Origin of the sequence: Kitasatospora sp. NPDC088391, assembly GCF_044753345.1 — a bacterium.
GTDB lineage: Bacteria > Actinomycetota > Actinomycetes > Streptomycetales > Streptomycetaceae > Kitasatospora.
Map to the genome: position 1 here is coordinate 1 of NZ_JBIVNB010000013.1, position 203,888 is coordinate 203,888.

The 203,888-nt window shown below is 74.0% G+C and carries 156 protein-coding genes, 1 tRNA gene, 1 rRNA gene, 1 other RNA gene, 1 pseudogene and 1 riboswitch; of the genes and pseudogenes, 81 read left to right on the forward strand and 79 right to left on the reverse strand.

Going from position 1 to position 203,888, the window contains the following annotated elements:
• Together rrf and ACIQBJ_RS30440 are read left to right on the forward strand one after the other, a co-directional pair.
• Positions 1-91, forward strand: a 5S ribosomal RNA gene (gene rrf, locus ACIQBJ_RS30435); the annotation flags it as partial.
• A gap of 184 nt (positions 92-275) precedes the next feature.
• The gene (locus tag ACIQBJ_RS30440) at positions 276-917 is read left to right on the forward strand and encodes a hypothetical protein (RefSeq protein ID WP_400716953.1); all 642 of its coding nucleotides are present in this window, start codon (positions 276-278) and stop codon (positions 915-917) included.
• Positions 918-1,009: 92 nt separating this feature from the next.
• On the opposite strand, the gene ACIQBJ_RS30445 is transcribed toward ACIQBJ_RS30440, so the two are convergent.
• The 5 genes from ACIQBJ_RS30445 to ACIQBJ_RS30465 form a co-directional block, all read right to left on the reverse strand.
• Complete coding sequence (locus ACIQBJ_RS30445; protein ID WP_400716956.1) at positions 1,010-2,323, reverse strand: DUF58 domain-containing protein; 1,314 nt, start codon at positions 2,321-2,323, stop codon at positions 1,010-1,012.
• A gap of 85 nt (positions 2,324-2,408) precedes the next feature.
• Positions 2,409-3,395: an AAA family ATPase gene (locus ACIQBJ_RS30450; RefSeq protein WP_400716958.1), complete on the reverse strand. Its 987-nt coding sequence runs from the start codon at positions 3,393-3,395 to the stop codon at positions 2,409-2,411.
• On the reverse strand, positions 3,392-4,762 hold the full coding sequence (locus tag ACIQBJ_RS30455; RefSeq protein WP_400716960.1) for a DUF4350 domain-containing protein: 1,371 nt from the start codon (positions 4,760-4,762) through the stop codon (positions 3,392-3,394). The genes ACIQBJ_RS30450 and ACIQBJ_RS30455 overlap by 4 nt, the downstream gene beginning before the upstream one ends.
• Positions 4,759-5,436, reverse strand: coding sequence for a DUF4129 domain-containing protein (locus ACIQBJ_RS30460; protein ID WP_400716963.1), 678 nt, complete (start codon positions 5,434-5,436; stop codon positions 4,759-4,761). The genes ACIQBJ_RS30455 and ACIQBJ_RS30460 overlap by 4 nt, the downstream gene beginning before the upstream one ends.
• A 4-nt stretch (positions 5,437-5,440) precedes the next feature.
• Positions 5,441-6,493 carry a hypothetical protein gene (locus ACIQBJ_RS30465; RefSeq protein ID WP_400716965.1) on the reverse strand — a complete coding sequence of 351 codons (1,053 nt, stop codon included), beginning with the start codon at positions 6,491-6,493 and terminating at the stop codon, positions 5,441-5,443.
• A gap of 225 nt (positions 6,494-6,718) precedes the next feature.
• On the opposite strand from ACIQBJ_RS30465, the gene mtrA reads away from it, so the two are divergent.
• From mtrA to ACIQBJ_RS30480, 3 genes are read left to right on the forward strand one after another with little or no spacing between them, the layout of a single operon-like run.
• Positions 6,719-7,396 (forward strand): MtrAB system response regulator MtrA, encoded by a 678-nt coding sequence (mtrA, locus tag ACIQBJ_RS30470; protein ID WP_030459579.1) that lies wholly within the window; start codon positions 6,719-6,721, stop codon positions 7,394-7,396.
• Between the two features lie 2 nt (positions 7,397-7,398).
• Positions 7,399-9,489, forward strand: a complete 2,091-nt coding sequence (mtrB, locus tag ACIQBJ_RS30475) for an MtrAB system histidine kinase MtrB (protein WP_400716968.1) — start codon at positions 7,399-7,401, stop codon at positions 9,487-9,489.
• On the forward strand, positions 9,464-11,335 hold the full coding sequence (locus ACIQBJ_RS30480; protein ID WP_400716970.1) for an LpqB family beta-propeller domain-containing protein: 1,872 nt from the start codon (positions 9,464-9,466) through the stop codon (positions 11,333-11,335). The genes mtrB and ACIQBJ_RS30480 overlap by 26 nt, the downstream gene beginning before the upstream one ends.
• Here ACIQBJ_RS30480 and ACIQBJ_RS30485 read toward each other — a convergent pair.
• A complete protein-coding gene (locus tag ACIQBJ_RS30485; RefSeq protein WP_400716973.1) occupies positions 11,323-12,099 on the reverse strand; it encodes a ComF family protein in 777 nt (258 codons plus the stop codon). The genes ACIQBJ_RS30480 and ACIQBJ_RS30485 overlap by 13 nt on opposite strands.
• Before the next feature lie 369 nt (positions 12,100-12,468).
• On the opposite strand from ACIQBJ_RS30485, the gene hpf reads away from it, so the two are divergent.
• Together hpf and ACIQBJ_RS30495 are read left to right on the forward strand one after the other, a co-directional pair.
• On the forward strand, positions 12,469-13,161 hold the full coding sequence (gene hpf / locus ACIQBJ_RS30490; RefSeq protein ID WP_400716975.1) for a ribosome hibernation-promoting factor, HPF/YfiA family: 693 nt from the start codon (positions 12,469-12,471) through the stop codon (positions 13,159-13,161).
• A gap of 179 nt (positions 13,162-13,340) precedes the next feature.
• The gene (locus ACIQBJ_RS30495; RefSeq protein ID WP_400716977.1) at positions 13,341-14,066 is read left to right on the forward strand and encodes a response regulator; all 726 of its coding nucleotides are present in this window, start codon (positions 13,341-13,343) and stop codon (positions 14,064-14,066) included.
• A gap of 18 nt (positions 14,067-14,084) precedes the next feature.
• Here the strand turns inward: ACIQBJ_RS30495 and ACIQBJ_RS30500 are convergent, their stop codons facing one another.
• Complete coding sequence (locus ACIQBJ_RS30500) at positions 14,085-15,254, reverse strand: winged helix-turn-helix domain-containing protein (RefSeq protein WP_400716980.1); 1,170 nt, start codon at positions 15,252-15,254, stop codon at positions 14,085-14,087.
• A 219-nt stretch (positions 15,255-15,473) separates the two neighbouring features.
• Between ACIQBJ_RS30500 and secA the strand changes: the two genes are divergently transcribed.
• Entirely contained in the window at positions 15,474-18,251 is a 2,778-nt protein-coding gene (secA, locus tag ACIQBJ_RS30505; protein ID WP_400716983.1) for a preprotein translocase subunit SecA, read from the forward strand.
• Between the two features lie 71 nt (positions 18,252-18,322).
• On the opposite strand, the gene ACIQBJ_RS30510 is transcribed toward secA, so the two are convergent.
• Positions 18,323-18,844, reverse strand: a complete 522-nt coding sequence (locus ACIQBJ_RS30510) for an Rv3235 family protein (RefSeq protein ID WP_400716986.1) — start codon at positions 18,842-18,844, stop codon at positions 18,323-18,325.
• 312 nt (positions 18,845-19,156) lie between these two features.
• Between ACIQBJ_RS30510 and ACIQBJ_RS30515 the strand changes: the two genes are divergently transcribed.
• The 6 genes from ACIQBJ_RS30515 (at position 19,157) to ACIQBJ_RS30540 (ending at position 29,570) form a co-directional block, all read left to right on the forward strand.
• Entirely contained in the window at positions 19,157-19,666 is a 510-nt protein-coding gene (locus ACIQBJ_RS30515) for a DUF6912 family protein (RefSeq protein WP_400716988.1), read from the forward strand.
• Between the two features lie 168 nt (positions 19,667-19,834).
• On the forward strand, positions 19,835-21,031 hold the full coding sequence (locus tag ACIQBJ_RS30520) for an MFS transporter (RefSeq protein ID WP_400716990.1): 1,197 nt from the start codon (positions 19,835-19,837) through the stop codon (positions 21,029-21,031).
• Positions 21,032-21,107: 76 nt separating this feature from the next.
• Positions 21,108-21,938, forward strand: coding sequence for an aldo/keto reductase (locus ACIQBJ_RS30525; RefSeq protein WP_400716993.1), 831 nt, complete (start codon positions 21,108-21,110; stop codon positions 21,936-21,938).
• 43 nt (positions 21,939-21,981) lie between these two features.
• A complete protein-coding gene (locus tag ACIQBJ_RS30530; RefSeq protein WP_400716996.1) occupies positions 21,982-22,638 on the forward strand; it encodes an HAD family hydrolase in 657 nt (218 codons plus the stop codon).
• Positions 22,639-22,741: 103 nt separating this feature from the next.
• Positions 22,742-24,340: an aldehyde dehydrogenase family protein gene (locus ACIQBJ_RS30535; RefSeq protein WP_400717299.1), complete on the forward strand. Its 1,599-nt coding sequence runs from the start codon at positions 22,742-22,744 to the stop codon at positions 24,338-24,340.
• 292 nt (positions 24,341-24,632) lie between these two features.
• A complete protein-coding gene (locus tag ACIQBJ_RS30540; protein WP_400716999.1) occupies positions 24,633-29,570 on the forward strand; it encodes an NAD-glutamate dehydrogenase in 4,938 nt (1,645 codons plus the stop codon).
• 73 nt (positions 29,571-29,643) lie between these two features.
• On the opposite strand, the gene ACIQBJ_RS30545 is transcribed toward ACIQBJ_RS30540, so the two are convergent.
• Positions 29,644-32,346, reverse strand: a complete 2,703-nt coding sequence (locus ACIQBJ_RS30545; RefSeq protein WP_400717001.1) for an FtsK/SpoIIIE domain-containing protein — start codon at positions 32,344-32,346, stop codon at positions 29,644-29,646.
• A gap of 337 nt (positions 32,347-32,683) precedes the next feature.
• On the opposite strand from ACIQBJ_RS30545, the gene ACIQBJ_RS30550 reads away from it, so the two are divergent.
• The 3 genes from ACIQBJ_RS30550 (at position 32,684) to prfB (ending at position 37,058) form a co-directional block, all read left to right on the forward strand.
• Positions 32,684-34,528 carry a serine/threonine-protein kinase gene (locus ACIQBJ_RS30550; protein WP_400717003.1) on the forward strand — a complete coding sequence of 615 codons (1,845 nt, stop codon included), beginning with the start codon at positions 32,684-32,686 and terminating at the stop codon, positions 34,526-34,528.
• Between the two features lie 141 nt (positions 34,529-34,669).
• The gene (locus ACIQBJ_RS30555) at positions 34,670-35,920 is read left to right on the forward strand and encodes a protein kinase (protein ID WP_400717005.1); all 1,251 of its coding nucleotides are present in this window, start codon (positions 34,670-34,672) and stop codon (positions 35,918-35,920) included.
• A gap of 34 nt (positions 35,921-35,954) precedes the next feature.
• Positions 35,955-37,058, forward strand: a complete 1,104-nt coding sequence (prfB, locus tag ACIQBJ_RS30560) for a peptide chain release factor 2 (protein WP_400717007.1) — start codon at positions 35,955-35,957, stop codon at positions 37,056-37,058.
• Positions 37,059-37,145: 87 nt separating this feature from the next.
• Here prfB and ACIQBJ_RS30565 read toward each other — a convergent pair whose 3' ends face one another.
• The gene (locus ACIQBJ_RS30565; RefSeq protein ID WP_400717009.1) at positions 37,146-37,340 is read right to left on the reverse strand and encodes a hypothetical protein; all 195 of its coding nucleotides are present in this window, start codon (positions 37,338-37,340) and stop codon (positions 37,146-37,148) included.
• A gap of 261 nt (positions 37,341-37,601) precedes the next feature.
• On the opposite strand from ACIQBJ_RS30565, the gene ftsE reads away from it, so the two are divergent.
• From ftsE to ACIQBJ_RS30620, 11 genes are all read left to right on the forward strand, one after another.
• Entirely contained in the window at positions 37,602-38,291 is a 690-nt protein-coding gene (gene ftsE, locus ACIQBJ_RS30570; RefSeq protein ID WP_400717011.1) for a cell division ATP-binding protein FtsE, read from the forward strand.
• Positions 38,292-38,302: 11 nt separating this feature from the next.
• A complete protein-coding gene (gene ftsX / locus ACIQBJ_RS30575) occupies positions 38,303-39,211 on the forward strand; it encodes a permease-like cell division protein FtsX (protein WP_400717013.1) in 909 nt (302 codons plus the stop codon).
• A 55-nt stretch (positions 39,212-39,266) separates the two neighbouring features.
• Positions 39,267-40,385, forward strand: coding sequence for a S41 family peptidase (locus ACIQBJ_RS30580; RefSeq protein ID WP_400717015.1), 1,119 nt, complete (start codon positions 39,267-39,269; stop codon positions 40,383-40,385).
• Positions 40,386-40,429: 44 nt separating this feature from the next.
• Complete coding sequence (gene smpB / locus ACIQBJ_RS30585; protein ID WP_400717017.1) at positions 40,430-40,906, forward strand: SsrA-binding protein SmpB; 477 nt, start codon at positions 40,430-40,432, stop codon at positions 40,904-40,906.
• Positions 40,907-40,976: 70 nt separating this feature from the next.
• Positions 40,977-42,254 (forward strand): alpha/beta hydrolase, encoded by a 1,278-nt coding sequence (locus ACIQBJ_RS30590; RefSeq protein ID WP_400717020.1) that lies wholly within the window; start codon positions 40,977-40,979, stop codon positions 42,252-42,254.
• An 89-nt stretch (positions 42,255-42,343) separates the two neighbouring features.
• Positions 42,344-42,722: a transfer-messenger RNA gene (ssrA, locus tag ACIQBJ_RS30595) on the forward strand.
• A 194-nt stretch (positions 42,723-42,916) separates the two neighbouring features.
• On the forward strand, positions 42,917-44,287 hold the full coding sequence (locus ACIQBJ_RS30600) for a nitrate/nitrite transporter (protein WP_400717024.1): 1,371 nt from the start codon (positions 42,917-42,919) through the stop codon (positions 44,285-44,287).
• Positions 44,288-44,460: 173 nt separating this feature from the next.
• Positions 44,461-45,606 carry a uroporphyrinogen-III synthase gene (locus ACIQBJ_RS30605; protein WP_400717027.1) on the forward strand — a complete coding sequence of 382 codons (1,146 nt, stop codon included), beginning with the start codon at positions 44,461-44,463 and terminating at the stop codon, positions 45,604-45,606.
• 97 nt (positions 45,607-45,703) lie between these two features.
• Positions 45,704-48,004 (forward strand): HelD family protein, encoded by a 2,301-nt coding sequence (locus ACIQBJ_RS30610; RefSeq protein WP_400717030.1) that lies wholly within the window; start codon positions 45,704-45,706, stop codon positions 48,002-48,004.
• 328 nt (positions 48,005-48,332) lie between these two features.
• On the forward strand, positions 48,333-49,808 hold the full coding sequence (locus ACIQBJ_RS30615) for an NAD-dependent malic enzyme (RefSeq protein ID WP_400717032.1): 1,476 nt from the start codon (positions 48,333-48,335) through the stop codon (positions 49,806-49,808).
• 439 nt (positions 49,809-50,247) lie between these two features.
• A complete protein-coding gene (locus tag ACIQBJ_RS30620) occupies positions 50,248-50,529 on the forward strand; it encodes an HU family DNA-binding protein (RefSeq protein WP_014136004.1) in 282 nt (93 codons plus the stop codon).
• Positions 50,530-50,604: 75 nt separating this feature from the next.
• Here the strand turns inward: ACIQBJ_RS30620 and murA are convergent, their stop codons facing one another.
• The gene (murA, locus tag ACIQBJ_RS30625) at positions 50,605-51,960 is read right to left on the reverse strand and encodes a UDP-N-acetylglucosamine 1-carboxyvinyltransferase (RefSeq protein WP_400717035.1); all 1,356 of its coding nucleotides are present in this window, start codon (positions 51,958-51,960) and stop codon (positions 50,605-50,607) included.
• A 239-nt stretch (positions 51,961-52,199) separates the two neighbouring features.
• On the opposite strand from murA, the gene ACIQBJ_RS30630 reads away from it, so the two are divergent.
• The 6 genes from ACIQBJ_RS30630 (at position 52,200) to ACIQBJ_RS30655 (ending at position 59,309) form a co-directional block, all read left to right on the forward strand.
• On the forward strand, positions 52,200-52,763 hold the full coding sequence (locus tag ACIQBJ_RS30630; protein ID WP_400717038.1) for a YqgE/AlgH family protein: 564 nt from the start codon (positions 52,200-52,202) through the stop codon (positions 52,761-52,763).
• A 59-nt stretch (positions 52,764-52,822) separates the two neighbouring features.
• Positions 52,823-53,098 carry a DUF3039 domain-containing protein gene (locus ACIQBJ_RS30635; protein ID WP_030459614.1) on the forward strand — a complete coding sequence of 92 codons (276 nt, stop codon included), beginning with the start codon at positions 52,823-52,825 and terminating at the stop codon, positions 53,096-53,098.
• A 73-nt stretch (positions 53,099-53,171) separates the two neighbouring features.
• Positions 53,172-54,809: a beta-N-acetylhexosaminidase gene (locus ACIQBJ_RS30640; protein ID WP_400717041.1), complete on the forward strand. Its 1,638-nt coding sequence runs from the start codon at positions 53,172-53,174 to the stop codon at positions 54,807-54,809.
• A 221-nt stretch (positions 54,810-55,030) separates the two neighbouring features.
• A complete protein-coding gene (locus ACIQBJ_RS30645; RefSeq protein ID WP_400717043.1) occupies positions 55,031-55,927 on the forward strand; it encodes an FAD binding domain-containing protein in 897 nt (298 codons plus the stop codon).
• The gene (locus ACIQBJ_RS30650; protein WP_400717046.1) at positions 55,924-56,991 is read left to right on the forward strand and encodes a (2Fe-2S)-binding protein; all 1,068 of its coding nucleotides are present in this window, start codon (positions 55,924-55,926) and stop codon (positions 56,989-56,991) included. Before ACIQBJ_RS30645 ends, ACIQBJ_RS30650 begins: the two co-directional genes overlap by 4 nt.
• A complete protein-coding gene (locus ACIQBJ_RS30655) occupies positions 56,988-59,309 on the forward strand; it encodes a xanthine dehydrogenase family protein molybdopterin-binding subunit (RefSeq protein WP_400717048.1) in 2,322 nt (773 codons plus the stop codon). The genes ACIQBJ_RS30650 and ACIQBJ_RS30655 overlap by 4 nt, the downstream gene beginning before the upstream one ends.
• 47 nt (positions 59,310-59,356) lie before the next feature.
• Here the strand turns inward: ACIQBJ_RS30655 and ACIQBJ_RS30660 are convergent, their stop codons facing one another.
• Positions 59,357-60,910 (reverse strand): hypothetical protein, encoded by a 1,554-nt coding sequence (locus ACIQBJ_RS30660; RefSeq protein WP_400717051.1) that lies wholly within the window; start codon positions 60,908-60,910, stop codon positions 59,357-59,359.
• A gap of 56 nt (positions 60,911-60,966) precedes the next feature.
• The gene (locus tag ACIQBJ_RS30665; RefSeq protein ID WP_400717053.1) at positions 60,967-62,304 is read right to left on the reverse strand and encodes a hypothetical protein; all 1,338 of its coding nucleotides are present in this window, start codon (positions 62,302-62,304) and stop codon (positions 60,967-60,969) included.
• Positions 62,305-62,820: 516 nt separating this feature from the next.
• Between ACIQBJ_RS30665 and ACIQBJ_RS30670 the strand changes: the two genes are divergently transcribed.
• The 3 genes from ACIQBJ_RS30670 (at position 62,821) to ACIQBJ_RS30680 (ending at position 66,213) form a co-directional block, all read left to right on the forward strand.
• Positions 62,821-64,215 carry a S8 family serine peptidase gene (locus ACIQBJ_RS30670; RefSeq protein ID WP_400717055.1) on the forward strand — a complete coding sequence of 465 codons (1,395 nt, stop codon included), beginning with the start codon at positions 62,821-62,823 and terminating at the stop codon, positions 64,213-64,215.
• A gap of 125 nt (positions 64,216-64,340) precedes the next feature.
• Positions 64,341-64,670 (forward strand): hypothetical protein, encoded by a 330-nt coding sequence (locus ACIQBJ_RS30675; protein ID WP_400717057.1) that lies wholly within the window; start codon positions 64,341-64,343, stop codon positions 64,668-64,670.
• Between the two features lies 1 nt (position 64,671).
• Positions 64,672-66,213: a WXG100 family type VII secretion target gene (locus ACIQBJ_RS30680; protein WP_400717059.1), complete on the forward strand. Its 1,542-nt coding sequence runs from the start codon at positions 64,672-64,674 to the stop codon at positions 66,211-66,213.
• A 163-nt stretch (positions 66,214-66,376) separates the two neighbouring features.
• On the opposite strand, the gene ACIQBJ_RS30685 is transcribed toward ACIQBJ_RS30680, so the two are convergent.
• Positions 66,377-66,451: transfer RNA gene (locus ACIQBJ_RS30685), tRNA-Cys, on the reverse strand.
• A 261-nt stretch (positions 66,452-66,712) separates the two neighbouring features.
• Positions 66,713-66,779, forward strand: a riboswitch (guanidine-III (ykkC-III) riboswitch).
• Between the two features lie 31 nt (positions 66,780-66,810).
• On the opposite strand from ACIQBJ_RS30685, the gene ACIQBJ_RS30690 reads away from it, so the two are divergent.
• Positions 66,811-67,125 carry a DMT family transporter gene (locus ACIQBJ_RS30690; RefSeq protein WP_400717061.1) on the forward strand — a complete coding sequence of 105 codons (315 nt, stop codon included), beginning with the start codon at positions 66,811-66,813 and terminating at the stop codon, positions 67,123-67,125.
• Positions 67,126-67,231: 106 nt separating this feature from the next.
• Positions 67,232-68,722: an MFS transporter gene (locus ACIQBJ_RS30695; RefSeq protein WP_400717063.1), complete on the forward strand. Its 1,491-nt coding sequence runs from the start codon at positions 67,232-67,234 to the stop codon at positions 68,720-68,722.
• Between the two features lie 7 nt (positions 68,723-68,729).
• Here the strand turns inward: ACIQBJ_RS30695 and ACIQBJ_RS30700 are convergent, their stop codons facing one another.
• Entirely contained in the window at positions 68,730-70,019 is a 1,290-nt protein-coding gene (locus tag ACIQBJ_RS30700; RefSeq protein ID WP_400717066.1) for a hypothetical protein, read from the reverse strand.
• A 333-nt stretch (positions 70,020-70,352) separates the two neighbouring features.
• Here ACIQBJ_RS30700 and ACIQBJ_RS30705 point away from each other — a divergent pair, with 333 nt between their 5' ends.
• Complete coding sequence (locus ACIQBJ_RS30705) at positions 70,353-72,929, forward strand: phosphatidylglycerol lysyltransferase domain-containing protein (protein ID WP_400717068.1); 2,577 nt, start codon at positions 70,353-70,355, stop codon at positions 72,927-72,929.
• 91 nt (positions 72,930-73,020) lie between these two features.
• The gene (locus ACIQBJ_RS30710; protein WP_400717071.1) at positions 73,021-73,641 is read left to right on the forward strand and encodes a class F sortase; all 621 of its coding nucleotides are present in this window, start codon (positions 73,021-73,023) and stop codon (positions 73,639-73,641) included.
• 44 nt (positions 73,642-73,685) lie between these two features.
• On the opposite strand, the gene ACIQBJ_RS30715 is transcribed toward ACIQBJ_RS30710, so the two are convergent.
• The gene (locus tag ACIQBJ_RS30715) at positions 73,686-74,132 is read right to left on the reverse strand and encodes an SsgA family sporulation/cell division regulator (RefSeq protein WP_400717074.1); all 447 of its coding nucleotides are present in this window, start codon (positions 74,130-74,132) and stop codon (positions 73,686-73,688) included.
• 392 nt (positions 74,133-74,524) lie between these two features.
• Here ACIQBJ_RS30715 and ACIQBJ_RS30720 point away from each other — a divergent pair, with 392 nt between their 5' ends.
• From ACIQBJ_RS30720 to ACIQBJ_RS30740, 5 genes are all read left to right on the forward strand, one after another.
• A complete protein-coding gene (locus ACIQBJ_RS30720) occupies positions 74,525-76,348 on the forward strand; it encodes a DEAD/DEAH box helicase (RefSeq protein ID WP_400717301.1) in 1,824 nt (607 codons plus the stop codon).
• Between the two features lie 186 nt (positions 76,349-76,534).
• On the forward strand, positions 76,535-76,771 hold the full coding sequence (locus ACIQBJ_RS30725) for a TM2 domain-containing protein (RefSeq protein WP_400717076.1): 237 nt from the start codon (positions 76,535-76,537) through the stop codon (positions 76,769-76,771).
• Position 76,772: 1 nt separating this feature from the next.
• On the forward strand, positions 76,773-77,246 hold the full coding sequence (locus ACIQBJ_RS30730) for a DUF2752 domain-containing protein (RefSeq protein ID WP_400717078.1): 474 nt from the start codon (positions 76,773-76,775) through the stop codon (positions 77,244-77,246).
• A 353-nt stretch (positions 77,247-77,599) separates the two neighbouring features.
• Positions 77,600-78,250 carry an IclR family transcriptional regulator gene (locus ACIQBJ_RS30735; protein WP_099899485.1) on the forward strand — a complete coding sequence of 217 codons (651 nt, stop codon included), beginning with the start codon at positions 77,600-77,602 and terminating at the stop codon, positions 78,248-78,250.
• 78 nt (positions 78,251-78,328) lie between these two features.
• On the forward strand, positions 78,329-79,135 hold the full coding sequence (locus ACIQBJ_RS30740) for a hypothetical protein (protein WP_400717082.1): 807 nt from the start codon (positions 78,329-78,331) through the stop codon (positions 79,133-79,135).
• Positions 79,136-79,168: 33 nt separating this feature from the next.
• On the opposite strand, the gene ACIQBJ_RS30745 is transcribed toward ACIQBJ_RS30740, so the two are convergent.
• Together ACIQBJ_RS30745 and ACIQBJ_RS30750 are read right to left on the reverse strand one after the other, a co-directional pair.
• Entirely contained in the window at positions 79,169-79,651 is a 483-nt protein-coding gene (locus tag ACIQBJ_RS30745) for an Lrp/AsnC family transcriptional regulator (RefSeq protein ID WP_400717084.1), read from the reverse strand.
• A 72-nt stretch (positions 79,652-79,723) separates the two neighbouring features.
• Positions 79,724-80,251, reverse strand: coding sequence for a hypothetical protein (locus ACIQBJ_RS30750; RefSeq protein ID WP_400717086.1), 528 nt, complete (start codon positions 80,249-80,251; stop codon positions 79,724-79,726).
• 177 nt (positions 80,252-80,428) lie between these two features.
• On the opposite strand from ACIQBJ_RS30750, the gene ACIQBJ_RS30755 reads away from it, so the two are divergent.
• The 3 genes from ACIQBJ_RS30755 (at position 80,429) to ACIQBJ_RS30765 (ending at position 84,243) form a co-directional block, all read left to right on the forward strand.
• A complete protein-coding gene (locus ACIQBJ_RS30755) occupies positions 80,429-81,133 on the forward strand; it encodes a response regulator transcription factor (RefSeq protein ID WP_400717089.1) in 705 nt (234 codons plus the stop codon).
• A 17-nt stretch (positions 81,134-81,150) separates the two neighbouring features.
• Complete coding sequence (locus ACIQBJ_RS30760; protein ID WP_400717303.1) at positions 81,151-82,524, forward strand: sensor histidine kinase; 1,374 nt, start codon at positions 81,151-81,153, stop codon at positions 82,522-82,524.
• Between the two features lie 309 nt (positions 82,525-82,833).
• Positions 82,834-84,243, forward strand: a complete 1,410-nt coding sequence (locus ACIQBJ_RS30765) for a glycosyltransferase 87 family protein (protein ID WP_400717091.1) — start codon at positions 82,834-82,836, stop codon at positions 84,241-84,243.
• Positions 84,244-84,439: 196 nt separating this feature from the next.
• Here the strand turns inward: ACIQBJ_RS30765 and ACIQBJ_RS30770 are convergent, their stop codons facing one another.
• Positions 84,440-84,859, reverse strand: coding sequence for an SsgA family sporulation/cell division regulator (locus ACIQBJ_RS30770; RefSeq protein WP_014135973.1), 420 nt, complete (start codon positions 84,857-84,859; stop codon positions 84,440-84,442).
• A gap of 401 nt (positions 84,860-85,260) precedes the next feature.
• Here ACIQBJ_RS30770 and ACIQBJ_RS30775 point away from each other — a divergent pair, with 401 nt between their 5' ends.
• Complete coding sequence (locus ACIQBJ_RS30775) at positions 85,261-87,027, forward strand: RDD family protein (protein WP_400717093.1); 1,767 nt, start codon at positions 85,261-85,263, stop codon at positions 87,025-87,027.
• Between the two features lie 99 nt (positions 87,028-87,126).
• Positions 87,127-87,792: an RDD family protein gene (locus tag ACIQBJ_RS30780; RefSeq protein ID WP_400717095.1), complete on the forward strand. Its 666-nt coding sequence runs from the start codon at positions 87,127-87,129 to the stop codon at positions 87,790-87,792.
• 120 nt (positions 87,793-87,912) lie between these two features.
• Here the strand turns inward: ACIQBJ_RS30780 and ACIQBJ_RS30785 are convergent, their stop codons facing one another.
• Positions 87,913-88,257, reverse strand: coding sequence for a hypothetical protein (locus tag ACIQBJ_RS30785; RefSeq protein WP_400717097.1), 345 nt, complete (start codon positions 88,255-88,257; stop codon positions 87,913-87,915).
• A gap of 294 nt (positions 88,258-88,551) precedes the next feature.
• On the opposite strand from ACIQBJ_RS30785, the gene ACIQBJ_RS30790 reads away from it, so the two are divergent.
• The 4 genes from ACIQBJ_RS30790 (at position 88,552) to ACIQBJ_RS30805 (ending at position 92,753) form a co-directional block, all read left to right on the forward strand.
• The gene (locus tag ACIQBJ_RS30790) at positions 88,552-89,229 is read left to right on the forward strand and encodes an endonuclease V (protein ID WP_400717099.1); all 678 of its coding nucleotides are present in this window, start codon (positions 88,552-88,554) and stop codon (positions 89,227-89,229) included.
• A gap of 140 nt (positions 89,230-89,369) precedes the next feature.
• A complete protein-coding gene (locus tag ACIQBJ_RS30795) occupies positions 89,370-89,813 on the forward strand; it encodes a hypothetical protein (protein ID WP_400717101.1) in 444 nt (147 codons plus the stop codon).
• Between the two features lie 61 nt (positions 89,814-89,874).
• Entirely contained in the window at positions 89,875-91,296 is a 1,422-nt protein-coding gene (locus tag ACIQBJ_RS30800) for a WXG100 family type VII secretion target (RefSeq protein WP_400717103.1), read from the forward strand.
• 92 nt (positions 91,297-91,388) lie between these two features.
• A complete protein-coding gene (locus tag ACIQBJ_RS30805; protein ID WP_400717105.1) occupies positions 91,389-92,753 on the forward strand; it encodes a S8 family serine peptidase in 1,365 nt (454 codons plus the stop codon).
• 23 nt (positions 92,754-92,776) lie between these two features.
• Here ACIQBJ_RS30805 and ACIQBJ_RS30810 read toward each other — a convergent pair whose 3' ends face one another.
• Positions 92,777-93,121 (reverse strand): hypothetical protein, encoded by a 345-nt coding sequence (locus ACIQBJ_RS30810; RefSeq protein WP_400717107.1) that lies wholly within the window; start codon positions 93,119-93,121, stop codon positions 92,777-92,779.
• Between the two features lie 29 nt (positions 93,122-93,150).
• Between ACIQBJ_RS30810 and ACIQBJ_RS30815 the strand changes: the two genes are divergently transcribed.
• Positions 93,151-93,627, forward strand: coding sequence for an HIT family protein (locus ACIQBJ_RS30815; RefSeq protein WP_400717109.1), 477 nt, complete (start codon positions 93,151-93,153; stop codon positions 93,625-93,627).
• A 4-nt stretch (positions 93,628-93,631) separates the two neighbouring features.
• Here ACIQBJ_RS30815 and ACIQBJ_RS30820 read toward each other — a convergent pair whose 3' ends face one another.
• A complete protein-coding gene (locus tag ACIQBJ_RS30820; protein ID WP_400717112.1) occupies positions 93,632-94,585 on the reverse strand; it encodes a lytic transglycosylase domain-containing protein in 954 nt (317 codons plus the stop codon).
• Between the two features lie 198 nt (positions 94,586-94,783).
• Between ACIQBJ_RS30820 and ACIQBJ_RS30825 the strand changes: the two genes are divergently transcribed.
• Positions 94,784-95,323: a DinB family protein gene (locus ACIQBJ_RS30825; protein WP_400717114.1), complete on the forward strand. Its 540-nt coding sequence runs from the start codon at positions 94,784-94,786 to the stop codon at positions 95,321-95,323.
• A 7-nt stretch (positions 95,324-95,330) separates the two neighbouring features.
• Here the strand turns inward: ACIQBJ_RS30825 and ACIQBJ_RS30830 are convergent, their stop codons facing one another.
• The 3 genes from ACIQBJ_RS30830 to ACIQBJ_RS30840 form a co-directional block, all read right to left on the reverse strand.
• Positions 95,331-96,422 (reverse strand): DUF2332 domain-containing protein, encoded by a 1,092-nt coding sequence (locus ACIQBJ_RS30830; RefSeq protein ID WP_400717116.1) that lies wholly within the window; start codon positions 96,420-96,422, stop codon positions 95,331-95,333.
• A gap of 268 nt (positions 96,423-96,690) precedes the next feature.
• Positions 96,691-97,143, reverse strand: coding sequence for a hypothetical protein (locus ACIQBJ_RS30835; protein ID WP_400717118.1), 453 nt, complete (start codon positions 97,141-97,143; stop codon positions 96,691-96,693).
• Positions 97,144-97,719: 576 nt separating this feature from the next.
• Entirely contained in the window at positions 97,720-98,223 is a 504-nt protein-coding gene (locus ACIQBJ_RS30840) for a hypothetical protein (protein WP_400717120.1), read from the reverse strand.
• A gap of 317 nt (positions 98,224-98,540) precedes the next feature.
• Here ACIQBJ_RS30840 and ACIQBJ_RS30845 point away from each other — a divergent pair, with 317 nt between their 5' ends.
• On the forward strand, positions 98,541-99,584 hold the full coding sequence (locus tag ACIQBJ_RS30845) for a hypothetical protein (protein ID WP_400717122.1): 1,044 nt from the start codon (positions 98,541-98,543) through the stop codon (positions 99,582-99,584).
• A gap of 7 nt (positions 99,585-99,591) precedes the next feature.
• Here ACIQBJ_RS30845 and ACIQBJ_RS30850 read toward each other — a convergent pair whose 3' ends face one another.
• Both ACIQBJ_RS30850 and ACIQBJ_RS30855 read right to left on the reverse strand, forming a co-directional pair.
• Positions 99,592-100,182 (reverse strand): isochorismatase family protein, encoded by a 591-nt coding sequence (locus ACIQBJ_RS30850; RefSeq protein WP_400717124.1) that lies wholly within the window; start codon positions 100,180-100,182, stop codon positions 99,592-99,594.
• Positions 100,183-100,301: 119 nt separating this feature from the next.
• Positions 100,302-101,615 (reverse strand): nicotinate phosphoribosyltransferase, encoded by a 1,314-nt coding sequence (locus tag ACIQBJ_RS30855; protein WP_400717127.1) that lies wholly within the window; start codon positions 101,613-101,615, stop codon positions 100,302-100,304.
• A gap of 178 nt (positions 101,616-101,793) precedes the next feature.
• On the opposite strand from ACIQBJ_RS30855, the gene clpS reads away from it, so the two are divergent.
• The 4 genes from clpS (at position 101,794) to ACIQBJ_RS30875 (ending at position 104,768) form a co-directional block, all read left to right on the forward strand.
• Entirely contained in the window at positions 101,794-102,087 is a 294-nt protein-coding gene (clpS, locus tag ACIQBJ_RS30860) for an ATP-dependent Clp protease adapter ClpS (RefSeq protein WP_400717129.1), read from the forward strand.
• A 42-nt stretch (positions 102,088-102,129) separates the two neighbouring features.
• A complete protein-coding gene (locus ACIQBJ_RS30865) occupies positions 102,130-102,702 on the forward strand; it encodes a DUF2017 domain-containing protein (protein ID WP_400717132.1) in 573 nt (190 codons plus the stop codon).
• A 162-nt stretch (positions 102,703-102,864) separates the two neighbouring features.
• Positions 102,865-104,316 (forward strand): amino acid permease, encoded by a 1,452-nt coding sequence (locus ACIQBJ_RS30870; RefSeq protein WP_400717135.1) that lies wholly within the window; start codon positions 102,865-102,867, stop codon positions 104,314-104,316.
• 20 nt (positions 104,317-104,336) lie between these two features.
• Positions 104,337-104,768, forward strand: coding sequence for a Mov34/MPN/PAD-1 family protein (locus ACIQBJ_RS30875; RefSeq protein ID WP_400717137.1), 432 nt, complete (start codon positions 104,337-104,339; stop codon positions 104,766-104,768).
• A gap of 271 nt (positions 104,769-105,039) precedes the next feature.
• On the opposite strand, the gene ACIQBJ_RS30880 is transcribed toward ACIQBJ_RS30875, so the two are convergent.
• The 7 genes from ACIQBJ_RS30880 to ACIQBJ_RS30910 form a co-directional block, all read right to left on the reverse strand.
• A complete protein-coding gene (locus tag ACIQBJ_RS30880) occupies positions 105,040-105,891 on the reverse strand; it encodes a S1 family peptidase (RefSeq protein ID WP_400717139.1) in 852 nt (283 codons plus the stop codon).
• Positions 105,892-106,078: 187 nt separating this feature from the next.
• Complete coding sequence (locus tag ACIQBJ_RS30885; RefSeq protein ID WP_400717142.1) at positions 106,079-107,701, reverse strand: RNA polymerase sigma factor; 1,623 nt, start codon at positions 107,699-107,701, stop codon at positions 106,079-106,081.
• Between the two features lie 438 nt (positions 107,702-108,139).
• The gene (locus tag ACIQBJ_RS30890; protein ID WP_400717144.1) at positions 108,140-109,012 is read right to left on the reverse strand and encodes a FadR/GntR family transcriptional regulator; all 873 of its coding nucleotides are present in this window, start codon (positions 109,010-109,012) and stop codon (positions 108,140-108,142) included.
• A 265-nt stretch (positions 109,013-109,277) separates the two neighbouring features.
• Positions 109,278-110,060 (reverse strand): hypothetical protein, encoded by a 783-nt coding sequence (locus ACIQBJ_RS30895; RefSeq protein ID WP_400717147.1) that lies wholly within the window; start codon positions 110,058-110,060, stop codon positions 109,278-109,280.
• Between the two features lie 43 nt (positions 110,061-110,103).
• On the reverse strand, positions 110,104-111,792 hold the full coding sequence (locus ACIQBJ_RS30900) for an ATP-binding cassette domain-containing protein (protein WP_400717149.1): 1,689 nt from the start codon (positions 111,790-111,792) through the stop codon (positions 110,104-110,106).
• Positions 111,793-112,048: 256 nt separating this feature from the next.
• Positions 112,049-112,807, reverse strand: a complete 759-nt coding sequence (locus ACIQBJ_RS30905; RefSeq protein WP_400717152.1) for an NUDIX domain-containing protein — start codon at positions 112,805-112,807, stop codon at positions 112,049-112,051.
• Between the two features lie 254 nt (positions 112,808-113,061).
• Positions 113,062-115,266, reverse strand: coding sequence for a glycogen debranching N-terminal domain-containing protein (locus ACIQBJ_RS30910; RefSeq protein ID WP_400717154.1), 2,205 nt, complete (start codon positions 115,264-115,266; stop codon positions 113,062-113,064).
• 1,029 nt (positions 115,267-116,295) lie between these two features.
• On the opposite strand from ACIQBJ_RS30910, the gene ACIQBJ_RS30915 reads away from it, so the two are divergent.
• Positions 116,296-117,609, forward strand: coding sequence for an alpha/beta fold hydrolase (locus tag ACIQBJ_RS30915; RefSeq protein ID WP_400717157.1), 1,314 nt, complete (start codon positions 116,296-116,298; stop codon positions 117,607-117,609).
• Positions 117,610-117,646: 37 nt separating this feature from the next.
• On the opposite strand, the gene ACIQBJ_RS30920 is transcribed toward ACIQBJ_RS30915, so the two are convergent.
• Positions 117,647-119,185 carry a DUF4192 domain-containing protein gene (locus ACIQBJ_RS30920; RefSeq protein ID WP_400717160.1) on the reverse strand — a complete coding sequence of 513 codons (1,539 nt, stop codon included), beginning with the start codon at positions 119,183-119,185 and terminating at the stop codon, positions 117,647-117,649.
• A gap of 206 nt (positions 119,186-119,391) precedes the next feature.
• Here ACIQBJ_RS30920 and ACIQBJ_RS30925 point away from each other — a divergent pair, with 206 nt between their 5' ends.
• Together ACIQBJ_RS30925 and ACIQBJ_RS30930 are read left to right on the forward strand one after the other, a co-directional pair.
• Positions 119,392-121,587, forward strand: coding sequence for a RecQ family ATP-dependent DNA helicase (locus ACIQBJ_RS30925; protein ID WP_400717163.1), 2,196 nt, complete (start codon positions 119,392-119,394; stop codon positions 121,585-121,587).
• A 407-nt stretch (positions 121,588-121,994) separates the two neighbouring features.
• Positions 121,995-122,633 carry a hypothetical protein gene (locus ACIQBJ_RS30930; RefSeq protein ID WP_400717305.1) on the forward strand — a complete coding sequence of 213 codons (639 nt, stop codon included), beginning with the start codon at positions 121,995-121,997 and terminating at the stop codon, positions 122,631-122,633.
• 107 nt (positions 122,634-122,740) lie between these two features.
• Here ACIQBJ_RS30930 and ACIQBJ_RS30935 read toward each other — a convergent pair whose 3' ends face one another.
• The 3 genes from ACIQBJ_RS30935 to ACIQBJ_RS30945 all read right to left on the reverse strand — a co-directional run bounded on the left by ACIQBJ_RS30935 (position 122,741) and on the right by ACIQBJ_RS30945 (position 125,036).
• Positions 122,741-123,262 carry a hypothetical protein gene (locus ACIQBJ_RS30935; RefSeq protein WP_400717165.1) on the reverse strand — a complete coding sequence of 174 codons (522 nt, stop codon included), beginning with the start codon at positions 123,260-123,262 and terminating at the stop codon, positions 122,741-122,743.
• 276 nt (positions 123,263-123,538) lie between these two features.
• Positions 123,539-124,231 (reverse strand): ribonuclease HII, encoded by a 693-nt coding sequence (locus ACIQBJ_RS30940; protein WP_400717167.1) that lies wholly within the window; start codon positions 124,229-124,231, stop codon positions 123,539-123,541.
• A gap of 175 nt (positions 124,232-124,406) precedes the next feature.
• Complete coding sequence (locus ACIQBJ_RS30945) at positions 124,407-125,036, reverse strand: TetR/AcrR family transcriptional regulator (RefSeq protein ID WP_400717169.1); 630 nt, start codon at positions 125,034-125,036, stop codon at positions 124,407-124,409.
• A gap of 176 nt (positions 125,037-125,212) precedes the next feature.
• Here ACIQBJ_RS30945 and ACIQBJ_RS30950 point away from each other — a divergent pair, with 176 nt between their 5' ends.
• On the forward strand, positions 125,213-126,751 hold the full coding sequence (locus ACIQBJ_RS30950) for an MFS transporter (protein WP_400717308.1): 1,539 nt from the start codon (positions 125,213-125,215) through the stop codon (positions 126,749-126,751).
• Positions 126,752-126,953: 202 nt separating this feature from the next.
• Here ACIQBJ_RS30950 and ACIQBJ_RS30955 read toward each other — a convergent pair whose 3' ends face one another.
• From ACIQBJ_RS30955 to nrdR, 11 genes are all read right to left on the reverse strand, one after another.
• Entirely contained in the window at positions 126,954-128,669 is a 1,716-nt protein-coding gene (locus ACIQBJ_RS30955) for a DUF4153 domain-containing protein (protein WP_400717171.1), read from the reverse strand.
• 490 nt (positions 128,670-129,159) lie between these two features.
• Positions 129,160-132,210, reverse strand: a complete 3,051-nt coding sequence (locus tag ACIQBJ_RS30960) for an Ig-like domain-containing protein (protein WP_400717173.1) — start codon at positions 132,208-132,210, stop codon at positions 129,160-129,162.
• Positions 132,211-132,497: 287 nt separating this feature from the next.
• The gene (locus ACIQBJ_RS30965) at positions 132,498-133,487 is read right to left on the reverse strand and encodes a carbohydrate ABC transporter permease (protein WP_400717175.1); all 990 of its coding nucleotides are present in this window, start codon (positions 133,485-133,487) and stop codon (positions 132,498-132,500) included.
• Positions 133,484-134,509: a carbohydrate ABC transporter permease gene (locus tag ACIQBJ_RS30970; RefSeq protein WP_400717177.1), complete on the reverse strand. Its 1,026-nt coding sequence runs from the start codon at positions 134,507-134,509 to the stop codon at positions 133,484-133,486. The genes ACIQBJ_RS30965 and ACIQBJ_RS30970 overlap by 4 nt, the downstream gene beginning before the upstream one ends.
• 85 nt (positions 134,510-134,594) lie before the next feature.
• Positions 134,595-135,962, reverse strand: coding sequence for an ABC transporter substrate-binding protein (locus ACIQBJ_RS30975; protein WP_400717181.1), 1,368 nt, complete (start codon positions 135,960-135,962; stop codon positions 134,595-134,597).
• Positions 135,963-136,145: 183 nt separating this feature from the next.
• Positions 136,146-136,712 carry a Clp protease N-terminal domain-containing protein gene (locus ACIQBJ_RS30980; RefSeq protein ID WP_400717183.1) on the reverse strand — a complete coding sequence of 189 codons (567 nt, stop codon included), beginning with the start codon at positions 136,710-136,712 and terminating at the stop codon, positions 136,146-136,148.
• Between the two features lies 1 nt (position 136,713).
• Positions 136,714-136,944: an RNA polymerase subunit sigma-70 gene (locus tag ACIQBJ_RS30985; RefSeq protein WP_400717185.1), complete on the reverse strand. Its 231-nt coding sequence runs from the start codon at positions 136,942-136,944 to the stop codon at positions 136,714-136,716.
• 32 nt (positions 136,945-136,976) lie between these two features.
• Positions 136,977-137,789, reverse strand: a complete 813-nt coding sequence (locus ACIQBJ_RS30990) for an SDR family oxidoreductase (RefSeq protein ID WP_400717188.1) — start codon at positions 137,787-137,789, stop codon at positions 136,977-136,979.
• 68 nt (positions 137,790-137,857) lie between these two features.
• Complete coding sequence (locus ACIQBJ_RS30995; protein ID WP_400717190.1) at positions 137,858-138,607, reverse strand: hypothetical protein; 750 nt, start codon at positions 138,605-138,607, stop codon at positions 137,858-137,860.
• Positions 138,608-138,680: 73 nt separating this feature from the next.
• The gene (locus tag ACIQBJ_RS31000; protein WP_400717193.1) at positions 138,681-141,572 is read right to left on the reverse strand and encodes a vitamin B12-dependent ribonucleotide reductase; all 2,892 of its coding nucleotides are present in this window, start codon (positions 141,570-141,572) and stop codon (positions 138,681-138,683) included.
• Positions 141,573-141,740: 168 nt separating this feature from the next.
• Positions 141,741-142,217, reverse strand: coding sequence for a transcriptional regulator NrdR (nrdR, locus tag ACIQBJ_RS31005; RefSeq protein WP_400717195.1), 477 nt, complete (start codon positions 142,215-142,217; stop codon positions 141,741-141,743).
• 495 nt (positions 142,218-142,712) lie between these two features.
• On the opposite strand from nrdR, the pseudogene lexA reads away from it, so the two are divergent.
• Positions 142,713-143,384 (forward strand): annotated as a pseudogene (gene lexA, locus ACIQBJ_RS31010) (transcriptional repressor LexA); the annotation flags it as partial.
• Positions 143,385-143,472: 88 nt separating this feature from the next.
• On the opposite strand, the gene ACIQBJ_RS31015 reads toward lexA, so the two are convergent.
• From ACIQBJ_RS31015 to ACIQBJ_RS31035, 5 genes are read right to left on the reverse strand one after another with little or no spacing between them, the layout of a single operon-like run.
• Positions 143,473-145,560: an ATP-dependent DNA helicase gene (locus ACIQBJ_RS31015; protein ID WP_400717198.1), complete on the reverse strand. Its 2,088-nt coding sequence runs from the start codon at positions 145,558-145,560 to the stop codon at positions 143,473-143,475.
• A 12-nt stretch (positions 145,561-145,572) separates the two neighbouring features.
• Positions 145,573-147,348: an IucA/IucC family protein gene (locus ACIQBJ_RS31020; protein ID WP_400717200.1), complete on the reverse strand. Its 1,776-nt coding sequence runs from the start codon at positions 147,346-147,348 to the stop codon at positions 145,573-145,575.
• On the reverse strand, positions 147,329-148,711 hold the full coding sequence (locus tag ACIQBJ_RS31025) for a lysine N(6)-hydroxylase/L-ornithine N(5)-oxygenase family protein (protein WP_400717202.1): 1,383 nt from the start codon (positions 148,709-148,711) through the stop codon (positions 147,329-147,331). Before ACIQBJ_RS31025 ends, ACIQBJ_RS31020 begins: the two co-directional genes overlap by 20 nt.
• Positions 148,712-148,725: 14 nt before the next feature.
• Complete coding sequence (locus ACIQBJ_RS31030; RefSeq protein WP_400717205.1) at positions 148,726-149,271, reverse strand: GNAT family N-acetyltransferase; 546 nt, start codon at positions 149,269-149,271, stop codon at positions 148,726-148,728.
• The gene (locus ACIQBJ_RS31035) at positions 149,265-151,028 is read right to left on the reverse strand and encodes an IucA/IucC family protein (protein WP_400717207.1); all 1,764 of its coding nucleotides are present in this window, start codon (positions 151,026-151,028) and stop codon (positions 149,265-149,267) included. Before ACIQBJ_RS31035 ends, ACIQBJ_RS31030 begins: the two co-directional genes overlap by 7 nt.
• Before the next feature lie 263 nt (positions 151,029-151,291).
• On the opposite strand from ACIQBJ_RS31035, the gene ACIQBJ_RS31040 reads away from it, so the two are divergent.
• Positions 151,292-152,404, forward strand: coding sequence for a trypsin-like serine peptidase (locus tag ACIQBJ_RS31040; RefSeq protein WP_400717210.1), 1,113 nt, complete (start codon positions 151,292-151,294; stop codon positions 152,402-152,404).
• Between the two features lie 113 nt (positions 152,405-152,517).
• Positions 152,518-153,675 (forward strand): trypsin-like serine peptidase, encoded by a 1,158-nt coding sequence (locus tag ACIQBJ_RS31045; protein ID WP_400717212.1) that lies wholly within the window; start codon positions 152,518-152,520, stop codon positions 153,673-153,675.
• A gap of 100 nt (positions 153,676-153,775) precedes the next feature.
• Here the strand turns inward: ACIQBJ_RS31045 and hflX are convergent, their stop codons facing one another.
• The 5 genes from hflX to miaA form a co-directional block, all read right to left on the reverse strand.
• Positions 153,776-155,278, reverse strand: coding sequence for a GTPase HflX (hflX, locus tag ACIQBJ_RS31050; protein WP_400717214.1), 1,503 nt, complete (start codon positions 155,276-155,278; stop codon positions 153,776-153,778).
• 7 nt (positions 155,279-155,285) lie between these two features.
• Positions 155,286-157,601 carry a RelA/SpoT family protein gene (locus ACIQBJ_RS31055; RefSeq protein WP_400717216.1) on the reverse strand — a complete coding sequence of 772 codons (2,316 nt, stop codon included), beginning with the start codon at positions 157,599-157,601 and terminating at the stop codon, positions 155,286-155,288.
• 187 nt (positions 157,602-157,788) lie between these two features.
• Positions 157,789-158,667, reverse strand: a complete 879-nt coding sequence (dapF, locus tag ACIQBJ_RS31060; RefSeq protein ID WP_400717219.1) for a diaminopimelate epimerase — start codon at positions 158,665-158,667, stop codon at positions 157,789-157,791.
• 98 nt (positions 158,668-158,765) lie between these two features.
• Positions 158,766-159,251, reverse strand: coding sequence for a hypothetical protein (locus tag ACIQBJ_RS31065; RefSeq protein ID WP_400717222.1), 486 nt, complete (start codon positions 159,249-159,251; stop codon positions 158,766-158,768).
• Positions 159,252-159,504: 253 nt separating this feature from the next.
• Positions 159,505-160,473, reverse strand: a complete 969-nt coding sequence (gene miaA / locus ACIQBJ_RS31070; RefSeq protein WP_400717225.1) for a tRNA (adenosine(37)-N6)-dimethylallyltransferase MiaA — start codon at positions 160,471-160,473, stop codon at positions 159,505-159,507.
• Between the two features lie 119 nt (positions 160,474-160,592).
• Here miaA and ACIQBJ_RS31075 point away from each other — a divergent pair, with 119 nt between their 5' ends.
• Positions 160,593-160,817 carry an antitoxin gene (locus ACIQBJ_RS31075; protein WP_400717227.1) on the forward strand — a complete coding sequence of 75 codons (225 nt, stop codon included), beginning with the start codon at positions 160,593-160,595 and terminating at the stop codon, positions 160,815-160,817.
• 21 nt (positions 160,818-160,838) lie between these two features.
• On the opposite strand, the gene ACIQBJ_RS31080 is transcribed toward ACIQBJ_RS31075, so the two are convergent.
• The gene (locus ACIQBJ_RS31080) at positions 160,839-161,531 is read right to left on the reverse strand and encodes a hypothetical protein (protein WP_400717229.1); all 693 of its coding nucleotides are present in this window, start codon (positions 161,529-161,531) and stop codon (positions 160,839-160,841) included.
• 67 nt (positions 161,532-161,598) lie between these two features.
• Positions 161,599-163,086, reverse strand: a complete 1,488-nt coding sequence (gene miaB, locus ACIQBJ_RS31085) for a tRNA (N6-isopentenyl adenosine(37)-C2)-methylthiotransferase MiaB (protein ID WP_400717232.1) — start codon at positions 163,084-163,086, stop codon at positions 161,599-161,601.
• A gap of 74 nt (positions 163,087-163,160) precedes the next feature.
• Between miaB and ACIQBJ_RS31090 the strand changes: the two genes are divergently transcribed.
• On the forward strand, positions 163,161-164,186 hold the full coding sequence (locus ACIQBJ_RS31090; RefSeq protein WP_400717234.1) for a TAXI family TRAP transporter solute-binding subunit: 1,026 nt from the start codon (positions 163,161-163,163) through the stop codon (positions 164,184-164,186).
• Positions 164,187-164,241: 55 nt separating this feature from the next.
• On the opposite strand, the gene ACIQBJ_RS31095 is transcribed toward ACIQBJ_RS31090, so the two are convergent.
• Both ACIQBJ_RS31095 and ACIQBJ_RS31100 read right to left on the reverse strand, forming a co-directional pair.
• Positions 164,242-165,672, reverse strand: a complete 1,431-nt coding sequence (locus ACIQBJ_RS31095) for a sensor histidine kinase (RefSeq protein WP_400717236.1) — start codon at positions 165,670-165,672, stop codon at positions 164,242-164,244.
• 7 nt (positions 165,673-165,679) lie between these two features.
• Entirely contained in the window at positions 165,680-166,459 is a 780-nt protein-coding gene (locus ACIQBJ_RS31100) for a response regulator transcription factor (RefSeq protein ID WP_400717239.1), read from the reverse strand.
• A gap of 412 nt (positions 166,460-166,871) precedes the next feature.
• Here ACIQBJ_RS31100 and ACIQBJ_RS31105 point away from each other — a divergent pair, with 412 nt between their 5' ends.
• The 5 genes from ACIQBJ_RS31105 to ACIQBJ_RS31125 all read left to right on the forward strand — a co-directional run bounded on the left by ACIQBJ_RS31105 (position 166,872) and on the right by ACIQBJ_RS31125 (position 172,006).
• Positions 166,872-167,654: an amino acid ABC transporter ATP-binding protein gene (locus ACIQBJ_RS31105; protein WP_400717241.1), complete on the forward strand. Its 783-nt coding sequence runs from the start codon at positions 166,872-166,874 to the stop codon at positions 167,652-167,654.
• A gap of 75 nt (positions 167,655-167,729) precedes the next feature.
• Positions 167,730-168,647, forward strand: coding sequence for a transporter substrate-binding domain-containing protein (locus ACIQBJ_RS31110; RefSeq protein WP_400717244.1), 918 nt, complete (start codon positions 167,730-167,732; stop codon positions 168,645-168,647).
• 46 nt (positions 168,648-168,693) lie between these two features.
• Entirely contained in the window at positions 168,694-169,344 is a 651-nt protein-coding gene (locus ACIQBJ_RS31115; RefSeq protein WP_400717246.1) for an amino acid ABC transporter permease, read from the forward strand.
• Positions 169,341-170,180, forward strand: a complete 840-nt coding sequence (locus ACIQBJ_RS31120; protein ID WP_400717248.1) for an amino acid ABC transporter permease — start codon at positions 169,341-169,343, stop codon at positions 170,178-170,180. The genes ACIQBJ_RS31115 and ACIQBJ_RS31120 overlap by 4 nt, the downstream gene beginning before the upstream one ends.
• Before the next feature lie 107 nt (positions 170,181-170,287).
• Positions 170,288-172,006 carry an FAD-dependent monooxygenase gene (locus tag ACIQBJ_RS31125; RefSeq protein ID WP_400717252.1) on the forward strand — a complete coding sequence of 573 codons (1,719 nt, stop codon included), beginning with the start codon at positions 170,288-170,290 and terminating at the stop codon, positions 172,004-172,006.
• Positions 172,007-172,043: 37 nt separating this feature from the next.
• Here ACIQBJ_RS31125 and rny read toward each other — a convergent pair whose 3' ends face one another.
• From rny to recA, 3 genes are all read right to left on the reverse strand, one after another.
• On the reverse strand, positions 172,044-173,447 hold the full coding sequence (rny, locus tag ACIQBJ_RS31130) for a ribonuclease Y (protein WP_400717255.1): 1,404 nt from the start codon (positions 173,445-173,447) through the stop codon (positions 172,044-172,046).
• A gap of 162 nt (positions 173,448-173,609) precedes the next feature.
• Positions 173,610-174,227 (reverse strand): regulatory protein RecX, encoded by a 618-nt coding sequence (locus ACIQBJ_RS31135; RefSeq protein WP_400717257.1) that lies wholly within the window; start codon positions 174,225-174,227, stop codon positions 173,610-173,612.
• Positions 174,228-174,741: 514 nt separating this feature from the next.
• Positions 174,742-175,893, reverse strand: coding sequence for a recombinase RecA (recA, locus tag ACIQBJ_RS31140; protein ID WP_400717259.1), 1,152 nt, complete (start codon positions 175,891-175,893; stop codon positions 174,742-174,744).
• Positions 175,894-176,151: 258 nt separating this feature from the next.
• Here recA and ACIQBJ_RS31145 point away from each other — a divergent pair, with 258 nt between their 5' ends.
• Positions 176,152-176,817, forward strand: coding sequence for a hypothetical protein (locus ACIQBJ_RS31145; RefSeq protein WP_400717262.1), 666 nt, complete (start codon positions 176,152-176,154; stop codon positions 176,815-176,817).
• A 66-nt stretch (positions 176,818-176,883) separates the two neighbouring features.
• Here the strand turns inward: ACIQBJ_RS31145 and ACIQBJ_RS31150 are convergent, their stop codons facing one another.
• The 3 genes from ACIQBJ_RS31150 to ACIQBJ_RS31160 form a co-directional block, all read right to left on the reverse strand.
• On the reverse strand, positions 176,884-178,107 hold the full coding sequence (locus ACIQBJ_RS31150) for an AI-2E family transporter (protein WP_400717311.1): 1,224 nt from the start codon (positions 178,105-178,107) through the stop codon (positions 176,884-176,886).
• A 190-nt stretch (positions 178,108-178,297) separates the two neighbouring features.
• Positions 178,298-178,492 carry a DUF3046 domain-containing protein gene (locus ACIQBJ_RS31155; protein WP_400717264.1) on the reverse strand — a complete coding sequence of 65 codons (195 nt, stop codon included), beginning with the start codon at positions 178,490-178,492 and terminating at the stop codon, positions 178,298-178,300.
• 31 nt (positions 178,493-178,523) lie between these two features.
• The gene (locus tag ACIQBJ_RS31160; RefSeq protein WP_400717267.1) at positions 178,524-180,185 is read right to left on the reverse strand and encodes a S8 family peptidase; all 1,662 of its coding nucleotides are present in this window, start codon (positions 180,183-180,185) and stop codon (positions 178,524-178,526) included.
• Positions 180,186-180,375: 190 nt separating this feature from the next.
• Between ACIQBJ_RS31160 and ACIQBJ_RS31165 the strand changes: the two genes are divergently transcribed.
• Positions 180,376-185,016, forward strand: coding sequence for an ATP-dependent helicase (locus ACIQBJ_RS31165; RefSeq protein WP_400717270.1), 4,641 nt, complete (start codon positions 180,376-180,378; stop codon positions 185,014-185,016).
• Positions 185,017-185,028: 12 nt separating this feature from the next.
• Here ACIQBJ_RS31165 and ACIQBJ_RS31170 read toward each other — a convergent pair whose 3' ends face one another.
• The 9 genes from ACIQBJ_RS31170 to ACIQBJ_RS31210 form a co-directional block, all read right to left on the reverse strand.
• On the reverse strand, positions 185,029-185,262 hold the full coding sequence (locus tag ACIQBJ_RS31170) for a hypothetical protein (RefSeq protein WP_400717273.1): 234 nt from the start codon (positions 185,260-185,262) through the stop codon (positions 185,029-185,031).
• Between the two features lie 52 nt (positions 185,263-185,314).
• On the reverse strand, positions 185,315-185,686 hold the full coding sequence (locus tag ACIQBJ_RS31175; protein WP_400717276.1) for a helix-turn-helix domain-containing protein: 372 nt from the start codon (positions 185,684-185,686) through the stop codon (positions 185,315-185,317).
• Between the two features lie 300 nt (positions 185,687-185,986).
• The gene (locus tag ACIQBJ_RS31180) at positions 185,987-186,493 is read right to left on the reverse strand and encodes a CinA family protein (RefSeq protein WP_400717279.1); all 507 of its coding nucleotides are present in this window, start codon (positions 186,491-186,493) and stop codon (positions 185,987-185,989) included.
• Positions 186,486-187,118 carry a CDP-diacylglycerol--glycerol-3-phosphate 3-phosphatidyltransferase gene (gene pgsA / locus ACIQBJ_RS31185; RefSeq protein WP_400717282.1) on the reverse strand — a complete coding sequence of 211 codons (633 nt, stop codon included), beginning with the start codon at positions 187,116-187,118 and terminating at the stop codon, positions 186,486-186,488. Before pgsA ends, ACIQBJ_RS31180 begins: the two co-directional genes overlap by 8 nt.
• Positions 187,115-188,578, reverse strand: a complete 1,464-nt coding sequence (gene rimO, locus ACIQBJ_RS31190; RefSeq protein ID WP_400717284.1) for a 30S ribosomal protein S12 methylthiotransferase RimO — start codon at positions 188,576-188,578, stop codon at positions 187,115-187,117. Before rimO ends, pgsA begins: the two co-directional genes overlap by 4 nt.
• 73 nt (positions 188,579-188,651) lie before the next feature.
• The gene (locus ACIQBJ_RS31195) at positions 188,652-189,524 is read right to left on the reverse strand and encodes a helix-turn-helix domain-containing protein (protein ID WP_400717287.1); all 873 of its coding nucleotides are present in this window, start codon (positions 189,522-189,524) and stop codon (positions 188,652-188,654) included.
• A gap of 159 nt (positions 189,525-189,683) precedes the next feature.
• Positions 189,684-192,431 (reverse strand): DNA translocase FtsK, encoded by a 2,748-nt coding sequence (locus ACIQBJ_RS31200; protein ID WP_400717289.1) that lies wholly within the window; start codon positions 192,429-192,431, stop codon positions 189,684-189,686.
• A gap of 144 nt (positions 192,432-192,575) precedes the next feature.
• On the reverse strand, positions 192,576-193,214 hold the full coding sequence (locus ACIQBJ_RS31205; protein WP_400717313.1) for a two-component system response regulator: 639 nt from the start codon (positions 193,212-193,214) through the stop codon (positions 192,576-192,578).
• Between the two features lie 201 nt (positions 193,215-193,415).
• Positions 193,416-197,882 (reverse strand): HAMP domain-containing protein, encoded by a 4,467-nt coding sequence (locus ACIQBJ_RS31210; protein WP_400717316.1) that lies wholly within the window; start codon positions 197,880-197,882, stop codon positions 193,416-193,418.
• A 495-nt stretch (positions 197,883-198,377) separates the two neighbouring features.
• On the opposite strand from ACIQBJ_RS31210, the gene ACIQBJ_RS31215 reads away from it, so the two are divergent.
• The 3 genes from ACIQBJ_RS31215 to ACIQBJ_RS31225 all read left to right on the forward strand — a co-directional run bounded on the left by ACIQBJ_RS31215 (position 198,378) and on the right by ACIQBJ_RS31225 (position 202,793).
• Complete coding sequence (locus tag ACIQBJ_RS31215; protein WP_400717319.1) at positions 198,378-200,927, forward strand: SpoIIE family protein phosphatase; 2,550 nt, start codon at positions 198,378-198,380, stop codon at positions 200,925-200,927.
• A 254-nt stretch (positions 200,928-201,181) separates the two neighbouring features.
• Positions 201,182-201,736 (forward strand): acetate uptake transporter, encoded by a 555-nt coding sequence (locus ACIQBJ_RS31220; protein WP_400717292.1) that lies wholly within the window; start codon positions 201,182-201,184, stop codon positions 201,734-201,736.
• A gap of 181 nt (positions 201,737-201,917) precedes the next feature.
• Positions 201,918-202,793, forward strand: a complete 876-nt coding sequence (locus tag ACIQBJ_RS31225) for a winged helix-turn-helix domain-containing protein (protein WP_400717294.1) — start codon at positions 201,918-201,920, stop codon at positions 202,791-202,793.
• A 94-nt stretch (positions 202,794-202,887) separates the two neighbouring features.
• Here the strand turns inward: ACIQBJ_RS31225 and ACIQBJ_RS31230 are convergent, their stop codons facing one another.
• A complete protein-coding gene (locus tag ACIQBJ_RS31230) occupies positions 202,888-203,766 on the reverse strand; it encodes a phosphatase PAP2 family protein (protein ID WP_400717296.1) in 879 nt (292 codons plus the stop codon).
• Between the last annotated feature and the right edge of the window lie 122 nt (positions 203,767-203,888).

Genomic DNA, 203,888 nt, shown 5'->3' on the forward strand with positions numbered 1-203,888 from the left:
GCCCGGTTACATTCCGAACCCGGAAGCTAAGCCTCACAGCGCCGATGGTACTGCAGGGGGGACCCTGTGGGAGAGTAGGACGCCGCCGAACAATCTTTGTGGAGAAGCCCCCTGACGGGAAGTCAGGGGGCTTCTTCGCGTTTCCGGCGAAGTTCGGAACACTCGCCGATGGGGTCTGGTGGGGGGCGGGCGTTTGCCGACGAGTAGGCCAGGCTGCACGGCGATCCGAGGAATTGGTTGGTCATCATGCCGGGCCGCGTCCTAGCCTCACGGCTATGGCCACCGACATATATGGCTGCATCGAGGTCAGGGATCCGAACTCCGACGAGGACTGGTTCGAGTGGGAGCCATGGCAGCGGTGCATGGACCTGTCCCCGTTGTTCGATGGCCGGCACAACTACGAGGCGCTCGCGTTGCTGTTCGGGGTGCGCAACTACCAGCAGTGGGAGCCGCTCGCCGGGCAGCGCGGACTGCCGGTCGACGTCTCGGCGGCTGTGCGCGCGGACTTCGAGGAGGCCGAACGCATGGATGCGGCCGTGCACAGTCCGACGTGGGTGAGCTGGGCAGAACTGGCTCAGGTCGACCTGACCGCGTCGCCCGTGGGTCTGCGGGGAGTGGTCGTGCTGAGGGACCCGGCCGGCCCGTACCCGCACCTGGAGAGGTGGTTCTGGATCGGTGAGCAGTGGGGCTCAGAGGAGTTGCTGCAGCGGATGGGGCCCCGCGTCGACGGTCGGAGCCCGGCGGAACTGCCCTTCGGCGAATGGTCGGTGGGCACTGCGGAGGTGTCGTACCGCCCGTTCGTTCTCGGGGATGCGATCGGGCCAGGCACCGGGTGGGAGCACGTGTTCGCCGTGATGGCGGCACTGGCCGGTCGCTTCGGCGGTGCCGGCGTCAGGCTCGTGGTGTATTTCGACTGACCGGACATCAGCTCGGTTGCCACGCACAGCCGCTAGGCCCTGGAGCCGATGGCCCAGGAAACCTGCCCGGGGCCCGGTGGTGGGGTGGTGGCTCAGAGGCGGCCGGCGGCCTTGAGGGAGAGGTAGGTGTCGGCGAGGGCCGGGGCGATGGAGTCCGGGGGGGAGTCGAGGACGGTGATGCCGCGGCGGGTGAGGAGTTCGGCGGCGCGGCGGCGGTCGGCGCGGGTCTGTTCGGCGGCGGCGGCGCCGTAGACGTCCTTGACGGTGAGTCGGGGGGTGTCGACGAGTTCGTCCAGGCGGGGGTCGGCGACGGAGGCGAGGACGACCTCGTGGCGCTTGGTGAGGAGGGGGAGTTGGGGGAGCAGGCCGTCCTGGATCTGGTGGGCGTCGAGGCCGGTGAGGAGGACGATCAGGGAGCGGTGCGGGGCCATCCGCAGGGCGGTGGAGGTCATGGCGCGCAGGTCGGTCTCGATCAGGGCGGGTTCGAGCTGGGACATCGCGTCGGTGAAGGCGGGGAGGATCTCGGCGGGGGAGCGGCCGGCGACGGCGGCGCGGTGGCGGCGGTCGAAGGCGAGCAGGTCGACGCGGTCGCCGGCCTTGGTGGCCAGGGCGGTGAGCAGCAGGGCGGCGTCGAGGGCGGAGTCCAGGCGGGGGGCGTCGCCGACCCGGCCGGCGGAGGTGCGGCCGGTGTCGAGGACGATCAGGACGTGCCGGTCGCGCTCGGGGCGCCAGGTGCGGATGGCGACGGTGCTGCGGCGGGCGCTGGCGCGCCAGTCGATGGAGCGGACGTCGTCGCCGGGGAGGTACTCGCGCAGGGAGTCGAACTCGGTGCCCTGACCGCGGGTCAGGACCGAGGTGCGGCCGTCGAGTTCGCGGAGGCGGGCGAGCCGGGACGGGAGGTGCTTGCGGCTGTGGAACGGGGGGAGGGCGCGGATGCGCCAGGGGGCGTCGAGGTCGGCCTGGCGGCCGGCCAGGCCGAGCGGGCCGAGCGAGCGGACCGTCACCTTGGCGGCGTGGTGGTCGCCGCGCCGGGTGGGGGCGAGCGGGGTGGTGAGGCGGCGGCGCTCGCCGGCGGGGACGGTGACGGTGTGCCGGGCCGCGTCGAAGGAGGTGCCGGGGGCCCAGGCGGAGGGGAGCCAGCCGTCGCGGACGCGGCCCCGCAGCGGGCGGCCGGAGGGGTTGCCGACCAGCAGGTCGACGCTGGTGGCCTCGCCGAGGCGGACGGTCGGTTCGCCGGAGCGTTCCAGGGTGAGCCGGCGGACGGGGGCGGCGAGCGCCAGGTCGGTGACGACGGCGGCGAGCAGGGGCAGCATGACCAGGCCGATGCCCGCCCAGGAGGGGAGGACCAGGCCCACCAGGAGAGCGCCGAGGGCAGCGATGAGGGCCGTGCGACCGGTCAGGGCCATGGGGTGCGGGGCTCGCTTTCTGAGGGCGGGGGCGCGGTGCTGCGGGGGCCGGGGGAGCGGGCGGGCCGTTCCCCCGGCGGCGGGCTCAGCGCGGTGCGGGCGTCTGGGCGAGGACGGCCTGGATGACGCTGTCGGGCGTGGTGCCCTCCATCTCGGCCTCGGGGCGGAGCTGGATGCGGTGCCGCAGGGTGGGCAGGGCGAGGGCCTTGACGTCGTCGGGGGTGACGTAGTCGCGGCCGGCCAGCCAGGCCCAGGCGCGGGAGGTGTTGAGCAGGGCGGTGGCGCCGCGGGGGGAGACGCCCATCGCGAGGGAGGGCGAGTTCCGGGTGGCGCGGACCAGGTCGACGATGTAGGCGAGGACCTCGGGGGCGACGGTGAGCCGGCCGACCTCGGCGCGGGCGGCGGCCAGGTGCGCGGCGGTGGCGACGGGGCGGACGCCGGCCGAGGCGAGGTCGCGCGGGTCGAAGCCGTTGGCGTGCCGGGACAGCACCTGGAACTCCTGGTCGCGGCTGGGCAGCGGGAGGACCAGCTTGAGCAGGAAGCGGTCGAGCTGGGCCTCGGGCAGCGGGTAGGTGCCCTCGTACTCGACCGGGTTCTGGGTGGCGGCGACCATGAACGGCTCGGGGAGCTTGCGGGGTTCGCCGTCGACGGTGACCTGGCGCTCCTCCATGGCCTCCAGCAGCGACGCCTGGGTCTTGGGGGGCGTGCGGTTGATCTCGTCGGCGAGCATCAGGTTGGTGAAGACCGGGCCGGGCTGGAACGAGAACTCGGCGGTGCGGGTGTCGTAGACCAGCGAGCCGGTGACGTCGCCGGGCATCAGGTCGGGGGTGAACTGGACGCGCTTGGTCTCCACGTCGAGCGCGGTGGCCAGGGTGCGGACCAGCAGGGTCTTGGCGACGCCGGGGACGCCCTCCAGCAGGACGTGGCCGCCGCAGAGCAGGGCCACCACCATGCCGGTGACGGCGGCGTCCTGGCCGACCACGGCCTTGGCGATCTCGTCGCGCAGGCCGGTGAGGGCGGCGCGGGCGTCACCGGGCAGGGCCGGGACGGTCTTGAGCAGCTGGTCGGTCACGGCTGTCGTACCTGCCATTCCATGTCGTCGAGTTCGTCGGCGAGCCGCAGCAGCGCGGCGTCGTCGGTGGGGGCCGGGCCGTACAGCAGGTGCTGGAGGTCGGCGGGGGGACGGCCGAGTCGGGCGGCGGCGGCCTCGGTGAGGGCGGCCGGGTCGGGGTCCCCGGAGGTGTGCGGGAGGCCGAGGGCGGCGGCGGCCCGGCGGCGGGTCGCGCGGCGCAGCGTCTCGGCGGCGTGGCTGCGGGCGTCGGCGCGGTGGTAGAGGCGGGCGCGGCCCTCGGTGCTCTCGGAGGCGCGGACCACGGCGGGGAGCCGTTCGCTGAGCACCGGTCCGAGGCGGCGGGCGCGCCAGGCGACGGCGAGCAGGGCGGCCAGGCCCAGCTGGTAGGTGGCCCAGTGCCAGCCGGCCGGGACGAGGTCGAGGAAGGTCTTCTTCCGGGGCTCGCCCTGGGCGCCGGGGCGGTCGCCGTGCCGTTCGACGGGGGCGTCGCCCTTGCCGCCGGTGACGCTGTCGCCGGTGCCGCCGCTGTCGCCGGTGCTGCCGCCGGTCGCGCCGGTGGTGGCGGCCGGGGCGGGGGCGTCCTGCTCGGGGTTCGGGTCGGTGATCTGCCAGACCAGCCGGGGGTGGGCACCGAGCAGGCCGAGGGCGAGCGCGGCGTTGCCCTCGTGGCTGAGGTGTTCGTTGACGAGCGGGTCGGCGGAGCCGAGGACGATCACCTGTTGGGTGCCGGTGGTGCGGCTGAGCAGGGCGTGCAGGGTGGTGCCGGGGTAGCAGGCGGTGTCGCCGGGGCGGCCGCCGAAGCTCTGGTTGTCGAGGTCGACGCGGCCGGCGGTGACGGCCTCGGGGAGGTCGCAGCCGGGGTCGAGCGGGTGGGTCAGGTCGGGCTCGGAGTAGTCGGCCCGGATGCCGGGGGCGAAGGCGTTCAGCGCGGTCTGGTTGGGCGAGACCAGGACCAGTCGGCTGTGCTCGCCGCGGCCGATCGAGCCCAGTGCGGCGAGTTGACGGGTGGTCAGCTCGTTGGGGCGGGTGAGGACGACGGTGGTGTCGGCGTCGCGCAGGGCGCGGCCGAGTTCGGCGGCGGTGGCGGCGGTGCCGCTGGTGATGCCGCGCTGCTGGAGCAGCTGGTCGGCGGCGCGGGTGCCGCGGGCGCCGCCGGAGCGCGGGTCGAGGGCCGGGTGGTCGTCCTTGCCGGGGATGCCGGCGATCAGGACGCCGACCAGCAGCAGGACCAGGCAGCACATGCCCCACCAGCGCCAGCGCAGCCACAGCGCGCGGGCCGCGGCGCCGCGCGGCGGCGGGGTGTTCGCCGGGGCGTCGTCCGCGGGGGTCTCGGGGGCGGTGGCGGGCGGCGGTGCGAGGGTGCTCATGCGGTTCCTCCGCCGGCCGGGACGGGCACGGGACGGGTGCGCGACAGGGCGTCGTCGAGGTCGACCAGGGTCTGGTACGAGGACTGGTCGGCGGCCCGGTTGCCGAACGCGACGGCGTCGAACAGCCGGGCGGCGGCGGTGAGTTCGGCGGCCCGCTCGGGCAGGGCGCGGCCGGCCTCGGCGGCGGCCTCGTCGGCGGTGCGGCCGGGGCGGGGGTGCAGGACGGTGCGCTCCTCGAGGCCGCGGACCACGGCGCGCATCCGCTCGCGGACGGCGTCGGCCCACTCGCCGCGGGCGGCGTGCGCCTCGGCGTCGGCGCGGTGCCGGGCGGCGCTGTCGGGCGCGGTGGCGGTGTCGAACAGCCGACCGGTGCCGCGGGCCTCCCGGCCGGGGGCGCCGAAGCGCCACCAGAGCAGGGCGCCGACGGCGAGGGCCAGCACCAGCAGGATCATCAGGGCAGTGCCGCCGCCCCCGCCGAACGGCGAGCCGATGGTGTCGAGGGCCCGGCCGATCCGGTCGCCGAGCCAGTTCATGAAGCGGCTGACGAGGCCGGGGTCGTCCTGGTGGTAGACGGCCTTGCGGAGTTCTTCGCGGGCGGCGTCGCGGGCGGCGTCGCGCGGTATGTCGACGGGGGCGCCGTTCGCGAGCAGCGCCCCCTCCCCCCGGAGTCCCATGAGCTCAGGCCCCCGGCGGGGTGGCGGGGCCCGGGACGGGCGCGGCGGGGCGGTCGGTCCAGCTGTAGCCGGGGAGTCCGGCGGCGCGGGCGAGTTCCAGGTCGAGGGCCTCGCGGCGGATCCGCCGGTCGACGTACAGCAGGGTGATCAGGGTGGCCTGGAGCGGGAGGGTCAGGGTCTTGGCGAAGGCGGCGAAGACCCCGGTGAGGGCGATGGTCAGGACGGCGGTGCCGTCGGAGGAGTCGTTGCTGCCGAGGATGCCGGAGACGAGCGAGGCGGGGCCGATGACGGAGATCGTGACCAGGCCGCAGACCAGGCCGAACAGCAGCTGGACGCCGAAGGTGCGCCACCAGGCGCCGCGGACCAGCCGCCAGGAGCGCCGGAACGCCCCGAGGACGGACTGCTTCTCCAGGATCAGCGCGGGCGCGGTCCAGCTGAGCGCGACCCACAGCCAGGCGCCGGGCAGGACGGCGACCGGGAGCAGCAGGATCAGCAGCGGCTCGGCGGTGAAGCCGGTCAGGGCCAGCACCGGGACGACCAGGGCGGCGAAGGCCGCGGACAGCACCAGCAGGTGCAGCAGGGAGAGGGCGGCGAGCGCCCAGAACCGGGGGCGGACCTGGGCCCAGACCGTGCCGTGGGTGGTCTCCCGGCCGAGCAGCGCGGCGCTGACCACGGGGGAGAGCAGCCCGGTGACGAAGGTGGCGAGGAGCATGTGCAGCGGCAGCGTCAGGTAGCTGGAGAACATGTCCGCGAAGGAGTTGCCGTTGAGGTGGATCCACCACTCGACGCCGGCCTGGACGAGCTGGAGGAAGGCGGCGAACCCGAGGCTGAAGCCGAGGGCGACCCGCCAGTGGAGGCGGACCAGGGCGAAGGAGCCGTCCATCAGTTCGCCGACGCCGAGCGGCCGCAGCGGGATCGGGCCGACGACGGGGGTGCCGGCGGCCTGCTGCGGTCCCGGTCCGGCGGTGGCCGCCGGGGGCGCCGGGTGGCCGGAATCGGCCGGGCCGGGCCCGGCTTCGGGAGAACCGGGTGAGGTCCAACCCGGGGTCTCGGTCATCGACGCTCCTCGTCGGGGCACCCTGGGGCGGGTGCTTTCGGGAGGCCATCGTGCCATGGTGCGCACGCGTACCCCACCGGTATCCCGTTGCTGATCGGCAACGGTCCCGGCCCGGCTTCCGACCCGCGAACTTTGCGATGGTATGACTGGTTCGGCGGACAGTTCGGGCCGGTGGACGGGCGGGCTGTGCGACAGGTCACATTCGGGTGATGAGAAGATGGAGACATGAAGGGACGTGTCCTCGTCGTCGATGACGACACCGCGCTGGCCGAGATGCTCGGCATCGTGCTGCGGGGTGAAGGTTTTGAGCCGTTTTTCGTCGCAGACGGGGACAAGGCGCTGGCCGCCTTCCGGGAGACCAAGCCGGACCTCGTACTGCTCGACCTGATGCTGCCCGGCCGGGACGGCATCGACGTGTGCCGGCAGATCCGGGCCGAGTCCGGCATCCCGATCGTCATGCTGACCGCGAAGACCGACACGGTCGACATCGTGGTCGGCCTGGAGTCGGGTGCCGACGACTACGTCACCAAGCCGTTCAAGCCCAAGGAGCTGGTGGCCCGGGTGCGCGCCCGGCTGCGCCGCGCCGAGGAGCCCACCCCGGAGCAGCTCACCATCGGCGACCTGGTGATCGACGTGGCCGGCCACTCGGTCAAGCGCGAGGGCCGCGGCATCCCGCTGACCCCGCTGGAGTTCGACCTGCTGGTCGCGCTGGCCCGCAAGCCCTGGCAGGTGTTCACCCGCGAGGTGCTGCTGGAACAGGTCTGGGGCTACCGGCACGCCGCCGACACCCGCCTGGTCAACGTGCACGTGCAGCGCCTGCGCTCCAAGATCGAGAAGGACCCGGAGCGTCCGGAGATCGTGGTCACCGTCCGCGGCGTCGGGTACAAGGCCGGGCCCAGCTGAGGATGGACGACCTGCAGGCCGCCGCCTCCCCGCCGGACGAACCGTCCGGCGGGGAGTCCGCTGTGCGCGGCGACGTACTGAGCTCCACCACCGGCCGACCGCGCCGGCGCCGCTGGTGGACGGTGCTGCTCGCGCCGGTGGCCCGCCAGTTCCGGCACCCGGTCGGGCGGCTGCTGGCGCTGTACCGCCGCTCGATCCAGCTCCGGGTGGTCGCGGCGACGCTGCTGCTGTCCTTCGTCGTGGTGCTGGTGCTCGGCGTGGTGGTGGTCGCCCAGGTGCGCACCGGCCTGCTGGAGACCAAGCAGAAGTCCGCGCACGGCCAGGCCGTCGGCGGCTTCCAGATCGAGCAGGACAAGATCAACGAGGCGATCAACCTACAGGCCAAGGCCGGCGCCGCCGCCGACCCGAGCCGCGACCAGATCAACGCCTGGCTCACCAAGCAGGTCTCCGACCTGGCCTCCGGCGGCTCCGGCGTCTACTCGGTGATCGCCATCGCCCCCGGCGGCAACGAGGCCAGCGCCTCCAGCGCCGGCCTGCGCGGCGCCCGCTACAGCGGCACCGTCCTGCCGGACACCATCACCCCGGAGATGCGCGCCAAGGTCGCCGCCGAGCCCTCGCTGCCGCACGAGCAGCCGGTCAAGCTGCACCGCGCCCCGGACAGCCAGGCCAAGCCCGACGACAACAAGGGCCTGGCGATCGGCAAGCAGTTCACCGGCCCGGACGGCCAGCCGTACCAGCTGTACTACGTGTTCTCCTTCTACCAGGAGACCTCGACGCTGAACCTGGTGATGGGCACCCTGGCCACCGCCGGGCTGTTCCTGGTCATCCTGCTCGGCTGCATCGCCTGGGTGGTGGTCCGCCAGGTCGTCACGCCGGTCCGGATGGCCGCCGGGATCGCCGAGCGGCTCGCCTCCGGGCACTTCGACGAGCGGATGAAGGTCACCGGCACCGACGACATCGCCCGCCTCGGCGACTCCTTCAACCGGATGGCCAACGGCCTGCAGGCGCAGATCCACAAGCTGGAGGAGCTGTCCCGGGTGCAGCGCCGGTTCGTCTCCGACGTCTCGCACGAGCTGCGCACCCCGCTGACCACGGTCCGGATGGCCGCCGACCTGATCTACGACAGCCGCGAGGACCTGGACCCGATGGCGGCCCGCTCCGCCGAACTCCTCCAGGACCAGCTGGACCGCTTCGAGTCGCTGCTCGCCGACCTGCTGGAGATCAGCCGCTTCGACGCCGGCGCCGCGATCCTCGACGCCGAGCCCGTCGACCTGCGCGACATCGTGACCCGGGTGGTGGAGGCCGCCGACCCGCTGGCCCGCGCCAAGGGCAGCGCGGTGCTGATCCGCGGCGGCGAGAACCCGGTGCTCGCCGAGGTCGACGGCCGCCGGATCGAACGCATCCTGCGCAACCTGGTGGTCAACGCGCTGGAGCACGGCGAGGGCCGCGACGTGGTGATCCGGCTCGGCTCGGCCGACGGCGCGGTCGCCGTCGGCGTCCGCGACTACGGCATCGGCCTGAAGCCCGGCGAGGCCTCCCGGGTGTTCCACCGCTTCTGGCGGGCCGACCCGTCCCGGGTCCGCACCACCGGCGGCACCGGCCTGGGCCTGTCCATCGCGGTCGAGGACGCCCACCTGCACGGCGGCTGGCTGCAGGCCTGGGGCGAGCCCGGCGGCGGCTCGCACTTCCGGCTCACCCTGCCGCGCACCCGCGGCGGCGAGATCGCCCGGGCCCCGTTCCGGCTGGAGCCCGAGGACTCCCGGCACAACCGGGGCATGTCCTCGGCCGGCGCGCCCTACCGCCGGGCGGTGCGCGGCGCCGACGCCGTCCCGGAGACCCCGGACACCGAGCGGCACACCTTCGGCTCCGGCCTCGGCGGGGTGCTCAGCATCGGCCCCGGTCTCGGCCGGCCGAGCGCCGCCCCGGTCGCCGACCCGTCGGACGTCCGCGCCGCGGCGGCCGGCTACGCCGCCACCGGCGCCCAGGTCGTGGTGGACCGCGGCCGCCCGACCCAGCCGGCCCCGCCCGCACCGGACGGCGCCGACACCGACCAGGAGGGGACCGCCGGTGCGCAGGACCGACAGGACGGCTGACCGGCGGGCCCTGGCGATCGGCTGGGCCGCCCTGCTGGCGACCGCGGCCACCGGCTGCGTGTCGATGCCCTCGGGCGGCCCGCCGCAGCGCCTGGACCCCTCGCAGGGCGCGGCCGACGGCGTCCAGGTGCACGTCTACCCGGTCGCCCCGCACCGCGGCGAGAGCCCGTACGACCTGCTCGCGGGGTTCCTCGACTCGTCCAACGCCGACCAGGCCGGCTACGACACCGCGAAGCAGTACCTGACCCCGGCGGCGGCGAAGTCCTGGAAGCCCGACGAGCGGGTGGTGGTGCTGGCCGGGGCCCCCAACCTGACCAACATCGCGGAACCGGCCGCCGAGGTGACCAGCGTCGAGCTCTCCGTCCGCGGCGACCAGGTCGCCGAACTCGACCGGCAGCACACCTACCAGGCCCGCCCGGGCGTCCGGTACCTGCAGTCCTTCACCTTCGTGAAGCTCGCCGACGGCCCCGACAAGGGCGAGTGGCGGATCAGCACGCTGCCGGACGGCCTGATCGTCGACCAGACCAACTTCAAGAACGGCTACCGGCCGGTCCACCGCTACTTCTTCGCCCAGCCGGACCCGTCCTCGGCGCACCCGGCGGCCGCGTCGGTGCTGGTGCCGGACCCGATCTACCTGCGCCGCCGAATAGACCCGCTCACCGAGGCCGCCCAGGCCACCGCCGACGGCCCGTCGAAGTGGCTCGGCGCGGTGGTGTACTCCCGGCTCGACGGCGTCCGGGTCGCCTCCGCCACCGTCAACGACAACCGGGTGGCCACCGTCAAGGTGGACGGCGTCGACCTCGCCGCCGACCCCGGCCGGTGCAAGCAGATGGCGCAGCAGCTCTTCCAGACCGTCGCCGACCAGCAGGGCAAGCTCGACCGGCTCGACCTGTCCGCGCCGCACGGCACCTGCTCGATCGGCAGCGCCGAGGCCGCCCAGACCGCCCCCGGCGCGCTGGCCGGCGGCGACGCCGGCACCCAGGCGTACATCCAGCTCGCCGACGGCCGGCTGACCCGCTACCAGGAGGGCCTGGACCCGATCCCGGTGCCAGGCGTGCTCGGCCAGGTGCCGCAGGCCGGACAGCCCCGCCCCGGCACGGTCGCGGTCCGGCGCGACGGCGCCGCCGCCGCGCTGATCGGCGAGGACGGCACCCGGCTGTTCCGGGTCGACGTCGCGGAGAGCGGCAAGTACGGCGACCCGGTGGTCACCAGCCGCGCCCCCGGGCCCGGCCAGGGCCTGGCCTCGCCCAGCTGGGACGGCCGGCAGGACCTGTGGCTGGTCGACCGGGACCCGGCCGCGCCCCGGGTGCTGATGGTGCGCGACCGCGCCGTCGTCCCGGTGCAGGTCGAGGGGCTGAACGGCCGCACCGTGCAGTCGCTGCGGATCTCCTCCGACGGCACCCGGATCGCCCTGCTGCTGCGCGGCCCCGACGGCTCGACCAGGCTGGCGCTCGGCCTGGTCCGGCACGGCGGCGGCGCGGCCGCGCCGACCGCCTCGATCGGCTCGCTGCGGGACATCGCCCCGCAGCTCACCGAGGTGGCCGCGGTCTCCTGGGGCGACACCGACCAGCTGGTGGTGCTCGGCAAGGAGAGCGACCGGCTGCAGCAGCTGCACTTCCTGGGCACCGACGGCTCGCAGTCCACCGACTCCCCGCTGCAGGGCGGCGAGTCGATGACCGAGCTGTCGGCGACCGAGGCCCGTTCCCGCGACGACCAGGCCGGGCCGGCCGTGCTCACCACCGCCGACCGGGGCGCGGACCGGCACCTGTACCGGTTGAAGGACAACCAGTGGCACGAGGTGCTGCCCGGCAAGGCCAAGGCCAAGGAGTTCAGCTACCCGGGCTGAGCCCGGGCCTCCCCGGGCACCGGCCCGCGCCGCTCCCGGCCCGGGACGCGCCGCGCGGTGGCCGCCACGGTGGCCGCCGCCCGGGGCGGGCAGCCCGCCGCCCGCAGCGCCCGGGCCGCCTCGGCCAGGCTGGCCCCGGTGGTCACCAGGTCGTCGACCAGCACCAGCCGGTGCCCGGCCAGCCGGCCCGCCACCCGGGCCGGGACGCTCAGCGCGCCGTCCAGGTTCCGCAGCCGCTCGGCGGCCCGCAGGCCCGCCTGGTCGGCGACCGGCCGGTCGTGCCGCAGCACCGGGGCGACCAGGGTGGCGACCCCGCCGCGACGCAGCTCGCGGGCGGCGGCCCGGGCCAGCCGCAGCGTCGGGTCGTGGCCGCGGGCCCGGGTCGCGGCGCGCACCGAGGGCACCGGGACCAGCAGCAGCGGGGCGGCCCCGGCCCCGGTGGCGGAGCGCACGGCGGCGGCCAGCGCGGCCCCGAGCGGGGTGGCCAGCCGCAGCGCGCCGCGCTCCTTGTGGGCGATCAGCAGCTGCCGGACCGGCCCGGCGTAGGGGGCGGCGGCGTGCACCGGCGGCAGCCCGGGCGGCGGACGCAGCGGCCCGGCGGGCCCGGCGGCGGTGCCGTCCAACTGGCCCCGGCAGTCGGCGCAGAGGCCGAGCCGCCCCGTCCCGCAGCCGGCGCACCGGACGGGGAGCAGCAGGTCGAGCAGGGCGGCGAGGGCCGGGGCGGGGCCGGACGCGGGCGGGTGGGCGGTGCTGCGACTCGTCACGGAACCCCTCCGGAACGCTGGCCGGGCGGCGACTTCAGCCATACGGTGGGCGGTGTCAGGCGTGTTGTCCAGCCGCTCACCGTTTGTTCACCCGTAGGAGGGTAAACAGGGAGGAACAGCCGGACCGCCGGGCACCCGCCGGTACGTTCGTTCGACCCGGGAGGCGGGATCTCCCGGTGAGGTGTTGCATGAGGCTTCCAGGGGTTTCGTTCGCTCCTGGTGGGGAGGAAGTGAGGTAAGGGACCGGTGGTCCTCGCGGGTTCCCCGGGCGGTCGTCCCGGGGGCGGCGGCGGTCTGCTGGTCCGGCTGGGTCTCACGCCGGTCCGGGACGCGCTCCGGGCCGGTCAGCACAAGGGATCGGAGTTCTGCGTGGACATCGTCGTCAAGGGCCGCAAGACCGAGGTGCCCAAGAGGTTCCGCGAGCACGTGGCCGAGAAGCTGGAGATGGTCCAGAAGTTCGACACCAAGGCGATCAGCCTGGATGTCGAGGTGTCCAAGGAGCACAACCCGCGGCAGGCCGACCGTTCCGACCGGGTGGAGATCACCCTGCGCAGCCGGGGCCCGGTGGTCCGGGCCGAGGCGTCCGCCAACGACCCGTGGGCCGCGCTCGACCTGGCCTCGGCGAAGCTGGAGGCGCAGCTGCGCAAGTCCGCCGACCGCCGCCGGGTGCACAAGGGCGGTTCGCACGGGCGGACGCCGATCAGCGTGGCCGAGGCGACGGCGGCGCTGGCCGGGCTGCCGGAGCCGGCCGCCCCCGCGGCCGCCGACGGCGCGGCCCGCAAGACGCTGGCGGGCAGCCTGGAGGTGGAGGGCGACGGGCCGCTGGTGGTCCGCGAGAAGACCCACGCGGCCGGGCCGATGTCGCTGGACCAGGCGCTGTACGCGATGGAGCTGGTGGGCCACGACTTCTACCTGTTCCAGGAGAAGGACAGCGGTCTGCCGAGCGTGGTCTACCGCCGGCACGGCTACCACTACGGCGTGATCCACCTCAAGGAGGACACGGCCGCCGCGGTGGACGCCGCCGGCGCGGGCGGCGCGATCAACGGGCCCGACGAGGACTGACGGGCGGGCGGGGGCCCGCCCGCCCGAGGACCGGTGACCCCGGCGGCCGCGACGGCCGCCGGGGTCACCGGTGCGCGCGGGTCACCCAGCCGGGCGGTTCGGCGGCGGAGGGTGATCGCGGGCCGCCCCGGCCGTGGAATGATGGGCGCGTCACTGACCGCCTGCCGGGGGAGGAGCGCATGGTGGAGCTGTCGCGCGAGGGCCTGGGCCCGGAGGGCGCGGGCTACCCGCCGGGCCGGTCGGAGCCGATCCGGGTGCTGGTGGTGGACGACCACGCGCTGTTCCGCCGCGGCCTGGAGATCGTCCTCGCCGAGGAGCCGGACATCCGGGTGGTCGGCGAGGCCGGGGACGGCGCGGAGGCCGTGCTGAAGGCCGCCGACCTGCTGCCGGACATCATCCTGATGGACGTCCGGATGCCGCGCCGCAGCGGGATCGAGGCGTGCACCGCGATCAAGGACGTGGTGCCCAGCACCAAGATCATCATGCTGACGATGAGCGACGAGGAGGCCGACCTCTACGAGGCGATCAAGGCGGGGGCCACCGGCTACCTGCTGAAGGAGATCTCCACGCACGAGGTGGCCACCGCGATCCGGGCGGTGGCCGACGGCCAGTCGCAGATCAGCCCGTCGATGGCGGCCAAGCTGCTGACCGAGTTCAAGTCGATGATCCAGCGCCGCCCGGACGACCGGGAGCTGCTGCCCGCGCCCCGGCTGACCGACCGGGAGCTGGAGGTGCTCAAGCTGGTGGCCACCGGGATGAACAACCGGGAGATCGCCAAGGAGCTGTTCATCAGCGAGAACACCGTGAAGAACCACGTGCGCAACATCCTGGAGAAGCTGCAACTGCACTCCAGGATGGAGGCCGTGGTCTACGCGATGCGTGAGAAGATCCTCGAAATAGGCTGAGCGCCGGCCGGTGGCGGCTCAGCCGAGCAGCTTCTCCAGCTCCGGCCGCAGCGACTCGTCCGCCAGCCGCTCCACCCGCACCGCCGAGCAGCCCACCCACTCGGCCGCCTCGCGCAGCGCCTCGGCCAGCGCCGGGACGAACCGGGCGCCCTCCAGCGAGACCTGACGGGCCACCAGGACGCCGCCCTCGCGGGCCGGGTCGACCCGGCCGACCAGGCGGCCGGCCGTGAGCAGCGGCATCGCGAAGTAGCCGTGCACCCGCTTGTGCTTGGGGGTGTACGCCTCCAGCCGGTGCGTCATGCCGAAGATCCGCTCGGTCCGGGCGCGGTCCCAGATCAGCGAGTCGAACGGGGACAGCAGGGCGGTGCGGTGCCGCCCGGCCGGCTCGGACTCCAGCGCCGCCGGGTCGGCCCAGGCCGGGGCCGACCAGCCCGCCACCTCGACCGGGACCAGGCCCGAGGCCGGCAGCGCGGCGTCCACCTGGGCGCCCTTCAGGCGGTGCTGGTCCATCAGGTCGGCCCGGGTGGCGACGCCGAGCGCGGCCCCGGACTGCGCGACCAGCCGGGCCAGGCACTCGGCGTCCGTCAGGTCCTGCTCGAACAGCTCGCCGGGGACGGCCCGTTCGGCCAGGTCGTAGACCCGCTTCCAGCCGCGCCGCTCGGTCACCACCACGTCGCCCAGGGCCAGCGCCTGCTCCACCGCGATCTTGGTGTCGGACCAGTCCCACCACTCGGCGGTCCGCTTGGCGCCGCCGAGCCCGGTGGAGGTCAGCGGGCCCTCGGCGCGCAGCCGGTCCAGCACCTCGGCGTACGCGGCCGGGGAGACCGCCTGGCTGCCCCACACGTTGCCGCGGGCCCGGTAGGCGCGGCGGCGGAAGGCGAACAGCGGCCACTCCTCGATCGGCAGCACGCAGGCCGCGTGCGACCAGTACTCGAAGGCCGTGCCGCGGCCCCAGTACGCCTGCTCGACCGCGGGGCGGCCGACCGCGCCGAGCCGGGCGTACGGCACCAGTTCGTGCGAGCGGGCGAGCACCGAGATGGTGTCCAACTGGACGGCGCCGAGGCGGCGCAGCACGCCGCGGGCGCCCGCGCGGCGGTCGGGGGCGCCGAGCAGGCCCTGGGCGCGCAGCGCGAGCCGGCGGGCGTGGTCGGCGGAGATCCGGGCGATCGGGGCAGGGGTCGCAGCCATGGGGCGAGGCTAGGCGAAGGCACTGACAACCGGCCGACGGAGGGGCGATTCGACCCTTTGGTCCCGGCATCGGCGGATGTGCTCCCAGGAGTGACACAGGAATACCGTGCTGACGGACCTCCCGGCCGCTCGGACTCCTCGCATACGATGGCCGGTACGGTGGGGTGGACTCCCCGCCGGCAGTCATCCAGAGCCGAATGAGGCAAGGAGCCCGCTCACGTGTCCGTCTTCGACAAGATCCTGCGCGCCGGTGAGGGCAAGATCCTCCGCAAACTGCAGCGGATTGCCGCCCAGGTCAACTCGATCGAAGAGGACTTCGTCAACCTCACCGACGACGAGCTGCGCGCGCTGACCGACGAGTACAAGGCCCGGCTGGCCGACGGCGAGAGCCTGGACGCGCTGCTCCCCGAGGCGTTCGCCACGGTCCGCGAGGCCGCCAAGCGCGTCCTGGGCCAGCGCCACTACGACGTCCAGATCATGGGCGGCGCCGCCCTGCACTACGGGCACGTCGCGGAGATGCGCACCGGCGAGGGCAAGACCCTGGTCGGCACGCTGCCCGCGTACCTGAACGCGCTGACCGGCAAGGGCGTGCACCTGATCACGGTCAACGACTACCTCGCCGAGCGCGACTCGGAGTGGATGGGCCGGGTGCACCGCTTCCTGGGCCTGGAGGTCGGCGTGATCCTGGCGAACATGTCGCCGGCCGAGCGCAAGCGCCAGTACGGGATGGACATCACGTACGGCACGAACAACGAGTTCGGCTTCGACTACCTGCGCGACAACATGGCCTGGTCGCAGGACGAACTGGTGCAGCGCGGCCACAACTTCGCGATCGTCGACGAGGTCGACTCGATCCTGATCGACGAGGCCCGCACCCCGCTGATCATCTCCGGCCCGGCCGACCAGGCCACCAAGTGGTACAACGACTTCGCCAAGCTGGTGGTCCGGCTCAAGATCGACCGGGACTACGAGGTCGACGAGAAGAAGCGCACCGTCGGCATCCTGGAGGAGGGCGTCACCCGGGTCGAGGACTACCTGGGCATCGACAACCTCTACGAGTCGGTGAACACCCCGCTGGTCGGCTTCCTGAACAACGCCATCAAGGCGAAGGAGCTCTACAAGCGGGACAAGGACTACGTCGTGATCAACGGCGAGGTCATGATCGTCGACGAGCACACCGGCCGCATCCTGGCCGGCCGCCGCTACAACGAGGGCATGCACCAGGCGATCGAGGCCAAGGAGGGCGTCGAGGTCCAGAACGAGAACCAGACGCTCGCCACCATCACCCTGCAGAACTTCTTCCGCCTCTACGACAAGCTGTCCGGCATGACCGGTACCGGCACCACCGAGGCGGCCGAGTTCCACCAGATCTACAAGCTCGGCGTGGTCCCGATCCCGACCAACAAGAACCCGAAGCGGATCGACCAGCCGGACCTGATCTACAAGTCCGAGCCGGCCAAGTTCGCCGCCGTGGTCGAGGACATCGCCGAGCGGCACGAGAAGGGCCAGCCGGTCCTGGTCGGCACCGTCTCGGTCGAGAAGTCCGAGTACCTGTCGCAGGAGCTGCGCAAGCGCGGCATCCCGCACGAGGTGCTGAACGCCAAGCACCACGAGCGCGAGGCGCAGATCGTCGCGCAGGCCGGCCGCAAGGGCGCCGTCACCGTCGCCACCAACATGGCCGGCCGCGGCACCGACATCATGCTCGGCGGCAACTCCGAGCACCTGGCCGCCGCCGAGCTGGCCCAGCGCGGCATCACCCCGGAGGACACCCCCGAGGACTACGAGGCCAACTTCCCGGCGGCGCTGGAGAAGGCCAAGCTCGCGGTCAAGGCGGAGCAGGAGGAGGTGCAGGAGATCGGCGGCCTGTACGTCCTGGGCACCGAGCGGCACGAGTCCCGCCGGATCGACAACCAGCTGCGCGGCCGCTCCGGCCGTCAGGGCGACCCGGGCGAGTCCCGGTTCTACCTCTCGCTGGGCGACGACCTGATGCGCCTCTTCAAGGCCGGCATGGTCGAGCGCGTGCTGTCGATGGCGAACGTCCCCGAGGACGTGCCGATCGAGTCGAAGATGGTCACCCGCGCCATCGCCTCCGCGCAGACCCAGGTCGAGCAGCAGAACTTCGAGATCCGCAAGAACGTCCTCAAGTACGACGAGGTCCTGAACCGCCAGCGCGAGGTCATCTACGGCGAGCGCCGCCGCGTCCTGGAGGGCGAGGACCTGCAGGAGCAGGTCGGCCACTTCATGGACGACACCGTCGCCGCGTACGTGGCCGCCGCCACCGGCGAGGGCTTCGAGGACGACTGGGACCTCGACAAGCTGTGGACGGCGCTCAAGCAGCTCTACCCGATCCAGCTGGACGTGGAGGAGTTGGAGGAGGACGCCGCGGAGAACGGCGGCCTCACCCCCGAGTACCTCACCAAGGCCATCCAGGAGGACGTGGCCGCCGCCTACGGCCGCCGCGAGGACCAGCTCGGCGAGCAGATCATGCGCGAGCTGGAGCGCCGGGTCGTCCTCTCGGTGCTGGACCGCCGCTGGCGCGAGCACCTCTACGAGATGGACTACCTGCAGGAGGGCATCGCGCTGCGCGCCTACGCCCAGCGCGACCCGCTGGTCGAGTACCAGCGCGAGGGCTTCGACCTGTTCTCCGCGATGATGGAGGGCATCAAGGAGGAGTCCGTCGGCTACCTGTTCAACCTGGAGGTCCAGGTCGAGCAGCAGGTCGAGGAGGTCGAGGTGCCGGACGACGAGCAGGTGCTGCTGGAGAAGCTGGAGCGGGACGCCGTCCCGGCCGCCCGCCCGGAGATCCGCGCCAAGGGCCTGGAGGCCCCCGAGCGCAAGAAGCTGCACTACACCGCCCCGTCCGACGAGATCGGCGGCGGCGTGATCGAGGGCGACTTCGACGAGGACGGCCTGGTCGACGAGGGCGACGGCCTCACCCGCGCCGAGCGCCGCAAGGCCGCCAAGGCCGCCAAGGGCGGTCGGCGCCGCAAGGCCTGACGGTCCGTCACCGACGGGGCGCCACCCCCTCCGGGGTGGCGCCCCGTCGGCGTTCACGGGGTTCACGGGGTTCACCGGGTCTCCACGGCGGCGCACTGCCACTGGCCGGTGCGGGTGTGCCGCTCCAGCCGGAACGCCAGCACGTGGTGGCGCGGGCCCAGTTCGACCCGGACGCAGGCCTCCACCGCGCCCGGCACCGGCACCGAGTCGTGCACCCGGCCCAGCCGCGGGTGCGGGGCCCGGCCGCGCGGGCGCAGCGGGCCGGTGCGCACCAGCGCCGCCAGCTGGTGGAAGCCCGGCAGCGTGGTGTGCCGCTGCAACTGGTGGACCGGGCGGGTGCCGCACAGCACCTCGACCAGGCGGTGCGCGAAGCGGGCGGCCAGCTCGGTGTGGCCGGCGCCGCCCGGGGCGGCCGTCCGCGGGCGCGGCGGCACCCCGGCGGGCGCGCAGCCGGCCCGCGGGTTGCGGGCGGCGCGCGGGCCGTCCCCGGCCGGGTGCGGGCGGCGGGCCGGGCGGGGTCCGGCCGGGTGCCCCGGGGCGTGCACCAGGGGGCGGACGCGGGGGCCGGACGGCCGGGGGAGGTGCTCGGTCATCGGGTCCTTCTCGGTGGTGGGGCGGACGGGGCCGAGACTCTTGGTACCGGCCGCGGCGGCCCGCGCCCAAGGCCGTCCGGGCCGCTCCGGCGACGCCGGGTGATCCACCCGTGCGGGTGGCGGCCGGGCTGCGGCAAGGGCGCCGCGTCGGGTTGCCGGGGACGGGGGTTGACGGGGCGTCGGCGGAGCGGACGGTCCGTAGGGGGACCGGGGGCGACCCGATCGGCGCACCGGGCCGGGGGCCCGGCCGGGGCTGCGTATTCTTGACCCGTCGCAACCCGTGGCAGTGACCGAGGAAGAAGGGCGCCCCGCATGCGCGTGTACGTGCCGACCACGTTGAAGGACCTGTCGGCGGCGCACCCCGGGGGCGTCCTGGAGCAGGGCACCGCCTACGCGGTGACGCCCGCGCTGCGCGAGTGGTACGTCAGCGACGACCTGGAGGAGCTGGAGTATGCGGCGCTGAACCGGGCGGCGCTCTCCTCGCTGCGGATGCTGGCGGCCGACCCGGGGGCGCCGTGCCGCCGGGTGGTGGTCGCGGTCGAGGTGGCCGACTCCGCGGTGTCGCCGTTCCCCGGGGACGAGTACCAGGACCAGGCCACGCTGGGCCGGGTGGTGCTGGCCGGTCCGGTGCGGCTGGCCAAGGCGGCGGCGGTGCACGCCGACGACACCGACCCGGACGTGCTGGCGGACGTCGCCGCCGCGGTCGCCGCGGTGGCGGCCGCCGACGGCGGGGACGAGGACGCCCAGTTCACCGTGGACGGCGCCGAGGACCACGAGCTGCTCTGGTTCGCCACCCAGGAGATCGCCGCGCTGCTCGGCTGACCCCTTTTCGCAGGAAGGACCCCGTCCCGGCCCCGGCCGGCGGCGGGGTCCTTCGCGTTCCCGGAACCCGGTGGCAGGCGTCTGCAATCATTGCGTTTGCAAGTAGATGTGTCTGCAACTATTGTCGAAGCTCGTAAGACGCATCGGCAACCTATGGAGGGACGCGTCATGCCTCTCGCGCTTCTTGCCCTGGCCATCGGGGCGTTCGGGATCGGCACCACCGAGTTCGTGATGATGGGCCTGCTGCCCCAGGTCGCGGCCGACTTCGACGTCACCATCCCCACCGCGGGCCTGCTCGTCACCGGCTACGCGGTCGGCGTGCTGGTCGGCGCCCCGCTGATGACCGTGCTCGGCACCCGGACCGGCCGCAAGCGGATGCTGATGCTGCTGATGGTGCTGTTCACCGCGGGCAACCTGATCTCCGCCCTCGCCCCCGGGATGACCGTGATGATGGCCGGCCGGATCGTCGCCTCGCTCGCCCACGGCGCGTTCTTCGGCATCGGCGCGGTGGTCGCCGCCGAACTCGTCGCCCCCGACCGGAAGGCCGGCGCGATCGCCACCATGTTCACCGGCCTGACCGTCGCCAACATCGTCGGCGTCCCGCTCGGCACCTGGATCGGCCAGGCCGCCGGCTGGCGGGCCACCTTCGCGCTGGTCGCCGCGCTCGGCCTGGTCGCGATCCTCGGCATCGCCCGGCTCGTCCCCGAACTGCCCCGCCCCGAGGGCGCGCACCTGCGCCGGGAACTGGCCGCCTTCAAGAACGCGCAGGTGCTGCTGGCGATGGGCATGACCGTGCTCGGCTTCGGCGGCGTCTTCGCCGCGATCACCTACGTCGCCCCGATGATGACCGAGGTGGCCGGGTTCCCGGCCGGCGCGCTGACCTGGCTGCTCGTGCTGCTCGGCGTCGGCATGTTCCTCGGCAACCTGCTCGGCGGCCGCTTCGCCGACCGGCGCCTGATGCCGATGCTGTTCACCACCCTCGGCGGGCTCACCGCGGCGCTCGCCGTCCTCACCGTCACCGCCCACAACCCCGTCACCGCCGCCGCGACCCTGCTGCTGGTCGGCGCGCTCGGCTTCGCCACCGTCCCGCCGCTGCAGAAGCGGGTCCTCGACCAGGCGCACGGCGCCCCCACCCTGGCCTCCGCCGTCAACATCGGCGCCTTCAACCTGGGCAACGCGCTCGCCGCGCTGCTGGCCGGCGCCGCGATCGACGCCGGCCTCGGCTACACCGCCCCCGCCTGGGTCGGCGCCCTGATGGCCGGCGGCGCCCTGCTGCTGGCCCTGCTCTCGGCCGCCCTGGAGCGCCGCACCCCGGCCGCCGCCGATCCGGCCGCCGCCGCCCGGATTCCCGCCCACACCCACTGACACGGGCGCCCCGAACACTCCAGAACACTCTCGAACACCCCCCCCGAACGCCCGCCCGCACGGAGAGACACGCACCATGAGCACCACCGAGATCCCCACCGTCACCCTCAACAACGGCGTCACCATGCCCCGGCTGGGCTTCGGCGTCTTCCAGGTCCCCGACGAGGAGACCACCGCGGCGGTCGCCGCCGCGCTCGCCGCCGGGTACCGGAGCATCGACACCGCCGCCGTCTACGGCAACGAGCGCGGGGTCGGCCGGGCGCTGGCGGAGTCCGGGGTGGCCCGCGAGGACCTGTTCGTCACCACCAAGGTGTGGAACGCCGACCAGGGCTACGACGCCACCCTGCGGGCCTTCGACGCCAGCCTCGACAAGCTCGGGCTGGACCGCGTCGACCTGTACCTGATCCACTGGCCGGCCCCGGCGCTCGACCGGTACGCCGACTCCTGGCGGGCGCTGGAGCGACTGGCCGCCGAGGGCCGGGTCCGGGCCGCCGGCGTCTCCAACTTCCGGCCCGCGCACCTGACCCGGCTGATCGAGCGGGGCGGCCTCGTCCCCGCCGTCAACCAGGTCGAGCTGCACCCCGGCCTCCAGCAGGCCGAGCTGCGCGCCTTCCACGCCGCGCACGGCATCGCCACCGAGGCGTGGAGCCCGCTCGCCCAGGGCGCCGTCCTCGCCGACCCGGCGGTCGTGGCGATCGCGGAGCGCACCGGGAAGTCCCCCGCCCAGGTGGTGCTGCGCTGGCACCTGCAGCTCGGCAACGTGGTGATCCCCAAGTCGGTCACGCCGGCCCGGATCCGGCAGAACCTCGACGTGTTCGACTTCGCGCTCACCGCGGACGACCTGGCCGCGATCGCCGCCTCCGACCGCGGCCTGCGCACCGGCCCGGACCCGGACCTGTTCGACTGACCGGGCGGCCGGGGCGGGCGGGGCCGCCGCGTACCCTGGGCGGGTGCGCACACACATAGTCTGGGACTGGAACGGCACCCTGCTGTCGGACATGGCGGCCGTGGTGGGGGCCAGCAACGCGGCGTTCGCCACCGTCGGCATCGCGCCGATGACGCTGGAGGAGTACCGGGCCCAGTACGAGATCCCGATCCCGCGGTTCTACGAGCGGCTGATGGGCCGGGTGCCCAGCCCCGCCGAGTGGCTGGCGCTGGACGACGCGTTCCACGTCAAGTACACCGAGCTGTTCCCGGGCTGCGGCCTGACCCCGGGCGTCGAGCAGCTGCTCGCCGGGTGGACGGCGGCCGGGCACAGCCAGTCGGTGCTGTCGATGTACGCGCACGACAAGCTGGTGCCGGCCGTCGACGCGTTCGGCCTGGCCGGGCACTTCCTGCGGGTGGACGGGCGGCGCGGCGACGCCGGCGGCCGCAAGGCCGGGGAACTGGCCGCGCACCTGGACGCCCTGGGCGGGCAGGTCGACCGGGGTCGGACGGTGCTGATCGGCGACGCCGCGGACGACGCCGAGGCGGCGCTGTCGGCGGGCATCGCCGCGGTGCTGTACACCGGCGGCTCGCACACCCGGGAGAAGCTGCTGCCGGTCGGCGTGCCGGTGGTGGACACCCTGGCCGAGGCCGTCGCACTGGCCGGGGAACTGACCGGCTGAGCCCGCCGGCCGGTGTGTCACGGCACGTCGGAGGGGGTGCGCGCGTTCACCCTTGGAGGGGTACAGCACGCACCACCGTACGGAGCAGTCCAGCACCATGCCGATCGACGCGGTCACCACCGTCCCGACACCCGCCGCCGAACCGGCGCGCGACTACGCGCCGGGCAGTCCCGAGCGGGCCCGGCTGGTCCGCCGGCTCGACGAACTGGCCGGGCGGCACACCGAGTTGCCGATGGTGATCGGCGGCCGGCGGCGGCTCGGCGGCGGCGCCGTGGCCGAGCCCGCGCAGCCGCACCACCACGCCGCGAAGCTCGGGGTGCTGGGCGCGGCCACCCCCGCCGACGGGCAGGACGCGGTGGACGCGGCGCTGGCGGCCGGACCGGCCTGGCGGGCGCTGTCCTTCGACGACCGGGCCGCGGTGTTCCTGCGCGCCGCGGACCTGCTGGCGGGCCCGTGGCGGGAGACCCTGGTGGCCGCCACCGTGCTCGGGCAGTCCAAGGCCGTGCGGTCGGCCGAGGCCGACGCGGCCTGCGGCACCGCCGACGCCTGGCGCGGCGACGTCCGGGCCGCCCGCGCCCTGCTGGCCGAGCAGCCGGGCTCCGGGCCCGGGGGGTGGAACCGGGCGGACCACCGCCCGCTGGAGGGCTTCGTCTGCGCGCTCTCCGCGTTCGACTCCACCTCCGCCGCGGCCCGGTCGGCCACCGCGCCCGCGCTGCTCGGCAACACCGTGGTGTGGAAGCCCGCGCCCGCCCAGACCCTGGCCGCGCACTTCACGCTGCGGCTGCTGGAGGAGGCGGGCCTGCCGCCCGGCGTGGTCAACCTGGTCACCGGGGACGGCGGGGCGGTCGCCGGGGCCGTCCTCCCGCACCCGGCGCTGGCCGGCCTGCACTTCACCGGCTCGGCCGCGGCGTACCGGCGGCTGTGGCGGGGGATCGGCCGCGACATCGCCCGCTACCGGACGTACCCGCGGCTGGTCGGGGCGGTCCGCGGCGCGGACTTCCTGGTCGCCCACCCGTCGGCCGACCCGGCGGCGGTGCGCACCGCGCTGGTCCGCGGCGCCTTCGGGTTCCAGGGCCAGGGCGGCGCGGCGCTGTCCCGGGCCCACCTGCCGCGCGGCCTGTGGCGGCGGATCGCCGACGACCTGCTCGGAGAGGTGGACGCGCTGCCCGTCGGCGACCCCACCGACCTGGGCACCTTCATGGGCGCGCTGGTCGACGCCCGGGCCTTCGACCGGACGGTCGAGGCGCTCGGCCGGGCCGCGGCCGACCCGGCGGCCGAACTCGCGGCGGGCGGCCAGCACGACGCCGCGATCGGCTGGTTCGTCCGGCCCACCGTGCTGCTGGACGGCGCCGGCCGGCACGGCGGCAGCCCCGGGCCGGTGCTGTCCGTCCGGCTGTACGAGGACGACGACTGGGCGGGGGCGCTGGAGCGGGCCGCCGCGGACAGTGGGTCCGGTGGGCCCGGTGGGCCCGGCGGGTCCGGCGGCGGCGCGGTGTTCGCCCGGGACCGGCGGGCGGTCGCGGAGGCGCTGGAGCGGCTGCGGTTCGCCGCGGACCGGCTCCGGGTCAACGGGCAGCCGTCCGACGACCGGGCCGAGCCGGGCCGGGACCTGGCGCGCTGGACGTCCACCCGGTCGATCAAGGAGACGTTCACGCCGCCGACCGACTACGTCCACCCGCACATGGAGTGGTCACCCGAATGACGGACACCCCAGGTGGGGGCCATTGGACAAGGTGTCCAGGAAGGCCCGATCCTCCTGCGGGTTTGCGCCTCCGTGTCCCCTGACACCTTCGTTTCGTCAGGCTAGGCTGACGGCGTCGCCGGTTATCGGTCAGGCAGGCCAAACGTGCTGTCGTACCCGGGCGGAACGCGACTCATGCGTGCCTTGAGCGCTTTTCACCCCTCGCGTACGGGAGGATTGCCGACGGGGCCCGGCGGTGCACCCACAGTCATCACCGAGTCACGCAACGGCGCGCGACAGGAGCCAAACAGCCATGCAGACCAAGCTGGACGCAGCCAAGGCCGACCTGCTCAGGAAAGCAGCAGCAGCCGCTGAGAACAGCCAGGTGGGGGGAGCGGCGCCGGGGGAGGGCCTGAGCAACGGTGCTCTGGCCGCCTACCTGCATCACTACTACCTCCACACGGCACCCGAGGACGTGATCAGCCGGGACCCGGTGGACGTCTACGGGGCCGCGGCCTCCCACTACCGGCTGGGCCTCAAGCGCCCGCAGGGCACCGCCGAGGTCCGGGTCTCCACCCCGACCGTGGAGGAGAACGGCTGGTCCTGCGGCCACACCGTGGTCGAGGTCGTCACCGACGACATGCCGTTCCTGGTGGACTCGGTCACCAACGAGCTGACCCGCCTGGACCGCGCCATCCACCTGGTCGTGCACCCGCAGCTGGCGGTGCGCCGCGACATCACCGGCAAGCTGCTGGAGATCCTCGACGTCGACGCGTGCAACCGCGCGCAGGCGGCCGGCGCCGAGTGGCCCGCCGACGCCGTGGTCGAGTCCTGGATGCACATCGAGATCGACCGCGAGACCGACCGCGACGACCTGCGCACCATCGAGGCGAACCTGCGCCGGGTGCTGGGCGACGTCCGCGAGGTCGTCGAGGACTGGTCGAAGATGCGCGACTCCGCCGTCCGGCTGGCCGACGAACTCGCCGCCGAGCCCCCCGCGCACCTGCCCGAGCAGGAGGTCTCCGAGGCCGGCGAGCTGATGCGCTGGCTGGCCGACGACCACTTCACCTTCCTCGGCTACCGCGAGTACGACCTGGTCGAGCACGAGGGCGAGGAGGTCCTCAAGGCCGTCGCCGGGACCGGCCTGGGCGTGCTGCGGGCCGACCCGCTCAGCCACGACACCGACCACCACCCGGTCTCCGAGGCGTTCGGCCGGCTCTCCGCCCCCGTCCGCGCCAAGGCGCACGAGAAGAAGCTGCTGGTCCTCACCAAGGCCAACAGCCGCGCCACCGTGCACCGCACCGCCTACCTCGACTACGTCGGCGTGAAGCGGTTCAACGCCGCCGGCGAGCCGGTCGGCGAGCGCCGCTTCCTCGGCCTGTTCTCCTCCGCCGCCTACACCGAGTCCGTCACCCGGATCCCGGTGGTGCGCCGCAAGGTGCAGGAGGTCATCGGCGGCGCCGGCTTCTCCGGCGACAGCCACGACGGCCGCGACCTGCTCCAGATCATGGAGACCTTCCCGCGCGACGAGATGTTCCAGACCGCCGCCGCCGAGCTCCAGTCGATCGCCACCAGCGTGCTGTACCTGCAGGAGCGCCGCCGGCTGCGGCTGTTCCTCCGCCAGGACGAGTACGGCCGCTACTACTCGGCGTACGTCTACCTGCCGCGGGACCGCTACACCACCCGGATCCGGCTCGCGCTGACCGACATCCTGAAGACCGAGCTGAACGGCGACACCATCGACTACACGGTGTACGCCACCGAGTCGGTGCTCACCCGCCTGCACTTCGTGGTCCGGGTCGCCCCCGGCACCGAGCTGCCGCAGCTCTCCGACTCCGACATCGAGCGGATCGAGAACCGGCTCGCCGAGGCCGCCCGGTTCTGGATGGACGGCTTCAACGACCAGCTGCAGACCGAGTTCGGCGAGGAGCGGGCCGCCGAGCTGGCCCACAAGTACGCCACCGCCTTCCCCGACGGCTACCGCGCGGACTTCCCGCCGCGCACCGCCGTCGCCGACCTCAAGCAGATCGAGTCGCTCAGCGGCGAGGGCGACTTCCGGCTCAACCTGTACCAGCCGGTCGGCGCCGGCGACGACGAGCGCCGCTTCAAGATCTACCGGGTCGGCGGCCCGATCTCGCTCACCGAGGTGCTGCCCGTCCTGCAGCGGCTGGGCGTCGAGGTGCTCGACGAGCACCCGTACGCGCTGCGCCGCACCGACGGCAGCACCGCCTGGGTGGTCGACTTCGGCCTCAGGCTCCGCGAGGGCACCGACCTCACCGAGGAGGACCGCGAGCGCTTCCAGGACACCTTCTCGGCGACCTGGCTCGGCCAGGCCGAGAACGACGGCTTCAACGAGCTGGTCCTCACCGCCAAGCTGACCTGGCGTCAGGCCGTGGTGCTGCGCGCCTACGCCAAGTACCTGCGGCAGGCGGGCTCCACGTTCTCCCAGGACTACATGGAGGACGCGCTCCGCAACAACACCCACACCACCCGGCTGCTGGTCAACCTGTTCGAGGCCCGGCTCTCGCCCAGCCACCAGTCCGGCGCCGCGGAACTCACCGAGGGCCTGCTGGAGGAGCTGTCCGGCGCCCTCGACGAGGTGGTCTCGCTGGACGAGGACCGCATCCTGCGCTCCTTCCTGCACCTGATCAGGGCCACCCTGCGGACCAACTTCTTCCAGCACGACGGCGAGGGCCACTGGCACTCCTACGTGTCGATGAAGTTCGACCCGAAGGCCATCCCGGACCTGCCCGCGCCGCGCCCCGCCTTCGAGATCTGGGTCTACTCGCCCAGCGTCGAGGGCGTCCACCTGCGGTTCGGCAAGGTCGCCCGCGGCGGCCTGCGCTGGTCCGACCGGCGCGAGGACTTCCGCACCGAGATCCTCGGCCTGGTCAAGGCCCAGATGGTCAAGAACACCGTCATCGTGCCGGTCGGCGCCAAGGGCGGCTTCGTCGCCAAGCAGCTGCCCGACCCGGCGGTCGACCGCGACGCCTGGCTGGCCGAGGGCATCGCCTCGTACAAGACCTTCATCTCGGCGCTGCTCGACATCACCGACAACCTGGTCGCCGGCGACGTCGTCCACCCCGTCGACGTGGTCCGCCACGACGAGGACGACACCTACCTGGTGGTCGCCGCCGACAAGGGCACCGCGACCTTCTCCGACATCGCCAACGGCGTCGCCCAGGAGTACGGCTTCTGGCTCGGCGACGCGTTCGCCTCCGGCGGCTCGGCGGGCTACGACCACAAGGGCATGGGCATCACCGCCCGCGGTGCCTGGGAGTCCGTCAAGCGGAACTTCCGCGAGCTCGGCGTCGACACCCAGACCGAGGACTTCACCGTCATCGGCATCGGCGACATGTCCGGCGACGTGTTCGGCAACGGCATGCTGCTGTCCGAGCACATCCGCCTGGTCGCCGCCTTCGACCACCGGCACATCTTCCTCGACCCGAACCCCGACGCGGCCGTCTCCTTCGCCGAGCGCCGCCGGCTGTTCGACCTGCCGCGCAGCTCCTGGGACGACTACGACAAGTCGCTGATCTCCGCGGGCGGCGGCGTCTTCCCGCGCTCCGCGAAGTCCATCCAGCTCTCCGCGCAGGTCCGCGACCGGCTCGGCATCGACGCCGCCAAGCTCACCCCCGCCGAGCTGATGAAGGCGATCCTGCAGGCCCCCGTCGACCTGTTCTGGAACGGCGGCATCGGCACCTACGTCAAGGCGACCGCCGAGACCAACGCCGAGGTCGGCGACAAGGCCAACGACCCGATCCGGGTCAACGGCGGCGACGTCCGGGCCCGGGTCATCGGCGAGGGCGGCAACCTCGGCTGCACCCAGCTCGGCCGGATCGAGTTCGCCTCCACCGGCGGCCCGCAGGGCACCGGCGGCTGGATCAACACCGACGCCATCGACAACTCGGCCGGCGTCGACACCTCCGACCACGAGGTGAACATCAAGATCCTGCTCAACCAGGTCGTCGCCGACGGCGACATGACGGTCAAGCAGCGCAACACCCTGCTCGCCACGATGACCGACGAGGTCGGCCACCTGGTGCTGCGCAACAACTACGCGCAGAACGTGGTGCTCGCCAACGCCGTCGCCCAAGCCGCCAGCATGGTCGACGTGCACGCCCGCATGATCAACCGGCTGGAGGCCAACGGCCAGCTCGACCGGGCCCTGGAGTACCTGCCCGGCGAGAAGCAGATCCGCGACCGCCAGCAGGCCGGCCGCGGCCTCTCCCAGCCCGAGCTGTCGGTGCTGCTCGCCTACACCAAGATCACCCTGGCCGACGAGCTGCTGGCCACCGACCTGCCCGACGACCCGTACTTCCGGGACGCCCTGCACGCCTACTTCCCGAGCGCGCTGCGCGCGAAGTTCGCCGAGCAGATCGACAACCACCCGCTGCGCCGCGAGATCATCACCACCCTGATCGTCAACGACACGATCAACCGCGGCGGCTGCACCTTCGCGTTCCGGCTCCGCGAGGAGACCGGCGCGACCATGGAGGAGATCGCCCGGACGCACGCCGCCGCCCGCGCGGTGTTCGGCCTGGAGCAGCTCTGGGACGACGTCGAGGGCCTCGACAACCAGGTCCCCGCCCGGGTCCAGACCAAGATGCGGCTGCACGCCCGCCGCCTGGTCGAGCGCGCCACCCGGTGGATGCTGAACAACCGTCAGCCGCTCGACATCGCCGACACCATCGCGTTCTTCCACGACCGGGTCAACCAGGTCTGGGACGCGCTGCCCAAGCCGCTCCGCGGCGAGGACCTGGCCTGGTACGAGTCGGTCTACCAGGAGCTCTCCGGGGCCGGCGTCCCCGACGAGCTGGCCACCCGGATGGCCGGCCTGTCCTCGGCGTTCCCGACCCTCGACATCGTCGGCGTCGCGGACCGCTCGGACGCCGACGTGATGGAGGTCGCCGAGCTGTACTACGACCTCGGCGACCGGCTCCAGATCAGCCACCTGCTCGACCAGATCATCGAACTGCCGCGCACCGACCGCTGGTCCTCGATGGCCCGCGCCTCGATCCGCGAGGACCTGTTCGCCGCGCACGCCGCCCTCAGCTCCGACGTGCTCGCCGCCGGGCCCGCCGGCTCCAGCCCCGAGGAGCGGTACAACGCCTGGGCCGAGCTGAACAGCACCCTGCTCAGCCGGGCCCGCACCACCCTCGACGACATAAGGGGTTCGGACACCTACGAGCTGTCCAGCCTGTCCGTCGCGATGCGGGTGATCCGCACCCTGCTGCGCAGCGGCCGCTGATCCGACGGCAACGGCCGGAGGGGCCCGGGCATCCGCCCGGGCCCCTCCGGCCGTCGTACGGGAAGCCCCGGGCTCAGTTCTCGGTGGCCCGGCGGAGGGCCGAGGCGAGCAGGGCCAGGTCGGTGGGCCCGTTGCCGAGCTCGCGGACCGGGCGGGGGGACGGCGCGGTGCCGTGCTCCTCGGGGCGCTGGGCGACCACGGTGGGGCGGAGCGTCGCGGTGCGGGGGATGCGGCCGCTGACCCGGGCCCCCTGGAAGGCGGTGACCTCCCCGTCGGGCCGCCGCAGGTACCCGCGACCGGGCGTCGCCGCGGGCAGCGCCGCCGCGTCCGGCAGGTGGATCAGCAGGTCGGAGTCGCCGGCCTGCTCGGTGCGCAGCGCGATCCGGAGCTGCGCGCACTCGCCGATCTCGGTGTCGGCGGTGGCCTCCGGCGCCCCGGTCGCGGCGATCACGTGCACGCCGAGCCGGGCGCCGTGCACGGCGACGGCGGCGAGCGCCCGGGCCAGCGGGCGGCCGCCCGGGCTCGCCGGGCCGAGCAGCGCGTCGTAGTCGTCGACCAGGACGACCAGCCGGGCGGGCGCGGCGTCCGGCGACGGGGCGTCGGGGGAGCGCCGGGGCTCGACCACGCGGACCTGCGCGGCGCTCTCCGGGGCCGGGCCGCCGACCAGCGCCGGGGTCTTGTCGAAGAGCCGCCGGGTGTGCCACTCGGTGAAGGTGAGGCCGTCGAACAGGGCCTCGCGGTGGGAGAGTTCGTCGTGCAGGCGCTCGGCGGCGAGCAGCGCGCCGCGCGGGTCCTCGGCGGCGTTGACGTGGGCGGTGACGTGCGGGAGGTCGGTGCAGCCGGCCAGGCCGCCGTCCTCGGCGCGGGCCCCGTCGACCGTCAACAGGGCGAGCCGGTCCGGGCGTTCGGAGACGGCGAGCGAGGCGGCGAGGCTGCGCAGCAGCTCGGACTTGCCGGAGCCGGGGCCGCCGCCGATCAGCAGGTGGTCGCCGTCCTCGGCCAGGTCGAGGGCGCAGGTCTCCTCGCCGCCGGCGCCGCGCGCGGTGCCAAGCAGCGCGGCCGCGCCGCCCGCCCCGGCCGGGAGCGACTGCCAGGACTCGGCGAGCCGGGCGGGGGAGAGCGACTCGGCGCGCAGCAGGTCGAGCAGGCGCAGCGCGTCGGGGAGCGGGCCGCGCGGGGCGGCCCCGGTGTCGGCCTCGGTGAGCGGGGCGAGGGTGCGGGCCAGGCGCTCGGCCCAGGCGGGGGAGACCGCGTCCAGGGTGATGTCGGTGAGGCGTTCGCGGGTGCCGCCGGCCGGGCGGTCCAGGGTGAGGCGGGTGGCGACCTCGCCGGTGACCCGGGCCACCGAGCCGAGCCCGGCGGGGAGTTCGGCGGCGTCCTCGGCGAGGCAGAGGGTGAAGACGCCGGCCGCGGGGCCCTGGCGCAGCAGCAGGGCGAGGGCGTCCCGCCCGGCCGGGGTGCCCGGGTCGCCGTCGACCAGGACGACGGTGGCGGGCGGCCCGGCGGTGGCGGCGGCGAGTTCGGCGAGCCGGGCCTCGGCCTGGGCCGGGTCGAGGCCGAACAGCAGCCGGCAGGACTGGCCGTGGGCGGGCCGCAGGTGCGGCAGCCACTGGGCCCAGGCCCAGTCCTCGACGGGGCGGTCGGCGGCGACCACGACCAGGGCGAGGCCGCCGGGCGGGTGCAGGACGGCGAGTTGGGCCAGCGCGGCCCGGGCCAGGCCGGTCAGCCGGGGCCGCGGGCCGGCCAGGCCGAGGCTGCCGGCCGTCTGCAGGTCGACGGTGACCGGGACGGCGGGCAGCAGCGTGCCCGGCGCGGTGCCGGGGCCGGCCGGCAGGTCGGCGGTGCCCAGCCGCAGGGTGAGCGCGTCGGGGTGGTCGGGGCCGCGCTCCCACAGCCGGGGGCCGGTGCCGAGCGCGGTGAGCAGCAGGGCCGCCGGGTCGGGCCAGCGCTCGCGCTGGTTGGCGGCCTGCCGGGCGCGGGCGGCGGCGTGCTGCCGGTCGCCGTCGACGGCGGCGGGCTCGCTCCGGCCGCGGCGCAGCCAGCGGCCGCGCGGGGCGGGGGCCTCGGCGGCGGGCGGCTCGGCGGGGGCCGGGCCGGGGCCGCGGCCGACCGCGGGCCGGGCGCCGGTGCGCGGCGCCAGGCGGAGCCGGCCCTCGCCGTCGGGGGCGGTGGCGCGGGGCGGTATGCCGTCGGGGCGGGCGAGTTGGAGGGTGGACTCGCCGATCCGCAGCAGCGCGCCGGGGGCGAGTTCGGCGCCCTCCTCGGACAGGTAGCGCTCGTCGAGCAGGGTGCCGTTGGTGGAGCCGAGGTCCCGGACGGTGGCGCGGCCGTCGGCGGCCAGGTGCAGGGCGAGGTGCAGGCGGGAGACGTCGGGGTCGTCGAGCGGGACGTCGGCCTCGGTGGAGCGGCCGACCCGGACCCGCTCGCCGTGCAGCCGGTGGACGCCGCCGGCGTCGGGGCCGCCGACCACCCGGAGTTCGGCGGCGGGCGGCTCGTCGGTGCCCGCGGTGCCGGGGCCGGGCTCGCCGAGGGCGAGCACCGCGCCGTCGACCAGCGGGGGCCGGCCGAGTGGGGTCTGCTCGTCCAACCGCCGTTCCCCGTCGTACAGATGGACGTGGGTGGCGGAGCGCGGGCCGCGGATGCCGACGGCACCGGCGAGGGCGGTGGCGACGGCGCCGAGCGTGGTGCCGGCCGGTGCCGTGACCAGCACGTCGGCAGAACTGCCGGGCGCGGCGGGGCCGCTGCGCGGTCGAAGGACGGTGAGCCGGATCTGCATCTCGCCCGGGGTCCCTTCTGCACACGGGTGGTGCGTGCCATCCTGCCACCCGGGACGGACAGTCCGCGCACGGTACCGGATTTGACGATCTTGCGATCATCGCCATGGTGGGTCCGGCGGGCGGCCGGGTCAAGGACCCCCGGACCTCCCCGGGCCGACCCCGCGCGCCCCGACCCGGCAGCACCTCGGAAACCCGCTCGGGCACCGTTAGAGTTGCCGAAAACCGGAGAGCCCGCGCCAGCGGGCTCCCGCAAGGCCCCGGCGCCGTTCACGGGAACGGGGGAGTGCCGGATCGCGGCCCCGGCAGCGGGCGCCGGGTGACCGAACGGAGTGCACAGTGCGGCCTGTCGGCAGCAAGTACGTGCTGGAAGAGAGCCTGGGACGCGGAGCGACCGGCACGGTCTGGCGCGGCCGGGTCCGCGAGGACGCCGCGGTGCCGGGCCTGCAGCCCGGCCAGGCCGTCGCGGTCAAGGTGCTGCGCGAGGAACTCGCCGCCGACCCGGACGTGGTGATGCGCTTCCTGCGCGAGCGCTCGGTGCTGCTGCGCCTCACCCACCCCAACATCGTGCGCACCCGCGACCTGGTGGTCGAGGGCGAGCTGCTGGCCCTGGTGATGGACCTGGTCGACGGCCCCGACCTGTACCGCTACCTGCGCGAGTCCGGCCCGCTGTCGCCGATCGCCGGCGCGCTGCTGATGGCGCAGATCGCCGACGCGCTGGCCGCCAGCCACGCCGACGGCGTGGTGCACCGGGACCTCAAGCCCGCCAACGTGCTGCTGGCCACCCTCGCGGTCGACGGCGGCGAGCGGATGCACCCGATGCTCACCGACTTCGGCATCGCCCGGCTCGCCGACTCCCCGGGCATCACCCGCACCCACGAGTTCGTCGGCACCCCCGCCTACGTCGCCCCGGAGTCCGCCGAGGGCCGCCCGCAGACCGCCGCGGTGGACGTCTACGGCGCCGGCATCCTGCTGTACGAACTCGTCACCGGCCGCCCGCCGTTCCGCGGCGACAACCCGATGGCGGTGCTCCAGGCGCACCTCGCCCAGGAGCCCGAGCGCCCGCGCGGCATGCCCGAGCCGCTCTGGACGGTGGTGGAGCGCTGCCTGCGCAAGGACCCGGCCGAGCGGCCCACCGCGGTCTCGCTGGCCGAGGCGCTGCGGGTGGTCGCGGCGGGCGTCGGCGTGCACGCCGCCCCGGACGCGGTGGAGGCCGCGCTGGCCGTCGGCGCGCTGCTGCGGCCCGACCCGGCGCTCGCCCGCGCCGCCGCGCCCGCGGTCGACCCGCACGAGGCCACCCTGGCCGGGGCCTTCGACCCGGCCGCCGCCACCCAGGTCATGACGAGCCGTCAGGCCGTGCCCGGCGCCGAGGACAGCACCCGCCTGATGGCCCCCCAGCCCCCGGCGCAGCCGCCCGCCGACCGGACGGCGGTGATGCCCGCGATGCCGCCCGGTCCCCCCGGACAGCCCGGACAGCCCCCGGCCGAGGACCCGCACCCCTGGCAGAACCAGCTGCAGGCCGCCCGGGACCGCAACGCGCAGACCCGGATCGGCTACTTCGAGCCCGAGGACCTGGCCGCCCCGCCGGTCGCCCCGCGCCCGTACCAGGCCGGCCAGTACCCGCCGCCCGGGCAGCGCCCGCCGGTGGCCCCGCCGCCGTACCAGGCCCAGCAGCAGCCGCAGCCCGGCCGGTACGCCCCGCAGCAGGGCCCCTACCAGCCGCAGCAGCAGCCCGGCCGCCCGCCGCAGGGCCAGTACCCGCCGCAGGGCCACGGCCAGCAGCAGGGGCACGGCCGGCAGCAGGGCCGGGACGGCCGCCCGCCGGTCGCCCCGCCGCCGTACCAGGCCCAGCAGCCGGGCCCGCCGCCCGCGTACAGCGGGCAGCCGCAGGGCTACGGGGCGCCGCAGCGCCGGGCCGAGCCGGCCCCGCCGCGCCGCCAGGAGCCGCCGTACCGGGAGCCGGAGCCGCCCCGCGAGGCGCCCCGGGAGCGGGAGCCGCGGCGGCGCAGCCGCAACCGGATGTGGATCCCCGGCCTGGGCTGCCTGAAGGGCTGCCTGCTGGTGCTGGTGGTGCTGGCGCTCGGCTGCCTGGCGCTGTGGAACTTCACGCCGCTGCCGCACTACTGGGACAACGTGGTCGGCTGGTACCACGACGCCTCCGACTGGGTCGGCAGCCATACCTGACAACGGGATTGACGCTTTGTCGACAATCCCGCGAAATTCCACCGGATCGGTACCTCTCCGCGAGCCCTCCACGGCCCCCGGAGGCCCTTCGGACGCGTAGGTTGGTCGTCGGCACCGACCTCACGAGCCCACGGAGCAGCATTGGCACGCAAGATCGGCAGCCGCTACACCGTCCACCGGGTGATCGGCCGGGGATCGGCCGGCACCGTGTGGCTCGGGGAGGGCCCGGACGGTCCGGTGGCGGTCAAGCTGCTGCGCGAGGACCTCGCCGCCGACCAGGTGCTGGTCGGCCGCTTCGTCCAGGAACGCGCCGCGCTCACCGGCCTCGACCACCCGCACGTGGTCGGCGTCCACGACATGGTGGTCGACGGCAGCGACCTCGCCCTGGTGATGGACCTCGTCCAGGGCAGCGACCTGCGCACCCGGCTGGAGCGGGACGGCGTCCTCGACCCGGCGACCGCGGTCTCGGTGATCGCCGACGTCGCCGACGGCCTGGCCGCCGCGCACGCCGCCGGCATCGTGCACCGCGACGTCAAGCCGGAGAACGTGCTGCTCGACCTCGCCGCCCCGCCCGGCCCCGGCGGCGCCCCGCGCGCCAAGCTCACCGACTTCGGCATCGCCCGCCTGGTCGACGCCCCGCGCCGGACCCGCGCCACCCGGATCATCGGCACCCCCGACTACCTGGCCCCCGAGATCATCGAGGGCCTGGAGCCGCGCGCCGCCGTCGACATCTACGCCCTCGCCACCGTGCTGTACGAACTGCTCACCGGCGCCACCCCGTTCGGCGGCGGCCACACCGGCGCGGTGCTGCGCCGGCACGTCACCGAGAACGTCCCGCCGGTCGAGGGCATGCCGGACGAGCTGTGGCGGATCATCTCCGAGTGCCTGGCCAAGGCCCCGGCCTCCCGGCTGCGGGCCGCCGAGCTCGCCGCCCGGCTGCGCGGCCTGCTGCCCGAACTGGCCGGCGTCGGCCCGCTCGCGGCGCCCGCCCCGCGCAGCTCCCCCGAGGAGCTGCCCACCCCGGGCGAGGCGGTCTACGCCGAGGTGGACGCCGGCGGCGCGCACCGCCGCCGGCGCGGCCCCGCGGTCGCCCTGGTCCCCGGGCCGCAGCCCGACTCCACCCGCGACACCCACACCAGCCTGCGCCGCCCGTCCCCCGCCGAACTGGCCTCCTACGCCGAGGAGTCCCGGGCCCAGCGGAGCCAGGCCGCCCCGGCCTCGCACCGCCGCACCCGGGCCCAGGCGATCCGCCGCCGCCGGACCCTCGCGGTGCTGGTCGCGGTGCTCCTGCTGCTGGCCGGGGCGGCCGCCGCCTGGTCGGCGTTCGCCGCCGAACCGCCCGCCGGGGCGCGCCCCGAGGGTCTGCACAGCGTTCCGCACCCCAGGTTGTAGCCGAGCCCCCCCTTCGAACCATTACCCTTGTGGCGTGGCAGCCGTCGATCCTTCCGAAGAGCTCAAGAACCTCGACTCGACCATGTCGTCGATCGAGGCAGTCCTCGACCTGGACAAGATCCGGGCCGACATCGTGACCCTCGAGGAGGAGGCAGCCGTCCCCACCCTGTGGGACGACGTCGCCAACGCGCAGAAGGTCACCAGCCGACTCTCCTTCCTCCAGGGCGAGCTGCGCAAGGTCGAGACCCTGCGCGGCCGGGTCGAGGACCTGGGCGTCCTGTTCGAACTCGCCGAGGCCGAGGACGACGCGGACACCCGCGCCGAGGCCGAGACCGAGCTGGTCTCCGTCCAGAAGGCCGTCGAGGAGCTGGAGGTGCGCACCCTGCTCTCCGGCGAGTACGACGCCCGCGAGGCCCTGGTCAACATCCGCGCCGAGGCGGGCGGCGTCGACGCCGCCGACTTCGCCGAGCAGCTGATGCGGATGTACCTGCGCTGGGCCGAGCGGCACGGGTACCCGACCGAGGTCTACGACACCTCGTACGCCGAAGAGGCCGGCATCAAGTCCGCGACCTTCACCGTCAAGGCCCCCTACGCCTACGGCACCCTCTCCGTCGAGCAGGGCACCCACCGCCTGGTGCGGATCTCCCCGTTCGACAACCAGGGCCGCCGGCAGACCTCCTTCGCCGGCGTCGAGGTGCTCCCCGTCGTGGAGACCTCCGACCACGTCGACATCGACGAGGGCGAGCTGCGGATCGACGTCTACCGCGCCTCCGGCCCCGGCGGCCAGGGCGTCAACACCACCGACTCCGCGGTCCGGATCACCCACCTGCCGACCGGCATCGTGGTCTCCTGCCAGAACGAGCGCTCGCAGATCCAGAACAAGGCCTCGGCGATGAACGTCCTCCAGGCCAAGCTGCTGGAACGCCGCCGCCAGGAGGAGCGCGCCGCGATGGACGCGCTCAAGGACGGCGGCTCGTCCTGGGGCAACCAGATGCGCTCCTACGTCCTGCACCCGTACCAGATGGTCAAGGACCTCCGCACCGACCACGAGGTCGGCAACCCGCAGGGCGTGCTGGACGGCGACATCGACGGGTTCATCGAGGCCGGCATCCGGTGGCGCAAGCAGCGCGAGGCGTAAGCAGGCACGCGCGAGCAGGCACGCATGACGGAAGGGCCCCTCCGCCTCGGCGGAGGGGCCCTTCCCCGTCGGCCCGGGCCCGCGGGCTCAGCGCGTCAGCGTCAGCAGGACCATCGCCAGCAGCGCGGCGGACAGCACGGCCAGCAGCACCGCGGGGTTGAGCGCGGCGAACGGCCCGTGCTGCTCCTGCTGCAGCCGGGCGCGGTTGGCGCGGCAGACCGGGCAGCGGCCGTCGACGACGCGGCCGTTGCAGTTGGCGCACACCAGTTGGTCGCAGGTCATGCGATCTCCTCCTTGCTGCATAGCCAACGTCCCGGAGGCGGATTCGGTTCCGTCCGCTCACCACTCTGCCAGGTTCCCCATCCTCCGGCCCCCGGAGCCGAAGGGTTATCGATCTGTGACGTACCTCGCAATTTCCGGTCCGAACCGGAACGACACCTGACGAAACCCCGGTCAGTAGGCGTCCGGTCACTGCGGGTGCGCATGGGCATCGCGTAAGGTCACTGCCCTCGATCCACCTAGGATGGCCCCCGTGATGCAGCCGTGATCAGATTCGACAACGTCTCCAAGACCTATCCCAAGCAGAACCGTCCGGCCCTGGACAACGTCTCGCTGGAGATCGAGAAGGGCGAGTTCGTCTTCCTGGTCGGCTCCTCCGGCTCCGGCAAGTCGACCTTCCTGCGCCTGTGCCTGCGGGAGGAGCGCCCCTCCACCGGTGACGTGCACGTGCTGGGCAAGGACCTGGGCAAGCTCTCCAACTGGAAGGTGCCGCACATGCGGCGCCAACTGGGCACCGTCTTCCAGGACTTCCGCCTGCTGCCGAACAAGACCGTCGGCCAGAACGTGGCGTTCGCCCTGGAGGTGATCGGCAAGCCCAAGAGCACCATCAACAAGGTGGTGCCCGAGGTGCTCGACCTGGTCGGCCTGGGCGGCAAGGAGGGCCGGATGCCCGGCGAGCTGTCGGGCGGTGAGCAGCAGCGGGTGGCGATCGCCCGGGCGTTCGTGAACCGTCCGATGCTGCTGATCGCCGACGAGCCCACCGGCAACCTGGACCCGCAGAACTCGGTCGGCATCATGAAGCTGCTCGACCGGATCAACCGGACCGGCACCACCGTGCTGATGGCGACCCACGACCAGGCCATCGTCGACCAGATGCGCAAGCGCGTCATCGAGCTCGACAAGGGCCTGCTGGTCCGTGACCAGGCCCGCGGCGTCTACGGCTACCAGAGCTAGAAGAGAGAAGCATGCGCGCCCAGTTCGTCCTGTCGGAGATCGGTGTCGGTCTCCGCCGCAACCTGACCATGACCATCGCCGTCGTGGTCAGTGTCGCGCTGTCGCTCGCCCTCGCCGGTGCCTCGCTGCTGGTCCGCGACCAGGTCAACTCCATGAAGGACTACTGGTACGACAAGGTCGAGGTCAGCATCTACTTCTGCACGAAGGCGGACATGACGTCGCCGCAGTGCTCGGCCGGCGCGGCCACCGACGACCAGATCAAGCAGGTCAAGACCGACCTGGACAAGATGACCCCGCTGGTGCAGACCTCGACCTTCGAGTCCTCGGCCGAGGCGTACCAGCACTTCAAGCAGAGCAACCCGGACAACCCGCTGCTCGCGGCGGTCGGCCCGGACGCGATGCCGCAGTCCTGGCGGGTCAAGCTCAGCGACCCGACCCGGTTCGACGTGATCGCCAGCGCCTTCGCCGGCAAGCCCGGCGTGAAGTCGGTCGAGGACCAGCGGAAGATCCTGGAGAACTTGTTCGGGCTGCTCCGCGGCCTGCAGACGGCAGCCTTCGTGATCATGGTGCTGATGCTGTTCGTGGCCCTGCTGCTGATCGTCAACACCGTCCGGGTGTCCGCGTTCAGCCGCCGCCGCGAGACCGGCATCATGAGACTGGTCGGCGCCTCCAACTTCTACGTGCAGATGCCGTTCATCGCGGAGGCCGCGTTCGCCGCGCTGCTCGGCGCGGGCCTGGCCTCGCTGCTGCTGGTGGGCGGGCACTTCTTCGTCCAGGGCTGGCTGCAGAAGAAGGTGGCGTTCATCCACTTCATCGGCCTGTCCTCGGTGCTGTCGGTGATCCCGCTGCTGGTCGTGGTCGGCATGCTGATGGCCGGCATCGCGGCGTTCTTCACCCTGCGCAAGTACCTGAAGGTCTGACGGACCGTCGGCCGGTGCTACCGGCCGGTGCGCCGCCCGGCCTAGACTCGGCGGCATGCCGACAGCACCGCGGGTACGCCAGGGGATGACGCTCGGCCTGGTGTTCGGCGCCGTGCTGTTCGCCGGAGCGGCCTCCGGGGCCTGGGGAGAACCGATCGGTTCTCCCCAGGCCCCTTCGTCGTCCGACGCCGCCCCGGCCGCCGCCGACCTCTCCGGGGCCGACCTGAGCCCGCAGGAGGCCCGGCAGCTGGTCGGCGCCAGCGGCGACCGCTGGGCGGCCTACCTGAGCCCGCAGCAGTACGCCGACCTCACCGGCGGCCGGTACGCGGGCGTCGGCCTGACCGTGGACCGGACGGCCGGCGGGCCCACCGAGGTCGCCGAGGTGCAGTCCGGCTCGCCCGCCGCCCGGGCCGGGATCGCGCCCGGGGACCGGCTGCTCGCCGTCGACGGGGTGCCCGCCGAGCAGCTGCCGGTCACCGAACTGGTCGCCCGGCTGCGCGGCGGCCCGCCCGGCAGCACGGTGGCCGTCACGGTCGCCGCCGGGCCGGGGCCCGCCCGGCAGCTCGCCCTGACCCGGGCCGAACTGGCCGCCCGCGAGGTGGAGGCCGACCACCCGCTGCCCGGCGTGGTGCGGATCTCCGTGCACGCCTTCACCGAGGGCGTCGGCGACCAGGTCCGGGCCGCCGCGGCCGGCGCCCGCGCCGTGGTGCTCGACCTGCGCGGCAACTCCGGCGGCCTGGTCGAGGAGGCGGTGGCCACCGCCTCGGTCTTCCTCGACGGCGGGCCGGTCGCCAGCTACCAGGCCCGCGGCACGCACCGCGAACTCACCGCCGACACCGGCCGGGCCACCGCCGTCCCGCTGGTGGTGCTGGTCGACGGCGGCACCATGAGCGCCGCCGAGCTGCTGGCCGGCGCGCTCCAGGACCGCTGCCGGGCCGTCCTGGTCGGCACCCGCACCTTCGGCAAGGGCACCGTCCAGCAGCCCAGCCGGCTCGCCGACGGCTCGGTGCTGGAACTCACCGTCGGCCGCTACCAGACCCCCGGCGGCCGCTCCCCGGACGGCACCGGCGTCCAGCCCGACGTGCCCGCCGGCGCCGAGGACCCGGCCGCGCTCGCCCTCAAGGTGCTGGACGGGCTGAGCAGTTCGGCGCCCGCCACCCCCGCCGCGCGGTAAAGGGGCTGCCGAGCCCGCCGTCGAAGTGCGAGAATGGCCGGGCTATGGCAAAGGAAACGGGCAAGAAGCTGGTCGCGCAGAACAAGAAGGCGCGGCACGAGTACACCATTCTCGACACCTACGAGTGCGGCATGGTGCTCACCGGTACCGAGGTCAAGTCGCTGCGCGAGGGCCGGGCCAACCTGGTCGACGGCTACGCGTACATCCAGGGCGGCGAGGCCTGGATCGACAACGTCTTCATCCCCGAGTACGCCCAGGGCACCTGGACCAACCACTCGGCGCGGCGCAAGCGCAAGCTGCTGCTGCACAAGATGGAGATCCGCAAGATCGAGTCCAAGGTCAAGGAGACCGGCCACACGCTGGTCCCGCTGACGCTGTACTTCAAGGACGGCCGGGCCAAGCTCGAGCTCGCCCTCGCGGTCGGCAAGAAGCTCTACGACAAGCGGCAGACCCTGCGCGAGCGCCAGGACCAGCGGGAGACCGACCGCGCGGTCGCCGCGGCCCGCCGCCGACAGGGCTGAAAACGGGTCAAAGGGGCACGTCGGCACCCCAGTTGCGTACGCCCATCGGACGCTTCCGTACCATCTCCGGGTGGACACCTCACTGATCAGTGGCTGGCTCCCGTGGACCCTGCGCGTCCTGGCGGTGGCGGCGGTCACCGCGGCGTTGCTCAGAGTCAGCCCGTTCTGGCTCCGCCGCAGGCTGCCCTGGGTGGTCGGCGGTGCGCTGGCCGGCACCGCCCTGATCGCCCTGCTGGTCGCGTTGTCGGGAGTCGCCGACGAACCGCTGCCGACCGGCCTGTGGTTCTGGGTGTGCTGCGCCCTGCTGGGCCTGGGCGGCCTGGCGGCCGGGGTGCGGCGGTCCAGCTGGTGGAACCTGGCCGCCGTCCCGCTCGCGGTCCTGCTCTCCCTGGTGTGCGCCGCCAACTCGGTGAACATCTCCACCGGCTACTACCCGAGCGTGGACGCCGCGGTCGGTGACCTCTCGGACGCCCCGGTGCCGCAGCAGATGGGCCTGGACGAGGCGCTCGCCGCCGTGGGCAAGTCCTCGGCGGGCCGAGTGGTGTCGGTCGACATCCCGGCCGAGCCGAGCGGTTTCAAGCACCGCCACGAACTGGTCTACCTGCCGCCGGCCTGGTTCCGCAGCAAGACCCGGCCCAAGCTGCCGGTGGTGGTGATGATCGGCGGCCAGTTCGCCGCCCCCGACAACTGGATCCGGGCCGGCGAGGCGATCAAGACCGCCGACGCGTACGCCGCCGCGCACAACGGCTACGCCCCGATCCTGGTGATGGCCGACGCCACCGGAAGCTTCAAGACCGACACCGAGTGCGTCAACGGCAAGGCCGGCCGGGCCGCCGACCACCTGGTCAAGGACATTCCGGCGTACCTCACCAAGACCTTCAACAGTGCCTCGGACGCGCGCTCCTGGTCCGCGGTCGGCTGGTCGATGGGCGGCACCTGCGCCGTCGACCTGGCCGTGGTGCATCCCGAGGTGATCGGCAGCTTCGTCGACATATCCGGTGACGCCGGCCCCAACCTGGGCGGCAAGCAGTCCACCGTCGACCAGCTGTACGGCGGCGACGAGGCCGCCTGGGCGGCGCACGACCCGGTGACCGTGCTGGGCAAGGCCAAGAAGGACACCTACCGCAACTCGGCCGGCTACTTCATGATCGGCGACCAGGAGACCGGCCGGCACCTCGCCGACGCCCAGACGCTCGACAAGGCCGCCCGTGCCGCCGGTCTGACCACCACGCTCGAGGTGCACCCCGGCAAGCACGACTGGCAGTTCGGCACCTTCGCCTTCAAGCAGACGCTGCCCTGGCTGGCCCAGCGGGCCGGTCTGCCCGGCGCCGGCGGCGCCGCCGGTTAATGCGCTGGACCCTTGACGGGCCGGTTGAGTACTATGGCAGCGCATCACCCGGCGGGCCCGCCCGTCGGAGCTGTTTGTCAAAAAAACATGGGGATGATCGGTTTCGACAGTGACAGTCGAAACAGGAGAAGCGAGCCGAGGAACGCGGCAATGATCTCGTTAACCACGTGTCGCAAAAAAATAATCGCCAACTCTAAGCGCGATTCCCAGCAGTTCGCTCTCGCTGCCTGATCTGCGAGAGTGAATGGGTGTCAGCCCGGGAAGTTCCCGACCCGGATCCTGGCATAATCTAGGGAACTCAACCTTCCACCCCGGTCGCGGGGGTGGCGGGGAAACCAAACAGTGACTGGGCCTGTTGGCGGCTTGTCCGCGTGACTGCCAGGGCCGAGAAAATCACAGCGGACTGCGCTCGGAGAAGTCCTGAATCCACTTCACTGGACCCGGGTTCGATTCCCGGCATCTCCACCACCCCATGTGCATCGCAGAGCCGTCCTCCGTCCCGGAGGGCGGCTCTCGTGCGTTCCCGGGCCCTCACATCCCCGCCGTCCGCCGGGTGAGAGGACGGTTCCGCACCCTTCACACCGCACAACGGACCCGAAATCCTGGCCTCCTAACGTCGGTCGCACAGGGTCTTGGACACCCGCACTCGAAGGAGCGAGCCCATGGACGGCACCACCACGCACGGCAGAACGGGCGGCCGCTGGATCCAGCACTGGGAACCGGAGGACACCGCGTTCTGGGAGGCCACCGGCCGCCGGGTGGCCCGCCGCAACCTCGCCTTCTCGGTGCTCTCCGAACACATCGGCTTCTCGATCTGGAGCCTCTGGTCGGTGATGGTCCTCTTCATGGGCAAGGAGTACGGGATCGACCCGGCCGGGAAGTTCTTCCTGGTCGCCGTGCCGACCCTGGTCGGCTCCTTCGTCCGCATCCCCTACACCGTCGCGGTGGCCCGGTTCGGCGGCCGGAACTGGACGGTCGTCTCCGCGCTGCTGCTCCTGCTGCCGACGTTCGCCGCCGCGTACGTCATGCACCCCGGCACCTCCTACACCACCTTCCTGCTGGTGGCCGGGCTCACCGGCGTCGGCGGCGGCAACTTCGCCTCCTCGATGACCAACATCAACGCCTTCTACCCGGCCCGGCACAAGGGCTGGGCGCTCGGCCTGAACGCCGGCGGCGGCAACATCGGGGTGCCCGTCATCCAGCTGGTCGCGCTCGCCGTGATCGCCTGGGCCGGGGCCGGCCACCCGCGGACGGTGCTCGCCGTCTACCTGCCGCTGATCGTGGTCGCCGCGCTGTGCGCCGCCCTGTTCATGGACAACCTGGCCCCGGTGAAGGCCGACACCGGCGCGCTGGCCGCCGTCGTCCGGGAGAAGCACACCTGGCTGATGTCGGTGCTCTACATCGGCACCTTCGGCTCCTTCATCGGCTTCTCCTTCGCCTTCGGCCTGGTCCTGCAGAACCAGTTCGGCCGTACCCCGCTGCAGGCCGCCCAGCTGACCTTCCTCGGCCCGCTGCTCGGCTCGGTGGTCCGCCCGCTCGGCGGCAAGCTCGCCGACCGCTACGGCGGCGCCCGGATCACGCTGTGGAACTTCGGCGCGATGGCCGCGGCCGCGAGCCTGGTCACCTACGCCTCGTCGGTCCGCTCGCTGCCGGTCTTCCTCACCGGCTTCGTCGCCCTGTTCGCCCTCGCCGGGCTCGGCAACGGCTCCACCTACAAGATGATCCCCGGCATCTTCGACGCCAAGGCCCAGGACCTGATCGCGGCCGGCCGCACCCCCGAGGACGCCGCCGCCTGGTCCCGCCGGATGTCCGGCGCCGCGATCGGCGTCATCGGCGCCGTCGGCGCCCTCGGCGGGCTCTTCATCAACCTCGCCTTCCGCGAGTCCTTCCTGACCGCCAAGTCCGGCACCCCCGCCTTCGCCTCCTTCCTCGCCGCCTACGCCCTCTGCTCCGTCCTCACCTGGGCCGTCTACCTCCGCCGCCCCGCCGCCGCCCGGCCGGGCGCCGACACCCCCGCGCTGGCCCGGGTCTGACCCGCCGTCACCCCCGGGCCGCCCCGACCTGCGGCGAAACACGCCGGTAATCGGAGCGACCCGGGGGTGACACCCCGACCGGCGACGATTGACCACCCACCCACCCACCCGACCGCCGCCCCGTCCCCCGCCAGGACACCCCGGGCGGGCGGAGCAGCTAAGGACGACACCGCATGGCCGACCCGACCCGACGCCTGCAGGACGCACCCGATCCGGCCGGCACCGGCCCGCTGGCCGGCTGGACCGTCGGCATCACCGCGGCCCGCCGCGCCGACGAGCTGGCCGCCCTGCTCCAGCGCCGCGGCGCGAGCGTGCTGCGCGCGCCCGCCCTGCGGATCGTGCCGCTCGCCGACGACACCGAACTCCTCACCGCCACCCGCGCGCTGATCGCCGACCCGCCCGACCTGGCCGTCGCCACCACCGGCATCGGCTTCCGCGGCTGGCTGGAGGCCGCCGACGGCTGGGACCTCGGCGACGACCTGCGCGCCGCCCTCGCGGAGGGCTCCGTGCTCGCCCGCGGCCCCAAGGCCAAGGGCGCGATCCGCGCCGCCGGGCTGCGGGAGTCCTTCTCCGCCGCCACCGAGTCCTCCACCGAGGTCCTCTCCCACCTGCTGGAGCAGGGCGTCGAGGGCTGCCGGATCGCCGTCCAGCTGCACGGCGCCCCGCTGGCCGGCTTCGTCGAGTCGCTGCGCGCCGCCGGCGCCGAGGTCGTCGAGGTCCCGGTCTACCGCTGGCTGCCGCCCGCCGACCTCGCCCCGCTGGACCGGCTGCTCGACGCGACCTGCGCCGGCGCGCTCGACGCCGTCACCTTCACCTCCGCGCCCGCCGCGATCGGCCTCTTCGACCGGGCCGAGCAGCGCGGCCGCACCGAGGAGCTGCTGCACGCGCTGCGCCGCGACGTCCTCGCGGTCTGCGTCGGCCCGGTCACCGCCGCGCCCTTCGACGAGCGCGACATCCCCACCGTCTGGCCCGAGCGGATGCGCCTCGGCGCGATGGTCCAGACCCTCGCCGCGGCCCTCCCCGAGCGCGCCCGCCGCTTCCAGGTGGCCGGCCACACCCTCGAACTCCGCGGCCAGGCCGCCCTCGTGGACGGCGAGCTCCGCCCCGTCCCCCCGGCCGGCATGGCCCTCCTGCGGACCCTGGCCCGCCACCCCGGCTGGGTCGTCCCGCGCGCCGACCTGCTCCGCGCCCTCCCCGGCAGCGGCGACGACGAGCACGCCGTCGAGACGGCGATGGCCCGCCTCCGCCAGTCCCTCGGCGCGCCCCGCCTGATCACCACCGTGGTCAAGCGCGGCTACCGCCTGACCCTGGAGCACTGAGGCCGGGGGAGTCCGGGCGGGGCCCCTTCTCGTGCGGGACGGCGTTCATCCCTTAAGATCGTCCGTCCGCCTTTTTCTCCGCACCTTTGGGGGCTCCTTGGGCGCGCACGGCTCTGCCCGGCACCAGAACGACACTGTCCGCGACCGCGAGATCGCGGGCGAGCAGCGGCACCTCGACACCGTCTACCGGCGGCTGGAGGAGAAGCTCGCCGAGGCGGAGTACATCCTGGAGGACGCCGCCAAGCGGGTGCAGGTCGGTACACCCGGCGCGCTCGCGGAGCGGGACGCGCAGGTGTACCGCGCCGGGGCGCACCTGCAGCGGTTGAACAACGAGTTCGAGGACTTCCTGTTCGGGCGGATCGACCTGCAGCGGGCCGACGCGCCGGAGGAGCACGGGATCCCCTCGCAGACGCCGCTGGACCCGGCCGACCCGGCCGTCGCGGAGAGCCTGCACATCGGCCGGCTGGGCGTGCTGGACGCCGAGTACGGCCCGCTGGTGATCGACTGGCGGGCCCCGGCGGCGGCCCCGTTCTACCGGGCGACGCCGCTGGAGCCGGGCCGGGTGCTGCGCCGCCGGGTGATCCGCTCGAAGGGGCGGAAGGTGATCGGCGTCGAGGACGACCTGCTGCGCCCCGACCTCGCCCCGACCCTGGACGGCGCGGAGCTGGCGGTGGTCGGCGACGGCGCGCTGATGGCGACGCTCGGCCGGGCCCGCGGCCACTCGATGCGCGACATCGTCTCGTCGATCCAGAAGGAGCAGGACGAGGTGATCCGGGCCGCCGCCGCGGGCGCGACCCTGGTCACCGGCGGCCCCGGCACCGGGAAGACCGCGGTGGCGCTGCACCGGGCCGCGTTCCTGCTCTACCAGGACCGCCGCCGGTACGCGGGCGGCATCCTGGTGGTCAGCCCGACCGCGCTGCTGGTCTCGTACACCGAGGGCGTGCTGCCCGCGCTGGGCGAGGAGGGCCAGGTGGCGATCCGCGCGGTCGGCAGCCTGGTGGACGGCATCGAGGCGGAGCGCTACGACAGCCCCGAGGTGTCCCGGATCAAGGGCTCGGCGCGGATGGTGCAGCTGCTGCGCCGGGCCGCCCGCGGGGCCGTCGAGCTGGGCGCGCCGACCGAGCTGAAGGTGTTCGCCCGGGGCCGGGCGCTGCGGCTGGACGCGGCCCGGCTGAAGGCGGTCCGCGGCCACGTGGTGGGCGGCGGCGGCACGCCGCTGAACCTGCTGCGCCCGCGGGCCCGCCGGCTGCTGCTGGACGCGCTCTGGTCGGAGGCGGTCCGCGACCTGCCGAAGCCGAGCACCCACGCGGAGCGCGAGCAGCGCCAGGACGAGCGCGAGTCCTTCGACGAGTACGTGTCCGACGAGGCGCCGTTCCTGGCCTTCCTGGAGGCGTGGTGGCCGGTCGTGACCCCGCGCGGGGTGCTGGCGACCATGCGGCAGCACCGGCACGTCAACCGGGTCGCCCGGCGCGCCGTCACCCCGGAGGAGGCCCGCCTGCTGGCGGCGTCCTGGCGGCACCTCGACGACCGCGGCGCGGGCGCGCTGTCGGCGCACGACGTGGCGCTGGTGGACGAGCTGCGGCTGCTGCTCGGCGAGCCGGCCCGGCCGAAGGTCCGCGAGGTCGACGCGGTCGACCTGCTGACCGGCCTGGAGGAGGTCACCACCTACGGCGAGCGGGCCTACGGCCGGCGCGAGCGGGAGGCCGTCCCGGAGGAGCGCCGCGAGTACGCGCACGTGATCGTCGACGAGGCGCAGGACCTGACGCCGATGCAGTGGCGGATGATCGGCCGCCGCTCCCGGTCGGCGACCTGGACGATCGTCGGCGACCCGGCGCAGTCCTCCTGGCCGTTCCCGCAGGAGGCGCAGGCCGCGATGGAGGAGGTGCTGGCGGGCAAGCCGCGCCGCCGGCACACCCTGACGGTGAACTACCGCAACCCGGCGGAGATCGCCGAGGTGGCGGCGAAGGTGCTGGCGCTGGCCGCGCCGGGCACCCCGTCGCCGTCCGCGGTGCGGGCGACCGGGGTGCGGCCGCGGTTCGCGGCGGTCCGGGAGCCGGACCCGGCGGCGTTCGGCGCGGCCGCCCGGGCCGAGCTGGAGCGCCTGCTGACGGAGGTGGACGGCACCGTGGCGGTGGTGGTCCCGATGGACCGCCGGGCCGAGGCGGCGGGCTGGACGGCCGGTCTCGGCGAGCGCGTGGTGGCGCTCGGCAGCCTGGAGGCCAAGGGCCTGGAGTACGACGCCACGGTGGTCGCCGACCCGACCGGCATCGCGGGCGAGTCGGAGGCGGGCCTGCGGGTGCTGTACGTGGCGCTGACCCGCGCCACCCAGCGCCTGACGGTGCTCTCCGGCCCGGACGACCTGCCGGACGCGGCGGGCGTCCCCGCGCTGCTGAAGTAGCGCCGGGGAAGACCGGAGGCCCCCACCCGACCGGGTGGGGGCCTCCGCCACGTAGTACACCGACCCGCCATGCTCGCCTCGCGGCAAGTGGTCCCTCGAAGGGACGAAGGTTGGGCCCGGGGGCTTGGATCGAGCCGGTGCCGTTCCAATGTAACGCATCCGCGCCGACGGGCAAGGAGATCGCCGATCGGGCGAACGGGTTTGTCGGGTCCGCACACTCTATGAACGTTATTTCTGGCGCGCCCTTGGTCGGTGCGACCATCGAGTGTCCGGCATGCCGAACGGCATGGAAGCTCAACACTTCGTTGATTCAGGAAGAAGGACGTCGATGGCGACGGTGCCCAGTGTCTCGAACTCGATCACGGTCCGGTTGGAGGTTCCGGCCACCGGCAACGCGGTGAGCTCCATCACCACCGCGGTCGAGTCCTCCGGTGGCTCGGTCACCGGTCTGGACGTCACGGCCTCCGGCCTGGAGGCGCTGCGCATCGACGTCACCGTGGCGGCCTCCTCGGTGGCGCACGGCCAGGAGATCGTGGAGAAGCTCCGGACGATCGACGGCGTGTCGATCGGCAAGGTCTCGGACCGGACCTTCCTGATGCACCTCGGCGGCAAGATCGAGATGTCCTCGAAGCTGCCGATCCGCAACCGCGACGACCTGAGCATGATCTACACCCCGGGCGTGGCCCGGGTCTGCCTGGCGATCGCGGAGAACCCGGAGGACGCCCGCCGGCTGACCATCAAGCGCAACAGCGTCGCCGTGGTCACCGACGGCTCGGCGGTGCTGGGCCTGGGCAACATCGGCCCGAAGGCCGCGCTGCCGGTGATGGAGGGCAAGGCGGCGCTGTTCAAGCGGTTCGCGGGCATCGACGCCTGGCCGCTCTGCCTGGACACCCAGGACGCCGACGAGATCGTGGCGATCGTCAAGGCGATCGCGCCCGGCTTCGCGGGCATCAACCTGGAGGACATCTCGGCGCCGCGCTGCTTCGAGATCGAGGCCCGGCTGCGCGAGGCGCTGGACATCCCGGTCTTCCACGACGACCAGCACGGCACCGCGATCGTGGTGCTGGCGGCGCTCACCAACGCGCTGAAGGTGGTCGGCAAGGAGATCGGCGAGATCCGGGTGGTGATGAGCGGCGCCGGCGCCGCGGGCACCGCGATCCTCAAGCTGCTGATGGCCGCGGGCGTCTCGCACGCCACCGTGGCGGACGTGCACGGCGTGGTCCACGAGGGCCGCGGCGACCTCAACGACAACCTGCGCTGGATCGCCGCGAACACCAACCGCTCGGGCCGCACCGGCACCCTCAAGGAGGCGGTGGCCGACGCCGACGTGTTCATCGGCGTCTCCGCCCCGAACGTGCTGGACGGCGACGACCTGGCCACCATGGCGAAGGACTCGATCGTCTTCGCGCTGGCCAACCCGGACCCGGAGGTCGACCCGGCGGTGGCCCGGCACACCGCCGCGGTGGTCGCCACCGGCCGCAGCGACTTCCCGAACCAGATCAACAACGTGCTGGTCTTCCCGGGCGTCTTCCGCGGCCTGCTGGACGCCCAGAGCGCCAGCGTGGACACCGAGATGATGCTGGCCGCCGCCCGCGCGCTGGCCACCACGGTGACCGCCGAGGAGCTCAACCCGAACTACATCATCCCGAGCGTCTTCCACCCGGGTGTCGCCAAGACCGTCGCCACGGCCGTCCGGGACGCCGCCCTGGCGGCCCGTGGCGGCGCGGAGGCGGCCCCCGCGAAGCCCACCCCGGGCATCGTCGGAACCCTCGACACCGCCGCGTTCCCGGCCGTTCAGCTCTGAGCCCCGCGGGTCCGGGGCGCGCCCGTCGCGCCCCGATCCCGGCGAACGTGCCGGAGCCCTTGCGACACAAGGGCAAGGGGCGTGTTTGGGCTTGTCGGTGCCAGGGCGTACGGTAGCCCTGCGACGGGGAGGCGTGTCCGACAAGTACGGTACGTCCCCTGTTGCGCCACGGCGTGTCGTCCCGGCCGCCGCCCGCTCCGGTCAGCCGGAGCCGACGGAGCGTCACACCTCGGTCGGGCGGGCGCTGTTCGGGTCAACCACGCCGGTGCCCGATTGGCTTTCTCAGTGCCGGTCGGGGCAGGATTCGTACCCAGGCGGGCAGTTTGCGGCGCTTCGCGGTGCGAGCCCGGCCCCTGACCACCCCTCGCCTGAACGAGCACCGTCGCGCGGACCGGCCATGCCTCCGCGCACGGCAGAGCAACAGACCACAGGAGTACACATGAACCGCAGTGAGCTGGTGGCCGCGCTGGCCGAGCGCGCCGAGGTGACCCGCAAGGACGCCGACGCCGTGCTGGCCGCCTTCGCCGAGATCACCGGTGAGGTCGTCGCCAAGGGCGACGAGAAGGTCACCATCCCCGGCTTCCTGACCTTCGAGCGCACCCTGCGTGCCGCCCGCACCGCCCGCAACCCGCAGACCGGCGAGCCGATCCAGATCGCCGAGGGCTTCAGCGTCAAGGTCAGCGCCGGCTCGAAGCTGAAGGAAGCCGCGAAGGGCAAGTGACCCTCCGCCGCTGAACGCACCGGTGGCCCGGACCCCCTCGGGGGTCCGGGCCACCGGCTTTTCGCGCTACGCCCTTCAGGCGGTCAGCTGGACCTCGGCCACCTCGGCCGCCGACGGCAGCTCGATGTGCGCGCCCAGGTCGCGGAGCTTGTCCATGAAGTTCTCGTAGCCGCGGTTGATCAGGTCGATGCCGTGCACCGTGGAGGTGCCCTCGGCCGCCAGCGCCGCGATCAGGTACGAGAAGCCGCCGCGCAGGTCCGGGATGACCAGCTCGGCGCCCATCAGCTTGGACGGGCCGGAGACCACCGCGGAGTGCTTGAAGTTGCGGGCCCCGAACCGGCACGGGGTGCCGCCCAGGCACTCGCTGTACAGCTGGATGTGCGCGCCCATCTGGTTCAGCGCGCCGGTGAAGCCCAGCCGGGACTCGTACACCGTCTCGTGCACGATCGACAGGCCGGTGGCCTGGGTCAGCGCCACCACCAGCGGCTGCTGCCAGTCGGTCTGGAAGCCGGGGTGCACGTCGGTCTCCAGGGCGATCGCCTTCAGCTCGCCGCCCGGGTGCCAGAACCGGATGCCCGCGTCGTCGATCTCGAAGGCGCCGCCGACCTTCCGGAAGGTGTTCAGGAAGGTCATCATCGGGATCTGCTCGGCGCCCCGGACGTAGATGTCGCCCTTGGTGGCCAGCGCCGCGCACGCCCAGGAGGCCGCCTCCAGGCGGTCCGGCAGCGCCCGGTGGGTGTAGCCGTCCAGCTCGTCCACCCCGGTGATCAGGATGGTCCGGTCGGTGCCCAGCGAGATGATCGCGCCCATCTTCTGCAGCACGCAGATCAGGTCGACGATCTCCGGCTCGATCGCGGCGTTGCGCAGCTCGGTGACGCCCTCGGCGAGCACCGCGGTCAGCAGCACCTGCTCGGTCGCGCCGACCGACGGGTACGGCAGCTCGATCTTGGTGCCGCGCAGCCGCTGGGCGGCGACCAGGTAGGTGCCCTGCGGGTGCTTCTCGATGGTGGCGCCGAACTGGCGGAGCACCTCGAAGTGGAAGTCGACCGGCCGGCCGCCGATGTCGCAGCCGCCCAGGCCGGGGATGAAGGCGTGGCCGAGGCGGTGCAGCAGCGGGCCGCAGAACAGGATCGGGATCCGCGAGGAGCCGGCGTGCGCGTCGATGTCCGCGACGTTGGCACTCTCCACGTGCGAGGGGTCGAGGATCAGCTCGCCGTCCTCGTCGCCGGTGCGGACGGTGACCCCGTGCAGCTGCAGCAGGCCGCGGACGACCTTGACGTCCCGGATGTCGGGGACGTTGCGCAGTCTGCTGGGGCCCTGGCCGAGCAGTGCGGCGACCATGGCCTTGGGGACCAGGTTCTTCGCACCCCGGATCTGGATCTCGCCTTCGAGCGGGTTTCCGCCGTGGACCAGCAGGACGTCGTCGGTCATCGTTCTCGCAATCCGGGTGCGCAGGAGAGGTTTTCGGCAGCCGGGCCGAGGGAAGAGCCCTTCACCATTCCATAGATGGTAGAGGGTGGGCGATTGGTTCCCGTGTGCCCTATTGGTGATCATGCTGTAGGGGGTGCCCCGGAGCACTGCCATTGGGCCGTTCGGGTGGTGCGCGGCGGCGGGTCCCCGGCGTGTCGCCGGGTGTCCGGCCCGGCCCCCGGCGGGGCATGATGGCAGGCATGGAAGCGGCCCCCGCGCTGACCGGCCGACTGCTCGTCGCCACGCCCCTGCTGACGGACCCGAACTTCGCCCGGTCGGTGGTCCTGCTGCTCGACCACGACACCCAGGGCGCGCTCGGCGTGGTGCTCAACCGCCCGAGCCCGGTCGAGGTGGCCGCGGTGCTGGACGGCTGGGCCCGGCTGGCCGGGGCCCCGGCGGTGGTGTTCCAGGGCGGCCCGGTGGCGCTCGACTCCGCGCTGGCGCTGGCCGTCGTCCCCGGCGAGGACGACGGGCCGCTCGGCTGGCGGCGGGTGCACGGCGCGATCGGCCTGGTCGACCTGGAGGCGCCGCCCGAGGTGCTGGCCGGGGTGCTCGGCGGGATGCGGGTGTTCGCCGGCTACGCGGGCTGGTCGCCCGGCCAGCTGGAGCGGGAGGTCGTCGAGGGCGCCTGGCACCTGGTGGACTGCGAGCCGGGCGACGTCTCCTGCGAACGGCCGGAGCGGCTGTGGCGGGCGGTGCTGCGCCGCCAGCGCGGTCCGCTGGCGATGCTCGCCAGCTACCCCGACGACCCGCTGCTGAACTGAGCGCGGACCGTGTCCGGACGGTGGCCCGGTCCCGGGCGGCCGCCATAGACTTGGCCCTCATGAGCACTCTTGAGCCCGAGCGCGGCCTCGGCACCGGCACCCTGGTCGAGCCCGTCCCGCAGACTTCGCACGGGGACGGCGACCACGAGCGCTTCGCCCACTACGTCCAGAAGGACAAGATCATGGAGAGCGCGCTCTCCGGGTCCCCCGTGGTGGCGCTCTGCGGCAAGGTGTGGGTGCCCGGCCGCGACCCGAAGAAGTACCCGGTCTGCCCGATGTGCAAGGAGATCTTCGACGGGCTGAACAACCCGGGCGGGGACGACAAGAAGGACTGACCGCGGACCGGCGGTGCGAATACCCCCCGATTGGCATAGACCACTCGGGGTGGTCCGGGGCAGGATGAGGCGCATGGACCTCATCCCTGCCCCGTCGCACGTCCGGACCCGTGCCGACGCCGCCCCGTTCGTCCTGCACGCCGGCGCCCGGATCGCCGCCGGACCCGGCACCGAGGGCGTCGCCCGCCGGCTGCGGGCCGAGCTGTCCGCCGCCACCGGCTTCGACCTCGACCCGGCGCCCGCCGGGCAGGCCGGCGACCTGGAGCTCGCCCTGGACGGGGCACTCGCCCCCGAGGAGTACCGGCTCGACGCCGACGCCGACGCCGTCCGGCTCACCGGCGGCAGCGCGGCCGGCCTCTCGCACGCCGCGCAGACCCTGCGCCAGCTGCTCGGCCCCGCCGCCTACCGGACCGCCCCGCTGCCCGGCGCGGGCTGGACGGTGCCCGCGGTGGAGATCCGCGACGCGCCCCGGTTCGGCTGGCGCGGCGCCCTGCTGGACGTCTCCCGGCACTTCATGCCGAAGGCCGGCGTGCTGCGCTTCCTCGACCAGCTCGCCGCCCACAAGCTCAACGTCTTCCACTTCCACCTGACCGACGACCAGGGCTGGCGGATGGAGGTCAAGCGCTACCCCGAACTCACCCGGGCCGGCGCCTGGCGGGCGTACTCGATGGTCGGCTACCGGGCCGGCGGACGGCACGACGACCAGCCGCACGGCGGCTACTACACCCAGGACGACCTGCGCGAGATCGTCGCCTACGCGGCCGCCCGGCACATCACCGTGCTGCCCGAGATCGACCTGCCCGGCCACAACCAGGCCGCCATCGCCGCCTACCCCGAACTCGGCAACACCGACGTGGTCGACACCGCCGCGCTCGGCACCTGGACCGACTGGGGCGTCAGCGAGAACATCCTGAACCCGTCCGAGGCCACCCTGCGGTTCTACGAGCACGTGCTGGAGGAGGTGCTGGAGATCTTCCCCTCCACCTTCGTCCACCTCGGCGGCGACGAGTGCCCCAAGGAGCAGTGGAAGCAGAGCCCCGCCGCGCAGGCCCGGATCGCCGAGCTCGGCCTCAAGGACGAGTTCGAGCTGCAGAGCCACGTCATCCGGCACTTCGACGGCTGGCTCGCCGCGCGCGGCCGCCGGCTGATCGGCTGGGACGAGATCCTGGAGGGCGGCCTCGCCCCCGGCGCCGCCGTCTCCTCCTGGCGCGGCTACGACGGCGGGATCGCCGCCGCGCAGGCCGGGCACGACGTGGTGATGTGCCCCGAGCAGCACGTCTACCTCGACCACCGGCAGGCCGGCGGCGAGGAGGAGCCCGTCCCGGTCGGCTGGGTGCGCTCGCTGGAGGACGTCTACCGCTTCGAGCCCGTCCCGCCGCAGCTCGACGGGGACGCCGCCGCGCACGTCATCGGCACCCAGGCGAACATCTGGACCGAGTTCATGGACGACGCCCGCGAGGTCGACTACAAGGCGTTCCCGCGGCTCGCCGCGTTCGCCGAGGTCGCCTGGTCCGACCTGCCGCGCGACCCCGCCGACCGGGACTGGGCCGGCTTCGAGGCCCGGATGGCCGGCCACTACGCCCGGCTGGACGCCCTCGGCGTCGAGTACCGCCACCCGGAGGGCCCGCTGCCCTGGCAGCGCAAGCCCGGCATCGTCGGCCGCCCGCTGGACGGCGCCCCCGGACCCTCGGGGCCGCACACCGCGCCGTGACGCAGCGTCAGCACAGCGGAACTCCGGACCCGGCCCGCACGTCCTGATCAGGTGAAGAAGTGATCACCTGGGCAGCGACCGGGGCGCGGTCGGGTCCGGAGTTGTCCCGAGTTGTTCGGACCTGTCCGCGGCCCGGGAAAAGATCAGCGGTCTTTGTGTGCCAGAGTTGCCCAACCCGCACCGATCGCCCGTACCCTACGGGCGGCAGGCCGCACTGCAAGATGGAGCACGGTGGGAACCTGGTGAACCGGACGATCATGATGCCGGCCTCGGTCGACGAGGCGGTCGAAGCGCTGGCCGCCGTCCCCGGAGCGGTCCCGGTGGCCGGTGCCACCGACCTGATGGAGGCCGTCAACGCCGGGCGGCTCCGCCCCGCCGCGCTGATCGGCCTCGGCCGGATCACCGAACTGCGCGGCTGGCGCTACGAGGACGGCGGCACCGCCGTCCTCGGCGCCGGACTCACCCACGCCCGGATGGACCGCCCCGACTTCGCCGCGCTCATCCCCGCCCTCGCCGACGCCGCCCGCACCGCCGGACCCCCGCAGGTGCGCAACGTCGGCACCCTCGGCGGCAACATCGCCACCGGCGACCCGGCCGGCGACACCCTCCCCGTGCTCGCCGCCCTGGAGGCCACCGCCACCCTGGTCCGGCCCGGCAGCCGCCGCGACGTGCCGATCAGCCACCTGCTCACCGGCCTCGACCCGCTGCGCCCCGGCGAACTCCTCACCTGGGTCCGGGTCCCGCTGCTGCACGCCCCGCAGGTCTTCCTGAAGTCCACCGGCCGCTCCGGCCCCGCCCGGGCCGCCGCCTCCGTCGCCCTGGTCCTCGACCCCGCCCGGCGCGGCGTGCGCTGCGCCGTCGGCGCCGTCGCCCCCGTCCCGCTCCGCCCGCTGGAGGCCGAGAGCTGGGTGGCCGGCTGCATCGACTGGGACGCCCGCGGCCAGGACGGCGCCGTGCTGATCGACCCCGCCGCGCTCGCCGCGTTCGGCGAGTACGTGGCCGGCGCCTGCGTCCCCGACAACGGCGACCCCGCCGAGGGGGCGGGCTCGGCAGCGGCCCGACTGCGGCGTACCGTAGCGGTGCTGGCCCGCCGGGCACTGGGAAGGGCGCTGAAGTGACGGACGAACTGCTGAACCACCCCGGAGCGCTCACCGGCGACGTGCGCCCCACCGCCTCGTACACGCTGCGCGTCAACGGCGTCGAACGGCCCGTCGCCGACGCCTGGATCGGCGAGAGCCTGCTGTACGTGCTGCGCGAGCGGCTCGGCCTGGCCGGCGCCAAGGACGGCTGCGAACAGGGCGAGTGCGGGGCCTGCTCGATCCAGGTCGACGGCCAGCTGGTCAACGGCTGCCTGGTGCCCGCCGCGCTCGCCGCCGACAGCGAGATCGCCACCGTCGAGGGCCTGTCCGGGCCCGCCGGCGGCGCCAGCGACGTCCAGCGGGCGCTCGCCGAGTCCGGCGCCGTCCAGTGCGGCTACTGCACCCCCGGCATGGCGATGGCCGTGCACGACCTGCTGCAGCGCAACCACCGCCCCAGCGAGGTCGAGGCCCGCCAGGCGCTCTGCGGCAACCTCTGCCGCTGCACCGGCTACCGCGCCGCGCTGAACGCCGTCCAGACCGTCGCCGACGCCCGCGAGGCCGCCCTGGAGGCCGAGCTCGACGCCGCCGAGCAGGCCGCCGGGGAACACCCCGCGCCCGCCGCCGCCCCCGCCCGGCCCACCGAGCAGTCCTTCGCCGACCTCGCGCTGGCCGGCGAACTCCCGCTCTACGCCGACGCCGAACTCTGGCACGAGGCCGACCAGCTGATCCCCGCCCAGCAGCAGGGCGAGGCCACCGCCCGCACCGGCGGCTACGCCTACCCGCCCACCCCGCCGCACGGCACCCCCGTCCCGGCCGGCGGCTGGGAGCCCACGCCCGCGCACGGCACCGCCGGCGCCGAGTACGGCACCCCCGCGCACGGCACCCCGTACCTCCCCACCCCGCCGCACGGCACCCCGCACCAGGACGCCGGCCCCTACGACGGCACCGTCTACGCCACCGACGGCTACGGGCAGCCGTACCCGCAGTACCCCGGCTACGACACCCCCGCGGGCCACGGTGCCCCGGCCGGCCACGACGCCCCGGCCGGCTACGACGCCACTCCCGCCCACGGCATCCGGCTCCCCGAGGACGAGAACGCATGACCTCCGCCACCGAGCTCCCGGCGGCCGCCCCCGCGGACGACGAGGACCCCGCCACCGGCCTCGGCAGCTCCCCGCTGCGCAACGACGCCCTCCCCAAGGCGCTCGGCATCTACCCCTACGCCGCTGACCTGTGGGCCGAGGGACTGCTCTGGGGCGCCGTGCTGCGCTCCCCGCACCCGCACGCCCGGATCGTCTCCGTCGACACCTCCGCCGCGCTCGCCGTCCCCGGCGTGCACGCCGTGGTCACCGCCGCCGACCTCCCGCCCGGCCCCGACGGCACCCCCGACGGGGCGCCGTCCGGCAGTGTCGTCCCCGACCGGCCGGTGCTCGCCGCCGGCGTCGTCCGCCACCACGGCGAGCCGGTCGCCGCCGTCGCCGCCGACCACCCCGACACCGCCCGCCTCGCCGCCGCCGCGATCCTGGTCGAGTACGAGGTGCTGGAGCCCGTCACCGACCCCGAGGCCGCCTTCCACGCCCCGCCGCTGCACCCCGACGGCAACCTGCTGCGCCACCTCCCGCTGCGTACCGGCGACCCCGACGCGGTCGGCGCCGTCGTGGTCGAGGGCCTCTACCAGGTCGGCCGGCAGGACCCCGCCCCGATCGGCGCCGAGGCCGGACTCGCCGTGCCCCGCCCCGACGGCGGCGTCGAACTGCACCTGTCCTCCACCGACCCGCACGGCGACCGCGACCGCACCGCCGCCTGCCTCGGCCTCGACCCCGACCGGGTCCGGCTCGTCGTCACCGGCGTGCCCGGCGCCACCGGCGACCGCGAGGACCTGTCCTTCCAGGTCACCCTGGCGCTGCTCGCGCTCCGCACCGGCCGCCCGGTCAAGATGACCCTGACCCGCGCCGAGTCCTTCCAAGCCCACCCCACCCGGCACCCCGCGCTGCTGCGCTACCGCCACCACGCCGACGCCGACGGCCGGCTGGTCAAGGTCGAGGCGCAGATCCTGCTCGACGGCGGCGCCTACGCCGACGTCTCCGCCGAGGCGCTGGCCTCCGCCGTCGCCTTCTCGGTCGGCCCCTACACCTGCCCCAACGTGTTCGTCGACGCCTGGGCGGTGCGCACCAACAACCCGCCGGCCGGCCGGATGCGCGGCGAGGGCGCCCTGCAGACCTGCTTCGCCCACGAGTCGCAGCTCGACCAGCTCGCCCAGCAGCTCGGCATCGACCCGGTCGAGATCCGCCGCCGCAACGCGATGACCACCGGCGACCCGCTGCCCACCGGACAGGCCGTCACCTGCCCCGCCCCCGTCGCCGGGCTGCTCGACGCGCTCGCCGACTCCCCGCTGCCCGCGCTCCCGCTCGACGACCCCGAGGCCGACTGGCTGCTGCCCGGCGGACCCGGCGGCGCGGGCGACCCCGGCGCGGTCCGGCGCGGCATCGGCTACGCCGTCGGCATGGTGCACATGCTCGGCGCCGAGGGCGAGGACGAGGTCGCCACCGCCACCGTGCGGGTCTCCGGCGACCACGCCACCGTGATCTGCGCGGCCGTCGACTCGGGCCAGGGCTTCGCCACCCTGGCCCGGCAGATCGTCCAGTCGGTGCTCGGCGTCAGCGAGGTCTACATCGCGCCCGTCGACTCCGACCAGTCCGCGGCCGGCCCGTCCGCCCGCGGCCGGCACACCTGGGTCTCCGGCGGCGCCGTCGAACGGGCCGCGCTGATGGTCCGGCACCAGATGCTGCAGCCGATCGCCGCCGACTTCGGGATGTCCGTCGAACTGCTCACCATCAGCGAGGGCAAGATCACCTCGTACGACGGGGTGCTCGGCATGCCGGTCGGCGAGGCGCTGGAGGGCCGCGAGCTGTGGGCCACCGCCCAGTGCCGCCCGCACCCCACCGAGCCGCTCGACCCCGAGAACGGGCAGGGCGACGCCTTCGTCTCGATCGCGTTCTGCGCGATGCGCGCCGTGGTCGACGTGGATATCGAACTGGGCGCCGTCCGGGTCGTCGACGTGACGGTGGCGCAGGACGTCGGCCGGGCCCTGAACCCGCGTCAGATCGAGGACCGGATCGAGGGCGCCGTCGCCCAGGGCGTCGGACTCGCCCTGCTGGAGAACCTGCGCACCGAGGGCGGCGTCCCCGTCAACGCCTCGCTCACCGGCTACCGGCTGCCCACCGCGCTCGACACCCCCGACGTGCGGATCGCCGCGCTGCTGGAGGAGCGCGACGTGGTCGCCCCGTTCGGCGCCAAGGCCGTCAGCGCGGTGCCCGCCGTGGTCGCGCCCGCGGCGGTCGCCGCCGCCGTCCGGGCCGCCACCGGGCTGCCCGTCGGCCGGCTGCCGATCCTGCCGGAGGACGCGGTCGTCCCCGCCTGACGCGCCGTCCCCGTCCGACCCGGGTCGGACGGGGACGGGCGCCGCGGTCAGCGCTTGACCGGCAGGGTGCTGCGGACGTGCGCGGCCCAGGACTGCTCGAACTGCTCCGGCCCCAGGCCGGTCGCGGTCCTGATCTGCTCCGGGTAGCCGGTGGGGTTGCCGTAGTGCGCGGCGACGAACGCCAGCGTCTTCTGCTCCCCGTAGGTGGCCGCCATCCAGCGCAGCGCGTCGGCGGACAGCGCGTAGTTCGCGCTCCGGGCCTTCGGGTCGGAGGAGTAGAAGTCCGACGCGAGGGCCGGCGGCAGGGCGCCGGTGAAGCGGGCGTCGCGCACCTTGTACGCCAGGTCGTTGCGGGCCTTCGCGTCCTTGCCGCGCAGCGCCAGGTAGTCGGCGAAGCCCTCGACGACCCACATCCGGACCGCGCTCTTCTCCACCAGCCCCAGGTCGAAGTCGGTGGTGAGGGTCGCGGTGAGGGCGTGCGCCATCTCGTGCCGGCCGATGTCCGTCACGCCCTCCTGCCAGCGGTCCGGGTTGGTGAACCGGTCCAGCGAGGTGTCCATCACGATCCGGCTCCCGCCGATCAGCACCTTGCCCCGGCCTGCCTGGTCGGAGTCCTCGGCCTCCACCGCCATGTTGACGCCCGCCTCCAGGCGGTCGTTCTCCCGGCCCTCGCCCGCGTACAGCTTGTTGTAGACGTCCCGGTTCTTCTCCAGCACCACGAAGAACCCCTGCCCGCCGGTGCGGACCCCGTCCGCGGGCGGCTTGTTCTGCTGCCACGCCGCCAGGTCGTCCTGCGCGGCCTGCTGGAGCAGGTCGACGTCCCGCTTCAGCTCGGCGGACTGCTTCTGCTCGGACACCACCACCAGGTGGTCCCGGGCCTCCACCGCCAGGTCCTCGTACACGTCCCACGGCCCCGGGTAGTAACTCACGGCCGAGGTCCTGCCGTTGATGTCCTTGTCGCCGCCGACCCCGGTGACCGCGCCCGGCCCCGGCTCGCCGGTCACCGTCCACGCGTACGTCTCGGCGATCGGCCGGTTGTCGACGCCCTTCACCTGGTGCACGAACGCCACCGGCAGCACCCCCTGCACCGCGCCGCCGGACCGCAGCTTCCACTGCGCCGTCTGCCAGGGGATCTTGACCAGGTTGCGGAAGACCAGCCGCTGCTTCTCCTTGGCCGGCCCGGCCGCGAACGGCTTGACGAACGCCTCCTCGTCCTTCGCCGCCATCGCCCGGGTCATCCCGTCGACCAGCTCCTGCCACTTCTGGTCCGGCCGGTTCGCCTCCGCGTACGCGTGCTGCCGCTGGACGTTGTTCCACACCAGCCCGGCGAAGCCCAGCACCAGCACCGCGAACACCGCCGTCACGGCGAAGGCGATCCGCCGACCGGTCCGGCGCGGGCGGGGCGGCGGAGGCGGCGTCCCGAACTGCTGCGGCGGGTAGGGCTGTTGGCCGTACGGCTGCCCGTGCGGCCGGTGCTGCTGCTGGTACGGCGGCTGCGGTTGCGGTGCCTGCGGTTGCGGTGCCTGCTGCGGGTACGGGTACTGCGGGTACGGCGGGTGCGGGCCCGGCGCGGGCGCGCCGGGCTGCGGTGGATACGACAACGGAAGACTCCCCCTGGAAGATCGACGCGCGATGTGTGTGCGGGCGGCCCCGGCGGCTAGCGCTTCCCGGGGACCGCCGAGCGGACGTGCGCGGCCCAGGCCGACTGGAACTGGGTCAGGGACTGACCGGTCGCGTCGGCGATCTGCTGCTCGTACTCCTTCGGCTGCGTGTACTGCGCGGCCACGAACGCGCAGACCTTGGCGTCGCCGTACTTCGAGGCCATGAACCGCATCGCGTCACCGGCCAGGGTGTAGTTCGCCGACCGCCGGTCACCGTCGCTGGAGTAGAACTCCGGACCTTCACCGGGGAGTTGGCCGTTGAAGGGGACGTCCTTCAGGTCCGCGGCCATCTCGTCCCGGGCCAGGCTGTCCTTGCCGCGCAGCGCCATGTACTCGGCGAAGCCCTCCGACACCCAGTCGCGCGGGTTCCCCGTCCCGTCGAAGTTCCCCCGGGCCGCCATCAGCGGGGCGACGATGGCGTGCGCCATCTCGTGCCGGCCGATGTCCGTCACGCCGTCCTGCCACTGGCTGCTGGTGAACCGGCTGCCGGTGGTGTCCATCACGATCCGGCTGCCGCCGATCAGGATGCCGTCCGGCCCGGCCTTCGTGGAATCCGCCGCCTGCATCGGCATGTTGACGCCGGCCTCCAGGCTGTCGTTCAGCTTGCCGTCGCCCTTGTACAGCTTGTTGTAGACGTCCCGGTTCTTCTCCAGCACCACGAAGAACCCGCTCGCCGCCCGCCGGTCGGCGGTCGGCGCGGGCCCGGACTTCTGCCAGGCCGCCAGGTCGTCCTTCGCCGCCCGGGCCAGGATGTCCACGTCCCGGTTCAGCTCGGCCGCCTGCCCCTTGTCGGACATCGCCACCAGGTGGTCGCGGACCTGCACCGACAGGTCGTCGTACAGGTCCCAGGGCGCCGGGTAGTAGCCGAAGCCGTCGTCCTTGCCCCTGCTGTCCTTGACCCCACTGACCTCGGTCACCACCTCGGTCCCCGAGTCGGCCGGCAGCACCTGCCAGCCGTACTGCTCCCGGATCGGCAGGTTGTCGACGCCCTTCACCTGGTGCACGAAGTCCACCCGGAGCTGGCCGTCGATCGGCGCGATCGGCGTCGACCAGCGCGCGGTCTCCCACGGGATCTTCAGCAGGTTGCGGAAGACCAGCCGCTGCTTCTCCTTGGTCGGCCCGGCCGCGAACGGCTTGAGGAACGCCTCCTCGTCCTTCGCCGCCAGCGCCTGGGTCAGGCCGTCCGCGACCTTCTGCCACTTGCCGCTCTCGGCCGAGAGGCCCGAGACCACGGGCGGCCGCTTCCGGTTCGCGTGCAGCAGCGCGACGCCGCCCACCGCAGCCCCCAGCAGCAGCACCAGCGCCACCCCCAGGCAGCCCAGCGTCCGCCCCACCCGGCTCCGCCGCACCGGCGGCGGCACCGGCGGACCACCCCACCCCGGCGCCCCGTACGGCCCCGGCTGCTGCGGGAACTGCTGCCCCGGATAAGGCGGCTGCTGGTACGGCTGCTGCTGGTACGGCGGCGGAAAAGCCCCCTGCTGGTACGGCGGCACCGGCGGCCCGGGCGGCCCCGGGAACGGCTGAGCGCCCGGCGCGGGCGCACCGGGCTGCGGCGGATACGACAACTGAGACCCCCTGGACGAACGACGCGCCATTCATAGCACAGCCCCCGTCCGCCCCTTCCGCCCATTCCCGCAGCCCCGCCCCATCGGTACGGACGCGGACTTCCCCGCCCCGCCCCCCGCCCGCGAACGGCAGGTCGGGGCGAGTCGGCACGGCGCGGAAAATGTAGCGGCCCCGTCACGGGGGGTCTGCAAGAGGGGCAGTGGCGGACGATACGATCGGACAGTCCTGGGTTCCGGGGGCGTGAACGAGAACGAACGGGCTGTCAATCGACTGACGGGGTACTGATGACGCTGACCAAAGCCATTCGCGCACTCGGTGCGACGGCACTGACGAGTGCGCTGCTCCTCTCTGTTGCACCGACGGCTTCGGCGGACCAGGTCCGGGACGGGCAGTGGGCGATCCCGGCCTTCAACCTGGACAGGGCGTGGTCGGTCAGCAAGGGCGACGGGGTGATCGTCGCGGTGATCGACTCCGGTGTCGACGCCTCGCATCCCGATCTCGCGGGGTCGGTGCTGGACGGCTACGACCCGAGCGGCCAGGGCCTCAACACCCGTCCCACGGACGACCATGGCACCTCGATGGCCGGGATCATCGCCGCCCACGGCCACGGGAGCGGTGACGGTGTCATCGGTCTCGCGCCCGGCGCGAAGATCCTGCCCGTCTACATGGGGAAGTCGGACAACACCAGTGCGGTTCCCGAGGGCATCCGCTGGGCGGTCGACCACGGGGCCAAGGTCATCAACCTCTCCGTGGGCACCGATTCCCGCCCCGGGGCCAGGCCCGCGCTGACCGAGGCGGTCTCCTACGCCGTGAAGCACGACGTCCTGCTGGTCGCCGCCTCGGGCAACGAGTCGCTGAAGACCGTGGACAGCCCCGGCAACGAGCCCGGTGTCCTCGCGGTGAGCGCGGTCGACAAGAACGGCACCGTCTGGGGGCGCTCGAACTCCGGTCCCGAGGTCGGGATCGCGGCGCCCGGCGCCGACATCGTCATCGCCTGCGCGGACGGGAAGTACTGCATCGGTGACGGCACGTCGGAGGCCACGGCCTTCGTCTCCGGTGCCGCGGCCCTGCTCCGCGCGAAGTACCCGAGCCTGACGGCGGGTCAGATCGCCAACCGGCTGGTCAAGTCCGCGCAGACGCCGACCGCCCTGAAGGGCGCCAAGCTGCCGGACGCGCGGTACGGGTACGGGATCGTCTCGCCGTACGACGCGCTGACCAAGGACATTCCGGCCGGTCCCGCGCAAGGGCCGCTCGGTGGGGCCGTCGGCACCACGCCGAGGTCCTCCCCGACCGCGGACGGGAACGGTGCGGGCGGCAGCACTCCGTCCGGTGACCTGCCCAGCCTCCGCGCGGTGCCCGACAGCGGCTCGGCGGACTCCGGGGTCAACGTGGGCCTGGTGGCCGCTGTCGGCGGCGGCCTCGTCCTCCTGGTGATCGTCATCGTCGTGCTGGCGGTCCGCAGCCGCCGCCGCCCCGGTCCGCCGCCGCCGGGACAGCCGCCGTACGGCCCGGGCCCGCAGGGATGGCCGCCCGCCCAGCAGCAGCAGTACGGGCAGCAGCCCTACCAGGCCCCCGCACAGCCGCCGTACGGGAACCAGGCTCCGCCTCCCGGCTATCCGCCGCAGCAGAACCCGTACCAGAACCCCTACGGGCCCGAAAGCAACCAACCTCCGCGCTGACGGCGTCTGGGACGGGCGACATGCAAGCGATACGATCGAGTGCCGCAACTAACTGAATCCAGTGCTCTGTTGGTTGCGCATACACACGGGGAAGCACCGGTACTCCAGGGGGAGGAGAGGGACGCATGGCCGACGGATTCCGGGTCGACACCGATGAGCTGGAAGCGGTCGTGAAACGGCTGCGGACGATCCAGCAGAACATGGCTCAGACCGCCGACAGGAGCACCTACGGCACTGCCGTGACTGCGTCGGACTTCGGCTCGAACTTCAGCCAGGCCACGGACCTGCACGCGGCGCACGAGCGCATGCAGGCGTGGCTCACCTTGAACATCAGCAACCTGAACAAGCTGATCAACGAGTTCGGGGACAAGACGCAGACCGCTCACAACGCGTACGCGGGCCATGAGGCCGACAAGGCGGCCACCATGGCGAAGTTCCAGCAGAGGTTGGACTGACATGGCATCACAGAACTACGGGTTCGATCGGCAGTCACTGATCCCGCTCAAGGCCATGGTCGCCAACTCCCGCCCGGAGAACCTGACCTCGGCCGCCGAGCACTGGGGCACCGCGAGCCAGGACCTTCAGGCCGCCGCCCGTGACCTCCAGCAGGCCGTCGAGCACGCGATGCAGAACTGGGAAGGCGCGGCCTCCCAGAGCTTCGCCGCCAAGGCCGGGCAGATCCAGCAGAGCCTGACGAACACGGCGGACCACGCCGCCAAGACCTCCTCGGCGATGCACCTCGCCGCGGGTGCGCTGCAGGCGACCAAGGAGCAGATGGGCCGGATCACGGTGCCGAGCTCGCTCGACAGCGGCATGAAGTGGCTCGGCGACCTCGGCGACCGCTCGGACGCCCAGTTCAAGGCCGACCTCGCCGGCGGAATGGACCGCTTCGACGCCGTCAACAAGAACTACGACGAGTTGTCGGCGACCGAGATCCAGCACCAGTACGCGATCGGCACCATGGAGTACCTGGCGCCGTACTACAACCAGGCCGCGGAGCAGATGCCCGAGCCGCCGGACGTGCCGGTGGAGGGGACCGAGGGCGGGAGCCGGAAGCCCTACCCGCCGCCGCCGGACGACCCGGGCGGCAAGGGCAGCGTTCCGCCGGTGTCGCCGCCGCCGAAGATGCTGCCTCCGAAGGAGACGCCTCCGCAGGTGGGCCCCACGCCGGTGCAGCCGCCGAATCATCCGGGGCCGGTGCAGCCGCCGTACCAGGGGCTGCCGAATCCGCCGGTGACGCCGCCCGGGACTCCTGGGCACCTGCCGCCGTTGACGCCTCCGCGGACGGGGATCGACGGGATCGACCTGCCGCCTTCGGTGGGGGTGCCGATCGGGCCCGGGACCGGTGGGCCCGGGGGGATCGGGACGCTGCCCGGGCCGGGCGGCGGTGGTGGTGCCGGCGGTGGCGGTGGTATTGGCGGCGTCGGTGGCGTCCACCTGCCGGGGGTCGGCGGGGGCGGGTACCCCGGCGGCGGTTCCGGCGGTGGCCGGACGTCCGGTGGTATCAGCGGTGTCGGCGGTGGCTCGGGTTCGGGTGGCCGGACGTCCGGTGGCATCAGCGGTGTCGGCGGCGCGGGTTCCGGTGGTCGGACGGGCGGTGCGGCCGGTGGTCTCGGCGGCGCGGCCGGTTCGGGTGCGGCGGGCAGCCGGGGCGCGGCCGGTGGCATGGGCGGCGGCATGCACGGTGGTGGCATGGGCGGCGCCGGTGGCGGCAAGGGCGCGGGCGGCAAGAGCGGCAGCGGCCTGGTCCGGAAGGCCGGTGGCACGATCGGCGGCGCGAAGGCCGGCGGTGCCGGTGGCCGGGCGTTCACCGAGGGCGGCTCGGGCATCGGCAAGGGCCGGGGCTCCGGTCAGGCCGGGGCCGGCGGCATGCACGGTGCGCCGGGTGCCGGCGGGGCCGGAAAGAAGAAGAAGGGCGAGGGCCACCGTCCCGACTACCTGGTCGAGGACGAGGAGACCTGGCGCGGTGGCACGGCGAACCCGCCGGTCATCGAGTAGCGGTCGGCAGGGGCCCGGGCGGGCGTCGGCGGCGGTCCTGGAGGACCGTCACCGGCGCCCGCCGCCGTTTCGGGGATGGCAGAACAAGGGGAAAGGGAAATGGGAAAAGGGCATGGGAATTCACCGGACGCGCCGGTGGAAATGGCGGCCGGTGAATTCCTGGTGGAGACCATGACGGGAATCGAACCCGTGTAAACCGTTTTGCAGACGGTTCCCTGAACCACTCGGGCACATGGTCGTGGAGTGGTGCGCGCAGGGGTGGCAACAGCCCTGCAGGGGTGAAGAGTTGCGAATCAGGCGCAACAGGGGGAACACAGACAGCCGGGACAGGGGGCGGTACAGGTGCGGAGGGCCGCGCGGGCCACCGTCTTCCTGTTCATCGCCTTCTCCTGTTCGCCGTTCGGGCTGTCCGGTGAATTCACTATAGCGGGGATTCCGGGGTTCGCGTCAATATGCGGAGATGAATTCGGTGTGTCGGCGGCGTGCTACGGTCGGAAGCGAGGCGGCCGTCGGACGGCCCGTCCCGGACGAGGTGCGTCGTACCCGGTAGGACAAGACGGCGCGGTAGGTGGTTCGACTACTGCGGAGGAGTCCGTCATGGCCTGGGTGGTTCTGATCGTCGCCGGAGTGCTGGAGACCGTGTGGGCGGTGGCACTGGAGGCGTCCAAGGGGTTCTCGCGGGCGGTGCCGACCGCGGTGTTCGCGGTCGGGCTGGCGCTGTCGATGGGCGGACTGGCGTACGCGATGCGGTCGATCCCGCTGGGGACGGGGTACGCGGTGTGGGTCGGCATCGGCGCGGTCGGCACGACGCTGTACGGGATGCTGGCGACGGGCGACGCGGTGACCGCGGCCCGGATCACCTGCCTGGTGCTGATCCTGGCCGGCGTGGTGGGTCTGAAGGTCCTGCACTGAACGTCCCGCGGGCGTTCTCCGGGCCGTGGCCCGGGTCCGGCGGGCGGGGCGGGATTCCGTCCGCAGGTCAGGATCAAATGGCGGAAACGGCACTTACCATGTCGGGGTGACCAGCACCTCCCGCGCCGAGCAGGCCGTAGCAGCACCCGACCGGACCCCCGTGGACCCCGTGGACCCCGTGGACGAGGACACCGGCGGGGTGCTCAGCGGCCCCTGGCGGGCGCTGACCCTGGGCATCGTGTCGGTGGTGCTGCTGCTGGCCTTCGAGGCGACGGCGGTGAACACCGCGATGCCGACGGCCGCCGAGCAGTTGGACGGCCTCGGCCTGTACGCGTTCGCGTTCTCGGCGTACTTCACTACCACGCTGCTGGCGATGGTGGTGTCGGGGCAGTGGTGCGACCGGCGCGGCCCGCTGGCGCCGCTGTTCAGCGGGATCGCGGTGTTCGCGGCGGGCCTGGTGACGGCCGGCACGGCGGTGGACATGTGGATGTTCGTCGCGGGCCGGGCGACCCAGGGGCTGGGCGGCGGCCTGGTGATCGTCGCACTGTACGTGGTGGTCGGCCGGGCGTTCCCGGAGCGGCTGCGGCCCGCGGTGTTCGCCGCGTTCTCGGCGGCCTGGGTGCTGCCCTCGATCCTGGGGCCGGTGGTCTCCGGCGCCGTCACCCAGCACCTGGGCTGGCGCTGGGTGTTCCTCGCCGTCCCGGTGCTGGTGCTGCTGCCGCTGGCGGTGATGGGCCCGGCGCTGCGCCGCTCCGAGCGGGACCGGCCGCCGACGGCCCGTCAGCCGTACGACCGGCGGCGGACCCGGGACGCGGCGATGGCCGCGGTGGGCGCGGCGCTGCTGCAGTACGCGGGGCAGCGGCTGGACGGCTGGGCGCTGCTGCCGCTGGCGGCGGGCGCCGGGCTGCTCGGCCCGGCGGTGCTGCGGCTGCTGCCGCGCGGGACGCTGCGGGCGGCGCGCGGGCTGCCGACGGTGATCCTGCTGCGCGGGCTGGCGGCGGGCGCGTTCTTCGCCTCGGAGCTGTTCATCCCGCTGATGATGCAGACCCAGCGGGGCCTGTCGGTGACGGCGGCGGGTCTGACGCTGGCGCCGGGCGGGCTGTCCTGGGCGCTCGGGTCCTGGCTGCAGGGCCGGCCGGGGGCGGAGCGGCACCGGGAGGCGCTGATCCGGGGCGGGCTGGTGCTGACCGCGGTGGCGATCGGCGGTGTCGGGCTGGTGCTGTTCCCGGCGGTGCCGGTGTGGGTGCCGGCCGTGTTCTGGGGCGTCGGCGGCGCCGGGATGGGCCTGGCGATCGCCAGCATCAGCGTGCTGATGATGGGCCTGTCGAAGCCGGAGGAGACCGGCGCCAACTCGGCGGCGCTGCAGCTCAGCGACGCGCTCGGCAACGTGCTGCTGACCGGCCTGGCCGGGGTGCTGTTCGCGGCGCTGGGCGGTGGCGCGGTCGGTGCGGCGGCGCACGGCCGGACGCTGCCGGCGGGGGCGTTCGGCGCGGTGTTCCTGGCGATGCCGCTGGTGGCGCTGGGCGCGGCGGCGCTGGCCGGCCGGGCGGGAGCCGCCCGGCCGGTGGACCGGCCCGCCGCCGGACCGGTCGGCTGACCCGTCGTCAGACCTTGGCGCCCGCCGAGGCCGGGGCCGAGGCCGGGGCCGAGGCGGCGCCGCCGAGGTAGCCGTTCCAGCCGCCGGCCGGCGCCTGGCCGGGGGTGAGCGCCTGGAGCTTGCGGAGCACCGCCGGGTCCTGCACCTCCAGCCACTCCACCAGCTGCCGGAAGGAGACCATCCGGACCTCGGGCTTGTCGGCGATCTGCTTCAGGGTCTCCTCGACGGCGTTCATGTAGATGCCGCCGTTCCACTGCTCGAAGTGGTTGCCGATGATGAACGGGGCCCGGTTGCCGTTGTAGGCGCGGTCGAAGCCGGCCAGGTAGGAGTCCCGGGCCTGGTTCTGCCAGAAGCCCTGCCGGCCGGGGTCGCCCTTGGTGTTGTCGCCGGACTGGTTGTACATGATGTTGTAGTCCATCGAGAGCACCTGGAAGCTGTGCCCGGGGAACGGGATGGACTGCAGCGGCAGGTCCCACAGCGCGCCGCCGGCGAACTTCTGCGGCCACATCTGGAGCCCGCCGGGGCCCGAACTGTCGTACTTCCAGCCGCGCTTGACGGCGGTGGGGAGCAGGCCGCGCTGGCCCTCCAGGCAGGGGGTGCGGGCGCCGATCAGCTCCTTGCGGTAGTCGAAGGGCAGCGCGGGCAGGTCGGTGATGCCGGTGTTGGTCCGCCAGTTCGTCACGAAGTCCATCGCCTGCTGGATCTCGCTGTCCCAGTCCTCGGGGGACCAGCGGCCGCCGCCGTTGGCGCCGCAGAAGTGCCCGTTGAAGTGGGTGCCGATCTCGTGCCCGTCCAGCCAGGCCGCGCCGATCTGCTCGATGGTGGCCCGGATGTGCTGGTCGCTCAGGTAGCCGATGTCGGAGGCGCCGACGGAGTGCTGCGGCGGGTGGTACATCGACTTCTTCGACTCGGGCAGGGTGTAGATGCCGCTGAGGAAGAAGGTCATGCCGGCGTTGTGGTCCTTGGCGAGCTGCCGGAACCGGCTGAACAGCTTGTTGTCGAGCTCGCCCGCGCCGTCCCAGGAGAACACCACGAACTGCGGCGGGCGCTGCCCGGGTTCCAGCGGTTCGGCCTTGGGCTGGTTCGGCTGCGGGCCGGTGTCGGAGGTGGAGCCGTCGCCGATCAGCGCGGCGGGCGGCTTGGGCACCGGGCTGGGGCTGCCGCTCGCGGACAGGCCGTCGGCCCGCACCGGCGGGGCGGCCCCGCCGCTCCCGGAGGTGCTCGCGCAGCCCGCGGCGAGGGTGGCGGCGGTCGCCGCACCGGCGGCCAGCAGCGTCCTGCGGGAGAGGGCGTCCATGTCTCACATCCGTTCACCAGGGAGTCAGGGGAAGTCACCGGCCGGATGAACGGTCCATCAGATGAAATGAAGAGATGCGTCGTCCGGGGGAGCCGGGCCCAGCATGGCACGGCTCCGCACCGTGCGCCGGTAAGCACGGCCACGGTACGGATGACCGGGGGACGCCGCGCCCGGACGCTCACCTGTTCGGCGCACCGGTCCGGAGCGCGGGCCCGGCCGGGGAGTTGACTTGGCGTCAGGAGGACCGCCCGCGCAGGCCCGCCCACGGGCCGGAACCGGAACCGCCCGCCCGCCGGAACCACCCGCCCCACGACACGGAGGTCGCACCCGCCCATGTGGCAGTCGCTGCTGGAGGCCTACCGGGACCGGATCGTCGAGACCGAGCGGGAACCGCTGTTCCTGCTGCTGCTCGGACTCGTGCTGTCCTTCCTGTTCATCCGGTTCAGCACCCGGATGATCCGCGCCCGGGTCCGCTGGTGGCCCGGCAACGTCACCCCCGGCGGGCTGCACATCCACCACGTGGTGTTCGGCCAGGCCCTGCTGCTGGTCTGCGGCGTCGCCGCGTTCGCGGTCCGCGGCGACGCCGGCGCCTGGTGGAACCTGCTCGGCTTCGGGTTCGGCGTCGGCGCGGGCCTGGTCCTCGACGAGTTCGCGCTGGTGCTGCACCTCAAGGACGTCTACTGGTCCACCGAGGGCCGCACCTCGGTGGACGCCGTGATGCTCGCCGTCGCCACGATCGGCCTGCTGCTGGTCGGCGAACTCCCGCTCGGCGGCTTCGTCCGGCACCCCGACGGGCCCACCCTGGCCGGTGCCGCCGTACTGCTCTCGCTGGTCGTGGTCAGCCTGCTCAAGGGCAAGACCTGGACCGGGCTGCTCGGCATCATGCTCTGGCCGCTCGCCCTGGTCGGCGCCGTCCGGCTGGCCCGCCCCGCCAGCCCCTGGGCCCGCTGGCGCTACCGCTCCCGGCCGCGCCGGATGGCCCGCGCCGAACGCCGTGAGGACCGCATCCACCGCCGCCTGGTCGCCGCCAAGACCGCCGCCTACGACCTGGTGGCCGGCAGCCCGGACGCCGACCCGGAGCCCGGGCCGGAAACCCCGGGACGGACCGTCGAGCACCCCGTCGAGCAGCCCGTCGAACGGCCCGTCGCGGAGCCCGCCGCCGCCCTGCCTGCCGGGGCCGCCGGGGCCGGACCGCCCGCGCCCTGGCGGCTGCGCTGCGCGGCCGCCGCCCAGTGGTACCTGCGGATCGCCACCGTGCTCAACCTGCTCGGCGCGGCCTTCGCCCCGTTCCGCGCCCAGGTCGAACGGGTCGACCGCGGCGAGTACTTCACCCCCGTCCTGGTCACCGCCGGCTTCACCAGCGCCCTGCTGGCCGGACTGCTCGCCGTGATGCTGCGCCGCCGCAAGCGCGCCGCCTGGATCGCCGCCACCGCCCTGACGGTGCTGCACCTCGCCGTCTACGCCCTCGCGCTGTCCTTCCCCGAGTACCGCGCCCACCCGTTCAACTGGGTCTCCGCCGGGCTCACCCTGGCCCTGCTGCTCGCCCTCCGGCTCGGCCGGGCCGCGTTCCGGGTCCGCGGCGGCCGCGGCAACCTGCCGCTCGCCGCCGCCGTCCTGCTGCTCGGCGGCGCCCTGCTCACCGCGCTCGGCGCGCTCGCCGTCCGGCTGACCGGCAGCGGACCGCGGCCCGGCTGGGGCGAGGCCGCCCGGTACGTGCTGCTGCGGCTGGTCACGCTCTCCGGCACGGTCGAGGTCCCCGGCGTGGACGTGCCGCGCTGGATCGACGTCGCCGCCAACCTGCTCGGCACCGCCCTGCTGCTGCTCGCCCTGCGCATCCTGCTGCGCTCGCCGCGGCACGCCGAGTGGCAGAGCCCCGAGGACGAACGGGCGCTGCGCCGGCTGCTGGAGCGGCACGGCGGCCGGGACTCGCTCGGCTACTTCGCGCTGCGCCGCGACAAGTCGGTGTGCTTCTCGCCCAGCGGCAAGGCCGCCGTCGCCTACCGGGTGGTCAACGGCGTGGCGCTGGCCTCCGGCGACCCGGTCGGCGACCCCGAGGCGTGGCCGCAGGCCGTCGGGGAGTGGCTGCGCGAGGCCCGCGCGCACGCCTGGATCCCCGCCGTCACCGGCGCCGGCGAGCGCGGCGCCACCGTGTACGCCCGGGTGGCCGGGCTGCGCGCCCTGCACCTGGGCGACGAGGCGGTGGTCGCGGCGCCCGGCTTCACCCTGGCGGGCCGCGAGATGCGCGGCCTGCGGCAGACCTGCAACCGGGTCGCCCGGGCCGGGTACACCGTGCTGATCCGCCGTCACCGCGACATCCCGGCCGAGGAGTTCGCCGACCTGGTGCGGCTCGCCGACGCCTGGCGGCACGGCCGCACCGAGCGCGGCTTCTCGATGGCGCTCGGCCGGCTCGGCGACCCCGCCGACGGCGACTGCCTGATCGCCGAGTGCCGGGACGCCGCCGGGCGGACCGCCGCGCTGCTGTCCTTCGTCCCGTGGGGCGCCGACGGCCTCTCGCTCGACCTGATGCGGCGCGACCGGGAGTCCGACAACGGGCTGGTCGAGTACACCGTCGCCGGACTGCTGGAGCGCGCCGGGGAGTTCGGGGCGGTCCGGGTGTCGCTGAACTTCGCGATGTTCCGCGAGGTGTTCGAGGAGCGGCTGGGTGCCGGACCGGTGCTCCGGCTGTGGCGCGGCGTGCTGCGCTTCCTGTCCCGCTGGTGGCAGCTGGAGTCGCTGTACCGGGCCAACACCCGCTACCGGCCCGCCTGGGTGCCCCGCTACGCGCTGTACGAACGGACCTCCGAACTGCCCGCGATCGGCCTGGCCAACGCCCTCGCCGAGGGCTACCTGACCCGCCCCCGGCTGCGCCGCGGCCGCCCCGCGCCGCCGCGCCCCGCCCCGGTGGGCTGACGGACCGTCACCCGGACAGCACCCAGCGCGTGCCGAGCCCCCGGCCGCCGCCTTGACTGGGCGGGGTCGGGACCGGCGGCGGGAGGGTGCGGTGGGCGAGCGGGCATGGTCCGGCGCGGTGGCGGCGGCCGCGGCGATCCTGGTCGGGGCGGGACTGCTGCACTCCGGCCTGGACGGAACCCTGCCGCCCGCGCCGCTCGCCGCGCAGGCCTACGACGGGACGCCGGTCGGCCCCGCGGTGCCGCCGCTGCCGCCCGCCCCGCCGGTCCGGGTCCGCATCCCGGCCCTGGGCGTGGACGCGCCGGTGGCCCGGCTCGGCCTGGACGGCGAGGGCCGCCTGCAGCCGCCGCCGGAGGAGGACCGCAACCTGGCCGGCTGGTACGCCGACGGCGCCGCGCCCGGCTCCGGCGGCGCCGCCGTGCTGGCCGGGCACGTCGACAACGCGCACGGCCCGGCCGTGTTCTACCGGCTGGGCGCGCTGCGCCGGGGCGACCAGCTGGAGGTGGCCCGGGCCGACGGCACCCGCGCCTGGTTCCAGGTCGACGGCGTGGAGGTCTACCCGAAGGCGGAGTTCCCCGACCGCAAGGTGTACGCGGCCACCCCCGACGCCCAGCTCCGGCTGATCACCTGCGGCGGCGGCTACAGCCGGGACGGCGGCTGGGACGGCAACGTGGTGGCCTACGCCCACCTGGTGCGCACCGCGGCCGCCTGACCCCGGCCCGCAGGCCGCCCCCGCCCGCGGACCGCCCCCCGGCCTCAGGCCAGCAGGTCGGCCAGCGCCCGGTCGTAGTCCAGGCCGGCCAGCTCCTGCCCGGCCGGGACGGCCAGGTAGCTGCTCCACAGGAAGCGGCGCAGCCCGGCCCGCTCGAACCGGAGCAGCGCGACGCCGTCGGGGGAGCGCAGCTCCACCAGGGTCCGCAGCCCGGCCACCGGCCGCAGGTGGACGTCCCCCTCGCCACTGGGCACGTCCAGGCCCTCGGCCAGCAGCTGGCGGGCGAACACCCACTCGATCTCGGGCTCGGTGGACACCACCTGCGCGTCGGCGGCCCCGTCCACGGCGTACTCGGCGGGGAAGAGCATCCGGACGGCCAGCGGGTCGTCGGAGCGGTAGCGCAGCGTCACCCGGAGCCCGGCGGAGAGATGGGCGCTGACGATCAGTCGGGCGTGCGTGGTCTGCTCGACCTGCACGGGCGCTGCGAACACGGCGGGACCTTCCGTAGGGCGGTACTGGTACGGGAGCGACCGGGGTCGCCTCCCGGGGAGGGAGAGTCCGGAACGGGCCCGCTCTTACCGTCCCCGCCCGGATCGGTCGCGTGATCCGCGTCACACCCGAACGGCCGACCGGGGCCGCCGGGACGCCCGCCGCCGCGCCGTCCGACCGGCTCCGGGGCGTGCTCCGGAGCCGGTCCGGGGGGCCGCCCGGACCGGCGGGGCCGGAGCGGCGGGGGCGTGCCGCGCCCGCCGTCCGGGGTCGGGAAGGAGCTAGGCTGGGCAGGTTCCACGACCGCCCGCAGACCGCGGGAACAGGGCCTCGCACAGGCCCTGACCTGCGACGACCCCGTTCGGAGACCGTGACTACCGCCGCCTCCTCCTCGATGGCCCCGCTGTTCTCGCACCTCGACAGCACCCACCCCCGCCCGAGCGGCACCTCCGCCGCCGCGCACCTCTCCCCGGCCTTCCCCGGCCGTGCCCCCTGGGGCACCGCCGCCAGCCTGCGGGCCTGGCAGCAGGGGGCGCTGGACCTGTACATCGAGAAGCAGCCCCGGGACTTCCTGGCGGTCGCCACCCCGGGCGCCGGAAAGACCACCTTCGCCCTGACCCTGGCGTCCTACCTGCTGCACAACCACCTGGTGCAGCAGGTCACCGTGGTCGCGCCCACCGAGCACCTGAAGAAGCAGTGGGCCGAGGCCGCCGCCCGGATAGGGATCAGGCTCGACCCGGCGTACTCCTCGGGCCCGCTGTCCAAGGACTACCAGGGCATCGTGGTCACGTACGCGGGCGTCGGGGTCAACCCGATGCTGCACCGGAACCGGACCGAGGCCCGCAAGACGCTGGTGATCATGGACGAGATCCACCACGCCGGCGACTCCAAGTCCTGGGGCGAGGCCTGCTCCGAGGCGTTCGAACCGGCCACCCGCCGGCTCGCCCTCACCGGTACGCCGTTCCGCTCCGACACCAACCCGATCCCGTTCGTCCAGTACGAGGCCGGGAACGACGGCATCCGCAAGTCGGTCGCCGACTACACCTACGGCTACGGGCACGCGCTCGCCGACCACGTGGTCCGCCCGGTGATCTTCCTCAGCTACTCCGGCAACATGCGCTGGCGCACCAAGTCCGGCGACGAGCTGGAGGCCCGGCTCGGCGAGCCGATGACCAAGGACCTGATCGCCCAGGCGTGGCGCACCGCGCTCTCCCCGCAGGGCGAGTGGATCCCGGCCGTGCTGCAGGCCGCCGACCGGCGGCTGACCGAGGTCCGCAAGGGCATCCCGGACGCCGGCGGCCTGGTGATCGCCACCGACCAGACGGTGGCCCGCGCCTACGCCAAGATGCTGCGCGAGATCACCGGCGAGAAGGTCGCCCTGGTGCTCTCCGACGAGACCGAGGCGTCCCAGCGGATCTCCGACTACGCGGCGGGCGCCTCGCGCTGGATGGTCGCGGTCCGGATGGTCTCCGAGGGCGTCGACGTGCCCCGGCTGTGCGTCGGCGTGTACGCCACCTCGATCTCCACCCCGCTGTTCTTCGCCCAGGCCGTCGGCCGCTTCGTGCGCGCCCGCAAGCGCGGCGAGACCGCCTCGGTGTTCCTGCCGACCATCCCGATGCTGCTCGGCTTCGCCAACGAGATGGAGCTGCAGCGCGACCACGTCCTGGACCGGCCCAAGAAGGAGGGCGAGGGCCTGTTCGACGAGGAGGACCGGCTGCTCGCCGAGGCCGAGCGGGCCAACGACGGGGCGGACACCGGCACCGAGGAGTTCTCCTACGAGGCGCTGGGCAGCGAGGCGGTCTTCGACCGGGTGCTGTACAACGCCATGGAGTTCGGCATGCAGGCGCACCCCGGCAGCGAGGAGGAGGAGGACTACCTCGGCATCCCGGGCCTGCTCGAACCCGACCAGGTGCAGATGCTGCTGCAGAAACGTCAGCACCGGCAGATCCAGCGCTCCAAGGCCAGGCCCGCCGAGGAGGCCGACCTGCTGGAACTGCCCGCCGAGGAGCGCCCGGTGGTCACCCACCAGGAGCTGCGCGAGCTGCGCAAGGAGCTGAACGCGCTGGTCGCCGCCTGGCACCACCGCACCGAGCAGCCGCACGGCAGCATCCACAACGAGCTGCGCCGCCAGTGCGGCGGGCCGCTGACCGCGCAGGCCACCGCGAACCAGTTGAAAGCCCGGATCGGCCGCATCCGCGAGTGGGCCGTGAAGGCCTGACGGAGTGTCAGATTTCCCCCAAGGGCTGGCAAAGAAAATGTGCAGACGGTGAGTACGAAGATCAGCTAATCTTCCGCATGCCGGTGCTGGGGGGACCAACATGTTTGGTGTGCCCCGGCATGCGGTAGACCCGCCGATGCCGTCCCGTCCGACGCTCCGGCCCCGCATCCGAAAGAGGAGCCCACCGTGGCGTACCCCAACCAGGCCCCCGTGAAGTCCGACAAGTCGAAGATCGTCGCCGGTCTGCTGCAGATCTTCTTCGGCTACCTCGGCATCGGCCGCTTCTACACCGGCCACACCGGTATCGCGCTCGCCCAGCTGTTCACCTGCGGCGGCCTCTTCATCTGGGCGACCATCGACGGCATCATCTTCCTGGTCAGCAACACCCGCACCGACGCCCAGGGCCGCGTGCTCAGCTCCTGACGTGCCCATCGAACCGAACGGCCGGCCCTCCCGCCCCGCGGACAACCGCGGCGGGGGTGCCGGCCGTCGGCCTTTTCCGGCCCGCCTGCTCCCGGCCTTTCTGCAGCACCCTGCCGCCAACCCGCTCGGCCTGCTCGCCGCCGGCGCGGCCGGGGCGGTCTACCTGTGGGCCCGGGACCCGCACCTGCCCGGGCAGGTGGTGCCGTTCTGCCCCTGGTACCGCCTGACCGGCCTGCAGTGCCCGGGCTGCGGCGGCACCCGGATGGCCTACGACCTGCTGCACGGCGACCTGGCCGCGGCCTGGCACGACAACGCCGCCCTGCTGCTGGCCCTCCCGTTCGTCGCCCTCTGGTTCGCCGTCCGGCTCCGGCACGGCCTGGCCGGGCGGCACTGGCGGCTGCGACTGGAGCCGCGCGCCGCGCGGCTGGTGCTCGTCGGTGCCGTGCTCTGGATGATCGGCCGCAACCTGCTCTGAGCGCGCGCCCCGCCGACCCGGGCTGTCCGGGTACCGGTCAAATATCGAACACCAGCGCGGTGCGGGAGCGGATTATGGGCGGCTTATCCGTTTTTTAGTCACGACTTTCCATCGATGCTGACCGAATTTTGGACAAACACTTCCGCAGCGCGCCCCTGGTTCATTAGCGTCTCCCCACACTCACCGGGCCCCACCCCTCGGCCCGGACGAGTGCCGCGGAGCCTGCGCCGAGCCGACGTCGTCGAGGCCGGACTCCCGCGCCGGACACCCCTTCCCGTGCGCGATCAATTCCGGTGCGACCCACGGTAGTTCTGCCGTAGGGTCGGACTCGCCGCGGAAAGGACCTGGCGCCCGTGACTGCTGAGACATCCCAGACCCTGGACAGAGGTGTCCGGGTACTGAAACTCCTGGCCGACTCCGAGCGCGGTTTGACGGTGACCGAGCTGGCCGCCCGGCTGGCCGTCAACCGCACCGTGGTCTACCGCCTGCTGGCCACCCTGGAACAGCACGGCCTGGTCCGCCGCGACATCGGCGGCCGCGCCCGGGTCGGCCTCGGCGTGCTGCGGCTGGCCCACCGGGTCCACCCGCTGCTGCGCGAGGCCGCGCTGCCCGCGCTCCGCTCGCTCGCCGAGGACCTCGGCGCCACCGCCCACCTCACCCTGGTCGACGGCAACGAGGCGCTGGCCGTCGCCGTGGTCGAACCGACCTGGACGGACTTCCACGTCGCCTACCGCACCGGCCTGCGCCACCCGCTCACCGAGAGCGCGGCCGGCCGGGCCATCCTGGAGGCCCGCAGCTTCCCCGGCCAGCGCCGCCCCGAGCAGGGCTTCGTGATCACCCGCGCGGAGGAGCAGTCCGGCGCCAGCGGCGCCGCCGCCGCGCTGATCGGCCTGAGCGGCATCGAGGGCAGCGTCGGCGTGGTGATGCTCAACGGCCTGGTGCCCGAACGGGTCGGCCCGCGCGTGGTGGAGGCCGCCACCGAGGTCGCCGACGCGCTGCGCTGAGCCCCCGCCCCGCAGCCGGACGGCCGTGATCCGCGCGGCCGTCCCTGCCCGGCCCCGCGGTGTGTTTGGATGCGGGGTGTGGCTTCCCAGACCCCGTCCTCGGTCCTGACCTCGACGCGCGCCCGCGCCCTCGGCCTGTGCGCGCTGCCGCTGGTCGCGCTGTTCGCGGTGGCCGCGTTCGTGCCGCTGCCGTTCACCGTGGAGACCCCCGGCGACACCGCCGACGTGCTCGGCTCCTACCGGGGCCGCCAGGTGATCACCATCACCGGCGCCCAGCAGCGCGCCACCTCCGGACAGCTGCGGCTGGTCACGATCAACGCCACCCCGCCCGAGCAGCGCAACAGCCTCTGGGACGCGCTCGACGCCTGGGTCGACCGCAAGCAGGCCGTGGTCCCCACCGACGAGGTCTACCCGCAGTCCGACCCCGAGCAGGCCAACCAGGTGACCCAGCAGCAGATGACGCAGTCCCAGGACAGCGCCACCCTGGCCGCCCTCGGCTACCTGCACCTCTCGCCGGACCAGGTGAAGGTCACCATCGACCTCGGGGACATCGGCGGCCCCAGCGGCGGCCAGATGCTGGCGCTCGGCATCGTCGACAAGCTGGCCGGCGACGGCCGCGGCGGCGAACTCACCGGCGGGAAGACCGTCGCCGGGACCGGCACGGTCGACGCCGACGGGCGGATCGGCGAGGTCGGCGGCGTTCCGCTGAAGACCCAGGCCGCCGCCGCGGACGGCGCCACGGTGTTCCTGCTGCCGCGCAGCGAGTGCACCCAGGGCAAGGTCAACACCCCCGCGGGCCTGCGGCTGGTCCCGGTCGACACCCTCTCCGACTCGATCGCCGCGCTCCAGGCGCTGAACTCCGGCGGCGCCGTCCCGCACTGCTGACGGCACGTCACCGAGGGCCGCCGGGGCGGTGGTTCAGCCCCCGGCCGCCTGCTCGACCAGCGGCAGCACCCGGTACGGCACCGGGTTCTCCAACGCGATCGCGGTCGACGCCCGGACGATTCCGTCGAAGCCCACCACCCGGTCGATCACCCGCTGCAGGTCCGCGTTCGACCGGGCCACGATCCGGACCAGCATGTCGCCGTGCCCCGTGATGGTGTGCAGCTCCAGCACCTCCGGCACCGCCGCCAGGTGCGCCCGGACGTCGGCGCCCTGCCCCTGGGAGATCTCCAGGGTGGCGAACGCCGTCACCGGGTACCCCAGCGCCGCCGGGTCGACCTGCGGGCCGAAACCGCCGATCACCCCGCGCGCCTGCAGCCGGTCCAGCCGGGCCTGCACCGTGCCGCGGGCCACCTGCAGCCGGCGCGAGCACTCCAGCACGCCGATCCGCGGCTCCTCGGCGAGCAGCCGGATCAGCCTTCCGTCCAGTGCGTCGATGGGGTCGTGCTGCGGGGGCACGGGGCGGCTCCAGGGGTGGTGCGGGCACGTCGGTCGTCCGACCGTCATTGTGCGGCCGCCGCGCCCCGCCCGTCAGCCCGGATCGGTCTGCACCACCGGCCGGCCGGTGTTCCAGGTCACCCACACCTGCGAGGCCCGGCCGTCCTTGGAGAAGACCACCCGCATCCACTGGTCCTCCTGCCAGGTCTGCACCGTCCAGCCGACCTCGGGCGTCGCCGAGACCAGCCGGGCCTCGGTCGGCAGCAGGTTCAGCGCCACCCGGCCGCCCGGCAGCAGGTAGCTCTGCACCGTGCCGACCGGCGGCGACGGCTTCTTCGCGGCGGCGGTGGTGGACGGCCCCGACCGGCTCGGCGTGCCCGCCCCCGGCGTCGGGTCCGGGCTCGGGGCCGGCGCCACCGCGGTGGTCGACGCCGGTGCCCCGCCGGTCGGCGGCGCGGTCGGCGGCGCCGTCCGGGAGGAGGGGACCGAGGGCAGGGCCGCCACCGTCGGCTGTTCGAACACCGTCGCGGCGAGCACCGCGTGCACGCCCAGCCAGGACAACGCCACCGCCGCTCCGGTGGCCGCCGTCCAGGCGCCCAGTTGAACCAGTCCGCTCCGCATCGCGGCCATCCTGCCGTACGAAGGTCACGGGCAGGTCAGTGGCCCGGTCAATCCTCGGAAACCTTGTGGGAATCTGAACCGGGCGTCCGCGAACCCCTCTCCCACTGCCCACCGGGGGCCGCCCCGAACCCCCCGAGGTACAGACCATTTCGCCCCGATGCCGTACCGTGCAGCCCCATGGCAACAGTGCTCGTGGTCGAGGACGACCCCTTTGTGCGTTCCGCCCTGATCCGCCATCTCGCCGACACCGGCCACGCCGTGCGCTCCGTGGGCACCGCCCTGGAGGCGCTCCGCGAAGTCGCCCAGGTCGGCTGCGACCTGGTGATCCTCGATCTGGGCCTGCCCGATCTGGACGGCAGCGAGGCGCTCAAGATGATCCGCGGGCTGACCAACGTCCCCGTCATCATCTCCACCGCGCGGGACGACGAGGCGGAGATCGTCCGACTGCTGAACGACGGGGCGGACGACTACCTGGTGAAACCTTTCTCCGGCGAACACCTGACGGCCCGGATGGCCGCCGTCCTGCGCCGGCTCGGCGGCGGCGCCCTGACGGCCCCCCAGATCCTGCGGGTCGGCGGCCTCGCCATCGACCCGCAGCGCCGCGAGGCCCTGCTCGACGGGCAGCGCCTCGACCTCACCCGCCGCGAGTTCGACCTGCTGGCCTTCCTCGCCGCCCGGCCCGGAGTGGTCGTCCCGCGCAAGGAGATCCTCGCCGAGGTGTGGCGGCAGACCTACGGAGGAGACCAGACCATCGACGTCCACCTGTCCTGGCTGCGCCGCAAACTCGGCGAGACCGCCTCCAGCCCGCGCTACCTGCACACCGTGCGCGGCGTCGGCGTCCGCCTGGAGGCGCCCGCCGGACCCGGCGGGAGGAACCCGTGAAACGCATCCTCCGCTCGCTGCGCTGGGCGATGGTCAAGGCCGCCATCGCCGGCACCGTCATGGTCGCGCTGGCCTTCCTCATCCCGCTCGGCCTGGTCGTCCAGCAGACCGCCCGGGACCGGGCGTTCACCGCCTCCGAACGGCAGGCCGCCGCCCTCGGCCCGGCCCTCGCCATCACCACCGACCGGGACGCCATCGACCGCGCCGCCGCCTCCACCGAGGCCGGTGCCAAGGGCCGGCTCGCCGTCCACCTGCCCGACGGCGAAGTGGTCGGGAGCGCCCGGGTCGACCCCGACCAGCTCGACACCGCCGCCGACCGGAACCGGGCCGGCACCGTCAAGGCGCCCGGCGGCTACGCCCTGCTCCAGCCGGTCGCCGTCGACCGGGGCGGCATCGCCGTCGTCGAGGTCTACGTGCCCGACGCCGACCTCTCGCGCGGCGTCGGCACCGCCTGGCTGGTGCTCTCCGGCGTCGCGCTCGGCCTGGTCGCGGTCTCGGTCGCGGTCGCCGACCGGATGGGCAACCGGATCATCCGCTCCGCCCGCCGGCTCGCCACCGCCGCCCGCTCGCTCGGCTCCGGCAACCTCACCGTCCGGGTCCCGGTCGAGGGCCGCGAGGCCGCCGGCGCGCCCGAAGAACTCCGGGAGGCCGCCTACGCGTTCAACGCCATGGCCGACCGCGTCGTCCACCTGCTCGCCGCCGAACGGGAACTCGCCGCCGACCTGTCGCACCGGCTGCGCACCCCGCTCACCGTGCTCCGGCTGAACGCCGCCGCCCTCGGCCAGGGCGACGCCGCCGACGCCACCCGGCACGCCGTCGCCCAGCTCGAACGCGAGGTCGACCAGATCATCCGCACCGCCCGCCGCGACCCGGTGGACGCCCCGCCGACCGTGCTCGGCTGCGACGCCGTCGAGGTGGTCCGGGACCGGGTCGCCTTCTGGTCCGCGCTCGCCGAGGACGAGGGCCGCCCCTGGCAGCTCTCCGGCGACCGGGAGCCCGCGCCGGTGCCGGTGCAGCGCGGCGACCTGGCCGCCGCCGTCGACGCGCTGCTCGGCAACGTCTTCCGGCACACCGCCGTCGGCACCCCCTTCGCCGTCGACCTGGCCGCCGGCGAGGACGCGGTGACCGTCCGGGTCGGCGACGGCGGACCCGGCTTCACCGACCCGGCCACCGCCATCCGCCGCGGCGCCGGGCACGGCGGCGAGGGCTCCACCGGCCTCGGCCTGGACATCGCCCGCAAACTCGCCGAGGGCACCGGCGGCGACCTCGCCCTCGGCCGCTCCGCCGCCCTCGGCGGCGCCGAGATCACGCTGCGGCTCAACACCCGCACCGAGGTCGAACTGCCCCGGCAGCAACGCCGCCGGACCGGCCGACTGATCCGCAAGGACTGACGACCGGCGGCCGACGCCGACACAGGAGCTGTTACCGCGGGGGCGACAGCTCGGTGCCGCCCGGCCCTCCCGGGCCCCTTCGGGCCCCTTAAACCCGCCCTAAGCGAAGCCCAACGCTTCCTCAGGGCGATCCGTCCCCACCGGACGGACCACCGCGCCGGACACCGACCGGCGCGCGGAGCCCGGAACCCCGGCCCGCGACCCCCGGGAGGGAGAGCCCGGGGAGGGCGCGACCGGTGGCGCGATCCGGCCGTTCGGGTAGTGTCGACTGCTGGCCCAGCGCAGGTCGACGGCGGACGGAGCAAGACAGTGAGCACGGTGCAAGCGGAACGCGCCACACCCCCGGACGGCACCGGTCACCCGCCCGTCCCCGGCTGGCGCCGCGCCCTCACCGCACCCGCCCGGCAGGCCGCCGCGATCACCGACGCGCTGCGCGCCGCCCCCCGGCGGCCGCTGCTGCTGGCCGGCGGGCTCGCCCTGCTGTCGCTGCTCGTCTACGCGGTCGTCCGGCACTACGTCCACACCTCGATGGTCGACATGATCGTCTACCGGGCCGAGGGCCAGGCCGTCGCCAGCGGCAACGACCTGTACGCGATCCGGGTCACCCAGTGGAACCTGCCCGCCACCTACCCGCCGTTCGCCGCGATGCTGTTCGTGCCGACCACCTGGTTCGGCGTGCCGTTCCTGCGGGTCGCCGTCACCCTCGCCAACCTGGCGCTGCTGGCCACCCTCGCCCACCTGTCCTTCAAGCTGGTCGGGTGGCCCCGCCGCGACCTGCGCCCGATCGGCGTCCTGCTGATCACCGGCCTCGGCGTCTGGCTCGAACCCGTCTTCACCACGCTGCGCTACGGCCAGATCAACCTCGCGCTGGCCTGCCTGATCCTCTGGGACCTCACCCGCCCCGACTCCGCCCGCAGCAAGGGCCTCGCGATCGGCCTCGCCGCCGGCATCAAGCTCACCCCCGGCCTGTTCGCCGTCTACCTGCTGCTCACCGGCCGGATCAGGGCCGCCATGGTGGCCGGCGCCACCTTCCTCGGCACCTTCCTGATCGGCGCGCTGGTCCTCCCCGACGCCACCCGCGGGTTCTGGACCACGTACATGTTCGACTCCACCCGGGTCGGCAGCACCGTCATCGTCGACAACCAGTCCCTGCGCGGACTGATCGCCCGGCTGATGCACACCGAGACCCCCGGCCTGCCCGCCACCGCGCTCGGCCTGCTGACCGCCGTCGCCGGACTCTCCGTCGCCGTCTGGGCGCACCGCAGCGCCCGCTGGTCCCCGCGCGCCGACGCCTGGAGCGTCTGCGCCGCCCTGGTCACCGCCGTGCTGATCTCCCCGATCAGCTGGACCCACCACTGGGTCTGGTGCGTCCCCGTCCTCGTGCTGCTCGCCGCCGAGGCCGCGCACGAGCGCTCCCGCCCCGCCGCCGTCCGGCACCTGCGCTGGCGGGCCGTCCTCGCCCTGACCCTGGTCGGCTTCCTGTCCTTCTCGATGTGGGCCGTGCCGCACAAGGGCGACCTCGACCTCCACCTGCCCCTCCTGCACCAGTTCCCGGCCGGGATCTACCCGTTGACGGGCCTGTGCTTCCTCGCCGTCGCCGCGCTCCGGGTCCGCTCCCGCCGCCTCGCCGCCGGCGCCCCGCTGGTCCGCGTCCCCGCGCCCCGGACCGCCGCGGACGGCACGGCCGACGGTGTCCAGAAGGCCCCCGCGGCCCGCTGACCACCCGGGCGCGCCGCCGCGCCCGCCGCCGTACGCACTGTCACTGCCACTGCCGCGACTGCCGCGGCGCTCTCCGGCCGGCCCGGACGCCCCGACGGCGGGCGCTCCGGGGGACGCCCCGGCGGCCTGGTCGGCGCCGCCGACAGCCGCGCGCCCGCGCCCCGCACCCGCCCGTGCCCCCGCCCTGCGGGGGCGCTCACGCGAGCAGCTCGGCGAGCGAACCGTCCAGGTCCATCGCCTCCAGCTCCGCGCCCGGCGGCACCAGCCGGTGCGCCCGCTCCAGCCAGGCCGCGACCGTCGGCAGCGGCGCCTCCAGCAGCGCGTCGCCCGCCGGTGAGCTGAGCGCCATGCACAGCACGCTGCGCCGCCCCGAACGGGTCGGCCAGATCCGCACGTCGCCCTGGCCGCACGGCCGGAACGTCCCCTCCACCAGCAGCTCCCGGGCGAACACCCAGGTCACCGGCGTTCCACTGTCCAGGTGGAAGGTCACGTACACCGCGAACGGGTCGTGGCTGCCGTACGACAGCCGCGCCGCCACCGGGACGCTGCGCTCCGGCGACAGCACCAGGTTCAGCTCCAGCTCCTGCTCCACCACTCCGGTCGACTGACCCGCCATCGCACTCACCCTCTCCGCCTCGCGGGGCCGCGCATCGGCCCCACACCCGGAGAGAGGAGGCGCGCCGCGCACTCTTACACGGGTTCGCGGAAAAGTTTTTCGCAGAACCTTTTCCGCCCCGGCCCGGTTGTTCCGCAGAGGAGCGCAGCGGAGCACCGCGCGGCGGCCCGGCGGTCGGCGGCCCGGCCGTCGGTGGTCGGCGCGGGAGGTGCCTGCCGCCCCTGCCGTACCACGGGACTCCGCTCGTTTCACGAGTTCCGGTGAACCCGGGGGAGGAAGGCGGCCGAGGTACTACCCTTTGTGACTGCCCGGCGACTCTCCGCCCGCGGCCCTCCCACACGTCCGCACCCACGCACGTCCGGACAGCCGCCCGCCGCGGTGCCGGTACGAAGGAAGACGCAATGACGGACCGGCCCTCCACCGCAGGCCCGATGCTCGGCGCGACCGCGGCCGGGGACGCCGGAGCACCCGGCTACTACCCCGACCCCTCGGTGCCCGGTTTCGTCCGCTACTGGGCCGGCCACGCCTGGGTCCCCGGCACCAGCCGCTCCGCCCCCGGGCCGGGCGAGCACCTCGAACCCCCGCGCTTCGTCGCCCGCTACCTCAGCCCGCCGCCCTGGAACGTCCCGCCCGGCCTGTTCCCCGCCGCGCCCGCCCCCTCCCCGAGCGACACCGGCCTGGTCTACCTCGACGAGACCGGCGCGCAGGCCGTGTTCACCATGCCCGCGCACCCCGACGAGCAGGTCGCCCTCCCGGCCCAGCAGGCCCCGCAGGCTCCGTCGGCCGCGCAGCCCCCGCCGGGCGCGTCGGACCGGGCGGTGCAGGCGGCGCTCCCGGCGCAGGCCGTCCGGTCGGCGCCGGCCGACGGCGGGCAGTCCGGCGAGCTGGAGGTCCGGCCGCGCGGCGGGGTCGCGCCGCTGCACCCGGTGGAACCGGCCCCCTGGGCGGTCGCCGGGAACGGGCTCAAGCCGGTCGCGGTCGAGTCCTGGGCCACCGCCGCCGCGCTGAACCTCGGCGCGCCCGCCGCCCCGCGCGGCGGTCGGCCCGCCCCCGGGCCGGTCCGCGAGGTGGACGCGGCGGTCCGCCCGCTGGAACTCCCCGGCCCGGCCGTGCCCGCGCCTGCGGCGGAGCCCCCCGCGCAGCCCGCACCGGCCGTGCCGCGGGCGGCCCAGCCGCTCGGCGGGACGCCCTGGCACGGGCCGATCGGAGCAACCGGTGCGGCGGACGGCGGTGACGGGTCGGTCGGGCTGGCCGCCGGGCCCGCCGCGCTGCACGAGCCGGTCGGCGGCGCGGCGGAACACCCCGACCCCGAGGCGCCCGGGCCCGGCACCGGCTGGCGGGCGGACCCGCGGGAGCAGCGCGGCCTGCTGGAGACCGGCGGCGCGCCGCGCTGGGTCTCCTGGGGCATCGAGTCGGAGGCCGGGCCGGTGCCCGCGCCGGCCGGCGAGGGGGAGCCCGCCGTCGAGGGCGACCGGTCCGGGCCCGAGCCGGCGCGGACGCCCCGCCCGGCGGCAGCGGCAGCGGCCGCGGCCGCGGAGCCCGGGGTGCGGCCGTCGCGGAGCGGGCCGGGGGAGCAGCGCCCGGCCCGCCCCGCGACGGCGGCGCGCCCCGCGTCCGGCCCGGCCGCCGCCACCGGTCCGGGGGCGCGGACCCGGCGGATGCCCGTCCCCGCGCCGCGGCCTGCGGGCGTCGGCGCCCGGGCGCTGGCGTGGCTGGTGGACGGTGCCGTGACGGCGGTGGTCGGCGCGGCCGTCGCGGTGCCGCTGGCGGGGGCGGCGGCGGAGCACGTCCAGGAGAAGATCGACCGGGCCGCGCTGGCCGCCCGGGTGACGGGCCGTCAGCACCAGGTCTGGCTGCTGGACGGGGCGGTGCTGGGCCGGATCGGCATCCTGCTGGGCGTGCTGCTGGTGTTCGGGCTGCTGTACCAGGTGCTGCCGATCGCCCGGACCGGCCAGACCTTCGGCAAGCGGCTGGCCCGGGTCCGGGTGGTCGCGGCGGGCGGCAGCCGTCCGCCCGGGTTCGGCCGCTCGCTGCTGCGCTGGCCGCTGCGCGGGCTGGGCACCCTGCTGCTGCTGGGCCCGCTCGCAGCGTTGCTGGACCGCCCCGCGCGGCGCGGCTGGCACGACCGGCTGGCCCGGACCAGGGTGGTCAGGGCGGACCGGGGCTGAGGGGCCGTCAGCTCCCCGCGTTCACCCGAAAATCCGTAAAACGGACAGAAACGGCTTTATATCCGCACACCGTGTTATTTGTGATGTTCTACTCGCTCTATGAGCAGCTACGACCCCTCTGGTAACGAGCCGGGGGAGGGCGACAAGCCGTCCTTCGACAAGCAGCCCCCGTCGTCGGGCAGCCCGTACGACGCCCCGCCCGGCTACGGAGGCCAGTACGGTGCTCCGCCCGGACCGGACTCGCCCTACGGCGCCCCGCCGCCGCCCGGCGACCCCGGCGGACCGTACGGGCCGTCCTACGGATCGCCGTACGGCACGCACGGACCGGGGCCGGTCCCCGGGATGCCCCCGCTCGGCGGCTGGGGCGCCCGGATCGTCGCCCGACTGGTCGACTGGATCATGGTGCAGGCGATCGCCGTCGTGGTGCTGCTCCCGTTCGCGAACTTCGACAAGCAGGACGGCTGGGTCGGTTCGGCCTGGCTCGGCTATGCGCTCTACCTGGTCTACGAGGGCCTGATGCTCAGCCGCGACGGCCAGACCCTCGGCAAGAAGCTGATGAAGATCCGGGTCGCGATGCTCGCCGACGGCTCCGCTCCCACCCCGAGCGCCGCCTGGACCCGCGCCGCGGTCTTCGTCGCCCCCGCCCTGGTCTGCTGCGGCGGCCTCTGGTGGCCCGTCGACGGCCTGTTCGGCGTCTTCGACAAGCCCTACCGCCAGTGCATCCACGACAAGGGGGCCAAGACCGTGGTGGTCTCCACCGCCTGACGCCGCCCCACCTGCTCGCCCGCTCGCCCGCTCGCCCGGACGGCCCGCTTGGGCCCCGGGCCCGCGGCAGCGGTCGACCTGCCGCGGGCCCGGGAGTCGGTCCGTCGCCCCCCCGGGGCGTTACCGGGACTGCTGCGCGTACTCGGGCCGGCGGGCGGGCTCCGCCGCCGGGCCCGCGGCCGCGGCCGGGGCCCGGTGCTGGTCGAAGGCGTGCGGTGCGGGCGCGGGGCGGCGGTGGGCCGCGACGGAGGCCAGCAGCACGGTGGAGAGCGTCCCGAGCGCGACGGCGAACACCACCAGCACCGCGATCCGCCACACCCCCGTCTCCCCCGACACCGCCAGCAGCGCCACCGCGGCGACCGCCGCGATCAGCGCACCGGCAGCCAACTGCCCGGCACCGGGCCGGCTCCCGGACGACCAGGCGGAACGGGACGCGGCGACCCGGGAGGCGGCGGCACTGGACACGGCGGCAAGGCGCGGCATGGCGGTCGACCCTTCGCGCGGGCGGGCTGGCGGTCGTACGGACGGGCGCGGTGCACCGGTCACGGCGGTCGCCCCCCGCAACGGCCCGAGTCCGGTAAGTACAGCCTAACCCAGGGGAGTTGATCTACTCCGGGGCACAGGGGGCGCACGGGCTCACACGGCGGCAGTGCGGGATCGCGCCCCCCGCCCCCCGCACGACCGATAGCGTGCGGACGGACAGCACCGGCCGACCGCCCCCGCCGTCCCCGCCCGTCCCCGATCCCGCCGGGAGCCGCCGTGACCGTCCCCGCCGACTGGCCCGCCACCGCCGAGGCCGCCCGCGCCGAACAGGAGCGCCTGCGCCCGCTGGTCGTCCCCGAAGGCCCCGAACCCCCGCGCCGCCCCGGCACGTTGATCGCCGGCGTGGACGTCGCCTACGACGACGAACGCGACGTCGTCGCCGCCGCGGCCGTCCTCCTCGACTACACCACCCTCGACGTCGTCGAACAGGCCACCGCCGTCGGCCGGGTCGCCTTCCCCTACCTCCCCGGCCTCCTCGCCTTCCGCGAACTCCCCGCCGTCCTCGACGCCCTCTCCCGCCTCACCCGCACCCCCGACCTCGTCGTCTGCGACGGCTACGGCCTCGCCCACCCCCGCCGCTTCGGCCTCGCCAGCCACCTCGGCGTCCACACCGGCCTTCCCACCCTCGGCATCGCCAAGAACCCCTTCACCTTCACCCACGAGCCCCCCGGCGACCACCGCGGCGACTGGACCCCCCTCCTCGACGGCCCCGAAACCGTCGGCCGCGCCCTCCGCACCCGCCAGGGCGTCAAACCCGTCTACCTCTCCACCGGCCACCGCATCGGCCTCCCCGAAGCCACCGCCGTCACCCTCGCCCTCACCCCCTCCTACCGCCTCCCCGAAACCACCCGCCGCGCCGACACCCTCTGCCGCCAGGCCCTGGCCGCCACCTGACCCCACCCCGACCCCCGGGGCCCGTTCTGACAGCCCGTCCCATGTGTTAGACATATGGGTTGGAGCCAACTTTCCAACGGGCCCCAGGCGGTCGAGCGGGCGGTCGAGCGGGCAAGCAGGTACGGGGGAGGTACGAAAACATGAGCACGAGTGGCAAGGGCTACCAGGTAGAGGTCGACAGCCTGCGCGCGTTCGCGGCGCAGGTGCGCAACCTGCTCAAGGAGTTCGAGGAGGGCGCGGGCAGCCAGAAGGTCTACGGCTCGACCGGGCTCGGAGGCAACGCCTTCGGGACATTTCCCGAGGCGCAGGAACTGCACGCCAAGTACAGCGAGATGCGCGTTGGACTGGCCAAGGTCATGGATCAGATCCAGACGGCCATCGACTACGCGCAGCAGAACGCGGAACACACTGCGACGAATTACGAGGAGCAGGAGAAGGCCACCCGGCAGCACATGACCCTGGCGAGTGACGGTTGGTCCGCGACCTGGGACCAGGCCTCCCTCGATCGGGCAGACGTGGCTTCCGGGCGTACTCCTGCCGCAACTCCGACCAAGGTGACGGACGCGACGAGGCCGCAATGGTGACGGGTAACGGGACTGAACGGCCGGACAACGGTCGACGGGTTGTTCGCTGTGGGAGGCAGTCGTGAGCCAGTACACCGATTTCGGCAAGTACAGCCACGGGGACATGCGGTCCATGGTCGAGTCTTTGGACTCGGGCGCGGTGATGGCTGCTGCAGACCCCTGGCGCCGGGCCACCGAGACGTTGAAGCAGATCCGGACCGCACTCAACACGGCGGCCGCCGACACGTCGGACGCGTGGCAGGGCAGTACCAGTGACGCGTTCTACTCGCACATGACCCAACTCGCGAACAGCGTCAACAACCTCGCCGCCTACTCGAACGACGCCGCCGGCGCGTTGCAGATGATGTCCGAGGCCATCGACAAGGCCAAGCGGGACATGCCGGAAGAGCCCGGCTTCTGGGACAAGGCGGGTGATACGGTCGGAGACTTTGCCCAGGAGTCCGTCGGCATCAGCAACGAGGACACCCGGACATCCATCACGGACACCCGCAAGAAGGAAGCGGTCGCCGTGATGCAGACGCTGGCAGCCACTTATCGAGTCACCACCCAGTACTTGAAGCCGCCGCTCGGCCGTATCGAAGATACGAGGCAGTTGACTCCGCCTGACAACGGCGGCACGGCTGCGTTGGGGGCCCTGATCGCCGGTATCGGCTCCGGGCTGGTGCAGGGCAGCGTCGCTGTGGGGACGGCCGGAACGGTGACCCCTAGGCAGCGTTCGGTGAGCAGTTCGACGCCGAAGGCGCCGAAGCCCCAGCAGGCCGTGATCCGGCCGACCGACGCCGGTATCTCCGGTGGGACGGCCAACGCGCTTCCACAGCCCAAGAGTCCGGGTACCGGCATCGACGGCGTCCAGGGCGGCACCCTGGTGCGCGGTGGCGGCGGGACGATCGGCGGCACCGGCGGAGCCGGCGGGGTGCACGGTCCGACCGGGACCGGCGGGCTCGGCACGGTCGGTGGTGTCGGTGCCGGTTCGATCGGCCACGGCGGGACGGGCATGGCCGGTGGCACCGGGATCGGTGGCAGCCGTGCGGGCTTCAGCGGCAACAGCGTGTCGAAGGCCGGGACGTTCGGCTCCGGCGGCATGGGCGGCGCGAACGATGGCCTGGGCCGTGGCTCGGGTGCCGGTGGCGCGGGTGGTGCCGGTGCCACCGGTGGTGCGGGCGGTGCCGGTGGACGTGCCGGCCGCGGCCTGACCGGGAAGACCGGTGGCGTGATCGGCGAGTCCACCCAGTCCGCCGGTGGCGGGCGGGCGTTCAGCGAGGGCGGGTCCGGCATCGGCCGCAGTCGCGCCGGCCAGGCGGCGGGCGCAGGCCAGGCCGGCGGTTCCGGCCAGGCGGGCGGCGCGCAGGGTGGCGGCATGGGCGGCCACGGCCAGGCGGGCAAGAAGAACAAGAAGCAGGGCAAGGACCGCCCCGACTACCTCGTCGAGGACGAGGAAACCTGGGCGTCCGGGAACCACGTCAACCCGAACGTGGTGGAATGACGTTCGGCCAGTAGAACAGTCGAACAAGACCGGCCGTTCCGCAGATCCGATGGTCTGCGGGACGGCCGCTTCAACGAGTGGGGTGACGAGGCTTGACGACCAGCCGATCCGTGCGCGGTCTGGCCGCGCTCGCTGCGGGGGCTCTGCTGTGGGGCCTCAGTGCCGGGCCCGCCGCCGCGGACAGCGACCGTGAGGCGCAGTGGGTGCTGAAGAACTACGGCATGGCCGAGCGGGTTTGGCCGACCAGCCAGGGCGAAGGCGTGATCGTCGCCGTCATTGACACCGGAGTCGATGCCAACCACCCCGACCTGGTGGGCCAGGTCCTTCCCGGCCTCGACCTCACCAACGCCGGTACGGACGGGCGAGTGGACAGCAAGGGGCACGGGACGGCCATGGCGAGCGATATCGCTGCCCATGGTCACGGCAGCAACGCCGGTGTGATGGGACTGGCACCCAAGGCCAAGATTCTTCCGGTGAGGATCGACCTCGGGGGCGAAGGCGAGGTCGTGGCAGGCAACGACATGGCAGTCGGCAAGGCCATCCGCTTTGCGGTCGATCACGGCGCCAAGGTGATCAACATGTCCTTTGACGGCGGAAGTTCCTTGGACCCGGGATATCGGGAAAGCATCGAGTATGCGATCCAGAAGGACGTAGTACTCGTCGCCGGCAGTGGTAACAGTGCTAACTTCCCTACGGGATACCCGGCGAACTTCCCCGGAGTGGTTGTGGTGTCGGGCATCACCGAGTCCGGTGACATGTGGCCGAAGTCGACCGTCGGGCCGGTGGTCACCCTGGCGGCGCCCGCCGAGAACATCCACAACGCGGACCTGAACAACAGGTACGGCACCGGAAACGGCACCTCGGATTCCGCCGCGTTCGTCTCTGGCATCGCCGCCCTCGTCCGCTCGAAGTACCCGAACCTGTCGGCCGGTCAGGTCATCAACCGGATGACCAAGAGCGCGGTCCAGCCGGACGGCAAGGGCCCGTTCCCGAACGACAAGTATGGCTACGGCATCGTCTCCCCGGCCGGTTCGCTGGCGGCCAACCCGGCGGTGGACAACGGGCCGAAGGAGAACCCGCTGCTCAACCGGCCGGAACCGGGCAAGGCGCCGACCGGCGGGGCCGCCGATCCGGCGAAGACGCCGGCTGCCGGTGGGGCCGACTCGCCGCAGGCGAGCAGTGACTCCGGGAGCAGCAGCGGCATGCTGATGGCGGTCGGCGGAGGCGTCCTCGGTGTGCTCGTCATCGTGCTGATCGTCGTGCTGGCGCGCCGCTCGAAGAAGGGCGGCAACGGCGGCGGGCCCGGTGGATCCGGCGGCCCCGGGGCTCCGGGCGGGCCGGGGTACGGTCAGCAGCCCCCGCCCGGGTACGGCCAGCAGCAGCCGCCCGTGGGCTACCCGCAGCAGCAGTACCCGCCGCAGCAGCCGCCGGCCGGGGGGAACCCGTATCAGCGCTAATTAGGCAGGTGGCTGACGGCCCCTCACGGGTGGAGTGCCCGTGGGGGGCCGTTCGCGTGCCGGGAGGGGTGGGACACGCCCACGGACGGGGGTAGGTGCTGGTGGGGGGTGGGGTGGGTGGGGTAGGAGATGGCGGAGTCGGTCGTCGTCGAATGTGTGCGGAGGGCGGTTCTCGTGGTGCGGTGGAAGCGTGCGGTGCTGGGGTTGGTCGTCGTGGTGGCGGCGGTCGGGGGGTCGGCGGGGGCGGCCTCGGCGGAGGGGGTGACGAACGCGGAGCAGGCGGCCGCGTGCTCGAAGGTGTTGGGGGCGCTGCTGCCGGGGCTGGTGCCGACGTCGGTGGTGTGCAAGGTGAACGCGGCGGGGCACACGGGCTGATCCGCCCCGTAGGGTCGGTGGTGTGACGGAGGGTCAGGAGTGCTACGCGTGTGCGCGGGAGGCCGGGTTCGCGGGGCTGCCGCCCCGTGAGCGGATCGCGGCGGACGCGCACTGGCGCGTCGTGCACGCGGTGGACTGCGCGCTGCCGGGGTGGCTGGTGCTGCTGCCCCGGCGGCACCTGGAGTCGCTGGCGGAGCTGACGGACGCCGAGGCGGCGTCGCTGGGCGTCTGGCAGGTCCGGCTGGCGCGGGCGCTGGAGGCGGTGACGGGGTGCGCGAAGGCGTACGTCGCGCAGTTCGGCGAGGCGGCGGGGTTCGCGCACGTGCACTTCCACGTGGTGCCGCGGGACGCCGGGCTGCCGGTGGAGCTGCGCGGTCCGCGGGTGTTCGGCCTGCTGAAGGCGGGGGCGGCGGACGCCGTGCCCGCGGACCGGATGGACGAGCTGGCCGTCCGGATCGCCGCCGCGCTGGGCGCCCCGGACGGGCCGGGGCGCCCCTGAGGGGTCAACTCGCGGTCGTCCAGGGCGCCTTGCCCATCAGGGCCTTGACGTTGGCGACGTACGACGGGTTCGGGATGACCGAGACGCCGACGGCGGCGCCGGTCGCCGGGTCGGTGGTGACGTTGTAGTGGACGTTGCCCGCGCCCGCGTTGTACGCGGCGATGACCAGGTCGAGCAGCGGGGTCTTGCCGCTGACCGGGTCGGGGGAGAGGTCGTACTTGCCGTCGAAGCAGGAGTCGCCGTAGTAGGCGACCAGCCAGTCCAGGTACTGGGTGCCGATCGTGACGTTCCCGGTGAGGGTGTTGACGTCCGAGGTGGTGCCGTACTTGTTGTTCATGGTGCTGGCGGTGCCCGGCATGATCTGCATGGTGCCGATGCCGCCGTCGCAGGCCTTGATGGCCGACTGCCAGCCGCTCTCCTGCCAGGCGATGGCCTTGACCAGGGCGAGCGGCAGCGGTGGCAGGGTGTCGCTGGTGCGGCCGCCGGACGGGGAGCTGAGGGTGAAGGTGCGGGTGGTCCCGGCGGCGGCGGTGAGCGCGGCGGAGACGTCGGCCTTCGGGAGGTTGGTGCCGGTGTAGGACGGCTGGCAGCCGCTCTGCAGCGGCGGGGTGTGCGGCGGGACGGCCGGCGGCGGGGGCGCGACGGGGCCGGCCTTGGCGACCGGGGCGGGGGCGGCCGTCGGCGGGCGGGTCGCGGTCCGGGCCGGGGTGGCGCTGTGCGAGGGCTTCGCGGACGCGCTCGCCGAGGCGCTCGGGGAGGCGCTCGCGGAGGGCGCCGCACTGGGCGTCGCGCTGCCGCTCGGGTCGGCGGACGGCAGGGACGAGGAGGTCGGCGCGGCCGCCGCGGCGGCACCGTCGCCGGACGGCTTCGACTTCCCGGCGCAACCGGCCACCGGGGCCAGGACGGCGGCGGCCGCGAGCAGGCACAGCGCGGCGCGCACCGGAGTGCGGATGGTCATGATCCCCCCGTGGGTCTACGGGCGCCCGGTCCGCCTGGGGACGGCCCGGCCGCGAGTACGGAGCATGCTACGCCCAGGAACGACCCGGCCCGCGCGGGCCCCCGCCCGGACCCGCCGGGGCCCGGCTGGCGGGATCTCGATGCCCGATGACGGTCCTGCCCCTGGCCGGGCGGCGGCGGCCCGGGCCATCCTGAACCCATGATCACTCCTGACACCAAGGACTGGACCTGGGTCCTCGAACGTCCCTGCGCCGAGTGCGGCCTGGACACGCCCGCCGTCGCGTTCGCCGAGGTCCCGGGCCTGGTCCGGGCCAACGCGGCGGCCTGGACGGAACTGCTGGCGGGCGACCGCGCGGCGCTGGCCGAGCGGCCGGCCCCGGAGGTGTGGTCCGGCCTCGAGTACGCCTGCCACGTCCGGGACGTGTTCCGGCTGGGCGAGGTGCGGCTGAAGCTGATGCTGACCGAGGACGCCCCGCTGTTCGCCAACTGGGACCAGGACGAGACCGCCGTCGCGGAGCGCTACGGCGAGCAGGACCCGGCCGCGGTGGCGGTCGAACTCGCCGCCGCGGCCGAGCGGTTCGCGGACTCCCTGGCGGGCGTGACGCCCGCCGAGCAGGGGCGCACCGGCACCCGCAGCGACGGCGCCCGGTTCACCGTGGAGTCCTTCGCCCAGTACCTGCTGCACGACCCGGTGCACCACCGCTTCGACGCCACGGGGCATCAGCACCAGCAGAACTGACGGAACGTCAGAGGTCGGCCGGGAGCCAGGCGGGCAGGCCGTGCGGGGCGGCCTCGGCGAGCACCCGCTCCGGCTCCGCGCCCAGCCGGGCGGTGAGCAGGAAGCGGTGCCCGGCGCCGACCCGGCGCGGCTCCAGGGCCAGGTGGACGAACGGCGCGGCCGGGCCGGAGGCGGCCGCCAGGCGCGCCAACTCGTTCTCCACGGACCGCCATTCGGCGGCGGGCACGTACTGCCGCATGATCGAGTGCCAGACCACGGTGAGGGTGCCGTCGGCGGTGGCGGCCCCGCGCAGGAACTCGGCCGCGCCGACCGCCTCGACCGGGGCGGGGATGCCGGCGGCCAGCTCCAGCGCGCCGTTCAGCCGCTCCACCCGGGGGAGCTGGTCGGCCCACACGTAGGCGCGCAGCGCGAGCGCGCCCCGGGCGGAGCGCGGGTCGATCGGGGTGGGGTCGCAGCCGTGCCGCTCCACCACCCGCTGCGCGGGCGCCCCGGGCAGCCACTCGGGCGGCCCGTCCCGCCAGGCGTCGGCGAGCACCACGGGGGAGTCCGCCGGGCCGTACGAGAAGCCGGGGGAGGTGCAGCGGAACCGGTCCGCGAGCAGGTTGAGCCCGGCGCTGGAGCCGAGTTCGTACAGCCGGACGGGGAGCGCGGCGGACTCCGCGCCGGGGGCGGCCAACTGCCGCTGGGCCCAGGCGAGGCCGGTGAGCAGCAGGTTGGCCCGGCCGACCTCGTTGGTCTGCGGCGGCCGGGTCAGCCACTCGCGGACGAACGGCAGGTGGGCCGCCACCGCGTCCCGGAAGGCCGGCCAGGGCGCGTCCGGGTCGGCGGGGTCGAACCGCCCGCCGACGCTGGGGTAGTGCGCGGCGAGCTCCGGGGCCCGGCCGGACAGCACCAGGGCGTGGACGGCGCCGAGCAGCCGCAGCGCGACGGCGTCCGGGCCGGGGGCGTCCTCGTGGCCGGCGATCGCCGCGGCGCACGGCCCGCCGTCGGCGAGGTCCGCGACGGCCCGGCGCAGCAGCGCGGCGGACAGCGGCGAGCCGAGTTCGGCGCAGGCCTCCGCCTGGTGGTGGAACATGGCCACGGCGTGGTCCAGCGGCATCCGGGATCTCCGTCCTCGATGATCGACTGGACGTCATCCTTCGCCGCCCCGGCCGGGGTCGGTAGTCCGTCCCGCGGTGATCTCGCTCACGGGCCGGACCGCGGGCGACCGGCCCGGGCCAAGGGTGCTGCGGATGCGACCGGCCGCCCGGGCGGCCGGGGCGCCCCAGGGGCGGCCGACGCGACCCGGGGGCGTGCGGGGCCGACCGCGCGCCGGCCCGGACGGGGCGGCCGGACGCTCGGCAGTCGGACGCCCGGCGGTCGGGCGCTCAGCAGTCGGTGGTGCGCCGCCGGTGGGTCTGCCGCAGCTGGCTGGTGATGTTGGCGGTGTCGCCGCCGACCACGTCGGCGATCTCGGGGGTGGCGAGGCCGACCACGTAGTGCAGGATCGCCAGGTCCTCCTCGGCGTCCACCTCGGGGTGCAGGCTGTCGGCCCCGGCCGCCGCGTGCTGCTCGGTGACGGTGTCGCGGAGGATCTGCCAGGCGGCGGCGGCCGGGTTGGGGCTCTCCAGGACGGTCGGCCAGACCCGCGCCAGCGCGTGCAGGGCGAGCCGGACCACCCGGTGGGCGGCGCCGGGCTCCTGGAACCAGACCCGGGCGTAGCTCCGGTAGCGGGGCTCGTGCAGCTCGCAGAAGGCAGCGAACTCGACGGACACGTAAGGGAGTTCGGCGGACAGATCGGTGAAGGCCGAGCCTGCGGCCGGGACATGACGGTCAGTCACCTCAGCTGCCTCTCGATCTGGGGCCGGACGGGGAGCATCAGCGCTCACTGTAGGCCCTCGGGCGGGTGCTGTGGGTGACAAGTCTGCTGAGATGCCCGGCGGGCGGCCCGATTCGGGGCGTTGTGTGACGCCACGTCAGCAAACCGCGCCCGGCGGGCCGGGCCGCCGGCACATCGCGCCTGGTCGGAGGCGGTGCGTCGGCGGCGGCCGCAAGGCGGTCGGTGCGCCACCCTGAGCCCTGCGGGTGAACGGGGACTCGGCGACGGGACTCACCTTCACGGGCGAATGCCGGGCCACGGGCATGACCACCATCACACACCGGGCCTGCCGCACCGGCACGGCCACGAGCCCCACGGCCACCACCACCCGCACGGCGGCACCCCCGTCCCGGAACGGGCACCGCGCACAGCTGTCACCACGCGCCCCACGAGTCCCGCCGACGGCCCGGACGCGGGCCCCGCGGCGGCGTCCGGCGCCGTGATCTGACGCAACGTCAGAAAGCCCGCCAGGGAGGCGCCTGGGCCTCCTGGCGGGCACCGGAAAGCCGTCAGTGGGGTGGTGCGGGGGAGCGGGGCGTCAGCGGTCCTCGGGCCCGCCGGCGGGCCAGCGGTCCGCGAGCCGCCCGACCCGGGCGGCGGCCTCGGCGGCGGCCCGCGCCACGGCCTCGGCGGCCGCCCGCGCGGCGGCGCCCTCGGCGGCGCGGGCCGCGGCCGCCACGCTGTCGGGTTCGCGCCGGACCTGCTCGGGGATGTTCGCGGCGGCCCGCACCCGGCCGGTCTCCTCGACGGCCTCGCGGGCGGCCAGGTAGGCCTGCACGGCGGCGATCCCGTAGACGGGCTGGATCAGCTGGTGGCCCTTGAAGAACGGGCGGGCGGGGGCGAAGCCGGCGGCGGCCACCAGTTCGCGGATCTCGGTTATCTCTTCCTCGCTGCGCGCCGTGAAACGGACTTCCCAGCCCTTCTTGTACGCACGTCCGTCCTCCCCGCCGCGTCGGGCGGGGTCCGGTTGGCGAACGTATCCGGGCAGGCGGCCGAGGCGCAGTCTGGCAGCACGCTGGGTGGATGACTCGTCGCGGGACATGAGCCCGATGGTAGGCAATTCGCGGTGCCCCCCGACGCCAGCGACGGTCGCGCTGGGTGTGGGGTCGGTCACTCCGGGTGTGATCGCGCAGTTCAGCGGCCGGGCATCAGGAGGGTCGCAATGCTGTGTCGATCCGATGAAAATCGGATAGTAGAAAACAAGTCCGATCTATTACGGCAAGGGAGTGAACACCCGATACGCCGAATGAGTGAGGGTATGGGGACTTTAGTGCGGAGCAGTCCCGGTTTGACGACGGTTGGGTAACAGGTCGTCAGGTCGCGCGTCGACTGTCGGTCCCGCGGGGGAGTGTGATGGCCATGAGCTACCAGATTCCGCAGCAGCCCGCCTCCCTCGAAGAACTCGCCCGGCTCCAGCAGAACGTGGTGACGGCCAGTCAGCTCCGCGCCCGGGGCGTGCCGGCCCGTCAGGTGAGCGAGCACTGCCGCAGCGGCGGGCCCTGGCAGCGGCTGCTGCCCCGGGTCTACCTGCTGCAGGACGGCGCGCCGACCCCGGAGCAGCGGATGTGGGCGGCCCTGCTGTACGCGGCGCAGAACGGGCGGGCGGAGGGCGGCCGGGAGGGCGCGGTGATCACCGGCGCGGCGGCGCTGGCGCTGTACGGCTTCGTGTCGATGCCGCGGCTGCCCGCGGTGCGCGGGGTGGAGGTGCTGGTGCCCCGCCAGCGCCGGCTGCGGGACGCCGGGCAGGTCCGGATCCGGCGCACCGAACGGCAGTTGGAGGCCCGCTCGGTGCACGGCCTGGCGGTCGCCCCGGTGGCCCGGGCGGTGGCGGACGCGATCCGCGAGTGGACCGAGCAGGGCGCCTTCGAGAGCGGGCAGGTCGGCCCGGGGCTGCTGCGGGCGGTGCTGCGCGAGGCGGTGACGGAGCGGGCGGGCCGCTGCCCGGTGCCCGACCTGCTGGTGGAGCTGGCCGCCGCGGAGCTGCTGGCGGAGCCCCGGGTGCGCGCGGCGCTGGACGAACTGCTGGCCGGGCAGCGGGATTCGGCGCTGGCCCGGGTGGTGGAGCTGGTGGTGGAGCTGGGCCTGCCGCTGCCGCTGACCGGCCCGGAGCTGCGGATGCGCGGCGGCACCTACATCGCGGTGCCGGACCTGTACTGGCCGGAGGCCGCGGTCGCGGTGGAGGTGGACTCCGAACTGCGCTGCGTCAGCGAGGGCGAGGCGGCCTGGGTGCGCGGCGGCCAGCACCGGATGGAGTACCTGGGGGTGCGGGTGCTGCACCTCGGCTCGTCCCGGCTCGCCGCCGAACGGGAGGCGGTCGGCGACGAGTTGGCGCAGGCGTACGAGACCGGCGGCGAGGACGTGGTGGAGCTGGTGGTCACCGGCCGCCGAGCGGAGGGGAGTTGACGGTGCGTCAGCTCCGGACGACCGGCGTGCCGGTGAGTTCGACGCCGGCCGCGCGGAGGTCCGCCAGGGCGGTGGCGGTGGTGGCGGGGGCCACGCCGGCGGTCAGGTCGAGCAGGACGCGGGTGACGAAGCCCTCGCGCGCGGCGTCCAGGGCGGTGGCCCGGACGCAGTGGTCGGTGGCGATGCCGACCACGTCGACCTCGGTGACCTCGCGCTCGCGCAGCCAGGCGGCCAGCGTGCCGCCGTGCTCGTCGAAGCCCTCGAAGCCGCTGTAGGCGGCGGCGTGCGCGCCCTTGGAGAACACCGCCCCGACGGCGCCGGAGGTCACCGAGGGGGCGAAGTTGGGGTGGAAGCCCACGCCCTCGGTGCCGGCCACGCAGTGCGCGGGCCAGGAGTGCACGTAGTCCGGCTCGGCGGCGAAGTGCGGGCCCGGGTCGATGTGGTGGTCGCGGGTGGCGACGATGTGGGCGTAGCCGGGGGCGGCGTCGGCGATCAGGTCGGTGATCGCGGCCGCGACCTCGGCCCCGCCGGCGACGGGAAGGCTGCCGCCCTCGCAGAAGTCGTTCTGCACGTCGACGACGATCAGGGCCCGGTGCATGGCTGGCTTCTCTCTCAAGGTCTGGGGCGTCGGGGGGTCCGGGGCGGGCCCGGACGGGTACGGCGCTTGGCACTCTAGGCAGTGCCGGGCGGCGGCGGAAGGGCCGCCGCGCGCGGGGCTCAGCCCGCGTGCCGCTCGGTGCCGATGACCGGCTCGCCGCGGGAGAGCTGGGTGGCCGACAGCGGGAGCGCGGCGCGGGCCCGCAGGTGCCGGTCGCGGGCGGCGGCCAGCGGTTCGCGGCCGACCACCTCGCCGCCGGTGATCAGCGGGACGTGCAGCAGGTGCGGCTCCAGCTCGGCGGGCACCGGCCCGGTGCCGACCACCTCGGCCTCGGCGACGCCGTCCCGGTCGGGGCGGCGGGCGGCCCACTTGCGGCCGCCGACGCTGCTCTTGCCGCCGGCCGAGCGCTTGGCGACCGGGATCAGCTCGCCGCCGGGGACGGACTCGCGGGCGACCAGCTTGTAGACCATCGCGCAGGTCGGGTGGCCGCTGCCGGTGACCAGGCTGGTGCCGACGCCGTAGCCGTCGACGGGGGCGGCGGCCAGCGCGGCGATGGCGTACTCGTCGAGGTCCGAGGTGACGATGATCCGGGTGCCGGTGGCGCCGAGCTCGTCGAGCTGGCGGCGGACCCGGTGGGCCAGCAGGGTCAGGTCGCCGGAGTCGATCCGGACGGCGCCGAGCTCGGGCCCGGCCACCTCGACGGCGGTGCGGACGGCCTCGTTCAGGTCGTAGGTGTCGACCAGCAGGGTGGTGCCGCGGCCCATCGAGTCGATCTGCGCGGTGAAGGCGTCCTTCTCGCTGTCGTGCAGCAGGGTGAAGGCGTGCGCGGCGGTGCCGGTGGTGGGGATGCCGTGGGTGAAGCCGGCCTCCAGGTCCGAGGTGGCGGAGAAGCCCGCCAGGTAGGCGGCCCGGGCGGCGGCGACGGCGGCCTGCTCGTGGGCGCGCCGGGCGCCCATCTCGATCACCGGGCGGTCGCCCGCGGCGGCGGTCATCCGGGACGCGGCGGCGGCGATCGCCGAGTCGTGGTTGAGGATCGACAGGATCACCGTCTCCAGGATCACCGCCTCGGCGAAGCTGCCCTCGACGGTCAGCAGCGGCGAGCCGGGGAAGTACACCTCGCCCTCGGGGTAGCCGTGCACGTCGCCGGTGAAGCGGTAGTCGGCGAGGAAGCGCAGGGTCTCCTCGTCGACCACGTTCTGGTCGGCCAGCCAGTCGAGCTGCGGGGTGGTGAAGCGGAAGTTCTCGACGGCGTCCAGCACCCGGCCGGTGCCGGCCAGCACGCCGTAGCGGCGGCCGTCGGGCAGGCGGCGGGTGAACACCTCGAACACGGAGCGGCGGTGGGCGGCACCGCTGCGCAGCGCGGCCTGCAGCATGGTGAGCTCGTAGCGGTCGGTGAGCAGCGCGGAGCTGCGGTGCGCGGTGATGGCGTCCATGAGGATGATGCTACTACCACTTAGCGTCAGTTTGACGATTTCTCGTGCCGGACGTTCCCCGAGTGTCGCGCCGCGCCGCCCCGGGGGCCGTTCCGGCGACCCTGATTCGCCCCGGCGTCCCCCGGATGGAAGCATGGGAGCCGGGGAGTGTGCCGAGGTCGACGAGGAGAGACGGACTGTGAGTGTCGCGCCGGTGGAGATCGAGCGCCCGGAGGTGGAGGGGCTCCCGGTCGTGGAGCCGGACACCCCCTGGGTCACCATCGTCCACAACGACCCGGTCAACCTGATGAGCTACGTGCAGCACGTGTTCCAGAGCTACTTCGGCTACCCGAAGGACAAGGCGCGCAAGCTGATGATGGACGTGCACAGCAAGGGGCGGGCGGTGGTCTCCAGCGGCACCCGCGAGGAGATGGAGCGCGACGTGCAGGCGATGCACGGCTACGGCCTGTGGGCCACCCTGCAGCACGACTGACGGCCCGTCACCCACCCACGACGAGGGACTGATCCGAAACACATGGCCGGTTTGTTCGAGAGTGTCGGAAGCGGCGGCGCGGCGATCGCGCTGGACGAGTTCGAGGCGTCCATCCTGCGGTCGCTGGAAGTGCAGATGCTGGAGCTGATCGGCCCGCCGCCGGGCGGCCCGGTCGAGGACCCGCTGGCCGCGCTGTTCGCCGAGGGCCCGAGCGAGGCCCCCGAGGACCCGGCGCTGCTGCGCCTGTTCCCGGACGGGTACGGCGGCCCGGGCGCGCCCGAGGACCCGCGCACCGTCGAGCGGGCCGCCGAGTTCCGCCGCTACACCGAACTGGACCTGCGGGCCCGCAAGCGGGACGACGCGCTCGCCGTGGTCCGGGCGCTGGACGGGCTGGGCGGGGCCGGCGGGGTGCTCGAGGTCGGCGCGAAGGAGTTCCCGCACTGGCTGGGCGCGCTGAACGACCTGCGGCTGACCCTCGGCACCCGGCTGGAGGTCACCGACGAGGAGCAGGACCTCTACGAACTGCCGGAGAGCGACCCGCGCAAGCCGCTGGTGATCGCCTACCTCTGGCTGGGCGCGATGCAGGAGAGCCTGCTGGAGGCGGTCGCGGACTGACCGTCCACCGGCGGCCGCCTTTCGTTCATATTGTCCGATTCCTCTGGAGACGCTCAGATCTGAGGCTTTCCGGCGCTTTCGCATGGTTCACTGCTGCCTCCCCGGGAAGACGGGGCCCGTCGGCCGCCCGGCCGGCGCGGACCTGGAGGCGAGGCGGAGCGGATGACGCAGGCGACGGGCGGCAGCACGGGCGACACCATCGACCCGGTGCCCGACGAGGAGGGCTACGAGCGCGGCCTCGGCAGCCGGCAGATCCAGATGATCGCGATCGGCGGCGCGATCGGCACCGGCCTGTTCCTCGGCGCCGGCACCGCGATCTCCAAGGCCGGGCCCAGCCTGCTGCTCAGCTACGCGGTGGCCGGCGTGGTGATCTTCGTGATCATGCGGGCGCTCGGCGAACTGCTCACCTACCGCCCGGTCGCCGGCAGCTTCGCCGAGTACGCCCGGGAGTTCCTCGGCCCGTTCGCCGGCTTCGTCACCGGCTGGACGTACTGGCTGTTCTGGGTGGTCACCGGCATGGCCGAGACCACCGCCGCCGCGGTCTACGTCCGGTTCTGGGCCCCCGACGTCCCGCAGTGGATCACCGCGCTGGTCTTCCTGCTGCTGCTCTACGCGGCCAACCTGATCTCGGTGAAACTGTTCGGCGAGATCGAGTTCTGGTTCTCGATGGTCAAGGTCACCGCGATCCTCGGCATGATCCTGATCGGCGTCGGCGTGCTCACCCTCGGCTTCTCGGACGCCGGCGACACCGCCTCGATCACCCACCTGTGGCAGGACGGCGGCTTCTTCCCGAACGGCGTCGGCTCGACCGTGATGACCCTGCAGATCGTCATGTTCGCCTACCTGGGCGTGGAACTGGTCGGCGTCACCGCGGGCGAGAGCGAGAATCCGGAGAAGACCCTGCCGCGGGCCATCAACACCCTGCCGCTGCGGATCGCGCTGTTCTACATCGGCGCCCTGCTGATCATCCTGTCGCTGGTGCCGTGGACCGAGTTCCAGCCCGGCGTCAGCCCGTTCGTCGCCGCCTTCGGGAAGATCGGCATCCCGGCGGCGGCCGGCATCATCAACTTCGTGGTGCTCACCGCCGCGCTCTCCTCCTGCAACTCCGGCATGTACTCCACCGGCCGGATGCTGCGCGACCTGGCGCTGCGCCGGCAGGCCCCCGGGCGGCTCACCCGGCTCAACTCGCACCGCACCCCCGCCGCCGCGATCACCGTCTCCTGCCTGCTGATGGGCGCCGGCGTGCTGCTCAACTACCTCGTCCCGGAACGGGCGTTCCAGTACATCACCTCGATCGCCACCGTCTGCGGGCTGTGGACCTGGGGCGTCATCCTGGCCAGCCAGATCCGCTACCGGGCCGCCTGGCGGGCCGGCCGGCTGCCCGCGCCGACCTTCCGCGCCCCCGGCGGCAACTGGAGCCGCTGGCTGTCGCTGGCCTTCCTGCTGCTGGTCGCGGTGCTGATCGCGATCGACCCGGACGCCCGGATCTCGCTGTACGTCTTCCCCGGCTGGGCGATCGTGCTGGCGGTCGGCTACGCGGTGCTCCGCCGCCGCGACCCCGCCGCCGCGCACGGCGACCCGCACGCCCACCTCCACGCGGGGGGCGGCAGTTGAGCCCTCGCTATCCTGGCCGCATGCTGACCATCACCCGAGAACTGCGCGACCGGATCGTCGCCCACGCCCGCGCCGACCACCCGGACGAGGCGTGCGGCGTGGTCGCCGGACCGGCCGGCACCGGGCGCCCCGAGCGGTTCGTCCCGATGCTCAACGCCGCCCGCTCGCCCACCTTCTACGAGTTCGACTCCGGCGACCTGCTCAAGCTCTACCGCGAGATGGACGACCGGGACGAGGAGCCGGTGGTGGTCTACCACTCGCACACCGCCACCGAGGCGTACCCGTCCCGCACCGACGTCAGCTACGCATCCGAGCCGTTCGCCCACTACGTGCTGGTCTCCACCGCCGAGGGCAACGGCGAGCAGGACCCCTACCAGTTCCGCTCGTTCCGCATCGTGGACGGCGTGATCACGGAGGAAGACGTCGAGGTGGTCGAGGGCTACCGGGACTGAGCCCCGCCCCCGGAGCCGAGGGGGGGGGCGCCCCCCCCCCCCCCCCCCCGGGCCGCCCCCCGGGGGCCCCCCCCCCCCCCCCCCCCCCCCCCCCGGCCCCCCCCCGCCCCCCCGCCCCCCCGCCCCCCCCCCGGGGCGGGGCGCGGCCCCCCCCCCCCGCGCCCCCCCCGCGCCCCCCCGGGGGGGGGGGCCCCCCCGGGGGGGCCCCCCCCCCGGCCGTGGCATTGCCGGCTCCGGAAGCCGGGGCACGCGCTGCCCGGCCCGACGCCGGTCACATCACGCTGCGCACGTCCTCCACCACCGCGGAGACCCGGGTGTACACCCCGGGGTGCTCGGCCTCGGCGCAGCCCGCGCCCCAGGAGACCAGCCCGGCCAGCCGCCCGGCCACCAGCAGCGGACCACCGCTGTCGCCCTGGCAGGCGTCCCGCCCGCCGCGCTGCTCGCCCGCGCACACCATGCTGCGCGCGTCGTACGCGCTGTCGATGCCGCCCGGGTAGGCGTGCGCGCAGACCGCGTCCGAGACGATCGGCACCGTGACCCGGCGCAGCGTGTTCGAGTAGCTGCCGTTGCCGCGGGTGTCGCCCCAGCCGTACACCGTCGAGGCGGTGCCCGGCGCGTACGGCTCGGTCTCGCCCGGGCCCACCATCTCCAGCACCGGCCGGTTGGTCTGCGGCTCGGCCAGCGTCAGCACCGCGACGTCCCGGGTGTTGGCGGTGAAGCTGTACTCCGGGTCGATCCACACCCCGCGCACCGCGATCTCGCGGCCGGCCGTCCCGCGCAGGTCGTCCCGGCCGACGATCACCCGCAGCCCGGGCCGGTCGGTGGGACGGGCGGTGTTCTCGTCGTAGAAGCAGTGCGCCGCCGTCACCACCTTGGTCGGGCTGATCAGCGCCCCGCCGCAGAACTGTCCCGAGCGGGCCGAGCCGAACTGCTGCCGGCTGGACAGCGCCACCATCCACGGGTGGTCGGAGGTGCTGGTCTCCGTCCCGCCGATGATCCGCCGCTGCGCCTCGGCCGGCGCGGCCGCGCCGAGCGCGATCAGCGGGGCGGGCAGCGCCGCCAGCGCGAGGAGTGCGACCGCCCGGCGGCGGAGCCGAGGCGCGTACGTGTCCAGGTGGGGCACCGGTTCTCCAGGGGGTTCGGCGGGCCGACGAGGCGTTCCGCACAAAATGCGACAACCGGCCCAGCGTAGTCACCCACTCACCATGCGTGTCCGAACCCCGCCGCCCGCCACCCCATCGGGCGACGCCCGGACACGCGAACGGGCCCCTCCACCGGTCGGCGGAGGGGCCCGTTCGCGTGACGGACCGTCAGTCCAGGTAGTCGCGCAGCACCTGGGAGCGGGACGGGTGGCGCAGCTTCGACATGGTCTTCGACTCGATCTGGCGGATGCGCTCGCGCGTCACGCCGTAGACCTTGCCGATCTCGTCGAGCGTCTTCGGCTGACCGTCCGTCAGGCCGAAGCGCATCGAGACCACGCCCGCCTCGCGCTCGGACAGGGTGTCGAGCACCGAGTGCAGCTGCTCCTGGAGCAGGGTGAAGGAGACCGCGTCGGCCGGGACGACCGCCTCGGAGTCCTCGATCAGGTCACCGAACTCGCTGTCGCCGTCCTCACCGAGGGGGGTGTGCAGCGAGATCGGCTCACGGCCGTACTTCTGGACCTCGATGACCTTCTCGGGGGTCATGTCGAGTTCCTTGGCCAGCTCCTCCGGGGTGGGCTCGCGGCCCAGGTCCTGGAGCATCTGGCGCTGCACGCGGGCCAGCTTGTTGATGACCTCGACCATGTGCACCGGGATGCGGATGGTGCGGGCCTGGTCGGCCATGGCGCGGGTGATCGCCTGCCGGATCCACCAGGTCGCGTAGGTCGAGAACTTGTAGCCCTTGGTGTAGTCGAACTTCTCGACCGCGCGGATCAGACCGAGGTTGCCCTCCTGGATCAGGTCCAGGAACAGCATGCCGCGGCCGGTGTAGCGCTTGGCCAGCGAGACCACCAGGCGGAGGTTGGCCTCCAGCAGGTGGTTCTTGGCGCGGCGGCCGTCCTCGGCGATGATCTCCAGCTCGCGCTTGAGCTTCGGGGCGAGCTTGTCGGCCTGGCTCAGCTTGTCCTCGGCGAACAGGCCGGCCTCGATCCGCTTGGCGAGCTCGACCTCCTGCTCGGCGTTGAGCAGCGGGACCTTGCCGATCTGCTTGAGGTAGTCCTTGACCGGGTCGGCGGTGGCGCCGGCCACGGCGACCTGCTGGGCCGGGGCGTCGTCCTCGTCGTCGTCCGAGAGCACGAAGCCCTGGTCGGTCTCCTCCTCGGCCTCGCCCTCCTTGGCGTCGCCGGGCAGGGCCACGTCCTCGAGGAGCTCCTCCTCGCCGATCGCGTCCTCGTCGCCGGCCTTGCCCGCGGCCTTGCCGGACGCGGCGGTCTTCTTGGCGGCGGTCTTCTTGGCCGGGGCGGCGGCCTTCTTGGCCACCGCCTTCTTCGCCGGGGCGGCCACCCGCTTGACGGCGGCGCGGGCCTCGCCGACCTCGATGGTCTCGACGACGGTGACCTCGGTGGTGGACACCGCGGCGGCGAGCACCGACGGGGCCGGGGTCGCCGCGGGGGCGATCCGCACCGGGGGCTTGGTCTGGGCGACCGGCGTGCGGGTGGTGACCGCCTTGGCCGGAGTGCGCTTGGTGGTGCTCTTGGCCGCAACGCTCTTGCGCTTGGCGCCGGCCGGCTCGGCCGCGCTGACCATGAGCTCCACCCCCTCCTCGATCAGTACCTGATTGAGGCTGCGCATGACGTTCTTCCACTTGGTGACCGGGATCTGGTCCGCCTCGAACGCGTGGCGCACGTCGTCACCGGCGATCTGCCCCTGGGCCTTGCCCCGCTCGATGAGCGCCAGCAGTGCCGCGGACTCGGCGATCTCGGGGGGAAGCGAACGGGATGTGCTGGCCGACACGAACAACCTCTCGGACGATGAGTGGACACGAACCCGCACCGGATCACCCGACTGCTCGGGTGGGTGGACCGTGACCGGGGTCTGCAGGACGGCGACAGCGTCGCGGACCAACACAGCCATCTGACTCGTGGTGGTTATTCCGGAGCTGCTTCCGCTCCGTACACATCGCTGCCGCCCCTCAAGTGTTACGCATGCCCGTCGTGGCGCCCGTCACACCACCCGTCGGCCGGTCCGGGCTGCCCCGGGCGGCCTATCCGCGGGGCCCGCGGAGGGCCGTACGGCGGTGCTCCGGCGCTCCGGCCCGGCCTCCGGCTCCGGCTCCGTCTCCGTCTCCGTCTCCGACGCGGGCTCTCCGGCGCGGTACGCCGATGGCCCCTCGGCTGCGCGTGGGGCAGCGGAAGGGCCATCCGGTCGGAGCGGCGGTCGGGGTCGGACCGCTCAGTGCTCGCGCGGGGCGGGGACCGCGTGCTCGATGTCCGGGTGGACGGTGAGCAGCGCGCGGACGGCGGCCTCGGCGGCGGTGCCGTCGCCCGTGCCGAGGGCGTCGACCAGCCGGACGTGCAGGCTGACCGCCGCGTCGGACGGGCGCTCGCAGGTGGTGCCGGTGCCGCCGGAGACCTGGAGCGCGCCGGAGACGATCCCGGACAGGTGCTCCAGCATCCGGTTGCCGGCCATCTGCAGGGCCAGGGCGTGCAGTTCGGCGTCGGCGCGGGAGTAGCTGACCAGGTCGCCCTGGCTGCCGGCGTGGCTCATGATCTCGGTCAGCTCGACCAGGCGGTGCTGGACGTCCTCCCGGCCGTGGCCCGCCGCCAGCCGGGCGGCCAGCGGCTCGATCGCCCAGCGGAGTTCGAACAGCTCGCGGCGCTGCTCGTCCCGCTGCGGGCCGAAGGCGCGCCACTCGATGATGTCCGGGTCGAGCAGGTTCCAGTCGCTCACCGGGCGGACCCGGGTGCCGACGTTGGGGCGGGCCGAGACCAGACCCTTGGCCTCCAGCACCCGGAGCGACTCGCGCACCACGGTGCGGGAGACCTCGAAGCGCTGGCCGATCTCCTCCGGCACCAGCGGGCGGTCGGCGCCCAGGTCGCCGGAGACGATCATCTGGCCGAGCTGCTGGACCAACTGGCCGTGCAGGCCGCGGCCGCGGCTGCTGGTGGTCTTCCGACCGGGTCGGCCGAGCTCGTTCTCGGCCCCCTCCCAGCGGGGCGCGGGCGGGGTCGGGCGGTCGGCGTACGGGAAACGGTCCAACTCGGAGGCGGAGATCGACTCGGCCTGGCGAGCGGCGGTCACGGTGGGGTGCGCAAGGGTACTCACGCCCTCCTTTGTCGGCGATCGGCGAATCCGCCTTGAGCATTCTCCTGAAAAGCACACGAAAGGGTGATCGGCCGTGCCTGGATAATTGACTTCTTATCAGCAGGAAAGGTGCATACCGGTCATCCGATCCGCTTTTCCCCACCGGCCCTGGACCGCCCCGGACCGCCCCGGGGCGCCCCGACCGCCCGCCGCCGAATTCCGTGGTCCGTCGCGACCGGCAGCCTGACGCTCCGTCACCGCGCTTCCGAGGGCGCTCAGAGGACGCTCAGAGGGCCCGGCGGCGGAGCTGGGCCAGCAGCGCGGCCAGCACCAGCGCGCCGGCCGGGAGCAGCAGCGCCGCGGCCACCGCGCCGTCCAGTGCGCCGGCCGTCCGGTCCGCACCGTCCCGGAACAGCTCCAGGCCGTACTGGAACGGCAGCAACTCCCGTACCCAGACCGGCCAGTTGAGGCCACGGCTGTGCAGCAGCAGGCCGGCCGTCGGCTCCAGCAGGGCGGGCAGCGCGCCCGTCAGCAGGACGCCCACGACGGCGCTGCGCACCATCGAGGTGAGCAGCAGGCCCGCCCAGCCGCCGGCCACCGCCAGCGCCACGAACGCCGACAGCGTGCGCCCGGCCCCGCCCGTTCCGAACGGCCCGCCGGGCCGCAGCAGTCGGGACGGGTGCCACAGGTCCGCCGGGTGCGGGAGCGCGAAGACCGTCGAGGCGTCCGCCCCCGTCGGCAGCGCGAACCGGACCACGACGGCGTTCACCGCCAGCGAGAGTACCGCCAGCGCCACCGCGACCGCACCGATCACCAGCAGTTTCGCCGTCAGCGCGCCCAGCCGGCGGCGCAGCGCGACCCGTCCGGCGACCAGGCCCGGCCAGCGCGTCTCGTGGCCGTACGCCAGCGCGCCGAGCACCGCGGCCGCCAGCGCGGTGATCGGCAGCGGCAGCCACGGCACCACCGCGGCCACCGCCCACTCCCCTTCCGGGGCCCGGTGCGCCGAGAGCCCTGCCACCGCCGCGTTCAGCAGCAGCGCCGCCGCGACCACCCACCACGTGGAGCGCACTCCGCGCAGCCGACGCACCTCACTCGCCACCACTCGCACGGTCTCACTCACTCCCGTTCTCGTCACCGACGGCACCCGGTCGCGCCGCATTGCCCGGTTCCGCCGGCTCCACCGGTTCCGCCGGGGCTGTCCGGGCCGCCGGGCGCAGCGCGGTGCTGTCGATCGGCCGGGCGCGGGTCGGCGCCGACGCCGGTGTCGTCATCAGTGGCGTCATCGGTGTCGTCATCGATGGCACGGGGGCGGGGCGGAAGCGGTGGCCCGCCCCCGCGCCGAACCGGGCCGGGGTGAGCAGTTCCGCGTCGGTGGGGTTGGCGGCCAACTGCTCGACATCGACCACCGCCGGGGCCGGGACGGTCCGACGCACCTGACCACCGGCGTCCGGCAGCGGCACCGGAACGCTCTCCGCCCGGGGCGGTCGACCGAGCGCGGAGGCACCGCGCGGAGTGCGCCGGACCAGGTCGACCGCGGGCCCCCGGCCCGACGGGGCACCGGCCCGCACGTCGGCCGCGACGGCGGCGGCCGGAACCGTCGGGGCGGTCGGGGCGGTCGGGGCGGCCGCCGTCGGGTTCGCCGGGCTGGACGGGCTCGCCGGGTCCGGCGCGAGGGCGGCGGCGGCCCAGCGGCCCGCCTGGAGGCCGCGGTGGTCGAGCGGGCGCTCGGACTCCGCGCCGCCCGGTCGGCCTTCGGCTGTGCGCGGCGGTGCGACGTGGGCGGAGGCGGAGGTGGGGGCGGGGACTGGGACGGGAGCGGGGACGGGGACGGTCGGCCCGGTGTGCGGCGGTTGCGCGTCCGGGCTCTGACGGGCCGTCCGGATCGTCACCTGGCCGGAGCGGCCCGACCCGGCGGGCAGGCCGGACGGGTACTCGGACGAACGGTGCGCCGTCCGGTCGGCCAGTTCGTGCAGCAGGATGCCGTTGCGGTAGGCGAGTTCACCGACCTCGGTGCGACCGATGCCGCTCACCGCGAGACCGGCCCCGCCGTCCCGCCGGACGTGCGCGCCCTGGGCCACCAGCAGGTCGGCCAGGCGGGCCATCTGCGGGCCGCGGACCTGGACTTCGGGGTGCAGCCTGGTCCGCCGGAACTCCGCGGCCGACTGGTCGGTGATCAGTCGGCCGGTCTCCAGGGTGACCACCCGGTCGGCGAGCACCGCGGCCTCCTCCGGGCGGCGGGTGGTCATCAGGACGGTGCCGCCCGCCACCGCGAAGGAGCGCAGGAAGGCGTGGAACCACTCCTCGCTGCGCGGGGAGAGGCCCTCGGTCGGATCGTCCAGCAGCAGGGTGCCGGGGGAACCGAGCAGGGCGGCGGCCAGGGCCAGTCGGCGGTGCATGCCCGGCGAGAACGTCCCGATCCGGTGGTCGGCGACCGCTGCGAGCCGGGTCTGCTCCAGCAGGTCGTCGGCCCGCTTGGCCGGGACGCCGACCGTACCGGCCAGCATCCGCAGGTGTGCTCCGGCCCGCATGCCCGGGTGGCCGGCCTCCGCCCGGACGGTGGGCAGCAGTACGCCGACCTCGCGTTCGGGACGCCTGATCCGCCGGTACGTGCGCCCCTCGAAGAGGGTGACACCCAGGCCGCGTTCCAGTTCCACCATCAGCCGCAGCGCGGTGGACTTCCCGGCGCCCTCGTCCCCCAGCAGCGTCGTGACCATGCCCGGTCGGACGTCGAACGTCAGGTCCAGCACCGCCGGGGGACTCCCCCGCCGGTACCCCTTGGTCAGTCCGGTGATCTGGATCATCGTCGCCCGTTCCCTCGCCCGCCGACAGACCGGCGTGTCCGCCCGTCCCGAGCCTGCACAGTAGGACGCGGAAGCGGTGAAACCAGGCATTCCGGATGGGTCGTGGACGGTGTTAGGGCCGACCTCACCCGATCAGGCGACAGCACTCACGCGGCACTGACAGCGAGCTGACGGAGCGTCACCACCCTTGGGCAGCAACACCCCTGCCGCAGCCCGCGTGTCGCCCTCATCCCTGAGGCTCCGGCCGCACGACGGCTCAGGCTTCGGGGCGCAGCATCGGCGGGTTCAGGACGTTCGCGCCGCCCGCGGTGAACAGTTGGGCGGGGCGGCCGCCCTGACGGGTCGTCGTGCCGCCGGAGGGGAGCAGGAAGCCCGGGGTTCCGGTGACCTTGCGGTGGAAGTTCCGCGGGTCGAGCACGACGCCCCAGACCGCCTCGTACACCCGGCGCAGCTCGCCGACGGTGAACTCCGGCGGGCAGAAGGCCGTGGCCAGCGAGGAGTACTCGATCTTCGACCGGGCGCGTTCCACGCCGTCGGCCAGGATCCGGCCGTGGTCGAACGCGAGCAGCACTCCGTCGTTGCGCTCCTCCCCGAGCAGTTCGCGGACCGGCGCCCAGCGGGCGCTGCTGGCGTCGCCGCCCGCGCGCGGCGAGGGCAGGTCGGGGGCGAGGACGAGGTGCGCGACGCTCACCACCCGCATCCGGGGGTCCCGCTGCGGGTGGCCGTAGGTGCCCAGCTGCTCCAGGTGCGCCCCGGCCGGGGTCGGCTCGGCCGCGGACCGGCCCGGGAAGGACTGCGCCCGCAGGCCCGTCTCCTCGGCCAGTTCCCGGGAGGCCGCCTCGCCGAGCCCTTCGTCCGGCCGCACGAAACCGCCGGGCAACGCCCAGTAGCCCTGGAACGGTGCCTCACCGCGCTTCACCAGCAGCGCGCACAGCTCATGGTCGCGGACCGTCAGCACCACGAGGTCAACCGTGACTGCGAACGGGGGGAAGGCCGACGGGTCATAACGCGACATGGCGTCGATCTTAGTCGTCTCTCTGACGATAATCACAGACCACCGGCCCCGCCCCTTCCGCTCCCGACGCTTTCACCAGCCCCAGCAGCCGCACCGGCCCCACGGGCCCCGGGCCCGACCGCCGCCCCCGACCGCCGCCCCCGATCGCAGCCCCCGATCGCCGTAGGCATCGCGGTCCCTCGGCCGGACCGGCAGCGCTCGTCGGGCCCCGCGGTCCTCCCGTCAGTGCCTCCGACTGCGGTTCCGGCCGGGCCTCAGCCGGAGGCGAGCTGCAGGAACGACGGCGCCTCCTCCACGACTGCGACGCCGATCCGGCTGACCCGGACCGAGAACGGCTCGCCGGCCACGCGCAGGCCGGTCAGTTCGAGGGCCCCGAGGGGCGCGGTGCTGGCGGGGCGGGTGACCACCCGTCCGGAGGGGGCGTCGGGCCGGACGCCCGCCAGCGCGAGGACCAGGTGCACCGCGGCGGCCGCGGACATCGCGGCCGGGCGGCAGGCCGCCGGGTGCGGCACCGGCGGGCAGCCGGCGACCTTCTGCTCGCCCGCGTACATCTCCGGCAGGCGTGCCTCGAAGTGCGCGGACGCCTCCAGCAGCCCTTCCAGCAGTATCTCGGCCTCGCGTTCGAACCCGGCGTCGACCAGTCCGCTCACCGCGAGGGCGGTCTCCTGGACCCGGACCGCACCGCTGCGGTGGCCGAGCGGGTTGAAGCGCGGCGACTTCGCGCTCAGCGTCCGCAGCCCCCAGCCGCAGTCGAGCTCGGGGGTGACCAGTCGTTGGGCGAGCAGTCGGGTCTGCTCGCGGTCCAGCAGGCCCTCGTGCAGTTCTCCCTCCGCAGCGAGCCCCAGGTCGAAGAGGTGCACCAGGGTGGAGGCGAGGGCCGGGACCGGGCGGTCCTGGGCCAGCAGGGCGGCGGCCGGGCGGCCGCCGGACAGGTCGTCGATCCAGAACTGCTCGCGGAACCGTTCCCGCAGGTCCGCGGCCCAGTCACGCCAGCGCGCGGCACCGGGCCGGTCGAAGGCCTCCAGCAGGTCCGCCCCCTGGAGGGCGGCCCGGTGCGCCTGTGCCTGGACCTCGCACCTGGCCGGACCGGGACGCGCGGCCCGTTCCTCCGCGGACCGTCCGAAGTCGGTGACGAACCCGACCGGGCCCTCGGGCCCGTCCGCCACCGCGGCGCGCAGCGCGCCGAGGGCACGCTCCGCCGCCGGCAGCAGTTCGGCGACCTCGGCCCGGGGCATGCCCCAACGCCACGCCTCCGCCAGGACGGTGACGAACAGCAGGGTCGCCTCCGTCGCGGTGCAACTGGCCGGCAGCTCGGGACCGCCGTGCCGCAGCGGGCCCGGGATCACCCCGTCCATCGCCTGCGCCGCCGCCCCGGGCTCCGTACCGGGCGCGCCCCCGGTGCCCTCCGCGGGTGACGGGCCGTCGGCCGGGGTCGCGGAGTCGGCCGGTCTGGCGGTCGTTGCTGCGGGTTGGGCGGTGGCCAGGTGCTGGCGGCGGGCCACCGCCCGGAGGGTGCCGACGGCGAGGCGGGTGCCGAGCGGCAGCGTCATCCGGGCGGCCCAGAGGGCGTCGGCGGCGGTGAGGCCGAAGCGCCAGGGGGCGCCGGAGGCGGTGTAGAGATCGGTCGGACGGTCGGCGTCGGCGAGCAGCAGGCCGGCCATCGCGTCGAGCGACCGGGCGACCAGGCGGGCGGCCCGGGGGTCGTCGGCCCGGACTTCGGGCTCGGACCAGGGCAGCGGGACACCGGGGCCGCGGCCCGTCGGCGGACGGCCCGTCGGCGGGACCTCCAGCTCCACCCTGAGGTCGACCGACCACCGGGAGCCCGGTTGGATCTCCAAGTCCCAGCGCAGCACGCCCGCACCGGCCAGCACCGCGTGCGGTGACGGACGGGCGGCGACGGTGGCGGCCCGGCCCTGGCCGACCCAGCGCAGACCGGAGGACTGGACCTGGCCGGGCAGGTCCGGCGAGCGCCGACCGGCCGCGATGTCGGTGAGCAGGCCGAGGTCGGTGCCGAGGGCGATCTCCAGGGGGAGCCGGGCCGGGCGGGCGCCCGTGTTCCGGACCGTCACCGTCTCGGCGCCGTCGGCGTGCCGGAGCCGTTCGACCGTCAGCGCCGGGTCCGGGTCGAGGTCGCCCGGAACCCGGACCGAGCCGACGAAGCGGGCCGCGGCGGCGGACGTCAGGGTGCCCTGGAGCGGCAGCGGCTCCATGCCGCCGATCCGCAGCTCCATCCGGGCCAGCGCCCGTACACCGTGCCGGAAGAAGCCGTGCAGGCCGTGGCCGCGCAGTTGGCCGTCGGGGCCGGAGGAGGCCATTCCCGGGGCGTTGACGCACAGCACGTCGTGCGCCGCGGACGGCTGCGGGCGCGGCACCGCCGCCGGGGCGGACTGCCGGGCCTGGCCGGCCGCGGGCGCGCCGGCCACCTGCTCGGACCGGACGGCGGGCGCACCGGGCGGCACGCCGGGGACCGCTCCGGGCGGGCCCGACGGCTGGTCGCCCCGGGGTGCGCCGACCGTACGGGCACCGGGCGGGTAGCCGGGGGCCTGACGCGTCGTCGTGCCGTAGGGCGGGGTGCCGTGGGGCGGCATGCCACCCGGGCCGTGGGGGCCGCCGGCGGCGGGCGTGCCGTAGGGCGGAGTGTTGCCGTACGGGGTGCCGTACGGGGGTGTGTTCCCCGGCGTTCCGTACGGGTGCGGGGGAACTGACGGGGAGTCGGGAACCATATGAGCCGTACCGGCCGTTCCTGGAGTGGGGCCGGGTCCGACGGTCGTGCCGTACGGCGGCGTGGCCCGGTGGAGATGCGGTGGATCGACGGGGCGCGGCGGTGGCCCGGTGGGAGTGGGCACTCCCACGGGCGCGGTGGCGTCCCCGGGAGCGGGCGGGTCGGTGGGCCCCGGCCGGGACGCTGCGTGGGGTGGCCTTGAGTCGGTCACCAGGCTCTCCTCCCCTCGACCGGTCGGCCGCCGCGGGTCCGACCGGCCGCGAGCGTGCTCGATCGCGGACTGTGCTGCTCTGCCGCCGGAACACGCGGCTCCGACACGGGCGGAACCGGCTCGCCGGTGGTCCGCCCCGGCCGGGGCGGTGCCCAGACCGGGACGCCGATGCCGTTCGAGCTCCGGCGCTGCCGGGTCGAACGACGCGTGACCGGTGCCCGACACTGTCGGCCGGGCCGTCGCGGGCCCGGCGGTGCCGGTTCGGGTGGCGGCGTTCCGCAGGTTGAACGCACCACACCTGCCCCAGGTCACGCCTGTCCGGCGGGCGTCCGGTCGGACCCGGCCGTGAGCCGACCGTCCGTCGGCGGTCCGCGGCCGGCACCCGGGGTGCCCGCTCTGTCGTGGGACCGCTCGGGGTTCTCCGGATGTGCTGGACGCCCCCCGGCGGCTCCTGTCCGCGGTCAGGATACGGTGCGGGGGCGACGGCGGACGCACCGGTGACCCCGGCGGACGCCACCGCGACCAGCTTGTGATCAGCCAGCACCAAGGAGTCGCATGTCCGCCCTCAGCCGCATCCCCGGGATCGTCACCACCGACCACGTCTTCCGGGTGCCGCTGGACCACGGCGCTCCGGACAGCGAGTCGATCGAGGTCTACGCCCGCGAGGTGGTGGCCGCCGGCCGCGAGGACGAGCAGCTGCCGTGGCTGGTGTACCTGCAGGGCGGGCCGGGCGGCAAGGCCAACCGGCCGCTGGGCCGGGACGGCTGGCTGGACCGGGCGCTCGACGACTACCGGGTGCTGCTGCTGGACCAGCGCGGCACCGGCCGCTCCACCCCCGCCACCCGGCAGACCCTGGCCCGGCGCGGCGACGCCCGCGCGCAGGCCGACTACCTGGCGCTCTTCCGGGCCGACTCGATCGTCCGGGACGCCGAGCTGATCCGCCGTCAGCTGCTGGGCGAGGAGGGCCGGTGGAGCCTGCTGGGGCAGAGCTTCGGCGGCTTCTGCACCCTGGCCTACCTCTCGCTGGCCCCCGAGCACCTGCGCGAGGCGTTCGTCACCGGCGGACTGGCCGGTCTGCGCCGCTCGGCGGACGAGGTCTACCGCGCGGCCTACCCGAGGGTCGCCCGCAAGAACGCCGGGCACTACGCGCGCTTCCCCCAGGACGTGGCGGCGGTACGGCGAATCGCGGCGCACCTGGCGGACCGGCCCGCGACCCTGCCGGACGGCGGGCTGTTGACCGTCCGGGCCTTCCAGGCGCTGGGCCTGATGCTGGGCAGCGGCAGCGGCTCCGCCGTGCTGCACTACCTGCTGGAGGAGGCCTGGGTGGAGGGCGTGGGCGGGCCGGAGCTCTCCGACACCTTCCTGGCCGGGGTGCAGGCGCACCTCTCCTTCGCGCAGAACCCGCTGTTCGCCGTCCTGCACGAGTCGATCTACGGGCAGCGCTCGGTCGACGCCGGGGCCACCGACTGGTCGGCGGAGCGGCTGCGTGCCGAGTTCCCCGAGTTCGACGCCGAGGCGGCGCTGGCCGGGGACCGCCCGGTGCTGTTCACCGGCGAGATGATCTACCCCTGGCTGTTCGAGACCGATCCGGCGCTGCGCCCGCTGCGCGAGACGGCGCAGCTGCTGGCGGAGCGTACCGACTGGCCCGACCTGTACGACCCGGCGCGCCTGGCGGCGAACCTGGTGCCGGTGTACGCGGCGGTCTACCACGACGACATGTACGTGGACACGGCGCACTCGCTGGAGACCGCGGACGCGGTGGCGGGGACGCGGGTGTGGGTCACCAACGAGTGGGAGCACGACGGGGTGCGGGTCAGCGGCCGCGCGGTGCTGGACCGGCTGATCCGGATGGCGCGCGGCGAGGTCTAGGCGCCTGCCGGGCGATCGCGGGTCGAGGATGCGCATATCAGCCTCCGTGGGTGTGCTGGTGTCGGTGCGCGCCCGGCCGTCCGACCCGGCGGATGCGCACCCGGTGCCCGTGGGCGGTGCCCCGTCCCGGTGCTGACGGTCCGTCGGCGCGGGCGGCCGGGCGGTCGCCGTCCGGAGCGTCTCCGGTACCGGAGCCGTCGCCGCACGGCTCCGGGTGTTCGGCCCCGCGCTCGCCGTCGCGGTGCTCCCTTCCGTGCTGCTCGTCGCCGTGGTGGTCGCTCCTGCGGTGCTCCTGGGCTCCGGTCCACCGGTCGGCCCGGTCCGTCGCCGGCCCGGGCGGCACGGGGTCGGGCGGCACGGGGTCGGGGCGGTGCGACGGGCCCGGCTCCGGTGCCGGCTCCGGCTCCGCGTCCGGTCCGGGCACCGTGTCCGGGCCTGGTGCCGCGTCCGCCGGTTCGCGCAGCCGGGCGGTGCGCTCGCGCCGGACCACCCGGAGCAGGGCCTCCGGGTCGATGCCCGAGTTCAGGGACTCGTAGAGCAGTTGGGCCAGGGTGTAGCCCGGCTCCAGCTCCAGTGCGCGGGCCAGGACGATCCGCGCCGTGGCGGAGTCCCCGGCCAGCCAGGACGTCCAGGCCAGCAGTGTCATCGGCGGGGCGGCGAGGTGTTCGAACGGGTCCACACAGCGTCGGACCAGGAACTTCCACAGGCGCTGGGCCCCGACCAGTTCGTCCGGTTCGGCGTACTCTGCGGCCCGGTCCCGGCCGAGTTTGTCCTGCAGGCCGATCAGGATCCTGGCGGTGCGGGCGGCGTCGAGCTCCCGGGCCCCGGCCCGGAACTCGGCCGCGGCCTCGGCGAGCAGGGCGGCGGTGCGTTCGACCGCCGCGCCGCGGCCGCCGGGAGCGGCCAGTTCGCGGATGAACGGGGGTCCGGCGTCCTCCAGGGCGGCGCGCTGGACCTCGGAGGTCGGTGGTCCGACCGGGGCCAGGCCGGCCACGATCGCCTTGCGGCTGCCGCGCGGGGCGAACCCGGCGAAGGTCGCCGCCGCGGCGAGCGGGCTGGGGTGGTGGGCCTCCCGGACCGGGGTGCCGTCCGGCGGACAGCAGTCGACCTCGGTGCACAGGTAGGACCACCAGCGGGCCGCGGAGACGCACAGCGCCTCCTTCACGACCACCTGCTCGGCCTGGAAGGCCCTGGTGAGCGCGGCGGCCAGTGGCCGGAGGCCGTTCAGGACGGCCCGTGCGGTCCCGGGCTCGCGGCCCTTGTCGGCGGGATCTCGGCACAGGTACAGCAGGACTTGGGCGGGTCGGCGCTCGCGCTGCTCGGAGAGCTCGATCAGCAGCCGGGCACAGTCCTCGGCGGTCCGCTCCCAGCAGCCCGGGTCGTCCGGGATGTCGACGCGGATCACGCCGCCCTGGTCGAGCCCGGGGCCCTGCAGGCCCACCGCGACGATGCTGTCGTCGGGGAAGAAGCCCAGCAGGTAGGGGAGCATCTCCGCCATGTCGGCGGGGCCGCGCAGCCGGACCGGGAGGTGGCCGGGGCGCGGAACGGGCGTGGTGGTGCGGTCGTCTGCGGTCATGTCGCACAGCGTGGACCCTCGCCGGACCGGTTCGCCCGAATTTCTTCCAGCCTGTGGATAAATCGGGGGGTTCAGCATCTCCTCCCTCTGATGGCCTAATTTTCCGGGCCTTGAGGCATAGTTGATGCCATATCAAATGATTTGAGCCAGGTTGTCCACAGCCCGGCATTCGCGATCCGTCCGTGCGGCACGGTATCCATGACTCCATGCAGACGCGCGAACCCCACCCGAGCACCCCCGCCGACCGCGACGCCGTCCGGGCCGCCGCGGAAGCCGTGCTGCGCGACCTCGCCGGCCCGTCCGCCACCCTGCGGGAGGACCAGTGGAAGGCCATCGAGGCACTGGTGGTCGACAGCCGCCGTGCCCTGGTGGTGCAGCGCACCGGCTGGGGCAAGTCGGCCGTCTACTTCATCTCCACGGCGCTGCTCCGCGAACGCGGCGCCGGGCCCACGGTGATCGTCTCGCCGCTGCTCGCGCTGATGCGCAACCAGGTCGACTCGGCCGCCCGGGCGGGCATCCGCGCCCGGACGATCAACTCGGCCAACCCGGAGGAGTGGGCGGAGATCCAGCAGGAGGTCGCCGACGGCCGGGTCGACGTCCTGCTGGTCAGCCCGGAGCGGCTGAACAACCCGGACTTCCGGGACAACGTCCTGCCCAAGCTCGCCGCCTCCACCGGCCTGCTGGTGGTGGACGAGGCGCACTGCATCTCCGACTGGGGCCACGACTTCCGGCCCGACTACCGGCGGCTGCGCACCATGCTCGCCGACCTCTCCCCCGGCGTCCCGGTGCTGGCGACCACGGCGACCGCGAACGCCCGGGTCACGGCGGACGTCGCGGAGCAGCTCGGCACCGGAGCCGGCGAGGAGCAGGCCCTGGTGCTGCGCGGCCCGCTGGACCGCGAGAGCCTCAGCCTGACGGTGCTCCCGCTGCCGGACCCGGCGCACCGGTTGGCCTGGCTCGCCGACCACCTGGCCGACCTCCCGGGCTCGGGCATCGTCTACACCCTCACGGTGGCGGCGGCCGAGGAGGTCACCGGGTTCCTGCGCGGGCGCGGCTTCCCGGTGGCCTCCTACTCGGGGCGCACGGAGGACGCGGAGCGCCGGGAGGCGGAGACCGCGCTGCTGGAGAACCGGGTCAAGGCCCTGGTGGCCACCTCCGCGCTGGGAATGGGCTTCGACAAGCCGGACCTCGGCTTCGTGGTCCACCTCGGTTCCCCCAGCTCGCCGATCGCCTACTACCAGCAGGTCGGCCGGGCCGGCCGCGGGGTGGACCGGGCCGAGGTGCTCCTGCTGCCCGGCCGGGAGGACGAGGCGATCTGGCGCTACTTCGCCTCGGTCGGCTTCCCCGCCGAGGAGCAGGTCCGCCGGACCTTGGACGCCCTCTCCGGGGCGGGCCGTCCGCTCTCCACCGCCGCGTTGGAGACCTCGGTCGACCTCCGCCGCACCCGGCTGGAGACCATGCTCAAGGTGCTGGACGTCGACGGCGCCGTCCGCCGGGTGCGCGGTGGCTGGGAGTCCACCGGCCTGCCATGGCGCTACGACGCCGAGCGGTACGCGAAGGTCGCCCGGGCCCGTGAGGCCGAGCAGCAGGCGATGCGCGACTACGTCGCCACCGGGGGCTGCCGGATGGAGTTCCTGCGCAGCCAGCTCGACGACCCCGAGGCGGCCCCGTGCGGGCGGTGCGACCGCTGCACCCCGCCCCGGCATTCGGCCGAGGTCTCGGCCGAGGCGCTGGACGCGGCCCGGGCCGCCCTCGGCCGCCCCGGCGTCTCGTTCGAGACCCGGCGGATGTGGCCGACCGGCATGGAGTCCCTCGGCGTCCCGCTGAAGGGCCGGATTCCCGCCGACCAGCAGGCCGAACCCGGCCGGGCGCTGGGCCGCCTGTCCGACATCGGCTGGGGCGGCCGACTGCGGACGCTGCTCGACGAACGCTCGCCGGACGGCCCGCTGCCGCGCGAGGTCCTGGACGCGCTGGTCGGCGTCGTGGCCGACTGGGCCCGCGGCCCCGGCGGCTGGGCCGGGCCGGACGGGCCGGACGGCACCCGGCTCGACCGACCCGTCGGAGTGGTCGGGCTCGACTCCGCCACCCGCCCGCGCCTGGTGTCCGACCTGGCCGGCGGTCTGGCCTCGGTCGGCCGGATGCCCCTGCTCGGCCGGGTCGAGTACGCGACCGGGGAGCCCCCGCACGGGCCGCGGTCCAACAGCGCGCAGCGACTGCGTTCGGTCGCCGGGGCGCTGGCCCTCTCCCCCGGCCTGGCCGACGCGCTCGCCGCCGCCCCGGGGCCGGTGCTGCTGGTGGACGACCTGGTGGATTCCGGCTGGACGCTGACGGTGGCGGCCCGGCTGCTCCGCCAGGCGGGCGCCACCGCGGTCCTGCCCCTCGTCCTGGCCGTCCGGGGGTGACGGCCACTCAGGCACCGGACAGCCCGACAGGCTCCGGACGCCTCGGACATCTCGGACGCCCCGGGCGCCCCGGACCGGAGGCTCCGGGTGCGGCGCCCGGAAGACCCGGCCGGTTCACCTGAAAGTTCCACCGAACTCACCGGCCGATCACCTCGCGTCAGCCGATCGGCCCTGTCGAAAGGAAGGAACATATCCGGCATAAGCGCGACTTTCGGGCTCTGCTCGTCATTTCATCATTGCCGGTCGGGCAGGTCTCACCGGAGAATTGAGGAGCATCCACAGCGCCCGGTCCGTCGGACCCGGCCTTCGGCGTACGCCCGCTCGCCCCTGGGAGCGCGGGCCCGGGAAGGAGGATCGTGATCAACGGCAACGACCGAGGTCCTTCCCGGTGTGACAGTACGCGGAGCATCACCCTGCAGGAGTGGGTCGCCCTCGACGTCCCGCTGCTCCGCGCACCGCGCGAGTTCGTCACCGAGCTCCACCAGCGGCACCTGCCGCAGCCCGGCACCACGGTGGTCGCGGTGCTCGACCCCGAGCACCGGGTGGTGGCGTCCGCCTCCTTCGGCACGCGCCCGCAGTTCAGCGACGGCTGGGACCACCGGAACACCCTGCTCGGCCAGCTCCGCCGGATCACCCCGCACGACCTGAAGCGCCCGGTGCCGAGCCGTACCGCCGTCCTGCTGCGCTGCCGCGACGGCGGCCCGGGCTGGACCGAGCAGGACGGCGCCTGGATGTGGGCACTGCGCGCCGCCGCCGAGTTGCACGGGCTGCGTTACGGCTCGTACCTGACGCTCACCCCGGTCGGCTGGCAGTCCCTGGGCGACGGCCGGCGCGGGCGCAACCCGCACTCGGGCTCCTGGGCCTCCGGGCCGGTCCGCGCCGTCACCGAACTGCCGCCGCGCGTCCCCGCCGACACCCGGCCGGAGCCGGTCGGCCCGCAGGCGGTCGAGCAGTCGCCGATCGCCCCGGTCACCTCACTGAGCGCGGTCCGCGCCCTGGAGAACACTCGGGAGAGCCGTCCGGCCCGCCGCACCGCGGCCCGCTGACCACGCCCAGCTGACCACGGGCGGCCGCTCACCGGACGACCCCGGCGGCAAGCCGTCCGTGGCCCGACGGGCCGCAGCGGGAGGGAACGGACGGACCGAACGGGCCGTCAGACGAACAGCGGGGCGACGACCTCCGTGTCGCCGCAGACCACCAGCAGTTTGGCGGCGCGTTCCAGCGCGGCGCGCGCGGAGGCGGTGATCCGCTCCGCGGCACCGCCGTTGACCACCAGCACCACCACGTCGCGGCGCAGCGGACGTGTGGCGGCGGCATCGGCGTAGAACACGTCGCCGCCGTCGGCGAACTGCGCCCAGTAGCGCTCCTCGCCGAAGCTCAACTCGTGCTGCTGCCAGGGGTGTGCCTCGCCGACCGTCAGCACCAGCACGTCGCCGGGGCGGCGGCCGGACTCCAGCAGCGCGTCGACCGCTTCGTCGGCGCGGTCGAGCGCCTCGGCCGCGGCGGCGGGCAGGAGTTGGACGGTCGGACCCGCGGGGTGCGGTGTGGGGCCGGGCTTGGGTCGGGGTGCGGGCCGGGGACCGGGAATGGGACGGTCCGCACGAGGGGGTGCGGGGCGCGGCGGACCGGGGCGGGGCCCCGGAACCTGAGCGGCGACGGCGGTGGAAGAAGGCATGCGGTGGGCAGGTGCGTCCGACGTGTGGGGAAGGGGAACGCCGGGGCCCGGGATCGTCTCGTGAATCTCCGGCTCCTCGGGGAAGACAGGCATACCCGGATTCCTATCAAACGCCGGTCGGATGCGCACGGGCACCCCACCTATTGGGAGTGTGGCGTATCCCGCACTCCGGCACCGCCACGGCCCGGTGACGGGGAGTGAATACTGACGAACCGTCAGGATTCGGGTGCGACCGCCCACGCTGCGGGGCCGCCGGGCCCGTCCCGCCAGGAGCCGTCAGAAGCCGAGCGAGAGCTGTTCGCCGGCCCCGTCGCCTTCGGGAGCGGTCCGCTGCCGCTTCAGGTGGCTCCAGCGCGGCAGCGCGTCCAGGTAGGACCAGGACAGCCGGTGGTGCTCGGTCGGGCCGAACTCCTCCAGCGCGGCCCGGTGGGTCGGCGACGGGTAGCCGGCGTTCTCCGCGAACCCGAATGCCGGGTGGTCCGCGCCGAGTTCGGCCATCAGCGCGTCCCGCCGGACCTTCGCCAGCACCGAGGCGGCCGCGACGCAGACGCAGGACTGGTCGCCCTTGATCACCGTGCGGACCCGCCACGGCCCACCCAGGTAGTCGTGCTTGCCGTCCAGGATCACCGCGTCGGGCTCCACCGGCAGCGCCTCCAGCGCGCGGACGGCGGCCAGCCGCAGGGCGGCCGTCATGCCGAGTTCGTCACACTCCTGCGGCGAGGCGGAGCCGATCGCGTGGGCGGTCACCCACTCCTCCAGCACCGGGACCAGCGCGTTCCGCCGCCGCTCGGTGAGCAGTTTGGAGTCGGTCAGCCCCTCCGGCGGGCGACGCAGTCCGGTGACGGCGGCGCCGACCATGACGGGGCCCGCCCAGGAGCCCCGGCCGACCTCGTCCAGCCCGACCACCAGGCGGGCGCCGGCCCGGCGCAGGGAGCGCTCGACCGTGTGGGTCGGGGGGTCGTACGGCATCGACGCGGTCCTTCACAACGGCGGGCGGGTCCGGCCGGGGCCTCGCGCGGCAGGGCCTCCGACCCCGTTCAGCCTACGCCGCCACGACGACGCCCAGGACCGCCCCAGGCCTCCCCGGACATCCCCGGACCGCCGCGCCCCGACCCCGGCCCCGGCCCCGGCCCCGATCACCGCCTCACGGCCGGATCATCGGCAGCAGGATCTGCTCCAGCAGGTCGGCGCCGAAAGCCTCGTCGACCAGGCCGCCGCAGAACTTGGCGCGGTACAGCAGCATGGCGGGCAGCACGTCCGCGACCGCGGGCACCGCCGCGCCGCGCCGGACGTCGCCCCGGGCCTCGCCGCGCCGGAGGATGCCGAGGATGCCCTCGGTGGTCGGCCCGACCACCCGGTCGTGCAGGAACCCCTTGAAGAACTCGGCGCGCTCGTGGTCGAGTTCACCCATCAGGGTGCGGACCGCCGCGCCGATCGGCGAACCCATCACCGCGACGTAGGCCGCGATCACGTGCCGCAGTTCGGCCTCCGCGGACCCGAGGTCGGGAATGTCGGTGGGCGGCGGCATGGCGGTGGCCAGCGCGTCCATCACCAGGTCCGCCTTGGACGCCCAGCGGCGGTAGAGCGCGGCCTTCCCGGTCTGCGCGGCGCCGGCCACCCCCTCCATGGTCATCCGGGCGAAACCGCCGGAGGTGAGCTGCTCCAGCGCGGCCTCGAAGATCGCCGCCTCCAGCGCCTTCCCGCGCCTGCGCTGCGGCGCGCCCTCGGCGGGGCCGTCGGCCGACTGCCGCCGGTCGAACTGATCCATCGTCATCCACCCTAAAAGACGGTTGCGTTCACTATCGGCGCCGACTATCGTCCTCGACAGTGAACGCGATCGTTCACTATTCGCACCGTCGAGCACCCTATCGAACAGCAGCAGGACAAGGCCGAACAGCACGTAGCCAGCAGCAGTAGACAGCAGGGGGCACATCAGTGGCTATCTCCGACATGCTCAGCAAGTCCGCTCCACCCGGGTCCGGCCGCAACCGCGGCAAGGGCGTCACGCTCGCGGTCATCGCCGCCACCCAACTCATGGTCGTCCTCGACGCGACCATCGTGAACATCGCGCTCCCCCACATCCAGGACGCCCTGAAGTTCTCCACCACCGACCTGTCCTGGGTGATCAACGCCTACACGCTGACGTTCGGCGGCCTGCTGCTGCTGGGCGGACGGGCGGGGGACATCCTGGGCCGGCGCCGGGTCTTCATCACCGGCGTGCTGCTGTTCGGGCTGGCCTCGCTGCTCGGCGGATTCGCCGCGAACGGGAGCATGCTGCTCGCGGCCCGGGCGCTGCAGGGCATCGGCGGAGCGATATGTTCGCCGACGGCCTTCGCCCTGATCGCCACCAACTTCAAGGAGGGCCCGGAGCGCAACCGCGCGTTCGGCGTCTTCTCGGCGGTGGCCGGCTCCGGCGCGGCGATCGGCCTGCTGGCCGGCGGCGTGCTGACGGAGTACCTGAACTGGCGCTGGGTCTTCTTCGTGAACGTGCCGATCGCCGCGCTGATCGCCTGGGCCGCGCCGCGGTACATCAACGAGTCCGAGCGGCACGCGGGCACCTTCGACCTGCCGGGCGCGCTCGCCTCCACCCTCGGCGTGGTCAGCCTGGTGTACGGGTTCATCCACGCGGCCGACCCGAAGGCCGGCTGGGGCAACGGCGTGACGATCGGGTCCTTCGCCGTCGGCGTGGTGCTGCTGGCAGCCTTCGTGGTGATCGAGCAGCGCACCGCCCAACCCATCACCCCGCTGCGGCTGCTGCGCGACCGGAACCGCACCGGCGGCCTGCTGATGATGCTCTGCCTGGCCGCGGCCATGTTCGGCATCTTCTTCTACGTGACGCTGTTCGTGCAGCGCGTCCTCGGGTACAGCGCGCTCAAGGCGGGCGTGGCCTTCCTGCCGATCAGCGTGGCCATCATCGTCGCCGCCCAGATCGCCTCGGCGTTCCAGGCCCGAATAGGCCCGAAGCCCTTCATGGCCGGCGGCGCCGTGCTGGTCACGGTCGGCCTGGGCTGGCTGACGCAGACCAGCGTCGACAGCAGCTACGCCCTGGGAGTGCTCGGCCCGACGGTGACCTTCGGCCTCGGCATGGGCCTGATCTTCGTGCCGGTGATGCTGATGGCGGTGGCCGGCGTACCGGCCCACGAGACGGGTGCAGCCTCCGGACTGCTCAACTCGGTGCAGCAGATCGGTGGTTCGGTGGGCCTGTCGATCCTCACCACGGTGTTCGCCAGAGCGGCGACCTCCGAGGGCGCCCACCAGCAGCCGGACTTCCTCGCCCACGCGGGCCCGGCCGAGCTGCAGTACGCCCAGCAGCACCAGAGCTTCCCGCCCGGCAGCAGGTGGGCGGACGAGGTGCTCACCCAGGCCGTCTCGCACGCCTTCGTGGTGGGTGTCGCCTTCGCGGTGGTGGCCCTGCTGACGGCCCTGTTCGTGGTCAGGGCCAAGCCCGGCGACCTCCCCGCCGAGGCCCCGGCCGGAATGGCGATCTGACAGCCGTTCAACCATTCAACTCAACAGCGTCGGCCGGCCGGTACCGATGTCGGCACCGACCGGCCAGGAGTCGGGGTGGGCCGGTGAGGCGGGGCGGGTCAAGTCGGGTCGGGTCGGGTCGGGTCGGGTCGGGTCGGGTCGGGGGCAGGCGACCAAATCCCCTCGCCCGCCCCGCCTCCTCCCCCGCCTCCGCGCGCGGTTCCTACTCCAGACCCCGCCGGTCGCCGTAGAACGGGGCGACCCGGTTGCACGCCGCTCCCCGGTCCTTGACCACGGGGCGCTCCGCGAGGATCTCCCGGGCCCGGGATTCCGCGTAGCTGATCGCGTACCACGGCGGCGCCTGCTCGTCGTTCAGGTCGCTGGCGATCTGCTGCAGCGCGCAGGTGCGGTAGTCGCCGGTCAGCCGGTCCAGGGCGGGCACCGCGTCCACCGACAGGGTGCTCAGGTACCTGACGTCGAGCCGGGTGCTGCCGCTCAGCTGCCGGTCGATGTTCTGCTGGGCGATCAGGTTGTCGGTGCGCAGCAGGCCGAAGACGGCGACGGCGACGGCGGCGCTGAGCACCACGGCCCGCGGCAGCCAACGGCGGGTGGAGAGCACCGACCCGAACAGCACCAGCAGGAAGACCAGGCCGAGCCAGATCTCCACGGCGGCGACGTTGACCCGCAGCCGGGTCAGACCGAAGGCGTCCATGTAGAGGCTCATCCGGACGAGGGCGGTACCGACGACGACGAGGGTGAACGTGCACAGCAGCCCGAGCAGCACCTTGACCAACCGGTGGTCGCCCTCGTTGCTGCGCGGCGCCCAGTACTTGGCGAGCGCGACCACCACCAGCGTGAGGACGGCGATCCAGAGCAGCTGCCAGAAGCCCTGCCGGGCGTACTCGGCGGGGGTCATCCCGGTGCGGCGCATGATCGAGTTGTAGCCGCCGACCAGCACCACCAGCTGCACCACCACGAAGGTGCCGAACAGGAGGTTCAGCACGACCAGCGGCATCGCCCACTCGAGCCGTCCGCGCTCCTTGCCGACCGGGGTGTTGACGCGGTCCCAGCGGCGCGGCGCGGCGGCGGTGTGCGCGGCGCCCAGGGCGACCATCAGCCCGCCGAAGAACAGCAGGGCGCGGAACGGGATCTCCCCGCCGTCCACCGAGGGGACGAGGCTGTCCAGCAGGTCGGCGACGGTGGAGTCGGCGCCGGCGAACAGCGACCCGAAGACGATCAGCAGCACCAGCGAGACACCGACGGCCTTGGCCACCGGGGCGACCCGCCCCTTGGCCGGAAAGCGACGCTTCTTCAGGGAGGAGACGCCCCAGACGAGTCCGGGGAGGAGGTGGACCCAGGCGCCGATGGCGCCGAGCGCCACGCCGGGCCAGCGGCTCCCGCCGTGCAGGACCAGCGAGGCCACGCAGATCGCGGCGACGACGGCGAGCGCCTCCGCCCCGCCGGCCCCGCTGACGGCGGGCACCAGGCAGAGCAGCAGCACCGCGAGGGCGAAGACGCTGTGCCAGGGCTTGACGGTCCGTCCGGTGCCGAGCGCCGTCATCGCCGCGCCGACGGCTCCGACCAGCGTGCACAGCAGCAGGTTGACGCCGAGGCCGTCGCCGAGCACGAGTGCGGCGAGCAGTCCGGTGCCGATCGCGGCCGCGACGACCCGCAGCCGGGCGGGCTCGACGGGGCGGGCCGCGCTGAGCCGCAGCCAGTCCGGCTCGGGCAGCGGCGTGGGCGGCCGGTACTGGTAGGGGTACGCCGCCCCGGGCTTCGCCCCGGCCGCGGCCGCGGCCCCCACTCCGCCCATCGCCCCGGGCGGCAGTCCCTCGCCCCGCGCGGCCGGCTGCGGCACCTTGCCGAGCCCGCTCGCCACCGGCCCCCCGGGCGACACGAAGCCGCCCGCCGACCGCGCCCCCACCGACCGCTCCCCCACCGACCGCTCCCCCGCCGACTGCTCCCCCGCCGACGACTCCGCAGCGGGCTGCGCAGGCCCGGGCTGCGCAGAAGAGGGCTGCGCCGGCGAAGGCTGCCCGGACAAAGGCTGCGCCGACGAGGGCTGCCCGGGCACCGACCGGGCGGGCGCGGGCTTGCGCGGGGCGGTCGGCGGCGGTGCGAACGGGTTGCCGCCCTCCGCCGGATTCGGCTGTCTGCCCGGATCGGACGACTGCGACATGAGGCCCCCTCAGAAAATGCGCGCACGACGGCTTTCGGCCAGTCGTACGACTGGTCGTTCGGGAGGACTCTAGGGCCGGAAGGGCATTTCTGAACAGGTTCAAAAAGCCGCCGGGGCGGCTCGGTCACAGAGTTGTGACACAAGCCGCCCCGGCGGTCGGTGCCCGAAGCAGGGCCCGAGGGGTTCACCGACCTGCTGTCACGGGCCCGACCGAGGTCGATCGGGATTCGGCCGGGCCCGTGACGGAGGCTCAGTAGGTGCCGTACAGGGAGTAGATCAGGTTGTCCTTGACGGCCGTGCCGAAGCTGGCCGGGAAGGTGCCGAACGGGACGGAGGCGTTGCTGTACACGCCCGAGCCGGACGGGCCGGAACTGTAGTGCATGTTGTTGACGGTGGAGCTGGTGCCGTTGGAGTTGTAGATCACCCAGTAGGTGGTGTTGGCCGCCAGCGTGTAGCTGATCGGCGCGCTGTTCCAGGCGTTGGCGCCCAGGGTGCCGACCGAGGAGCTGGCCAGCAGGGCGTCCGGCGAGCCGCCGTTGTCGCTGTAGACGGCGATCTGGAACTGGTTGTTCGGCGCGGCGCTGGTCTGCCCGACGTGGACGTTGAGCGAGGTGAGCGCGATCGCCGAGGCCCCGGTGGTGATCTTGGAGCCGTTGAGGTGGTTGGAGTTGGTGTCGTCGAGCTGGGTGCCGACGGCGCTGTTGCCGATGGTCTGCGGCGGGGCGCCGGCGGTGGTGAAGGCCGAGGTGTAGGTGCCGACCTGGGTGTTGCCCGCCAGGTCCTTCACGTTGGCGACGCTCAGCGTGTAGCCGGTGCTGAGCGAGAGCGCCGCGCTCGGCGTGAAGGTGACGGTGTTGGTGGCGGCGTCCAGCGCGACCGTGCCGGCCACCGCGACGCCGCCGGTGGTGGTCTTCAGGGTGACGTTGGTGCCGTTGACGGTGCTCGCCTGGACCGGCTCGCTGAAGGAGGCCTTCACCGGGGCGGTGGCGGAGACGCCGGTGGCGCCGTTCGCCGGGACGGAGCCGGTGACGGTCGGCGCGACGGTGTCGGTGCCGTAGGTCGCGGTGTAGGAGGCGACGTTGCCGTCGAAGAAGGCGTACGCGATGCCGTGGATGGTCTCGATCCGGTAGGTGACCGGGGTGGCGCCCTGCTTGATGCCGGTCAGGGTGCCGCCGGCCGAGTTGACCGGGACCATCGCGCGCAGGCCGTTGGCGCCGCCGGTGATGCTGAAGCTCAGCGTGTTGGCGCTCCAGGACATCCCGGAGAAGGCCGAACCGTTGCGGTAGTCCAGCCAGTTGAGCAGCTGCCGGCCGGAGACCACCGGGGCGCCGTGCGCCTTCGCCGAGGCGATGACCTGGTCCGAGGTGGTGGAGGCGGCGTAGTCGGTGTGGATGTTGGCGGTCAGGACGGTGTAGTAGCCCTTGGAGTTGTAGGCGTTGTCCAGCAGGGTGTTGACGGTGCCCGGCATGGACTGCCCGGACTCGTCGGTCAGCTGGGTGGTGGCCTGGTACTCGTTGATGGTGCTGCCGTCGGTGTCCGCGTACTTCATCGGGAGGCCGGTGCCGTTGAAGTAGCCGGGCCGGTCCTGCACGAAGCTGCCGGGGTAGTAGTAGTAGTCGGTGTCCAGGCGGATGCCGTTGGCCAGCTTGGTCTTGGCCTGGGTCGACCAGTCGTCCCACTCGACGCAGTGGGTGCGGGTGCTGTCCGGGTTGGGCAGCGAGGTGTACTTGGCCTTCCAGGCGCCGATCTGGGCGGCGTAGATGTTCTGCAGGTCGGTGGGGGTGCCCCACGGGGTGCAGTTGGTGGTGACGTGGACGCCGACCTCGAAGCCCTGGTCGGAGTAGGCCTTGGCCTGGGCGTCGGTCATCGGGTCGTTGGTGTAGATGTACGACGAGGCGCGCACGCACTCCCAGTTGGCGACGTTGCAGCCGACCGGGCTCTGCGCGACGTAGCCGTCGAAGCGGCCGCTGGTGCCGCCGATGCCGTGGTCGTCACCGGTCATCACGACGACGCCCTTGACGTCCCGCGGGAAGTACCAGAACTTCGGCAGCGGCTTCTTGCTCGCGTCGATGGTGGTGATCAGGTTGGCGAGCAGGCGCTGCTGCTCGTCGGCGATCGGGATCTGCGCCTTGTCGAGGTTGTTCCAGTTCAGCTGGCCGCCGGTGCCGAAGAACATCTCGCTGGCTTCGATGCCGTCGACGTTGTCGCGCTGCTGGCCGCCCCAGGCGATGTTGCCCTGGCGGGTCTGGATCACGGACTTGGCGAGGTCGAAGGTGAACGCGGCGGCCTGGCCGGAGCCGACGGTGCGCAGCGTGACGGCCGGGTTGGTGGTGGCCACGGCGGCGTCGCTGTACAGGGTGGCGACGGCGGTGGCGCCGTTCAGGGTGTACTTGTCGGCGGTGCCGTGGAAGCCCATGGTGTCGGAGGTGAGGCCGGTGCCGGGCGCCGCGGTGGTGTCGATCTTGAGGTAGGAGTCGGCCAGCGTGTCGGGCGTGGTGGTGAGGCCGAGCAGGCCGGCGAGCTGCTTGTCGGGGCGCATCGCGACCAGGCGGCCGCCGCCGTTGACCCAGGTGGTGAACATGGTGGTCTGAGCGGCCGTCAGGGTGTTCTCGGCGAGCAGCGCGACGTCGTAGGAGTTCAGCATGGTCGCGGTGACGGCGCTGATGTCCACGGTCTTGTAGTAGTTGAGGCCCTCGGCCTTGAGGATCTCCCCGTAGTACGCGGTGTACGGGTTGGCCGAGTTGGTGATCAGCAGGATCGGGCCCTCGCCGCCGGGGCCGCTGCCGGGCGTGCCGCCGCCGCTGCCGCTCTGGGTGTAGGTGGCGTAGATGGAGTAGTTGAGGTTGCCGGTGGAGACGGCGCCGAAGCTGCTCGGCCAGGTGCCGTAGGCCGCGCCGCCGGTGGAGTAGCCGCTCTGGCCGCCGGTCGAGTAGTTCAGGTTGTTGACCGCGGCGGAGACGCCGTTGGAGTTGTACGCCAGCCAGTAGGGCGTGTTCGGCGCGAGCGTGGCGGCGACCGGCAGGGTGTTCCAGGCGTGCGCGGTCAGGGTGCCGGCGGCGGAGTTGCCGAGCAGCGCGCCCGGCTTGCCGGCCACGTCGCTGTAGACGGCGACCTGGTACTGGTCGTTGGGCGTGGAGCCGACGGCACCCACGTAGACGCTCACGCTGGTGACGGTGCCGCCGCTGGCGCCCGTCACGAAGCGCGAGGTGTTGATGTAGTTGGAGTCACCGGAGTCGGTGGACGCGCCAACCGTGTTGTTGCCGAGGACTGCGGTGGCCGCGTGCGCTGCGGGTGCCACCATCAGTCCCACGGACGTGACCAGGGCAACGAGCAGCCCGGCGATGCGTTTTCTGATCCTCACGCCAACCCCCCAAGGTCGGATGACCGGATGAACGGCAGAAGTGCCGCCCTCCGTCCTACCGGCTCCGACCCCGGCGCGTCCGCAGAACCCTCACATCACAGCCACGAGTTCCGGCCAACTCGCACTCGGACGCTCCGCATCCGACCTGTTTGGCTGCACACCTTCAACGATCGGGCGGCCCGTGCGTTCAACCCTTGACGCCAAGGGCCCGTGCGCCCGACGGCCCGTCAGCCCTTCACCGAGCCCGCCAGCAGCCCGCGGACGAAGTACCGCTGCAGGGCGAAGAACACCACCAGCGGGACGATCATCGAGATGAAGGCGCCCGCGCTGAGCAGTTCCCAGCGGCTGCCGTTGGAGCCGGACAGCTGGGCCAGCCGGGAGGTGATCGGCGCGACCGTCGGCTTGCCGCCGGCGAAGGTGAGCGCCACCAGCAGGTCGTTCCACACCCACAGGAACTGGAAGATGGCGAACGAGGCCAGTGCCGGGGCGCTGAGCGGCAGCACGATCGAGCGGAAGATCTTGAAGTGCGAGGCCCCGTCCACCACCGCGGCCTCCATCAGGTCGCGCGGCAGCTGGGCGATGAAGTTGTGCAGCAGGAAGATCGCCAGCGGCAGCGCGAACATGGTGTGGGTCAACCAGACCGGCAGGTAGCTGTCCTGCAGGTTCAGCGCCGGGACCACCGTCACCGAGCCGAGGTGCGCGCCGCCGGAGAACAGCCGCAGCAGCGGGATCAGCGACATCTGCAGCGGCACCACCTGCAGCGCGAAGACCAGGAAGAACAGCGCGTCGCTGCCCCGGAACCGCACCCAGGCCAGCACGTACGCCGCCATCGCGGCCAGCACCAGCGGGAAGATCGTGGCCGGGACGGCGATCGCCGCCGAGTTGACCAGGTACGGCATCAGGCCGCCGGAGGTGCCGAAGGTGTTGTCGAACAGCACCGCGCGGTAGTTCTCCAGCCCGAGGTCGGGGTGGACGAACGCCTCCCACCAGCCGGTGGAGGCCACGTCCCCCTTCGGGCGCAGCGAGGTGACCAGCAGGCCGACGGTGGGGACGGTCCACAGCACGGTGACGGCGACGACGAAGGCACTGGCCAGCGGGGAGCTGAAGGCCCGGCGGACGGCCTTGGCCGGCGGCGGCCCGGGGCGGGCGGGCGACTCGGGGCCGGTCGCCCGGCCGGGGCCGGAACCCGGGCCGGGGGTCTTGTCGGGGGCGCTCATCGGGTCGCACGCTCCTTGCGCAGCAGGGCGATGTTGTAGACCACCAGGGGGGCCACCGCGAGGAAGAGGATCACCGCGAGGGCGCTGCCGCGGCCGGTGTTGTACTGCTCGAAGCTCTGCGAGTACATCTCGTTGGCGAGCACCTGGGTGCCGAAGTTGCCGCCGGTCATGGTGCGGACGATGTCGAAGGCCTTCAGCGTGATGATCATGATGGTGGTGAGCACCACCACCAGCGTGGTGCGGATCATCGGCACGGTGACGTGCCGGAACAGCCGCAGGCCGGAGGCGCCGTCGAGCCGGGCGGCCTCGGTGATCTCGTCCGGGATGGCCTTGATCGCGGCGGACAGCACCACCATGGCGAAGCCGGTCTGCACCCAGACCATCGCGGCCATCAGCAGGAAGTTGTTCAGCGGCTGGGACAGGATCCAGTTCGGCGGGTCGTCCCAGCCGAGGGTGACCGCGAGCTGGCTGAGCAGGCCGACCTGGTTCTGCCCGGGGCCGCGCGACTCGTACACCAGCTTGAAGATCAGCGAGGCGGCCACCAGCGAGACCGCCATCGGCATGAAGATCAGCGACTTGTAGACCGCCTGGCCGCGCATCCGGTCCACCAGCAGGGCCAGCAGCAGGCCGAGCCCGGTGGCCGCCAGCGGGGCGACCACCAGCCAGAGCAGGGTGGTCAGCAGCACGCTGTGGATCTGCGAACTGGTCGCCGCCCAGCCGTAGTTGCGGCCGCCGACGAAGGCCGCCCCGTCCGGGTCCAGGAAGCTCAGCCAGACGGTGCGCAGCAGCGGCACCACCAGGCCGGTGAGCAGCAGCAGGACGGCCGGGCCGAGCATCAGCACGATGGCGAGCGGCCGGGAGAAGCGGCCGGTGGCCCGGCCGGCCGCGAAGAACACGATCAGCAGCAGGCCGAGGAAGCCCAGGACGGCGCCGGCGGTGTTGCCGAACTTGATCGCCGCGTCCTGCCACAGCGAGTCGGCGAGCTGCAGCGCCGACCCGGCGGGCCGGGGGTCGGTGGGCATGCGGGGTCCTTCCACGAGGCGACGGCGAAGGGCAGCGCGGGCGCAGGGCCCGCGCTGCCCGGGTGGTGGCCAGGGGCCAGGACGGTTACGGCCAGGCCGCGTCGATGTCGCCGGCGGTCTTCTGGATCGACTGGCCCTCGGCGAACCAGGCGGTCAGCGCCTTCCACTCGGCGCCGGAGCCGACGGCGGCCGGCATCAGGTCGGAGGCGTCGAACCGGAAGGTGGAGGCGGGGTCGGTGAGCGAGGCGGCGGACAGCTTGTCGATCGGGTCGGTGTACAGGCTCTTGTCGACGCCCTGGTTGGCGGAGACCCAGCCGGGCGAGACCTTGACCCGGCTGCTCGCCCACTCGGAGCTGGACAGGTAGTTCTGCACGGCCTGCACCTCGGGCCGGTCGGAGAACGCGCCGAGGAACTCGCCGCCGCCCTCGACCGGGCTGGTGACCTGCGGGTTCACCGCGGGCAGCTGGAAGGCGAAGACGTCGCCGTCCGGCCCGATGGCGGTGCCCTTGGGCCACTGCGCGCGGTAGAAGGACGCCTGCTGGAGCATGGCGCACTTGTTGGTGAGGATCGGGGTGCCGGCGTCCTGGAAGGTGGTGGTGGCGATCGACTTGACGTCGCCGAAGCCGCCGTTGACCCAGGCGGGGTTCTGCATCCAGTCGGCGACGGTCTTCATCGCGGTGGTGATCTTCTCGTCGGAGAACTTCACCTTGTGGCCGACCCACTGGTCGTAGACGTCGCCGCCGTAGGAGCCGAGGACGATCTCCTCGAGCCAGTCGGTGGCGGGCCAGCCGGTGGCGGTGCCGGAGCCGATGCCGCCGCACCAGGGCTTGGGGCCGCCCGCCTTGGCGATCCGGTCGCTGAGCGCCATCAGGTCGGCCCAGGTCTTCGGCACCTCGTACCCGGCGGCCTTGAACGCCTTGGGCGAGTACCAGACCAGGGACTTCATGTTGGCGCTCATCGGGGCGGCGTAGAACGTCCCGTTGACCGAGCCGTAGGTCTTCCAGACCGGCGACCACTTGTTCTCGTTCTCGACGGTCTGCTGCGGCGGCTTGACCACCTTGCCGGTCTTCACCATCTGGGCCAGCAGGCCGGGCTGCGGGATGATCGCCAGGTCGGGGGCGTTGCCGCCGGCCACCCGGACCGGGAGCTGCGACTCGAAGTCGTTGGAGCCCTCGTAGACGATCTTGATGCCGGTGCAGGAGCTGAAGTCGGCCCAGGACTTCTCCAGCGAGTCCGACTCCGGCGAGAGGATCGACGCGTACATCGACACCTTGGTGCCGGAATGGCCCGCGTACGCCTGGTACTTGGCGCAGTCACCGGTCAGCGCGGCGGCCGATCCGCCGCCCCCGCCGCCGGAGGAGGTGCTGTTCGAGCAGGCGGCTGTCAACGCCAGTGCCAGAACGGCCGGCACGGCGAGCAGCCGGCGGCGTCCAGTGGTCACGGGGGTGGTCAATGCGGTCCTCCTTGCCAGGGCATGGACATGCCAGCCGTAGGACAGAACAACACTGCGCGGTACCGGAGAGATGGATCTGTACCCAGCGATCGCTGGCTCAAAGACGTTAACTCACCAGTACCCCCACGCCAAGGAGCGCGTTCGACCTTCATCGGGCAGCACCCCAGTTGTGACCGGGCCGTGCTACGAGGCCCTCGGCAGACCGCCCACCAGTGCCGCCTCCAGGGCCCGTTCGAGCTCCGCGAGGTCGACGCCCTCGGCCCGCAGCAGCCGGACGCCCGTCCCGCCGCCCTCCCGGAGCACCCCGAGCAGCAGGTGGCCGGCCTCGATCCGGCGGACCCGCGCACCGGTGGCCGCGCGCAGCGCGAGCGCCATCGCCCCGCGGCCGTGCGCGGTGAACCGGGGCCCGCCCCGGCGCGGGCGGCGAGTGGGCGGCGGCCCGTCCAGCGCGCCCGGGCCGAAGGCGGACTCGACGGCCTCCCGGACGGCATCCAGGTCGATGCCGATCGAGGCCAGCGCGGCGCCGTCCCGCTCCGCCCCGGAGCCGCCCGACCGCCGGAGCACGGCCCGCCGCCCGCCCTCCAGGTCCAGGCCGAACCGGCCCAGCACCACGGCGGCCGGGTCCTGCGACTGGGCCAGCACGCCGAGCAGCAGGTGCTCGGTGCCCAGGTGCCCGTGCCCCATCCGGCGGGCCTCGGCGGCCGCGTCGGTGACGGCCCGTCGGGCGGCCTCGGCGAATCGTTCGAACATCTCAGTCCCCTCCCCGTTCGGTGGTGCGCCGGGCGTGCTTCTTGTGCACGGCCTGCCTGGTGACGCCCAGGCAGACCGCGATCTCGTGCCAGGACCAGCCCTTGCCGCGGGCATTGCCGACCTGGAGTTCCTCCAGCCGGTCGGCCAGGTCGCGCAGCGCCCGGACGGCGCGCAGGCCGGTGGCCGGGTCGCCGCTGCTCGCGTCGGCCGCGAGCTGTCTCGTCTCGCTCATGCCGTCAACATAGGTTGACAGTGGCGGCCGCGTCAACCCTGGTTGACACGGCGGTGCGGGGCGCCGTCCGCGAACCGCTCCGCCAGGAACTCCTCGAAGGTGATCCGGCCCCCCGCGGGCCCCGGCACCAGGTTCCGGCCCGCCCGCAGCGCCTTCACCGCGCCGCCCGGCACCGGCACCCGCAGCACCGGCCGCCGCCGGCCCCGGGCCCGCAGGAACTCCGCCGCCAGCGCCTCCACCGGACGCGCCGCGGGCCCGCCGAAGTCCGCCGCCCGCCCCGCCGGGGCGCCCTCCGCCAGGTCGGCGAGCCGCTCCGCCACGTCCCGCACGTCCACCGGCTGGAACGCGACCCCGCGCGGCACCAGCAGGACCGGCGCCTTCGCCAGGCCGTCCAGCATCCGCAGCACCAGGTCGTGGAACTGGGTGGCCCGCAGCACCGTCCACCCCAGCCCCGACTCCGCGACCAGCCGCTCGCACCGCGCCTTCGCCCGGTAGTAGCCGAGCGGCACCTCGTCCACCCCGACGATCGACACGTACAGCAGGTGCTCCGTCCCGGCCGCCCGGGCCGCCTCGACCAGTCGGCGAGTGGCGTCCACGTCGCGCTTCCCGTTGGTGGTCGCGCAGTGCACCACCGTCCGCGCCCCGGCCAGCGCGGCGTCCAGCCCGCGCCCCGTCACCAGGTCCCCGACCGCCCAGCCGTGCTCCCCCGGGGTGTGCGCCCGCCGGCTCAGCACCCGCACCTGGCACCCCCGCGACAGCAGCCGGCGCACCACCGCCCGCCCCAGCGTCCCTGTCCCGCCGGTCACGAGTATCGGCCGCGTCTCCTCGCCCCACTGCTCCACCACTCCCCCAGCCTGCCCGCCCCGGCCGCCCCCGGCAGCCCGACCCGCGCACCCGGGGGAACGGGCCGGGGCTACCCGGGCAGCGGCCAGGTCTGCCCGATCCGCTCGGCGTAGTTCCAGGTGCCGCCGCAGATCTCGGCCCCGAGCGTCGGGTCCCCGACGGTGAAGCGGTCCGCGAAGCCCGCGGCCAGCACGGCCGGGTCGCCCTCGGGAACGGCCAGCCCGACCTGGAGCTGCACCTCGCACGGCCGGCCGTCGACGTACTGCCCGTCGGGCCGGTGGTGGAAGACCACCGTGACCAGGTCCGGCTCGGACGGCAGGGTGCTGATGAAGTCGATCCCGTACCGCCGGTCGGCCAACGCCCCCGCACGCCGCCCGAGTTCGACCTCCAGCAGCCGGGCGACGCTCCGCGCGGGCCAGTGCTCGACCCCCTCCCCCGCCCGCTCGACCTCCGCCAGGTACGGCCCGGCGTCGAACCGGTACGCGGGCAGCTCCGGGGCCGGGGTGACGGGGTTGCGCCACCCGTCCCAGTGCACGGTGCCGCCCTCCCGACGGACCGTCACGTACAGCGCACCGCAGCAGTCCTCGCTGCACCCGAGGACCTGCAGGCGGACCTCCCGGGGCCCGGTCCCCGGCAGCAGGGGGCTGTACGGGCCGAGCAGGGAGATCGGGTACGGGCCGAGCAGGGAGTCGAAAGAATGCTCGCCGAACCCGGTGGCCAGCAGGTCCCGCCCGTCGACCAGGAAGCGGATCTCCGGCCGCCCCCTGTCCGGGCGCTCGCCGACGCGCAGTTCCAGGCGGTTCGTCAGTCTCTCGCTCACCGGGGCATTGTGCCGGAACGCGCGCGGGGCGCCGACCGGGATTCCGGTCGGCGCCCCGCGGGGTGGCGGTGCGTCAGCTGCAGCCGCTGGTGGAGCCGCAGCCCTCGCAGAGGTAGCAGCTGCCGGCGCGGCGCATCTTGGTGCCGCAGGAGAAGCAGAGCGGGGCGTCGGCGTTCAGGCCGAGGCGGATCTCGGCGAGCTCCGTGGAGTTGTGCGCGGCCGCGGCCGGGGCGGCCGGGGCCTTGGGCTGCTGGACCGGGGGGAGCGCGGTGTGCGGCTTCTCCGGGGCGAGCGGGGCGGACTGGGCCAGCGACTCGATGTCGAGGTCGTCCTCGGTCGGCTCGTAGGAGCCGGTCTCCAGGTGCCGGGTGCGCTCCTCGACGGAGTGGATGCCCAGCGCGGAGCGGGTCTCGAAGGGCAGGAAGTCGAGGGCCAGGCGGCGGAAGATGTAGTCGACGATCGACTGCGCCATCCGCACGTCCGGGTCGTCGGTCAGTCCGGCCGGCTCGAAGCGCATGTTGGTGAACTTGGCGACGTACGTCTCCAACGGGACGCCGTACTGCAGGCCGACCGAGACGGCGATGGAGAAGGCGTCCATCATGCCCGCGAGGGTCGAGCCCTGCTTGGACATCTTCAGGAAGACCTCGCCGAGGCCGTCGTCCGGGTAGGAGTTGGCGGTCATGTAGCCCTCGGCGCCGCCGACCGTGAAGGAGGTGGTGATGCCGGGGCGGCCCTTCGGGAGGCGCTTGCGGGTCGGCCGGTACTCGACGACCTTCTCGACGGCGGGGGCCGCGACCGGGGCGGGGACCGAGGTGGCCGCCGGGGTCTTGGTCTTGGCCGAGAGCGGCTGGCCGACCTTGCAGTTGTCGCGGTAGATGGCGAGCGCCTTGACGCCGAGCTTCCACGCCTGGAAGTAGATCTCCTCGACGTCCTCGACGGTGGCGTTCTCCGGCATGTTGACGGTCTTGGAGATGGCGCCGGAGATCCACGGCTGGATCGCGGCCATCATCCGGACGTGGCCCATCGGGGAGATCGACCGCTCGCCCATCGCGCAGTCGAACACCTCGTAGTGGGCGCCCTTCAGGCCGGGGGCGTCGATGACGTTCCCGTGCTCGGCGATGTGCGCGACGACCGCCTCGACCTGCTCGTCCTGGTAGCCGAGGCGCTTGAGGGCGCGCGGGACGGTGCCGTTGACGATCTGCATCGAGCCGCCGCCGACCAGCTTCTTGAACTTGACCAGGGCGAGGTCGGGTTCGACGCCGGTGGTGTCGCAGTCCATCATCAGGCCGATGGTGCCGGTCGGGGCGAGCACGGACGCCTGCGCGTTGCGGAAGCCGTTCTGCGCGCCGAGCCGGACCACGTCGGACCAGGTGGAGTTGGCGACGGCCCACACCGGGGCGTCCAGGTCGTCCAGCGGGGCGACGGCGGCGGACGCGTCGGCGTGCTGCTCCATGACCCGCCGGTGCGGGGCGGCGTTGCGGGCGTAGCCGTCGTACGGGCCGACCACGGCGGCGAGTTCGGCGGAGCGGCGGTAGGCGGTGCCGGTCATCAGCGAGGTGATCGCGCCGGCCAGCGCGCGGCCGCCCGCGGAGTCGTAGGCGTGGCCGGTGGCCATCAGCAGGGCGCCGAGGTTGGCGTAGCCGATGCCGAGCTGGCGGTAGGCGCGGGTGGTCTCGGCGATCTTCTCGGTCGGGAAGTCGGCGAAGCAGATCGAGATGTCCATCGCGGTGATGACCAGCTCGACGACCTTGGCGAAGCGCTCCGCGTCGAACGAGTCGTCGTCGCGGAGGAACTTCATCAGGTTCAGCGAGGCCAGGTTGCAGCTGGAGTTGTCCAGGTGCATGTACTCGGAGCACGGGTTGGAGGCGTTGATCCGGCCGGACTCGGGGCAGGTGTGCCAGTGGTTGATCACCGAGTCGTACTGGATGCCCGGGTCGGCGCAGGCCCACGCGGCCTCGGCCATCTTGCGGAACAGGCCCTTGGCGTCGACGGTCTCGATGACCTCGCCGGTCATCCGGCCGCGCAGGCCGAAGGAGGTGCCGTTCTCGACCGCGGTCATGAACTCGTCGTTGACGCGGACCGAGTTGTTGGCGTTCTGGTACTGGACGGAGGTGATGTCGTCGCCGCCCAGGTCCATGTCGAACCCGGCGTCGCGCAGCGCGCGGATCTTCTCCTCCTCCTTCACCTTGGTCTCGATGAAGGCCTCGACGTCGGGGTGGTCGATGTCCAGCACGACCATCTTGGCGGCCCGGCGGGTCGCGCCGCCGGACTTGATGGTGCCGGCCGAGGCGTCGGCTCCGCGCATGAAGGAGACCGGGCCGGAGGCGTTGCCGCCGGAGGAGAGCAGTTCCTTGGAGGAGCGGATCCGGGACAGGTTCAGGCCCGCGCCCGAACCGCCCTTGAAGATCATGCCCTCTTCCTTGTACCAGTCGAGGATCGAGTCCATCGAGTCGTCGACGGCCAGGATGAAGCAGGCCGAGACCTGCTGCGGCTGCGGGGTGCCGACGTTGAACCAGACCGGCGAGTTGAAGCTGAACACCTGGTGGAGGAGGGCGTGGGTCAGCTCGTGCTCGAAGATCTCGGCGTCGTCCGGGGTGGCGAAGTAGCCGTGCTTCTCGCCGGCGGCGCGGTACGTCAGCACCACCCGGTCGATGATCTGCTTCAGGCTCCACTCGCGCTGCGGGGTGCCGACCGCGCCGCGGAAGTACTTGCTGGTGACGATGTTGACCGCGTTGACCGACCAGAAGTCGGGGAACTCGACGCCGCGCTGCTCGAAGTTGATCGAGCCGTCCCGCCAGTTGGTCATCACGACGTCGCGGCGCTCCCAGGTGACCGCGTCGTACGGGTGGACCCCAGGGGTGGTGTGGATGCGTTCCAGCCGCAGCCCGGCCTTGGGGCCCTTGGCCCCCTTGGCGGCCTTGTCCGACTTCGACCCTCGTGCGGACCCGCTCGTGGTGTCTGTCACTGCTCCTGCTCCTCCTCCTGGGCAAACGCCCGAAGTGCCCGGAAAAGTCCGGGCACGACTGGTTCGTTCCGTCCGCACGGGGGCAGGGGTGAACCCAGCCTCGACGCACGGGTACTGCTCGGGTCAAAAAAGTACGAATGGGAATGCGGAGGCGCCGGTCGCCCGCCGCTAGGGCACGGACACCGGTTCGGTGGCCAGGGACTGCTCGGCGCGCAGCTCCGCGATCGCGGCCTCGAAGTCCTCCAGGTTGTCGAAGGCGCGGTAGACCGAGGCGAACCGGAGGTACGCCACGACGTCCAGGTCCCGCAGCGGGCCGAGTATCGCCAGTCCCACGTCGTGGGTGGAGAGTTCGGCGCTGCCGCTGGCCCGCACGCACTCCTCGACCCGCTGCCCGAGCTGGGCCAGCGCGTCCTCGGTGACCGGGCGCCCCTGGCACGCCTTGCGGACGCCGGAGATGACCTTCTCCCGGGAGAAGGGCTCGGTCACTCCGCTGCGCTTGATCACCATCAGGGTGGCGGTCTCGACGGTGGTGAACCGTCGACCGCAGTCCGGGCACTGTCGCCGGCGACGGATCGAGCTCCCGTCGTCACTGGCCCGACTGTCTACGACCCGGCTGTCCTGATGCCGGCAGAAGGGGCAGTGCACCTGGAACTCCCTCCCTACTGTCCGACGGCGTACAACGAGCACCACTCTACCCGCTAGACACAAGACCTGTGCCTGGAGGCGAGCCTAGACCACTAGATGTTGTGTAGGACACTCAGCCACACCGAATGGGCGCAGCGATTCCGGGGACAGCGCGCGGGGCCGCGCCATAGACTGTTCGAGTCGAACAGGCAATCGACTTACACCCGGAGGCTTGATCAAGTCAGCCGACCTCGAATAAGTTCACTCGAACGTGTGTTTGGCGCAACCTTTCGATAGGGGGGCCAGTTGAGCTGGGCAGTTGGAGCACCAGCCGACGAGAGGGTCGCCGCGATGTCCACCCCCAGCGCCACCAGCGTCATGCACACCGTCGAAGCCAAGACCGCCATCCCGGTGCAGGAGCGTTCCGCGCGCACCACCGACCAGGAGAGCCTGGATCCGACCATGAGCCGTAGCCAGCCGATCGAGGAAGCCCCGCTCGGTGCGTCCACCCCCGTCGCGCGCTCCCTCCCCGGCCGCCCCCCCGGCATCCGCACCGACGAGGCGGGCCTGACGGAGCGTCAGCGCCGCGTCATCGAGGTGATCCGGGACTCCGTCCAGCGGCGCGGCTACCCGCCGTCCATGCGCGAGATCGGCCAGGCCGTCGGCCTCTCCTCCACCTCCTCGGTGGCGCACCAGCTGATGGCGCTGGAGCGCAAGGGCTTCCTCCGCCGCGACCCGCACCGTCCCCGGGCGTACGAGGTCCGCGGGGTCGAGGTGGCCCGCCCGGTCGCGGCGGAGACCTCCGGCCGGCCGTCCACCTCCTACGTGCCGCTGGTCGGCCGGATCGCGGCCGGCGGCCCGATCCTGGCCGAGCAGACGGTGGAGGACGTGTTCCCGCTGCCCCGTCAACTCGTCGGCGAGGGCGAGCTGTTCGCGCTCACCGTCAAGGGCGACTCGATGATCGAGGCGGCGATCTGCGACGGCGACTGGGTGACGGTCCGCCGCCAGCCCGTCGCCGAGAACGGCGACATCGTCGCGGCGATGATCGACGGCGAGGCCACGGTGAAGCGCCTCAAGCGCGAGGACGGCAAGATCTGGCTGCTGCCGCACAACGCGGCGTACGAGCCGATCCCGGGCGACAACGCGACGATCCTCGGCAAGGTGGTCGCGGTCCTGCGCCGCCTCTGACCCCGCCCGGACACCCACGAGAGGGCCCGCTCCCCGCAAGGGGAACGGGCCCTCCGTCGTTCGGCGCCGGTCGCCCGGCCCCGCCTGCTCAGCGCTGCTTGACCGGCGGGGCGGCGGCGTCGATCGCGGCGAGCGAGCGGCGGACCTGGTTGCGGTCGGTGGTGTACCAGAAGTCCGGCATCGAGGAGCGGAAGAAGCTGCCGTACCGGGCGGTGGCCAGCCGCGGGTCGAGGACGGCGACCACGCCCTTGTCCTCGGCGGCCCGGACCAGGCGGCCCGCGCCCTGCGCCATCAGCAGCGCGGCGTGCGTCGCGGCGACCGCCATGAAGCCGTTGCCGCCGTGCGCCTCGACGTCCTTCTGCCGGGCGCTCATCAGCGGGTCGTCGGGGCGCGGGAACGGAATGCGGTCCATCACGACCAGCTGGCAGGCCGAGCCGGGCACGTCGACGCCCTGCCAGAGCGACAGGGTGCCGAACAGGCAGGTCGTGGCGTCGGCGGCGAACGCCTTGATCAGTTCGCCGAGGGTATCCTCGCCCTGGAGCAGGATCGGCACGTCGAGCCTGGTCCGGAGCTCCTCGGCGGCGGCCTGGGCGGCCCGCATCGAGGAGAAGAGGCCGAGGGTGCGGCCGCCGGCCGCGCCGATCAACTCGGTGAGCTCGTCCAGCATCTCGGGGCGGTCGGGCTCCCGGCCGGGCGGCGGCAGGTGCTTGGCGACGTAGAGGATGCCCTGCTTGGGGTAGGTGAACGGGGAGCCGACGTCCAGTCCGCGCCAGTACGGCGGGGCGTCCTCGCCGGTCTCGACGGCGGGGCCGTCGGGGGTGCGGGCGTCGGGGAGCCGGGTCTCCGCGGGCAGGCCGAGCGAGCCGGCCACGCCGTTGAAGTCGCCGCCGAGCTTGAGGGTGGCGGAGGTCAGGACGACCGAGCGGTCCCGGTACAGGTTCTCCCGGAGCAGCCCGGAGACCGACAGCGGGGCGACCCGCAGCGAGGCGGTGCCGGGGCCGAAGCGGTCCGAGCGCTCGACCCAGACCACGTCGTACTCGGAGTCCTCCAACAGGCGTTCGGCGGTCTCGTGCAGCGTCTCGGCGGAGGCCATCGCCTGCTTGCGGACGGCGTCCTCGTCGCTGAGGCCCTTGTCCCGGGTCTCGCCGAGCGAGGTGATCACCAGGCGGCTGGCGTCCCGGACGGCGGCGACCGCGTAGCCGAGGTACTCGGGCAGTTCGTCGAGCTGGCCGGGCTGCGCGGTCTCCATCAGGCCGTGGTAGTTCTCGGCGGCGGCCTGCAGCGCGTCCACCGCCTTCTCGTTGGCGAGCTTGGCGGCCCGCTTCACGGCCCGGTTGACGGCGCCGACGGTGAGTTCGGCGGTGGCCGCGCCGGTGACCCGGTTCACCAGCTCGTGCGCCTCGTCGATGATCAGCAGGCCGTGCTCGGGGAGGACGGGCGCGCCCTCGATCGCGTCGATCGCCAGCATCGCGTGGTTGGTCACCACCACGTCGGCCAGCTTGGCGCGCTCCCGGGCCTGCTCGGCGAAGCACTCCTGGCCGTAGGCGCAGCGGGAGGCACCCAGGCACTCGTTGGAGGTGACGGAGAGCTGGGCCCAGGCCTTGTCGGAGACGCCGGGGCTGAGGTCGTCGCGGTCGCCGGTCTCGGTCTCCTCGGACCACTCGCGCAGGCGCAGCACGTCCTTGCCGAGCTTGCCGGTGGGGCCGCCGAGGGCCTCGACCGGGTCGAACAGGCCCTCGCCCTCGTCGCTCGGGGTGCCCTCGTTGGCCCGGTGCAGGCACAGGTAGTTGGAGCGGCCCTTGAGCATCGCGAACAGCGGGCGGCGGCGCAGCACCGGGTGCAGGGCCTCGACGGTGCGCGGCAGGTCGCGTTCGACCAGCTGGCGCTGGAGGGCGAGGGTGGCGGTGGCGATCACCACGCGGTCGCCGTGGGCGAGGGCGGGCACCAGGTAGGCGAGGGACTTGCCGGTGCCGGTGCCGGCCTGGACGAGCAGGTGCTCGCCCTCGTCGACGGCGGCGGCGACGGCCTCGGCCATCAGGACCTGCCCGGGGCGCTCCACGCCGCCGACGGACTCGACGGCGGCGTGCAGCAGCTCCGGGATGCGGGAGGCGGGGACCGGCGCGGGGGCTTCGGCCGTCTCCGGGCCGCCGGGCAGGGGTTCGGTGTCGTTCGTCATGACGACCCCAGCCTACGGGGCGGGAGTGACAATCCGGTCCCGCTGGGCGGGGAGGGCGGCGGTGCTGTGCAGCGGGTTGTCGACCCGGCCGTGCACGGCGGCGTGCGGGCGGTCCGGGCGGTCCCGGTAGCCGTCGAGCAGCAGCCGGTTGCGGTTCAGGCAGAGCCGGTCGATCCGGGGCGCGAACAGGTCGAACAGCTTGTGGCGGTCGGCGAGTTCGGGGAAGCGGCGCTGGCAGTCCAGCACCGTCTCCCGCAGCAGTTCCCAGAACTCCTGCTCGGGCAGGCCGAGTTGGTCCTCCAGCAGCGGGGCGAGGTAGCGGTAGACGCCGATGAACAGGCCGGAGTGCAGGAACTGGCAGAGGTAGTCCGGGTCCTCGCGGTTGAGCACCCCGGCGATCTCGGCGGGCAGGCCGTCGAGTTCGGGCAGCGGCCGGTCGCTGAGGTTGACGTCGTCGACGAAGTCCTTGACGGCGAGCCGGACCGGGACGTCGTGCTCGTCGAAGACCACGATGGCGTTCTCGCCGTGCGGGGAGAACACCAGGCCGTAGCGGTAGAGGAAGTGCAGCAGCGGCGGCAGCATGCCGGCGAACAGCCGGCGCACCCACTCGCGGGGCTCCAGGCCGGAGCGGGCGACGAGTTCGGCGGCCAGCGCGCGGCCGTCGGAGCCGGTCTGCAGCAGTGCGGCGAGGGTGCGGGCGCGCTCGCCGGGCTCCAGGTGGCGGCCGAGCGGTTCGCGCCAGATCGCGCCGAGCAGTTCCTTGTACTGGTAGGGCGCGTCCGGCAGGTCCCGGTAGAGCGGGTGCTCGACGGTGACGGAGGCGATCTCGCCGAGCAGGACCACCCGGCACTCGTCGCGCAGGTAGGGGTCGTTCTCCCGGAGGCCGTGGATCCAGGCGGTGACGGCGGGGGCGGCGAGCGCGCGCTCGGTGGGCAGGCCGCGCCAGACCAGGGTGTTGAGGACGGCGAGCGGCAGTTTGACGGTGCAGCGCTCGGGGCGGGAGACGTTGAAGAAGGAGCGGATCGACTGCTGGGGCAGCCGGAGGTCGCCGTCGCTGGGCAGCGGGACGATCCGGCCGTCGGCGATCCACGGCGCGAACAGGCCGACCACGGTCTCGTCCCACTGCCAGGGGTGCACCGGCAGCAGGTGGAACTCGTGGGCGCGTTCGCCGAGTTGGTCGCGGAAGGCGGGGTCCAGTTCGGTGTCGTAGATGCCCGGGTCGCCGCGGAACTCGGCCAGGCTCTTGTGCACGGCGAGCCAGGGCAGGGTGCGCGGCAGCCGGGCCTCGGGGGTCCAGCCGGCCGCGTCGGTGGCGGAGAAGCCGAGCCGGCCCTTGTTGGCGACGATCCACGGGTGGCCGGTCTGCCGGCCCTCCAGGGCGGTGTGGTCGAGGTCGGCGAGGTCGGCGGCGGGCAGCGCGGTGGCGTGCAGGTGGGCGTCGGCGATCAGGGTGGCGGTGAGTTCGCGGACCAGGTGGCCGGTGGTGTCGCCGCTCAGGCCGAGGGTGTGCCGGGCCTGCTGGAGGAAGCGCAGCGGGTCGGTGCCGCCCTCGATCGAGTCCGGGTCGACCCGCCAGCTGCCGTAGGCGCCCCGCCGGGCGGTGAACCGGTAGGTGGCGTCCGGGAGTTCGACCAGGTAGTGGCCGTCGGCCGGGCGCGGGTGGAGCAGTTCCTCGTAGGCGAACTCGCCGAGCAGTTTGGCGAGCATGGCGCGTCCGGCGGCCTGCCAGTGCTCGGGGGTGAGCTGCGGCGGCAGGTGGAGGGCGGGGTCAGCGGCTGGCTGCGGCACGCTCGTTTCCTTCCAGGGGTCGCGGGAGCACCGGGTCGACGGCTGCTGCGGCGGGGGGGAGAAAGCTGGTCCAGGCAGTGCGGTGGGGCAGCGGGTGCAGGGTCTTGCCCGCGACGGCGTTGAGGATCACGGCGGCGCGGTGGGCGCCGAGTCCGAGGTCCGGGGTGCCGACTCCGTGAGTGTGCAGCTCCGCGTTCTGGACGTACAGACCGCCGGTGAGTTCCGGCCGGGTGGCGACCCGGTGGTCGAGGTCGACCCGGTAGCGGCCGCGGTCGTCCCGGTCGATCAGGTCGTCGATCGGGTCGAGCGCGGCGGGGCGGACCGCCCGGTAGCCGGTGGCGAGCACCACGGCGTCGGTGCGGACCTGGTGGCGGCGACCGGAGTCGCCGTGTCGGCAGTCGAGCGCGAGGCCGCCGCCGGGGGCCCGGTCGGCCGCGGTGACGGCGGTGCCGGGCAGGATCTCGACGGGTTCGGCGTCGATCGGGCGGCCGACGGTGCGCTCGTACAGGTGGTCGTGGATCTCGGCCAGGGTCTCGGCGCTGGCGGCCTTGTGCAGCTGCCACTGGGCGGGGACCAGGGCGTCCCGGACCTGCTCGGGCAGGCCGTGGAAGTACCGGGTGTAGTCGGGGGTGAACTGCTCCAGTCCGAGCTTGGAGTACTCCATCGGGGCGAGCGCCCTGGTCCGGGTGAGCCAGCGCAGCCGGGTGCCGTCGCCGGCCCGGCGGCGCAGCAGGTCGAGGAAGACCTCGGCGCCGGACTGGCCGGAACCGACCACGGTGATGTCGCGGGCGCCGTCCAGGACCCGGCGGCCGGTCAGGTAGTCGGCGGAGTGCAGCACGGCGGGGTGGTCGTGCAGCGCGTCGAAGGCCGCGGGGCGGACGGGCTCGGTGCCGGTGCCGAGGACGAGGTGGCGGGCGTGGTGGACGGCCCCGGCCGCGTGCACCCGGTAGAGCCGCCGGTCGGCCTCCCAGTGGACGGCGGTGACGGGGCTGCCGAAGCGGCAGTTGGGGAGCCGTTCGGCGGCCCAGCGGCAGTAGTGGTCGTACTCGCGGCGGGGCAGCTGGAAGCGTTCGGCGAAGTAGAACGGGAACAGCCGCTGCCGGTCGCGCAGGTAGTTGAGGAAGGACCACGGGTTGGTGGGGTCGACCAGGGTGACCAGGTCGGCGAGGAACGGGACCTGCATCCGGGCGCCGTCCACGAGCATGCCGGGGTGCCAGCGGAACTCGGGCTTGGCGTCCAGGAACAGCGTGCTGATCGTCTCGGCCCGGTCGGCGAGCGCGGCCAGCGAGAGGTTGAACGGGCCGATGCCGATGCCGATCAGGTCGTACGGCGGGTGGCCCGTCGGGTCGTCGTGGGCAGTCATGGGGTCCTGGGGTCCTAGGCGTCCGCGCGCCGGCGGATCATCAGGGCGGCGCGCTTGTCGGGCAGGTCGAGGTCGGTGGTGCGGGTGAATCCGGCGCGGGCGAACGCCCGGAGCGACGGCGTGTTGCGCACGTCGGGTTCGGCGAGCACCCGGGTGCAGCGGGGGTCGTCCCGCAGCAGCCGGGCGGCGATCGCGTCGAGGAACGGGGCGGCCAGGCCCCGGCCGCGGGCGGCGGGGGCGAGCAGCAGGTGCAGGCCGAGGTCGTGCGGGCGGGCCGGGTAGTGCGCGGCCAGCGGGTCGAGGTCGGCCCGGTAGATCTCGAAGTAGCCGGTGGGTTCGCCCGCCAGCAGGGCGAGGACGGGGCGGCTGCGGCCGTCGCCGTCGAGCTGGGCGGCGAGGTGCGCGGCGGTGGTCTCCGGCGGTCCGGCCAGCTCCCACCAGCGGTCGGTGCCGGGGTCGTTCATCCAGCCGGTGAGCAGGTCGAGGTCCGCGGGCAGTGCCACGGGGCGCAGGACGAGTTCACCGGCGGGGGTGGCCATCGGGCCGGGCGCGGTCAGCACGCCCGGGCCACCGGGTTGTCGATCTCGACGTACACCGACTGGGTCTCGACCGGGCCGACCAGCTCGTCCAGGCCGTGCAGCCGGGTCAGCAGGTTGGCCTTGCAGCGCAGGGTCGGGGCGTCCAGCAGGTGGGCGGGCAGCGCGGAGCCGGTGGCGGTGGCGGCGGGGCCGGCCAGGAAGCGGCGCAGCGCGGCCAGCAGCAGCTGCTCGTCGGCGAGGCCCTGGGAGCCGAGGGCGCCGATCAGGCCGAGCACGTGGTTGATGCCGAGGTAGTAGGCGAAGCGCTCGTCGGCGACCGGGTCGGGGACGAAGGTGTCGCTGTGCGCGCCGAGGCCGGGCAGTTGCGCGTGCAGCCGGTCGGCGTGCGAGGCGCGGAAGTAGTAGCCCTGGTTGTCGCGGTAGCGGCCGCCGGTGGGCCAGCCCTGCGCGTCCAGCAGGACCAGGCTGTTCTGCTGGTGGGCCTCCAGGGCGATGCCGGCCCGCCCGTCCAGCCAGAGGATCGGCAGGACGACGGCGTGCAGGTAGCGGAGGAACCACTCGGTGCCGACGGTCGGCCCGGGGCGGCCGGTGCGGACGGCCAACTCGCCGATGATGTCGGCGAGTTGCGAGTCGACCCGGCCGAAGGGCCGTTCGGCGACCAGGCCGGCCACGCACAGCGCCCGGTCGGCGGGCCCGAACGGGAACTGCCGCAGCACGGTGTCCAGGCCGTTGGGGTCGGCGAGCGCCGGGTGGTCGACGCCGATCCAGGCCGGGTCGCGGAGGATGTCGAAGCCGGGGTGGGCGGCCCGCCAGCGCGCGCCGAGCCCGGCCTCCAGCAGCCGGTGCACCTCGACGCCGCGGTGCAGTTCCTTGCGGAGGTTCTCCCGGCGGGAGTTGGTGATCCGCAGGCCCAGCGAGAGCTTGAGCATCCACGGGGTGCCGGGGCGGCAGACGGTCCGCACCGAGCTGGTCGGGTGCCAGGGTTCGCCGTGCTGGCCGAGGTCGGTGAGCAGGCCCTGGTCCAGCAGTTCGGCGACGGCCGGGCGGAGCGCCAGTTCGCGGGCCTGCCAGGGGTGCAGCGGCAGCGCGGCGGCGCCGGCGGGCAGCGCGCCGCCGTACAGCTCGGCGGTGAGCTGCTCGGCGGGGGTGCCGGCGGCGGAGTCGGCGGCCAGCAGCGAGCGGTCGACCGCCCACCAGTGCAGCCGGAACGAGCCGTGCAGTTCCGGGGAGTACGCGGCGGACTGGGCGGGGCCGAGGCCGTCGCGGCTCTTCGGGGTGGGGTGCAGCGGGTGGCCGAGCAGCAGGGCCTGCTCGGCCCGCAGGAACGGGTCGGCGGGGGCGGCGGGGAGCCGCCGGCGGTGGGCGAGGATCTCCGCGGTGCGGCCCACCGAGTCCGCCACCCGGGCGGTCAGGTCGGCGAGTTGGCCGGGTTCGGGGCGGCCGGTGGCGCCCGCGACCAGGGCGGCCGCGGTGACGGCGTCGACGGGGTGCTCGGCGCTGCCGGTGGAGACCGCGGCCGGGCCGAACCGGTGCCAGCCGCAGGCCGACCAGTGGCGCACCGGCGCGGAGAGCTCGGCGGCCCCGCCGAGCACCGGGATGCGCAGCAGGTCGCCGTCCGGGCGGGCGGCCGCGGTCTCCCGGGCCCAGCAGCGCAACAGGCTCTCGGTGGCGGCGTGTTCGGCGGCGACGGCCGGGTCCGGGTCGAGCAGCGGGTCCAAAACGGGGTGCCCGGCCGCCGGCCGGACGGCCGGGGGAACGCCGGTGAGGGTGGTGGCCAAATCCGCTCCTTGAGCCGCGCGATTGCCTACAGGTAAGGGTTACCTATCCACTAAGGCCGGGCACAAGATCGGCTCACTCGATCCGGTGAGTTTCGACCGATCACTCACCCATCGGGGTGACGGCACGGCATTCTGACGGACCGTCACCGTCACGGTTCGGCGACCGCCCGACGGCGGAACCGCACCGGCCGCCCGCCCGGTCGGCCCCGGATGGAAGACTGTCCCCCGGGGAGAAGTCCGTTCACGGGGGGGGGGGGGGATCGATGGCTGGGGCACGGGGGGTGGTGGCCGCGCTGACCGCGGCCGCCGTACTGGTCGGCGGGGCGACCGCCTGCACGTCGGGGGGCGGCGGCGGGGGGCCGCGCCCGCTGGCCGAGCTGCGGCACTGGGGGTTCGCCGACTGGGACGCCTGGGCGCAGCGGCACGCCTTCCGCAACCCGCCCGCGCCGGACGCCTGGAGCGCCGACCGGATGGACCAGGCCCCGCCGCGGCAGCCCGATCCGGCCCCGGAGGGCGCCGGGGCACCGTCCTCCCCGTCGCCGTCCGCGACCGCCCCGACCGCGACCGCCCCGACTGCGACCGCGACCGCGCCGTCGGCGGTACCGGCCGTGCAGGCCCAGCCGGTGCCGCGCCCGTACACCAGCTACCCGGCGTCCGGGAAGGTCTTCATGACCGCGCCGAACGGGGGCACCGGGCAGTGCTCGGCCACCGTGGTCGCCGACCCGGCCCACCCGGGCCGGAGCAACCTGGTGTGGACGGCCGCGCACTGCGTGCACGAGGGCAAGGGCGGCGACTGGTACCGGAACCTGGTGTTCGTCCCGGCGTACAACAGCTCCGGCGCGGCCAGCAACCGGCAGAAGGCCCCGGTGGCGCAGGTCGCCCCGCTCGGCCAGTGGTGGGTCGACCAGGTGGTCACCTCGCCGCTGTGGACGGTCGAGGGCGGCCGGGGCGGGGACGCCGCCAACCAGTACGACTTCGCGGTGGTCCGGGTGCACGGCCCGGCGGGCGAGGGCCGCTCGCTGGAGGAGGTGATCGGCACCGCCGTGCCGGTCTGGTTCGACGCCCCGCGCGAGCAACTCGCCGTCCAGGCCTGGGGGTACCCGGCGGTCGCGCCGTTCGACGGGCAGGAGCTGGAGCGCTGCGACTCCGGCCGCCCCGGCTCGCGCAGCTTCGACCCGGCCCGGCCCGCGATGCTGGTGATCGGCTGCACCATGACCGGCGGCGCCTCCGGCGGCGGCTGGTTCGCGGACGGCCCGGACGGCCGCCAGCGCCTGGTCAGCAACACCTCGCTGGGCACCCAGGCGCACGCCGCGCTGAACGGCCCCTACCTGGAGGACGTGGCCCGCCAGGCACTCGACTACATCGCGCGGAAGTGACCGGCCCCCGGCCGCCCGCCCCGCCGCCACCGAACGCGGCGCCGCGCCCGGCACCGCGCTCAGCACCGACCGCACCACCGACCGACCGGCACCGAACGCACGGGGGAACACCCATGTCCGCACCGCACCGAACGCCGCACCGGACTCCGCGCCGGGCCAGGACCGCCGCCGCGGCCGCCCTGGTGACCGTCCTCGCCCTGACCACCGCCGCCTGCCAGGGCCAGAGCCCGCACCCGGTGCCGCCCGCCGCGGGCTCCTCGCTGCCGCCGGTCGAGCTGAGCGACATCCAGGACTTCATCGCCAAGGTGCCGTCCTGGAAGGCCGACGACTGGTCCAAGTGGGCCGCCAAGAACGGCTTCACGCCCGAGGACATCGAGGCCGTCCGGAACTTCTGGGACCACAAGAAGGTCGACGACGCCAAGGGCATCGACACCCCCACCGCCGACCCCTCGAAGGTCCGCACGCCCACCGCGAAGGAGGTGGTGTTCCCGAGCCTGATCCGCGCCCGCCCGCAGGCCCACCCGTACGACCCGAACACCGCCGTGGTCGGGAAGATGCTGGTGGAGACCGACGAGGGCACCGGCCACTGCTCCGGCACCGTGGTCTCCGACCCGAGCAACCCGGGGAAGAGCAACCTGGTGTGGACGGCCGCGCACTGCGTGCACGGCGGCAAGGACGGCAAGCCGTTCCGGAACCTGGCCTTCATCCCGGCCTACAACCGCTCCGGGGCGCTCAGCAACGGGAAGAAGAAGACCGCCCCCGACGCCGACCGGGCGCCGCTGGGGATCTGGGTCTCCAACAACTTCTACGTGATGCCGCAGTGGACCAAGGAGGGCCTGCACTACGGGAACCCGGCCAGCCAGTTCGACTTCGCGGTGGTCCGGGTCGTCCCGCCGAAGGGCTCGACCCGCTCGCTGGAGGAGACCGTCGGCGGCTCGGTCCCGGTCTGGTTCGGCGCCCAGCCGGAGGACATCGCCTCGCCCTCCGCGTACGGCTACCCGGCGGCCACCCCGTTCGACGGCGTCGAGCTGGAACACTGCGACTCGGCGCCCAAGCCGACCCCGTTCGTCTTCGACCGCTCGCGCCCGCCGATGCTGTCGATCGGCTGCAACATGACCGGCGGTTCCTCCGGCGGCGGCTGGTTCACCCGCAAGGACGGGAAGACCGTGCTGTTCTCCAACACCTCGATCGGCAACGACATCTGGCTGGCCGGCCCCAACCTGGGCCCGGACGCCAAGCGGATGTTCGACGCCTTCCAGCAGACGCGGTAGGCGCGGCGGTGCTCCCGGTGGCCCCGCGGGGCCGGGAACGGCGGAGCGGGGGCACCGGGGTGGTTCCCGGTGCCCCCGCTCCTCGGGGCGCTCGCGCGGCTCAGGCGGCGACGACCGTGCAGCTCTCCAGCTCGGCGGCCAGCGTGGCCGCGACCTTGGCGTGCAGCAGGGTGCCCTCCGCGGTGTGCTCGGCGGAGATCAGCTCGCCCTCCGCGTGGACCCGGGAGACCAGGTCGCCGCGGGTGTAGGGGACCAGGGCCCGGACCTCGACCGCGGGGCGGGGCAGCTCCCGGTCGATCAGTTCGAGCAGTTCCTCGATGCCCTGGCCGCTGCGGGCCGACACCACGATGGCGTGCGGCTCGCGGCGCAGCAGGCGCTGCAGGACCGCCGGGTCCGCCGCGTCGGCCTTGTTGATCACCACGATCTCGGGGACGTTCTGCGCGTCGACCGAGACGATGACCTCGCGGACCGCGGCCAGCTGGGTCTCCGGCTCGGGGTGCGAGCCGTCCACCACGTGCAGGATCAGGTCGGCGTCGCCGACCTCCTCCATGGTGGAGCGGAACGCCTCGACCAGGTGGTGCGGCAGGTGCCGGACGAAGCCGACCGTGTCGGCCAGGGTGTAGACCCGGCCGCTCGGGGTCTGCGCGCGGCGGACCGTCGGGTCCAGGGTGGCGAACAGGGCGTTCTCCACCAGGACGCCGGCCCCGGTGAGCCGGTTGAGCAGCGAGGACTTGCCGGCGTTGGTGTAGCCGGCGATGGCCACCGAGGGCACCTGGTGGCGGCGGCGCTCCTGCCGCTTGGTGTCGCGGCCCTTCTTCATCTCGGCGATCTCCTTGCGGAGCTTCGCCATCTTCTCGCGGATGCGGCGCCGGTCGGTCTCGATCTTGGTCTCACCGGGACCGCGGGTGGCCATGCCGCCGCCCGAGGAGCCGGAGCCACCGCCACCCATCTGCCGGGACAGCGACTGACCCCAGCCGCGCAGGCGCGGCAGCATGTACTGCATCTGCGCGAGCGAGACCTGCGCCTTGCCCTCCCGGGACTTGGCGTGCTGGGCGAAGATGTCCAGGATCAGGGCGGTGCGGTCGACCACCTTGACCTTGACCACGTCCTCCAGGTGGATCAGCTGGCCGGGCGTCAGCTCACCGTCGCAGACCACGGTGTCGGCGCCGGTGGAGGCGACGATGTCGCGCAGCTCCTTGGCCTTGCCGGAGCCGATGTAGGTGGCCGCGTCGGGCTTGTCGCGGCGCTGGATCACCCCGTCCAGGACCTCGGAGCCGGCCGTCTCGGCGAGGGCGGCGAGCTCGGCCATCGAGTTCTCCGCCTCCTCCAGCGTGCCGTCCGTCCACACGCCGACGAGGACCACGCGCTCCAGGCGGAGCTGGCGGTACTCGACCTCGGTGACGTCCTCGAGTTCGGTGGAGAGGCCGTGCACGCGCCGCAGGGCGGCGCGCTCGGAGCGGTCGTACTGCGCTCCGTCGTAGTCGTTGCCGAGGCCCTCGTCGATCGCCGCGAGGTCCTCGTCCATCAGGGCTTCCGCCTTGAGGTCGGCGAGCCGGTTGGCGGACTCGCTCGATCGGGTGCGGCTGTCGAACGTGGAGGTCATTGCGTCCTTAGATTGATCCGGTGGTGCTCTCGGTCAACACGGCGGAGCCGCCGTGAATTCCCCACGATGGTTGCACGCCCGCTGTGCCCGAGTCATCCCTTTTACCAGCCGCCGCACCGGCCGCCGCCACCGGGTCCGCCGCCAGGTCGCCGGCCAGGTCACCGGCCATGCCGTCCGCCATGTCGTCCGCCGTGTCCTCCGTCCGGCCGGGGGTCTCGTCGGGGCCGCTCGGCCGGTACACGTCGTACACGCCCGACACCCGGAGCATGGCCCGCATCACGGCGGGCAGCGCGGTGGCGTCGGGCAGTTCCAGGGTGTAGCTGTGCCGGACCCGCAGCTGGCGGGGCGGTTCGACCTCGGCGGAGAAGATGGAGACGTCCTCGCCGGAGATCGCCGCGGTCAGGTCGGCGAGCAGCCGGGGGCGGTTCAGCGCCTCGGCGTGCAGGGTGACCCGGTAGCCCCACTGCGGGACGCCGCCGGGCAGCCAGCGCACCCCGAGCCGGCGGCGGCCGCCGCGCAGCATCCGGGTGCCGGTGGGGCAGCCGGCGCGGTGCACGGCGACCACGTTGCCGCGGAGCAGGATGCCGGTCGCCTCGTCCGGCGGCACGGGGGTGCAGCAGCGGGCCAACCGGACGGCGGCGCCGGGCAGTTCGGGGATCTCGGCGGGGGCGGCGGCGGGCGGCGCGGGGGGCGCGGCGGGGGCCGGGGCCTCGACTGCGGGGGGCCGCTCGGGGAGTTCGGCGGGGGCGGGGCGGGCGGCCAGCCGGCGCTCCACGGCGAGCCGGGCGCCGGGGGTGCGGACGTACTCCAGCCATTCCGGGTCGGGGCCGCTGTCCTCGCCCTCGGGGGCGGTGAGGAGGCCGAACACGTCGCCGTCGCGGAGTTCGGTGGAGAGCGCGGCGAGCCGGCCGTTGACCCGGGCGCCGATACATCGGTGCCCGGTCTCCTCGCCGATCAGGTAGGCGGCGTCCAGGCAGGTCGAGCCGGCCGGCAGGTGCAGGGTGGTGCCGTCCTCGGTGACGGCGGTGATCTCCCGGTCGTCGCGCAGGTCGGCGGTGAGGGCGGACCAGAAGGCGTCCGGGTCGGGGGTGTCCTGCTGCCACTCCAGCAGCCGGGACAGCCAGCCGGGGCGGGCCGGGTCGGTGCGGTCCTCGGTCTCCTCGGCGGCCTTGCGCCCGTCCCGCGGGTCGCCGAGCGCGACCACGCCGGTCTCGGCGACCTCGTGCATCCGCCGGGTGCGGACCAGCACCTCGATCACCTCGCCGCCGGGCAGCGCGACCGCGGTGTGCAGCGACTGGTACAGGTTGAACTTGGGGGCGGCGACGAAGTCCTTGAACTCGCCGGGCAGCGGCGTCCAGCAGGTGTGCAGCTCGCCGAGGACGGCGTAGCAGTCGGCGTTGTCCTCGACCACCACCAGCAGCCGGCCGAAGTCGCCGGGGCGCAGCCCGGTGCCGTCCGGGCCGGTGCCGCGCTTGAGCATCGCCCGGTGCAGCGAGACCAGGTGCCGGGGCCGGACGGTGACGGCGGCGGCGATGCCGGCCTCGCCGAGCTGGCGGCCGAGCTCGGCGGCGAACGGGGCCAGCGCGCCGTCCGTCCAGCCCGCCGCGACCGCGTCGGTGTGCGCGTACTCCTCGGGGTGCAGGGTGGCGAAGACGATGTCCTCCAGCTCGGCCTTGACCACCTGGATGCCGAGCCGTTCGGCGAGCGGGATCAGCACGTCCTTGGTGACCTTGGCGATCCGGACCCGGCTGGCCGGCTTCATGTGCCGGATGGTGCGCATGTTGTGCAGCCGGTCGGCGAGCTTGATCACCATGACCCGGATGTCGTCGCCGGTGGCGACCAGCATCTTGCGGAAGGTCTCGGGCTCGGCGGCGGCGCCGAAGTCGACCTTCTCCAGTTTGGTGACGCCGTCCACCAGGTACGCGATCTCGGGGCCGAACACCTCGGCGACCTGGTCGAGCGTCACCTCGGTGTCCTCGACGGTGTCGTGCAGCAGCGAGGCGACCAGCGTGGTGGTGTCCGCGCCGAGCTGGGCGAGGATCATCGTGACGGCGAGCGGGTGGGTGATGTAGGGCTCGCCGCTCTTCCTGGTCTGGCCCCGGTGGCTCTCCTCGGCGACCCGGTAGGCCCGGCTCAGCAGCGGGACGTCGGCCTGCGGGTGGTGCACCCGGTGGGCCTGGACGATGGGCTCGATGGCGTCGGGGACGGGCGTCCGCCCGGTGGCGAGCAGGGCCGCCCGGCCGGCCCGGCCGAGGGCCGCGCGACTGAACCGGCCCGCCTGCTGCTTGGACGGCGAGCCCGCCAACTCGGAGCGGATGGTCATCTGCACCTCCGGCAGCAACACCGGAGCGACGGCCGACCCGGTGGTCCATGCTACCGAGCAGACCACGTTGCGCGAGCCCCCGCTTCCCCTCTGTCACCCGGATCACTCGAACGGGCGGATTAGCCGAACGCCCGGCTGGGAAGCGGGGGCTGACGCTCCGTCGGCCCGGCCGGGGCCGGGCCGCAGGTCAGGCCAGCACGCCGGTGGCGACGATCACCGCGGGGCCGGTCATCTCGATCCGGCCGTCCGGGAACTCCTCGATCACCAGTCGCCCTCCGGGGACGTCCACCAGGTAGCCGACGGGCCGTCCGGTGACCGCCGGGTCGGCGCCGTCCCGCCGGATCGCCGCCACCGCGACGGCGCAGGCGCCGGTGCCGCAGGACAGCGTCTCGCCGGAGCCGCGCTCGTGCACCCGCATCGCGACGTGCCGCTCGCCGCGGTCCACCACGAACTCCACGTTCACGCCCTGCGGGTACGCGCCGGCGGGGGCGGTGACCGGGGCCTCGTACAGGGTGCCGGCGTGCGCCAGGTCCTCGACGAAGGCGACCGCGTGCGGGTTGCCCATGTTGACGTTCAGCGCGGGCCAACTGCGGCCGTCCACCGTGACGGTGATGCCGTCCGGGCCGGGCAGCGCGGCGCGGCCCATGTCCACGGTGACCTCGCCCGGAGTGCCGTCCGGGGCGTCCTCGGCGACCCGCACCCGCTTGACCCCGCCGCGGGTGGCCACCGCCCACTCGCCCGGCTTCGCGTGCCCGGCGTGCACCAGGTAGCGGGCGAACACCCGCACCCCGTTGCCGCACATCTCGGCGATCGAGCCGTCCGCGTTGCGGTAGTCCATGAACCACTCGGCCTGCTCGGCCATCCCGGCCGCGGCGGGCTCGGCCGCCGAGCGGACCACCCGCAGCACGCCGTCCGCGCCGATCCCGGCCCGCCGGTCGCACAGGGCGGCGACCGTCCCCGCCGTCAGCTCCAGCCGCCCGTCCGGGTCGGGGAGGATCACGAAGTCGTTCTGGGTGCCGTGTCCCTTGAGGAAGGCCGTTCCGCTGATTCCGCTGCGCTCGCTCACACCGCCGATGGTAACGGCCGGGCGGCCGCGGCCCCGGGGGTGTCCGCGGGCGGGCCGGGGGTGGGCCGCGGGTGGGCCGGGGGTGGGCCGGAGAAAGGTCAGCCGCGCAGGTGGACGACCCGCCAGGCGGCGAGCGCGCAGGCCAGCACGACCAGCAGGGTGTAGACCACGATGGCCTTCCAGCCGGCCCGTTCCTTGCTGCCGCGGTGCGGCACGCCCGGCCACTTGTAGCCGGCCTTGCGGGCGGCCATCGCGCCCCAGCCGACCGAGGCGGCGGTGATCAGCAGGCCGAGCATCCCGATCATCGCGGTCGCGCCCTCGCTGCCGAAGGCGAGCGGGAAGGCGAACATCAGCGAGCCGAACATCAGCGTCGCGGCGATCGGCAGTATCTGCCACCAGCGCAGCCGGCGCCGGGGCCGGATGTCCCGCTCGTGGACCACGCCCGGCACCGCGGCCAGGTCGTCGATCGCGGGCAGCGCCACCGCGTACGAGGTGGTCGGGACGACCAGTTCCGGAAGGGTCTCGGACCCGTCGGTCATGTCGCCGAACAGCTCGTCGGTCTCGGGGCCGGTACCCGTGGACACGCGGCCTCCCCTGATGGCTCGGCACGAGCTCCGGGGCTCGCGGGCGGTGAGGCCGGCCCGCGTGCCGGGCCTCGGTGGTACCGATGATGGCACGGGGCGACACCCGGACAGGGCGTCCCACGGGGTGATCGGGTGATCCGATGCCATGACGTGACCCCGCCGTGACCGCCGGTGCCTTCTGCACCTGCGGCTGCCGGTGCAGACGCCCGGGCGGATGGCCGGATCGGGTCGCCGGGCAGCCGGAAACCGCCGGTCAGGCCGGTCCGTCCGGGGATTCCGGGCGCTCGATCAGTTCCATTGCGCGGCCCAGGAGTTCGACCGGATCGGCGCCCTCCGGACGCTCCAGCCAGTGCACCCGGGCGTCCCGGCGGAACCAGGACTCCTGCCGCCGGGCGAACCGCCGGGTGGCCCGCACCGTCTCCGCCTTCGCCTCCTGCTCGGTGCACTCCCCCGCGAAGAACGCCAGGACCTGCTGGTAGCCCAGCGCCCGGCTCGCGGTCAACCCCTCGCGCAGCCCGGCCTTCTCCAACTCCCGCACCTCGTCGAGCAGCCCGGCCTCCCACATCCGGTCCACCCGCAGCTCGATCCGCCGGTCCAGCTCGGGCCGCGGCACCTGGACGCCGATCTGCACCGCCGGGTACACCGCCCGCCCGCTCGGCAGGCTGGCCGTGAACGGGCGCCCGGTGATCTCGACGACCTCCAGCGCCCGGACCACCCGCCGCCCGTTGCTGGGCAGGATCGCCTCCGCCGCCGCCGGGTCCAGTCCGGCGAGCCGCCGGTGCAGCACGCCGGGGCCGACCCGCTCCAGCTCCTCCTCCAGCCGGGCCCGCACCGCGGGGTCGGTGCCGGGGAACTCCATCTCGTCGATCGCCGACCGCACGTACAGCCCCGACCCGCCGACCAGCACCGGCACCTGCCCCGCCGCCAACTGCCGGTCCAGCTCGGCCCGGGCCAGGCGCTGGTACTCGGCCACCGAGGCGGTCTCGGTCACCTCCCAGACGTCCATCAGGTGGTGCGGGACGCCGCCGCGCTCCCCGGGCGCCAGCTTGGCGGTGCCGATGTCCATCCCCCGGTAGAGCTGCATCGAGTCGGTGTTCACCACCTCCCCGCCGACTTCGCGGGCGATCGCCACCGCCAGGTCGGACTTTCCGGCGGCGGTCGAACCGACCACCGAGACCACCCGGCGCGGGCTGACAGGAGAGGGGGGAACGGGACTGCTCACCCCCCCAGTCTCGCAAAACCCGGGCACCTCCCGTGTGGCGCCCTCGTTGTCCGGGGAGGATCAGCTATGTCTGATGACGATTCGACCGTGTATGACCACAGATGTGAGGAACGCACTCCATGGGCCTGATGGACAACCTCAAGGGCAAGGCCGAGGAACTCAAGGACAAGGCGGGTGAGTTGGCCGGCAAGCACAACGACAAGATCGACAACATGGTCGACAAGGCCGGCGAGGCCATCGACAAGGCGACCAAGCACAAGTACAGCGACCAGATCGGCAAGGGCACCTCGGCCGCCAAGAGCGCCGCGGACTCCCTCGCCGCCAACAAGCCCAAGAACGACTGAGACCGGTCGGCCCCGGGGCGCTCAGCCCCAGGAGGCGACCAGGTAGCCGACGCCGTACGGGGCGTCGTCGTGGCGCAGCGCGCCGCCGAGCGCGGCGCCCTCGGCGGCGCCCGCCAGCACCTGCCAGGGGGCCCGGCCCTCCGCCATCAGCTCCGCGGACAGCTCCGGGTCCAGCGCGGCCAGCGCCGGCGCGTCCGCCGCGCCCAGCGCCCGGGCCACCTCCCGGTCGTGGCCCTCGGCCCGCTCGTCCAGGTACCCCGGGGCCTTCACCGAACGCCGGGCGCTGCCGTCGCCGAGCACCAGCAGGCCGACCCGGTCGGCGAGTTCGGCCAGGCCCCGGCCGAGGCCGAGCAGCCGCTCGGTCGCGGTGTCGGGCCGCACGGCGACGGCGTGGGTCGGCACCCGGACGCCCGCCTCCTCCAGCAGCCACGCGCCGACCGTCAGCGCGGGCGGCAGCTCCGGGCCGTCCACCCCGCCGAGCGGCAGCCGGACCGCCTTCGCCACCCCGTAGCGGTGGAACGACCCGGCCCCGCCCTCGGTCCACACCCCGGCCCGCTCGCCCGTCCCGACCACCACCACCAGGTCGACCCCGGCCAGCTCCCGCACCGCCGCCAGGCACGCCTCCCGCAGCCCCGCCGCCTCCTCCGCGGCCCCGGCCGCGACCTCGGGCACGAGCAACGGCGGACACGGGCACACGGCGGCGGCAGCAAGCATGTCGATCACTCTACGCGGAGCGCGGCGGGCGACAGCGCGAAACCGGGGGCGCGGGGAGCCGGCGCTCTCAGCAGCCGCAGGCGTCCCCGCTCGGAGCGGCCGACTGCTGCGGGGCGCCGATCGTCGGCAGGCCGAGCATGACGCCGGCGGGCTTCGCGGCCGGCGCGGCCTGCCGCTTCTCCCAGGCGTCGCCCGCGCGGGTCCGGCGGACGTCGAGGGCGGGGCCCTCGGCGAGCAGGTGGTGCGGGGCGGCGTAGGTGATCTCGACAGTCACCATGTCGCCGGGGCGCACGCCCCCCTCGGGGCGGGTGAAGTGCACCAGCCGGTTGTCGGGCGCGCGCCCGGAGAGCCGGTCGGTGCGGTCGTCCTTCTTGCCCTCGCCCTCGGCGACCAGGACCTCCAGCCTGCGGCCGACCTGCTTCTTGTTCTCCTCCCAGGAGATCTCCTCCTGGAGGGCGATCAGCCGGTCGTAGCGCTCCTGCACCACGGCCTTCGGCACCTGGTCGGCCATGTCGGCGGCCGGCGTCCCGGGGCGCTTGGAGTACTGGAAGGTGAAGGCGTTGGCGAACCGCGCCTCGCGGACCACGTGCAGGGTCTGCTCGAAGTCCTCGTCGGTCTCGCCGGGGAAGCCGACGATGATGTCGGTGGAGATCGCGGCGTCCGGCATCGCGGCCCGGACCTTCTCGATGATGCCGAGGAAGCGTTCCTGCCGGTACGAGCGCCGCATGGCGCGCAGCACGGTGTCGGAGCCGGACTGCAGCGGCATGTGCAGCTGGTGCATCACGTTGGGCGTCTCGGCCATCGCGGCGATCACGTCGTCGGTGAAGTCCTTGGGGTGCGGCGAGGTGAAGCGGACCCGCTCCAAACCGTCGATCCCGCCGCAGGCCCGCAGCAGCTTGGAGAACGCCTGCCGGTCGCCCAGGTCGGAGCCGTACGCGTTGACGTTCTGCCCGAGCAGGGTGACCTCGACGACGCCCTCGGCGACCAGCGCCTCGACCTCGGCGAGGACGTCGCCGGGGCGGCGGTCCTCCTCCTTGCCGCGCAGCGCGGGGACGATGCAGAAGGTGCAGGTGTTGTTGCAGCCGACCGAGATGGCGACCCAGGCCGCGTACGCGGACTCCCGCCGGGTGGGCAGGGTGGAGGGGAAGGTCTCCAGCGATTCGAGGATCTCGACCTGGGCCTTCCGCTCGACCGCGGCGCGCTCCAGCAGGGCGGGCAGGTGGCCGATGTTGTGGGTGCCGAAGACCACGTCGACCCAGGGGGCCTTGCGGACGATGGTCTCGCGGTCCTTCTGCGCGAGGCAGCCGCCGACGGCGATCTGCATGTCGCGGTTGGCCTGCTTGGCGGGGGCGAGCCGGCCGAGGTTGCCGTACAGCTTGTTGTCGGCGTTCTCGCGGACGGCGCAGGTGTTGAAGACCATCAGGTCGGGGTCGCCGTCGCCGGCGGCCTTGGTGTACCCGGCCTCCTCCAGCAGCCCGGACAGCCGCTCGGAGTCGTGGACGTTCATCTGGCAGCCGTACGTGACGACCTTGTAAGTTCGCAAGCTCTCCTCCATACCCACAGGGCACAAGGGTACGGGCAGCGGACCGGGCCTCCCGCCGGGCGGTGGGGGCTGGCACTATCGCTGTCATGGCTGCTGCGAGCGTTCCACCCCGTTCCGGTGCCGCGCTGCGCGCGGTGCTGCGCGGACGGCTGTTCCGGGTCGCCGCGGTGCTGCTGCTGGTGGTGGCGGGTGCGGGCGGCTGGTGGGCGTCCTCGGCGCGGTCGGCCGCGGGCCCGCGCGGGGAGGTCGCGTTCGCCACGGGGGTGCAGCGCGGGGTGTACGACCGGTACGGCGGGCTGCTGAAGGAGTACCTGGGCTCGCACCTGCCGGGGGTGAAGGTCCGGCTGGACAACTCCGAGGGCTCGGTGGACAACCTGGAGCGCCTGGTGGCGGGCCGGGACGACTTCGCGATCGCCACGGCGGACGCGGTGGCGAGCTTCCAGAGCCCGGGCAAGCCGGGGCTGCGGGCGATCGCCCGGCTGTACGACGACTACATGCAGCTGGTGGTGCCGGCCGATTCGCCGGTGCACAAGGTGTCCGACCTGCGCGGCCTGCGGGTGGGGGTGGGGCAGCCGAAGTCGGGCGTGAACCTGGTGACCCGGCGGCTGCTGGAGGCGGCGGGCCTGAACCCGGACCGGGACGTGCGGTCGGCGATGCTCGGCGTCGGGCAGGCCGCGGACGAGCTGCGGGCGAAGCAGCTGGACGCGTTCTTCTGGTCCGGCGGCCTGCCGACGGCGGCGCTCTCCGACCTCTCCGAGCAGACCCCGATCCGGATCGTCCCGATGGGCGACCTGTCGGACCCGCTGCACCAGCTGTCGGGCGACAGGGTGGACGCGTACCGGGCGGCGACCATCCCGGCGGACGCGTACCCGTCCGTGCGGCCGGAGCGGACGGCGGTGCCGACGGTGGCGGTGCCGAACCTGCTGGTGACCCGGGCGGACGTGGACCCGGGCCTGGTCGAGGCGCTGACCCGGGTGGTGATCGACAGCCGGGACGACATCGGCCGCAAGGTGCACGCCGCGCAGCTGGTGGACCTGCGGACGGCGGTGTACACCGACCCGCTGCCGCTGCACGAGGGCGCGCGGCGCTACTACCTGTCCGTGAAGCCGTAGCCGCGGCCGTGGAGCCGTGACCGTGGAGCCGTGACCGGGGGCGGCCGAGGGCCCGTCAGCGGCCCCGGTGGCGCGGCACGGTGAGCCGCACCGTCAGCCCGTGCGGCTCGGCCGGTTCGAAGCCGAGTTCGCCGCCGCCGGCCAGCAGCAGGGTGCGGGCGATGGACAGGCCGAGGCCGGAGCCGTCGACGTTCTGGTGCCGGGAGGAGCGCCAGAAGCGGTCGCCGACCCGGGCCAGCTCCTCCTCGGTGAGGCCGGGCCCGGCGTCGGTGACGGTCGCAGTGACGCGGTCCTTGGCGATCAGCAGGCCGACCTGGACGGCGCTGTCGGCGGGGGTGAACTTGAGGGCGTTGTCGAGGACGGCGTCGAGCGCGCTGCCGAAGCCGATCGGGTCGGCCCAGGCGTGCGCCATCGGCGGGCCCTGCCAGTGCAGGGCGATGCCGCGCTGGGCTGCCAGCGGCCGCCAGGCGTCGGCCCGGGCCCGGACCAGTTCGGCCAGGTCGACGGGTTCGGGTTCGGGCCGGGAGCCCTCGGCGGTGGCCAGGCCGAGCAGGTCGTCCAGGACCCGGGCCAGCCGGGCGCCCTCCTCGCGGACGGCGGCGATCTCCTCCTCGTGGCCCTCGGGCAGTTCCAGGCCGATCAGCTCGACCCGCAGCAGCAGCGCGGCGAGCGGGTTGCGGAGCTGGTGGGAGGCGTCCGCGACGAAGGCCCGCTGCTGGTCGATGGCGATCACCACGTGGTCCGCCATGTCGTTGAACGAGCGGGCCAGCCGCCGCAGTTCGGGCGGTCCGCCGCTGGGGGCGACCCGGGCGTCCATCCGCCCGGTGGCGATGTCGTGGGTGGCCCGGTCGAGGGTGCGGACGGGGCGCAGCACCCAGCCGGTGAGGCGGACGGCGAGCAGGATGGCGACGATCATGGCGAGCGCCTCGCCGCCGGCCAGCAGCAGCCAGCGGTGCAGGATGCGGGCGCGCAGGCCGCCGGTGGGCGACTCGGTGAGCACCACGGCGACCACGTCGCCGTCGCGGACCACGGGCAGGGCGACGGCCAGGGTGCGGTCCGGGGTCCACGGCCAGACCTGCGGCGGGTTGTGGCTGCGGCGGCCGGCCAGCGCCTCCTGGTAGGCCTGCCGGCCGGGGCCGTCCTCGGGGGGCCGCCAGTCGGCGGGGGCGACGGCGACGGCGCTGCCGTCGCGTTCGAAGAGGCCGATCCGGGTGCCGTACAGCTCGTGGTAGCGGGCGGCCTCGGCGGTGAGGGCGTGCAGCCGGCCGTTGTCGCCGGGGCCGGGCTGCGGGTCGCCCTTGACGGCGCTGGCGCTGGGGCGGCCCTGGGTGGGGAGGTCCTGGGCGAAGCGGGCGGCGTCGTCGATCCGGTCGACGACGACCTTGGACTGCTCGGAAGCGGCCGTCAGGTACGCCAGCGGGACGCCGAGGGCCGCGAGCACGCAGGCCATCAGGGCGATCAGGATGCCGAGCAGGCGGTTGCGCACGTGCCGCTCAGCGCCCCGGTCCGTCGGTGACGGAGGCGTCGGTGCCGGGGGCGTCGCCGGGGCGGTCCGCACCGTCGGCGCCGGGGGCCGCGGGCTGGTCGGGGATCAGCCGGTAGCCGACGCCGCGGACCGCCTCGACCAGGCCGGGCAGCCCGAGCTTGGTGCGCAGCGAGCCGATGTGCACCTCCAGGGTGCGGCCGTTGCCCTCCCAGCCGGAGCGCCAGACCTCGCTGAAGATCTGCTCGCGGCGGTAGACCACGCCGGGGCTCTGGGCGAGCAGCGCCAGCAGGTCGAACTCCTTGCGGGTGAGCGGCACGTCGCGGCCCTCGACGGAGACCCGGCGGCGCTCGCGGTCGATCTCGACGCCGCGGGAGGCGAGCGGGCCGTCCGGGGCGGGGCCGGTCTCCTCGACGGCGCGGTCGGTGCCGCGGCGGGCCACCGCGTGGATGCGGGCGAGGAGTTCGCCCATGTCGTAGGGCTTGACCACGTAGTCGTCGGCGCCGAGGTTGAGGCCGTGGATGCGGGAGCGGATGTCGGCCCGCGCGGTCACCATGATCACCGGGACCCGGCTGCCGGCCCGGATGCGGCTGCACACCTCGAAGCCGTCCCGGTCGGGCAGGCCGAGGTCGAGCAGCACCACCCGGTAGGGGTCGCTGCCGTCCGGGACGAGCGCGTCCAGTGCCTCGTGGCCGCTGCGGGCGTGCCGGACCTGGAAGCCGTGGCGGCTGAGCACCGCGACCAGGGCGGCGGCGACGCGGTCGTCGTCCTCGACCAGGAGCAGGCGCATCGGGTCTCCCTTCCTGCGGTGGTGGCGGTGGTGGCGATGGCGGTTCGGGTACGGGCGGTCGGCGGCGGGGCGCCGGTTGTCATGGCGCCGCCCCGTGCGGAACCGGGCCATCCTGGCATCCATGCCCATCCGGCGTCACCCGGTCAACCACCTGGCCCGGTCCGTTACGGAGCCGGTATCCGCGGCGGGCCCGGGCGGTCTGCGCGACTCCCCGACTACCGGGCGTAGCCGAACCGTGATCCTCAAGTTCAGCTCAGATCGGCTGGCGGGACGTCGTGTACCTGTCTAAAGTCGCCCCGTCCGGGGGCCACGGGCTCCGCCGGCTCGGGCTCCCGGACATCAGACGGACCATCACCGATGCTGCGGCCCCTGCGAGTTGGCCCGGGTTCGGAGGACGAGGGAGCGAGCCGCGATGACCGAGAACAGCGCCGACCTGCGGAAGCCCGGGTCGGACAGTGCCGCCCCGCTGGTGTCCCTGCGCGGGGTGAACAAGCACTTCGGCGCGCTGCACGTGCTGCAGGACATCGACCTGGAGATCGCGCAGGGCGAGGTCGTGGTGCTGATCGGCCCGTCCGGCTCCGGCAAGTCCACGCTGTGCCGGACCATCAACCGGCTGGAGACCATCGACTCCGGCGCCATCGAGGTGGACGGCCGGCCGCTGCCGGCCGAGGGCCGCGAACTGGCCCGGCTGCGCGCCCAGGTGGGCATGGTGTTCCAGTCCTTCAACCTGTTCGCGCACAAGACCGTGCTGGAGAACGTGGTGCTGGCCCAGGTCAAGGTCGGCCGGGTGCCGAAGGCCGAGGCCGAGCGGGAGGCCCGCGAGCTGCTCGACCGGGTCGGGGTGGGCGCGCAGGCCGACAAGTACCCGTCCCAGCTGTCCGGCGGCCAGCAGCAGCGGGTGGCGATCGCCCGCGCGCTGGCGATGAAGCCCAAGGTGATGCTGTTCGACGAGCCGACCTCGGCCCTCGACCCGGAGATGGTCAACGAGGTGCTGGAGGTGATGCGCTCGCTCGCCGCCCGCGGCATGACGATGGTCGTGGTCACCCACGAGATGGGCTTCGCCCGCTCCGCCGCGAACCGGGTGCTGTTCATGGCGGACGGCCGGATCGTCGAGGAGAACACCCCCGAGGCGTTCTTCACCGCTCCGCGCAGCGACCGTGCCAAGGACTTCCTGTCGAAGATCCTGCACCACTGAACCCGTATTCGATCTAGCGTCAGTTCGACATTGCCCGGAGCCAGCGATGGCCCCTACCGAGGAGTGAACGACCGCATGAAGGCCCGTCGTACCGTAGCCGCCGCCCTGTCCGTGCTCGCCCTGACCGCGGTCGCCGCCTGCGGCAAGGACGGCTCCCCCAGCGGGTCGACCGACAACAAGTCGGCCGCCGCCGCGCAGCTGCCCACCTACAAGGTGAACTCCGCCGCGAAGCTGGACGGTTCGGCCGCCTGGACCGCCGCCAAGACCAAGGGCAAGCTGACCATCGGCGCCAAGTCCGACCAGCCGTTCCTCGGTTTCGAGGACGTGCAGACCGGCAAGCGCAACGGCTTCGACATCGAGATCGCCAAGATGATCGCCGCGGACCTGGGCTTCGACCCGGAGACCCAGATCGAGTGGAAGACCATCAACTCCAGCGCCCGCGAGACCTCGCTCTCCGGCGGCCAGGTCGACCTCTACGTCGGCACCTACTCGATCAACGACAACCGCAAGAAGCTGATCTCCTTCGGCGGCCCGTACTACATCGCCGGCCAGTCGCTGCTGGTGAACAAGGACAACACCGACATCACCGGCGCCGAGTCCACCAAGGACAAGTCGGTCTGCACGGTGACCGGTTCGACCTCGATCGCCAACATCCAGAAGTACGGCGCCAAGGTCACCCAGTTCGAGAGCTACTCGCTCTGCGTGGAGAAGCTGCTCACCAAGGAGGTCGACGCGGTCACCACCGACGACGCGATCCTCAAGGGCTACGCCGCCAAGAACAAGGGCCAGCTCAAGGTCGTCGGCCAGACCTTCTCCACCGAGCGCTACGGCGTCGGCGTGAAGCTCGGCGACTCCGCGCTGCAGAAGGCCGTCAACGACGCGCTGAAGGCGCACGAGGACAACGGCGACTGGAAGAAGGCGTACGACGCCACCCTCGGCCTGTCCGGCTCCGAGGCCCCGGCGATCCCGGCCCTGGACCCGATCGCCGGCTGACGCCGCCCCCGCACCGACACCGAGAGACGAGAGGAGGGCCGCCGGCATGGGCCTGCTGTTCGAGGACGGCAATTTCCACCTGTTCGCCCAGGGATTCCTGCGCACGATCGAACTGAGCGCGCTCAGCGCCCTGTTCGCCCTGCTGCTGGGCATCCTGCTGGCGGCCTTCCGGGTCTCCCCGGTCCCGGTGCTGCGCGCCTTCGGCACCGGCTGGGTGACGGTGTTCCGCAACACCCCGCTCACCCTGCTGTTCTTCGCGGCCACCTTCGTGCTGCCGCGGCTGGACCTGCACATCAGCAGCTTCACGGCCGCGGTGGTCGCGCTCAGCGCCTACACCGGCAGCTTCGTCTGCGAGGTGCTGCGCTCCGGCATCAACACGGTGCCGCTGGGCCAGGCCGAGGCCGCCCGCTCGCTGGGCATGAACTTCGGCCAGACCCTCGGCCTGGTGGTGCTCCCGCAGGCGGCCCGCGCGGTGATCGCCCCGATGGGGTCGGTGTTCATCGCGCTGCCCCGCAACTCGGCCATCGCGGGCGCGTTCAACGTGCCCGAACTGTTCAGCGTCCAGAAGACCCTGACCGAGAAGGGCCACGACATCTTCGCCATCTTCTTCTGGCTGGCCCTCGCCTACCTGGTGATCAGCTTCGCGGTCGGCGCGGTCTTCGGCACCCTCGAGCGCCGTGCGGCGGTGGCCCGATGAGCACCCGCACCCGCACCGCCTCCGCCTCCGTCCTGTACGACGTCCCCGGCCCGCGGGCCCGGGTCCGCTACCAGGCGTTCGGCGTGCTCGGCCTGCTCGGCGTGGCCGGCCTGTTCTGGTGGATCGTCAGCACCCTCTCCGACCAGGGCCAGTTCGACGGGTACCTGTGGGACCCGTTCCAGTACACCGCCGTCCAGCAGCGCGTGGTCGACGGCGTCCTCGCCACCCTGAAGGCCTTCGGCCTGGCCGCGGTCGGCTCGCTGGTGCTCGGCTCGCTGCTCGCCGTCGGGCAGCTCTCCGACCACCGGGCGGTCCGGCTGGTCTGCACCCCGGTGGTGCAGTTCTTCCGGGCCCTGCCGCTGGTCATCATGATCTTCGCGCTCTGGCAGGCGCTGTTCACCGCCCAGCCGATGTGGGGCCTGGTGGTCGGCCTGACGCTGTACAACGGCGCCGTGCAGGCCGAGGTGATCCGCTCCGGCATCAACGCCGTCCCGCGCGGCCAGGCCGAGGCCGCCTACGCGCTCGGCCTCCGCAAGACCCAGGTGATGAGCCTGGTGCTGGTCCCGCAGGCGGTCCGCTCGATGCTGCCGACGATCATCGGCCAGCTGGTGGTGACGCTCAAGGACACCTCGCTCGGCTACATCATCACCTACCCCGAGCTGCTGTACGCGGGCAAGCTGATCGCCACCAACTCCGACGGCTACCCGTACATCCCGGTGCTCATCGTGGTCACCCCGATCTACATCGCGCTCTGCCTGGCCCTCACCGGTCTGGCCCACTGGATCGAGTCGCGCGGCCGGCGCGGCGCGAACCGGCGCGGCACAGCCGCTGCTTGACGGACACCCAGGTGATCTGTTGCATTGCTGTTCGTGACACCACCTGGGACCTCTCACCCGGCATATGACGCACCGGCGGCCGCCGCCGCCCGCCCGAAGGCCCCGACATGGATCCGGTGATCATCGTCGGGGCCGGGCCGGTCGGCCTCGCCCTGGCGCTCGCGCTGGCCCGCAACGAAGTCCCCAGCCTGGTCCTGGACGAGGGCTCCGGCCTCTGCCCCGAGAGCCCCCGCAGCGTCGTGCTCGGCGGCGACACCGCCGCCTTCCTCGGCCGGATCGGCTACACCCGGGCCGCCGCCGACGCCGCCCGCTGGGACGCCTTCAGCATCTGGCGCCGCCGCACCGAGGTGCTCCGCCTGCCGCTGGACGACGAGCCCGTCCTGCACCTCGCCCAGCACCGCCTCCAGCGCGGCCTGCTCGACGCCGTCGCCGCCGCCCCGCTGGTCCGGCTCACCCTCCGGCACCGGGTGCTCGACCTCACCCAGGACCGGGACGGCGTGACGGTCCGCACCGAGTCCCGCACCGGCGAGGCCCAGTGGCACGGCAGCCACCTGGTCGGCTGCGACGGGGCCCGCTCCACCGTCCGCCGGCTGCTCAAGGTCCGCTTCCCCGGCCGGCCCGCCGTCGACCGGCACGCCGTCGCCACCGTCCGGGTCGACCTGCCGTTCCCCGGCGAGGCCCGGCTGCACCGCGAACCCCCGTGGCGCGGCGACCGCGAGGCGTCCGCCCGCCCGCTCCCGGACGGCCTGTGGCGGCTCGACTGGCGGCTGCCCCCCGGCCGCCCCCAGCTCACCGAGCCCGTCGACCCGCACGCCACCTGGCCCGGCATCGTCACCGGCGACACCCTGCTCACCCGGGTCACCTCGGCGCTCACCGGCTGGTGCGGCGAGCTGCCCCCGCACCAGCTGCTCGCCGCCGCCGACCACACCTACCAGCAGCGGCTGGCCGCCCGCTTCCGCACCGGCCGCTGCTTCCTGGCCGGGGACGCCGCCCACCTGCACGGCGCGCTCGGCATGCAGAACCTCGCCGACGGCCTGCGCGACGCCGACAACCTCGCCTGGCGGCTCGCCCTCGCCTGGCACCTGCCGCCCGGCTCCGCCGCCGCCGACAGCGCCCTGCTCGACGGCTACCAGGCCGAGCGGCGCGGCGCGGTCGGCGCCCGGCTGCGCGCCGTCGACCAGACCATGCCGCTGCTCCGCCCGCTGCGCGGCTGGGCCGAGACCCGGCGCTCGCTGTTCTCCGGCTCCTTCCGGAAGAACGCCCCGCTGCTCGCCGACGGGCAGCTCGGCACCGGCCGCTTCGGCGGCGCCCCCGCCTACCCCGCCGGCCCGTCCGGCACCCGGGTGCCCGAGCAGCGCGGCGGCGGGCGCGGCACCGCGCTGACCGAACAGTTCCCCGCGACCGCCCCCGGCGTGCTGGTGCCCGACCTCCCGGTGGTCACCGCCGACGGGGCCGCCGACACCCTGCGGGCCCGACTCGGCGGCGCCTTCCTGCTGGTCCTGGTCGCGCCCGGGACGACCGTCTGGTCCGCCGAGCACTGGCTCGGCGCCGGCCTGATGCCCCGCCTCGCCGAACTCGCCGCCGACCTCCCCGTCCCCACCGAGGTCCTGGTCACCGACGACTACCCGGGCGCCGCCCCGCACACCGTCCTGCTGATCCGCCCGGACGGCCACCTCCTCGGCACCACCCCGGGCCTCGACCCGGAGACCCTCACCGCCCTCACCGCCCCGCTCGTCCCGAAACCCGGCCTCGAACCGGGCCAGGGACCGGGCCGGGAACCGGGGCGGGAACAGCAACTGGAACAGCAGCAGGACGCCAAGGGCTGACGGGCGCCCCGGCCGGCCGCGACCGGGGGCGGGGCGTCTAGCGGGCGACCTCCGTCGCCCGCGACTCCCGCACCACCGTGATCCGGATCTGCCCCGGGTAGGTCAGCTCCTCGCGGACCTGCCGGGCGACCTCCCTGGCGATCTCCTGGGCGCGCAGGTCGTCGACCGCCTCGGGCCGGACCATCACCCGGACCTCGCGGCCGGCCTGCATCGCGTAGACCTTGGTGACGCCGTCGTGCGCGGCGGCGATCTCCTCCAGCCGCTCCAGGCGGCGGACGTACGCCTCGACCGACTCCTTGCGCGCGCCCGGCCGCCCGGCCGAGCAGGCGTCGGCGGCCTGGGTGAGCACCGCCTCCACCGTCTTGGGCTCGACCTCGCCGTGGTGCGCCTCTATCGCGTGCACGACCTCCGCCGACTCGCCGTGCCGGCGGGCGAACTCGGCGCCGATCGCGGCGTGGCTGCCCGGCACCCGGTGGCTGAGCGCCTTGCCGATGTCGTGCAGCAGCGCGGACCGCCGCACCGTCTCCGGGTCGACGCCGAGCTCCGCCGCCATCATCCCGGCCAGGTGCGCGGACTCCACCAGGTGCCCGAGCACGTTCTGCCCGTACGACGTCCGGTACCGCAGCGTCCCGAGCGTGCGGACGAGTTCGGGCGACATCTCGCCGCTCGTGCCGATCCCGACCGTGAGCAGCGCGTCCTCGCCGGCCCGGACGCACAGCCGCTCGACCTCGGCCCGGCTGCGCTCGTGCGCCTCCTCGATCCGGGCCGGGTGGATGCGGCCGTCGACCAGCAGCGACTCCAGGGTCAGCCGGGCGCTCTCCCGCCGGACCGGGTCGAAGCAGGACAGCTGGACCAGGCCCGGGGTGTCGTCGACGATCAGGTTGACGCCGGTGACGGCCTCGAAGGCGCGGATGTTGCGGCCCTCGCGGCCGATCACCCGGCCCTTCATGTCCTCGCTGGGCAGCCGCAGGGTGGTGACCACCGTCTCGGCGGTCTGCTCGGCGGCCAGCCGCTGGATGGACGAGGCGATGATCTCCCGGGCCCGGCCCTCGCCCTCGACGACGGCCCGGCGCTCGATCTCCCGGACGGTGAGCGCGGCCTCCCGGCGGGCCTCGGACTCGGCGCCGCGGACGACCTCCTCCCGGGCCTGCTCGGCTGTCAGCCCGGCGGTGCGCTCCAGGACCAGCAGGCTCTCCGCCGTCCGCTCGGCGAGTTCGCCGCGGACCCGCTCGGACTCGACGGCCCGGGCGGCGAGTTCGTCCTCGTGCAGGTGGAGGCGGTGCAGCTCGGCGGTCAGCCGCTCCTCGCGGCGGTCGAGCTCGGCCCGGCGCTGACGGAGCATCATGAACCCGGCGGCCAGCACCAGGACGAGGGCGCCGATCAGCACCCCGGCCGCCAGCAGCAGGGAGGAACCCGTTTCGGTGCCCTGAGCGATCCCCATGTGGCCACTCCTCGTCACTGCGCACGCTGCCGCTGAGGTGACCTCCGCGATCGTTCTGCCACTGACAGTGAGGCTAGGCGGAGGTTACGAAACGGTCAAGATGCGATCGAGAATTGGCCCCGTCGATCTGATCACCAGTCATCAAATAGCACTCGAACCGGTTCAGTCCTCGCTCTCCTCCCCCGTTTCCTCCGCGTCCAAAGCTTCCCGGACCACCCGGTACGCCAACCCCTCCGAGTAGCCGCGCCGGGCCAGCACCCCGACCAGCCGACGGGTCCGGACGTCCCGGTCCAGGCCCGAGGTGGACCGCAGCTTCCGCTCCACCAGCGCCCGGGCCGCCGCCGACTCGTCGTCCGCGTCCACCTGCAGCAGCGCCTGCTCGGCGGTCTCCCCGCCGATGCCCTTGGTCCGCAACTCCTGCGCCAGCGCCCGCCGGGACAGCCCGCGCACCGCGTGCCGGGACTCCACCCACGCCTCGGCGAAGGCCGCGTCGTCGATCAGCCCGACCTCCTCCAGCCGGGACAGCACCTGCTCGGCGACCTCGTCCGGGATCTCCTTGCGCCGCAGCGCGTCGGCCAGCTGCTTGCGGGACTTGGCCGCCCCCGTCAGCAGCCGCAGGCAGATGTCCCGCGCCCGGTCCGCCGGGTCGCCCTCCGGCTCCCCCGCCCGGGCCCCGCCCTCCCCGTACGCCTCACGCCGCCGCCCGCCCTCGACGGCCTCCCCCCGCGCCGCCCGCCGGGCCCGCGGCCGCGGCTCCGCCTCGGGCACCGCCTCGGGCAACTCCCCCAACGCACTGCGCCGCCGCCGATGCCCCCCCGCCAACTCGGAGGCCCGCACCAGCCCGGGAACCTCCCCGATCCCCACCGCCCCCGCCGGCTCTTCCCCCGCCTCAAGCGCGGGCCACTCCTCCGCCCCGGACGGCTCTCCCACCGGCTCACCGCCCCGGGCCCGCCCCCGCCGTGCGGGCCGCTCCCCCTCCACCGGCCGGGCCGAGGCCCGCACCAGCCCGGGGAACTCCCCCTCCCCGAGAGGCTCCTCGGCCCGGGCCCGGCGCCGCCTGGGCGTGCCCTCCCGCTCCGGGGCGTCCGGCTGCCCGCCCCGCGACGGCGCTGCCGTCTCCCCGTCCCCGGGCGGCGCGGGGGGACGTCGGCGGGCCACGGCGGCGAACCAGTCGGGCGGGCCGATCTCGCCGTGGCGCCCGTCCTCGTCGCCCCCGGCCCATACGCCCGCACCGGGCCCGTCCTCGGACGGACCCGGTGTCGGGTGCTCGCTGCTGCGGTGGTGCGTCAACGGATCAGCCCTTGGCGGCAGCCGTCTCCTTGGCGGCGACTGTCTCCTTGGCGGCCGCCGTCTCCTTGGCAGCCGCCGCAGCCGTCTTCTTGGCGGTGGCCTTCGCGGGGGCGGCCGCGGCCGGGATCTCCGCGGCGGGGGCGCCCTCGACCTCGGGCAGCTTCGGGCCGATGCCCAGCTTGCCCTTGATCTTGGCCTCGATCTCGTCCGCGAGCTGCGGGTTGTCCCGCAGGAAGTTGCGGGCGTTCTCCTTGCCCTGGCCGAGCTGGTCGCCCTCGTAGGTGTACCAGGCACCGGACTTGCGGATGAAGCCGTGCTCGACGCCCATGTCGATCAGGCCGCCCTCGCGGCTGATGCCCACGCCGTAGAGGATGTCGAACTCGGCCTGCTTGAACGGCGCGGCGACCTTGTTCTTGACCACCTTGACGCGGGTGCGGTTGCCGACCGCCTCGGTGCCGTCCTTGAGGGTCTCGATGCGCCGGATGTCGAGGCGGACCGAGGCGTAGAACTTCAGCGCGCGGCCACCGGTGGTGGTCTCGGGCGAGCCGAACATGACGCCGATCTTCTCGCGCAGCTGGTTGATGAAGATGGCGGTGGTGTTCGACTGGTTCAGCGCACCGGCGATCTTGCGCAGCGCCTGGCTCATCAGACGGGCCTGCAGGCCGACGTGCGAGTCGCCCATCTCGCCCTCGATCTCGGCGCGCGGCACCAGCGCGGCCACCGAGTCGATGATCACCAGGTCGATCGCGCCGGAGCGGATCAGCATGTCGGTGATCTCCAGCGCCTGCTCACCGGTGTCCGGCTGGCTGACCAGCAGGGCGTCGGTGTCCACGCCGAGCTTCTTGGCGTACTCGGGGTCGAGCGCGTGCTCGGCGTCCACGAACGCGACCGTGCCGCCGGCCCGCTGGGCGTTGGCCGCCAGGTGCAGGGTCAGCGTGGTCTTGCCGGAGGACTCGGGGCCGTAGATCTCGACCACCCGGCCGCGCGGGATGCCGCCCACGCCGAGCGCCACGTCCAGCGCGGTGGACCCGGTGGAGATCACCTCGACCGGCTCGTTCGCCTTCTCGCCCAGCCGCATCACCGAGCCCTTGCCGAACTGCCGCTCGATCTGGGCGAGTGCGGCCTCCAGGGCCTTCTCGCGATCCGTACCTGCCATGGCTTCCACCCTCGGGTTCTGTCCGTTGCGCTTCATCGTCATCGACGCTAGCGCGTCCCACCGACAATCGGCCCCGGACGGGGTCGGCCTGTGGAAAAGTCCGCGCCGAAGAGTACAAAAGAACACGCGTTCGATTCCAGCTTCGCAGGTCGGCCCGGGCTGCGGACGGGCTGCGGGACGTCGGCGGCCCGCCGGACCGGCCGTCCCCGGGCCGTAGGGTGGCGGCGATCACCATCGGAACGCACCCACGGGGGCCCCATGACCATTCACCGTCCCGGACTGCCGGAGGACCTGCCGCCGGCCGAGGTGCTGTGGGGCCGCTGGGCCCTGCTGGCCGCGCTGGGGGCGACCACCGCGGAGGAGGAGAACCCGCCGCGCTACCGGACCGGCCGGTGGCTCGACGGGGCGGGCCTGCACTGGGACGACTGCGGCTGCACCTGGTGGGTCCTGTCCCCGTGCGGCCCGGGCCGCTTCGTGCTCTACGGCGAGGACGAGGCGAGCGAGGTCAAGTGGCACGAGCCGAGGATCGACATGCTGGCGGGCGCCCCCGCCTGGCTGCCGTACCCGGAGATCGAGGACCGGCTCGAAGGGCTGGAGGTCGGCTGCGTCTACTGGTACGAGAACGGCGCCTGGGCCCGGGCCCCGTACCCGGACGGCCTCGCCGACGACGGCCTGGACTGCGGCGTGAGCTGCTTCGTCGAACGCCCCGAGGTCCTGGGCGAGCTGGCCGAGCACCTGGCCGACGGGGCCGACCCGGACCTCCTGCTGGCCGCCGCCGAGGCCCACCGGCTGGACCCGGACCTCCTGCTGGCCGCGCTGAGTCCGACCACTCCCGACGGTGACCCGCTGGACCGCCCCGCCCTGCTCGGGGTGCTGGCCCGCGCGGGCCTGACGGCGCAGCCCGTCACGGCCGACGCCCCCTGACACCCGCCGCGGCCCGTCGGCGGGGGCGCACCGCCCACCCGCGCCGCCGACGGGCCCCGCCCCGCCTCACTCCCCGGAACGGCCCCCGCCGCCACCGCTCCCCTCCGTACCGCCACCGCCGTCCGCACCGTTCCCGCCCGCGCCACCGTCCGTGCCGCCGTCCGCGCCGCCGGAGACCATCCGGCGCAGCCGCCGGAGGGCCCGCCGCCGGCGCTCCCGGCGCTCGCGCTGCTGCTCGCCGCGGTCGATCCGGGGGTCGTCCTCGACCTCGTAGCGGCGCACGTAGGTGCCGACGAAGCCCTGCAGGGTGGCGGCGACGGGGATGGCGATCAGCGCGCCGACCGCGCCGAGCAGGGCGGCCCCGGCGATCACCGCGCCGAACGCGACGGCGGGGTGCACGTCCACCGTCCGCGCGGTGATCCGGGGGTGCAGCAGGTAGTTCTCGATCTGCTGGTAGACGATCACGAAGACCAGCACCCACACCGCCTCCACCGGACGGTCCGTCAGCCCGACCAGCACCGGCAGCGCCCCGGCCAGGTAGGTGCCGATGGTGGGCACGAACTGCGACATGACGCCGACCCAGACGGCCAGCGCGGCCGCGTACGGCAGGCCGATGGCGGCGAAGAACGCCCAGTGCGCGAGGGCGGAGACCAGCGCGAGCAGTGCCCGGGAGTACAGGTAGCCGCCGGTCTTGGCGAGCGCGATCTCCCAGGCCCGCAGCACCTCGCCCTGCTTGGCGGGCGGCAGCAGCGAGCAGACGGTGCGCCGGACCCGGGGGCCCTCGGCGGTGAAGTAGAAGGTGAACAGGCCGACGGTGAAGGCCTGGAACAGGCCGCCGACGACGGTGCCGGTGACGCCCCAGACGTTGTCGGCGGCCTGCTGGACGTACTTCTCGATGGTGCCGGAGTCCTTGAGCACCTGGTGCTGGAGCTGGTCGAGCGACAGCTCGGTGTGGAAGGTGCGGTTGATCCAGGCGATCAGGTCCTGGAGCAGTTGCGGCAGTTTCCCGGCGATCTGGGTGATCTGGTCGACCAGCAGGGTGCCGAGCGAGGCGAGGAAGCCGGCCGCGGCCAGCGCGACGCCGATGAAGACCAGGAAGGTGCCGAGGCCGCGGCGCACCCCGCGGGCGGCCATCCGGTCGACCGCGGGCTCCATCGCCAGCGACAGGAAGAACGCCACCAGCAGCATCACGAACAGGTCGATCAGCTGGTGGAACGCCCAGTCGGCGAGTTGGAACAGCCCGACGCCGAGCAGCGCGAGCAGGATCGCCCGGGGCAGCCAGCGGGGCATCGCCCCGCCGCCGGAGCCGGTCCGGCGGAGCATCCGGGCGGCGGCCGCCGCGGTGTCGGCCACCGCTCCGGGCGGCGGGTCCACGGGCCCGGACGGCGGGTCCACGGGGGTGCGGTCGTCGGGGGTCCGGTCGGGGTTCGGTTCGCTGCTGGCCACCGGGACAGTCTCACCCGGCGGCCGGTGATCACTCTCACCTCAGCAGCGGCGACACTCCCTGTGTGGCGCAGACCACCCGCCAGACGTCCTTGGCCTCCCACCCGGCGTCCAGTGCCTGGCGCACGGTGCGCCCGCCGAGTTCGGCCATCAGGTGGTCCTGCGCGAAGGACTCCGCGTACGCCTCGCCGAAGTGCTCGTGCATCCGTCGCCAGAACTCGGTCAGCCTCATGCGCCCCAGTATCGGGCACCGCGCGGGCCGCTCAGTGCGGCAGGGTGAGCACGCCCGCGCCGTAGTAGGAGCGGGTCCGGCAGCCGGACGGGGCGCTCAGGCCGCAGCCCGTGTCGGCGGCCGTGGCGAGCGCGGCCGCGATCCGCTCGGGGCCCCAGTCGGGGTGCCGGGCGGCGACCACCGCGACGGCGCCGGTGACGTGCGCGGCGGACATCGAGGTGCCGGCCAGCGCGGCGTACCGGCCGTCGGGCCAGTCGGAGACGACCGCGCCGTCGGGGCCGGCGTCGGGGTCGCCGCCGGGGGCCGCGACGGAGACCTTGCCGCGCCCGTAGTTGCTGTACACGGCGGGCAGTCCGGACCGGTCGACGGCGCTGACGGTGACCACGCCGGGCAGTTCGCCGGGCAGCCGGATGCACTCGGTGCCGAGCTGCCGGTCCTGCGGCGGGCCGGAGACCCGGTCGTTGGGGCTGCGCCGGTCGGCGCGCCCGGCGGTGAGGTCCTGCCCGTCGTTCCCGGCGGAGGCGACCACGACGGCGCCCTTGCGCTGGGCGTAGGCGACGGCGCGGCCGACGGCGGCGATCAGCGCGGCCTGGTCGGGGTCCTCGGGGCAGTTGTACTTCCACGGGTCGGCGAAGTAGCTGTCGTTGATGGCGCGGGCCCCGTGGTCGGCGGCCCAGAGCATGCCGCAGACGATGTTCTCGGCGTAGTACTGCCCGAGCGGGCCGAGCAGCCGGACGGCGGCGATCCGGACGCCGGGGGCGACGCCGGTGACGCCGTGGCCGTCCCGGGCGGCGCCGACGATCCCGGCGACGTGGGTGCCGTGGCCGCTCTCGCCGACCGAGTCGTCGGGCCGCCAGGCACCGCTGCGGGAGTCGGGGCGGCCGTCGGCGCAGGACGCGGAGGCCGCGGGGTCGACGGCGGCCCGCAGGTCGGGGTGGGTGTCGTCGACGCCGGAGTCCAGCACGGCGACGGTGACCCCGGACAGCTGCTGGGGGGTGGGCAGGTCGGTGGCGGGGTCGCCCTGCCGGCCGGTGGCGACCGCGGGACGCAGCAGCGCGTCCTGCCCGGCGGGGTGCTCGACGGCGCCGATCATGGCGAGGTTCCAGTCGTCGTGCTCGCCGGGGTCGGGCACGGTGGGGGTGGCCTCGTCGGCCCCTTCCCGGGCGTCCTGCCCCCGGCCGGGCGCGGACGCCGCGTCGAGCGCGGGCGCGGGCGCGGCGTCGAGCGCGGACGCGGGCGCGGCGTCGAGCGCGGACGCGGGCGCGGCGTCGAGCGCGGGCGCAGTGCCCGCCGGGCGCCCGGGGCCGGTCCCGAACGCGGCGCCGGCCAGCGGCCGGGGCGGGGAGGGCACGGGGACGGTGCGGGTGGCGCCGACGGCGGCTATCCCGGCCTGTCCGCGCAGGGCGGCGCCGAACCGGGGCCCGGCGTAGGCGAGCACCGCGCCGATCTGCGGGTAGTCCTGGACGACCCGCCCGCCGTGCGCCCGGACCCGGTCGGCGGCGTGCTCGGCGCCCTGGGCGTCGGCGCGCTCGTCGAGCACCAGGTAGCTGAGGTAGGTGTCACCCGTGCCGGTGACGTAGGGGACGGCGCCGCCGATCAGCAGCCCGGTGAGCAGCATCGCGCCGAGTGCCCGGACGCTGCGGCGCCGGCGGGCTCCGGGGTTGTCGCCGGGGGGCTGGCTCACCTGCTCCATCGCACGGTCTCCGCTCGTCAGGCAGGGCGGGACTCCGAGGGGTTCGAGTCCGATTCCTCACCATATGAGTGGCTTGTCCGATCTGCTGCCCGGGACTGCGGCAGACGGTGGCGGGCGGTGGCGGGCCGTGGCGGCGGACGACCGCCGCCGGGCGCCCCGGGCTGTCAGGGTGTCGGGGCACCATGGGGTCATGGCCACCTCCGTCCCCGACCCGTCCGACGCACCCGGCACGCCTGACGCGCCCGGCTCCCCGAACCCGCTGGACGGCTTCGCGCCGGCCACCCGGGCCTGGTTCACCGGGGCGTTCGCCGCCCCCACCGCGGCGCAGGCCGGGGCCTGGTCGGCGATCGGCCTGGGGACGGACGTGCTGGTGGTCGCCCCGACCGGTTCCGGCAAGACCCTGGCGGCCTTCCTCTCCGCGCTGGACCGGCTGGCCGCCGAGCCGCCGCCGGCCGAGCCGAAGCGGCGCTGCCGGGTCCTCTACGTCTCCCCGCTGAAGGCCCTGGCGGTGGACGTCGAGCGCAACCTGCGCGCCCCGCTGGCCGGCCTCCGGCAGGCGAGCGTCCGGCTGGGCCTGCCCGAGCCGGACGTCCGGGTCGGCATCCGCTCCGGCGACACCCCGGCCGCGGACCGCCGGAAGTTCGCCACCCACCCGCCGGACATCCTGATCACCACCCCCGAGTCGCTGTTCCTGCTGCTCACCTCGGCCGCCCGGGACGCGCTGCGCGGCATCGACACGGTGATCCTGGACGAGGTGCACGCGGTGGCGGGGACCAAGCGCGGCGCGCACCTGGCGCTCAGCCTGGAGCGCCTGGACGGGCTGCTGGACCGCCCGGCCCGCCGGATCGGCCTGTCCGCGACCGTCCGCCCGGTCGAGGAGGTCGCCCGGTACCTGAGCCCGCAGCGCGGCGCGGCGATCGTCCGGCCCGGCGGCGACAAGCGGTTCGACCTGTCCGTGGTGGTGCCCGTCCCGGACCTCGCCGACCTGCCCGCCGCCCCGGCCGAGGAGGACGACCCGCGGCGGCAGAGCTCGATCTGGCCGCACGTGGAGGAGCGGATCGTCGACCTGGTGCAGGCGCACCGCTCGACCATCGTGTTCGCCAACTCCCGCCGGCTGGCCGAGCGGCTGTGCAACCGGCTGAACGAGATCGCCCACGAGCGGGCCGCCGGCGCCCCGCTGCCCGGGGCGCACGCCCCCGCCGAACTGATGGGCGGCTCCGGCGCCGCCGCGGGCGCGCCGCCGGTGCTGGCCCGGGCCCACCACGGCTCGGTCTCCAAGGAGCAACGGGCCCTGGTCGAGGAGGAGTTGAAGGCCGGCCGGCTGCCCGCCGTGGTGGCCACCTCCAGCCTGGAGCTGGGCATCGACATGGGCTCCGTCGACCTGGTGGTGCAGGTCGAGTCACCGCCCTCGGTCGCCTCCGGCCTGCAGCGGGTCGGCCGGGCCGGGCACCAGGTCGGCGCGGTCTCCCGCGGCGTGTTCTTCCCCAAGTACCGCGGCGACCTGGTGCAGTCCGCCGTGGTCACCGAGCGGATGCGGCACGGCCGGATCGAGGCGCTGCGGGTCCCCCGCAACCCGCTGGACGTGCTGGCCCAGCAGCTCGTCGCGATCACCGCCCTGGACACCTGGGACGTCGACGAGCTGCTCGCCCTGTGCCGCCGCGCCGCCCCGTTCGCCACCCTGCCGCAGTCCGCCTTCGACGCCGTCCTCGACATGCTGGCCGGCCGCTACCCGTCCGACGCCTTCGCCGAGCTGCGCCCCCGCCTGGTCTGGGACCGCGTCGAGGGCACCGTCACCGGCCGCCCCGGCGCCCAGCGCCTCGCCGTCACCTCCGGCGGCACCATCCCCGACCGCGGCCTGTTCGGCGTCTTCATCGCCGGGGCGGACCCCAAGAAGGGCGGCGGAAGGGTCGGGGAGCTCGACGAGGAGATGGTCTACGAGTCCCGGGTCGGCGACGTGTTCACCCTGGGCACCACCTCCTGGCGGATCGAGGAGATCACCCACGACAAGGTGCTGGTCACCCCCGCCCCCGGCGTCCCGGGCCGGCTGCCGTTCTGGAAGGGCGACACCCTCGGCCGCCCGCTCGAACTCGGCCGCGCGGTGGGCGCGTTCGTCCGCGAGCTGGGCGCCCTGGAGCCGGAGCCGGCCAGCGCCCGGCTGCGCGGGGCGGGCCTGGACGACTGGGCGGCCGGGAACCTGCTCGCCTACCTCGCCGAGCAGCGCGCCGCCTGCGGCCACCTGCCCGACGACCGCACCATCGTGGTCGAGCGCTTCCGCGACGAGCTGGGCGACTGGCGGGTCGTCGTGCACTCCCCGTTCGGCGCCCAGGTGCACGCCCCGTGGGCGCTCGCCATCGGCGCCCGGCTGCGCGAGAAGCACGGCCTGGACCCGCAGGTGATGCACGCCGACGACGGCATCGTGCTGCGCCTGCCGGACGCCGACCTGCTCGCCGACTTCCCGTCCGGCCTCACGGCCCCGCCCGCCGACGAGGCCCCGGTCGGCGCGGACGCCGCGGTCTTCGACGCCGCCGAGATCGAGCAGCTGGTCACCGACCAGGTCGGCGGCTCCGCACTGTTCGCCGCCCGGTTCCGCGAGTGCGCGGGCCGCGCCCTGCTGCTGCCCCGGCGCAGCCCCGGCCGGCGCACCCCGCTCTGGCAGCAGCGCCAGCGCGCCTCCCAACTCCTGGAGGTGGCGGCCGAGTACGGCTCCTTCCCGATCGTCCTGGAGGCCGTCCGCGAGTGCCTGCAGGACGTCTTCGACGTCCCCGGCCTGGTCGAGCTGATGGGCGACCTGGAGTCCCGCGCCGTCCGCCTGGTCGAGGTCACCACCCCGGAGCCGTCCCCGTTCGCCCGCTCGCTGCTGTTCGGCTACGTCGCCCAGTTCCTCTACGAGGGCGACTCCCCGATCGCCGAGCGCCGGGCCGCCGCGCTCTCCCTGGACTCCCGGCTGCTGTCCGAACTGCTCGGCCAGGCCGAACTGCGCGAGCTCCTCGACCCGCGGGTCCTCGCCGACCTGGAGGCCGAGCTCCAGCGGCTCACCCCCGAGCGCCGGATCAAGGACGTCGAGGGCGTCGCCGACGCGCTGCGCCTGCTCGGCCCGCTCACCGACGCCGAGCTGTCCGCGCGCGGCGCCGAGCCGCCGTGGGCGCCGGAGCTGGAGGCCGCCCGGCGGGCGATCCGGGTCCGGATCGGCGGCGAGCAGCGCTGGTCCGCGATCGAGGACGCCGGGCGGCTGCGCGACGCCCTCGGCACCCCGCTGCCGGTCGGCGTCCCCGAGGCGTTCACCGAGCCGGTCAAGGACCCGCTGGGCGACCTGCTGGCCCGCTACGCCCGCACCCACGGCCCGTTCACCGCCCAGGACGCCGCCGACCGCTTCGGCCTCGGCGCCGCCGTCGTCACCGGCACCCTGGACCGCCTCACCGCGGCCGGCCGCCTGGTCCGCGGCGAGTTCCGGCCCGACACGACCACGACCGCCCCCGAGTGGTGCGACGCCGAGGTGCTGCGCCGCCTGCGCCGCCGCTCGCTGGCCGCGCTGCGGCAGGAGGTGGAGCCCGTCCCGCCGAAGGCGCTGGCCGCCTTCCTCCCGCAGTGGCAGCACCTGGCCGGGCACCGGCTGCGCGGCGCCGACGGCCTGTACCGGGTGGTCGAGCAGCTCCAGGGCACCGCGCTGCCCGCCTCCGCGCTGGAGAAGCTGGTCCTGCCGGCCCGGCTCGCCGACTACTCCCCCGGCCTGCTGGACGAGCTGATGGCGGCCGGCGAGATCGGCTGGTCCGGCGCGGGCGCGCTGCCCGGCAAGGACGGCTGGATCGGCCTGCACCTGCCGGAGAACGCCCACCTGCTGCGGCCCGAGCCGCTGCCGCTCACCCCGGGCCCGGTACACACCGCCCTGCTGGAGGCCCTCACCGGCGGCTACGGCGCGTTCTTCCGCCAGCTCGCCGAGCGCGTCCCGGACACCCCGGACGACGAGATCGCCGACGCGCTCTGGGACCTGGTCTGGGCCGGGTACGTCACCAACGACACCCTGGCCCCGCTGCGCAACCTGCTCGGCTCCGGCCGCACCGCCGGCGCCACCGCGCACCGGGCGCCGCGCGCCACCCCGCGCGGCCGCTACGGCGGGGCAGGCCGCGGCCTGTCCCGCCCCGCCGCCCGGAGCAGCCCGCCGACCGTGGCCGGCCGCTGGTCGCTGCTGCCCTCCTTCGGCGGCGACCCGACCGCCCTGGCCGCCGCCCGCGCGCAGGCGCTGCTGGACCGGCACGGCCTGCTGACCCGGGGCGCGGTGGCCGCCGAGCGGGTGCCCGGCGGCTTCGCGGGCGTGTACCGGGTGCTGTCCGCGTTCGAGGAGCGCGGGAAGGCCCGCCGCGGCTACTTCGTCGAGGGCCTGGGCGGCGCCCAGTTCGCCATGGACGGCGCCGCGGACCGGCTGCGCTCCGTCCACTCCCGGCTGGAACGCGGCGACGGCGACTGGTCCGCGGCCCCCGCGGACGCCCCGCGGGCCCTGGTGCTGGCCGCCGCCGACCCCGCCAACGCGTACGGCGCGGCGCTGGGCTGGCCGGAGCCGCCCGAGGGCACCGCGGCCGCCCACCGGCCCGCCCGGAAGGCGGGCGCCCTGGTCACCCTGGTCGACGGCGAGCCGGTGCTGTACGTGGAGCGCGGCGGCCGCTCGCTGCTGGCCTGGCCGACCGACGGGGCCCGGCTGGCGGCGGCCCTCGGGGCACTGGCCGGGCCGCTCACCGTCGAACGCGTCAACGGCCACGCCGCCCTCACCAGCCCCCTGGGCCCCGCGCTGGAATCGGCCGGATTCCACCCCACCCCGAAGGGCTACCGGCTGCGCTGACCCCCGGGGCCGTCACCCGTCCGTGGCGGCGGGCGCCGCGGGCGGCCCGGCCGGCCGGGCGGCGCGGCGGCGCCGGTAGCGGGCCGTGGCGTGCACCGGGATCAGCCCGATGCCCCACCAGCCGGCCGCGAGCATGCCGAGGGCGGCACCGCCGTGGAACGCGGTGCCGCCCGTCAGCAGCAGTATCAGACCCAGACCGACCAGTGCCGTCGCAGCAAGCAGCACGGCACGCCGCGTACCCCGCATCGTGGCCCTCCTTCGCCCGGCGCCCCGCGGTGGCGGGGCGTTCGAGGTCCGGTCAGGCCGCCACCACGTCCATCGCCGCCGTCTTGGACGAGATGGAACCGGACCGGTCGACACCGGGGGCCGGCAGCGGAACCGGTTCGAGCACCGGCCTCAACAGATCACCCTCCGAGAGGGTGGCCATCGCCGCAAGTTCGGCGAGCGACAGTTCGTCGCTGACCTCCCGCATGACCTCCGACATCCGGACGTCCAGTGCGTCACAGATGGCGGAGAGCAGCTCGGAGGACGCCTCCTTCTGACCCCGCTCGACCTCGGAGAGGTATCCGAGCGAAACCCTGGCGGCTGCCGACACCTCGCGGAGTGTGCGGCCCTGGCGCTGGCGCTGCCGACGCAGCACATCGCCCAGCAGGCGACGGAGCAGAATCATCGGTGCCTCCCTCCTCGGACTGCGGATCGAGATGTCACGACCCCACCGTACCGCCTTGCCAGCATCCCGTGCGGGGACCGGGGTCGTGTTCACTCTGGGCTGCAAGGCGTCCCCTCCCTGTTCTTCCCCGCCGGAGCCGTCGAACCACCCGTGACGGGCAGATGTCCGGCTCCGGACGCGCGGTCGACGCGCGATCGACGTTTCTGCCGTCCGACCGGTTCGGCCGGAGCATCCGGTGTAACACGATCTCCAGGCCGGTGCGGCGGGTTCACGGGTTTTCCCCCCGCCGCGGGGCGGGGCTCAGCCGACGGCCGCCAGCCGCCGGAGCAGCAGCTCCAGCGCGGCGTCCACCGACCCCTGCCGGATCGTGTCACGCCCACCCGACAACCGGAGCGGGAGCGTCTGTGTTCCCGACGGTCCGGCGACGGCGAGGTGCACGGTGCCGACGGGCTGCCCGTCCTGCGGGTCGGGGCCGGCCACGCCGGTGGTGGCGAGCGCCCAGTCCGCGCCGAGCAGCCGGCGCACCCCCTCGGCCATCTGCCGGGCCACCTCGGGGTGGACCGCGCCGTGCTCGGCCAGCAGGGCCGGGTCGACGCCCAGCACGGCGGCCTTCAGCTCGGTGGCGTAGGCGGTGACCGAGCCGCGGAACACCGCGGAGGCGCCGGGGACGCCGACCAGCGCGGCGGCCAGCAGGCCGCCGGTGAGCGACTCGGCGACGGCCAGCGTGGCGCCCTCGGCCCGCAGCGCGGCCAGCACCCGGGCGGCCGGGGCCGCGGCGGCACCGGCGGCCCCGGCGGCCTCAGTCACCGCGGCGCTCCCGGGCGATGCCCTCGCGGCGCAGCCGCAGGGCCTGCACCAGGTAGTCCAGGCCGGTGCCGACGGTCAGCACCACGGCGATCGCCATCATCACGGCCCGACCGGTGGCCAGCGGCCCGGTGAGGACCAGGACGTACATGCCGACCGCGATGCCCTGGGCGAGGGTCTTGATCTTGCCGCCCCGGCTGGCCGGGATGACGGCGTAGCGGATCACCCAGAACCGGAGCAGGGTGATGCCGAGCTCGCGGGCCAGGATCACCACGGTGACCCACCAGGGCAGGTCGCCGAGGATCGACAGCGCGATCAGGCCGGTGCCCATGATCGCCTTGTCGGCGATCGGGTCGGCGATCCGGCCGAAGTCGGTGATCAGGCCCTTGCTGCGGGCCAGCGCGCCGTCGAAGACGTCGGTGATCATCGCGACGGCGAAGGCCGCCCAGGCGAACGCCCGCCACTTCGGGTCGTGCCCGCCGTCGGCGAACAGCAGCAGCGCGAAGACCGGCACCAGCAGCAGCCGGAACATGGTCAGCACGTTGGCGATGTTCCACAGGCCGGGCTGCGGCGGCACGGCGGCCGGGGTCGGCCGGGTCGCGGCCGGGGCCCCCGGCCCCTTGGTCATACGTCGGCTCCGGGCTGCTCCGCGACCGGGACGGCCTCGGCGACCAGGTCGACGCCCTCGGTGCCGACCACGGTGGCGCGGTAGTACCGGCCGACCACCGCGTCCTCGACGCCGAGCAGGGTGGTGAGGCCGTCGGTCTCGGGCGCCTGGTGGGCGGCCCGGCCCTCCACCACGCCGTCCTCGACCGATTCCACCAGCACGGTGACCTCGCTGCCGATCCGCTGCTCGGCGCGCTGCGCGGTGAGCTCCTCGGCGAGCTTGGAGAGCCGGGTGACCCGGTCGTTCACGACGTCCTGGTCGAGCTTGCCGTCGTAGCCGGCCGCCTCGGTGCCGTCCTCGTCGGAGTAGCCGAACACGCCGATGGCGTCCAGGCCGGCGTGCGTGACGAACCGTTCCAGCTCGGCGTAGTCCTCCTCGGTCTCGCCGGGGAAGCCGACGATGAAGTTGGACCGGGCGCCGGCCTCGGGGGCCTTGGCCCGGATCGACTCCAGCAGGCCGAGGAACTGCTCGGTGGAGCCGAACCGGCGCATCCGGCGGAGCACGGCGGGCGCGGAGTGCTGGAAGGACAGGTCGAAGTACGGGACGACCTTGCCGGTGCCGGTCATCGCGTCGATCAGGCCGGGGCGCATCTCGGCGGGCTGCAGGTAGCTGACCCGGACCCGCTCGATGCCGTCGACGGCGGCGATCTCGGTGAGCAGGGTCTCCAGCAGGCGGATGTCGCCGAGGTCCTTGCCGTAGGAGGTGTTGTTCTCGGAGACCAGGACGACCTCGCTCACGCCCTGGCCCGCCAGCCAGACGGCCTCGTTCAGGACGTCGGAGGGGCGGCGGGAGATGAAGGAGCCGCGGAAGGCCGGGATGGCGCAGAACGAGCACCGGCGGTCGCAGCCGGAGGCGAGCTTGATCGAGGCGACGGGGGCGTTGTCGAGGCGCTTGCGCAGGGTGCGCGGGCCGGAGGCGGGGGCGAGGCCGTCGGGGAGGTCCTCGGGGGCGCCGTGGCCCGGGAGGGCGACCTCGGCGGCGGCGGCCTGCCGCTCGACCGGGGTGAGCGGCAGCAGCTTGCGGCGGTCGCGCGGGGTGTGGGCCTCGACGTGGCCGCCGGAGAGGATGGTGTTCAGGCGGGAGGAGATGTCGGCGTAGTCGTCGAAGCCGAGGACGCCGTCCGCCTCGGGCAGGGCGTCGGCGAGCTCCTTGCCGTAGCGCTCGGCCATGCAGCCGACCGCGACCACGGCCTGGGTGCGGCCGTGGCCCTTGAGGTCGTTGGCCTCCAGCAGGGCGTCGACGGAGTCCTTCTTGGCGGCCTCGACGAACCCGCAGGTGTTGACGACGGCGACGTCGGCCTCGCTGGCGTCGTCGACCAGCCGCCAGCCGTCGGCCTCCAGTCGCCCGGCGAGTTCCTCGGAGTCGACCTCGTTGCGGGCGCATCCGAGCGTGACCAGGGCGACAGTGCGGGGTTCAGGCATGACGCCAAGATTAACGCGCGCCCCCCGGTGGAGTTCCCCCCGGAGGGCGCGTGCCGGTGTTCGGCGGCCCGGATCAGCCGGCCTGCGGGTCTCCGGGGGTGTACGTGAGGTGCACGACCTGGCCGTCCTTGCCCGCCGGGCCGAGGTCCTTGCCGTTCACGAACAGGTGCACGGAGCCGGCGTTGCCGATCACCAGGGTGATCTTCTTCGGGTCGGTGAAGGTCTGGTCCTGGCCGACTTCGAGGTTGTTGGAGAACAGCGACTTGCCGTCGCCGTCCTTGGCCGTGACCCAGCTCTTGTCCGGGCCGGCCACCAGCTTGACGGTGACCTTGTCGGCGGGGGCGGCGGCGATCACGGCGGGGCTGGCCTCGGGGGCCGGCGGCTGCGCGGCGGGGGCGGTGGCCGGGGCGGAGACGCCGCTGGGCAGCGGGGCGCTGGCCGCGCCGGGCCGGTCGGCGGCCGGGGAGGAGGCGCCGAACAGGTTGTAGCCGATCAGCGCGACCACGGCGGTGATCGCCAGCACCATGGCGGCCGTCCAGTTCGGGCGGCGGTGGTCGCGGACCTTGATCGGGCCGGTGTCGAGCAGCTGGGTGGCGCGCGGCGCGGCGGCCGCGCCGCCGTACTCGGCGTCGTAGCGGGCGACCAGCGCCTCGCCGTCCAGGCCGACCTCGCGGGCGAGCAGCCGGAGGTGGCCGCGGGCGTAGAAGGCGCCGCCGCAGCGCTCGAAGTCGTCGCACTCGACGGCGTGCACGATCGGCACCCTGATCCGGGTGCGGGTGCTGACCTGGTCGACCGTCAGGCCGGCTTCCAGCCGGGCTCTGGCGAGCAGCCGCCCGATGCTCGGCCCGTCGACGGCACGGCTCGGTTCCGCGGGGCTCTGCGGGGTGGCGGAGCCGGGCGCGGTGGAGTCGGGGGCGGAACGGCGGGGGGACTTGCCGATGGTCACTGGGCACGCCTTTCGAGCGGAGGCCGCCTGCTGAAGCACCAGTCTAGGGGTGCTGCCGGAACGTTTCTCAACCGGAGGGGGCCCGAACGTGCCACCCGCCGGGCCCGGAGTTGACGGGCGGTCAGATCGCTTTCCGGCCAACGGCCCGACCACCCGCGCCTACCCCCGGAGGGTGAGGAGCACTCCGTCCAGTTCGTCCGGTTTGATCAGCACGTCGCGGGCCTTGGAGCCCTCGCTGGGGCCGACGATGCCGCGCGACTCCATCAGGTCCATCAGCCGGCCGGCCTTGGCGAAGCCGACCCGGAGCTTGCGCTGGAGCATCGAGGTCGACCCGAACTGGGTGGTGACGACCAGCTCGGCGGCCTGGATCAGCAGGTCGAGGTCGTCGCCGATCTCCTCGTCGATCTCCTTCTTGGGGCCGCCGCCGACCACCACGTCGTCCCGGTAGCGGGCGGTCAGCTGGTCCTTGCAGTGCTGGACGACCTTGGCGATCTCCGCCTCGGTGACGAAGGCGCCCTGCATCCGGACCGGCTTGGAGGCGCCCATCGGCAGGAACAGCGCGTCGCCCTTGCCGATCAGCTTCTCGGCGCCGGGCTGGTCCAGGATGACCCGGGAGTCGGCCATCGCCGAGGTGGCGAAGGCCAGCCGGGACGGCACGTTGGCCTTGATCAGGCCGGTGACCACGTCCACCGAGGGGCGCTGGGTGGCCAGCACCAGGTGGATGCCGGCGGCCCGGGCCAGCTGGGTGATCCGGACCACCGAGTCCTCGACGTCGCGCGGGGCGACCATCATCAGGTCGGCCAGCTCGTCGACGATCACCAGCAGGTACGGGTAGGGCGTCAGCTCGCGCTCGCTGCCCAGCGGCGGCTGCACGGTGCCGGCCCGGACGGCGGCGTTGAAGTCGTCGACGTGCCGGAAGCCGAAGGCCGCCAGGTCGTCGTAGCGCATGTCCATCTCGCGGACCACCCACTGGAGGGCCTCGGCGGCCTTCTTCGGGTTGGTGATGATCGGCGTGATCAGGTGCGGGATGCCCTCGTAGGCGGTCAGCTCGACCCGCTTGGGGTCGACCAGCACCATCCGGACCTCGTCGGGGGTGGCGCGCACCAGCACCGAGGTGATCAGGCAGTTGATGCAGGAGGACTTGCCCGCGCCGGTGGCGCCGGCCACCAGCACGTGCGGCATCTTCGCCAGGTTGGCCATCACGGTGTGGCCCTCGACGTCTTTGCCCATACCGACCACCATCGGGTGGGTGTCCTCGGCGGCGGTGCGCGAGCGCAGCAGGTCGCCGAGGGTGACCATCTCCCGGTCGAGGTTGGGGATCTCCACGCCGACCGCGGACTTGCCGGGGATCGGCGAGATGATCCGCACGTCGGGGGTGGCGACCGCGTAGGCGATGTTCTTCGCCAGCGCGGTGATCCGCTCGACCTTGACGGCGGGGCCGAGCTCGACCTCGTAGCGGGTGACCGTCGGGCCGCGGGTGAAGCCGGTGACCCGGGCGTCGACCTTGAACTCGGTGAACACGCCGGTGAGCTGGGCCACCACGTCGTCGTTGAGCTTGGAGCGGGCCTTGGCGGGAGCGCCGCGCTCCAGCAGGTCGAGCGGCGGCAGCGCGTAGCTGATGTCGCCGGAGAGCTGGAGCTGCTCCATCCGGGCCGGGGCCTCGCCGTGGGCGTCGGGGGCCTCGGAGGCGCGGGCGGCGGGCACCTCGGGGCTCCACGGCTCCTCGGGCGGGGCGGTGTTGTCCTTGACCTGGCCGAGCATGCTGGCCACCGCGGGCGAGCCGGGCACCCCGTACAGCAGGGCGCCGTCGAGGTCGGCGGCGACGCCCGCGGCGATGTCCCGGGTCCGGTACGGGTCCCCCTCCGGGTCCTTCTCCAGCGAGAGCGGGCCAGCCTCCGGCTCCTCGGTCTCGTCGTCCTTGCGGCGGCGGCGCCGGCGGCGGGCGGACAGCTCGTCGCCCTCGATGGTGATCGGCAGCGCGTCCGGGTCGGCGTCCTCGGGCGGGGCGGTGGACCAGGACCGCTCGCCGGAGGCCGACTCGCCGTCGAACTCCTCCGCCTCGCCGGGCAGCGGCTCGACCACGCCGAGCCGGACGCCGAGCAGCCGCAGCCGCTCCGGGATCCGGTTGACCGGCGTGGCAGTGACCACCAGCAGGCCGAAGAAGGCGACCAGCAGCAGCAGCGGGACGGCCAGCGGCGGCCCCGCGGCGGCCATCATCGGGGTGGACACGGCCCAGCCGAGCAGGCCGCCGGCCTGCCGGATCTTCGTCGCCCCGGCGCCCATCGCGGGCGCGCCGCAGCCGATGTGCACCAGGCCGAGCACGCCGACCACCAGGGTGGTCAGGCCGATCGCGACCCGGCCGTCGGCCTCGGGGGGCCCGGGGTGGCGCATCAGCCGGACCGCGGACGCGCCGAGCAGGATCGGCACCAGCACGTCGAGCCGGCCGAACAGGCCGGAGACCACGCTGGTGGCGGCCTCGCCGAGCCAGCCCTGCGGGCCGAACCAGGTGCCGGCCGCGGTGACCAGGGCGAGCGCCAGCAGCAGCAGCGCCACGCCGTCCTTGCGGTGCTCGGGGTGCAGGTTGCGGGCGCCGTGGCCGAAGCCGCGGAACGCGGCGCCCACCGAGTGCGCCAGGCCCAGCCAGACGGCGCGCACGGCGCGGAAGAGTATCGGCTTGCGCGGCGGCGGGGGCGGTGCGGCGGGGGCGCCCTTCCGGACCGCCGCCTTCTTCGCCGGGGCGGCCTTCCTGGCGGCGGGCCTGGCCGCCGCGGATTTGGCCGCAGCGGGCTTGGCGGCCGCGGGTTTGGCGGCCGCGGGTTTGGGCGCGGCCTTCTTGGCCGGCGCCTTCTTGGCCGGCCCGGGCTTGGCGGTGCGTGCGGCGGCGCTTCCGGGCGATCGTGTGGCCATGGGGGGCAGCCTACCGGCGCGCCACGGCCGCGGACATGCGCGGGCGCACTTCGGCGGGTTGTGTCGCCGACACGCCGTCAACGACCCCGGAACCACCCGGACGGGGGAGGCTGACGCGGCGTCAGCCCACCGCCCCGGACCGGTTCAGTTGGCGCCGGGGCGGAGCGCGTCCAGCGCCCGCCGCAGACCGGCGATCTTGCGCTCCAGGTGCGCGGCGGTGGCGGCGGCCCCGCCGTCGGCGCCGGTGTCGAGCTGCTTGGTGAGCGCCTCGGCCTGCTCCTCGACCGCGGCCAGCCGGGCCGAGAGCTCGCCGAACAGCGCCCCGCCGAGCGGCGGCTCCTCCTCGCCGGCCTCCAGCTGCAGGCGCAGCAGCGCGGCCTGCTCCTTCAGCTGGGTGTTCTTCATGTAGAGGTCGACGAAGACCGAGACCTTGGCGCGCAGCACCCACGGGTCGAACGGCTTGGAGATGTAGTCGACCGCACCGGCCGCGTAGCCGCGGAAGGTGTGGTGCGGCCCGTGGTTGATCGCGGTCAGGAAGATGATCGGGATGTCCCTGGTCCGCTCCCGGCGCTTGATGTGCGCGGCGGTCTCGAAGCCGTCCATGCCGGGCATCTGCACGTCCAGCAGGATGACCGCGAAGTCGTCGGTCAGCAGCGCCTTGAGCGCCTCCTCGCCGGAGGCGGCGCGCACCAGGGTCTGGTCGAGCGCGGAGAGGATCGCCTCCAGGGCGAGCAGGTTCTCCGGACGGTCGTCGACCAGGAGGATCTTCGCCTTCTGCACCAGGACCCGCCCTCCTGCCGGTTGTTTCCCGAGGGCGGGCGCCACTGCGCCGCCCCTCACTGCCCCGGTCATGCTAGCCGTACCCCCTTGCCCGCCACAGGCCCGGTGCCGGGCGTCACCGTCCGGTCACTGTTGGCAACGAGCGGTGACCTTACCGGGTTCCCGCCCGCGGGGGCCAGCCGGGCGGGCCCCCGCGGGCGGCGGTCACCTGACAGGAAGGTGCTGGCGCATCACCGCCAGCAGGTGGTCGGTCTCCACCGGCTTGGTGATGTGGTCGGTGGCACCGGCCTGCAGGCTCTTCTCCCGGTCGCCCTTCATCGCCTTCGCGGTCAGCGCGATGATCGGCAGGCCGGAGAACCGGGGCATCCGGCGGATCTGCTCGGTGGTCGCGTACCCGTCCAGCTCCGGCATCATGATGTCCATCAGCACCAGGGCGACGTCCTCGTGCTGTTCGAGCATCTCGATGCCCTCCCGGCCGTTCTCGGCGTACAGCACCGTCAGGCCGTACTGCTCCAGCACGCTGGTCAGGGCGAACACGTTGCGGATGTCGTCGTCGACGATCAGCACCCGCTCGCCGTCGAAGCGGACCGGGGCGCCGCCGGACCGGGCGGGCTCGCCCTGGCGCGGGACGGTCTCCTCGGCGGGGCGGGGCAGTTCCTGCGGGCCGCGGCGGCGCTCGACGGTGGAGCGGCGGCGCTCCTCGACCAGGCCGCGCGCCTCCTGGGTCCACTGCTCGGCGGGCGTCCGGGGCGCTTCGAGGGCGCGCGGCGCGCCCGCGCGCTCCAGGGTGACCGGTTCGGGGCCCTCGGTGCGCAGCGGCAGGTAGAGGGTGAACGCCGAGCCGCGGCCGATCTCGCTCTCCACGTGGATCTCGCCGCCGAGCAGCCGGGCGATCTCCCGGCTGATGGAGAGGCCCAGGCCGGTGCCGCCGTACTTGCGGCTGGTGCCGCCGTCGGCCTGCTTGAAGGCCTCGAAGATCTCCCGGAGCTTGTTGCCGGGGATGCCGATGCCGGTGTCGGCGACCGAGAAGGCGATCAGCGGCTGGTCGGGGTCGGCGACGCTGCCGGCCTCCAGCAGTTGCTCGCGCACGTGCTGCGGGATCTCCGCCCCGGACACCGCCCGGATCATCAGCTCGACGGCGCCGCTGTCGGTGAACTTGACGGCGTTGGAGAGCAGGTTGCGCAGCACCTGCTGGAGGCGCTGCTCGTCGGTGTGCAGGGTGACCGGCAGGTCCGGGGAGACCCGGACCGCGAAGTCCAGGTTCTTCTCCACGGTGAGCGGCCGGAACGCGGCCTCCACGTAGTCGACCAGCTGGACCAGCGCGATCCGGGCCGGGCGGACGTCCATCTTGCCGGCCTCGACCTTGGACAGGTCGAGGATGTCGTTGATCAGCTGGAGCAGGTCGCTGCCCGCGCCGTGGATCGTTTCGGCGAACTCGACCTGCTTGGCGGAGAGGTTGCCCTCGTTGTTGTCGGAGAGCAGCTTGGCCAGGATCAGCAGCGAGTTGAGCGGGGTGCGCAGCTCGTGCGACATGTTGGCGAGGAACTCGCTCTTGTAGCGGGAGGCCAGCGCGAGCTGTTCGGCGCGCTCCTCCAGGATCTGCCGGGCCTCCTCGATCTCGCTGTTCTTGATCTCGATGTCGCGGTTCTGCTGGGCGAGCTGCTCGGCCTTCTCCTGGAGCTCCTCGTTGGTGCGCTCCAGCTCCTCCTGGCGGGCCTCCAACTCGGCGGAGCGCATGGAGAGTTCGGCGGTCAGGCGCTGCGACTCCAGCAGCAGGCCCTCGGTCTTGGTGTTGACCGAGATGGTGTTGACGGTGACGCCGATCTGGTCGGCGATCTGGTTGAGGAAGTCCAGCGCGACGGTGGTGAAGCTGGAGAAGGTGGCGAGTTCGATCACGCCGAGCAGCCGGCCCTCGAACAGCACCGGCATCACCACCACGTGCGCCGGGGAGGACTCGCCGAGGCCGGAGGAGATCTTCAGGTAGCCGGGCGGGGTCTCCTTCAGCACGATCGGCCGCTTCTCCACGGCGGCCTGGCCGATCAGGCCCTCGCCGAGCCGGAAGGTGGTCGGCATGGTGCGGCGGTGGTAGCCGTAGGAGCCGATCAGGCGCAGCACGATGTCGTTCTCGTCGTCGTCCTCGGTGACCAGTTCGGCGGTCCGCCCGGCGGGCTGGGCGAGGAAGAACGCGCCGTGCTGGGCGGAGACCACCGGGGTCAGCTCGCTCATGATCAGCGAAGCGACGGCGGACAGGTCGCGGCGGCCCTGCAGCAGGCCGGACATCCGGGCCAGGTTGGTCTTCAGCCAGTCCTGTTCCTTGTTGGTCCGGGTGGTCTCGCGCAGGTTGGCGATCATCTGGTTGATGTTGTCCTTGAGCTCGTCGAGCTCGCCGGACGCGTCCACGGTGATCCGGGGCGACAGGTCGCCCCGGGTGACGGCGGTGGCCACCTGGGCGATCGCGCGGACCTGCCGGGTGAGGTTGTTGGCCAGCTCGTTCACCGACTCGGTGAGGTCCTGCCAGGTGCCGGCCACACCGGGGACGCGGGCTTGGCCGCCGAGCCGGCCGTCGGTGCCGACCTCGCGGGCGACCCGGGTGACCTCGTCGGCGAACGCGGAGAGCTGGTCGACCATGGTGTTGATGCTGGTCTTGAGCTCCAGGATCTCGCCCCGGGCGTCGACGTCGATCTTCTGCGACAGGTCGCCGCGGGCGACGGCGGTGATGACGAGCGCGATGTTGCGGACCTGGCCGGTGAGGTTGTTGGCCATCAGGTTGACGTTCTCGGTCAGGTCCTTCCAGATCCCGGCGACGCCCGGTACGCCGGCCTGGCCGCCCAGGATGCCGTCGGTGCCCACCTCACGGGCCACCCGGGTCACCTCGACGGCGAACGCCGACAGCTGGTCGACCATGGTGTTGAGGGTGTCGGCGAGCGCCGCGACCTCGCCGGCCGCGTCAATGGCGATCTTCTTCGACAGGTCGCCGCGGGCCACCGCGGAGGCCACCTCGGCGATGTTGCGGACCTGGCTGGTCAGGTTGGACGCCATCAGGTTCACGTTGTCGGTCAGGTCGCGCCAGATGCCGGAGACGCCGGAGACCCGGGCCTGGCCGCCCAGGATGCCGTCGGTGCCGACCTCGCGCGCGACCCGGGTGACCTCGTCGGCGAACGCGGACAGCTGCTCGACCATGGTGTTGACGGTGGTGACGAGTTCGCGGATCTCGCCCTTGGCGTCGACGGTGATCTTCTTGGAGACGTCGCCGCGGGCCACCGCGGTGGTCACCTCGGCGATCGAACGCACCTGGCTGGTCAGGTTGTTGGCCATCAGGTTGACGCTGTTGGTGAGGTCCTTCCAGGTGCCGGACACCCCGGGCACGCTGGCCTGGCCGCCCAGGATGCCCTCGGTGCCGACGTCCCGGGCGACCCGGGTGACCTCGTCGGCGAAGGCCCCGAGCTGGTCGACCATCGTGTTGATGGTGTTCTTCAGCTCCAGGATCTCGCCCCGGGCGTCGACCTGGATCTTCTGCGACAGGTCGCCCTTGGCGACCGCGGTGGTGACCTGCGCGATGTTGCGGACCTGCGAGGTCAGGTTGTTCGCCATCGAGTTGACGTTCTCGGTCAGGTCCTTCCAGACGCCGGCCACGCCCGGCACCTGGGCCTGCCCGCCGAGGATGCCCTCGGTGCCGACCGCGCGCGCCACCCGGGTGACCTGCTCGGCGAAGCCGGAGAGCTGGTCGACCATGGTGTTGATGGTGTTCTTGAGTTCGAGGATCTCGCCGCGGGCGTCGACCTCGATCTTGCGCGACAGGTCGCCCTTGGCGACCGCGGTGGTCACCTCGGCGATGTTGCGGACCTGCGCGGTCAGGTTGGCTGCCATGAAGTTCACCGAGTCGGTGAGGTCGCGCCAGGTGCCGGCCACCCCGGACACCTGGGCCTGGCCGCCCAGCCGGCCCTCGGTGCCCACGTCGCGGGCCACCGTGGTGACCTGCGCGGCGAAGGAGTTGAGCTGGTCCACCATCGTGTTGACGGTGTTCTTCAGCTCCAGCATCTCGCCGTCGACGTCGACGGTGACCTTGCGGGAGAGGTCGCCGCGGGCGACCGCGGTGGTCACCTCGGCGATGTTGCGGACCTGCGCGGTCAGCCGGCCCGCCATGGTGTTGACCGAGTCCGCGAGGTCCTTCCAGGAGCCGGACACCGAGCGCACCCGGGCCTGCCCACCGAGCTTGCCCTCGGTACCGACCTCGATCGCCACCCGGGTCACCTGCTCGGTGAACTCGCTGAGCTGGTCGACCAGTCCGTTCAAGGTCCGGCCGACCTTGAGGAACTCGCCGCGCAGCGGGTAGCTGGCGCCGGTGGTGTGCACCGAGCGCAGCTCCATGGTCTGGGTCAGGTCGCCCTCGGCGATCGAGCCCAGCACCCGGCCGACCTCGGCCATCGGGCGGGCCAGGTCGTCGATCAGCGCGTTGCAGTTGTCGACGGCCGCCATCCAGGCGCCCTCGCCGACCCCCGTCTCCAGCCGCTCGGAGAGCCGGCCCTCGCGCCCCACCGCCCGCCGCACCCGGGCCAGTTCACCGGTCAGGTGCTGGTTGCGCTCGGCGACCTCGTTGAACACCGCGGCGATCTCCGCCAGCAGGCCGTCCCCGGGGAAGGTCATCCGGCGGCGGAAGTTGCCGTCGCGCATCGCGGTCAGCGCGGCCAGCAGCTTGCGCAGCTCGGCGGGCTCCGCACCGCGCCCGGGGCCCGAGCGCCGCCCGCCGGACCGCGAGGGCGGCGCCGGCCGGGCGCCGCGCGCAGCGGTCGTCGTCGTACCGGACACGTCCTTGGTCGCCGAACTCAACGGGGCCCTCCCAGGTCCTGACTTGTTCAACCGCCGCGGGAGGGCCGGCGTCCGACCCTGCCCGCTCCCTCGCCGTCACCTCGACCGTACTGCGGTGGCACCGGCACGCGGACCCCCCAGTGTGGCAGTACCGGCACCCGGTGTCGGACCGGTTGCGGAGGGTTTTCCCGGTGAGCGGGGAAAGTGGTGAAGGAAATCACCCCCTGGGGCCTGTTTCGGTGCCCCGGCCCCGCGGGGTACCAACCGGAAAGTAGGGTGGAGGGCCGCACCGGGGGACGGGCCCGTCCCCGGCCCCGGTCCGGGCACCAGGAAGCAGACCAGAGCAGAGGAGACGTGGCAGTGGTCACCGCGAGCGCAGCCGCCACCTTCGAGCCGGTCGACCGGTCGGCCGCCGCCGCCCGCGGCTTCGTCCGGGACGCCCTGCTCGGCTGGGACCTGCCCGAGGTGGTGGACGACGCCGTGGTGCTGGTCAGCGAACTGGTCACCAACGCCGTGGTGCACGCCGGGACGGCCGCCGAGGTGGCCTGCCTCCGCGAGGAGGAGACCGTCCGGATCGAGGTCACCGACCGGCACCCCGAGCGCGGCCTGCCGTCCTTCGCCAATGTGACGCTGCACTCGGACCGGTACGCCGACCCGGACGGCGAGGGCGGCCGCGGCCTGCTGATGTGCTCGGCGCTGTCCAGCAGTTGGGGCGTCGAGTACGCGGCCGGGCGCAAGACCGTCTGGTTCCGGCTCGCGCTGCCCGACCAGCGGCCCGGCACCCGGTACGCGCTGCCCAGCCTGCCCGGCGGCGAACTGCCCGCCGCGGACGGCCCGGTACGGGTCGCCGTGGTGCGGCTCGACGACCACGGCCGGGTCCGCGACTGGAACCCGGACGCCGAGGCGCTGTTCCAGCGCCCCGCCGACGCCGTCTTCGGCCGCCCCTGGGCCGAACTCGCCGTCTGGCCGCAGACCCCCGGCCTCGGCCTCGGCGACACCCTGCGGCTGGCCCGCTGGGAGGGCTCGTACGCGGTCCGGGCCGGCGACGGCTCGGTCCGCGAGGTGTACGGCACCCATGTGCGGCTGCGCGACCGCGAGGGCGCCCCGACGGTGCTGTGCGTGCTGGTCCGGGAGGCCGACCGGGCGGTGCTGCGCACCCCGGGCACCGCCGAGGGGGCGGTCCCCGCCACGAGCACCGCCGTCGAACCGCTGGACCTGCTGGTCGGCCCGGTCTCCCCCGACGACCTGTCCAGCCTGCTGCAGCGGATCGTCGAACGGGCCCGCGACCTGCTCGACGCCGACGCCTCCTACCTGCTGCTCACCAGCGAGGACGAGACCGAGTTCGAACTGCGCGCCGCCACCGGCCTGGCCGGCCCGGCCCGCCGCTTCGCCCGGCTGCCGATCGACGCCGGCGCGGGCCGCTTCGACTCGGCCCGGCTGCCCGCCGTCCACGAGGACCTCTCGGTCCGGCCGACCGGCGCCGCCCCGCTGCTCGACGGCACCGAGCTGCGCTCGCTGATCACCGTCCCGCTCAAGGTCGAGGGCCGGCTCACCGGCTCGCTCGGGGTGGCCGCGGCCGCCCCCGGCCGCTACGACAACGAGGACGCGCTGCGCCTGCAGTTCGCCGCCGACCGGATCGCGCTGGCCCTGGAGAGCGCCCGGCTGGGCGAGCTGGAGCGGCTGCGGCGCGGCTCGCTCTCCTTCCTGGTCGAGGCGTCCGACCTGCTCGCGGGCACCCTGGAGCACGAGCAGACGCTCGCCCTGATGGCGCAGATGGCGGTGCCCACGCTGGCCTCCTGGTGCGCCGTCTACACCAGCGCGGACGCCGCGGCCGGCGCCGAACTCGCCTTCGTGCTGCACGAGGACGAGGACCGGATCGACCCGCTGCGCGCGCTGCTCGACAAGGCCCCCGCCCCGGAGGCGGTGCCCAGCCCGGGCGCCCGCCCGTGGACGGCGCCCGCCGAGACCGCCCGGACGCTCGGCGACCCGGTCGGCGCGGAGCTCGGCGAGACGGTCGTGATGCCGCTGTCCGCCCGCAACCGGGTGATCGGCCTGCTGGTGCTCGGCACCCGGCCCGGCGTCCGGTTCCGCCAGGAGATCCTGGAACTCGGCGAGGACCTGTCCCGCCGGGCCGCCCTGGCGCTCGACAACTCCCGCCTCTACTCCGAGCGCACCGCCACCTCGCAGGCCTTCCAACGCGCCCTGCTGCCGCCGGAGTTGCCGAAGATCCCGGGCGTCGAGGTGGAGGTGTTCTACCAGGCCGCGGGCGAGGGCAACGAGGTCGGCGGCGACTTCTACGACCTGTTCCCGATCCGCGAGGGCACCTACGGCTTCGCGATCGGCGACGTCTGCGGCACCGGCCCGGAGGCCGCCTCGGTCACCGGCCTGGCCCGCAACTCGCTGCGCCTGCTGGCCCGCGAGGGCCTGACCGCCCCGCAGGTCCTCACCCGGCTGAACGCGGCGATCCTGGACGAGGGCAGCCGGGCCCGCTTCCTCACCCTGCTGTACGGCGAGCTGACGCCCCGGGCGGACGGCTCGACGGTGCTGTCGCTGGTCTGCGCCGGGCACCCGCTGCCGCTCCGGCTGCGCGTCGACGGGCAGGTCGACCAGGCCGCCTCGCCGCAGCCGCTGCTCGGCGTGATGGACGAACTCGACCTCACCGCCGAGGAGTTGGTGCTCGCACCGGGCGAGGTGCTGCTCTGCGTGACGGACGGCGTGACCGAGCGCCGGGAGGGCCGCCGGATGCTCGGCGACGACGGCCTGGCCGAGGTGCTGACCGGCTGCGCGGGCCTGACCGCGGGCGCGGTCGCCGCCCGGGTGCACCGCGCCGTGGAGCGCTTCGCGCCCGAGCCGCCGTCCGACGACATGGCGATCCTGACGCTCCGCATCCCGACCCAGCGCCAGAACTAGTCACGGTTTGCTCACACTTGCTCATTCTGCGTGATGCACAAGGGTACGAGCGGCGGCGGCCGGGTACACCGTAAGCACCGGGGGCTTCCACCCCGGAGGGCGTCGACCGGTGGCCAGACCGCCGGTCCACTCATTCCGCCGCAGCCGCCGCACCCTTCTCCGGTGCGCCCACGACCCGGCACCCGGCACCACCGCACCCCCCACCCTTCACCGCGATCTCGCCATGCCCTGGCGCAGAGTGAAAGGAGCCTCCGGTGAGCAATGAAGCCTCCGGGGCGAATGCCCGATCCGCCGACGCGGGTCCGCTCGGTTACCTGGCCCTCGGTCTCACCCTGCTGGCGTACGGCCTGCTCGGCTCCGGTGTCCTCAGCGGCACCTCGGCCGGCGGCGCCTCCTCGCTGGCCCACCTGGTCGGCGGCGTGACGCTGTTCGTCGCCGGCCTCTGGCAGTTCCGCGGCGGCGACCGCTTCGGCGGCACCGCGTTCACCGCCCTCGGCGCCTTCTGGGCGGTCTGGGCCGCCGCCGGCCCGGCCGGCAAGAACACCGCGGGCCTGTTCCTGCTGCTGTGGGCGCTGCTGGCGCTCACCCTCACCGCCGCCTCCTGGGGCGCCGGCTGGCTGACCCGCGCGGTGTACGGCCTGCTGACCGTCTCGCTGCTGCTCAGCGCCATCGGCGTGTTCGGCGACGCGAGCGGCTGGGGCAAGGTCGGCGGCTGGGTTGCCGCCGCAGCCGGCCTGGCCGCCTGGTACTCGGCCACCGCCGCCCTCACCGACGGCCGCTGGGGCCGACTGTCCCTGCCCGTCAAGTAGCTCCACCGCACCGTCGCACCATCCCGCACCACCGCCCGTCCCGGAGCCCGGACGCCACCCCCACGGCGCCCGGGCTCCGGCCTGCCACCCGCTCGGGAAACCCGCTCGCCCCCGGTTGTTGATCCTGCAATCACCTGTCCCGTTCACCGCCGATTGCTACTGTCGGCGGTCGGAGGGACGCATGGGACAGTGGTCGCTGGGCGCGGAGGCCCTCGACGCATGCCGTTTCGCGCCCTCGCCGCTGGTCGAGACGGTCGCCGCGGTCGGCATCCTCGCCGAGATCCGCCCCGAGCCGTGGCGCCGAGGCTGGCTGGCCGCCCACCGACCCGCCTTCCGGGCCCGGGTGTCGGCCGATCCCCCCGCCGCCGACTGGCTCCTCGGACATCGCCCCGCGGACTGGCCCGGCACACTGCCGCTGCCCGCCCCGGCCCCCGACGCCGACCCGCACCTGCTCGACCTCACCGGCCTCCCCGCCGCCCCCGCCGAACTCCTCGACTGGGCCTGGCAGCACGTCGTCCGCCCCGAGTGGCCCGCCCGCCTGCACGCCTTCCGCACGGACATCGCCGCCCGCCGGCACCGCGCCGCCACCCACGGCTGGCCCGCCGCTCTCCCCGCCCCCGGCCCGCAGCAGTACTGGCTGCCCGGCGGCCGCCTCCGCCTCGACTCCCCCGGCCTGCCCGCCGAACAGCCCGCGGACACCCGCCTGCTGCTCGTCCCCACCAGCGCCCGGCACGGCTGGCACCACTGGGACGGGGCCACCGCCCGCCTCACCGTGGTCTACCCCACCTGCGCCGCCCCCGCCCCCACCCCGCGCACCCCGCCCGCCAGCCTGGGCCGCCTGCTGGGCAGCGCCCGCGCCGACCTCCTGGCCGGCCTCGACCACCCGCGCGACACCGCCCAGTTGGCCACCCTCACCGGCCTCAGCCCCGCCGCCGTCGGCGACCACCTCACCGTCCTGCTGGACGCCCGCCTGGTCGCCCGCGCCCGCTCCGGCACCGCCGCCCGCTTCTACCGCACCGCGCTCGCCGAGGCCCTGCTCTCCGCCCAACCCGGCTGACCGCGCCCCGTCCGTCCTCGGAAACGCCGGTGGCGGCCCCGCACCTGCCCCAGGACCGCCACCGACCGTACGCCTTCTCCCCCGCCTCCCCCGCTCAGCCGTCCACCGAGCTGGGCTCACGCGCCCCGGCCGGCACCGCCGCCGGAACCGACCGGTCGTCCGTCCGGCGCCAGCCCGTGACGGCGTGCTGCACCAGGTAGACGGTCAGCAGGATCGCCACCGCCACCAGCCCGTCCGCCCAGAAGTGGTTGGCCGTCACCACGACCACCCACACCGTCACCAGCGGATGCAGCACCATCAGCCACCGCCAGGCCCCGCGCGCCACCCGGATCACCGCGACCGCCACGATCACGCACCAGGCCACGTGCACCGAGGGCATCGCCGAGAGCTGGTCGGCCACCACCCCCGCCACCCCGTCGCCGTACACCGACTGCCCGTACTCCATCGCCAGGTCGACGAACCCGTTCCCCGGCAGCATCCGCGGCGGCGCCACCGGGATGAACTGGATCAGCAGACACACCGCCGTGGTCGCCACCACCGTCGTCCGCACCCACGCATACCGCGCCCGGTGCCGCAGGAACAACCACAGCAGCACCACCAGCATCACGCCGAAGTGCATCGTCGCGTAGTAGTAGTTCGCCGCCCGCACCAGCCACGGCTCCCCCACCACGGCCCGCTGCCAGGACGCCTCGTCCGGCAGCCCGAAGTCCAGCTCCGTCCGGTGGATCCACTCCGCCCGCTCCAGCGCGTGCCCCGCCCCCATCACCGACAGGTGCCCCACCACCTGCCACAGGGCGAACAGCGCCAACAGCGTCCCGGCCTCCCGCAGCACGTCCGCCACGGTCCCGGCCCGCCGCCAGCGGCCTTCCTCCCAACCCCGCCGGCCCAGCCCACGCCTGACGGTGAACGCCGCACCGTACAGCGCTGCGGAGGCGACGACCGAGGTCTGCCACGTCAACGTCAGGTTCTGCATTGGCGAAGGTTATACGCTGCCTTCCGGAAACGCGAAGAAGCCCCCTGACTTCCCGTCAGGGGGCTTCTCCACAATGATTGTTCGGCGGCGTCCTACTCTCCCACAGGGTCCCCCCTGCAGTA

Bases quoted from the DNA above. Each gene is read 5' to 3' on its own strand.
- ACIQBJ_RS30980 (WP_400717183.1), bottom strand. From the start codon at position 136,712: ATGTTCGAACGATTCGCCGAGGCCGCCCGACGGGCCGTCACCGACGCG.
- ACIQBJ_RS30965 (WP_400717175.1), bottom strand. From the start codon at position 133,487: ATGAGCGCCCCCGACAAGACCCCCGGCCCGGGTTCCGGCCCCGGCCGG.
- ACIQBJ_RS30515 (WP_400716988.1), top strand. From the start codon at position 19,157: ATGCGCGTGTACGTGCCGACCACGTTGAAGGACCTGTCGGCGGCGCAC.
- ACIQBJ_RS30825 (WP_400717114.1), top strand. From the start codon at position 94,784: ATGATCACTCCTGACACCAAGGACTGGACCTGGGTCCTCGAACGTCCC.
- ftsX (WP_400717013.1), top strand. From the start codon at position 38,303: ATGCGCGCCCAGTTCGTCCTGTCGGAGATCGGTGTCGGTCTCCGCCGC.
- ACIQBJ_RS31105 (WP_400717241.1), top strand. From the start codon at position 166,872: ATGACCGAGAACAGCGCCGACCTGCGGAAGCCCGGGTCGGACAGTGCC.
- ACIQBJ_RS31090 (WP_400717234.1), top strand. From the start codon at position 163,161: ATGGCTGCTGCGAGCGTTCCACCCCGTTCCGGTGCCGCGCTGCGCGCG.
- ACIQBJ_RS30720 (WP_400717301.1), top strand. From the start codon at position 74,525: ATGGCCCCGCTGTTCTCGCACCTCGACAGCACCCACCCCCGCCCGAGC.
- ACIQBJ_RS30985 (WP_400717185.1), bottom strand. From the start codon at position 136,944: ATGAGCGAGACGAGACAGCTCGCGGCCGACGCGAGCAGCGGCGACCCG.
- ACIQBJ_RS31025 (WP_400717202.1), bottom strand. From the start codon at position 148,711: ATGACTGCCCACGACGACCCGACGGGCCACCCGCCGTACGACCTGATC.
- ACIQBJ_RS31230 (WP_400717296.1), bottom strand. From the start codon at position 203,766: ATGCAGAACCTGACGTTGACGTGGCAGACCTCGGTCGTCGCCTCCGCA.
- ACIQBJ_RS30950 (WP_400717308.1), top strand. From the start codon at position 125,213: ATGCTCAGCAAGTCCGCTCCACCCGGGTCCGGCCGCAACCGCGGCAAG.
- ACIQBJ_RS30600 (WP_400717024.1), top strand. From the start codon at position 42,917: ATGGACGGCACCACCACGCACGGCAGAACGGGCGGCCGCTGGATCCAG.
- ACIQBJ_RS30440 (WP_400716953.1), top strand. From the start codon at position 276: ATGGCCACCGACATATATGGCTGCATCGAGGTCAGGGATCCGAACTCC.
- ACIQBJ_RS31170 (WP_400717273.1), bottom strand. From the start codon at position 185,262: ATGCGGGGTACGCGGCGTGCCGTGCTGCTTGCTGCGACGGCACTGGTC.
- ACIQBJ_RS30925 (WP_400717163.1), top strand. From the start codon at position 119,392: ATGCAGACGCGCGAACCCCACCCGAGCACCCCCGCCGACCGCGACGCC.
- ACIQBJ_RS31155 (WP_400717264.1), bottom strand. From the start codon at position 178,492: ATGAGGCTGACCGAGTTCTGGCGACGGATGCACGAGCACTTCGGCGAG.
- ACIQBJ_RS30845 (WP_400717122.1), top strand. From the start codon at position 98,541: ATGAGCTACCAGATTCCGCAGCAGCCCGCCTCCCTCGAAGAACTCGCC.
- ACIQBJ_RS31145 (WP_400717262.1), top strand. From the start codon at position 176,152: ATGACCATTCACCGTCCCGGACTGCCGGAGGACCTGCCGCCGGCCGAG.
- ACIQBJ_RS31055 (WP_400717216.1), bottom strand. From the start codon at position 157,601: ATGACCATCCGCTCCGAGTTGGCGGGCTCGCCGTCCAAGCAGCAGGCG.
- ACIQBJ_RS30540 (WP_400716999.1), top strand. From the start codon at position 24,633: ATGCAGACCAAGCTGGACGCAGCCAAGGCCGACCTGCTCAGGAAAGCA.
- ACIQBJ_RS31110 (WP_400717244.1), top strand. From the start codon at position 167,730: ATGAAGGCCCGTCGTACCGTAGCCGCCGCCCTGTCCGTGCTCGCCCTG.
- ACIQBJ_RS30940 (WP_400717167.1), bottom strand. From the start codon at position 124,231: ATGCCGTACGACCCCCCGACCCACACGGTCGAGCGCTCCCTGCGCCGG.
- ACIQBJ_RS31045 (WP_400717212.1), top strand. From the start codon at position 152,518: ATGTCCGCACCGCACCGAACGCCGCACCGGACTCCGCGCCGGGCCAGG.
- rny (WP_400717255.1), bottom strand. From the start codon at position 173,447: ATGGGGATCGCTCAGGGCACCGAAACGGGTTCCTCCCTGCTGCTGGCG.
- ACIQBJ_RS30865 (WP_400717132.1), top strand. From the start codon at position 102,130: ATGGCCGGTTTGTTCGAGAGTGTCGGAAGCGGCGGCGCGGCGATCGCG.
- ACIQBJ_RS30915 (WP_400717157.1), top strand. From the start codon at position 116,296: ATGTCCGCCCTCAGCCGCATCCCCGGGATCGTCACCACCGACCACGTC.
- ACIQBJ_RS30705 (WP_400717068.1), top strand. From the start codon at position 70,353: ATGTGGCAGTCGCTGCTGGAGGCCTACCGGGACCGGATCGTCGAGACC.
- ACIQBJ_RS30690 (WP_400717061.1), top strand. From the start codon at position 66,811: ATGGCCTGGGTGGTTCTGATCGTCGCCGGAGTGCTGGAGACCGTGTGG.
- ACIQBJ_RS30945 (WP_400717169.1), bottom strand. From the start codon at position 125,036: ATGACGATGGATCAGTTCGACCGGCGGCAGTCGGCCGACGGCCCCGCC.
- ACIQBJ_RS30920 (WP_400717160.1), bottom strand. From the start codon at position 119,185: ATGACCGCAGACGACCGCACCACCACGCCCGTTCCGCGCCCCGGCCAC.
- ACIQBJ_RS31115 (WP_400717246.1), top strand. From the start codon at position 168,694: ATGGGCCTGCTGTTCGAGGACGGCAATTTCCACCTGTTCGCCCAGGGA.
- ACIQBJ_RS30520 (WP_400716990.1), top strand. From the start codon at position 19,835: ATGCCTCTCGCGCTTCTTGCCCTGGCCATCGGGGCGTTCGGGATCGGC.
- rimO (WP_400717284.1), bottom strand. From the start codon at position 188,578: ATGCCTGAACCCCGCACTGTCGCCCTGGTCACGCTCGGATGCGCCCGC.
- ACIQBJ_RS30960 (WP_400717173.1), bottom strand. From the start codon at position 132,210: ATGGTGGCACCCGCAGCGCACGCGGCCACCGCAGTCCTCGGCAACAAC.
- ACIQBJ_RS30770 (WP_014135973.1), bottom strand. From the start codon at position 84,859: ATGGCGGGTCAGTCGACCGGAGTGGTGGAGCAGGAGCTGGAGCTGAAC.
- murA (WP_400717035.1), bottom strand. From the start codon at position 51,960: ATGACCGACGACGTCCTGCTGGTCCACGGCGGAAACCCGCTCGAAGGC.
- ACIQBJ_RS31100 (WP_400717239.1), bottom strand. From the start codon at position 166,459: ATGCGCCTGCTCCTGGTCGAGGACGACGACCGCGTCGCCGCCGCCCTG.
- ACIQBJ_RS31160 (WP_400717267.1), bottom strand. From the start codon at position 180,185: ATGGAGCAGGTGAGCCAGCCCCCCGGCGACAACCCCGGAGCCCGCCGG.
- ACIQBJ_RS30775 (WP_400717093.1), top strand. From the start codon at position 85,261: ATGACGGACCGGCCCTCCACCGCAGGCCCGATGCTCGGCGCGACCGCG.
- ACIQBJ_RS30635 (WP_030459614.1), top strand. From the start codon at position 52,823: ATGAGCACTCTTGAGCCCGAGCGCGGCCTCGGCACCGGCACCCTGGTC.
- ACIQBJ_RS30615 (WP_400717032.1), top strand. From the start codon at position 48,333: ATGGCGACGGTGCCCAGTGTCTCGAACTCGATCACGGTCCGGTTGGAG.
- ACIQBJ_RS30875 (WP_400717137.1), top strand. From the start codon at position 104,337: ATGCTGACCATCACCCGAGAACTGCGCGACCGGATCGTCGCCCACGCC.
- ACIQBJ_RS30780 (WP_400717095.1), top strand. From the start codon at position 87,127: ATGAGCAGCTACGACCCCTCTGGTAACGAGCCGGGGGAGGGCGACAAG.
- hflX (WP_400717214.1), bottom strand. From the start codon at position 155,278: ATGACCTCCACGTTCGACAGCCGCACCCGATCGAGCGAGTCCGCCAAC.
- miaB (WP_400717232.1), bottom strand. From the start codon at position 163,086: ATGGAGGAGAGCTTGCGAACTTACAAGGTCGTCACGTACGGCTGCCAG.
- ACIQBJ_RS30465 (WP_400716965.1), bottom strand. From the start codon at position 6,493: ATGACCGAGACCCCGGGTTGGACCTCACCCGGTTCTCCCGAAGCCGGG.
- ACIQBJ_RS30855 (WP_400717127.1), bottom strand. From the start codon at position 101,615: ATGGACGCCATCACCGCGCACCGCAGCTCCGCGCTGCTCACCGACCGC.
- ACIQBJ_RS30850 (WP_400717124.1), bottom strand. From the start codon at position 100,182: ATGCACCGGGCCCTGATCGTCGTCGACGTGCAGAACGACTTCTGCGAG.
- pgsA (WP_400717282.1), bottom strand. From the start codon at position 187,118: ATGACCAAGGGGCCGGGGGCCCCGGCCGCGACCCGGCCGACCCCGGCC.
- ACIQBJ_RS30970 (WP_400717177.1), bottom strand. From the start codon at position 134,509: ATGCCCACCGACCCCCGGCCCGCCGGGTCGGCGCTGCAGCTCGCCGAC.
- ACIQBJ_RS30640 (WP_400717041.1), top strand. From the start codon at position 53,172: ATGGACCTCATCCCTGCCCCGTCGCACGTCCGGACCCGTGCCGACGCC.
- ACIQBJ_RS30655 (WP_400717048.1), top strand. From the start codon at position 56,988: ATGACCTCCGCCACCGAGCTCCCGGCGGCCGCCCCCGCGGACGACGAG.
- ACIQBJ_RS30620 (WP_014136004.1), top strand. From the start codon at position 50,248: ATGAACCGCAGTGAGCTGGTGGCCGCGCTGGCCGAGCGCGCCGAGGTG.
- ACIQBJ_RS30750 (WP_400717086.1), bottom strand. From the start codon at position 80,251: ATGCGGAGCGGACTGGTTCAACTGGGCGCCTGGACGGCGGCCACCGGA.
- ACIQBJ_RS30525 (WP_400716993.1), top strand. From the start codon at position 21,108: ATGAGCACCACCGAGATCCCCACCGTCACCCTCAACAACGGCGTCACC.
- ACIQBJ_RS30680 (WP_400717059.1), top strand. From the start codon at position 64,672: ATGGCATCACAGAACTACGGGTTCGATCGGCAGTCACTGATCCCGCTC.
- ACIQBJ_RS30455 (WP_400716960.1), bottom strand. From the start codon at position 4,762: ATGAGCACCCTCGCACCGCCGCCCGCCACCGCCCCCGAGACCCCCGCG.
- ACIQBJ_RS30840 (WP_400717120.1), bottom strand. From the start codon at position 98,223: ATGTCCCGCGACGAGTCATCCACCCAGCGTGCTGCCAGACTGCGCCTC.
- ACIQBJ_RS30495 (WP_400716977.1), top strand. From the start codon at position 13,341: ATGGTGGAGCTGTCGCGCGAGGGCCTGGGCCCGGAGGGCGCGGGCTAC.
- ACIQBJ_RS31075 (WP_400717227.1), top strand. From the start codon at position 160,593: ATGGGCCTGATGGACAACCTCAAGGGCAAGGCCGAGGAACTCAAGGAC.
- ACIQBJ_RS30795 (WP_400717101.1), top strand. From the start codon at position 89,370: ATGAGCACGAGTGGCAAGGGCTACCAGGTAGAGGTCGACAGCCTGCGC.
- ACIQBJ_RS31080 (WP_400717229.1), bottom strand. From the start codon at position 161,531: ATGCTTGCTGCCGCCGCCGTGTGCCCGTGTCCGCCGTTGCTCGTGCCC.
- ACIQBJ_RS30605 (WP_400717027.1), top strand. From the start codon at position 44,461: ATGGCCGACCCGACCCGACGCCTGCAGGACGCACCCGATCCGGCCGGC.
- ACIQBJ_RS30510 (WP_400716986.1), bottom strand. From the start codon at position 18,844: ATGACCGAGCACCTCCCCCGGCCGTCCGGCCCCCGCGTCCGCCCCCTG.
- ACIQBJ_RS30445 (WP_400716956.1), bottom strand. From the start codon at position 2,323: ATGGCCCTGACCGGTCGCACGGCCCTCATCGCTGCCCTCGGCGCTCTC.
- ACIQBJ_RS31200 (WP_400717289.1), bottom strand. From the start codon at position 192,431: ATGGCCACACGATCGCCCGGAAGCGCCGCCGCACGCACCGCCAAGCCC.
- ACIQBJ_RS30700 (WP_400717066.1), bottom strand. From the start codon at position 70,019: ATGGACGCCCTCTCCCGCAGGACGCTGCTGGCCGCCGGTGCGGCGACC.
- mtrA (WP_030459579.1), top strand. From the start codon at position 6,719: ATGAAGGGACGTGTCCTCGTCGTCGATGACGACACCGCGCTGGCCGAG.
- mtrB (WP_400716968.1), top strand. From the start codon at position 7,399: ATGGACGACCTGCAGGCCGCCGCCTCCCCGCCGGACGAACCGTCCGGC.
- smpB (WP_400717017.1), top strand. From the start codon at position 40,430: ATGGCAAAGGAAACGGGCAAGAAGCTGGTCGCGCAGAACAAGAAGGCG.
- ACIQBJ_RS30645 (WP_400717043.1), top strand. From the start codon at position 55,031: ATGGAGCACGGTGGGAACCTGGTGAACCGGACGATCATGATGCCGGCC.
- ACIQBJ_RS31225 (WP_400717294.1), top strand. From the start codon at position 201,918: ATGGGACAGTGGTCGCTGGGCGCGGAGGCCCTCGACGCATGCCGTTTC.
- ACIQBJ_RS30870 (WP_400717135.1), top strand. From the start codon at position 102,865: ATGACGCAGGCGACGGGCGGCAGCACGGGCGACACCATCGACCCGGTG.
- ACIQBJ_RS30905 (WP_400717152.1), bottom strand. From the start codon at position 112,807: ATGTCGCGTTATGACCCGTCGGCCTTCCCCCCGTTCGCAGTCACGGTT.
- ACIQBJ_RS31040 (WP_400717210.1), top strand. From the start codon at position 151,292: ATGGCTGGGGCACGGGGGGTGGTGGCCGCGCTGACCGCGGCCGCCGTA.
- ACIQBJ_RS30545 (WP_400717001.1), bottom strand. From the start codon at position 32,346: ATGCAGATCCGGCTCACCGTCCTTCGACCGCGCAGCGGCCCCGCCGCG.
- ACIQBJ_RS31150 (WP_400717311.1), bottom strand. From the start codon at position 178,107: ATGCCCCGCTGGCTGCCCCGGGCGATCCTGCTCGCGCTGCTCGGCGTC.
- ACIQBJ_RS31125 (WP_400717252.1), top strand. From the start codon at position 170,288: ATGGATCCGGTGATCATCGTCGGGGCCGGGCCGGTCGGCCTCGCCCTG.
- ACIQBJ_RS30630 (WP_400717038.1), top strand. From the start codon at position 52,200: ATGGAAGCGGCCCCCGCGCTGACCGGCCGACTGCTCGTCGCCACGCCC.
- recA (WP_400717259.1), bottom strand. From the start codon at position 175,893: ATGGCAGGTACGGATCGCGAGAAGGCCCTGGAGGCCGCACTCGCCCAG.
- ACIQBJ_RS30900 (WP_400717149.1), bottom strand. From the start codon at position 111,792: ATGATCCAGATCACCGGACTGACCAAGGGGTACCGGCGGGGGAGTCCC.
- ACIQBJ_RS30580 (WP_400717015.1), top strand. From the start codon at position 39,267: ATGCCGACAGCACCGCGGGTACGCCAGGGGATGACGCTCGGCCTGGTG.
- ACIQBJ_RS30820 (WP_400717112.1), bottom strand. From the start codon at position 94,585: ATGACCATCCGCACTCCGGTGCGCGCCGCGCTGTGCCTGCTCGCGGCC.
- ACIQBJ_RS30500 (WP_400716980.1), bottom strand. From the start codon at position 15,254: ATGGCTGCGACCCCTGCCCCGATCGCCCGGATCTCCGCCGACCACGCC.
- ACIQBJ_RS30670 (WP_400717055.1), top strand. From the start codon at position 62,821: ATGACGCTGACCAAAGCCATTCGCGCACTCGGTGCGACGGCACTGACG.
- ACIQBJ_RS30755 (WP_400717089.1), top strand. From the start codon at position 80,429: ATGGCAACAGTGCTCGTGGTCGAGGACGACCCCTTTGTGCGTTCCGCC.
- ACIQBJ_RS31015 (WP_400717198.1), bottom strand. From the start codon at position 145,560: ATGACGAACGACACCGAACCCCTGCCCGGCGGCCCGGAGACGGCCGAA.
- ACIQBJ_RS30675 (WP_400717057.1), top strand. From the start codon at position 64,341: ATGGCCGACGGATTCCGGGTCGACACCGATGAGCTGGAAGCGGTCGTG.
- ACIQBJ_RS30565 (WP_400717009.1), bottom strand. From the start codon at position 37,340: ATGACCTGCGACCAACTGGTGTGCGCCAACTGCAACGGCCGCGTCGTC.
- ACIQBJ_RS30460 (WP_400716963.1), bottom strand. From the start codon at position 5,436: ATGGGACTCCGGGGGGAGGGGGCGCTGCTCGCGAACGGCGCCCCCGTC.
- ACIQBJ_RS30830 (WP_400717116.1), bottom strand. From the start codon at position 96,422: ATGCCGCTGGACCACGCCGTGGCCATGTTCCACCACCAGGCGGAGGCC.
- ACIQBJ_RS30935 (WP_400717165.1), bottom strand. From the start codon at position 123,262: ATGCCTTCTTCCACCGCCGTCGCCGCTCAGGTTCCGGGGCCCCGCCCC.
- ACIQBJ_RS31175 (WP_400717276.1), bottom strand. From the start codon at position 185,686: ATGATTCTGCTCCGTCGCCTGCTGGGCGATGTGCTGCGTCGGCAGCGC.
- ACIQBJ_RS31210 (WP_400717316.1), bottom strand. From the start codon at position 197,882: ATGCGCGACGGCAACTTCCGCCGCCGGATGACCTTCCCCGGGGACGGC.
- ACIQBJ_RS31120 (WP_400717248.1), top strand. From the start codon at position 169,341: ATGAGCACCCGCACCCGCACCGCCTCCGCCTCCGTCCTGTACGACGTC.
- ACIQBJ_RS31165 (WP_400717270.1), top strand. From the start codon at position 180,376: ATGGCCACCTCCGTCCCCGACCCGTCCGACGCACCCGGCACGCCTGAC.